Annotated in this window: 130 protein-coding genes, 2 tRNA genes and 1 pseudogene (1 of these 133 only partly in view); 65 read left to right on the top strand and 68 right to left on the bottom strand. The window is 71.8% G+C overall.

Translation table 11 applies throughout. The features are described from left to right. Window positions 1–166: 166 nt before the first annotated feature. From ABZX65_RS12595 to ABZX65_RS12575, 5 genes and pseudogenes are all read right to left on the bottom strand, one after another. Window positions 167–2,743, bottom strand: a complete 2,577-nt coding sequence (locus ABZX65_RS12595; RefSeq protein WP_355337189.1) for an FtsX-like permease family protein — start codon at window positions 2,741–2,743, stop codon at window positions 167–169. After that, a complete protein-coding gene (locus ABZX65_RS12590) occupies window positions 2,740–3,594 on the bottom strand; it encodes an ABC transporter ATP-binding protein (protein ID WP_355337187.1) in 855 nt (284 codons plus the stop codon). The genes ABZX65_RS12595 and ABZX65_RS12590 overlap by 4 nt, the downstream gene beginning before the upstream one ends. A 506-nt stretch (window positions 3,595–4,100) precedes the next feature. Further along, window positions 4,101–4,409: an immunity 53 family protein gene (locus ABZX65_RS12585; RefSeq protein WP_355337259.1), complete on the bottom strand. Its 309-nt coding sequence runs from the start codon at window positions 4,407–4,409 to the stop codon at window positions 4,101–4,103. 36 nt (window positions 4,410–4,445) lie between these two features. After that, a pseudogene (locus tag ABZX65_RS12580) lies at window positions 4,446–4,941 on the bottom strand (hypothetical protein); the annotation flags it as partial. A gap of 68 nt (window positions 4,942–5,009) precedes the next feature. Then, window positions 5,010–5,309: a hypothetical protein gene (locus tag ABZX65_RS12575; protein WP_355337185.1), complete on the bottom strand. Its 300-nt coding sequence runs from the start codon at window positions 5,307–5,309 to the stop codon at window positions 5,010–5,012. Between the two features lie 410 nt (window positions 5,310–5,719). Between ABZX65_RS12575 and pepN the strand changes: the two genes are divergently transcribed. Next, on the top strand, window positions 5,720–8,293 hold the full coding sequence (pepN, locus tag ABZX65_RS12570; RefSeq protein WP_355337183.1) for an aminopeptidase N: 2,574 nt from the start codon (window positions 5,720–5,722) through the stop codon (window positions 8,291–8,293). 303 nt (window positions 8,294–8,596) lie between these two features. On the opposite strand, the gene ABZX65_RS12565 is transcribed toward pepN, so the two are convergent. Next, on the bottom strand, window positions 8,597–9,931 hold the full coding sequence (locus ABZX65_RS12565) for an MFS transporter (RefSeq protein WP_355337181.1): 1,335 nt from the start codon (window positions 9,929–9,931) through the stop codon (window positions 8,597–8,599). A gap of 137 nt (window positions 9,932–10,068) precedes the next feature. On the opposite strand from ABZX65_RS12565, the gene ABZX65_RS12560 reads away from it, so the two are divergent. Beyond that, window positions 10,069–10,584: a MarR family transcriptional regulator gene (locus ABZX65_RS12560; RefSeq protein ID WP_355337179.1), complete on the top strand. Its 516-nt coding sequence runs from the start codon at window positions 10,069–10,071 to the stop codon at window positions 10,582–10,584. Window positions 10,585–10,756: 172 nt separating this feature from the next. Here the strand turns inward: ABZX65_RS12560 and ABZX65_RS12555 are convergent, their stop codons facing one another. Both ABZX65_RS12555 and malQ read right to left on the bottom strand, forming a co-directional pair. After that, window positions 10,757–11,008, bottom strand: coding sequence for a hypothetical protein (locus ABZX65_RS12555; RefSeq protein WP_188282296.1), 252 nt, complete (start codon window positions 11,006–11,008; stop codon window positions 10,757–10,759). A 48-nt stretch (window positions 11,009–11,056) separates the two neighbouring features. Next, window positions 11,057–13,270, bottom strand: coding sequence for a 4-alpha-glucanotransferase (malQ, locus tag ABZX65_RS12550; protein ID WP_355337177.1), 2,214 nt, complete (start codon window positions 13,268–13,270; stop codon window positions 11,057–11,059). Window positions 13,271–13,643: 373 nt separating this feature from the next. On the opposite strand from malQ, the gene ABZX65_RS12545 reads away from it, so the two are divergent. Further along, complete coding sequence (locus ABZX65_RS12545; RefSeq protein WP_355337175.1) at window positions 13,644–17,147, top strand: beta-N-acetylglucosaminidase domain-containing protein; 3,504 nt, start codon at window positions 13,644–13,646, stop codon at window positions 17,145–17,147. A gap of 135 nt (window positions 17,148–17,282) precedes the next feature. Here the strand turns inward: ABZX65_RS12545 and ABZX65_RS12540 are convergent, their stop codons facing one another. Beyond that, window positions 17,283–17,819 (bottom strand): HNH endonuclease, encoded by a 537-nt coding sequence (locus ABZX65_RS12540; protein WP_075016193.1) that lies wholly within the window; start codon window positions 17,817–17,819, stop codon window positions 17,283–17,285. Window positions 17,820–18,093: 274 nt separating this feature from the next. Here ABZX65_RS12540 and ABZX65_RS12535 point away from each other — a divergent pair, with 274 nt between their 5' ends. The 15 genes from ABZX65_RS12535 (at window position 18,094) to ABZX65_RS12465 (ending at window position 38,047) form a co-directional block, all read left to right on the top strand. Further along, complete coding sequence (locus ABZX65_RS12535; RefSeq protein ID WP_355337256.1) at window positions 18,094–19,119, top strand: mechanosensitive ion channel family protein; 1,026 nt, start codon at window positions 18,094–18,096, stop codon at window positions 19,117–19,119. Window positions 19,120–19,289: 170 nt separating this feature from the next. Then, window positions 19,290–20,525, top strand: a complete 1,236-nt coding sequence (locus ABZX65_RS12530; protein WP_355337173.1) for an ROK family transcriptional regulator — start codon at window positions 19,290–19,292, stop codon at window positions 20,523–20,525. A gap of 248 nt (window positions 20,526–20,773) precedes the next feature. Beyond that, the gene (locus ABZX65_RS12525) at window positions 20,774–22,105 is read left to right on the top strand and encodes an ABC transporter substrate-binding protein (RefSeq protein WP_355337171.1); all 1,332 of its coding nucleotides are present in this window, start codon (window positions 20,774–20,776) and stop codon (window positions 22,103–22,105) included. Further along, window positions 22,105–23,055, top strand: coding sequence for a sugar ABC transporter permease (locus tag ABZX65_RS12520; RefSeq protein ID WP_355337169.1), 951 nt, complete (start codon window positions 22,105–22,107; stop codon window positions 23,053–23,055). Before ABZX65_RS12525 ends, ABZX65_RS12520 begins: the two co-directional genes overlap by 1 nt. A 2-nt stretch (window positions 23,056–23,057) precedes the next feature. After that, window positions 23,058–23,972 (top strand): carbohydrate ABC transporter permease, encoded by a 915-nt coding sequence (locus ABZX65_RS12515; RefSeq protein ID WP_355337167.1) that lies wholly within the window; start codon window positions 23,058–23,060, stop codon window positions 23,970–23,972. Continuing rightward, window positions 23,969–25,231: a 6-phospho-beta-glucosidase gene (locus ABZX65_RS12510; protein WP_355337165.1), complete on the top strand. Its 1,263-nt coding sequence runs from the start codon at window positions 23,969–23,971 to the stop codon at window positions 25,229–25,231. The genes ABZX65_RS12515 and ABZX65_RS12510 overlap by 4 nt, the downstream gene beginning before the upstream one ends. Next, window positions 25,228–26,250, top strand: coding sequence for a BadF/BadG/BcrA/BcrD ATPase family protein (locus ABZX65_RS12505; RefSeq protein ID WP_355337163.1), 1,023 nt, complete (start codon window positions 25,228–25,230; stop codon window positions 26,248–26,250). Before ABZX65_RS12510 ends, ABZX65_RS12505 begins: the two co-directional genes overlap by 4 nt. Window positions 26,251–26,469: 219 nt before the next feature. Further along, window positions 26,470–27,858, top strand: coding sequence for a hypothetical protein (locus tag ABZX65_RS12500; RefSeq protein WP_355337253.1), 1,389 nt, complete (start codon window positions 26,470–26,472; stop codon window positions 27,856–27,858). A gap of 44 nt (window positions 27,859–27,902) precedes the next feature. Next, on the top strand, window positions 27,903–28,943 hold the full coding sequence (locus ABZX65_RS12495; RefSeq protein WP_355337250.1) for a glutamate ABC transporter substrate-binding protein: 1,041 nt from the start codon (window positions 27,903–27,905) through the stop codon (window positions 28,941–28,943). Window positions 28,944–29,000: 57 nt separating this feature from the next. Continuing rightward, window positions 29,001–30,296 carry a hypothetical protein gene (locus ABZX65_RS12490; RefSeq protein ID WP_355337161.1) on the top strand — a complete coding sequence of 432 codons (1,296 nt, stop codon included), beginning with the start codon at window positions 29,001–29,003 and terminating at the stop codon, window positions 30,294–30,296. A 139-nt stretch (window positions 30,297–30,435) separates the two neighbouring features. After that, the gene (locus tag ABZX65_RS12485) at window positions 30,436–33,051 is read left to right on the top strand and encodes a tetratricopeptide repeat protein (RefSeq protein ID WP_355337159.1); all 2,616 of its coding nucleotides are present in this window, start codon (window positions 30,436–30,438) and stop codon (window positions 33,049–33,051) included. Window positions 33,052–33,065: 14 nt separating this feature from the next. Next, window positions 33,066–34,715: a PP2C family serine/threonine-protein phosphatase gene (locus ABZX65_RS12480; RefSeq protein ID WP_355337157.1), complete on the top strand. Its 1,650-nt coding sequence runs from the start codon at window positions 33,066–33,068 to the stop codon at window positions 34,713–34,715. Between the two features lie 14 nt (window positions 34,716–34,729). Then, the gene (locus ABZX65_RS12475) at window positions 34,730–36,076 is read left to right on the top strand and encodes a VWA domain-containing protein (protein ID WP_355337155.1); all 1,347 of its coding nucleotides are present in this window, start codon (window positions 34,730–34,732) and stop codon (window positions 36,074–36,076) included. Between the two features lie 106 nt (window positions 36,077–36,182). Next, entirely contained in the window at window positions 36,183–37,334 is a 1,152-nt protein-coding gene (locus tag ABZX65_RS12470) for an FHA domain-containing protein (RefSeq protein WP_355337153.1), read from the top strand. Then, complete coding sequence (locus tag ABZX65_RS12465; RefSeq protein ID WP_355337151.1) at window positions 37,304–38,047, top strand: N-acyl homoserine lactonase family protein; 744 nt, start codon at window positions 37,304–37,306, stop codon at window positions 38,045–38,047. The genes ABZX65_RS12470 and ABZX65_RS12465 overlap by 31 nt, the downstream gene beginning before the upstream one ends. 91 nt (window positions 38,048–38,138) lie before the next feature. On the opposite strand, the gene ABZX65_RS12460 is transcribed toward ABZX65_RS12465, so the two are convergent. Then, window positions 38,139–39,209: a methyltransferase domain-containing protein gene (locus tag ABZX65_RS12460; protein ID WP_355337247.1), complete on the bottom strand. Its 1,071-nt coding sequence runs from the start codon at window positions 39,207–39,209 to the stop codon at window positions 38,139–38,141. Between the two features lie 235 nt (window positions 39,210–39,444). Between ABZX65_RS12460 and ABZX65_RS12455 the strand changes: the two genes are divergently transcribed. The 4 genes from ABZX65_RS12455 (at window position 39,445) to ABZX65_RS12440 (ending at window position 47,535) form a co-directional block, all read left to right on the top strand. Then, a complete protein-coding gene (locus ABZX65_RS12455) occupies window positions 39,445–39,849 on the top strand; it encodes a globin (RefSeq protein WP_355337149.1) in 405 nt (134 codons plus the stop codon). Window positions 39,850–39,981: 132 nt separating this feature from the next. Next, window positions 39,982–43,500: an ABC transporter permease gene (locus ABZX65_RS12450; RefSeq protein ID WP_355337147.1), complete on the top strand. Its 3,519-nt coding sequence runs from the start codon at window positions 39,982–39,984 to the stop codon at window positions 43,498–43,500. A 229-nt stretch (window positions 43,501–43,729) separates the two neighbouring features. After that, a complete protein-coding gene (locus tag ABZX65_RS12445; protein ID WP_355337145.1) occupies window positions 43,730–46,486 on the top strand; it encodes an ABC transporter permease in 2,757 nt (918 codons plus the stop codon). Next, entirely contained in the window at window positions 46,483–47,535 is a 1,053-nt protein-coding gene (locus tag ABZX65_RS12440; RefSeq protein WP_355337143.1) for an ABC transporter ATP-binding protein, read from the top strand. The genes ABZX65_RS12445 and ABZX65_RS12440 overlap by 4 nt, the downstream gene beginning before the upstream one ends. A 154-nt stretch (window positions 47,536–47,689) precedes the next feature. Here the strand turns inward: ABZX65_RS12440 and ABZX65_RS12435 are convergent, their stop codons facing one another. The 7 genes from ABZX65_RS12435 to ABZX65_RS12405 form a co-directional block, all read right to left on the bottom strand. After that, window positions 47,690–48,373 carry a hypothetical protein gene (locus ABZX65_RS12435; RefSeq protein WP_355337141.1) on the bottom strand — a complete coding sequence of 228 codons (684 nt, stop codon included), beginning with the start codon at window positions 48,371–48,373 and terminating at the stop codon, window positions 47,690–47,692. Further along, a complete protein-coding gene (locus tag ABZX65_RS12430; protein WP_355337139.1) occupies window positions 48,370–48,789 on the bottom strand; it encodes a thioesterase family protein in 420 nt (139 codons plus the stop codon). The genes ABZX65_RS12435 and ABZX65_RS12430 overlap by 4 nt, the downstream gene beginning before the upstream one ends. A 16-nt stretch (window positions 48,790–48,805) precedes the next feature. After that, window positions 48,806–50,470 (bottom strand): energy-dependent translational throttle protein EttA, encoded by a 1,665-nt coding sequence (ettA, locus tag ABZX65_RS12425; RefSeq protein ID WP_355337137.1) that lies wholly within the window; start codon window positions 50,468–50,470, stop codon window positions 48,806–48,808. Window positions 50,471–50,838: 368 nt separating this feature from the next. Continuing rightward, window positions 50,839–52,269: an LAETG motif-containing sortase-dependent surface protein gene (locus tag ABZX65_RS12420; protein WP_355337135.1), complete on the bottom strand. Its 1,431-nt coding sequence runs from the start codon at window positions 52,267–52,269 to the stop codon at window positions 50,839–50,841. A gap of 248 nt (window positions 52,270–52,517) precedes the next feature. Beyond that, window positions 52,518–53,030 (bottom strand): single-stranded DNA-binding protein, encoded by a 513-nt coding sequence (gene ssb / locus ABZX65_RS12415; RefSeq protein ID WP_355337133.1) that lies wholly within the window; start codon window positions 53,028–53,030, stop codon window positions 52,518–52,520. 125 nt (window positions 53,031–53,155) lie between these two features. After that, window positions 53,156–55,057 carry a dynamin family protein gene (locus ABZX65_RS12410; RefSeq protein ID WP_355337131.1) on the bottom strand — a complete coding sequence of 634 codons (1,902 nt, stop codon included), beginning with the start codon at window positions 55,055–55,057 and terminating at the stop codon, window positions 53,156–53,158. Window positions 55,058–55,062: 5 nt separating this feature from the next. Beyond that, window positions 55,063–56,760, bottom strand: a complete 1,698-nt coding sequence (locus ABZX65_RS12405) for a dynamin family protein (protein WP_355337244.1) — start codon at window positions 56,758–56,760, stop codon at window positions 55,063–55,065. A 339-nt stretch (window positions 56,761–57,099) separates the two neighbouring features. Here ABZX65_RS12405 and ABZX65_RS12400 point away from each other — a divergent pair. Beyond that, window positions 57,100–57,172 (top strand) — tRNA-Arg (locus ABZX65_RS12400). A gap of 255 nt (window positions 57,173–57,427) precedes the next feature. Here ABZX65_RS12400 and ABZX65_RS12395 read toward each other — a convergent pair. Then, window positions 57,428–58,165 (bottom strand): SDR family NAD(P)-dependent oxidoreductase, encoded by a 738-nt coding sequence (locus tag ABZX65_RS12395; protein WP_355337129.1) that lies wholly within the window; start codon window positions 58,163–58,165, stop codon window positions 57,428–57,430. Between the two features lie 183 nt (window positions 58,166–58,348). On the opposite strand from ABZX65_RS12395, the gene ABZX65_RS12390 reads away from it, so the two are divergent. Together ABZX65_RS12390 and ABZX65_RS12385 are read left to right on the top strand one after the other, a co-directional pair. Next, window positions 58,349–58,990, top strand: a complete 642-nt coding sequence (locus tag ABZX65_RS12390) for a helix-turn-helix domain-containing protein (protein WP_355337127.1) — start codon at window positions 58,349–58,351, stop codon at window positions 58,988–58,990. A 219-nt stretch (window positions 58,991–59,209) separates the two neighbouring features. Beyond that, window positions 59,210–60,115: an NADP-dependent oxidoreductase gene (locus ABZX65_RS12385; RefSeq protein WP_355337125.1), complete on the top strand. Its 906-nt coding sequence runs from the start codon at window positions 59,210–59,212 to the stop codon at window positions 60,113–60,115. Between the two features lie 128 nt (window positions 60,116–60,243). On the opposite strand, the gene ABZX65_RS12380 is transcribed toward ABZX65_RS12385, so the two are convergent. Next, window positions 60,244–62,433 (bottom strand): helix-turn-helix domain-containing protein, encoded by a 2,190-nt coding sequence (locus ABZX65_RS12380; RefSeq protein WP_355337123.1) that lies wholly within the window; start codon window positions 62,431–62,433, stop codon window positions 60,244–60,246. A 130-nt stretch (window positions 62,434–62,563) separates the two neighbouring features. On the opposite strand from ABZX65_RS12380, the gene ABZX65_RS12375 reads away from it, so the two are divergent. The 3 genes from ABZX65_RS12375 to ABZX65_RS12365 all read left to right on the top strand — a co-directional run bounded on the left by ABZX65_RS12375 (window position 62,564) and on the right by ABZX65_RS12365 (window position 66,459). Further along, a complete protein-coding gene (locus tag ABZX65_RS12375) occupies window positions 62,564–63,388 on the top strand; it encodes a nuclear transport factor 2 family protein (protein WP_355337121.1) in 825 nt (274 codons plus the stop codon). 222 nt (window positions 63,389–63,610) lie between these two features. Continuing rightward, window positions 63,611–64,960 (top strand): MFS transporter, encoded by a 1,350-nt coding sequence (locus tag ABZX65_RS12370; RefSeq protein ID WP_355337120.1) that lies wholly within the window; start codon window positions 63,611–63,613, stop codon window positions 64,958–64,960. 41 nt (window positions 64,961–65,001) lie between these two features. Continuing rightward, a complete protein-coding gene (locus tag ABZX65_RS12365) occupies window positions 65,002–66,459 on the top strand; it encodes an aldehyde dehydrogenase family protein (RefSeq protein WP_355337118.1) in 1,458 nt (485 codons plus the stop codon). A gap of 167 nt (window positions 66,460–66,626) precedes the next feature. Here ABZX65_RS12365 and ABZX65_RS12360 read toward each other — a convergent pair whose 3' ends face one another. From ABZX65_RS12360 to pstC, 7 genes are all read right to left on the bottom strand, one after another. Further along, window positions 66,627–67,391 (bottom strand): phosphate ABC transporter ATP-binding protein, encoded by a 765-nt coding sequence (locus ABZX65_RS12360; protein ID WP_355337242.1) that lies wholly within the window; start codon window positions 67,389–67,391, stop codon window positions 66,627–66,629. Between the two features lie 136 nt (window positions 67,392–67,527). Further along, entirely contained in the window at window positions 67,528–68,520 is a 993-nt protein-coding gene (locus ABZX65_RS12355) for a class E sortase (RefSeq protein ID WP_355337116.1), read from the bottom strand. Between the two features lie 277 nt (window positions 68,521–68,797). Then, window positions 68,798–71,050, bottom strand: a complete 2,253-nt coding sequence (locus ABZX65_RS12350; RefSeq protein ID WP_355337114.1) for an Ig-like domain repeat protein — start codon at window positions 71,048–71,050, stop codon at window positions 68,798–68,800. Between the two features lie 193 nt (window positions 71,051–71,243). After that, window positions 71,244–74,000: a hypothetical protein gene (locus ABZX65_RS12345; RefSeq protein WP_355337112.1), complete on the bottom strand. Its 2,757-nt coding sequence runs from the start codon at window positions 73,998–74,000 to the stop codon at window positions 71,244–71,246. Continuing rightward, window positions 73,997–75,793 (bottom strand): phosphate ABC transporter substrate-binding protein PstS, encoded by a 1,797-nt coding sequence (locus ABZX65_RS12340; protein WP_355337110.1) that lies wholly within the window; start codon window positions 75,791–75,793, stop codon window positions 73,997–73,999. The genes ABZX65_RS12345 and ABZX65_RS12340 overlap by 4 nt, the downstream gene beginning before the upstream one ends. Further along, window positions 75,793–77,100 carry a phosphate ABC transporter permease PstA gene (pstA, locus tag ABZX65_RS12335; RefSeq protein ID WP_355337108.1) on the bottom strand — a complete coding sequence of 436 codons (1,308 nt, stop codon included), beginning with the start codon at window positions 77,098–77,100 and terminating at the stop codon, window positions 75,793–75,795. Before pstA ends, ABZX65_RS12340 begins: the two co-directional genes overlap by 1 nt. A 4-nt stretch (window positions 77,101–77,104) precedes the next feature. Continuing rightward, entirely contained in the window at window positions 77,105–78,130 is a 1,026-nt protein-coding gene (pstC, locus tag ABZX65_RS12330) for a phosphate ABC transporter permease subunit PstC (protein ID WP_355337106.1), read from the bottom strand. A gap of 574 nt (window positions 78,131–78,704) precedes the next feature. Between pstC and ABZX65_RS12325 the strand changes: the two genes are divergently transcribed. After that, on the top strand, window positions 78,705–79,196 hold the full coding sequence (locus tag ABZX65_RS12325) for a MarR family transcriptional regulator (protein WP_355337104.1): 492 nt from the start codon (window positions 78,705–78,707) through the stop codon (window positions 79,194–79,196). A gap of 68 nt (window positions 79,197–79,264) precedes the next feature. Here ABZX65_RS12325 and ABZX65_RS12320 read toward each other — a convergent pair whose 3' ends face one another. Together ABZX65_RS12320 and ABZX65_RS12315 are read right to left on the bottom strand one after the other, a co-directional pair. Continuing rightward, a complete protein-coding gene (locus ABZX65_RS12320; protein ID WP_355337102.1) occupies window positions 79,265–79,624 on the bottom strand; it encodes a hypothetical protein in 360 nt (119 codons plus the stop codon). A 39-nt stretch (window positions 79,625–79,663) separates the two neighbouring features. Continuing rightward, window positions 79,664–80,083 carry a nitroreductase family deazaflavin-dependent oxidoreductase gene (locus ABZX65_RS12315; protein WP_355337100.1) on the bottom strand — a complete coding sequence of 140 codons (420 nt, stop codon included), beginning with the start codon at window positions 80,081–80,083 and terminating at the stop codon, window positions 79,664–79,666. Between the two features lie 171 nt (window positions 80,084–80,254). Between ABZX65_RS12315 and sigJ the strand changes: the two genes are divergently transcribed. Then, window positions 80,255–81,328, top strand: a complete 1,074-nt coding sequence (gene sigJ, locus ABZX65_RS12310; protein WP_355337098.1) for an RNA polymerase sigma factor SigJ — start codon at window positions 80,255–80,257, stop codon at window positions 81,326–81,328. 38 nt (window positions 81,329–81,366) lie between these two features. Here the strand turns inward: sigJ and ABZX65_RS12305 are convergent, their stop codons facing one another. The 20 genes from ABZX65_RS12305 to fabD form a co-directional block, all read right to left on the bottom strand. Beyond that, entirely contained in the window at window positions 81,367–82,854 is a 1,488-nt protein-coding gene (locus ABZX65_RS12305) for a cation:proton antiporter (protein WP_355337096.1), read from the bottom strand. Window positions 82,855–82,901: 47 nt separating this feature from the next. Then, window positions 82,902–83,276, bottom strand: a complete 375-nt coding sequence (locus ABZX65_RS12300; protein WP_355337094.1) for an antibiotic biosynthesis monooxygenase family protein — start codon at window positions 83,274–83,276, stop codon at window positions 82,902–82,904. A 70-nt stretch (window positions 83,277–83,346) separates the two neighbouring features. Beyond that, a complete protein-coding gene (locus ABZX65_RS12295; protein WP_355337092.1) occupies window positions 83,347–83,895 on the bottom strand; it encodes a flavin reductase family protein in 549 nt (182 codons plus the stop codon). Then, window positions 83,892–85,265 (bottom strand): cation:proton antiporter, encoded by a 1,374-nt coding sequence (locus ABZX65_RS12290; protein WP_355337090.1) that lies wholly within the window; start codon window positions 85,263–85,265, stop codon window positions 83,892–83,894. The genes ABZX65_RS12295 and ABZX65_RS12290 overlap by 4 nt, the downstream gene beginning before the upstream one ends. A gap of 151 nt (window positions 85,266–85,416) precedes the next feature. After that, a complete protein-coding gene (locus tag ABZX65_RS12285) occupies window positions 85,417–86,925 on the bottom strand; it encodes an FAD-binding protein (protein WP_355337088.1) in 1,509 nt (502 codons plus the stop codon). 43 nt (window positions 86,926–86,968) lie between these two features. Continuing rightward, complete coding sequence (locus tag ABZX65_RS12280; protein ID WP_355337086.1) at window positions 86,969–88,666, bottom strand: tryptophan 7-halogenase; 1,698 nt, start codon at window positions 88,664–88,666, stop codon at window positions 86,969–86,971. Window positions 88,667–89,087: 421 nt separating this feature from the next. After that, a complete protein-coding gene (locus tag ABZX65_RS12275) occupies window positions 89,088–90,749 on the bottom strand; it encodes an MFS transporter (RefSeq protein ID WP_355337084.1) in 1,662 nt (553 codons plus the stop codon). Window positions 90,750–90,923: 174 nt separating this feature from the next. After that, window positions 90,924–91,739 (bottom strand): dienelactone hydrolase family protein, encoded by an 816-nt coding sequence (locus tag ABZX65_RS12270; RefSeq protein ID WP_355337082.1) that lies wholly within the window; start codon window positions 91,737–91,739, stop codon window positions 90,924–90,926. 50 nt (window positions 91,740–91,789) lie between these two features. Beyond that, complete coding sequence (locus ABZX65_RS12265; protein WP_355337080.1) at window positions 91,790–92,032, bottom strand: hypothetical protein; 243 nt, start codon at window positions 92,030–92,032, stop codon at window positions 91,790–91,792. After that, window positions 92,029–92,709: a nitroreductase/quinone reductase family protein gene (locus tag ABZX65_RS12260; RefSeq protein WP_355337078.1), complete on the bottom strand. Its 681-nt coding sequence runs from the start codon at window positions 92,707–92,709 to the stop codon at window positions 92,029–92,031. The genes ABZX65_RS12265 and ABZX65_RS12260 overlap by 4 nt, the downstream gene beginning before the upstream one ends. A gap of 79 nt (window positions 92,710–92,788) precedes the next feature. After that, a complete protein-coding gene (locus ABZX65_RS12255) occupies window positions 92,789–96,127 on the bottom strand; it encodes an FAD-dependent monooxygenase (protein WP_355337076.1) in 3,339 nt (1,112 codons plus the stop codon). A gap of 1 nt (window position 96,128) precedes the next feature. Further along, complete coding sequence (locus ABZX65_RS12250) at window positions 96,129–97,076, bottom strand: aromatase/cyclase (RefSeq protein ID WP_355337074.1); 948 nt, start codon at window positions 97,074–97,076, stop codon at window positions 96,129–96,131. Window positions 97,077–97,130: 54 nt separating this feature from the next. Next, window positions 97,131–97,916, bottom strand: coding sequence for a 3-oxoacyl-ACP reductase FabG (gene fabG / locus ABZX65_RS12245; RefSeq protein WP_188280345.1), 786 nt, complete (start codon window positions 97,914–97,916; stop codon window positions 97,131–97,133). 206 nt (window positions 97,917–98,122) lie between these two features. Continuing rightward, window positions 98,123–98,392, bottom strand: a complete 270-nt coding sequence (locus tag ABZX65_RS12240) for an acyl carrier protein (protein ID WP_355337071.1) — start codon at window positions 98,390–98,392, stop codon at window positions 98,123–98,125. Between the two features lie 44 nt (window positions 98,393–98,436). Next, window positions 98,437–99,744, bottom strand: coding sequence for a ketosynthase chain-length factor (locus ABZX65_RS12235; protein WP_355337069.1), 1,308 nt, complete (start codon window positions 99,742–99,744; stop codon window positions 98,437–98,439). Next, window positions 99,741–100,997: a beta-ketoacyl-[acyl-carrier-protein] synthase family protein gene (locus tag ABZX65_RS12230; protein ID WP_188280342.1), complete on the bottom strand. Its 1,257-nt coding sequence runs from the start codon at window positions 100,995–100,997 to the stop codon at window positions 99,741–99,743. The genes ABZX65_RS12235 and ABZX65_RS12230 overlap by 4 nt, the downstream gene beginning before the upstream one ends. 61 nt (window positions 100,998–101,058) lie before the next feature. Next, window positions 101,059–101,388 (bottom strand): TcmI family type II polyketide cyclase, encoded by a 330-nt coding sequence (locus ABZX65_RS12225; RefSeq protein WP_355337067.1) that lies wholly within the window; start codon window positions 101,386–101,388, stop codon window positions 101,059–101,061. A 62-nt stretch (window positions 101,389–101,450) separates the two neighbouring features. Beyond that, complete coding sequence (locus tag ABZX65_RS12220; protein ID WP_355337065.1) at window positions 101,451–102,371, bottom strand: hypothetical protein; 921 nt, start codon at window positions 102,369–102,371, stop codon at window positions 101,451–101,453. Continuing rightward, window positions 102,368–103,165, bottom strand: a complete 798-nt coding sequence (locus ABZX65_RS12215) for a response regulator transcription factor (protein ID WP_355337063.1) — start codon at window positions 103,163–103,165, stop codon at window positions 102,368–102,370. The genes ABZX65_RS12220 and ABZX65_RS12215 overlap by 4 nt, the downstream gene beginning before the upstream one ends. Window positions 103,166–103,243: 78 nt before the next feature. Next, on the bottom strand, window positions 103,244–104,200 hold the full coding sequence (gene fabD / locus ABZX65_RS12210; protein ID WP_355337061.1) for an ACP S-malonyltransferase: 957 nt from the start codon (window positions 104,198–104,200) through the stop codon (window positions 103,244–103,246). 1,577 nt (window positions 104,201–105,777) lie between these two features. Here fabD and ABZX65_RS12205 point away from each other — a divergent pair. The 4 genes from ABZX65_RS12205 to ABZX65_RS12190 all read left to right on the top strand — a co-directional run bounded on the left by ABZX65_RS12205 (window position 105,778) and on the right by ABZX65_RS12190 (window position 108,846). Beyond that, on the top strand, window positions 105,778–106,353 hold the full coding sequence (locus ABZX65_RS12205) for a hypothetical protein (RefSeq protein WP_355337059.1): 576 nt from the start codon (window positions 105,778–105,780) through the stop codon (window positions 106,351–106,353). Next, entirely contained in the window at window positions 106,350–106,562 is a 213-nt protein-coding gene (locus tag ABZX65_RS12200; protein ID WP_188280336.1) for a MerR family transcriptional regulator, read from the top strand. Before ABZX65_RS12205 ends, ABZX65_RS12200 begins: the two co-directional genes overlap by 4 nt. A gap of 395 nt (window positions 106,563–106,957) precedes the next feature. Next, a complete protein-coding gene (locus ABZX65_RS12195) occupies window positions 106,958–107,899 on the top strand; it encodes an SIS domain-containing protein (RefSeq protein ID WP_355337057.1) in 942 nt (313 codons plus the stop codon). A gap of 101 nt (window positions 107,900–108,000) precedes the next feature. After that, on the top strand, window positions 108,001–108,846 hold the full coding sequence (locus ABZX65_RS12190; protein WP_355337055.1) for a class II fructose-bisphosphate aldolase: 846 nt from the start codon (window positions 108,001–108,003) through the stop codon (window positions 108,844–108,846). A 24-nt stretch (window positions 108,847–108,870) separates the two neighbouring features. On the opposite strand, the gene ABZX65_RS12185 is transcribed toward ABZX65_RS12190, so the two are convergent. Both ABZX65_RS12185 and ABZX65_RS12180 read right to left on the bottom strand, forming a co-directional pair. Then, on the bottom strand, window positions 108,871–109,536 hold the full coding sequence (locus ABZX65_RS12185) for a fasciclin domain-containing protein (RefSeq protein WP_355337053.1): 666 nt from the start codon (window positions 109,534–109,536) through the stop codon (window positions 108,871–108,873). Window positions 109,537–109,717: 181 nt separating this feature from the next. Then, window positions 109,718–111,400 (bottom strand): sulfite oxidase, encoded by a 1,683-nt coding sequence (locus ABZX65_RS12180; protein ID WP_355337239.1) that lies wholly within the window; start codon window positions 111,398–111,400, stop codon window positions 109,718–109,720. A gap of 164 nt (window positions 111,401–111,564) precedes the next feature. Here ABZX65_RS12180 and ABZX65_RS12175 point away from each other — a divergent pair, with 164 nt between their 5' ends. The 5 genes from ABZX65_RS12175 (at window position 111,565) to ABZX65_RS12155 (ending at window position 116,095) form a co-directional block, all read left to right on the top strand. After that, window positions 111,565–111,735, top strand: a complete 171-nt coding sequence (locus ABZX65_RS12175) for a hypothetical protein (RefSeq protein ID WP_355337051.1) — start codon at window positions 111,565–111,567, stop codon at window positions 111,733–111,735. A gap of 13 nt (window positions 111,736–111,748) precedes the next feature. Next, the gene (locus ABZX65_RS12170) at window positions 111,749–113,083 is read left to right on the top strand and encodes an FAD-dependent oxidoreductase (RefSeq protein ID WP_355337049.1); all 1,335 of its coding nucleotides are present in this window, start codon (window positions 111,749–111,751) and stop codon (window positions 113,081–113,083) included. Window positions 113,084–113,145: 62 nt separating this feature from the next. Next, window positions 113,146–113,871, top strand: coding sequence for a DUF1365 domain-containing protein (locus tag ABZX65_RS12165; protein WP_355337236.1), 726 nt, complete (start codon window positions 113,146–113,148; stop codon window positions 113,869–113,871). 53 nt (window positions 113,872–113,924) lie between these two features. Continuing rightward, the gene (locus ABZX65_RS12160; protein ID WP_355337234.1) at window positions 113,925–115,256 is read left to right on the top strand and encodes a cyclopropane-fatty-acyl-phospholipid synthase family protein; all 1,332 of its coding nucleotides are present in this window, start codon (window positions 113,925–113,927) and stop codon (window positions 115,254–115,256) included. Next, window positions 115,253–116,095 (top strand): DUF1295 domain-containing protein, encoded by an 843-nt coding sequence (locus ABZX65_RS12155; protein ID WP_355337047.1) that lies wholly within the window; start codon window positions 115,253–115,255, stop codon window positions 116,093–116,095. The genes ABZX65_RS12160 and ABZX65_RS12155 overlap by 4 nt, the downstream gene beginning before the upstream one ends. 117 nt (window positions 116,096–116,212) lie before the next feature. On the opposite strand, the gene ABZX65_RS12150 is transcribed toward ABZX65_RS12155, so the two are convergent. From ABZX65_RS12150 to ABZX65_RS12140, 3 genes are read right to left on the bottom strand one after another with little or no spacing between them, the layout of a single operon-like run. Next, window positions 116,213–117,613, bottom strand: a complete 1,401-nt coding sequence (locus ABZX65_RS12150; protein WP_355337045.1) for a deoxyribodipyrimidine photo-lyase — start codon at window positions 117,611–117,613, stop codon at window positions 116,213–116,215. Further along, window positions 117,606–118,376 (bottom strand): anti-sigma factor, encoded by a 771-nt coding sequence (locus ABZX65_RS12145; protein WP_355337043.1) that lies wholly within the window; start codon window positions 118,374–118,376, stop codon window positions 117,606–117,608. The genes ABZX65_RS12150 and ABZX65_RS12145 overlap by 8 nt, the downstream gene beginning before the upstream one ends. Next, window positions 118,373–118,957: a sigma-70 family RNA polymerase sigma factor gene (locus ABZX65_RS12140; RefSeq protein WP_188280325.1), complete on the bottom strand. Its 585-nt coding sequence runs from the start codon at window positions 118,955–118,957 to the stop codon at window positions 118,373–118,375. The genes ABZX65_RS12145 and ABZX65_RS12140 overlap by 4 nt, the downstream gene beginning before the upstream one ends. Window positions 118,958–119,251: 294 nt before the next feature. Here ABZX65_RS12140 and ABZX65_RS12135 point away from each other — a divergent pair, with 294 nt between their 5' ends. Further along, window positions 119,252–119,455 carry a MarR family transcriptional regulator gene (locus ABZX65_RS12135; protein ID WP_188280324.1) on the top strand — a complete coding sequence of 68 codons (204 nt, stop codon included), beginning with the start codon at window positions 119,252–119,254 and terminating at the stop codon, window positions 119,453–119,455. A 3-nt stretch (window positions 119,456–119,458) separates the two neighbouring features. Here ABZX65_RS12135 and ABZX65_RS12130 read toward each other — a convergent pair whose 3' ends face one another. Then, window positions 119,459–121,681: an MMPL family transporter gene (locus tag ABZX65_RS12130; RefSeq protein ID WP_355337041.1), complete on the bottom strand. Its 2,223-nt coding sequence runs from the start codon at window positions 121,679–121,681 to the stop codon at window positions 119,459–119,461. A gap of 115 nt (window positions 121,682–121,796) precedes the next feature. Between ABZX65_RS12130 and ABZX65_RS12125 the strand changes: the two genes are divergently transcribed. Then, window positions 121,797–122,531 carry a TetR/AcrR family transcriptional regulator gene (locus ABZX65_RS12125; protein WP_355337039.1) on the top strand — a complete coding sequence of 245 codons (735 nt, stop codon included), beginning with the start codon at window positions 121,797–121,799 and terminating at the stop codon, window positions 122,529–122,531. A 27-nt stretch (window positions 122,532–122,558) separates the two neighbouring features. Here ABZX65_RS12125 and ABZX65_RS12120 read toward each other — a convergent pair whose 3' ends face one another. From ABZX65_RS12120 to ABZX65_RS12105, 4 genes are all read right to left on the bottom strand, one after another. Further along, complete coding sequence (locus ABZX65_RS12120; RefSeq protein WP_355337037.1) at window positions 122,559–123,440, bottom strand: DedA family protein; 882 nt, start codon at window positions 123,438–123,440, stop codon at window positions 122,559–122,561. Between the two features lie 234 nt (window positions 123,441–123,674). After that, window positions 123,675–124,421: an SDR family oxidoreductase gene (locus ABZX65_RS12115; RefSeq protein ID WP_355337035.1), complete on the bottom strand. Its 747-nt coding sequence runs from the start codon at window positions 124,419–124,421 to the stop codon at window positions 123,675–123,677. Window positions 124,422–124,846: 425 nt separating this feature from the next. Next, a complete protein-coding gene (locus tag ABZX65_RS12110; protein ID WP_188280320.1) occupies window positions 124,847–126,136 on the bottom strand; it encodes a citrate synthase in 1,290 nt (429 codons plus the stop codon). Between the two features lie 124 nt (window positions 126,137–126,260). Continuing rightward, window positions 126,261–128,480 (bottom strand): ATP-dependent RecD-like DNA helicase, encoded by a 2,220-nt coding sequence (locus ABZX65_RS12105; protein ID WP_355337032.1) that lies wholly within the window; start codon window positions 128,478–128,480, stop codon window positions 126,261–126,263. Window positions 128,481–128,686: 206 nt separating this feature from the next. Here ABZX65_RS12105 and ABZX65_RS12100 point away from each other — a divergent pair, with 206 nt between their 5' ends. Further along, window positions 128,687–129,115, top strand: a complete 429-nt coding sequence (locus tag ABZX65_RS12100; protein ID WP_355337030.1) for a DUF937 domain-containing protein — start codon at window positions 128,687–128,689, stop codon at window positions 129,113–129,115. 229 nt (window positions 129,116–129,344) lie between these two features. Here ABZX65_RS12100 and ABZX65_RS12095 read toward each other — a convergent pair whose 3' ends face one another. The 3 genes from ABZX65_RS12095 to ABZX65_RS12085 form a co-directional block, all read right to left on the bottom strand. Beyond that, window positions 129,345–130,178 (bottom strand): sugar phosphate isomerase/epimerase family protein, encoded by an 834-nt coding sequence (locus tag ABZX65_RS12095; RefSeq protein ID WP_355337232.1) that lies wholly within the window; start codon window positions 130,176–130,178, stop codon window positions 129,345–129,347. 65 nt (window positions 130,179–130,243) lie between these two features. Further along, the gene (locus ABZX65_RS12090) at window positions 130,244–131,398 is read right to left on the bottom strand and encodes a dihydrodipicolinate synthase family protein (RefSeq protein ID WP_355337028.1); all 1,155 of its coding nucleotides are present in this window, start codon (window positions 131,396–131,398) and stop codon (window positions 130,244–130,246) included. Next, entirely contained in the window at window positions 131,395–132,546 is a 1,152-nt protein-coding gene (locus ABZX65_RS12085) for a Gfo/Idh/MocA family oxidoreductase (protein ID WP_355337026.1), read from the bottom strand. Before ABZX65_RS12085 ends, ABZX65_RS12090 begins: the two co-directional genes overlap by 4 nt. A gap of 269 nt (window positions 132,547–132,815) precedes the next feature. On the opposite strand from ABZX65_RS12085, the gene ABZX65_RS12080 reads away from it, so the two are divergent. From ABZX65_RS12080 to ABZX65_RS12055, 6 genes are all read left to right on the top strand, one after another. After that, on the top strand, window positions 132,816–133,901 hold the full coding sequence (locus ABZX65_RS12080; RefSeq protein ID WP_355337024.1) for a LacI family DNA-binding transcriptional regulator: 1,086 nt from the start codon (window positions 132,816–132,818) through the stop codon (window positions 133,899–133,901). An 86-nt stretch (window positions 133,902–133,987) separates the two neighbouring features. Next, window positions 133,988–134,953 carry a bifunctional helix-turn-helix transcriptional regulator/GNAT family N-acetyltransferase gene (locus tag ABZX65_RS12075; protein ID WP_355337022.1) on the top strand — a complete coding sequence of 322 codons (966 nt, stop codon included), beginning with the start codon at window positions 133,988–133,990 and terminating at the stop codon, window positions 134,951–134,953. A 54-nt stretch (window positions 134,954–135,007) separates the two neighbouring features. Further along, window positions 135,008–135,718 carry a VWA domain-containing protein gene (locus ABZX65_RS12070; RefSeq protein ID WP_355337020.1) on the top strand — a complete coding sequence of 237 codons (711 nt, stop codon included), beginning with the start codon at window positions 135,008–135,010 and terminating at the stop codon, window positions 135,716–135,718. 85 nt (window positions 135,719–135,803) lie between these two features. Next, window positions 135,804–136,601, top strand: coding sequence for a sugar phosphate isomerase/epimerase family protein (locus ABZX65_RS12065; RefSeq protein WP_355337018.1), 798 nt, complete (start codon window positions 135,804–135,806; stop codon window positions 136,599–136,601). Window positions 136,602–136,606: 5 nt separating this feature from the next. Then, a complete protein-coding gene (locus ABZX65_RS12060) occupies window positions 136,607–137,530 on the top strand; it encodes a LysR family transcriptional regulator (RefSeq protein WP_355337016.1) in 924 nt (307 codons plus the stop codon). A 7-nt stretch (window positions 137,531–137,537) separates the two neighbouring features. Further along, complete coding sequence (locus ABZX65_RS12055; protein ID WP_355337014.1) at window positions 137,538–138,260, top strand: hypothetical protein; 723 nt, start codon at window positions 137,538–137,540, stop codon at window positions 138,258–138,260. Between the two features lie 97 nt (window positions 138,261–138,357). Here ABZX65_RS12055 and ABZX65_RS12050 read toward each other — a convergent pair whose 3' ends face one another. Then, the gene (locus ABZX65_RS12050) at window positions 138,358–142,236 is read right to left on the bottom strand and encodes an ABC transporter ATP-binding protein (protein ID WP_355337230.1); all 3,879 of its coding nucleotides are present in this window, start codon (window positions 142,234–142,236) and stop codon (window positions 138,358–138,360) included. Between the two features lie 289 nt (window positions 142,237–142,525). Then, the gene (speB, locus tag ABZX65_RS12045) at window positions 142,526–143,485 is read right to left on the bottom strand and encodes an agmatinase (protein WP_355337012.1); all 960 of its coding nucleotides are present in this window, start codon (window positions 143,483–143,485) and stop codon (window positions 142,526–142,528) included. A 172-nt stretch (window positions 143,486–143,657) separates the two neighbouring features. Here speB and ABZX65_RS12040 point away from each other — a divergent pair, with 172 nt between their 5' ends. From ABZX65_RS12040 to ABZX65_RS12030, 3 genes are all read left to right on the top strand, one after another. After that, entirely contained in the window at window positions 143,658–144,476 is an 819-nt protein-coding gene (locus ABZX65_RS12040) for a phosphatase (protein ID WP_355337010.1), read from the top strand. 90 nt (window positions 144,477–144,566) lie between these two features. Then, on the top strand, window positions 144,567–145,256 hold the full coding sequence (locus ABZX65_RS12035) for a response regulator transcription factor (RefSeq protein WP_355337008.1): 690 nt from the start codon (window positions 144,567–144,569) through the stop codon (window positions 145,254–145,256). A gap of 2 nt (window positions 145,257–145,258) precedes the next feature. Continuing rightward, a complete protein-coding gene (locus tag ABZX65_RS12030; protein WP_355337006.1) occupies window positions 145,259–146,560 on the top strand; it encodes a sensor histidine kinase in 1,302 nt (433 codons plus the stop codon). A 111-nt stretch (window positions 146,561–146,671) separates the two neighbouring features. On the opposite strand, the gene ABZX65_RS12025 is transcribed toward ABZX65_RS12030, so the two are convergent. The 3 genes from ABZX65_RS12025 to ABZX65_RS12015 all read right to left on the bottom strand — a co-directional run bounded on the left by ABZX65_RS12025 (window position 146,672) and on the right by ABZX65_RS12015 (window position 149,454). Further along, window positions 146,672–147,556: an acyl-CoA thioesterase II gene (locus ABZX65_RS12025; protein ID WP_355337004.1), complete on the bottom strand. Its 885-nt coding sequence runs from the start codon at window positions 147,554–147,556 to the stop codon at window positions 146,672–146,674. 52 nt (window positions 147,557–147,608) lie between these two features. Beyond that, window positions 147,609–148,766: an acyl-CoA dehydrogenase family protein gene (locus ABZX65_RS12020; protein ID WP_355337002.1), complete on the bottom strand. Its 1,158-nt coding sequence runs from the start codon at window positions 148,764–148,766 to the stop codon at window positions 147,609–147,611. Window positions 148,767–148,833: 67 nt separating this feature from the next. Next, window positions 148,834–149,454, bottom strand: a complete 621-nt coding sequence (locus ABZX65_RS12015) for a TetR/AcrR family transcriptional regulator (protein ID WP_355337000.1) — start codon at window positions 149,452–149,454, stop codon at window positions 148,834–148,836. Window positions 149,455–149,538: 84 nt separating this feature from the next. Between ABZX65_RS12015 and ABZX65_RS12010 the strand changes: the two genes are divergently transcribed. The 10 genes from ABZX65_RS12010 (at window position 149,539) to glmS (ending at window position 163,425) form a co-directional block, all read left to right on the top strand. Continuing rightward, the gene (locus ABZX65_RS12010; RefSeq protein WP_355336998.1) at window positions 149,539–151,167 is read left to right on the top strand and encodes a carboxyl transferase domain-containing protein; all 1,629 of its coding nucleotides are present in this window, start codon (window positions 149,539–149,541) and stop codon (window positions 151,165–151,167) included. A 47-nt stretch (window positions 151,168–151,214) separates the two neighbouring features. After that, on the top strand, window positions 151,215–153,359 hold the full coding sequence (locus ABZX65_RS12005; RefSeq protein ID WP_355337228.1) for a biotin carboxylase N-terminal domain-containing protein: 2,145 nt from the start codon (window positions 151,215–151,217) through the stop codon (window positions 153,357–153,359). A gap of 101 nt (window positions 153,360–153,460) precedes the next feature. Continuing rightward, window positions 153,461–154,399, top strand: a complete 939-nt coding sequence (locus ABZX65_RS12000) for a hydroxymethylglutaryl-CoA lyase (protein WP_355337226.1) — start codon at window positions 153,461–153,463, stop codon at window positions 154,397–154,399. A 2-nt stretch (window positions 154,400–154,401) separates the two neighbouring features. Beyond that, window positions 154,402–155,568 (top strand): acyl-CoA dehydrogenase family protein, encoded by a 1,167-nt coding sequence (locus ABZX65_RS11995; RefSeq protein ID WP_355336996.1) that lies wholly within the window; start codon window positions 154,402–154,404, stop codon window positions 155,566–155,568. A 112-nt stretch (window positions 155,569–155,680) separates the two neighbouring features. Further along, a complete protein-coding gene (locus tag ABZX65_RS11990) occupies window positions 155,681–157,129 on the top strand; it encodes an aspartate aminotransferase family protein (RefSeq protein WP_355336994.1) in 1,449 nt (482 codons plus the stop codon). Further along, entirely contained in the window at window positions 157,113–158,459 is a 1,347-nt protein-coding gene (locus ABZX65_RS11985) for a lysine N(6)-hydroxylase/L-ornithine N(5)-oxygenase family protein (protein WP_355336992.1), read from the top strand. Before ABZX65_RS11990 ends, ABZX65_RS11985 begins: the two co-directional genes overlap by 17 nt. Continuing rightward, entirely contained in the window at window positions 158,456–159,058 is a 603-nt protein-coding gene (locus tag ABZX65_RS11980) for a GNAT family N-acetyltransferase (RefSeq protein WP_355336990.1), read from the top strand. Before ABZX65_RS11985 ends, ABZX65_RS11980 begins: the two co-directional genes overlap by 4 nt. Further along, the gene (locus ABZX65_RS11975; RefSeq protein ID WP_355336988.1) at window positions 159,055–161,007 is read left to right on the top strand and encodes an IucA/IucC family siderophore biosynthesis protein; all 1,953 of its coding nucleotides are present in this window, start codon (window positions 159,055–159,057) and stop codon (window positions 161,005–161,007) included. The genes ABZX65_RS11980 and ABZX65_RS11975 overlap by 4 nt, the downstream gene beginning before the upstream one ends. Window positions 161,008–161,166: 159 nt before the next feature. Then, window positions 161,167–161,442 carry a hypothetical protein gene (locus ABZX65_RS11970; protein WP_188280294.1) on the top strand — a complete coding sequence of 92 codons (276 nt, stop codon included), beginning with the start codon at window positions 161,167–161,169 and terminating at the stop codon, window positions 161,440–161,442. Between the two features lie 168 nt (window positions 161,443–161,610). Next, window positions 161,611–163,425: a glutamine--fructose-6-phosphate transaminase (isomerizing) gene (gene glmS / locus ABZX65_RS11965; protein WP_355336985.1), complete on the top strand. Its 1,815-nt coding sequence runs from the start codon at window positions 161,611–161,613 to the stop codon at window positions 163,423–163,425. Between the two features lie 171 nt (window positions 163,426–163,596). On the opposite strand, the gene ABZX65_RS11960 is transcribed toward glmS, so the two are convergent. Beyond that, window positions 163,597–164,118 carry a universal stress protein gene (locus tag ABZX65_RS11960; RefSeq protein ID WP_355336983.1) on the bottom strand — a complete coding sequence of 174 codons (522 nt, stop codon included), beginning with the start codon at window positions 164,116–164,118 and terminating at the stop codon, window positions 163,597–163,599. Between the two features lie 831 nt (window positions 164,119–164,949). On the opposite strand from ABZX65_RS11960, the gene ABZX65_RS11955 reads away from it, so the two are divergent. From ABZX65_RS11955 to ABZX65_RS11945, 3 genes are all read left to right on the top strand, one after another. Then, entirely contained in the window at window positions 164,950–166,248 is a 1,299-nt protein-coding gene (locus tag ABZX65_RS11955) for a helix-turn-helix domain-containing protein (protein ID WP_355336981.1), read from the top strand. Between the two features lie 5 nt (window positions 166,249–166,253). After that, window positions 166,254–166,856, top strand: a complete 603-nt coding sequence (gene orn, locus ABZX65_RS11950) for an oligoribonuclease (protein WP_355336979.1) — start codon at window positions 166,254–166,256, stop codon at window positions 166,854–166,856. 136 nt (window positions 166,857–166,992) lie between these two features. Next, window positions 166,993–167,068: transfer RNA gene (locus ABZX65_RS11945), tRNA-His, on the top strand. A gap of 78 nt (window positions 167,069–167,146) precedes the next feature. On the opposite strand, the gene ABZX65_RS11940 is transcribed toward ABZX65_RS11945, so the two are convergent. Continuing rightward, window positions 167,147–170,074 carry a glycoside hydrolase family 48 protein gene (locus ABZX65_RS11940; RefSeq protein WP_355336977.1) on the bottom strand — a complete coding sequence of 976 codons (2,928 nt, stop codon included), beginning with the start codon at window positions 170,072–170,074 and terminating at the stop codon, window positions 167,147–167,149. A 264-nt stretch (window positions 170,075–170,338) separates the two neighbouring features. Here ABZX65_RS11940 and ABZX65_RS11935 point away from each other — a divergent pair, with 264 nt between their 5' ends. Beyond that, window positions 170,339–171,562, top strand: partial view of a cellulose binding domain-containing protein gene (locus tag ABZX65_RS11935; RefSeq protein WP_355336975.1) — the 5' portion only. It continues 348 nt past the right edge of the window; only the first 1,224 of its 1,572 coding nucleotides appear in the window; its start codon is at window positions 170,339–170,341; its stop codon lies off the right edge, out of view.

Here is a 171,562-nt window from a genome sequence, read left to right as displayed (position 1 = left end):
GAGTAATTCACTCACGCACCACAAAGCTCATCGGGAGCGTCCCGGTATTCGGGCACGACAAATTCCGGACGCGGGCTGAGGTACGTACGTGAACAGGGCGGCCGTCTTCCTGACGGCCGCCCTGTCCGCGTGCACCGAACGCGGTCAACTCACCGTGTCCGGTGGGCTATTCGCGGGCCGCGCCCGCCGCCGCCGGGTTGGCGCGCAGCAGCGCGCGGGCCGGAAGGGCGGTGGAGAGCAGGCCGATGACCGTCGCGGCGCCCGCGAGGCCGAGAGCCGTGCCCGGCGGGATGTACGGGCTCGCGCCGGTCAGACCGCGGGCGATCGGGACGAGGGTGATCCACGCGATGGCACCGCCGATCAGCAGCCCGGCCGCGGCGACCAGCAGCGCCTCCAGGCGGACCATGCCGAGCACCTGGCGGCGCGTGGTGCCCGCCAGCCGCAGCAGCGCGACCTCGCGGCGCCGGTCCAGCACCGTCATCACCAGCGTGTTCGCGGCGGCGACCGCGGCGAATCCGCCGAGGACGGCGGCCATGACGCTGTTCGCCCAGGCGTTCAACTCCAGCTCCTTGTCGGCCTGCTGGCGGTACCCGGCGCGGTCGGTGACCGTGAGCCCGGCGACGCCCAGCCGCGACAGGTCCCGCGCGACGGCCGTACGGTCCGCGCCGGGCGCGTCGTGCACCAGCACCTGCGTGTCGTACGCCGTCCGCGCGTGGTCGGCGACCGCCGTGCGCGGCATCAGCAACTGGCCGATGCCCAGGCCGCGTTCGTACGTCGCCACGACCGTGGGCCGCACCCGGGTGCCGTCGCCGAGCCACAGCGGGATCCGGTCGCCGACCTTCACCTTCGCCGTACCGGCGAGCAGCGAATCCACGGCGACGGTCCGGCCGTCACCGGTCAGCGCGCTCAACGAGCCGGTCTTGACGCCCAGTTGGAGGACATCGGGCAGCTTGCCCGGGTCTCCGGAAACGCCCAGCAGGGACGCGGAGTTGAGCGAGCCGGAAGCCCGGTAGAGCGCGCCGGTGCGCAGGACGCCGACCGCGCCGTCCACGCCGGGCACCTTCGCGGCGCGCTGCGCGGTGTCGGCGGGCACCCCCGCGCCGGACGAGCCGAGCACCTGGTCGGCGACGACGCCGTCCTTGATCTGGTGGGCAGCCTCGTGCTTGAGCGAGCCCTGCATGCACAGGAGCGTGCCGCAGAAGGCGGTGACCAGCACGATCGGGGTGATCGCGGAGGCCAGCCTGCGGGCGTTGGCCCGGCTGTTGGCGGCGGCGAGCTGCGAGGCGGCGCCGCCCGCCCGCAGCGGCAGGCCGAGCAGCGCGGCGGCGGCCCAGGCCACGACGGGCCCGAGGAAGGCCACGCCGACCATGAAGCAGAAGACGATGCCGAGGGCGACGTTCGCGGCGTCCTCGCCCGTGGTGTGCGCGGCGACGGCGGCCAGGACGCAGCCCCCCGCGACGGCCGCGGCGCCGAGCACGGTCCTGATGACGCCGGGCCTGCGGCGCTCCACCGCGGCCTCGCCGAGCGCCTGGCTCGGCCGGGCCTTCGACGGGCGGCGGGCGGCCAGATATCCGGCGGCCAGCGCCGCGAGCAGGCCCGCGCCGACCGCGCTCACCATCGGGATCCAGCCGGTGCTGAGCGTCACCCCGGCCGGGACGGCGTCCCGGTGGACGAGCTGCCTCACCCACCAGCGGGCCAGCGCCACGCCGGGCAGGATGCCCGCGGCGCCCGCGATCGGCGCCACCAGCATCGCCTCGGTCGCCACGGTGCGGCGGATCTGCCGCGGGGTCGCGCCGACGGCGCGCAGCAGCGCGATCTCCCGGCCGCGCTGGCCGATCGCCAGCGCGACGGTGCCCATCACCACGAACACGGCCGTCGCCGTGGCGATCCCGCCGAACGAGGCGCCGATGGCCGTCAGCATCTCCTTGCCCTCGGCCAGCTCCGGGTGCTCGGCGAGACCGCGGCCGTCGCCGGTGCGCACCTTCGCCGGGTCGCCGGGGGCGCCCTTGACCGCGGCCTTCACCTGCCGGGCCAGCTCGTCCGTGCTCACGCCCTTGGCGGGCAGCACGGCGATGGCGTCGGTGCGGCCCGGGTGTCCCGACAGGCGGTCGGCGACGGGGTCGGCGAAGTAGGCCGAGGCGCTTGTTGTAGCGCTTGCCCTGGTGCCGTCTTTCGCGCCGGCGCCGGTGCTGGTCTCCGTGTCGGTCAGGCCCGAGACCTTGTACGTGGTCGCGCCCGTCGGGGCGGTCAGCGTGAGGGTGTCGCCGACGCCGACGTGCGCCGCCCGGGCGGTGGCCGCCGACAGGGCGACCTCGCCCGTACCGGGTGCCCGCCCCCGCACCACCATGCTCGCGTCGATCGCGTGGGCGGACCAGTCGCGGCCGGTCAGCGGCGGCAGCGTCTTCGACTGCACCGGGAAGGCCGTGTCGGGTACGGCCGCCGACACGCCCGGCGCGCGGACGATGCGGTCGGCGAGCGCCGTGTCCACGCGGGGCTGGTCCGGCAGCGACGCCGCGTCGCTGTCGGCGTCGTCGCCGTGCCCCGTGGTGATCCGCGCCGACGGGTCGGCCGCCACCACGACGGGCGTGGCCGCGTACCGCACCGGCTTCACATGCGCCGTGATCCCGGTCTGGAGCATGCTGCCGCACGCCGTGATGACGGCGGACGCGAACAGCAGCGCGACGAAGGTGCCCACGAAAGACGCGGGCCTGAAGCGCACGGAGGCGCGGGCCAGGCCGTTCATGCCGCCGCCCCCACCCGTCCCGCACCGCGCCCGGTCTCGCGCTGGGTCAGCGCCACCATCCGGTCCGCGACCGCCGTCGGCTCGGGGTGCCACAGCTCGTCAGCGAACGAGCCGTCCGCCAGGAACAGCACGCGGTCCGCGTACGACGCCGCCACCGGGTCGTGCGTCACCATCACCACGGTCGCGCCGAGCCCGTTCACCGCGTGCCGCAGCAGCCCCAGCACCTCGCGGGCCGTCCCCGTGTCCAGCGCCCCCGTCGGCTCGTCCGCGAAGATCACGTCAGGCTCCGTGACCAGCGCCCGCGCGATGGCCACGCGCTGCTGCTGCCCGCCGGAGAGCTGGCCGGGGCGGCGCCTTCCGTGGCCTTCCAGGCCCACCTGGGCCAGCAGCTCCGCCACCCGGCGCCGGTCGGGGCGCTCGCCCGCCAGGCGCTGCGGGAGCTGGACGTTCTGCTGCACGGTCAGCGACGGCAGCAGATTGAACGACTGGAACACGAACCCGATGCGGCTGCGCCGCAGCTCCGTCAGCCGCTTCTCGCTCAGCGCGGTGATCTCCACCCCGCCCAGCAGCACCTGCCCGGCGCTCGGCTTGTCCAGTCCGGCCGCGCACTGGAGGAACGTGCTCTTCCCCGAGCCGGAGGGGCCCATCACCGCCGTGAAGCTGCCGCGGGGCAGCCCCAGATCGATGCCGCGCAGCGCGTGTACCGCGGCCTCGCCGCGGCCGTATGTGCGCCGCACTCCTCTCAGCTCCACCGCGTACGGCGCGTACGCCGCGTCCGCCGTGGCCGGCGTGCCTGTCGTTTCGGCGTCCGCCGCCTTCTGTGCCCGCTTGCGTTCGCGCCGCGACGCCATCTCTTTCCCCTCAGCTCAGTTCGCTTCCCGACCCTCTCGACGCTACGGAGCCGCGCTCCCCCGAACCATGGCGTCCCCTGGCGTCCCCATGGTGGGGACAACCCCCGTCCCGGCGTGACGGCTGCCGCCGTTGTCTTGTCTTGCCCACCCGCCCACCCGTGCGGGTGTTTTCTTCGTCTGCGGGTGCCGCTTGTGCCTGGTCGGTGCCGGTCCGGGGCACCTCCTCGAAATGCGGCTACCTGGCCTTGCTCATCCGGCACCCCTCTTGTCACCGCATTTCTGCGGGGGCACCCCGGCCCGTCCCCTCCCGGTACGTCGGCGTCCGACGGTCCGGAGGGGGGTGGGCGGGCTCGGGTGCGTCGGCGCCCGCCTGCCGGTGGGGGTGCCGGGGCGGGGGTGGGTGGGCTGGGGTGCGTCGGCGTCCGGCCGCCGAGGGGGTTGCCGGGGAAAGGGGGTGGGGTGGTCGACCCATGCTGACAGGGTGACGGCCCCGCCGGTCACATCACTTACTGGACTCTCGCTGTTGCCCAGACCTGGAACAGTGAAAGGGCCTCGGTCAGGTTGCCGGGTCCACACGCGATGTGAAACGCCCCCTCGGCCGTCCGAGTCATCACCCAGTCGTGCTCACCTCGCATGACCCGCTGTGGGGAATACTCCCGGGTCGCCAAGTCCGTCTCCTCAAGATCAATCGTCACGGCCCAGCCCGGGTTGTCGAGCGTCTCGATCTTCACGCCCCATCCGTGTTCCCAGTCGCCATCGCACTGTGAGGCGTACCAGCTCTGCAACCAGTCAAGGACATGCTCGGATTTGGACATAGACGCAGATGCTAGAAGCTGTCCGACGGATCGGGCCCGCAGCCAGAGTCGGATCGCTGCGACGGTGACCATCCCGTGAAAGACATAGGCCCGCTTGTCGTAGCGCGTCGCGACGGCCCTGAAGTGTTTATTCGAGCTGGTTGACCGTGCGCTCGACCGTGTTGCGTCGCTTGTACATCTCCTTGTCGAAGCCGGCGGGTCGGCACCCTTTACCGCCGCGGCTTCGGCGCTTGGCCCGCTGGCCTTTGGGCTCGGGGTGGTGTGCTTGATTTGAGTCCTTCGCCGGACCGGTGCTGCCGGGGCGTTGACCTTTTTTCGGGACACGCGGACGTCCGCGAGGCGCCCCCGTGGCATGTTGATCAGCACGGCACGAGGTGGAATTGATGCTGACCATGCTCCAGTACGGACCCGGCAAAGGATCCCGTTGATCACCCGCCGGTGATCGCACCAACGCCCGCCCCAACCCCCCAGACTTCGGCAGAAGCGACTCAAACCGCATCCACTCGTCGTTGGTCGGATCACCCCGCCGCACGACCAGAACAACGACCACATCATCAGATGGTCACAAAGATCCGCCGGACAGGCCCTAGGCGAATCGGGCTACTGGATGGTGTCGGGAAGGTCTGGGGCAGCGGTGTCGGCTACAAGTTCGGCAAGCTCGAAGCGGTACTCGAATTGCTTCATGTAGCCCTCGACACGGAGGACGTATGTCCGCTCGGAGCACTTGAACGCCTGCCTGCGCCGGGGTTTGCGCACGTCGCGGTCGAAGGTGTTCACCAGGTTGAGGAAGACGCCCGGCGCCTCCTCATGGCTGGCCTCGAACTCGGTGAGGGTGTCAACCCGATAGGGCCCGTGAGGCGAACCGCCGACCGGACTTATCAGGACCATCCATCGGGCCACGCCAGCTCCTCGCCCATCGCATGAGAGTGATCAACACCCCCATTCCACCCGACCCGGCTGACGATCACCAACAGCCCACCCGCCAGCCGCCCAGAACCCGGCCCCCATCCACCCCCTCCTCCTCAGCCACAGCGGACCGTCGGACGCCGACGTACCGGGAGGGGACGGGCCGGGGTGCCCCCGCAGAAATGCGGTGACAGGGAGGGTGCCGGATACGCGGGGGCAGGCAGCCGCATTTCGAGGAGGTGCCCCGGACCGGCACCGACCAGGCACAAGCGGCACCCGCAGACGACAAAGCACCCGCACGGGTGGGCGGGGCGGGAAAAGACAAAGCCCTGGCGGCGAGCCGTGGAACGGAAACGTGCCGTGCGAGGATGGGCGTCTCATCTGACGAGAAGGAGTGGGCCACCGTGCCTGGTACGAACCTCACGCGTGAGGAGGCGCAGGAGCGTGCGCGCCTGCTCACCGTGGACGCTTATGACATCGAGCTGGACCTGCGCGGCGCCCAGGAGGGCGGCACCTTCCGGTCGGTGACCACCGTACGGTTCGAGGCCGCCGAGGCGGGAGCGGAAACGTTCATCGACCTGGTCGCCCCCCTCGTGCACGAGGTGGTGCTCAACGGCGAGCCCCTGGACGCGGCAGCCGCGTTCAAGGACTCGCGGATCGCGCTGCCCGGCCTGCGCTCCGGCGAGAACGAGCTGCGGGTCGTCGCGGACTGCGCGTACACCAACACCGGCGAGGGCCTGCACCGGTTCGTCGACCCGGTCGACAAGCAAGCATATTTGTACACGCAGTTCGAAGTACCGGACGCCCGCCGCGTCTTCGCCAGCTTCGAGCAGCCGGATCTGAAGGCGAGCTTCGCCTTCACGGTCCAGGCCCCGGCCGGCTGGACGGTGATCTCCAACTCCCCGACGCCCGAGCCCCCGGCGGACGGCGTGTGGGTGTTCGCGCCGACCCCGCGCATCTCGTCGTACATCACGGCCCTGATCGTCGGCCCGTACGCGTCGGTGCACAGCAGTTGGGAGGGGAACGGCCGCAGCGTGCCGCTGGGCATCTACTGCCGTCCCTCGCTGGCGGAGTACCTGGACGCCGAGGCGATCTTCGAGGTCACCCGGCAGGGCTTCGACTGGTTCGAGGAGAAGTTCGCGTACGCGTACCCCTTCCCGAAGTACGACCAGCTCTTCGTGCCGGAGTTCAACGCGGGCGCGATGGAGAACGCGGGCGCGGTGACGATCCGCGACCAGTACGTGTTCCGGTCGAAGGTCACGGACGCCGCGTACGAGACGCGGGCCGAGACGATCCTGCACGAGCTGGCGCACATGTGGTTCGGCGACCTGGTCACCATGGAGTGGTGGAACGACCTGTGGCTGAACGAGTCGTTCGCCACGTACACCTCGATCGCCTGCCAGGCGTACGCACCGGGCTCGAAGTGGCCGCACTCGTGGACGAGTTTCGCCAACTCGATGAAGACGTGGGCGTACCGGCAGGACCAACTGCCGTCCACGCACCCGATCATGGCGGAGATCAACGACCTGGACGACGTGCTGGTCAACTTCGACGGCATCACGTACGCCAAGGGCGCCTCGGTGCTGAAGCAGCTCGTCGCGTACGTGGGCGAGGACGAGTTCTTCGCGGGCGTGCAGGCGTACTTCAAGCGGCACGCGTGGGGCAACACGCGGCTGGCGGATCTGCTCGGCGCGCTGGAGGAGACCTCGGGGCGCGACCTGAAGACCTGGTCGAAGGCGTGGCTGGAGACGGCGGGCATCAATGTGCTGCGGCCGGAGGTGACGGTGGCCGAGGACGGTACGGTCGCCTCGCTCGCGGTACGGCAGGAGGCCCCGGCGCTGCCCGTCGGCGCGAAGGGCGAGGCCGTGCTGCGCCCGCACCGGATCGCGGTCGGCGCGTACGACCTCGTGGACGGCAAGCTGGTACGGACCCAGCGCGTCGAGCTGGACGTCGTTGGCGAGTCGACGCAGGTGCCGTTCCCCGCGGGGACGCCGCGCCCGGCCGTCATCCTGCTCAACGACGACGACCTGTCGTACGCGAAGGTGCGGCTGGACGAGCAGTCGCTGGCCGTGGTCCGCGACCACGTCGGGGACTTCACGGAGTCGCTGCCGCGCGCGCTGGTGTGGGCGTCGGCCTGGGACATGACGCGGGACGGCGAACTGGCCGCCCGTGACTACCTGGAGCTGGTGCTGCAGGGCATCGGCAAGGAGACCGACATCGGTGTGGTGCAGTCGCTGCACCGGCAGGCGAAGCTGGCGCTCGACCTGTACGCCGACCCGGCCTGGCGCGACACCGGCCTGGCGCGGTGGACCGAGGCGGCGCTGGAGCACCTGCGGACGGCGGCGCCGGGCAGCGACCACCAGCTCGCCTGGGCACGCGCGTTCACCCTCGCGGCCCGCACCGACGCCCAACTGGATGTACTGGCCGGGCTGTTGGACGGCACGGTGACGTACGAGGGACTGGCCGTCGACACGGATCTGCGGTGGGCGCTGCTGTCCCGGCTCGCGGCGACCGGCCGCGCGGACGAGAAGGCGATCGACGCGGAGCTGGCGCTCGACCCGACCTCGGCGGGCGAGCAGCACGCCGCGGCGGTACGGGCGGCGCGGCCGAGCGCCGAGGTCAAGGCGGCGGTCTGGGCCTCTGTCGTGGAGGACGACAAGCTGCCGAACGCCGTGCAGGAGGCGGTGATCGGCGGCTTCGTGCAGACCGACCAGCGCGAGCTGCTGGCCCCGTACACCGAGCGGTACTTCGCGACGGTGAAGGACGTGTGGGACTCGCGCAGCCACGAGATGGCCCAGCAGATCGTGGTCGGCCTCTACCCGGCTCTCCAGGTCTCGCAGGCCACCCTGGACGCCACCGACGCCTGGCTGGCGTCGGCCGATCCGGCCCCGGCGCTGCGTCGCCTGGTCGTGGAGTCCCGCTCCAGCGTGGAGCGTTCGCTGCGCGCCCAGGCCGCCGACGCCGCCGCCGCCGGCTGACCGTCCGGCCTTCTTGCCACCGGGGCCCCGGACCGCCTTCGCGGTCCGGGGCCCCGGTGCGGTTCTTCCGCCAGGGCGGCGGCCCCATCTTTCAGGGGGTACGGGGCTGCGTTCGATGTGCGGCTGCCGCCCTCCTGCGGGTCACCACCCGCCCCGGCGGGGCAGTTCGCTTGTCGCCGGACCACCCGCCGGTGGGGGCTTGTCGCGCAGTTCCCCGCGCCCCTGAAAACCAGGCCCCTCGCAAGGTGAACCCACCGGGGCCGCGTCCCGAAAGACCAGGTCCCGCGCGAGGTGAACCCATGGCTAGGCCGCGAGGGCCGGGGTCGGGGTGGGCGTCGGGCAGGGAGGCACTGGGCAAGGGGGCGCCGGGAGGGGGGCGAGGCGGACCGCGGCAGCGGGAAGGCGGGGCTCGAGGCGGAGGAGAAGGGCGGCGGCGCAGAGCGCCGTGAGGGTGAGCAGGGCCCAGGGAAGCCGGGAGTCGGCGGCGAAGAGGGCCGTGAAGAGGGAAGGGGCGAGGGTCGCGGCCAGGGACCAGGAGAGCTGGTAGGTGGCCATGTAGCGCCCGCGCAGAGCCTCGGGGGCGGCGGCGACGGCGAGCGCGCTGGAGGACGGATTGTGCACCAGTTCGGCGACCGTGTAGAGCGCCACCAGTGCGAACACCCCGCCGGCGACGGCCCATCCGGCCTGCGGCCGTACCGCGCCGAACACCCCGAGCCCCACGAAGGCGGCGGCGAAGATCACCGCGCCGAGCGCGGCGGACCGGGTGCGGCGGGCGCCGCGCCCGCGGACGCGCCCGGCGACGTGGACGCCGCCGACGGCGCACAGCACGGTGTTGACGGTGAAGGCCGCGCCGGTCAGCGACTGCGGGCCGTTCAGGGTGCCCGCGATGAAGAGCGGGAAGAGCACGGCGAGGGCCGAATAGCCCAGCGCGGTGAGGAAGTTGGCGGCGGTGAGGCCGAGGAAGGCCCGGTCGGCGAGGACGAGACGGTAACCGGCGGCGGCGGGCCGCTCGGCCGTCGCGGAACCGTCCGGCACCCGCGAGGCGCGGATACTCCGTATCAGCAGGGCGGCGACGCCGAAGCTCAGCGCGTTGAGCCAGGCGGCAGCGGTGAAGCCGCGGTCACCGGCGACGGTGATGACCAGCGAGGCGAGCAGCGCCCCGGCGCCGAGCCCGGCGTTGCGCAGGGCGCGGGCGGCGGCCTGGAGGCGGTCGCGGTCGACGCCGCTCGCGACCTCGCCGATGTACGCCTGCTGGACGGCGGGGAAGGCGCGGTCGCCGAAAGCGGTGCCGAGGGCCACGACAGCGAAGGCGGGCAGCGAGGTCGCGAAGGGATAGAGCGCGAATCCGGCGCCGCGCACCCCGTAGAGCAGGAGTTGGACGCGGCGGGCGCCGTAGCGGTCGACGGCGGTCCCGGCGAGCGGCAGGGCGCCCATGCCGATGAGCCCGACGACGGTCAGGACGGCGCCGACCACGGCGAAGGAGAGCCCGGTGATGTGGTGGAAGAAGACCAGGCTGAAGGGGATGTACATCCCGGAGCCGACCGAGTCGACGCCCATCGCCCCGAGCAGGGCCCGCTCCCCCGGAATCCGGGCGGCGGCGGGTCGTGCGGTGGTGGCTCGCGTACGCGGCAGCGACATGGTGAAGCTCCCCGATCCCGGTTCCGGTTCCGAACGAAGGCCGACCGGTCAGGTCGACAGAAGATAGCTTAGCACTAAGCTACTTACTTGTAAGCTACTTTCTTGCCGTCGAGCGACCCCGCCCCGATACTGAGGCCATGACTCAGGAACCCCTCGACGTCGTCGACGCCATCACCGGTCAGTGGAAGTCCGAGCGCCCGGACCTCGACACGCTCCCGATGGCCGTCTTCGGCCGGATCTACCGGATCGCGCGCCTGATGGGCGACCGGATGGAGAAGGAGTACCAGCGGTACGGCATCGGCCGCGGCGAGTTCGACGTGCTGGCGACGCTGCGCCGCTCCGGCGAGCCGTACACCCTCTCGCCCCGGCAGCTCTCGGCCGCCCTGATGCTCACCACCGGCGGGATGACCGGCCGGCTGGACAAGCTGGAGCGGGCCGGGCTGCTGGACCGCGCGCCCGATCCGAACGACCGCCGCGGTCTGCGCGTCTCCCTCACCGAGAAGGGGCTGCGGGTGATCGACCAGGCGGTCGGCGCCGGGCTCGCCCTCCAGAAGGCGACGCTCGACGCCGTCGAACCGGCGCAGGCGGAACAGCTCGCCGACCTGCTGCGGCTGCTGCTGGCCGCGTCGGCGGAACCGGGCGCCCGGCGCTGAGACCCGCCACCCGCGGACCCGCCACGCGCAGACCCGTCACGCGCAGACCCGCCACCCGCGGACCCGTCTCCCGCCCGCGCGCCCGACGCCGCGCGGGCAGCACAAAGCCCCCTGGCGCGCCGGGAAGTCCGGCGCCGAGGGGGCGAAGGGGCCCGAGGGCCGAGTGCCGCGGCTACTGCTTCGGGTGCTCCTGCTCCTTGCGGGTCTTGTCGGTCACCATGACCAGACCCGCGATGACCCCGAACAGGACGAGCGGGGCGAGCACGAACAGGCTGAGCGTCTCGATGACGCTCAGGCCGGAACCCGGGTCGTCGCCGTCGTCGCGGGCGAGCGCGAACGCCGGGGTCGACATGAGCAGCATGAGCGTCGTACCGGCGGTGATGACTCCGGCGCGCACGGCCTTCTTGGTGAGCTTCTTGTCCACGCCCTCAATGTAGTGAAGCCCCTCACGGGCCGCGCGCCCGGGGTGTCCTTACGGGTGTTCCGGGCCTTCCGGGTGTTCCGCCGCCCCCGCCCCGGCCACGACGGCCGGCCCGCTCCCGGCCGCGACGGCCGCCCCGGCCCCGGCCCCGGCGGTCGCCGCGCTCCCGGCCGCCGCCGCGACCGCCGTGTCCCCCGCCTCCGCCATCGCCTGCCGTACGTCGTCCACGAGCGCGTACAGCCGCGGCGAGACGGCGATCCGGTCCAGGGTGAGCGGGGTGCCGTCGGCGTCGGCGACGGGCAGCCGCCAGTTCGGGTACTGGTCCCAGGTGCCGGGCAGATTCTGCGGGCGGCGGTCGCCGACCGTGTCCGGCAGCCAGATGCCGACCATGCTCGCGAGCGTACGCGCCAGGAAGCGGTGAACGGCCTTCACCACCGCCTCCTCGTCGACCGCGCCCTCCGGCAGCAGCCCGAGCCGGCCGAGCAGCGCCAGCCACTCCGCGACCTCGGCGGCGTCGGCCGCCTCCTCCTCCGCGAGCGGGCGGGTCAGCAGCCCGAGCCGGTGCCGCAGCTCGACGTGTTCGCCGGTGAGCCGGGCCGCCGTGCTGGGCAGGTCGTGGGTGGTGACGGTCGCCAGGCACGACTCGCGCCACGCCTCGGGCAGCAGCGGACGGCCGTCGCCGCCCTCGGGCCCGGTCCCCTCGTAATCGCGTTCGAACCACATCACCGAGGTGCCGAGGATGCCGCGGCCCGCCAACTCCTCGCGTACGCCGGGCTCGACGGTGCCCAGGTCCTCGCCGATCACCACCGCGCCCGCGCGGTGCGCCTCCAGGGCCAGCAGGCCGAGCATCGCCTCCGCGTCGTAGCGGACGTAGGCGCCCTCGGTCGGCGGGCGGCCCTCCGGCACCCACCAGAGCCGGAACAGCCCCATGACGTGGTCGATCCGCAGGCCGCCCGCGTGCCGCAGCATCCGCGCGATGAGGTCGCGGTACGGCGCGTAGCCGGTCGCGGCCAGCGCGTCGGGGCGCCAGGGCGGCAGACCCCAGTCCTGGCCGCGGGAGTTGAAGGCGTCGGGCGGTGCGCCCACCGACATGCCCGTGGCCAGGACGTGCTGCATGGACCAGGCGTCGGAACCGGCGGGGTGCACGCCCACGGCCAGGTCGTGCACGACGCCGATGGTCATGCCCGCGTCCCGCGCGGACCGCTGCGCGGCGCCGAGTTGGGCGTCGGTCAGCCAGCTCAGCCAGCAGTGGAAGTCGACCCGGTCCATGTGCTCGCTGCGGGCCCGCGCGACCTGCGGCGAGCGCGGGTCGCGCAGCCCCGCGGGCCACTTGTGCCAGTCGGCGCCGTGCAGTTCGGCCAGGGTGGACCAGGTGGCGTGGTCGTCGAGGGCCTGGCCCTGCTCGGCGAGGAAGTCGACGTAGGCGGCGCGGCGGCCGGGGCTCAGCGGCACCTCGCGCAGCAGCTCCAGGGCCTCGGCCTTCAGCGCCCAGACCGCGTCCCGGTCGATCAGCGCGTCCTTGAGCAGCACGGTGTCGCGCAGCGCGGCGGCCCTGCGGGACAGCGCGTCGGCCTTCTCCCTGGCCTCGCCGGACAGGTACGCGTACTCCGGCACCTCCTCGATCCGCAGGTACACCGGGTCGGGGAAGCGGCGGGAGGACGGGCGGTACGGGGAGGGGTCGGTGGGCGGGCCGGGGACGGCCGCGTGCAGCGGGTTGATCTGGACGAATCCGGCGCCCAGCGTCCGTCCCGACCAGGCGGCGAGGTCGGCGAGGTCACCGAGGTCGCCCATGCCCCAGGAGCGCTGCGAGAGCGTGGAGTAGAGCTGCGCCATGAAGCCGAAGGCGCGTCCCGTCGGGCCCGCCAGCCGCTCGGGCGCCACGATCAGGTCGCCTCTGGAGGTACGTCCGTCGGCGGTGGCCGCGCGCAGCGCGTACCGCCCCGGCGGGGGCGTCACGGCGGGGTCCAGCGCCTCGCCCGTCTCGGTCTCGACGGTGAGCCGGGTGTCCTCGGGCAGTGCGCGCAGCGCCTGCGCGAGTGTGCCGCGGCCCGATCTGAGCACCGTGCACGGCGGGAGCAGCCGGTTGGCCCGGCGCGTCTCGTACGCCGTGAGGGCGGACTTGACCGCGCTGGGCGTCGAGGCGTCCACGCCGAGCGCCGCGAGGACGGCGACGACCGTCTCCTCCGGCACCGGGACCTCCCGCCCGGGTGCCGGCCGGTACGTCACGTCCACGCCATAGAGCCCGGCAAGCCGCACCCGGTCCATCGGGCCTCCGCATTCGTCAGTCAAGGGGTTGATCGGTCGGTCACGCGTCCTCGCTCGCACGGGTTTGTCCCGGGAGCCGCACTGACCCCTACCCCGACGCCGCGCGCTGTACCCGGAGGCGCGCCGCGCCGCTCGTTCGAGGGGAGTTCCGGAAGGCGGCCCGCGGCCCGTCCGCGACGCGCCGAAAGGGCCGCCCGTGGCCCTCCCGCCCCCTGCCTGCGGCGGAAGGCGGCGGAAGGCGGCGGCGAGGCGACCGGGAGGCGGACGGAATCCGGCGGCAAAGCGGAGGAAACTCCAGCCACATTGACACCGCACCGCGAGGAGTGATGGGCTCGGCGTCCGTCGTCGGTGCAGCACTCCGCAAGGAGGAACCGTGCAGGCCCTCCGGAGGAGTTCCGCCGCAGCCATCGCGGCCACGTTCATCGGCGGCTGGCTGGCCCAGTCGCCCGCCGCGACCGCCGCTCCCGCGCCGCCGAGCACACCGCCCGCCGGGACCAGGACGGACACCGCGGCCTCCCCGCGGCCCCCGGCGGTGTGGCCGCGCCCTCAGAGTCTGCGCGCGCAGGGGCGGTTCGCGCGCGTGACGAGGACGGTGACGCTGGTCGCGGGCACGGACGCCGACCCGTACGCGCTCGATGTGATCGAGGACGCGCTGCGCGGCGCGGGCGCCCAGGAGATCCGCAGGTCGGACACGCCGGGGTCCGGGCTGACCGTCTACGCGGGCGACGCGGCGCAGCCCCGGCTGACCGCGCTCAAGGCCCCCGAGCAGGACGACTTGGCGTCCGGCGGCTACCGGCTCGCGGTGGACGGCGGCACGGTGGCGCTGGCCGGAGCGGGCGAGGACGGCCTGTTCCACGCGGCGCAGACGCTGCGTCAGCTCGTGACCAGCGACAGCGGCGGCGAGCGCGGCTTCGCGGGCGTGGTCGTACGCGACTGGCCGACGGCGGCGGTGCGCGGGGTGACCGAGGGGTACTACGGCGTGCCGTGGACGCAGTACCAGCGGCTGTCGCAACTGGACTTCCTGGCCAGGACCAAGCAGAACCGCTATCTGTACGCGCCGGGCGACGACCCGTACCGGCAGGCGCAGTGGCGCGACCCCTATCCGGCGGGCCGGCGCGCGGACTTCAGGGCGCTGGCGGAGCGGGCGGCGCGGGACCATGTGACGCTGGCGTGGGCGGTGGCGCCCGGGCAGGCGATGTGCTTCTCGTCGAAGTCCGACCAGCGGGCGCTGGAGCGGAAGCTGGACGCGATGTGGGCGCTGGGCGTGCGGGCGTTCCAGTTGCAGTTCCAGGACGTGAGCTACAGCGAGTGGCACTGCGGCGCGGACGCGCGGGAGTTCGGCTCGGGGCCCGACGCGGCGGCGCGCGCCCAGGCGAAGGTCGCCAACGTGGTGGCCGCGTATCTGGCGCGGCGCTACGGCAGCGCCGATCTGTCGCTGCTGCCCACGGAGTACTACCAGGACGGCACGACCCCGTACCGCACGGCGCTGGCGAAGGCGCTGAGCCCGGACGTGACGGTCGCCTGGACCGGTGTCGGGGTGCTGCCCGCGCGGATCACCGGCACCCAAGTGGCGGACGCGGCAGCCGCGTTGAAGCACCCGCTGGTGACGGTGGACAACTACCCGGTGAACGACTTCGCGCCGGGCAGGCTCTTCCTCGGCCCGTACACCGGCCGTCAGCCCGCGGTGGCGACGGTCTCGGCGGGGGTGCTGGCGAGCGCGATGCAGCAGCCCGCCGCGTCCCGTATCCCGCTGTTCACGGCGGCGGACTTCGCCTGGAATCCGCGCGGTTACGACCCGGCGGCCTCCTGGCAGGCGGCGATCGACGACCTGGCGGGGCCGGATCAGGCGGCCCGCGCGGCGCTGCGCGCGCTGGCGGGGAACGAGGCGTCGTCGGCGCTCGGCGGCGACGAGTCGGCGTATCTGCGCCCGCTGGCCAAGGAGTTCTGGGCCGCGCTGGACTCCGGCGACCGCGCCCGGCTGACGACGGCGGCGGCCCGGCTGCGGTCGGCCTTCACCGTGATGAGCGGCGCGCCGCACGCCCTGCGCGGGCTCGCCGACGGCACCTTCGGCGCCGAGGTGCGGCCGTGGCTGGACCGGCTGTCGGCGTACGGGACGGCGGGCGGGCACGCGGTCGACATGCTGGTGGCGCAGGCGGCGGGCGACGGCGCGGCGGCCTGGAAGGCCCGGCAGTCGCTGGACCGCGGCCGGGCGGCGCTGACGCAGGGCACGGCGAAGGTCGGCGAGGACGTGCTCGACGGCTTCCTGTCGCGGGCGGTCGACGACGGCGACGCCTGGTCGGGGCTGCGCGCGGACGGCAGGACCGCGACGGCCACGCTCGCCTCGGGGCGCGGCACCGACCCGTCGGCGATGGTGGACGGCAAGAATTCCACGGCGTGGTCGAGCAACGCTCCCCCGCAGCCCGACGACTCCTTCGGGGTCGATCTCGGGACGGCCAAGCAGGTCGGCTCGGTGCGGATCGCGATGGGCGACGGCAGCGGCTCCGACGACTTCCTGCACGACGCGGTCCTCGAACTGTCCGCGGACGACGGCACCGGCTGGCACCGGGTCGGCGAGTACCACGACCAGGCGGTGATCTCGGCGACGCTCCCCGCGGGCACCCGCGCCCGCCAGGTGCGGCTGCGCGCGAGCGACGGGCAGTCGGGGGCGGTGACGGTGCGGGAGTTCACCGTGTCGGTGAGCGGCGAGGTGGCCCCGACGGCCAGCGGTCCCGACGACGCGTCGGCCGTGGTGGACGGCGACCTCTCCACCTCGACCGCCGCCGATTCCGACGCGGGTGCGCTGACGGTGGACTTCGGCGGCGCGCGGCTGCTGGACAGCGTGACGATCGCCGCGTCCGGTGCGCGTACGGGGTCGGGCGCCCCCGCCGCCGCGGCCGATCCGGCGCCGGGGCCGATGGCGGGTTCCCCCTTCGGCCCGCATCCGGTCGCCGTACGGGACACGGGCCCGCCCACCCGCACGGCCACCGGCCGGGTGACCAAGGCGCCCGCGGCCGTGGAGGTGCACACCCCGGGCGGCGGCTGGCAGCGGATCGGAAGCCTGACCGCGGACTGGACGGAGCTGCCCGCGGGGGTCGTCGCCGACGCGGTACGGCTGTCGGACGGCGCCGGGGTGCACGAGGTGGTGCCGTGGTTCGCCGGGGCGCCGCGCGTCACGTTCGACCACCCGGAGGTGGACGCCGAGATCGGCGGCTCCGCCGTCCCGGTGACGGCGTCGGTGGCCTCGGGGCTGCCGCGCGACGAGAAGGCGGCGGTCTCGGTGGCCGCACTGAAGGGCGGGGCGACGGCGACCGCGCCCGCGTCGGTCCCGCTGCGGCGGGGCGCGGCGGGAGCGGTGCCGCTGAGCGTGTCGGTGCCCGCGGGTACGGCGCCCGGCACGTACAGCCTGCCGGTGCGGATCACCGTGGCGGGCCGCACCGTGGAGCGGCGGATCACCGTACGGGCGCGGGTGCGGACCGCGGGGCCCGATCTGCTGCGCGGCGGCGCGGCGACGTCCTCGGGTGACGAGACCCCGGACTTCCCGGCGTCCGCGGTGGCCGACGGCGACCCGGAGACCCGCTGGTCCTCGCCGGTGGACGACCACGCCTGGGTGCAGGTCGAGCTGGCGGCCCCGGCCCGGGTCGGCAGGGTCGTCCTGCACTGGCAGGACGCGTACGCGGCCGGATATCAGGTGCGGACCTCCGCCGATGGAGTGACCTGGCACACGGCGGCCACCGTGACCGACGGCGGCGGCGGAACCGAGACGGTGTGGCTCGACGCGCAGGACGGCACCCGGTACGTGCGGGTGCAGGGCGAGCGCCGGGCGACCAAATTCGGCTACTCGCTGTTCGGCGTCGAGGCGTACGCGGTGGCGGACTGATCGCGGTGACAGGGTGCCACGGAGTGACCCGTTTCGGTCACTGCGTGGCACCCCCGGCCCGTCACGGACCGCCGCGCCGCGCCGGACGTGCTCCCGGTTGCCGTACAGCGCCCGAGACGCACGAAAGCCCGGATCTCAGGCTGATATGCCGTCGATCCGGGCCAGGGCGTCGTCCGCGCCGAACGGTTGCAGGTATGGCAACCAGCGCGGGTCCCTATGTCCGGTCCCGATGATCCGCCAGGCGAGCCCGGACGGCGGGGCGGGTTGATGGCGCAGCCGCCAGCCGAGTTCCGCCACATGGCGGTCGGCCTTCACGTGATTGCAGCGTCTGCACGCGGCCACCACGTTCTCCCAGGCGTGCTGGCCGCCCCGGCTGCGCGGAATGACGTGGTCGACGCTGGTGGCGGCGGCTCCGCAATACGCGCACTTGCCGCCGTCGCGGGCGAACAGCGCCCTACGGGTCAGCGGCACGGTGCCCCGAAAGGGGACTCGCACGAATTTGGTGAGCTTCACGACACTGGGCGCGGGCAGCGCCTGTGTCTCACTGTGCAGATAGGCGCCGGATTCCTCGAGGCAGACGGCCTTGTTGTTGAGCACGAGGACAAGCGCACGGCGGAGCGGTACGACGCCGAGCGGCTCGTACGACGCGTTCAGGACCAGGACATGCGGCACGGATGCCTCCTTTAACGCCGGCGGCGCGTGGCTCGCGCCGGGACGATCTGGCCTAAGTCTCTCCGGAAGGCGGCCCATGGCGCCACCATGCCCGGGTAACGGACCGAGGGTGTTTTGCAGCACACCTGTGTTCATCCCCACGATCGTGGCCTGCCCCTCCTCCCGCACGGCAACGAGACGGCATCGGTCGTCCCGTTAGTGTGGAGGCTTGTTTCTCACCGGAGGTTCCGCAGTGCCCACCGCGACGTCCACCGCCGCCGCCGTACCGTCCCGCCTGTTCCCGCTCGCCGCCGGAGACCGTGATTCGTCGGTCTACCGGGCCGGCGGCTGGATACAGGAGAACTGGGCGAGCTGGCTGAGCGCGGGGCTGCGCATTTTGTTGATCGTCGCCATCGCGATCGTGCTGCGCTCGGTGGTGCGGCGGACGATCAGCAGACTCATCGACCGGATGAACCGGGGCGCGGAGGCCGCGGCCTCCACCGCGCTGGGCGGCCTGCTGGTCAACGCGGAGCGGCGCAAGCAGCGCAGCGAGGCGATCGGCTCGGTGCTGCGCAGTGTGGCGTCCTTCCTGATCCTGGGCACGGCCGCGCTGACCGTGCTGTCGGTGCTCAAGATCAATCTGGCGCCGCTGCTGGCCAGCGCCGGGGTCGCCGGGGTCGCGATCGGCTTCGGCGCGCGCAATCTGGTGACGGACTTCCTGTCCGGCGTCTTCATGATCCTGGAGGACCAGTACGGCGTCGGCGACGTGATCGACGCGGGGGTGGCCAGCGGCACCGTCATAGAGGTGGGCCTGCGGGTCACCAAGCTGCGCGGTGACAACGGCGAGATCTGGTACGTGCGCAACGGCGAGGTCAAGCGGATCGGCAACCTCAGCCAGGGCTGGGCGACGGCCGTGGTGGACGTGCAGGTCGGCGCGGGCGAGGACCTGGAGCGGGCGCGCCAGGTGATCGCGGCCACCGGCGAGGACATGGGCAAGGAGGACCCCTGGGACGAGATGCTCTGGGAGCCCGTACGGGTCCTCGGCCTGGAGTCGGTCGGCACTGACTTCGTGGTGATCCAGACGCACGCCAAGACGATGCCGGGGCGGGCCACCGATGTCGCCCGTGAGCTGCGCTGGCGGATCAAGCGGGCGTTCGACGAGGCGGGCATCGTGATCTCCGGCGGTACGCCGACGGTGGAGGTCACCGAGGCGACGGTGCCCGAGGGCGCGTCGGAGGTGGCCGAGATGCGGCGGCAGACCGCCGTGGAGGACGCGCGCCCCGCGGCGCCCGTGCCTCCGCCCGCCTCCGGCGAGCGCTGACCCCCGGCACCTGTCGCTTTGCCGAAGCCCCTGGCACCCTGATGGCGCCGGGGGCTTCGTTCATAACGACTTGGCCGTCCTGCCGTCGACCCCCCTTGACGCTCCGCCAATGGCGGGCCTACCTTTCGTTTTGCCAATAGGAAACTTTCCTAACAGTGAACTGAGGGAGGATGGCGCGCATGGCTGGCACCCCTGGAACGCCGCGCGTACTGCGCGCCATGAACGACCGCGCCGCACTCGACCTCCTGCTGGAGCACGGCACGCTCTCCCGTACCCGGATCGGCAAGCTGACCGGACTGTCCAAGCCCACCGCGTCGCAGCTGCTGGCGCGCCTGGAGGCGGCGGGGCTGGTCCAGGCCACCGGCACCACGGCGGGCCGCCCCGGCCCCAACGCCCAGCTCTACTCGGTCAATCCGGCCGCCGCGTACGTGGCGGGACTCGATGTCAACTCCGAGCGGATCAGGGCCGCGGTCGCCGACATCACCGGCCGTACCGTCGGCACCTTCAAGCTGCTCACCCCGCGCCGCCGCACCGCGGGCAACGCGGTGGAGCAGGTCGTGCAGGCGGTGGACGGCGCGGCCAAGGCCGCCGGGCTGAACCGCTCCGACCTGCACCGGATCGTCATAGGCACGCCCGGCGCCTTCGACCCCAGCACCGGACGGCTGCGCTACGCCAGCCACCTGCCCGGCTGGCACGCGCCCGCGCTGCTGGACGAGCTGGCCGCCGCGCTGCCGATGCCGCTGGAGTACGACAACGACGTCAATCTCGCCGCCGTCGCCGAACAGCGGATCGGCGCCGCCCGCGAGCACGACGACTTCGTGCTGCTGTGGAACGAGGAGGGCATCGGCGCCGCCATCGTCATCGGCGGCCGGCTGCACCGCGGCTGGACCGGCGGCGCGGGCGAGGTCGGCTTCCTGCCGGTGCCCGGCACCCCGCTGGTCCGCAACGTCACCAAGGCCAACAACGGCGGCTTCCAGGAACTCGCGGGCTGCAACGCCGTGTTGCGGCTGGCCAGGGAACTCGGCATCGACGTCCCGGCCGGCACCCAGCAGGACGCCGCCGCCGAACTGCTCGCCGAGGCCGCGCTGCGGCACACCGCGAGCGAGGAGACCGGCGCCGACAGCGGCCCGTACGGCGAACTGCTCGCCCGGTTCGCCACCGGCACCGCCATCGGTCTGGCCTCGCTGGTCGCCGTGCTCGACCCGGCGATGATCGTGCTGTCGGGCGATGTGACCGTGGCGGGCGGCGAACCGCTGCGCGCCCTGGTCCAGGCCGAACTCGCCGAACTGGCCGTACCCCGGCCGCATCTGGTGCTCGGCACGGTCCAGGACCACCCCGTACTGAGCGGGGCGCTGGAGAGCGCGCTCGCCACCACCCGCGACGAGGTGTTCGACACCTCGCGCTGACCCCGCCCCGACAACAGACCCCGCCACCCCGAACCGCCCGAGCCAGAGCCAGAACCGCCACAGCCAGAACCACCAGAGCCCAGAACCCGCGTACCCCGCAGATCCAGCGGACCGGCGCACCCCGCCGCTCCGGTGGTCCCGCACACCCTCAACACACCCTCAACAGGCCCTCAGCACACCCTCGACCAGTCCTTGAAAGCAGTACTTGAAAGGCCCGCAAGGCCCGAAGATCCCCCGGAGGAAGCGCAGTGTCCCGTCTGACGAAGGCAGCCGCCGCCGTAGCGGCCACCGCCGCGATATCGCTGCTCGCGAGCGCATGTACCGGCCAGAGTTCCGGCTCGGCCGACGACGACGCCAGCAAGGACGTCTCCATCACGTTCTGGCACGGCTGGACCGCGCCCAACGAGCTGAAGGCCATCAACGACAACGTCGCCCGGTTCGAGAAGGCCCACCCCAACATCCACGTCAAGGTGCAGGGCAACATCACCGACGACAAGATCAACCAGGCGCTGCGCGCGGGCGGTTCGAAGGCCCCCGACGTCGTCTCCTCCTTCACCACCGACAACGTCGGCCAGTTCTGCTCCTCCGGCTCGATGGCCGACCTCGGCCCGTTCCTGACGAAGTCGAAGATCGACCCGGCCGCCACCTTCCCCAAGCCGATGCTGGAGTACACCCAGTTCAACGGGACCCGCTGCACGCTGCCGCTGCTCGGTGACGCGTACGGGCTGTACTACAACAAGAAGGCGTTCGCCGCCGCCGGGATCAGCGCGCCGCCCAAGACCATGAGCGAGTTCAAGGCCGACGCGATCAAGCTGACGAAGTCCAAGGGCGACTCGTACAGCCAGCTCGGCTTCATGCCGAACTTCCACGGCTACGAGTCCACCACCACGCACCTGGCCGCGCAGTGGGGTGTGAAGTACTTCGACGCGAGCGGCAAGTCCCAGGTGGCCAAGGACCCCGGGTTCGCGAAGATGTTCGGCTGGCAGCAGGACATGGTCAAGTCGCTGGGCGGCTTCGGCAAGCTGGAGAAGTACCGCAACACCTTCGGTGACGAATTCGGCGCGAAGAACCCGCTGCTGACCGGCCAGGTCGCGATGGGCATGGACGGCGAGTGGCGGCTGGGCATGGCCAAGGACGCCGGGATGAACGACCTCGGCGTGGCGCCCTTCCCGGTCCCCGACGACCAGGCGAGCACGTACGGCAAGGGCTACCTGTCCGGCACGATCATCGGCATTGCCAACACCAGCACGAAGAAGAACGCGGCCTGGGAGCTGGTGAAGTTCATGACCACCGACACCGACGCGGTCGTCTCCTTCGCCAACGCGATCCACAACGTGCCCTCCACGCTGGCCGCGCTGAAGTCGCCGAAGCTCGACGCCGACCCCGGCTTCAGGACCTTCATCGACATCGCGCAGAACCCGAACAGCACCACCACCCCGCCGAGCATCAACGGCGGCGCGTACCAGCTCACGCTCCAGGACTTCGGTTACGCCTACGAGTCCGGCAAGTCCAAGGACCTTGAGCAGGGTCTCCAGGGTGTCGACGCGCAGGTCGACAAGGACATCGCGCAGGCCAAGTGATGACCGCCGCCCTCCATCCCCTGCTGAAGGCCAAGCGCCGCAAGTCGGCGCTGCGCACCCTGGCCTTCCTGTCCCCCTGGATCATCGGGTTCAGCGTCTTCTTCGTGTACCCGCTGGTCTCCACCGTCTACTTCTCGTTCATGAAGTACAACGGCATCAACGCGCCGACCTGGGTGGGCGGCAAGAACTGGTCGTACGTCTTCTCGGACTACCCGTTCTTCTGGCCCGCGCTGCGCAACACGCTGTGGCTGGTCGTCGTGATGGTGACGCTGCGGGTGCTGTTCGGACTCGGCATCGGCCTGCTCATCACGAAGATCAAGACGGGCGCGGGCTTCTTCCGTACGGCGTTCTACCTGCCGTACCTGGCCCCGCCGGTCGCCGCGACGATGGCGTTCGTCTTCCTGCTCAACCCCGGTACGGGACCGGTCAACCACCTGCTGGGCGACTTCGGTCTGCCCACCCCGGGCTGGTTCACCGATCCGCACTGGTCCAAGCCCGCGCTGACCATGCTGGCCGTGTGGGGCATCGGCGACCTGATGGTGATCTTCATGGCCGCGCTGCTCGACGTGCCCAAGGAGCAGTACGAGGCGGCGGAGCTGGACGGCGCGGGCCCCTGGCACCGCTTCCGGTTCGTGACGCTGCCGAACATCTCGCCGATCGTGATGTTCGCGGTGGTCACCGGTGTCATCCAGACCATGCAGTACTACACACAGCCGCTGGTCGCGGGGAAGGTCGCGAGCGGGGTGATCGGCAACTCCGGCCAGCAGGTGGAGCCCGGCTACCCCGACAAGTCGACCCTCACCCTGCCGCAACTGGTCTACGAACGCGGCTTCCAGCGCTTCGACTACGGCTCGGCGTGCGTCATCGCCCTCGTGCTGTTCGTGCTCTCGATGGCGTTCACGGCGCTGCTGCTGCGCCGCCGCAACGGCTTCCTGTCGGCGGAGGACTGATCATGACCCAAGCGACCATCGCGCCCGGCGGCGCCGTCCGCGACTCCGCCGCGGGCCGCGGCCCCGACCTCCGCGCCCGGCGCAAGGCGCGCCGCAAGGAGACCCTGCACTGGATCGCCGTGCACTCGCTCGGCATCGCGGCGGCGGCCTTCTTCGTGCTGCCCTTCGTCTTCGTCTTCCTCACCGCGGTGATGAGCGACAACCAGGCGCTCACCCGCGACCTGTGGCCCGACCACTGGCAGTGGTCCAACTTCCGCACGGTGTGGGACACCCCGGGCTTCCTGACCTGGTGGCGCAACACGCTGGTGTACGCGGTCGGCGGCACCGTGCTGACCGTGGTGTCGTCCCTGCCGGTGGCGTACGCGCTCGCCAAGTTCCGCTTCCGCGGCCGTAATCTGGTCATGGTCCTGGTGATCTCGACGATGATGCTGCCGCCGCAGGTGGTCATCATCCCGATGTACCTGTTCTGGACCAAGCAGTTGGGGATGGACGGCAGCCTGTGGCCGCTGATCATCCCGATGGCCTTCGGTGACGCGTTCACCATCTTCCTGCTGCGGCAGTTCCTGCTGACGATCCCCAAGGAGTACACCGAGGCCGCCAAGGTCGACGGCTGCGGTGAGCTGCGCACGCTGCTCACCGTCATCGTCCCGATGATCAGGCCGGCCCTGGCCGCGGTGGCGCTCTTCCAGTTCTTCTACTGCTGGAACGACTACTTCGGGCCGCAGATCTACGCCAGCTCCAACCCCGGGGCCTGGACGCTCAGCTACGGACTGGAGTCCTTCAAGGGCGCACATCACACCAACTGGAATCTGACCATGGCGGCCACCGTTCTCGTGATGGCCCCGGTGATCGTGGTCTTCTTCTTCGCGCAAAAGGCCTTCATCGAAGGCGTGACCCTGACGGGAGTCAAGGGATGAAACTGGCAGTCGTGGGCGGCGGGTCCACGTACACCCCCGAACTCATCGACGGATTCGCGCGGTTGCGCGACACTCTGCCGATCGAGGAACTGGTGCTGGTCGACCCGGCCGCGGACCGCCTGGAGTTGGTCGGCGGGCTCGCCCGGCGGATCTTCGCCAAGCAGGGCCATCCGGGCACCATCACCACCACCGCCGACCTGGAGTCGGGGGTGGCCGGCGCGGACGCCGTGCTGCTCCAGCTCAGGATCGGCGGGCAGGCCGCGCGCAACCAGGACGAGACGTGGCCGCTCGAATGCGGCTGCGTCGGCCAGGAGACCACCGGCGCGGGCGGTCTCGCCAAGGCGCTGCGCACGGTCCCGGTGGTCCTCGACATCGCCGAGCGGGTGCGCAGGGTCGCGCCGCAGGCGTGGATCATCGACTTCACCAACCCGGTCGGCATCGTGACCCGGGCGCTGCTCCAGGCCGGGCACAAGGCCGTCGGGCTGTGCAATGTGGCGATCGGCTTCCAGCGCAAATTCGCCAGGCTGCTGGACGTCTCGCCGGAGCAGGTGCACCTGGACCACGTCGGGCTCAACCACCTGACGTGGGAGCGCGGGGTGCGCCTGGGCGGGCCGCAGGGCGAGGACATGCTGCCCAAGCTGCTCGCGGAGCACGGCGACACGATCGCCGCCGACCTGCACCTGCCGCGCGAGATCGTGGACCGGCTCGGCGTCGTCCCCTCGTACTACCTGCGTTACTACTACGCGCACGACGAGGTGGTGCGCGAGCTGCGGACCACGCCGTCGCGGGCTTCCCAAGTGGCCGCGATGGAGAAGCAGTTGCTGGAGATGTACGGCGACCCGGCGCTGGACGAGAAGCCGGAGCTGCTGGCCAAGCGCGGCGGCGCCTTCTACTCGGAGGCCGCGGTGGCGCTGGCGTCCTCGCTGCTGCGCAACACCGGCGACGTCCAGGTGGTGAACACGTACAACAACGGCACGCTGCCGTTCCTCGCCGACGACGCCGTCATCGAGGTGCCCGCGGTGGTCGACGGGAACGGCACGAAGCCGCTGCCGGTCGCGCCGCTCGACCCGCTGTACGCGGGCCTGATCGCCAATGTCACGGCGTACGAGGACCTGGCGCTCGAGGCCGCGCTGCGCGGCGGCCGGGACCGGGTGTTCAAGGCGCTGCTGTCGCACCCGCTGATCGGCCAGTACGAGTACGCCGAGGCGCTCACCGACAGTCTCGTCGCGCACAACCGGGAGCACTTGGCGTGGGCGTGAGCCGGGAACCGCTCGTCCCCGGTGGCGTCCTCGCCATCGACGCGGGCAACAGCAAGACCGACGTGGCGCTGGTCGCCGCCGACGGAACGGTGCTCGGCGCCGCCCGCGGCGGCGGCTTCCAGCCGCCGGTCGTCGGCGTCGGGGCAGCCGTCGACGCCCTCGCGCGCATCGTGGAGCGCGCGGCGGCCGACGCGGGCCTGCGGCGTGCCGCGGACGGTTCCGACAGCGCCGATACGGGGACGCCTCTGGTGGAGCACACCTCGGCCTGTCTGGCCAACGCGGACCTGCCGGTCGAGGAGCAGCAGCTCGAAGCGGCGGTGCACGGGCGCGGCTGGGCGAGGTCGACGCGCGTCGCCAACGACACCTTCGCGATCCTGCGGGCGGGCGTGGACGCGCCCCGCGGGGTGGCGGTGGTGTGCGGCGCGGGCATCAACTGCGTGGGCATGCTGCCGGACGGCAGGACGGCCCGTTTCCCGGCGATCGGCAAGATCTCCGGGGACTGGGGCGGCGGTTCGGGTCTCGCCGAGGAGGCCCTGTTCCACGCCGCCCGCGCCGAGGACGGCCGGGGCGGACCGACGGCGCTGGCGGCCACACTGCCCGCGCACTTCGGACTGCCCACGATGTACGCGCTGATCGAGGCGCTGCACCTGGAAACGATTCCGGCGGCCCGCAAGTACGAGCTGACGCCCGTGCTGTTCGCGACCTCCGACGCGGGGGACGCGGTCGCCCGCTCGATACTCGACCAGCAGGCCGACGAGATCGTGGCCCTGGCCACGGTGGCGCTGGCCAGACTCGACCTGCTGGACGAGGAGGCCGACGTGGTGCTGGGCGGCGGGGTCATGGCGGCCAGGAATCCGTATCTCATGGACGCCCTGACCGAACGGCTCACCGCCCGCGCCCCCAAGGCCCGGCCGCACGTCGTGACGGCGCCGCCCGTCCTCGGCGCGGCCCTGCTGGGTCTGGACCACCTGGCGGCCCCGCCGCGGTCCCACGCGGCACTGCGGGCCCACTACGCGTAACGCCTCACACCGCCCTGTTCGGTTCCCGGTCGCCCGGGAACCGAACAGGGCGTTGACGCGTGTGGGGGGTTAGGGGAGCAGGCAAGGCGGTCGTGCGGCAAGATCCACCGGTTGGCTAGGTGGATGCAGGTGGCTGCGGCCATACTGCTGGCTGAGAGCGTGACTTCCGCGGACGCGGTGGTCGGTCCCGGGGGAGGGTGAGTGACGCAGACGCCGACGATGGGCGGGGGTTCGAACGGGCTGAACCGGGCGGGGGTACCGGCGCAGCGCCGCCGGGCCTGGGTGGAACGTACGGATCAGCTCAAGGCCGCCGCCACCACGGAGCCGGGCCGGCTGCGGATCATCGGCGCCGTACTGGCCCTGCTGGTCGTGGCGTTCGGCGCCGTCACGGCCTGGCAGGTCAGCGACCGTACGACGGCCGCGGGCAGCGTGCTCCACCACAGCGGGCCGCTGAGCGCGGACGCGGCGGAGATCTACCGCAGCCTCGCCGACGCCGACGCGACGGTGGCGGGCGGCTTCCTCGTCGGCGGCCAGGAGCCGCGCTCGGTCACCGACCGCTACGACAAGGACATCGACACCGCGGCCGAGCTGATCACGCACGCCGCCGCGAACACGCAAGGGTCCGCGGAGGCGAGCGCGCAGATCTCCTCGCTCAACCAGCAGCTCCCGCGGTACACCAAGCTGGTGGCCACCGCCCAGGCCAACAACCGGCAGGGCCTGCCGCTGGGCGGCGCCTACCTGCGGTTCGCCAACGAGCAGATGCGCAAGCCCGGCGGGCTGCTCGACGCCTCCAAGAAGCTGTACGAGGCGGAGTCGGCGCGGCTGGACGACGACTACTCCGGCGCCAAGGCGCTGCCCTACGCCTCCTGGGCGCTGGGCATCGTGGCGCTCGGCGGCCTGGTGTGGGCGCAGCGCCGCCACTACCGGCGCACCAACCGGGTGTTCAACCACGGCATGCTCGCCGCGTCCGCCGCCTGCGCGGTGGTCCTGCTGTGGCTGGTGGTGGGACACACGGTGGCGCGTACGCAGCTCGACAACTCCGACGCGCACGGCGCGGAGTCGATGAAGGTGCTCAACAGCGCGCGGATCGCGGTGCTCCAGGCCCGCGGCGACGAGAATCTGACGCTGGTGGCCCGCGGTTCCGGCAGCGCGTACGACGCGACGTTCCAGAGCGGCATGGAGACGCTGGCGGGCAAGGACCCCAAGGGTGTGGGCGGTGAGCTGGCGAAGGCGCTGAAGCTGGCCGACAACACGGCGGGCCGCACCCCGGTCGATTCCGCGATCAAGGGTGTGCAGGCGTGGCGCGGCAGGCACGATGTGGCCAGGGCGAGTGACAACAACGGTGACTACGCCACAGCGGTCGCCGAGGTGATCGGCGGCAAGGACAGCAGGGGCAAGACGGTCACGGAGACCACCGGGCAGTGCTTCGACGTGGTCGACGCCAGTCTGGAGAAGGCCGTCGCGCAGGAGCAGCACGAGTTCCAGCAGGCCGCGAGGAACGGCCACGGCGCGCTGTCGCTGCTGCCGTACGGCGCGGCGGTGCTCGCGGTGCTGGCGGCGGCGGGCGCGGTGTTCGGCATCGGGCGCCGCCTGTCGGAGTACCGGTGATGAGCGTGCGGAACGAACCCGGGGTGAGGCGGACTGTGGAAGCGATACGGCCAGGACGCGGCAGGCGGGCCAGGGCCAGGCTGCGCGGCTGGGGCGGCGTCGCGGGGATGGCCTCGGCGTGCGCGCTGGCGCTGAGCGCCGCGCTGCTGCTGCCGTCGGACACCGCTCCCGCCGCCGACGCGGGCAGGACCGCCCCGCGGGCGCCGGTGACGCACGCGCAGTACGCGGCCGACGACGCGTGCGAGAACTCCGCGACGGCCCTGGACCCGGCGACCGGCGCGGTCACGAGCCTCGACCCCGACGGCGGGACGCGGGACGGCGCGGCGGTGGAGCGGATCAGGCGGAACAAGCGGCTGATCGTCGGTGTCGACCAGAACAGCTATCTGTGGGGTTACCGCGACCCGGTCTCCGGTGAGATCACCGGCTTCGACATCGCCATCGTCAAGGCCATCGCGAAGAGCATCCTCGGCGAGAACGCGCAGGTGCAGTACCTGACGATACCGACCGACCAGCGCGTCCCGATGATCCTGACCCACAAGGTCGACATGGTGGTGCGCACGATGAGCATCACGTGTTCCCGGCTGACCGAGAAGGACAAGCAGATCGCCTTCTCCAGCGCCTACTTCATGGCGGGCCAGCAGCTTCTGGCGCCCGAGGGCTCCCCCGTCACCGGCTTCGACGACTCGCTGAGCGGCAAGAAGGTCTGCACCGCGTCCGGTTCGACCGGTGCGACCAAGCTCCAGGCGGACCCGCACGGCGCGAAGATCATGCTGGTGCCGAACCAGCTCGACTGTCTGGTGCGGGTGCAACTCGGCCTCGCGGACGCGGTGTTCACCGACAACGCGCTCGCGGCCGGCCAGGCCGCGCAGGACCCGTCGATGCGGCTGGTCGGCAAACCGGTCACCACCGAGCCGTACGGTGTGGCGATGAACCTGGCGGACACCGACCTGATCCGGCAGGTCAACCAGGTGCTGGCGACGTACAGCGGCGGCGGCGCCGACAGCGAGTGGATGCGGCAGTACCACCGCTGGCTCGGCCAGCACCTGTCCGGGATCACCGGCCCGCCGGAGGCCCACTACAAGTAACGGCGCGACGCAGTCGGGGGCACCAACAGCGCACACGGACAGCGGAAAGAGGGTGTGATGGCGGTCGCTGGACCCACCGGACCGGTCATGGGACGGGAAGAGGTCGACCGTGCCCTGGAGCGGCTCGGCACCGAGCACGAGGCGATCGAGTCCTCGCTGCTCGCCCTCCAGGACCACTCGGGCCGCCGTCTGCTGGAGGGCGCCGAGCTGACCGGTGTCACCAAGGAGCGCTGGGCGGAGACCGACGCGGCGATCACCCTGTTGTGGGCGCATTTCGAGGCGTACACCGAGGCGTTGGACAGCGCGCGTGAGCTGCGGGCCAAGCGGCGCTGGCCGACGCAGACCGAACTGGTCCGGCTGACCGAGCTGCTGCGCGGCGAGGGCGTGACCGTCACCGGGGCCGCCACCCCGGACGCCGCCAGGTCGCTGACCGGCCCGGCGAAACTGACCGAGAAGTTCAGCCTGGAGCAGTTGCTCGCGCGGATGAACGGCTGGTACGACCAGGCCATGGAGACGGTGGCCGCCGCCGACTCCGTGTGGTCGGCGCTGCCCGCCAGGATCGACCTGCTGGCCGCCGAGACCCGGCGGGTCCAGTCGCTGGCGGACTCGGTGGGCGTACGGCCGGGCACGCACCCGGCGGGCGACGAACTGGCCGGTCTGATCGACGACTTGGGCGTGCTGCGCGCCCGTACCGTCTCCGACCCGCTCGCCTTCTGGCGGGCCGCGCCCTCGCCCGGCCGCCCCGACACCGAGCGGTACGAGCAGGCGGGCCGCCAACTGGAGCAGATCCGCCGCGAGGTGGAGGCGGTGCTGCACGTACGGGACGACGCCGAGCACCGGCTGCTGCGGCTGCGTGACGTGCTGTCGCGGGCCGACCGCACGCTGACCGAGGCCCGCAGCGCCCGGGTCGAGGTGCTGTCGAAGATCCTGGCGTCCGACGTGCCCGCGGTCAGCGGCCCGGCGGCGGCGCTGCACGAACAGCTCGCGTCCGCCGAGGCGTTCTGGCGCGGCTCGCAGTGGCACCGGCTGTCCCCGCTGCTGGACGGCCTGGAGGAGCGCGCGGACGAGGAGCTGCTGCGGGCCCGTGACTCGCTGACGGCGGTGACCGCGCCGCTGGCGGTCAGGGCGGAGCTGCGCGGCAGACTGGACGCGTACCGCGCGAAGGTGGCGCGGCTGGGGATGGCCGAGGACCCGCTGCTGATCGAGCGGTACGACCAGGCGCGCCGTCTGCTGTGGAGCGCGCCGTGCGACCTGGCCGCGGCCGAGCGCACCGTGCAGCGGTATCAGCAGGCGGTCGCGGAGGTCACCGTGCCGCGGACGTCGGGGCCGCAGGACAGCAGGGGGCCGGTATGACCGGGACCGCCGGAATGTCGTCGTCGGGCGGGACCGTTGCGTACAGGGCGCGCGTGGCGTACGCGCGACAGGGGAAAGGCTGAGGGGGAACACCGTGAGCAAGTGCCAACGGCCCGGTTGCGGCGGGACCTTGGAGGACATGGGAGGCGGCGAGCTGTACTGCGACACCTGCGGCCTCGCGCCGCTGCCGGTGGCCGCGCAGGGCGGCGCGGGTCCGGTGGGCGCGGCGGGCTCGGTGCCCGGCGCGCGCGGCGCGGACTCGGGCCGCTCCGGCCGTTCGGTGTCCTCGCAGACCTCGTCGCACTCCTCCTCGCGGTCCTCCAAGTCCTCCTCCCGCGCCTCGCGCCGTTCGGTCTCCGGGCGGCTGTCGCGGTCGCTGAGCGGCACCGCCACCGGCCGTTCGGTGTCGGTGCGCAGCAGCCGCAGTTCCAGCAGCGGCTCCACCCGCGGCAAGCTCGGCGCGGGCCTGGTGTCGGTGCCGACGGTGCCGCGGCCGGACCCGGCCGCCGCGGTGCTGGAGAACCCCGAGGTGCCCGAGCGCAAGCGCTTTTGCAGCAAGGGCGACTGCGGCGCGCCCGTCGGCCGCAGCCGCGGCGACCGCCCCGGCCGTACCGAGGGCTACTGCAGCAAGTGCGGCCACCCGTACTCGTTCTCGCCCAAGCTGCGGCCCGGCGACATCGTGCACGGCCAGTACGACGTGGTGGGCTGCCTGGCGCACGGCGGTCTCGGCTGGATCTACCTGGCGGTGGACCGGGCGGTGTCCGACCGCTGGGTGGTGCTCAAGGGCCTGCTCGACACCGGGGACGAGGACGCGCTGGCCGCGGCCGTCTCCGAGCGGCGCTTCCTCGCCGAGATCGAGCACCCCAACATCGTCCGGATCTACAACTTCGTCGAGCACCTCGACCAGCGCACCGGCACCCTCGACGGGTACATCGTGATGGCGTACGTCGGCGGCAAGTCGATGAAGGAGATCGCCAACGAGCGGCGTACGCCGGACGGCAGGCGCGAGCCGCTGCCGGTCGCGCAGGCCATCGCGTACGCCATCGAGGCGCTGGACGCGCTGGGGCACCTGCACAGCCGCAATCTGCTCTACTGCGACTTCAAGGTCGACAACGCCATCCAGACCGAGGACCGGCTCGAACTGATCGACATGGGCGCCGTGCGGCGGATGGACGACACCGAGTCGGCGATATACGGCACGGTCGGCTACCAGGCGCCCGAGGTCGCCGAGGTCGGCCCCTCGGTCGCTTCCGACCTGTACACGGTGGCGCGGACGCTCGCGGTGCTGACCTTCGACTTCCAGGGCTACACGAACGTCTTCGTGGACAGCCTGCCCGACCCGGGCAACATCGAGGTCTTCTCCCGCTACGAGTCCTTCTACCGGCTGCTGGTCCGCGCGACCGACCCGGACCCGGACAAGCGGTTCTCCTCCGCCGAGGAGATGTCCGACCAGCTCCTGGGCGTGCTGCGCGAGGTCGTCGCCCTGGAGACCGGCCGCCCGCGGCCCGCGCTGTCCACCCTTTTCGGCCCCGAACTGCGCGTGGTGGACACCGAGTTGGTACGGCCGGTGACCGGTGACACCTCGACGCTCGGCGCCGACCGCGCGCTGGAGAAGGCGTCGCGGCGCCGCGACCGGGTCGGCGGCAACGGGTCGGCGCCCGCGCTGCCCGCCGGAAGCATCCCGGCCCAGCCCGCGGGGCTGCCCGCGGTGCCCGGCCCCGGCGCGTACAGCCCGACCGTGATCGGCGCCCCGCTGCCCAACTGGGGCCCGCCGCCCGCCACCAGCCCCACCGTGTCGCGGCTGAACGCGGGCGCGGCCGTACTGGCGCTGCCCGTACCGCATGTCGACCCCGCCGACCCCAACGCGGGCTTCCTGGCCGGGCTTTCGGCCGCGGCCCCGGCCGAGCTGGTGGCGGCGCTGCACTCCGCGCCGCAGGACTCGGTGGAGAAGCGGCTGCGGGAGCTGCGGGCGCGGCTGGAGATGGCCGACCTCGACGGCGCCCAGCAGGTGATGGCGACGCTCGCCGACGCCGAGGACGACGCCATCGACTGGCGGGTGGTGTGGCACCGCGGCCTGGCGGCGCTGTGCACGGGCGACCACGAGACGGCGGCGCTGAGCTTCGACGCGGTCTACGACGCGTTCCCCGGTGAGCCCGCGCCGAAGCTGGCGCTGGGCATCTGCGCCGAGGTGCTGGGGCAGTTGGACAACGCGGCCGAGTACTACCGGCTGGTGTGGACGACCGACCAGAGCTATGTGAGCGCGGCCTTCGGTCTCGGCCGGGTGCTGCTGGCCTCCGGTGACCGGCAGGGGGCGGTACGCGTCCTGGAGTCGGTGCCCGAGTCGTCGATCCACTTCACCGCCGCGCGGGTGGCGGCGATCAGGGCCCGGCTGCGGGACAGATCGCCGCAGGAGCCGCTGCTGGCCGACCTCCAGGCGGCCGGGCTCCAGGTCGAGGAGCTGCAACGGCAGGGCCTGGACTCCGACCGGCGCGAGCAGCTCGCCACCGAGGTGCTGGGCAGCGCGCTGGACTGGGTGCTGGCGGGCCGTGTCGGGGACCTCCCGGCGGGCGCTCCGGGCGTACCGTCAACAGCCGGACCGCACAAGGCCGTTCTGGGCTCCGCCCTGAACGAGCGGGACCTGCGGTTCGGCCTGGAGCGCTCGTACCGGGTGCTGGCCAGGCTCGCCCAGCAGGGCAGTACGAGGATCGAACTGGTGGAACGCGCCAACCGCTTCCGCCCCCGGACGTGGGTGTAAACGAGATGCCGCCAATGCCCGAGTCGCCGCCTTCCACGACGACGCTGTGCCCCTCCTGTGCGGAGCCGCTGGACGCGGAGGACCGCTTCTGCGAACACTGCGGCGCGGACCTCAGCCTCAGCGCCTCCGGCGCGGACCCGTCAACGGCGGGGTCCGCCGCCTCGCCTTCCGGCGCGGAAGCGCCCGGCGCCGCGGGCGGTACGGCGGGCGCCGCGCCCTCGGCCGCCGGCCTCGCGGGCACGGACGGCGACCGCCTCGGTTCCACGGCCGCCGCTGCCGGGACCCCCGGTGAAGGGCCCGGCGCCGCAGGCGGTACGGCGGGCGCGAGCGCCGGACACCCGGCTGCCGGAACGGCGAGTGACCGATCGGCAGGCGCCGCGCCTTCCGCTGCCGGAACGGCGAGTGACCGATCGGCAGGCGCCGCGCCTTCGGCTGCCGGAGCGGCGGGCGCGGGCGGCGACCCGCACGGCGGCGCGCGCCCGCAGGCCGCAGGCGCCGGCCAGGACGGCCGGCTCGGCGACGGGCACGGCGGCACCGGGCAACCCGGCGGTGGAGCCGAAGGCGAAGGCCCCGCGACCGACGCGTTCCTGCTCGCTCCCCCGCAGGCCGCGGCGCAGCCGGGCGGCGGCGGCGACACGCTCGCGCTCGGGGTGCCGCTGGCCGGTGCGAAGGTGTCGGATCCGCGTGAGGAGGAACCGGCGGAGGAGAACGGCACGGTGTGCGTGGCGTGCGGCCTCGGCGGGGTCGACGCGGACGGGTACTGCGAGCACTGCGGGCACGCCCAGCCGCGCAAACGGGACCACCAGGAGCAGGAGTTGGAGGGCGTGGCCGCGGTGAGCGACCGCGGGCTGCGGCACCACCGCAACGAGGACGCCTTCGCCCTGTCCACGACCTCGCTGCCGGACGGCACCCCGGCGGTCGCCGCGGTGGTCTGCGACGGCGTGTCCACCGCGTACCGCCCGGACGACGCGTCGGCCGCCGCGTCGGTGGCGGGCAACGAGTCGCTGCTGGCCTCGCTGGAGCGCGGCGCCCCCGCCGAGGAGGCCATGCGCGGCGCGCTGATGGCGGCCTTCGACGCGGTGAGCGCGCTCGCCGGGGAGGAGACCCAGGACGGCGTCCCGCACCACAACGCACCGGCCTGCACCTGCGTCAGCGCCGTCGTCACCGGCCCGGTCTTCACCGTCGGCTGGATCGGCGACAGCCGCGCGTACTGGATCCCCGACGACCGCGACCGCCCGTCGGCCCGGCTCACCGAGGACGACTCGTGGGCGGCCAGGATGGTGTCCGCCGGTCTGATGACCGAGGCGGAGGCGTACGCGGACGACCGGGCGCACGCGATCACCGGCTGGCTCGGCGCGGACGCCGTCGAGGTCGACCCGCATGTGGCGGCCTTCCAGCCGGAGAGCCCCGGCGTCATCGTGGTGTGCACCGACGGGCTGTGGAACTACGCGGAGTCGGCCGCCGAGATGGCCGAGGTCGTACCGCCGGACGCCAGGACCCGCCCGCTGCACAGCGCGCGGACGCTGGTCGGGGTGGCGCTGGACGGCGGCGGCCACGACAACGTAACGGTCGCGGTGCTGCCGTTCCCGGCCGCCGTGTCGCGGGCAGGATTCCCACCCGCCCAGGTCACGGAGGGCCTGGGCGGGGCTGTGAACGGGCTTTAAGGAGCGCAGTACCGATGGCCAAATTCTCGAAGTCGAACGTGCCGCAGTTCTCGGTCGACATCTATCAGAACGAGTTCCTTCCCGAGGGCGGCCGCGAGGTCAACGCCATCGTCACCGTGACGTCGACCGGCGGCGGCACCTCGGGCGGTCAGCCGCTGCCGGGTCCGGCGTCCGCCGCCGGGGGCGCGGCGCCCAGCGCGGGCGTGGTGATCATGGTCGACTGCTCGGGCTCGATGGAGTATCCGCCGACGAAGATGCGCAACGCCCGTGACGCCACGGCCGTCGCGATCGACACCATCCGCGACGGCGTCGCCTTCGCGGTGGTCGGCGGCACCCACCAGGCGCGCGAGGTCTACCCGGCCAACGGCACGCTGGCGGTGGCCGATCCGACCACCCGCGCGCAGGCCAAGCAGGCGCTGCGCAAGCTGACGGCGGGCGGCGGCACCGCGATCGGCACCTGGCTGCGGCTGGCCGACCGGCTGCTGGCCAGCACCGACGTGGCCATACGGCACGGCATCCTGCTCACCGACGGCCGCAACGAGCACGAGAAGCCGGAGGACCTTCAGGCCACCCTCGACGCGTGCACGGGCCGTTTCACCTGTGACGCGCGCGGTGTCGGCACCGACTGGGAGGTCAAGGAGCTGACCGGGATCGCCTCGGCGATGCTCGGCTCGGTCGACATCGTCGCCGATCCGGCCGGACTCGCCGCGGACTTCCAGGCGATGATGGAGAACGCGATGGGCAAGGAGGTCGCGGACGTCAGCCTGCGGCTGTGGACCCCGCAGGGCTCCGAGATCGCGTTCGTGAAGCAGGTCGCGCCGACCGTGGAGGACCTGAGCGCGCGGCGCACCGAGGCCGGTCCGCGCGCGGGCGACTACCCGACCGGGTCGTGGGGCGACGAGTCCCGTGACTACCACGTGTGCGTGCGGGTGCCGGTGGCCGGAGTCGGCCAGGAGATGCTGGCGGCGCGGCTGTCGCTGGTGCTGCCGCAGCCGGACGGCACCGTCGAGGTGCTGTCGCAGGGCCTGGTCCGCGCGGTGTGGACGGACGACATGGCCGCCTCCACCCGGATCAACCCGCAGGTCGCCCACTACACCGGGCAGGCGGAGCTGGCGCAGGTCATCCAGCAGGGTCTGGAGGCCCGCAAGTCCGGTGACATGGACGGCGCGACGGCAAAGCTGGGCCGCGCGGTGCAGCTCGCGAGCGCGTCGGGCAACGAGGACACCGCGAAGCTGCTGTCGAAGGTCGTGGACGTGGTCGACGCGGCGAGCGGTACGGTGCGGCTGAAGGCCAGGGTCGCCGACGCGGACGAGATGACCCTGGAGACCCGGTCGACGAAGACCGTGCGTGTGAAGAAGTGACCCGTGCGGTCGCGACATGTGACGACGTAACGTGTGAGGACGTAACCGTCAGCAGCTCGCACGGATTGTGACCCCGCCCCCGGCGGGCGGAGGGGGAGCCAGCACCATGCCGACTTGTCCGAACGGCCATCAGTCCGGGACCGACGACTGGTGCGAGGTCTGCGGGATGCGGATCGCCGTGCCGTCGTCCTCGTACGGGACCCGGCCGCCGTCCTCGTCGGCGTCCGCGTCCGCGTCGGCGTCCAGTTCGCCGGTGTCGACCTCGCCGGGGGCGTCGTCGCGCGGCTACGAGCCGGACGGGCCGGCGGCGCCGGAGGTGTGCCCGCAGTGCGGGACGCCGCGGGAGGGGATGGCGCTGTTCTGCGAGGAGTGCCGTTTCAACTTCCAGACGCACACCTCCACCACCTTCGTCGCGCCGCCCGCCCCGCCCGTTCCGCCGCCGACGGCGTCCGGTTTCCCGCCGTATCCGGACTACGGCTCGCAGCGGTCCCGCCCCTCGCAGGTGAACCGGCCGGCGGAGCCGCTGCCGTCGCAGTCGGTGACGTCGGGTTCCGGGGACTTCCTGCTGGACCCGCCGTCCTCGCAGGTGAAGGCGGTGGGGACGGGTCCGGCTCCGGTGGCGGAGCCGGAGGTCTCCGCCGAGCAGCCGCCCGCCGCGCGGCCGACGCCCACCGAGGCGTCGGCGGCTCCGCCCGCGTCCGCCACGCGCCGCCCGATCGAGGGCGGCGGCCCCGAGCACGCGCCGTCCTCGCCGGCGGCGCCCCCGTTCCAGAACCCGTATCTGTCCGGTGAGCAGTCCGGGCCCTCGGTCTCCCCCGGGTCCGGCCACGAGCCGCCCGCGGCGTCCGCCGGTACGGCGTGGGTCGCGGTGATCGGCGCGGACCGGGAGTACTTCACCGCGATGATGGCCCGCAGCGGCCCGGACGCGGAGGGCCTGTACTTCCCCGCGTTCTCGCCGGAGATCCAACTGCCCCTGATCGGCAACCAGATCACCATCGGACGGCGCCGCCAGAGCACCGGTGAGGCCCCCGACATCGACCTGTCCCGCTCCCCCGAGGACCCGGGCGTCTCCCACCAGCACGCGGTGCTGGTCCAGCAGCCGGACGGCTCCTGGGCGGTGGTCGACCAGGACTCCACCAACGGCACCACGGTCAACCTGGGCGAGGACGCGATCCGCCCGTACACCCCGATCCCGCTCTTCGAGGGCGACCGGGTCCACGTGGGGGCATGGACGACGATCACACTCCGCCGGGCGTGACGCGGGTGTCCGGTACGGGAGCGGCCCTGCGCCGCCTCGACCTGGGCCGGTTCGTCCGGCCGGGCTCCGAGACCGCCGACGGGAAGCCGCGGGTGGAGCCCGCGCTCGGCTATCTGGTCGAGCACGACGGCGAACTCCTGCTCTTCGACACCGGGATCGGCACCGCGGACCCCGAGACGGACGCGCACTACCGCCCGTACCGCCGTCCGCTGCCCGACGCGCTCGCCGCGGCGGGGGTGACGACCGCGGACATCGCGCTGGTGGTCAACTGCCATCTGCACTTCGACCACATCGGCGGCAATCCGCTCTTCCCCGGCACTCCGGTGCTGGTGCAGGACGCCGAGCTGGCGGTGGCGCGCGGCGGCGGCCACACGCCCGAGCATCTGGTCGGCTTCCCCGGCGCCCGCTACGAGGAGCTGACCGGTGAAGTGGAGATCCGTCCGGGGCTGTGGATTCTGCCGACGCCTGGTCACACGGTCGGTCACCAGTCGCTGGTGATCCGCAGGCCGGACGGGACGGTGATCCTGGCCGGTCAGACGCACACCTCGGCGTCCGACTTCGCCGCCGCGCAGGGCGCGGTCCTGGCCGCCGCCGACGGTGCGGGTGCGCCGCTGCCCGAGCCCGACCCGTGGGTGGAGCGGCTGCTGGCGTACGACCCGCGGCGGATTCTGTTCGCGCACGACGCGGCGGTCTGGGAGCCGCTGTCCGGCTGAGGGCTTCTCGGCCGCCGCGGCTCAGAGCGGCGGGGGGCTTTTCCGGCCGCCGCGGCTCACAGCGGCCGGGGGCTTTTCCGGCCGCCGCGGCTCACAGCGGCCAGCGGTACGGGCCCGCCGGGTCGTCCAGCCAGGTCCACTGGCGGGGGCCGTCGACGGTGAGGCCGAAGCGGGGCCTGGCCGGGTGGCCGAGGTCGCGGAAGACGGTGTGCGCGGACTCGGCGAGCGCCCACAGGTCGCGGGGGCCGCTGACGCGGGTCGTGCCGTCGGCGGTGACGCGGGCGGTGGAGCCGTCGGCGGCCAGCAGCCGGGCGGTGCCGGTCCCGGGCGACCAGGTGAGGTCCAGCGGGCCCGCGACGAGGGTGAGCAGGAAGCGGAAGAGGTCGTTGCCGATGATCCGCGGCGGTGTGCGGGTGGCCCGTACCTCCTGCGCCGCGTCGTCGGCGGCGGGCGCAGGGGCCGTCGTGGAGGGGCCGCGCAGCGGGACGAAGAAAGCCGGGGTGGCCAGGAAATGCCCTTCGGCCTCGGTGGCGCTCCGCACGGTGAGCGCGATCAGCCCGGTCCCGAGGGGCGCGAGGATCCGGGCGCCCGGCCGGCATTGGGCGAGCCAGGCCGCCGGGATCGCGGGCAGTTCGCAGGTCGCGATCACCCGGTCGTACGGGGCGCCGGGCGGGTGGCCGAGCGCGCCGTCGCCGGTGACGACGGTGACGGAGCGGGCGGCGGGTGTGCCGTACGCGGCCAGGTGCGCGCGGGCGGCGGCGGTGATCCGCTCGTCCAGGTCGATGGTGGTGACGGCGTCGGGGCCGAGCCGGTGGGCCAGCAGCGCCGCGTTGTAGCCGGTTCCGGCGCCGATCTCCAGGACGCGGTGGCCGTCCGCCACGTCGAGCGCTTCGCACATCAGGGCCATCAGCGAGGGCTGGCTGCTGGAGGAGAGCAGTTCGCCGTCCACCACGTCGGTGGCGATCGGCCGGTCGGCGTAGCTGCCCGCGAGCCAGCGCAGCCGGTGGCGCGGGTCGGGGTCGGCGGCGGTGAGCCGGTCCTGCCCGCCGCCGTGCGCCGAGCGCTGGTAGTCGGGTACGAACAGGTGGCGCGGCACCTCGGCGAAGGCGGCCCGCCAGGCCGGGTCGGTGAGGCCGCCGCCCGCGACGATGCGGCGGACCATGCGGGTGCGCAGCGCGGAGGCCGCGGCCCGGTACCGCCCGGCCGCGCCCGTACCCGTACCCGTATCCGCGCCCGTAGCTGTATCCGTATCCGTATCCGAGGTCGTACCGTCCGCGCCCGTGTCCGTACCCTCCGTGCCCGCTTCCGCGTCTGTGTCGGCCATGCCTCCATCGTGCGCCCGCGGGCCCGGTCCTACGACTCCGGTACTCGGCCGGTCCTTCTGCGACCATGGGGGTGTGAATGAGATCCCGCGCGGCACGGTGCAGCAGCAGACGTTCTACGAGCTGGTCGGCGGCGAGGAAACCTTCCGCCGTCTGGTGCACGTCTTCTATCAGGGGGTGGCGGGCGATCCCGAACTGCGGGCGATGTACCCCGAGGAGGATCTCGGCCCGGCGGAGGACCGGCTGCGGCTCTTCCTCATGCAGTACTGGGGCGGTCCCCGCACGTACAGCGACGAGCGCGGCCACCCGCGGCTGCGGATGCGGCACGCGCCCTTCGAGGTGAACAAGGCGGCGCACGACGCGTGGCTGCGCCATATGCGGGCGGCGGTCGACGAGTTGGGCCTTGAACCCGCGCACGAACAGCAGTTGTGGGACTACCTGACGTACGCCGCCGCGTCGATGGTCAACACCCCCGGCTGAAAACGGCCCTGAGCGGAGGCGAATCGTCCGCTCAACGGTCGGTCACGATCGTATTCCGACAACCTCCGGCACCGTTCACCACGCCCTCCCCCTTTGAGACCATCCGGTCAGCGACAGGACGGGGGCTCGCCGGTGACCGGTTTCGTGCTGCTGCGCGTCCGGGCGCACCGGTTGCTGCTCGCCGCCGCGCTGCTCACGGTGGTCCTCACCACCTCCGTGCTGGCCACCTTCACCGCCTTCACCGGCGCGATCGGCGACGCGGCGCTGCGCCGCACCCTCCAGCACCAGGCCGCGGACCGGTCGACGGTCGAGGTGCAGGCATCGGTCACCGGGCCGACGCGGGACGGGCTGGATTCGGCCGTACGGCGCATCGTGCCCGACGCCTTCGACGGGCTGCCGGCCACGGTCAGGTCGAGCACCAGGTCGGGCCCGTACGGCCTGCCGTTCGCGCTGCGCCCCGCCGGGTCGCCGAAGGGCGGGGACCCGGATCTGACGCTGCTGGCCACCTTCGACCGCTCGCGCGTCACGATCACCGAGGGCGCCTGGCCGACGCCCGCGGCCAAGGGCTCCCCCGAGGTGCGGGTCGCCATGCCGGTGGTCGCGGCCCAGGCGCTCACCGTGCGCACCGGCAGCGTCCTCACGCTCACCGACCGGCTCGGCGGGCCGCCGCTGCGCATCCGCGTGACCGGCCTCTACCGCCCCGCCGACCCCGCCGCGCCGTACTGGCACCTGGACCCGCTGCGCGGACGCGGCATCCACACGCTGTCGTTCACCACCTACGGGCCGATGCTCGTGGACGGCGGCACCTTCGGCTCGGGGCGGGTGGCGCCCGCCGAGATGTCCTGGCAGGGCACGGCGGACTTCGGCGGCGTGGGCGTGGGCCGGATGGACGCGCTGGAGCGCAGCGCGAAAGCGGCCGTCGCCGACCTCCATGACGCGAAGCCGACCGGCTCCGCGCAGGTGTCGAGCGAGCTGCCGACGCTGCTCGACGGGCTGCGCCGCAGCCTGCTGGTGACCCGTTCGACGCTGCTGATCGGCGCGCTCCAGCTCGTCATCCTGGCGGCCTTCGCGCTGCTGCTGGTCGCGCAACTGCTGGCCGAGGAGCGGGCCGGGGAGACCGCGCTGCTGCGGGCCCGCGGCGGCTCCCGCTCGCGGGTGGCCCGGCTGGCGGCCGGGGAGGCGCTGCTGCTGGCGGTGCCCGCCGCGCTGATCGCGCCGCTGCTCGCCGGTCCCGTCACGCGACTCCTGGCGGGGACCGGCGCGCTGGCCCGTACCGGGGTCACGCTCGGCGGCGGCAGTGGCGGCGCGGCCTGGCTCGTGGCCGTGTGCGCGGCGCTGGCCTGCGCCTTCGCGGTGATCGTGCCCGCGGTGCGCGGCGGCGGCTCCTTCACGGCCGGGCGCGCGGCGCGGTCCCGGCGGGGCGCGCTGCCGGGCGCCCTCCAGGCCGGGGCGGACGTCGGGCTGCTGGTGGTCGCCGGGGTCGCGTACTGGCAGTTGCAGCGCCGGGCGTCCGGCAGCGGCGTGCTGAGCGCCGACGGCGCGGGCGGTCTCGGCGTGGACCCGGTCCTGGTGGCCGCGCCCGCGCTGTGCCTGCTGGCGGGCACGGTGCTGGTGCTGCGGCTGCTGCCGCTGGCGGCCGGGTTCGGTGAGCGGCGCGCGGCGCGCGGTCGCGGACTCGCGCCGGCCCTGGCGGGCTGGCAGTTCGCCCGCCGTCCGCGGCGCGGCGCGAGCGCGGTGCTGCTGCTGGTACTGGCCGTGGCGATGGGGATGTTCGCGATCGGGCAGGGCGCGAGCTGGGACCGTTCGCAGCGCGACCAGGCGGACTTCACCGTCGGCTCCGACATCAGGGTCACCGGGATGACGACCCCGCCGTTCGGGCAGGCCGGGATCTACGCGAAGGTGCCGGGCATCACCGCGGTGGCCCCCGCGGCCCGCGACGAGGTGCTGCTGACCCAGCAGCGGCACGCGACGGTCCTGGCCATCGACACCGAGCAGGCGGGCAGGGCGATGCGGTTCCGCTCCGACCTCACGGCGGGGCGGCCGGTCGCGGAGCTGCTCGCGCCGCTGAGGGCGGGAGGGAAGGGCGGGGCCGCGGGGAGTGGCGGGGATTCGGGCGGGAAGGCCGGGGATTCGGGCCGGGCCGCCGGGAGCGCCGAGGATTCGGGCCGGGCTGCTGGGGATTCGGGCGGGGCCGCCGGGAGCGCCGGGGATTCGGGCGGGTTCGCCGTCCCCGGTGACGCGCACCGGGTGGAGTTCACCGCCTCGCTGCGGGCGGTGGACCGGCACGGCCGCCCGATCGCGTCCGCCAACGGCCCCGACCATCTGACCGCCGCGCTGACGGACGCCACGGGTGTGGTGTACGAGTTCGAGCTGGGCGATCTGCCGCCGGACGGCGCCCCGCACCGGCTCACCCTGGACCTGGCCTCTGCGGCGGGCACGGCGGGCGGCGGCCCTGCGGGACCGCTGCGGCTGACCCGGATCGACACCGTCTTCTCGCTGCCGGGCGTGAAAGAGACGCACCGACTGACGATCTCCTCCGCGCGGGTCGTCGGGCCGGACGGCGGCGGCGAGGCGCTGAGCGCGGCGGGTACCGGTACGGCGCGGGGCGCCGCTTCGTGGGACGCGCGGGCGGACTTCGACGACCCGAGCCTGGCGGGCGATCCCGGTGCGGTGCCGCCGTCCGCCGAACCGCCCGTGCTGGGCGGCCCCGCGCTGTTCGGCCTGGAGTACGCCACCGGTTCCACGGAGGTGGTCCCGGACAGCTGGCAGGCGCCGCCGACCGCCACCGTACGCGCGCGCGTCGAATCGCTCGTGCCGCCCGAACTCCCGGCCGTCGCCACCGACTCGTACCTCAAGGCAGTCGGCGCGAAGGTCGGCGGCACCGTGCGGCTCCAGCTCAACGGTGTGGACATCGTCGCCCGCGTCACGGCCGCCGTCCGCGCGATCCCCGGCACGGCGGACCGGAGCGCCGCCGCCGCGGACGGTGCGCAGGACGCGCAGAGCCGGGAGGACCTGGACGCGGGCGCCCTGCTGCTCGATCTCCGGTCCGTCAACCGGCTGTTGGAGTCGCAGGACGCGCGTTCCATGGAGCCCACCGAGTGGTGGCTGGCCACCGGGCCCGGCACGACCGCGCGGGTCGCCGCCGCGTTGCGCGCCCGAACCGACGTCGACGTGGTGCTCGTACGGGACGAGACCGCGGCGGATCTGCGGGCCGATCCGCTGGGCGCGGGACCGCAGTCGGCGCTGCCCGCCGCGGTGATCGCCGCGGCCGTACTGGCCGCGGTCGGCTTCGCGGTCAGCGCGGTCGGCGCGATCAGGGAGCGCAACGGCGAATTCGCGGTGCTGCGCGCCCTGGGCACCCCGCGCCGCCAGTTGGCCCGGATGATCGCCGCGGAACAGGGGACGCTCGTGCTGATCTCGCTCGTCGTGGGCGTGGTGCTGGGCGCGCTGCTGACCCGGCTGATCACCCCGCTGGTCGTGCTCACTTCGCAGGCCGCCCGGCCCGTCCCCGATCTGCTGGTCGAGATGCCCGCGGGGCCGCTGGCCGAACTGCTGGGCGTCGTCCTGATCGCGCCGCTGGTCGTCGTCCTCGCCACCGCGGTGCGCCGCGGCGATCCGGCGGCGGCGCTGCGGCGGCAGGGGGAGGACTGAGATGCCGGACGACAACTCGCGTGAGGGCGGGGGCACTTCGGAGGGCGCGTCGGGGGGTTCTTCGGAGCGGGCCTCGGGGCGGCGGGCTCCGGACCGGGCTCGGGAACGGTCTTCGGACCGGGCTTCGGGGCGGGCTTCGGGGCGGCGGGTTCCGGACCGGGCTTCAGGGCCGGCTTCGGGGCGGGCTTCTGCCGGCACGCCGGTGCCCGGTCCTGACGGTGGCGCGCGCGTGGACACCTCCTGGGTACGGGTCAGGCTGCGGTCCGCGCCCGCCGCCGCGCTCGCGACGGCCGTCCTGGTCCTGGTCACCGCCTTCCTCGCCGCGGCGCTCCCCCGCGCGGTCGACCGCTACGAGGACACCGCGCTGCGGCAGGCCGTTCGGGACGCGGCGCCGCTCGACCGCGGTGTCAGCCTGACCGGCCCCTACAGGCCCGAGTTCACGACGACCGAGCTGCTGGACCCCACCGCCGTCGACCATGTGGAGACGGTCTTCCAGCGGATGGCGAAGCCGCCGCTGCGGCTGCGGAAGGACCGGTCCGTCATCGGGGTGCGCGCCTCGGAGGCGCCGGTGCCCGACCAGGGGCTGCCCCGTACCTCCGAACTCTTCCCGGCCGCCAGCCTGGTGGCGCAGGCGGGACTGGCCGGGCACGGCCGCCTGGTCGCCGGGCGGCTGCCGGCTCCCGCGCCGGACGGGGGCGTTCCGGCGCCGCTGTCGGTCGAGGCCGCCGTCACCGTACGGACCGCCGAGGTCATGCGTCTCACGGTCGGTCAGACCGTGCACCTGCACGGCCGCACCGCGACCGCGCTGACCGTCCGGATCTCGGGCATCGTCGCGCCCCGTGACCCCGCCGACGACTTCTGGACCGAGAACAGCGACCTGCTGACCCCGCAGCTGTCCGCGCCGCCGACCCCGCCGGGCAGCGAGCCCAAGACGTACTGGCACTTCTCGCTGCTCGTCGACCGTACGGCCGCGCGCTCGATGCCGCTGCTGGGCACGCTGGTGACCCGGTACTGGCACCACCCGCTGGCCACCGACGGCCTGGCCGCGCACGATGTGCCCGCGCTGCAAAGGCAGTTGGCGTCCTTCAACGCGGGGCCCGACTCGGTGGCCCTGCAGCAGGCCACCGACCCCGACATCCGGCTCACCGGCGGCCTCGGCACCGTGCTGGACGGCTACTCCGACGACCGGCGGGCGGTGTCGCCGCTGGTACTGATCGCGGCGGTCGGCGTCGGCACGACCGCGTTCGCGGTGCTGCTGATGGCGGGCGGCCTCGCCGCCGAGCGTCGGCGCGGTGAGATCGCGTTGCTGCGCTCGCGCGGCGCCGCCCTGCGCGGCGTCTTCCGTCGGCTGCTCGGCGAGACGACGGCCGCCGCCGTGCCGGGCGGCGCCTTGGGCGTCGCCCTGGCGCTGCTGGCGCTGCCGGCCTCGCGCTACGGCACGTCGCTGCTGCTGGGCGCGGCGGTCACCGCGGTCGCCGCGCTGGCGCTGCCGGTCCGGGCCGTGGCGGCGGCCCGGCGGCCACGCGCGGCAGGCCGCGAGGACGTCACCGCTGCCCGGCCGTCGCGCCGCAGACTGGTCGCGGAACTGACCGTCACCGTCCTGGTCGTGGGCGCCGTACTGACCCTGCGGCGGCGCGGCGCCGACAGCGGCGGCGACCCGTATCTGGCGGCGGCCCCCGTGCTGGTCGCCGTCGCGGCGGCGCTGGTGCTGCTGCGCGTGTATCCGCTGCCGCTACGGCTGTTGGCGCGCCCCGCGGCCCGGCTGCCCGGCGCGGTCACCCATCTGGGCCTGGCCCGCGCGGGCCGCTCCCCCGCCACCAGCCAACTGCCGCTGCTGGCGCTGCTGGTGGCCCTGACCGTGGCGTCCTTCGGCGGCTCGGTGCTGGCCGGTATCGACCACGGCAGGGACCGGGCGGCGAGCGTCCTGGTCGGCGCGGACGCGCGGGTCGACTCCCGCTTCGGGCTCCCCCGCCAACTGCCCGACGAGGTACGGAAGAAGGTGCCCGGCGTCGGCCGGGTCGTCACCGCCCGCGTTGAGCCGAACAGCCCGACCGCGCCCTTCGGCCTGTCCTACTCGCTGGTGATCGTCGACCCGGCCGCGTACGCGCGGCTGACCCACGACATCGGGCTGCCCGCCTTCCCCGCGCAGGCGTTCGGCCACGATCCGGGGCGGGGGACGCTGCCCGCCGTGCTCAGCCCCGGTCTCGCCTCGCTGCTCGGCGACGGAACGGCCCGGGTGGACGCCGCCGTCGGCGCCGTCACCGTCAGGACCGCGGCCGTCCTGACCAGCACCCCGGCCGCGCCCGGCGCCGAGTTCGTGATCGTCTCCGCGGCGCAACTGGCCGCCAGACACCCGGACCTGGCCGCGTACAGCCAGTACAGCGGTCCTACGGTGCTGCTGGCGATGAACGCGCCGGGCAGTCACATCGACGGCGGGGCGCTGCGCGCGGTCGCCAAGGAGCCCGCGTCCTTCGTGACGGTGCTGACGCGCGGCGAACAGCGTTCCCGGCTGGGCGACTTCCCCTTGCAGCGCGGCGCGCGCTCGGTCTATCTGGCGGCGGTCGCGGCGGGCGCCGCCTTCAGCGCGCTGGCCCTGCTGCTGTCGCTGCTCCAGGCCGCGCCGCAACGGGCCACGCTGCTGGCCAGGTTGCGCACCATGGGCATGACGCGGCGGCAGTCGCGGCGGCTGGTGCTGCTGGAGATGCTGCCGCAGGCGCTGCTCGCCGCCGTCGGCGGTGTCCTGGTGGGCCTGGCGGTGGTCCCGCTGCTCGGACCGGGCGTCGATCTGCGGGCGCTCACCTTCGGCGGCGGCGAACAGGGCGTGGAACCGGCCGACTTCGGGCTCGGTCTGCGGGCCGATCCGTGGTCCCTTGCCCTGCCGTCGGCGGGGCTGCTGATACTGGCCTGTGCGGTGCTGCTGATCCAGGTGTGGGTGAGCGGACGGCGGCGGGAGAGCGCGGAGTTGAGAGTGGGGGACCGGGTATGACGGGCGAAGCGGGCGGCGAGGTGCGCGGAGCGGTGCCGGGTCCGGTGACGGGACCTGACCGCGCTCCCGTCAGCAGTCTCGCGGATCTGGAGCGGGCGGTCGCCGAGCGGCGGGAGCGGCCCGCGTACGGCAAGGACGCGCTGATCAGTTGCGACCGGCTGGTGCGGATCTTCACCGCGGACGGGGTGGAGGTGCAGGCTCTCCAGGGGCTCGATCTGCTCGTCGGGAAGGGCGAGTTGATGGCCCTGGTCGGCGCGTCGGGCAGCGGGAAGTCCACGCTGCTCAACATCCTGGCCGGGCTCGACGTGCCGACGGCGGGCGCCGCGTCCGTCGGCGGCTACGACCTGCTGGCGATGGACGCCGCGTCGCGGCTGCGGTACCGCAGGGAGGTGGTGGGGTTCGTCTGGCAGCAGACCGGCCGCAATCTGCTGCCGTACCTCACGGCCGCGCAGAACGTCGTCCTGCCGATGCAGCTCGCCGGCCGCACCGGCGGGCTGCGCACGAAGCGGCAGCGCACCGCGCGGGCCACCGAACTGCTCGGCATGCTCGGCGTCGGCTACTGCCACGACCGGCACCCCGGCCAGATGTCCGGCGGCGAGCAGCAGCGCGCCGCCATCGCCGTCGCCCTGGCCAACAGCCCGTCCGTCGTCCTCGCCGACGAGCCCACCGGCGAACTCGACTCCGCCACCGCCGAGCAGGTCTTCGCCTCTTTCCGCACCGCCAACGAGGAGTTGGGCACCACGGTCGTCGTCGTCACCCACGACCACGCCGTCGCCAACGCCGTCCGCCGCACCGTCGCCATCCGCGACGGCCGCACCGCCTCCGAGGTCGTCCGCCACACCGAGGTCGACGAACACGGCCAGGAGTCCGTCGTGGCCCGCGAATACGCCACCGTCGACCGCGCCGGCCGCCTCCAACTCCCCCGCGACTACACCGACTCCCTCTCCATCCGCTCCCGCGTCCTCCTCGAACTCGAACCCGACCACATCTCCCTCTGGCCCGACCCCTCCCAACCCCCTCAGCGGACGGAGGAGCCCCAGGACGGCTGACGGCCACCCACGCCCGCACCCGCGACGACGAGCACCCTGGGGCCGAACGCGGCACGGCACCCGCCGACGGCGGGAAGGAGGGTCCACGGGGGGGGCACCCGCAGGGGTGGAAGCATCTGCACGGGTGGGCGGTGGGAAAAAAGACGGACAGGCCCTAGGCCGGAGTGACGGTCAGACCGGAGGCCGGCGCGGCAGCGCGTACGGCCACGGAACCGAGCGCGGTGCGCAGCCGCAGCCAGGGCCCGGCCGACAGAAGCACGGCGTCCTCGGCTCCCCGCAGAAACCCGAGGGCATGGGCGGCGTGCACCGCCCGCAAGGGCAAGCCGGTACCGGGAAGCGGCCGAGCCCACAACTCCTCGGCGAGCGCGTCGAGTCCGGCCCGCGTACGCCCGGCCTCGCCCAACTCCTCCGTACGCGTACGGAATTCCCCGATCACACGGGCGGCAGCCGCCCGCACGGCGTCACCGTCAACCTCGGTGACCCGCAGCCAGCCACCGCGCGGCGGCAGCAGCCCGGCCCAGGAGGGGCCGGTGACGGACCCGGGCAGCACCAACTCGCCCCCCTCCGGAGGAGGCACGGCGTCGAGGAGCTGCCCGGCCGACACGGTCGCGTCGATCGCCGCCCCGACCCCGTCCTCGGCCAGCGCCGCGGTGCGGACCGCGAGGACGCCCCCGAAGGGCGGGTGGCCGAAGACCCCGAGGGCGGCCTCCCCTTCGGCGGACCTGAGCCGTACGACCGCCGCCTTGTCCCAGCGGATCAGCCGGCCGAGGAAGGCGGCCAGATCGGCCGCCTCCCCCGCTCGCGCCAGCGTCAGCGTCGACCGCGCGGGAGCGGTCATACGGTGACGGCCCCGTCCAGATACCGCTGGAGGAACAGCTTCTCCTCCGCGGTGATCCGCCGCGGCCGTCCGGCGGCGAGGTTGTACGGGACGACGACCGTGGAGGCCCGCACGTACACCGTCTCGCCGTCCTTGACCTCGTAGTGGACGGTCAGCGACGCCGCGCTGATGTCCGAGACCCACGTCTCGACGGTGACCGGCTCGTGCCGGTGCACCAGCGGACGCAGGTAGTCGATCTCGTGGCGGGCCACGACGGACCCGCCGGTGAACGACACGCTTCCCTCGCCCGGCGCCAGCCGGAACATGAAGTCGATCCGCGCCTCTTCCAGATACCGCAGGAAGACCACGTTGTTGACGTGCCCGAAGGCGTCCATGTCCGCCCAGCGCAGCGGGCAGAGGAAGATGTGCCGTGCCATCACAGATACCGTGCCCTCAGCCGCGGGTCAGCTTCTTGTACGTGGCGCGGTGCGGCCGGGCCGCGTCGGCGCCGAGCCGCTCCACCTTGTTCTTCTCGTACGACTCGAAGTTGCCCTCGAACCAGTACCAGCGGCTCTCGCCCTCGTACGCGAGGATGTGCGTCGCCACCCGGTCGAGGAACCACCGGTCGTGGGAGATCACGACGGCCGCGCCGGGGAACTCCAGCAGGGCGTTCTCCAGCGACGACAGGGTCTCGACGTCGAGGTCGTTGGTGGGCTCGTCGAGGAGCAGCAGATTGCCGCCCTCCTTGAGGGTGAGCGCCAGGTTGAGGCGGTTGCGCTCACCGCCGGAGAGCACGCCCGCGGGCTTCTGCTGGTCCGGGCCCTTGAAGCCGAAGGCCGAGACGTAGGCGCGGGACGGCATTTCGACCTGGCCGACGTTGATGTAGTCCAGCTCGTCGGAGACGACGGCCCACAGCGTCTTCTTGGGGTCGATGTTGGCGCGGCTCTGGTCGACGTAGGAGATCTTGACCGTCTCGCCGACCTTGATGGAGCCGGAGTCCGGGGTCTCCAGGCCCTGGATCATCTTGAACAGCGTGGTCTTGCCCGCGCCGTTCGGGCCGATGACGCCGACGATGCCGTTGCGCGGGAGCGTGAACGACAGGTCGTCGATCAGCACCTTGTCGCCGAACGCCTTGGAGAGGTTGTTGACCTCGACCACGATGGAGCCCAGGCGCGGGCCCGGCGGGATCTGGATCTCCTCGAAGTCCAGCTTCCGCACCTTGTCGGCCTCGGCGGCCATTTCCTCGTAACGGGCCAGGCGGGCCTTGGACTTCACCTGACGGCCCTTGGCGTTGGAGCGGACCCACTCCAGCTCTTCCTTGAGGCGCTTGGCGCGCTTGGCGTCCTTCTGCCCCTCGACCTTCAGGCGGGCCGCCTTCTTCTCCAGGTACGTGGAGTAGTTGCCCTCGTAGGGGTGCGCCCGGCCGCGGTCCAGCTCCAGGATCCACTGGGCCACGTTGTCCAGGAAGTACCGGTCGTGGGTGACGGCGACGACGGTGCCGGCGTACTGCGCCAGGTGCTGCTCCAGCCAGTTCACCGACTCGGCGTCCAGGTGGTTGGTGGGCTCGTCGAGGAGCAGCAGGTCGGGCGCTTCGAGCAGCAGCTTGCAGAGCGCGACGCGGCGCTTCTCGCCGCCGGAGAGCGTGGTGACCTGCCAGTCGCCGGGCGGGCAGCCCAGGGCGTCCATGGCCTGTTCGAGCTGCGCGTCCAGGTCCCAGCCGTTTGCGTGGTCGAGCTGCTCCTGGAGCTTGCCCATCTCGTCCAGCAGCGCGTCGGAGTAGTCGGTCGCCATCAGCTCGGCGATCTCGTTGAACCGCGTGAGCTTCGCCATGGTGTCGGCGGCGCCGTCCTGCACGTTCTCCAGCACGGTCTTGGACTCGTCGAGCTGCGGCTCCTGGAGCAGCATCCCCACCGAGAAGCCGGGCGACAGGAACGCGTCACCGTTCGACGGCTGCTCCAGGCCCGCCATGATCTTCAGGACGGTCGACTTACCGGCGCCGTTCGGCCCGACGACGCCGATCTTCGCTCCCGGCAGGAAGCTCAGCGTCACGTCGTCGAGGATCACCTTGTCGCCGTGGGCCTTGCGGGCCTTGCGCATGGTGTAAATGAACTCAGCCAAGAGAAACCGTCCGGCAATCGAGTAGGGCCACAGTGCGGCACCGCCGCGTGAGGGCAGATACACCCCATCTTGCCGTACGTCCACCCATCCGTGCGAACGGGTCCCTCCCCCACCCCCGCCCGGCGCCCGCCCGGCGCTTGGCCTCCCGGTGGGTCAGCACGAGGCCGCCCAGCATCAGCACGCTGACGAAGAAGGTTCTGACCACGTGTACGTCGTGTACGTCTCGCGTGCCTGCTGAGCGCCGGCGGAAGCCGATATTCGCGCGAGCGTCGCGGTAGGCGGCGCGGACCGGACGGGGGCGGGTGTGCGAACGGGTCCTGCCGCACCCTCCGGTGCGGCAGGACCCGTTCGCGGTGGGGCGCCCCGGGTCAGGCGGTGGGGGTGTTCTTCTTGCGGCGGAAGAAGAAGGCGGCGGCGCCGCCGAGGACGACGAGGGCGATGGCGATGCCCGCGATCATCGGGGTGGCGCTGCTGCTACCGGTCTCGGCGAGATCGGTGCCGCCCGTGGTGCTGCCGGAGGTGGCGGGGCTGGGGGCGTTGGTGGGGGTGGCCGTCGGGGTGGGGCCGGGGGTGGTGGCGGTCTTGCAGTCCAGGACGCCCTCGAAGGTCTTCACCTGGTCGTTGGGCAGGGTGATGTCGATCTTGTACTTCTGGTCCTCCTGGACGGGAACCGTGACGGTCTGGGACTTGCCGGGCGCGACCGTGTAGCTCTTGCCTTCGAGCTCGAAGGTGAAGTCCTCGTCGCCCTGGTTGGCGGCGGTGACGTCGACCCCGTTCTTGGCGCAGACGACCTGCGCGGACAGCGCCGGGATCGGGCCCTTCTTGGCCCAGGACAGGGTCGCCGCCGCGGTGACGGTGGTGCTCTGCGAACCGGCGAGGATCTGCGACTGGCTGGAGGTGTCCGTGGCGGAGAAGGCACGGCCGACGGATATCTCGGTGGTGGCCGCGACGGTCACCGGGGCGGTGCCGTCCGCGGTGCCCGCGGGGACGTCGAAGTAGAGCGCGGTGCCGTTCTTGACCGGACCGCTGATCGCCTTGCCGTCCTTGTCGACGATCTTGACGCCCGCCGGGGCGTCGGCGCCGAGCTTGACGTCGACCGCGTCGGCGGTGGTGTGCACGGTCACCGGACCGAGCCGGTCGCCTGACTTGCCGGAGACGGCGGGCGGGTCGAGCGTCACCGAGGGCTTGGGCTCCTCAAGGGTCTGCGCGTGGCTGTCCAGGTACTCCGCGAGCGCCGTGGCGTCGCTGTCCTTGGCCTGCACGTTCACCCCCGGGTCGGACAGGTGCCAGATCGCCACCTGCGTACCGGCCGCGGCCAGGCCCGGCGTGAGCGGGTGGTCGAGGGTGACCCCGGCGGCCTTGAGGGTGTCCGTGACGCCCGCCACGTCGACCTTGGGGTAGGAGTTGTTGAGGATCCAGGCGATCTTGCCCGCGTCCTTGTTGTCCTTCAGCGTCGAGTTGTCCCAGGTGACCTCGTTGTAGGTCGCCTTGTCGACGGTGTGGTGATTGAAGTCGATGCAGTACGTCTCGATGGTGCCGCCACCGGTCACGGCCATCGAGAAGAGTCCGGCGGTGACGTCGTACTCGTCCTTGGCACCGGGGTTGACGACGGCCTGGTCGGCCTTGTCCTTCTCGATGCCGCCGAGCACGGCGGTGGCGCCCGTGGCCGACGGCGTCGTGCCGTCGTTCGGGGCGGCGACGGCCGCGCCCGCGCCCGCCATCACGCCCGCCGCGAGCAGGCCCGTGGCAATGCCGGCCGCCGCGAGGCGGGCGGCGCCCCGCCTGTAGGTCTTGAACATGGATTTCCCCTCCGGGCAAGGCGCGTTGGTCGTTCAGAGGATCGCCTTGCCTGCGCAGTTCCGGCCCCCGTGCGTGCTGAACGAGGAGATCCTAGGAACCAGGCGTCACACGCTCACCAAGAGAGTCCCCGCAGCGCCTTTTCGAATCCCAATCGTTATCGGCACAATTGCATGATTCCGTGTTTGTCGATAAGTCATCGACAGAATTCATCCCGGGAAATGCCGCCGAAAGCGGATACTCCGGATACTCAGGGCGCCGCCGCGGGAACGGGCGGCGCCGGATCCGGCCGGGCGACCACCGGCGGCGTCTCGACCGCGTTCCCGGCCGTGTTCCCGGCCGCATTCCCCACCACGGCCCCCGCCGCTCCGGACGCGGACGCGGCCCCCGCCCCGGTCATGCTCGCCGCGACCCGGCTGAACCGCGAGACGCCCCGCGCCAGGTCGTGCCCGACCGCCACCGCCTCGATCTCCGCGGTCAGATAGCGCCGACCCTCACGCTCCTCCTCACGGATCCTCAACCGCCCCTGGACGAGCAAGGGTTCACCGACTCCGACCGATTCCTTCACATGCCAGGCCAGCGTCCGCCACGCGCACACCGTGTAGAAGCTCGTGGCCCCGTCCGTCCACGCGCCGCGCTCGGCGTCCCACCGGCGCGAGGTGGTCGCCAGCCGGAAGCGGGTGACGGCCACACCGGTCGCGGTCTGCCGGGTCTCCGGCTCGGTGGCCACATTTCCCACCACGGTCACAAGCGTCTCGTTCATTTCTCTGCCCTCCCTGCCGATCGCGCCCCCCGCGGGACGCCGTAAGGACATCGTGCAGGAATTCGACCAGGCATGGAGAAACCGGCCGGAATCTGTGGATTACCGGCCGGTTGTGGATAACTTCGTCACTCGGACGAGTGGTCTCCCAGAGAAGTGCGGACGGAATGCGCCGCGTGCGCGGAATGCGCCCCGGCGACCACCGCGTACTGCTCGCGCACCTCGCGGTACCGCATCAATTCGGCCGCCACCGGTTCGAGCACCCGGGCCCTGCCGCAGTCCGCCGCCGCGTCCCGCAGCCGCCGCTCGGCGGCCTGGCCGTACCGCCGGGCGGGCCCGCGCGCCGCGAACCGGCAGGCACCGGCGAGGGCCGGGCCGCCGAGTCCGCCGACCGCGATCATCACGACCGGCAGCCACCACGTCAGATCGAGCGAGCCCACCGCGACCGAGATCAGGCAGACCGCGCCGGCCACGGCCAGCGCCATCAGCAGCCACTGCGCGCCACCGGCCGCCGACCACCAGCCGGGCCGCTCCGGCGCCCCCGGCCGCGCCCGCGCCGCCGCGCCGTCCAGCGCCTCCGGCAGCCCGTCACCGCCGCGCCGGGCCGCGTCACGTACCGCCTGCGCCCAGGGCGCGGGCAGCCCGCGGGACGCGTCGGCCGCCACGCCGCGCACCGCCTCGTCGACCACCGGCCGGGACGCGGACAGCCCGCCGCCGCCCGTACGGGTCGCTCGTACGGGTGAACCCTGCGCCGGGCGCTCACCGCGGGAACCGGCGCCGACCGCGGCCCGTTCACCGATCAGCCGGCCCCACGGCGTACCGCAGGCCCCCTCCGCCGCTCCGGCCCAGTCCCGTTCCGCCGACTGTCCTGCCCCGGCCGCGCCCACCGCGTCCGCGAGCCGGTCCACGAATTCCTCGCGCGCCGAGTCCGTGAGCCCGGCGCCGCCCTCGCCGACGTAGAGCGGGTGCAGCCTGCTCGCCGTGCGGTCCATGTCGGCCGCCAGCCGCCTTCCGGCCGCCGCGCGGTCGGTGACGAGCTGGGCCAGTACGGCGCGCAGGTCCGCGACGCCCTCGCCGGTCAGCGCGGACGCGGAGAGCACCACGGCGCCGTCCTCGCCGTGCTCGCCGACCGCGAGGCCGTCCTCGTCCAGCAGCCGCCGCAGGTCGTCGAGGACCAGGTCGACCGAGTCGCCGGGCAGCCGGTCGATCTGGTTGAGCACCAGCACGGTCACGTCGGCGTGCCCGGACAGCGGGCGCAGATAGCGCTCGTGCAGGGCCGCGTCGGCGTACTTCTCCGGGTCGAGCACCCAGACGACGACGTCCACCAGGCCCAGCAGCCGGTCCACCTGATCGCGGTGGCCGGTCGCGGCCGAGTCGTGGTCGGGCAGGTCGATCAGGACGAGCCCGTCCAGGCTCTCCGCGCCCCCGGTGGCGCCGTCGGCGGCGAAGGCGCCCTCGGTCCCCGACAGCTCCTCCGACAGGTCCCCCGGCCACTCCCCCGCCGCGTCCAGCGCGCCGCGCCTGGCGTAACGGTCCTGCGGTGCGATCCCCAGCCGGTCGAGCAGCCCGGCCGCCCGCTCCGGCTGCCAGGCGCAGGCGACCGGCTTCGCGGTGGTCGGCCGCCGTACGCCGGTCTCGGAGAGCGCGAGCCCCGCCAGGGCGTTGAAGAGCGTGGACTTCCCGCTGCCGGTCGCCCCGGCCAGCGCCACCACCGTGTGGTCGAGCGACAACCGCCGCCGCTCGCCCAGGCGTTCCAGCAGCTCGCCGGTCTCGGCCAGCGCGTCCGGGCTGATCCGCGTCCTGGACAGCCCCAGCAACTCGCCGAGCGCGTCCACCCGCACGGTCAGCGCGTCCGTAGCGCTCCCCCGCCCCTGAGCGACCGACGAAGAGACGGCGGACGAAGAAGCGGCGGACGGAGAAGCGGACAGCGCGGAGGACGACGGGCCCGGGACACGTCCCGGCCCGTCCCCCGCCGCGTCCGTGGACCCGCTCGCCGCCGATCGTGCCGAACTGCCGGTCGTCGTGGCCACCGTGGTCACCTTTCCCTCTGGAGTACGGACAGCGCCGCGATCAGCGACGCCTGCTGCCGCGCGGTCACGTCGTAGCCGTCGACCGGGGCCAGCCGCCGGTCCCGCTCGGCGCGCAGCAGCCCTGCGACGGCGTCGTCCAGCCGGTCGCGCGCGGTGTCGCGCAGCCGCAGCGCGGCCTGTACGCCGACGGTCTCGGCCAGGCGCTCACCCGCGGCGCTCCCGCGCTTGCCGCCGAGCAGCGCGGTCGCCAGCAGCGCGGCCACGTCCTCGGGGTCGACGGGCGGCCGGTCGGCGTCGCGGGCGGCCCGCGCCTGCGCGTAGGACAGTTCGGTCAGACCGCGGCGCCAGCGGCGTACGCCCTTGTCGATCCGGGCGGCGACGGCGACGCGGTCGCGGTCGGGCCGCGCGGAGGGCTCGCCGAGCAGCGCCGATCCGGCGCGGTCGCGCTGCCAGTTGGCGACGACGCGTTCGTCGGCGGCGTCGGTCTCGGTCCGCAGCAGGGCCGCGAACTCCTCGGCGAGCGCGTGCTGGAGGGCGTCGGGGCCGCACGCGGGGTAGCCCTGCCAGTGCGCGAGGGCCTCACCGGCCAGCGGGACGCCCGCGCCGATCGCGGTGTCGATCCGCTCCCCGGCCTGTTCGTACGCGTCCTCCGCGCCGCGCGCCAGGCGTACGGCGGCGGCGTGCTGGGCGGCGGAGGCGGAGGCGAGGGCGGGCAACCGGCCGCGCAGGGAGTCCAGTACGCCGACGGCGGTGCGCTGGGCGGCGTGCTGGCGGGCGGCCGGGTCCTGGGCGCAGTGCGCGAGCCATTCCCGCAGCGCGGCCACCGCGGTCTGCGGCAACAGGCCGCCGCCGCCCGCGGATTCGGGCAGTTCGGGAACGGTGAAGCGGGGTACGTCGCCCAGGCCCGCCTTGCCGAGCAGCGCCGCGTAGTGCCTGCCGACGTCGTCCGCGATCTGGTGCGGGACGCGGTCGAGGACGGTGGCGAGCGTGACGTCGTACTCCTTGGCGGTGCGCAGCAGATGCCAGGGCAGGGCGTCGGCGTAGCGGGAGGCGGTGGTGACCAGGACCCAGATGTCGGCGGCGCAGATCAGCTCGGCGGCCAGTTCCCTGTTGCGGGTGACGAGGGAGTCGATGTCGGGGGCGTCCAGGAGCGCGAGGCCGCGGGGCAGACTGTCGTCGGTCTCCAGGCGCAGTTCGGCGCGTCCGGATTCGCCGCGGTCGGTGCGGTCGCCCCGGCCGCGCCGGTCGTCGTTCCGGTCGCCGTTCCGGTCCCCGCTGTCGCCCCGGCCCGGCCTGCCGCCCCCGGCCGCGCCGCCCGGACCCACCCGTTGGCGTACCGCCCAGGCCCTGTTGAGGCCCGGCAGGACGCGCGGGTCCGCGAACCAGGCGCGGTCCTCGGGGTGGCAGACCAGCACCGGGGTGCGGGTGGTCGGCCGGAGAACCCCGGATTCGCTGACGCGGCGGCCGACAAGGGAGTTGACGAGGGTCGACTTGCCCGCGCCCGTCGAACCGCCCACGACGGCCAGCAGAGGGGCCTCGGGCGCCTTCAGCCGGGGCACCAGGTAGTCGTCGAGCTGGGCGAGCAACTCCTGTCGGGTACGCCGGGCGCGGGCGGCTCCGCGCAGTGGGAAGGGGAAGCGTGCGGCGTCGACGCGGTCGCGCAGCGCGGACAGCGCGTCGAGCAGCTCGGGCCGTACGTCCAAGATCGCCACACCCGCAGAATGCCCCATATTGGAGCATTTTTGAAGCGTATTTCGGGTAAATCACCCCATTCGGCCCGCACTACATGAAATGGGGCGGCCCATGGTGTCGATGGGGCAGAATGAGCCATCGGCATAACGAGTGCACAACAGCAGCGATCCGAGGCGTCAAAAGCGATGCACGTTCTGCACATGCCTGCGATTATCGGACCACTTCACCGAACCTCCACAACGTGTCACGCGGGTGAAGCAACCGGCGGCAGGCATGTAGCGCCCTATCCTTGACCTCGGTACAAGGTCACGGAACCACCCAGGGGCGGAGACAGCCGCGGCCACTGTCCGGCCCCCGTAGCTCAGTGGATAGAGCAGGCGCCTTCTAAGCGCTTGGCCGCAGGTTCGAGTCCTGCCGGGGGCACTCCTATCCGAACGGACCCTTCGGCTCGTCCCAGGATATTTCCGCAGGTCGGCCCTTTCAGCGCTTCCGTCGAACCGGTGACGCGGCAGGCGGTGTGCCACCGCCCTCATGTCCGGGAAGTCCGGTTGATGCTGGCTGGATCCGGCCATCTACGGCCGGCCGTCCCGCATGCTTGCCCGCCTCGCCCTCGAACTCGCCCACCACGCCACGCGGCCGCCGACCGGCGAGGACACCGGGCTCAACTCCTCGTCCGAATCAGCGGGTCTGATCGGTCGGTCGGATCAGGATCTCGTTGACCGCGACGTGGTCGGGCTGGGTGAGCGCGTACAGGACGGCGTCGGCGATGTCCTCGGCGTTGAGCGTCCGCATCGATTCGGCATAGGTCTTGGCGTAGTCCCGCAGGGCGGGGTCGGTGATGTGGGTGAGCAGTTCGGTCGCGACCATTCCGGGTTCGACGACGATCACCCGTACGCCCTGGGCGGTGACTTCCTGCCGCAACGACTCGGCGAAGGCGGTGACGCCGAACTTGGTGGCGGCGTACACACCGCCGCCCGCCGACGCGGTGCGCCCGGAGGTCGAGGAGATCTGGACCACGGCGCCCCTGCTTTCCAGCAGGTGGGGCAGGGCGGCATGGGCGGTGTACATCGATCCGAGCAGGTTGGTGTCGACCATGCGGCGCCACTCGGCGGTGTCCGCGTTCAGGATCGGTCCGTTGAGCATGACGCCCGCGTTGTTCACGAGGGCGTCGAGGGCGCCGAAGCGGTCGACGGTGGCCGCGACCGCGTCCTGTACGGACTGACGGTCGGTGACGTCGAGCTCCAGGACCAGGAGTTCACCCGGCGCCTCCCGCGCGAGCGACGTCAGACGGTCCGCCCGGCGCGCTCCGACAGCCACCCGGGCGCCCGCCTTCGACAGGGCGAGCGCGGTGGCCCGGCCGATGCCCGAGGAGGCGCCGGTGACCAGTGCGGTCCTGCCGTCAAGGGTGCTGTTCATGTCTTCCTCCGGTGGTGCGCCGCGAAGACGGCGCGTGATGAAGCGGCGGTGATCCGCGAGGCGTCATGGCGACGGCGCGGCCAGCCCGACAGAAGGTGACCGCCGGGTCATATTGACCGTACACCTAAGCTGACCCGGCGGTCACCTTGCTGGTAGGCTGGACCTCCTGACCAGGGAGTACGCATGAGCGAGACGACAGAGACCGCAGGTCGGCGGGCGGACATGGTCCGCAACCGGCGTCTGCTGCTCCAGGCCGCGACGGAGGCGTTCGCCGAGCGGGGCACGGATGTGTCGATGGGCGAGATCGCCCAGCGTGCCGGCCTCGCCAAAGGCACCGTGTTCCGGCACTTCGCCTCGAAGGAGGACCTGCTCGCGGCCATCATGCTGCGACTTCTCGACCGGCTGACCGGCACGGCGGAGCGCCTCGCCGACGCGGACGACGCGGCGCGGGCACTGGCGGAGTTCATGGCCGACGGCGTCGGGGCGCTGGCCGCCGACCGCGCCTTCTGTGAAGTGATCGGACGGCCCTCGCTGGATCACGCCGGGGTGCGGGACGGGATCGGCCGCCTTCGCGACGCGGCCGACGTGCTCACGGCCAGGGCGCAGGAGCAGGGCACCGTCCGCGGGGACGTCACGGGAACGGACATCGTGCTGCTCCTCGCGGGCATCCATCAGACGGCGGCGCCCCTGCTGGCCGCACAGCCCCAGGCGTGGCGCCGCTACCTCGAACTCGCCCTCGACGGGCTCCGTACCACCGGCGCCCGTACGCTGCCGCATCGCCCGGACCACCTGGACCTCGGCGAGAACGCCGCCGCGCGGTCCTAGCTCGCGGACCCTGGCTTTCTGTCGCCCGGCCGGACGCCTACCCGGAGATCACCGAAGACGAGGTCGTCAAGGGTCTGGTCACCGTCCGTGGCTCCACACCGCGGGCCTACGCGCGCTCTGCCCCTTGACTGCCCGACTTGCCTCTGACACTGATGTCAGGTTTTAGCCTGGTCGATGTCAAGGCACACCAAGCCGTCGGGACGAACAAGGCAGGACATCATGCGCGCAGCCCGGTACCACGAGTACGGCGGTACGGAGACCCTCACGGTCGAGAAGGTCCAGGACCCGCTGCCGGGTCCCGGAGAGATCCGCGTCGCCGTCGTGGCGGCCAGCGTCAACCCCGTCGACTGGAAAGTGCGCAGCGGGGAGGTGCGCGACGTACTCCCAGTGGACCTGCCCGCGATACCTGGCCGCGACGCCGTGGGCCTGGTGGACATGATCGGGGAGGGCGTCACCGGAGTGAGCGTGGGCGACCGCGTCTTCGGGCTGGGCGGAGTCACGGGGGCGACGGCGGAGCTGGCCGTGCTCTCGGCGTGGGCGCCCGCGCCCGCCGCCTGGACCGACGAGCAGGCGGCCGGGGCGGGTCTGGTGTCCGTGACGGCGCTGAGCGGGCTCAAGGCGCTCGGCCCGCTCGCGGGGCGCACCCTGCTCGTCGAGGGCGCCGCCGGAGGCGTCGGCGGCGCGGCGGTCGAGATCGCGGTCGCCCTCGGAGCCACCGTGATTGGAACCGCCAGTGAGCGCAACCACGCCTTCCTCACCTCACTCGGAGCCCTTCCCACCACCTACGGTGCCGGCCTGTCGGAACGTCTCGCCGACCTGGCCCCGAACGGGGTCGACCTCGTGCTCGACGCCGCCGCCTCCGGCTCCCTCCCCGACCTCATCGAGATCGCCGGCGACCCCGCCCGCGTGCTGACGGTCGCCGACTACGCGAACGCGGAACGTCTGGGGGTCCGTATGGCCAACGCGGTGAACGATTCCACGCTTCTCGCCGAAGCGGCCGCGCTCGGCGAGCAGGGCCGGTACGCACCGCGCGTCGAACGGACCTTCCCGCTGGAGGAGATCGCGCGGGCCCATGCCCTCTCCGAGCGCGGACATGTGCGGGGAAAGATCGTGATCCTCATCTGACGTCGGCCGTACGCGGTCCGAGGGGGCGCGGCTCCCCGGCGCCGTCGACGGTCTCGAATCCCGCCGCCCCCTCGCGGGAAACCTCCGGACACCGACCGGACACCGCCGGTACGGGCGGACGGCTCAGCTCAGTCCCGGCCCGAGACGGTGTCGGCGCGCCGGACGAGCTCCCGGAATCGCTCGCCCAGCTCATCGGTGTCCCGCAGAGGTGCGTCCGGCCCCGCCGCGTCCTCCCACCACCGCGCTGACGCCAGGTCATCGAGGTCCGTGGCCACGGCCGCGGCCACGCCCGCCAGGCGCGCCCGGTACCCGTCCTGTTGGGGGCCCAGCTCGCTGGCGACGGCGAGCATCGAGGCCGCGTCGGTCAGGCGCCCTTCGCCGCGGGCCGCCTGCGCGCACTCCGCGAGGACCGCGGCCACCGAGAACTCGCTGCCCAGCTCCCGCGCCGTGGCCGCGGCGGCGCGCCAGTGCCGCGCCGCCGCGGACCGGTCACCGCGCAGCAGCGCGCCGTCCCCGCGGCCGATGAGCACGTGCACAGCCGCCCACACGTCGCGTTCGACGTCGAGGCGCGCTTTGACGTGGGCCTCCGCCCTGGCCAGCAAAGACACCGAAGCGTCGAAGTCCTCCAGACGCAGCGCCGCCGCCGCCGCGAAGATCGCCGCTTCCGCGGCCAGCGAGGTGTCGTCGATCCGCTCGGCCAGCCGCATCGCCCGCTCCGCGGTGGCGAACAGGTCCGCGGCGACGCGGTGGAACCCGGCACGCGCCACCAGCCAGCGGGCCCGGCCCCGCTCGCTCAGGTCGTGCTCACGCAAGCGGTCGGCCCAGTCGAGCCCCTCGTGGGTGTGCCCGGTCATCCACAGCGGCAGCCACACCGACCACAGCAGTTCGGCGGCGTCGTCGTGCCTGCGGGAATCGACGAGGTGATCGAAGCCGAGCCGCAGCACATGGCGATCCGCCTCAACCTCCACGACGGCCGTCAAATCGCCGCGGCCACGGATTCGCGCACCCTGTTCGCGCGCTGCCCGCAAGGCCCATTGGGCCACGCTCCGACGGATGTGGTAGCGGTCGTTCGGCCCGAGTGCCTCGAACACGTACCGGCGGACCGGTTCCAGCAGCCGGAACCGCGCGACCGGTCCCGCGTCGGCGCCGCGGGTGACCAGGGAGTGCTCGACCAACTCGGCGAGCGCCCCCACCGCGTCCGACGCATCCGGCGCGGCGACCGCCTCGACGATGTCGAGGGAGAAGCTGCCCGGGACCATGGCGAGCCGGGGAAGCAGTCGCCGGGCCGCGGGTCCGAGCATCCGGCAGCTCCACTCGACGGTGGCCGCCATGGTGCGTTGCCGCGCCGGCAGGTCCCGCGGGCCGGCCGCGGGCAGATCCGCCAGCTGATCGACCCGCTTGAGCAGTTCCCGTGGTCCGAGTCGGGCGGCGGCGGCAGCCAGGAGCTCGATGGCCAGCGGCAGCCCGTCGGCCCGTCGGCACAGCAGCGCGACGGCGCCGTCGTCCCCGCTCCCGGTCGGCGGCGCGCCGGCGGCGGTGAGCCGCTCGCCGAAGAGCCGGACGGCTGCGGCCGGGCCGAGGGGAGCGATGCGCACCTCACGTTCCCGCCGCACCCGCAGCGGGACGCGGCTGGTGGCCAGGATCACCGCGTCGTGGGATGCCGTCAGCAGCTCGGCCAGCTGCGGGCCGCAGGCCGTGACGCGCTCCAGGTTGTCGAGGACGAGCAGCGCCGACGTGCCGGTGAGGTGCGCGGCGAGGCCGGTCACCGTGTCGCTGTGGGAGCCCGCGGAGCGGGACACGGCGGCGATGGCGTCGTCCGGGTCGGTGACGTCGGTCAGGTCCGCGAAGTACACGGCCCCCGGATGGTCCGCGGCCACCGCGTCCGCGGCCGCCAGCGCGACGGTGGTCTTGCCCACCCCGCCGGGGCCGGTGAGCGTCACCAGCCGGCCCGGCGCGGTGCGCAGGGCGGCGACGATCTCGGCGACCTCGCCGTCCCGCCCGATCACCGGGACGGCCGGGGGTGACGGCGGGCGGGGTGCCAACGTGCGGGCCGGCATTTCGGACGTCCCGTCCCCGGCCCGGCCCAGGATGGCCAGCAGCGCCATGCGGTCCGCTTCGCGGAGCTGGAGCGCCGAGGCCAGCGACCGCACCGTGTGCGGCTGGGGCCGGGTCCGCCGCCCCCGTTCCAACGCGCTGACCGCCTCGACGGAGAGTCCCGCGGCGGAGGCCAGTTCCTGCTGGGTCAGCGACCGGGCTTCCCGCAGGCCGCGCAGCATGGCCGCGAAGCTGGTCGTCTTCGGCCCCGGCCAGTCGTTCATGACTTCGATTATGCCTGTCAGGGCCGGGACGCCGTCCGGGCAGTGTCCGGGCGGTGTCAGGTCGCCCGGCGGCACCCCGGACCTCCATGCTCGACGGTGACAGAGCGAACCAGAACTAGGAGATCGCCGCATGCTCCCCCAGGCCCTCCACGCACTACGCGAAGCGATCAACTCCCACGTGCCGGAGCGGATCGCCGACTGCTTCACCGACGACTACGTGGCCGAACGACCGCTGCGACCGGCCGAGGGGTTCGTCGGCTCCGACCAGGTCGCCGCGAACTGGACGAAGATCCTGGCCGGCTTGCCCGACATACGGGCCGAGGTCCTGCGCCATGCGCAGAACGGCGACGAATCGTGGTCGGAATGGGAGATGCGGGGCACCGCCCCGACCGGGGCGACGGTCGTACTGCGCGGCCCGGTAATCCTCACCGTCCGCGACGGACGGATCGCATGGGCCCGGTTCTACCCGGACCCGGTCACCACGGACGGCGGTCCGACCCACACCACCGTCTCCCGAGTGCTGCACGCCCCGGCCGAACAGATCTTCGCGGTGCTGCGCGACCCCCGGCGCCACGTCGAATTCGACGCCACCGGCCGCCTCAGGCACGCCGAAACCTCCCGCCCGGTGGACGCCGTCGGTGACACTTTCGTCATGGCCATGCACAGCGAGCTCGGTGACTACCGGACCGAGAACCACGTCGTGGCCTTCACCGAGGACCGTGTCATCGCCTGGGCGCCCGGCCACCCGGGGCAGCGCCCGCAAGGTCACCGCTTCACCTGGAAGCTCGCCCCGACCGGCGAGGGCCACACCGAGGTGACCCAGACCTACGACTGGGCGGCGGTCACCGACCCGGCAGTGGTGCCCCGCCTGCCGATGGTCTCCGCCGACGAGCTCGAGGGGTCGTTGACCCGCCTGGGCGCGGTCGTCTCACCCGCGCGCGACGTCGCGTCGTAGCCGTATTCCGAGACCCGCGACTCAGTCTCGACGGCGACGTCGTCACAGCGGACATCGGACCCGCGGATCACCCCGCCGACCTGCCGTTCCTCGGTGGTTCGTGATCCGTGGGGTCCGATGGCCAGGTGGCGGGATCTCACGTGCCCGAGAAGGCGCGATCGCCAGTCTCAGGACGGAAAGCGAAGGCCAAACATGACATCTCATCGGTTGGCCCTGCCGGTCTTGCTGACCGGAACCTTCATGGGATTCCTGGACTCTTTCATCGTGATCGTCGGTGTTCCGTCGATCGCCGAGGACCTGAAAGCCTCGATTGCCGACACGCAGCTCGTTCTCTCGATCTACGTCGTGACCTACGGAGCCGCGCTGGTGATCGGCGGGCGGCTGGGAGACCGGTTCGGCCGGCGCCTGATGTTCGGCATCGGGATGGCGGCCTTCACGCTCTTCTCCCTGGGCTGCGCACTCGCTCCCAGCCTCCTGGTGCTCGTCGCCATGCGCGCGTTTCAAGGCTTCGCGGCCGCGGTGATGCTGGCCCAGGTGCTCGCCACGATCCAGGCGGTGTACGAGGGCGAGCCGCGTCGCCGTGCGGTGCTGGCCTATACGACGGTGCTCGGCGCTGCCGCGACGCTCGGTCAGCTGATCGGGGGCGGGCTGCTGGCCGTGGACATCGCCGGCGTCGGCTGGCGTGCGCTCTTCGCGATCAATGTGCCGATCGGCCTTGCCGCGCTGCTTCTCGTCACCAGGGCGATCCCGGAGACGCGCGCGCCCGAGCCGGTGCCGGTCGACGTGCTCGGGGGCGGCGTACTGGCCGGCGCATTGATCCCGTTGCTGCTGGGCCTCGGCCTCGGGCCCGACCACGGCTGGCCCTGGATCGCGTGGGTGCTGCTCGGCGCGGGTGCCGTGATCGCGACGGCGATGCCCGGAGTTGAGCGCCGGGCCGCCGCTCCGCTGCTGTCGAGGCAGCTCCTGCGCCAGAGGTCGATCCGGCTCGGGCTCGTCGCCACCGTGGCGTTCTACGTGGGCAACAGCGCGACTTTGCTGGGAATGACCTTGTACCTGCAGGAGGGGCTCGGGATCGGCGCGCTCGGAGCGGGGCTGGCGTACCTTCCGCTCGGCGTGGCGTACATGGCGACGACTCTCGCGGCCCGTCGGCCCGGTGCCCCCACCGGTCCCCCGGCGATGCTGTGGGGCTCACTGGTCATGTTCGCCAGCCTCGTCGCCGCGATCTGCGCCGCGCTTGCCGGAGCGGGAGCGGTCGTCATCGCGCTGATGACGGCGGGCTTCGGCGCGGGGATGGGCTTCGCCTACCCGGCGATCATCGCCTCCGTACTCGCCCGTGTACGGGAAGGGGACGAGGGCGCCGCGTCGGGTGTCCTGCTCACCACCACGCAGGTGGCCAACGCGGTGGGTTTCGCGCTCGTCAGCGCCGCCTGGAAGGCCACCGGCTCCCTGGCCGCGTCCCTGTCCATCGCGGCCGTTCTCCTGACCGGTGTCGCCGCGGTCGGGCTCCGCCTGCGCTCCGGGGACACCGGCAAGCAGCCTTCGTCCCGCCTTGAGCCGAGCGAGACGTCGTGACCCCGCGAGGAACCGCAACATCCATCAGAGAAGGAGCAACGATGCTTTTCCCTTCGAACGAGACGAACCTCCTTCACCACACGTTCGCCCACCTGATCGACGGCGAGCTGGTGCCCGGAGCCGCCGCCTCGCAGATCATCGACCCCGGGAACGGGGAGGTGATCGCCACCGCCGCGGCCGCCGACGAGGGCCAGCTCGAGCTCGCGGTCAAGGCCGCGAAGACCGCCTTCCCGGCCTGGCGCGCGACGCCGTTCGCCGAACGCGCCGAGGTCGTACGGAGGATCGCCGACGCGGTCGAGGAGCACTACGACGAATTCTTGCGCATCCTGGCGCTCGAACTGGGCAAGCCCCTGCCGATGCTGCGTGAGCTGGATCTGGACTGGACGCTCAGGTGGGTCCGTCACTTCGCCGAACTCGACCTCTCGCCCGACGTGGTGCACTCGGACGCGCAATGGAGGGTGGAGCGCCACTACCAGCCGATCGGTGTCGTCGCCGCGATCGTCCCGTGGAACATGCCGCTCTTCCAGAGCCTGTACAAGGTCGTGCCGGCCATCCTCGCGGGCAACACGGCCGTCCTCAAGACCGCGCCGACCTCGCCTCTGCACGCCCTGTACCTGGGCGAGTTGCTGCGGGAGATCGTGCCGGCGGGTGTCGTGAACATCCTCGGCGACAACAGCCCCGACAAGAGCGTCGGCCCCGCGCTGGCCAACCACCCGGACGTCGGCATGGTGTCGTTCACGGGCTCGACAGCGGCCGGGCGCAAGGTCCTGGAAGCCTCGGCCACGACGATCAAACGAGTGGTGCTGGAGCTCGGCGGAAACGACTCGGCGATCATCATGCCCGACTCCGACGTGGAGAAGGTGGCACCCGAGATCTTCACCTGGACGTTCTCCTACGCCGGGCAACTGTGCGTGGGCATCAAGCGGATCTTCGTCCCCGACGCGATGTACGAGCGGTTCGCCGAGATCTTCGCGGAGCTCGCGACGTCCAAGGAGCTGCGTCACAGCCTCGACCCCGAGGCCGATCCCGCGTTCGGTCCCGTGCAGAACGCCGCCCAGTTCGAGCGGGTCAAGGAGTACCTCGAACTGGCCCACAAGGACGGCACGGTCATCGCCGGCGGGGCGGTGGACCCGCGTCCCGGCTACTTCGTCCCGCCGACCGTGGTCCGCGACATCAGCGATGACAGTCCCCTGGTGCGGGACGAGACCTTCGGTCCGGTGCGCGCGCTTCTGCGCTACGCCGATCTCGACGAGGCGGTGGCCCGGGCCAACGACACCGGCTACGGGCTCGGCAACTCCGTCTGGGGACCGGACATCGAGGCCGCGGCCGAGGTCGCCGCGAGGCTCGACAGCGGCACCGTGTGGATCAACACCCACGTCGGGGGCTTTCCCGACGTGCCCTTCGGCGGGATCAAGGAATCCGGTATCGGTGCGGAGTTCGGGATCGAGGGGCTGAAGGAGTTCGTCGAGAACAAGGTCGTCTACGTCCCCGTGTCGTGACGCGTGGGTCCGCCCACCTGCCCCCGCGGCTGGGCGGACCGGCGTCGGCACGCCCGGCGACTGCGGCTGTTCGGTCGCGCAGGTCACCCGCGACCGCGTCAGGCCCGTCGGGACGGCGGCGAACATCCGGTCCGGGACGCGTGTGACGACGAGGGCGGCGCGGTCGGTCAGCCGAAGCGGCCGTTGACGTAGTCGGCGGTGCGGGTGTCCTGGGGGTTGGCGAACATCGCCTCGGTGGGGCCGTGTTCGACGATGCCGCCGGGAGTGCCCTGTTCGGCGAGGAAGAAGGCGGTGTTCTGGGAGACGCGGGCGGCCTGCTGCATGTTGTGGGTGACGATGACGACGGTGACCTCGTCGGCCAGTTCCCTGATGGTCTCCTCGACGCGGCGCGTGGACGTCGGGTCGAGGGCGGAGCAGGGCTCGTCCATCAGGAGCACGCGGGGGCGGATCGCCAGCGAGCGGGCGATGCACAGCCGTTGCTGCTGGCCGCCGGACAGGGCGCCGCCGGGCTGCCGCAGCCGGTCCCTGACCTCCTTCCACAGGCCCGCGCGCGACAGGCACTCCTCGACCAGCAGGTCCTTGGTCTGCCGCGAGGCGCGGGTGCCGGTCAGCCGCAGTCCGGCCAGCACGTTGTCGTAGATGCTCATGGCGGGGAACGGGTTCGGCTTCTGGAACACCATGCCGATGTGCCGCCGGGCCTCGGTGAGCGGGCGGCCCGCCGCGTAGATGTCGTCGCCGTCGAGCAGGACCTCGCCGCCCATGGCGGCGCCGGGGATCATCTCGTGCATCCGGTTCAGGGTCCGCAGGAAGGTGGACTTTCCGCAGCCGGACGGGCCGATCAGGGCGGTCACGCGGCCGGCGGGCATGGTCAGCGAGACCCGGTCGAGGACCTTGTGCGTGCCGAACCAGGCGGAGATGCCCCGCGCGTCCAGGGTGGCGGCGCCCGGTCCGCGCGGCACGGCGGTCTCGGGCGGGATGGTCGCGGGCAGGGCGACGGTGGTCTCTTCGGGGGTGGCGATGTCGGTCACGGCGGGCACCTCGGGCAGTACGGGGCGGACGGTGGGCGGGTCAGAGGAGGTTGGGGAGCAGGCCGGTGACCTGGTCGGCGACCTGGAAGCCGACGACGGCGGTCAGCGGCAGGAAGACGATCCACGTCTGGTGGCGGCCCCAGCGGTGCCAGGCCCACACGGCCGCGACGGACGCCGCGAGCAGCGCCTGGAGCCACATCACGAGCTTCCACAGCTCGCTGGTGGACGTGCCCATCGGCTGCTCGTCGGCCGGGAGGGAGCCGGGCCGGATGACGGCGTCGGGGGTGTCGGCGGTCTTCGACACCAGGTCGGCGTCCACGCGCAGCACACCGCTGGGCAGATACGCGGGGCCGTCGGCGGTGACCAGCACCAGCCGGCTGCCTCCCGCGGCGGGCTGCGCCGGGGCCGGGTCGCCCGCGCGGCGGGCGTCGAGCACCCGGAACCGGTGGCGGCCCTGTCCTGTGGTGACGGTGAAGGTGTCGCCCGGCCGCAGCCGGTCGAGCGCGCCGAACGGTCCGCCGTACGCCGCCGCCCTGCCCATCAGCACGCTGCTGCCGGACTGGCCGGGCAGCGGGGTGTCGCGGCGGTGGCCGACGCCGCCGGTGAGCACGTCGGCCGAGGTGCCCTCCGCCACCACCTCGCGCAGGTGCAGCCGGGGGATCTCCAGCAGCGCGAGCGGTGTGCCGGGCGCGAGCAGCCGACCGCGCTCGTCGGTCTGGCCGACCGGCACGGTGCCTTCGGCGAGGCTGGCGCGCAGCGCGTCGAACCGGTCCTGCTGCGCGGACCTGTGCTGCACCCCGCTGAGTACGACGAGGTTGGCGGCCAGGCCGAGCAGCAGCACGGCGAGCGCGAGCAGCGCGCCTGCGGCGAGCTGACGGGCGGCGGGCCGCCGGGGCCGGGGGGCCGGGGCGGCGGCGGGCTCCTCGGTCGGCTCTCCGCCGGGCGTCTCGGCCCGCGTCACCTCCTCGGGCGTCTCGGCCGGTGCCTCGGCGGAACGCGCCGCCCGCGGCGGAGTCTGGTCGGTGACCGTCACGGCGGCCTGCCTCCTCGGGATGTCCAGGACTGGATGGGGGTGTACGGGGCTGGATGGGGGTGTACGGGGCTGGATGGTGGCGTGCGCAGCGGATGGGAACGTGCGGGGCTGGACGGTGGTGTGCGGCGCGAAAGGTCCACGGGGTCACGGCGGTTCACGCGACAGGGGCGCACCGGGCGATACCAGAAGCGGGCGGCGGCCACCCGTGCGCGCGGCACCCGTGCGCGGGTCTCCCGCCCCGGCGGACGGGTGCCGTCCGCCGGGGCGGGAGCCGGGGTCACTTCGCGGTGACGGCGAACGACTTGCTGCCGGTGTTCACGGTGGCCGAACCCGAGTACCGCAGCGTCAGGACGTGCTTGCCCTTCTTGGTGAGCTTGGCCAGCGTGACGACGGCCTTGCCGTTCTTCAGGGTGGCGGTGCCGACGACCTTCTTGCCGTCGTAGATCCGGACGAAGCCGGTGGGGGTGACGCCGTTGGCGGTGACGGCGACGGTCACCTTGCCGCGGGCCGAGGTCTTGACGCCGGCCGGGGCCTTCGTCGCGATGCGCGGCGCGGCCTTGACGACCGTGACCTTGTAGGTGGCGGCGGCGGTGTTGAGGCGGCTGTCACCGCCGTAGGACAGGGACAGGGTGTGCGTGCCGACCTTCAGCGTCCTGGGCAACGTCAGCCACGCGCGGCCGGTCTTGTCCAGGCCGACCGTGCCGAGCGTGGTCTTGCCCTCCTTGACGACGACCTTGCCGGTGGCGGTGGCCGGGCCGGTCACGGCGACGGAGAGCCGGCCGGAGGTGCCGTAGGCCGGCTTCGCCGGGGAGACGCCGACGGCGACGCGGGCGGCGGCCTTGGTCACGGTGACCTTGGCGGTGGCGGCGGAGGCGTTGAGCCTGCTGTCACCGGCGTAGGACAGGGACAGGGTGTGGGCGCCGACCGCGAGGGTCTTGGGGAGCGTCAGCGACGCCTTCCCCGCCGCGTCCAGGGTCAGCGTGCCGAGGGTGGCCGCGCCGTCCTTGACGGTGACCTTGCCGGTGGCGGCGGACGGGCCGCTGACGGCGACGGCGAGCTTGGCGGCGGTGCCGTACGGGACGCTCGCCGGGGAGACGGCGGGGGTGATCTTCGAAGCGCCCTTCGGGACCTCGCTGACCGTGCCGGCCACCGTCACGCTCGGGCCGTCGCCGACCAGGTTGGAGGCGTAGACCTCGGCGGTGTACGCGCCGGGGGCCAGGGTCGCGGTCACCGAGGTGGCCGGGGCCTTGAGGTCGGTGCTGAAGGCGACGTCGCCCGCGCTGTCGGTGATCCGCACGCGGTAGTCGGTGACCGGCAGCGCCGGGTCGGCGGGCGCGGTCCAGCTCAGCGTGAGCTGGCGCGGGGCCGGGGCGGTGGCGGCCAGCGCGCCGACCGCGGCGGGCTTGATCAGCGAGGAGCTGTTGGTCTCCAGGCCGCCCGCCTTGGCGTGGCCGCGGACGGAGGTGTCGATGCTGCCGTTGTAGGGCTCGTTCTGGAAGCCGAACGCGGCGATGGTCTTCTCGGCCACGTCGGACGCGATGGCCGCCTTGTGCGCGCCGGCGCTCACGAAGGTGTCGTACAGGCCCTTGTCGAAGAAGGCGCTGGAGGTGTCGATGGCGCGGGTGGGCACCACGTTGTAGACGTCGCGGCCGAAGGTCGGATCGTCGTAGTAGCCGCCGAACGGGGACAGCTTGTCGTCCGCGCCCTTGACGACGGGGCTGACCGGGGTGCCCGCGCCGAGGTCGAGGGCGCCGATGAAGGCGCCGTTCTGCGCGGCGGCGGTGCTGCGGTCGGGGGCGGTGTGATTGTTCTGCGCGATCCAGCTCGCGGCGGAGAAGGGGACGAGGTCGCCGTCCTTGAGGATGACGCCGTTGGCCTGGTTCTCCTCGACCGTCTTGCCGTTGTCGTCGGTGCCCTTGACGTTGCTGCCGAGGTTGACGACGCCGATGGCGCTCAGGAAGAACTTCCGCGTGCCGGAGCTCGACTGCGGGATGAACGGCCGCACAGGGTGGCCCGCGACCGTGGTGACCGTGCCGGAGTAGATCTCGTTGAGCTGGGTGCGCGTCAGGTTCTTCAGGAAGTCGCCCTTGGCGACGTAACCGACCGCGTCCCGGCCGAACGGGATGTACGTGAGGGTGGTGCCCGCGGTGGAGGGGGCGCCCGAGGAGCGCGCGAAGTCCACCTGGCCCGCGATGTTCACGGTGCCGCCCGGGTCGGTGTCCCCGATCAGCGAGGCGCTGAGCGCCTTCTGTCCCGCGCCCGAGCCGTTCGGACGGGTGAAGGTCACGCCGTTCGCACGGGTCTTGATGGTGGCGGAGCCCGTGGCGTCGTACGACGCCACGTCCGGCAGCGCCGTGCCGGCCAGCGCGTTCAGCACGTCCTGCGTCGTGTCGGAGCCGACGCCCACGTACGTGCCGAAGGTGCCGGGCGCGGGGTCGGCGAAGGCCGGTGCGGCGACCGTGAGGGTACCGGCCGCGATGGCCGCGGTCATGACCGCCGCGATCGTGGCGATGGGGCGCTTGGTGCGCATATCTCTGTCTCCTGATCGGGGACTCGTACTGCGTGACGGGTGGGGACCCGCCGGAGCCGGATGGCCGGTCTGGCAGGGTGGAGCCCGTCGTTCGCCCCGACTGAGACTCGGGGCGAACGACGTGTCTGGTGGGTGGCCCGGCGCGCGGGCCGGTTCAGCCGCCGGGTCGCCGACGTGGCGGGCGCGGGCCGGATCAGCCGCCCGGTCGCCGACGTGGCGGGTGCAAGCCGCGCAGCCGGGCGGGGACGGTCGGCCGCGGGATGGTGAGGGAGCGTCCGCCGGGCAGGCTCAGGCGCAGCGGCAGCCGGGTACCGGCGGCGAAGGGCGCTCCCAGCGCGGCGAGCAGCCCGAGGCCGGCCCCGATCGGCACCGCGAAGCGCAGCGCGGAACCGGGGTCGGAGGGCGTGATGCCGCCCGCGACCGGCACGGTCGCGGGGGAACCGGTCGCGGCGGTGGGGCTGGGCGAGGCGCCGGGCTTGCCGCCGGGGGCGGTGTGGCCGCCGGTGCCGCCGTCCGCGCTCCCGCTCCCGCCGTCGGAGCCGCCGGCCGTACCGCTGCCGCCGCCGTCACCGCCCGTGCCGCCGCCGGAGCCGGTGCCGCCGTCCGCGGCGCCCGGTTCGGTCTGCGGGGCGCCGGAGCCGCCGGGGCCGGGGGCCGGCTTCCAGGTCTCCAGGGCGGTCGCGGCCGTGGCCGCCTCGGCCCGCAGCGCGGACGGCAGGGGCGCGTAGCCGACCGGCAGCGTGCCGGGGGCGGTGCCGGGCACCTGGCCGCCGCCCGAGGCGTACCGCAGCAGGTCCGCGTACTGCTTGCGGGCGGTGGGCGCCAGTTCGGCCGGGCGGGCTGCGCCGTAGACCAGCATGCTCAGCGGGTAGACGCCCTTGGCGTTCGCGGTCGGGTCGATCCGCCGTACGCCGTCGGCGGCCTTCGCCTTGTCGGCGGCGGCCACCAGGGCGGCCCTGGTCGGTGCGGTGAACTCCCCCGCGGGGTTGCGCAGCCGGGCGGTCTGGAGGCCGAAGCGGGCGGCGGAGGCCGCGTCGGTGATGGTCAGCATGAAGCGCTGCCCGGCGACCTGCGGGCCCGGCGTCTTCCAGACCGGCGGGGTGGCCAGCGGGTCCCAGTTGGACTTCCAGAGCTGGTCGCCGCGGCGGGTGCGCAGCGCGCCGGTGTAGAGGTCGTCCACGTACGGGTGGAAGTCCGTCATCTTCTGCTTCTGGCTGTCCGGGGCGCCGCTGCCGGGCGGGACGGTCTCCCAGTTGTCGTTCTTGGGGAAGTCGTCGCGGTCGGCGGAGAAGGCGTAACCGGTGGGGTTGAGGTCGCCGTTGGAGCTGAAGAAGGGGTTGACGCGCATCCCCCAGTCGTCCGGCACTCCCGCGAGGAACTGCCGGGCCTGCGGGTCGGCCAGCACCCACGTCCACACCTGCCTGGCCAGGTCGCTGTGGCCGAAGGCGGTGATCAGGTCGGTGTCGGTACTCGGGTTGGAGGCGACCGACAGGTCCGCGAACTCCTTGTTGTACGCGAGGAATTCGGGGTCGGTGAGCAGTCCGCCCGGATTGTGCAGCGCCCAGTCGTAGCCCTTGGCCGCGGTCAGCCGGGGTCCGCCGTCGTCGTATGTCGTACGGACCGCGCCCCAGGGCGAGTTGCGGTACGACTCGGTGAGCAGTTTGGCGACCAGCCGCGGGGTGAGGTCGAGTGAGCCGACCCGGGTGCCCGCGCGTTTCCTGACGTCGGCGGGCGCGTCGGAGCGGGGCTGGCGCTCGATGCTGAAGCCGATCACGGCGGCGGACAGCGCGACCGGCGCGTAGGTGATGGTGTCGGCGGGCCGGGTCTCGCCGGTGACCGGCAGGGTGGTGAAGACCAGGCTGTCGCCGGAGTCGGTGAGCTGGCCGCGCGCCTCGGAGTCGCCGACGGTGGTGTAGCCGAAGACCGTGCCGGTGCCGCAGAGCTTGGCCTGCCAGCTCCCCATCGCGTCGGAGACCAACTCGCTGCCGGTGGTGTCGACTTCCCGCGCGCCCATCGCGCAGGTCGCGCCGACCGGCTGGAAGTCGAGCCGGACCGCGATGCGGTTGCGCCAGTTCGTGGAGGACACCGGGGAGCCCGCGTTGACCTGGGTGCGGTCCTGGTAGGGCTTGCCGTCCAGGTCCAGGTGGCCCTGCGGGACGATCACCAGCCAGCAGGAGCGGCCGGTGACGCTGCCGTCGGGGTGCTTGACCGGGGCGCCGCAGCCCAGGTGCGGGGCCTCCTCCTTGGTCTGCGCCTCGACGTACTCCTGCCCGGTGCCGTCGGCCCCGGTGCGGCCGAAGTCGATCTCATTGGTGGTGTTGTAGCTGTAGAAGCGGTTGTTCTGGGTGTCGCTGGTGACGACGGTGCCGTCGATGGACTTGAACGGCACCTCGCCGCGGCCGAACGGGCGGCCCGCGCCGTACTTGTCGTCCTCGCCGTAGCTGCCGGGGTCCGCGCTGTACGAGACCTGCCGGGTGTCGTCCGCCTGGTTGCCGGGCCAGGTGTTACGGCCGGTGGTGGGCGACGCGCCGAACTGGCACTGGGTGCGCGGCGGTCCGGGGTTGCCGGGGACGGCGCCGTCGTCCTCGCCCCAGCACTGCATGATCTGGACGAAGTCGGTGTTGAACTGGGTGCCGGCGAAGGTGGTGGGCACCCCGCCGGTCCAGGACACGCTGATCGCCTGGTTGGCGAGGTCGCGGGTCTGGCTGACACGGAAGCGCATGTCGGCGAATTCGCCGCGGCCGGAGACGGTCACGGCGGACGACTGGGCGGAAGGGCTCGACTGGGCCGCCCGCACCGACGCGGCCGACTGCGCGGCGGCCGGCCGCAGGTCGGTCAGCAGGGCGGGGGCCGCCTGGGCCGCCGCCGCGCCGAGGACTGCGCCGAGCAGGGCGCCGGTGAGCAGGCGCCGGACGAGCCGGCGGCCGAGGGACTGTCGCGGGGTCGTCACGGCGTGTCCTCCTTGCGGTCGGTCGAGGCGGTGCGGTCGGCCGAGGCCTTGCGGCCGTTCAGGGCGCGGGAGGTGGCTGCCGGTGCCAGGACCAGCCCGACGACGAGCAGCGCCGCGAGGAGCATCAGGGTCTGGGTGCCGCCCCAGCCGTTGTGGCCGCCGACGGCGACCGGCTGCGCGAGCACGACCTGATTGCCGTTGCCGCCGCCGTTCGCACCGCCGTCGCCTGAGCCGCCGCCGGACGAACCGCCGTCCGGGGAGCCGCCGTTGGACGCGTCGACGGGCAGGCCGGTGTCCGGGTCGACGGCGCCCGAGCTGTTGCCGCCGCCCCCGCTGCCCGAGCCGCCGGTGCCGCCGTTCCCCGTACCGCCGGAGCCGTCGCCCGAACCGCCGCCGCCTGTACCGCCGTTGCCCGAACCGCCCGTGCCGTTGCCCGAACCGCCGCTCGTACCGCCGCCGTTGGAGCCGCCGGACGATCCGCCGGAGCCGCCGGTGGACGCGCCGCCGCTGCCGGTGGTGCAGGGCGCGGCGCCCCGCTTGTCGCAGTCCTGCGGGAAGGGCGCCGACTTGGCCAGGGTGTTGGTGCCGTCGGTGCTGAAGGTCGGGTTGTGGCAGCCCTTGACGTTGATCGTCTGGGTCTGCGCGCCCGGGATGCGGCGGATCTGGTCGAAGCCCGCCTGCACCAGGTTGATCGGCAGCGGCGAGTAGCCGAGCTTGGGCGCGTACTGCTGGCCCTGGCACATGAAGTAGTACGAGAAGGCCGCCAGCGTGGTGCCCTTGGCCTGGGTGAACTGCCCCTGCACCTTGAGCGGCAGGATCATGTACGAGTAGCTGGACAGCGGATAGTTGCGCTTGTCGGTGTCGGTGTAGACGCCGCTGAGGTCCTGGGTGAGGTAGTCGGGCGAGTTCTTCTCGGTGTTGATCCGCGCCTTGACCAGCGAGACCGCGACGTTGGCGGGCGTCGGCTCGGTGTAGTAGCCCGCGTGGTTGAGCACCTTCGCGACGGGGAAGTGCGCGTTCTTGGCGTAGGAGTAGTTGACGTAGCCGATCGCGCCGTCGCCGTAGTCCTGGGCGACGTAGCCCGCCACGCCGAGGTCGCCCGCCTGGGAGATCATGCCGGGCACCGGCGGGTAGTAGGACGTCGAGCCGCAGGCGCCCGCGCGGCCCACCTTGGCGCAGTAGGTGTTCCACAGCGCGGTGTGCTGCTTGGCCATCCACAGCGTGAACTGGGCGCTGGAGCCCGAGCCGTCGGAGCGGACCACCGGCACGATCTTCTTGGCGGGCAGTCGCAGGCCGGGGTTGTCGGCGGCGATGGCCGGGTCGGACCAGTTGGTGATGGCGCCGGTGAAGATCTTGGTGACGTTCTCGCCGGACAGCCGCAGATTGGTCAGCCGCTTCCCGTTGACCTTGAGGTTGTACATGAACACGGTGCCGCCGGCCACGATCGGCATGTACGCGTAACTGCCGTTGGTCGGGTGCTCGGGCGCGGAGCCGTCGGTGGGGTTGGTCTGGAAGGGGATGTCGGAGACCGCGAAGTCCACCGTCCCGTTGAGGAACTGGTGCCGGCCGTCGGAGGAGCCGGTCTGCGCGTACTGGATCTCCATGCCGTACTGCTTGACGTTGCGCCGCCACTGGTCGACGGCGTTGAACGCCCAGGTCGATCCGGCGCCGGACAGCGGGACGTAGCTGTCGGCCGCGGCGGCGCGCTGGACGCCGGGGCCGAACACCGAGGTGACCAGCAGGGCGAGCAGGGCCATGAGCAGGGCGGCCGGGGCTGAGGTGCGGCGGGGCATCAGGAGTTCTCTCCGGGAAGCGGGGATCCGGCCGGGTCTGCGGCGGGAGCGAACAGCGAGGGGCGGGGGGCGCGCAGGTCGTCGAAGCGCTCGACGTCGCGGCGGGAGGCGCGGGCGGCGCGGCGGCCCTGGCGCTTGGAGAGCTGGCCGGGGCCGCGCCCGCCGATCAGCCGGGCGATGGTGAAGAGCACCAGGACCAGCAGCATCAGCACGGCCGCCGCGCCGAATCCGCGGGCCACCATGGCCGGTTCCGGGGATTTGACGAAGGTGAACACGGCCAGCGGCAGCGACAGCATCGGGCCGTTGGTGGGGTCGGCGTTGACCGCGGTGGCGTATCCGGCGGTGAGCAGGACGGGCGAGGTCTCGCCGATGCCGCGCGCGGTGCCGAGGATGACGGCGGTGGCGAGCCCGGAGCGCGCGGTGGGCAGCACCACGTGCCAGACGGTGCGCCAGCGGGGGGCGCCGAGCGCTTCCGCGGCCTCGGTGAGATTGCCGGGGACCAGGCGCAGGACGACGTCCGAGGCCCGGATGATGATCGGCAGCATCATCACGCTGATCGCGAGTCCGGCCGCGAGACCGGACTTGGGGAAGTGCAGGATCAGGATCCAGGTGGCGTAGATGAACAGTCCGGCCACGATGGAGGGCAGGGCGGTCATCGCCTCGACGATGGTCCGCACGAAGCGCGCGAACCGGCCGCGGGTCTGGTTGAGGTAGACCGCGCAGGCGATGCCCAGCGGGATGGTGACGGCCAGGGCGATGGCGATCATGATCAGGCTGCCGAGCATCGCGTGGGTGATGCCGCCGACCGTGATCGGGTCGAGCGGGCCCGCGAGCTGCATGTCCTGCGTGAAGAAGTTGCCGTGCGGCAGCGCCTCGCGCCCCCGCCACAGCGTGAAGCCGACGACGAGGACCAGGGCCGAGAACAGCAGTCCCGCGGCGGACCAGAGCACGACGGTCATGAGCCGGTCGCGGACCGCGGGTCCGTCGTGCTCCAGCGAGCACAGCAGGGCGTACGCGGCGAGGAAGACCAGGTAGGTGACGGCCGCGAAGCCCAGCGGGCCGGAGAGCGGGGCCAGTCGGCCGAAGAGGAGGAGGGCGGTGCACAGGCCGGTGGCGGCGGCGCCGAGGACGTTGAGCACCGCGCCGCGGGCGACGCCGCCCAGGGCGCGCCGTCGCTGCGCGGCGTCCGGGGCGTCGGCCGGCTGCCGTACGACGACGGTGGTGGCGGGCGCGGCGGCGGCCGTTGTGGCGGCGGCTGCGGCGGCGTTCGTGGCGGCGGTGGCGGGCTCGGCCAGAAGGTCCGTCATGTCGTCACCCCTCGCTCAGCGAGCCGGAGCGGGACCGCGCGACGATCGTGGACGCGGTGAAGTTGACGACCAGGGTGAGCAGGAAGAGGGCCAGGCCCGCGGCCATCAGCGCCGACATGCCGAAGTCCGAGGAGTCGCCGTAGTGCAGGGCGATCAGCGAGGAGACGGAGTTCGAGCCGGTCTGGAGGATGTGGGGCTGGATCTGGAAGACCGGGGAGATGATCAGGTAGACCGCGATGGTCTCGCCCAGCGCCCGGCCGAGCCCCAGCATCGTGCCGCCGATCACGCCGCCCAGGCCGTACGGCAGCACCACCGAGCGGATCATGCCCCAGCGGGTGGAGCCGAGCGCGTAGGCGCCCTCCCGCTCACCGGCCGGGGCCTGCGCGAAGACCTCGCGCATGACCGAGCACATGATGGGGGCCACCATCATCGCGACGACGATTCCGGCGATGAAGGTGGAGGCGGTGTACACGCTGGCGGAGGAGAGGGGTTCGCCCGGCTCGACGCCGTCCACGCGCAGGAAGGGCACCCAGTGGAACCAGGTGGACAGCCAGCGGGACAGGCCGATCACATGGCCCTGGAAGAAGAACAGGCCCCACAGGCCGTAGACGACGGACGGCACGGCGGCCATCAGGTCGACCATCGCGACCAGGGTGCGGCGCACCCGGCGCGGCGCGATCTCCGAGATGAACAGCGCGGTGCCGACCGCGAGCGGCAGCGCGAAGCAGACGGCCACGGCGGCGATCAGCACGGTCCCGGTGAGGACGGCGGCGATGCCGAAGTTGTGGACGTCGGGCTGCCACTGCGCGGTGGTCAGGAACGCGAAGCCGCGTACCCGCAGCGCCTGGCTCGCCCGTAGCAGCAGGAACAGGCCGACCGCCGCCATGATCGCCAGTACGGCGACACCGGCGGCCGTGAGCTGCCCGCGGAATATCCGGTCCCCGATCCCCTTGGCCGCCCGCAGCCGCCGGGGGGCGTCGTCGCCCCCGACCGACTCGGGCGTGCGGGACACCACTTGTGTGGATGTCACGTGTCGTTCTCCCCCCAGCGCTCCCGCGCGCCGAATGGCGTCGCGTTGCGAGGAGTGAACGGGGCCTCAATGGCCGAATGACACTGTTCACCTGAGGAGAAAATGAACAACAGATAGTGAGAAGTTGTGAGTGGCCTGTGGAGGTTGTCCAATGTCCGACAAAACTACCCATCTCCCGCTCGGTTGCCTTATGCACCTAGCAACTTGCCTGCCCAGAAGGGGTGTTGAGAGGGCGCTCGGCGCGCGATACGGGCGGGACCGGTGGTGTTGGCGGGCGATGTGAGCACGGAGGGTGACGAGCGACAGGGGGCTCGATCCGGCCACATTGGGGCACGAGCCCACGGTTGCCGGGAGGCGCACGCCTGCTACCGGCAACGGGCACCGCGCGAGGCGCGGAGGATTCGGGGAGAGCCCTACGAGTTTGTAAAGGACCTGTGAGAGGGTGTCCGCCTGAACCCCGCCGATATTCGCCGCCCGACCGGGGCCGAAGGCTCCAGCGGTCGACCAGCGGACCGAATCGGGGGTTGGGGTAGTTTCATATCTCCGCGTGCTATCGATGCGAGGAACGTTGCGTATGGATTCCACACTGCCCGGAGCCGCGTCGACAATACGGCGGCGGAGGCGACTGAACACGAGGATCAAGGACGCGCTGCGCGATCTCTCCGTCCAAATGGCGTTGCTGAACCATCGGGTCGGCACTCATCTCGGCCTGCGCGACGCCGACTTGGAGTGCCTGGACCTGGTCAGCCGCTTCGGGCCGATCGGACCGACCGCGCTGTCGAAGCACGCGGGCCTGCACCCGGCCACGCTGACCGGCGTGCTCGACCGGCTGGAGCGCGGCGGCTGGGTGGTCCGTACGCCCAACCCCAGCGACCGGCGGGCGGTCCTCGTCCAGGTCATCAAGGAGCGCGAGACCGAGACGGCCGAGATGTTCGCCGGGCTCAACAAGTCGATGGACGTGATCTGCGCGGACTACGACGACGCCGAACTGGTGCTGATCGCCGACTTCCTGTCCCGCGCGGCGCGGGCGGGACGTGAGGCGACCGACGAACTCGCCGACCGCTGACGGGCCGACGGCCGGCCGCCGGTCGTCCTCACCTCACCCGACCTCACAGGCCGCCGGCCGTCCTCACCTCACCTGCCGCCGGCCGCGCGGCGCTCCGGGTGCCAGCGCGGCGCCGCGTCCAGGCAGCCGTCGTACGGGTCGCCGGGACCCGGCAGGTCCTGGCTGCCGCGCAGCGCCCGCAGCTTGCGCAGCACGCCGGGATCGTCGAGGCCGCCGGGCTTGCGACGGGCCGCCGCGGCGACCGCGCGCGGGCCTGAGCCCTCGGTGGGCGCCGCGCCCTCCCACCAGTGCTCGCCGCGCCCGCGCCACCACTCGGACGACGAGACGCCGACGGTCGTCGAGCCCAGCGAGATCAGGGCGCGCAGCAGTCGGTCCCCGCAGAACCGGGCGGCGGCCCGGCCGAAGGCGCGCCAATTCGGTGCGGGCATGCGCGATCACTCCTCCTCACGCGTCTTCACCGATCGTGCTCAGACGCGCTCGGCCGTGACCCCGGTCCCGGTCTGCGCCGTGGTCTCGACGATCTTCAGCGAGATGAACTCGTCGATGCGCAGCCGCTGGAGCGCCCAGCGCAGCACGGCGGGGATGTCGGGGTTGTCGTCGATGTACACCTGCGGCGCGACCACCGGGACGCGCTTGCCGCGGGTCTTGATCTCACAACCGCCCGCGGCCACCACGTTCTTGACCCAGTCGGACTCCGCGCCGTACGGGAGGGACAGGATGAAGTGGCCGTTCTTCTTGAAGACCTTGACCGGCGTGCGGTACTCCCGGCCGGACTTGCGGCCCTTGTGGTAGACCGCGCCGAACCCCGGCATGGCGGGGAGGATCCGGCCGACGATCCGATTGCCGAAATACTTGTTCACGCGCGCCAGCCGCCGCTTAACGGACATGACTGTGCTCCTTCTTTGAGGGACTCGCACGGGGAAAAAGAACGGAGAAAAGAGAGAAGAAAAACGACAGCAGTCGGTAATAGCGCAACATCTTTACCGGCCGATGTCACACTCGGACGGGGGCCCTTCATCTCAGGTGACAGGAGCGCGCGTCACACTGGGAGGCCCACCATGTCCGACAACCCGGCGGAGCTGCCCGACGACACCGCCACACGGGTGTTCGTGGGTCATCGGGAGTTACTGTTCTCGGTGGTCTACAACCTGCTCGGCAGCGTCTCGGACACCGAGGACGTCCTTCAGGAGACCTGGCTGGCCTGGGCGCGGAGAGTCCGCCAGCCGCACGCCGAGGAGATCGACAACCCGCGCGCGTACCTGGTGCGGATCGCGGTCAACCAGGCGCTCGCCCGGCAGGCCACGATCAGCCGCCGCCGCGAGACGTACATCGGCCCCTGGCTGCCCGAGCCGTTGATCACGCAGATTCCGGAAGCGCGCAACACCCCGCAGGCGGCGCAGGCGACGGACGCCGCGGAATCCGCGCTGCGCAACGAATCCGTGTCCATGGCACTGTTGGTCATTCTGGAGACGCTGACCCCGCTGGAACGCGCGGTGTTCGTGTTGCACGAGGTGTTCGGTTACGCGCATACCGAGATCTCCGAAATTCTCGGCCGCAGCCCGTCCGCGATTCGCCAACTCGCGCACCGGGCCCGCGAACACGTCCAGGCCAGGCGGCCCCGCTACCAGGCCGACCCGCACCTCCAACAGCAGGTCACCGAGCGCTTCGTGGCCGCCGCGCTCGGCGGCGACATCGCCGACCTGATGAGCCTGCTCGCGCCGGACGTGACGATGTGGACCGACGGCGGCGGCAAGGTCCGCTCCGCGCTGCGCCCGGTCACCGGCCGCGACAAGGTCGCCCGGCTGCTGAACGGTTACGCCACCAGCCGGCTGCCGGAAGCCCTCGACATCCGCTACCGGCACGTCAACGGCGACCCGTCCGCCGTGGTCTTCTCCGGCGACTCCCCCTACGCGGTCATGGTCATGGACCTCAACCCGAGCAACGACCAGGTCACCGACATCTATCTGGTCACCAACCCGGACAAGCTCTCCCGCGTACGGCTGGACGGTCTGGACGACGGGGACGAGGACACGGCCGCCGGACAGATCGAGGCCGCCGAGCCGAGGAAGGCGATCGAGCCCGGCGACGACGGCCGCGACGGCCGCGACGAGTCCGGTCCGCGCGCGGGCTGAGCCGAGCGGCTGTCCCGGCCCTCCCCACGTGGGGCATGTCACGTGGGGTGGACCGGGACGCCGCGTTCCTGGGTGACGGGGGTATCGGCGGCCGGATCGGATGTTCCGGCGTCCGCGAACCCGTCGGTGAGTCCGTCGGTCAGACCGTCCGCGCGTCCGTCGGCGAGTTCGTCAGGCCGCCCGTCCGTACCCCCCTCGGGCACCCCTTGCAGGGCCAGTACCCGCTGCTCTCGCAGTTCCTCGTCCGCCGTGCTCTCGATCCGCTTCATCGCGACCCGCAGGATCGGCGGCGCCATCAGCGGAGTGAGGATCGCGATCAGCACGATGATGCTGTACATCGCGGTGGTCAGCAGGCCGAGCCGCACGCCGACCACGGCGATGACCACCTGGATCACCCCGCGCGCGTTGATCCCGGCGCCGAGCGCCAGGGCCTCCCAGCGGGTGAGGCGGCTGAAGGCGCTGCCGATGAAGGCGCCGAGGAATTTCCCGGCGACGGCGATCGCCAGCGCGGCCAGTCCCCACAGCGCGATCTTCGGACGCGTCAGCGACGTCAGGTCGATCCGCAGCCCGGCGAGCGCGAAGAACAGCGGGGACAGGAAGGACAGCACGGTGGCGTTCAGCGGCTCCAACTGCCGTGCCTGCGCGTCCGTGCCGCGCGAGCCGATCAGGATGCCGCACAGGAAGGCGCCGAACACCGCCTCGAAACCGAGCGCCTGGGCGCCCGCGCCCGACAGGACGAGCAGGATGACGGTGGCGGAAATGGTCACGCCGCGCGAACCGGAGCGCTCGGCCCAGCGCAGCACCCAGCCGACCAGCCACCGGCCGCCGGTCAGCAGGACGACGATGACGACGGCGAGGTGCCACAGCGGGGTAGCGATCTCGCCCGCGCCGACCCCGGTGGTGGCCATCGCGGTGACGACGGAGACCAGCAGCCAGCCCACGGCGTCGTCGATGGTGCCGACGACCAGGATCATCTGGCCGACATTGCGGTGGATCAGCTTCATGTCGACCAGCACCCGGCCGATCACCGGGATCGAGCTGACGCACATGGCGACGCCGACGAACCAGGCGAAGACCGCCGGATCGGCGTCGCCCGGCCGCAGTTCACCCGGCAGCGCGTAACCGAGCCACACGCCGAGCGCCAGGGGCAGCAGCAGGGCGGCGGCGCTGACGCCCGCCGCCTTGCCGCCCTGTCTGCGGACCACCTTCAGGTCCAGGTGCATGCCGGTGAAGCCGACGAGCAGCAGCACGCCGAGCTGCCCGACGGCGTCCAGCAGGTGCATCTGGGTGGGGTCGCGGGGGAAGAGCCAGCCGGACAGGCCCGGCGCCACGTGCAGCAGGAGCGAGGGCCCGAGTAAGACGCCCGAGGCCAGTTCTCCGACGACGGTCGGCATGCCGAGCCTGCTCGCCAGCCGTCCCAGCACGAGTGCCAGGACGAGCAGGGCGCCGATCTGGAGCAGGAACACCAGCAGTGTGTGCTGCGGAAGGGGATCGACGGTTTCCGCGGCGATGCTGATCGCACTCATCGAAGAGCTCCTCACTGATGCGCGGTGGCCGGGTCGGCGGACAGGCCCTAGGCCACGCAGATCCCCTGGACGGCGACCTTCTCCGCGATGAACGGCCGCGCGAGCAGACCGTCGGGGTAGGCGCCGGCCTTCTCCTGGAACTCGGCCGACATGAAGGCCGCGAGCAGCGAGGAGGTCGACTCCCAGATCGCGATGTTGACCAGGGTGTTGCTGCCCGCGGTGCCGCGGTGGAGCTGGGTGGAGATGCAGCCGTCACAGGACTTCATGTAGGCGGCGTCGAGCGCCCAGCTCTCCAGGGTCTTGTCCATCTGCCCCTCGGGCACGACAAGGGTGTTGATGAGTACGACGGTGCCCGAGTCCTCCTGCTGGAGCTGGGTCTCGAAGGAGACCTTCGGGTCGACGGCCTCGAATGCGAACGCCATGGTGTGTCCTCTCGTCGTCATGGGCGGTGCGTGACGTGACGTGACGTGGATGGCTGACGTGCGGGTCCGCTCAGCCGTCGAAGATCGGGTGCGCTCCCCGCGGCTCCTCCTCCAGCGCGCCCAGGGAGCCGCGGAAGAAGATGAGCGGTTCCTGGTACTCGCGGGGCACGCCGAGTTCGACGACGCGGCCGACGAAGATGGTGTGGTCGCCGCCGTCGAACTCCTTGTCCAGGCGGCAGGCCAGGAAGGCCAGTGCCTCGCTGAGCACCGGCATGCCCTCGGCCGAGTGGTGGTGGGGCACGTCCTGGACCGCCGAGGTGTCCTTGCCCGCGAAGGCGCGGGCCAGCGGCTCCTGCGGCCCCGACAGGAAATTCACCACGAAGGAGCCGGCCTCGTCGATGACCGCGCGCAGCCGCGACTCCTTGTGCAGGCAGAACAGCACGAGCGGCGGGTCGAGCGAGACGGAGGTGAACGAGTTGACCGTCGTTCCCTCCGAACGCCCTTCCGCGCCGCTGGTGATGACGGTGACGCCGGTGACGAACAGGCCGCACACATTGCGCAGCAGCCTGCCCTCCACCGGCTCCGGCTGGTGCAGCACCTGATCGGAGGGCGCGCTCACGAGCGCCCCTTCTCGCCCGCGGCTGCGGCCCCGGCGCCGGCCCCCGCCTCGGCCTCGGCCTTGCCTGCCGCCTCCGCCTCGCCGACCTCGACGCCCACCGTCGAAGTGGCCATCAGCTCGCTGCTCTTGGGCAGCAGCGGACCTGCGAGCGCGGTCGTGACCAGCGCCATGATCACCATCATGGTGAACATCTGGCTGTCCAGGACGCCGAGTTGGACGGCGGTGTTGAGGATGATCAGCTCGGTCAGCCCTCGGGTGTTCATCAGCAGGCCGAGCGCCCTGGACTCCCGCCAGGACAGGCCGAACAGCCTGGCGGGCACCATCGCGCCGAGCAGCTTGCCCGCGCAGGCGACGACCAGGATCGCGGCCAGCTCCAGGTACTGCCGGGCGTGCAGGCCGTTGATGTCGACGCCGAGGCCGGTGACGATGAAGAACACCGGCAGCAGGATCAGGCTGACGTGGTCGAGCGGCTTGCGCAGGTGCTCGGCGAGCTGGAGCGCGGGCTCGCGCGGCATGATGAAGCCGAAGAGGAAGGCGCCGAAGATGCCGTGGATGCCGATCCAGGTCGTCAGGTAGGACGACAGGAAGGTACCGGCCGCCATGACCACCAACAGGGCCCGCCACTGCTGGCGTTCGCTGAAGAACCTGACCACCGCGGCCAGGGCGGGCCGCACGAGGACGAACATGCCGAGCACGTAGGCCGCGCTCAGGCCGAGCACCTGGAAGAGGTCACCGGCGCCGCTGGAGGTGACCAGCGCGGAGACGTACGCCAGCATGCACCAGGCGAGGATGTCGTCCACGGCGGCGCTGGCCAGGGCGAGGGTGCCGACCCGCGAGTGGGTGAGCCGGTTGTCGGTGAGGATCCGGGCGAGTACGGGGAAGGCCGTCACCGACATGGCCGCGCCCATGAACGTGGAGAAGGTGACGAAGGAGATGTGGTGCCCGGCCACCGTGTTGTGGTGCGGGTAGAGCAGCGCGGCCACCGCGACGCCGAGTCCGAAGGCGCAGGCGACAGAGGAGAGCGAGACCGACGCGGCCAGACCGCGGTGCGGACGCAGCATCCGCTTCTCGAACTCCCAGCCCACCATGAACATGAAGAGCATCAGGCCGACGTTGGAGACCGCGGACAGCAGCGGCCGTACGTCGGCGGGGAACAGCTTGTGCGACAGGTCGCCGGGCAGCAGCCCGAGCAGGCTGGGGCCGAGCGCGATGCCGGCGAGGATCTCGCCGATCACCGCGGGCTGGCGGACCCGCTTGGCGAGAGTGCCGAGCAGCACGCCGACCAGCAGGACGAAGGCGATGCCCGCCAGCATGGTGGCGACCTGGAGGTCGTTGTGGGGCGCGAGGCTGTGCAGCGCGATGCTTGTCATCGCAGTCCTCCGGGGACGGGAGCGGCTGGGAGATGCGGACTCGAGCGGTACGCGTCCGGGCGGTGTCCGGACGCACGACAGCGGGGTGGCACGGAAGTCCGTGGCCACCCCGCTGTCGTGAGAGGGATGTCGCTGTGTCGCCGTCAGGCCCCTAGCGAATGCTCTGGGCGAACCTGAAGGCGCCGTGCGGGTCGTAGCGGTGCTTCACGGCGGACAGCCGCGGGTAGTTCTCGGCGTAGTACGCCTGCCGCCAGTCGGGCAGTTCCGGGTCGATGAAGTTCTGGTAGGTCTCACCGGAGGACTGCCGGTCGATGACGCGGAAGCCGCTGTCGACGAACGCCTGACCCGCCGCCCTGCCCGCGGAGTCGGCGGCGTCGGGGGACCCGATGTCGACGAGGAAGTTCACCGTGAACAGCGCGTCGCGGTGGACGAACGCGGTGTCGGTACGGCGTAAATCCCTCACCGCCCCGCCCAGCGGGAGCACTTCCATGAGGTGCGCCTGGCCGGGTACCCGCAGGGTCTCGAAGAGCGCCGCCGCGTTGTCCCACACGCTGCGCGACGGCAGCCGGTTGAAGAACCGGCTGCGCTGGAGGCCGAACGCCGACCGGGGAAGCGTGCCGCCGGGCGTGGTGTCGGCCCGGTGGCAGGCGGTCACATCGGCCGCGCACCGGAAGAAGCCCATCATCAGCGGCTGGTACGGCACGACGCTCGCGGGCGTCTGGCTGGCCGGTGCCCCGGTCAGCGCCACCAACCGGGCGACCTCACTGGTGAGTTCGGCCGTGGTGCCGGTGGAGGCGACGAAGACCATGACGTTGACCGGCGCGCCCGGCGAGGCGTCGAAGAGCTGGAGGAAGGCGCCGCCGCTGAGCGTGCGGGGCGCGTTCACGGACCAGCGCGCGTACCCGTCCAGGACGTCGGCGGCCTTGTCGAAGGTCCAGTTCAGATTGACCACGGCGAGCTGCGAGACGTTGACGGTGGTGATGTCGTACGAGGTGACGACGCCGAAGTTGCCGCCGCCACCGCCGCGTATGCCCCAGTAGAGGTCCCGGTTCTGGGTGGGTGAGGCGGTGACGACGTCGCCGTTGGCGAGCACCACCTTCGCCGAGGCGATCCGGTCGGAGCCGACGCCGTAGGAGCGGGTGAGCACGCCCAGGCCGCCGCCCTGGTAGAAGCCGCCGACGGCGACCGTCGGGCAGTAGCCGCCGATGATGGCCTTGCCGTGCGGAGCGAGCGCGTCGATGGCGTCGACGCCCTGGACGCCGGTGCCGACGGTCACCGTGTTCTGGCCGACGGATATGGAGTTGAGCCCGGAGACGTCGATCACCAGGCCGGTGCTCGTGGAGTACCCGCCGCCGCTGTGCCCTCCGCTGCGCACGGCGAAGGGTATGCAGTTGTCCTGCGCGAACTTCAGGGTCAGCGCCACATCGGCGGCGCTGACGCAGTAGGCGACGGCCTGCGGGTTGATCACGTCGAACTGTTGCAGGTCGAGTTGCTTCGCCGTCGTGTAACCGGAGTCGGTCGGCAGGACGAGCCGGCCCTGGAGGTGCGCGCGCAACTGACTCCAGGGTGCCCCGCTGCCGGCGAAACCGGCGGTGGCCCCAAGTCCTGACAGAGCCACCGCGGTCGCGCCCGCACCGAGGACTTTTCTGCGACTGATCATGGTGCTGTTCAACTTTCGGTCAGATGGAAATTGCCGGGCGGGGTCAGACGAACTTCTGCCCACGCAGACCGGACCGCACAATTCCGCTTACCATGTCGCGACCCAGTTCGCGCATCTCGCCCGGAGCCTTGAAGTTGGCCCAGTACATGAACTTAGCCATCATCGCGGTGGTCGGGTACACGAATTTGATTTCTGGGTCCTCCCATCCGAAAACGGGGTTGAGTTCATCCGAAGCACGGAGACTGTCCATGATCAGCTTGGCCGCCGCGTCGCCGTCGATGTCACCGGCCTCGTACTTCTCGCAGGCCTCCGCCATGATTTCGACGGTTTGCTTGAAATCCGGGCTGTTCGGCCACCAAAGACCCGGATTGGGGGTCTTCTCCAAATCGTCCAGCCATTTCACGTCGCCGCTCTCCTCATACCGCGCCCGCGCCCGGATCAACCGCAGCGCGCCGGGCGTGAGATAGGAGCCCCAGACACGGAACACCGCGTTCCACAGCGGGAAGTGGCTGAAGGAGATGTAGGAGCTGTTCACCAGTTCGTCGTTGAAGTGCAGCAGGCCGCGCTCGACGTCCTCGACGTACTGGAAACGCTCGTTGGCGAAGTCGTCGTCGTCCAGGGCGGGCAGCAGCCGGGAGCACAGGGCGTAGACGACCTCGAAGGTGTTGGACAGACCGCGCGAGAACAGCGGGTCGAGGAAGCCCGCCGCGTGCGACATCAGGCACCAGCGGTAGCCGATCGACTTGCTGGAGCTGTACTGGAGCCGGTCGGTGGAGACCCACTCGCGGACCCGCGTCGCGCCCTCGAACTGCCGCTTCACCGCCGGGTACTGGTCGAGGAAGCCCTGGAACTCCTCCTCGGGGGTGCGGTCCTTCGGCTTGGGATACGTCCGCTCGTCCATGGTGAGCCCGATGCTGGTGATCGGGTTCTTGGAGTCCTTGTGGTTGTTGAACGGGATGATCCAGAACCAGCCGCGCTCGATCATGTGGTGCAGCGTGCCGCCGTGCCAGGGCGCGCTGGCCGGCGGGCGCAGGCTCTCCGGGTGGTGGCTGACCTCGTCGAACGGCTTGATGCCGATGTAGTGGGTGAACATCGACCGGGAGTGGTGCTTGAAGCGCGCGGGCTTCTCGCGCAGATCGAACTTCTCGGCCAGCAGGGAGCGGAAGCCGCTCGCGTCGATCAGGTAACGGGCCCTGAAGATTTCGCCGTTCTGCCCCGTGACCGTCACTCCGAAGTCGTCGAAGTCCAGGTCGGCGACCCGCCAGTTCTGCCGCGTCGTGGTGCCGTACTTGGCCGCCACGTTGAAGAAGTACATATCGGTGTCCTGCCGGAACAGGTGACCGGCCTCGGTGAGCGCTTTGGGAATGACGAACATCGTGGCGTCGCGCGGGTCGGGCTCCTGGCCCTTCTCGTGCTTGATGAAACCGAAGCTCTGCTTCTTGCCGTGGGTCGGGCCGATGTTCTTGGTGACGGCCTTGACGTCCAGCAGGTGCTTGATCTCCGGTACGTCGAAGCGCACCGCCAGGATGTGCAGCCACTCGATGAGTTGCGGGGTCATCGACTCGCCGATCGCCATCCGGGGATGGGTCGCGGCATCCACCATGACCACGTTCTTGCCCTGCCGGGCGAGGATCGCCGCGCTCACCGAACCCGCGAGGCCCGACCCGATGATCAGGACGTCGCAGTTCTGCGTCTTGGAGGCGCTGTTCACCGGAACGGATTCCTTGGCTTTGCTGGGCACGGAGCGCCCCTCTCTCTCCGGCGCGGACGGCGCGGAGAATCAACGACGGGTGTGTGGCCGAATTCCCAGGGCACACGCGGGCATCTGAAAAAGGGCGTGCAAAACAATCGCCGGGCCGACCCCGATGGGTCGGCCCGGCGATCGAGAAGAGGTGACCAAGATGTGAGACGTGGCGGCGTCGCAGCGGTGGTCCGCCGGCGTCAAACCGCAATTGGGCATACTTCTACTGCCCAATAAAGCGTGACACGCGGCGACACTCGGTGTCAACCCCGGTAATGGTGTACCGGAAGTGACGCGAGTGCCGCCGGTGTTATTGTCCGGACTCTCCCGACCCCTCCCTAAAGGGCAACTCACCCCTCCCTAAAGGGCTACTCGGAGAACCGCGGGAGCTTGCCGATGGACGGCTTTACCGAGGGGCGGTCTACCGGTGGGCGGCTCCGGAATCGGCCGCCGAATCCGCCGCGGGAGACCCCGCGCCGTCCGTCTGACCGGGAACGGCCGCACCCGACTCCGGCGTGGCCGACTTCTTCGGCCCGACGATGATCAGGCAGGCGATCACACCGACGAACAGCACGGCCATCGGCACGTACATGGTCGGCTTCATGGCGTCGACGAAGCCGTGCCCGAAGACCGCCGCGGCGGTGTCCTGGATGCGGTGGGCGATGTCGGCGGGCACGTTCGACGGGAACTTCATGGCGCTGCTCGACTGGCCGCCGACCTCGAGGTGCTTGCCCGCGTTGTCGAAGTTCTTCAGGAAACCGGCGCGGTAGTCGGACGGAACGGCGCCCGCGCGCTGCGCCGCCTGGTCCTTGAGGGAGGAGGCGAGCTGGTTCTGGAGCACCGCGCCGATGACGGCGCCCGCCATGACCGAACCGACCTGCCGCAGCGCGTTGTTGACGCCGGACGCGGCCCCGGTGAGCTTGGGCGGCACATTGCGCATGACCTCGGTGGCCATCGGCGTGAAGGTGCAGCCCATACCGGCGCCGACGATCACGACCGGCGCGATCAGCCCGGTCCAGCTCTGGCCGACCTCGACGGTCCGCACGATCCAGAAGACACCGCCGATGTACGCGAGCAGACCGCCCATCAGGATGTACTTGCCGCCGAACTTCTCGGCCAGCACACCGGAGGGCCCGGCGGTGAGCATCGAGCCGACCGCCATCGGCACCAGCACGCCACCGGCCTTCAGCGCGCTGAAGCCGAGCACCGACTGGAGGTAGATGGTCAGCGGCAGAAGCAGGCCGACGACGCCGAACGAGACGGCGATACCGACGAAGTTGACCACCGAGAAGTTACGGTCCTTGAACAGCACGAACGGCACCAGCGGCTCGTTGTCCTGCTGACCGCGCTGGTAGACCAGGAAGATCGCCAGCACCACGACACCGGCCGCGATCGTGCCCCAGATCGCGCCGTTCCAACTGTACTTCTGGCCCTCGATCAGACCGAAGGCGAGCAGGAACAGGGCGATGGTGGTCAGGACGACGCCGGGGATGTCGAAGCGGTGCCGCACCGTACGCGCCGCGGACGGTATGAACATGAACGAGGCGATGATCGCCAGCACACCGATCGGCACGTTGACGTAGAAGATCCAGCGCCAGTTGAGCTTGGTGACCAGCAGGCCGCCCAGGCTCGGTCCCGCGACCGACGCCAGGCCCGCGACCGTGCCCCAGATGCCGAGCGCGACACCGCGCTTCTCGTCGGGGAACACGTCCGCGATCATGGACAGGGTCTGCGGCAGCAGCAGTGCCGCGCCGATGCCCTGGATCGCCCGGAAGATGATGAGCTGGGTCGGGGACTGGGAGAGTCCGCAGGCGAGACTCGCCAGGGTGAACAGCGCCACACCCGCGATGAACAGGTTCTTCTTGCCGACGAGGTCACCGAGCCGGCCGGCGGTGATCAGCAGGACGGCGAGCCCGAGGGTGTACGCGTTGACGACCCACAGGATCTGGTCGAGGGACGCGTCGAGGCTGTCCACCATGTCGGGGATCGCGATGTTCACGATCGTCAGGTCGAGCAGGGTCATGAAGAATCCGAAGGACAGGATCGCCAGAATGACCCACGGATTACCACGCCATTTGTTCACGGTTCCTCCTTGCCGCGCGCGTCGGGCCGCACGGCGTTGCACGACCCACAGCCCCTTGCCCCCCAAGAGGTGAGCGGGGGCCGTGGGTGTGACATCGGTGGGACGGTCGAGACGCAACCGTCACCGAGGAGGTCCGCGAGTCCCGGCCGCGGGGGCCGGTCCGCCGGACGGGCCCTAGAGGGCCGCGGGCGCCAGACGCTCCCGCAGGAAGCTCACGACCCGCTCCCGCGCGGCGTACGCCGGGTGTCCGGGGATCTCGCGCATCTCCTCGGTCAGTACGGGGTGGGCTCCCTTGGGGAAGCCGCCCTCGTTGCCCTTCGAGGAGTCCAGTTCGATCACCTCGAAGGCGTCGCCCAGACTGCGCCGCAGGGTGTCGAACCTGGCCCGCGGGGACGCGCTGTCCCCGCTGAAGCGCATGCCCAGCACGCACAGTCCGCTGTTCTTGGTACGGCTCACCACCGTGTCCAGCTCGCCCCGCGAGAGGCCGGGGTCCGCGGACCGCTTGGCGCTGACCGGGAACGGCACCGCGGGCTGGGCGACGACCGGCGCGAGCACCACGTCCTCCACCGCGGCGGCCAGCGCGAACCCGCCGGTGAAGCACATGCCGACGATGCCGACACCGGGCCCGGGGGTTCGCGCGGCCAGATCCCGTACCAGCGCCCTGAGGTAGTCCGCGACCGGCCGCCGCGCGTCGACGGCGAAGGCCCGGAATTCGGCGGACACGCACAGCTTGGCGACGGTGGACAGCGTGTAGGGCGTGGAGTTCTTACGTCCGGGCCGTCCGAACAGCGACGGCATCGCCACGGTGAAGCCCTGGTCGACCAGGTGGTCGGCCAGGCCCAGCACCTCGGGCGTCATGCCCGGAATCTCCGGGACGAGCACCACTCCCGGCCCCGCGCCCTTCTCGTACACGTCGTGGGTGAGCCCGGCTCCCGTGAACGGGGCCGCGCGCCAGCCGGTGAGATCAGAGGTCGGTGCGGTACCGGTCACGAGGGGTTCTCCTTCAGACGGTTCTTCGGCCCGGGCGGGCGGACGGGCGGTCAGCCGCCCCCGGACTCCCGTCCCTGCCGCGCCCGGACGGCGAGGACGACGAAGGTGGTGATGCTCGCGATCAGATCGATGTGGTCGATGGCGTGCGGCGACCCGTTCGCCCTGCGGATCTTCTTGGTGACGGCGAGGAAGTTGGCGGCCAGCGTACCGACCGTGACCGCCGTCCGCAGCGGGCTCGCTCCCCGCGCGGCGGGCGGCCCGGACCGACCCGCCCGCGGCCCGGCGGCGCTCACCGTACGGCGTCCGTCTCGCCGTCCGACGGCGCCACCGCCGCCAGCATGTCCTTCGGGGTGAACTTCACCACCGGGAGCAGGCGGCTGGCCCGGTTCTGGAACTCGTTGATGAACGGCAGGACTTCGGAGTACTTCGCCCAGATCCGGTCCCGCTCGGGGCCCGACAGGGTCTCGGCGAGGGCGACGATCTGCTCGCGGCCGATGTTGATGGTCACCTCGGGCGTGGCCTTCAAGTTGAGGTACCAGGCCGGGTGCAGGCCCTTGGGGCCGCCGGGGATGTCGAAGTGGCCGGGCACGGCGACCGCGTAGAAGAAGCCGCGCTCGTAGATGTAACCGACCGGCACGACACGCTCCTTGCCGGTCTTGCGGCCCAGCGTGTGCAGCAGCAGCGCGTCGAGGTTGCCCATCTTGCCGCCGATGCGGCCGTTGGACCGCTCGTACAGCCAGATGTGCACATTGAGCGCGCCCTTGCTGAGCGACTTCTGCACCTTCTTCGGCGGCTTGGAGTAGATGTAGACGTTGACGCGCATGAAGGCCCGCGTGATCGGGCCCGCGTCCAGACCCTGGTCAGGACGCGTCGTCCTGAAGGACGACAGCGCCTCGGTGTCCTGGATCACCGAGGTGTCACCCATCGGCTCGGCCATCGAGTCCTCCATGGGCTTCGGGGTGGTCTGCATGTGTGGTGCCCTTTCGCGAGATCCGGTGTTCTCAGGACTTCTGTGTCGGAACGCGTCGCTTCGTCGCAAGGCCGTCTGTTCAGAGGACCTTCTTGCCCTTGACACCCGCGCGGACCGTGCCGGACAGCAGGGCGGAGCCGAGGTCCCGCATCTGCGGCGGGGCCTTGCGCACGGCCCAGTACATGAACTTCGCCATCGTCGCCGTGGTCGGGGTGATCAGCCGGGTGTCCTCGGGGTCGCGCCAGCCGAAGGCCGGGTTCAGCAGCTCGCAGCGCCGGAGCCGGTCGAAGATGATGTCCGCGGCGCGGTCGCCGTCGATCTGCCCGGCCTCGTACTTCTCGCAGGTCTCCGCGGTGAGGTCGACGATCTCCCGGACGGCGGGCTCCGGCCACCACAGGCCCGGATACGGCGCGTCCTCCAGGGCGTCCAGGTGCGCGGGGTCGCCGGTGAGCGTGAAGTTGATCCGCGCGCGGGCCAGCCGCATCACACCGGGAGTGGCGAAGCCGCCCCAGACCCGGAACACCGCGTTCCACAGCCGGAAGTGGCCGAAGGAGATGTACGCGCTGTTCACCAGCTCGTCGTTGTAGTGCAGCAGGCCGCGCTCCAACCGGTCGACGTAACCGAAGCGTTCGACCGCGAAGTCGTCGTCGTCCAGGGCGGGCAGCAGCCGGGTCATGAGCGAGTGGACGACCTCGAAGGTGTTGGACAGGCCGCGCGAGAACAGCGGATCGAGGAAGCCGGCCGCGTGCGACATCAGGCACCAGCGGTAGCCGATCGACTCCTTCGAGCTGTACTGGAGCCGGTCGGTGGAGACCCACTCGCGGACCCGCGTCGCGCCCTCGAACTGCCGCTTCACCGCCGGGTACTGGTCGAGGAAGCGGGTGAACTCCTGCTCGGGGCTGATGTCACGGGGCCGCGGGTAGACCCGCTCGTCCATGGTGAGGCCGACGCTGGTGACCGGATTGGCCGCGCCCTTGTGGTTGTTGAACGGGATGATCCAGAACCAGCCGCGTTCGATCAGGTGGTGGAGCGTACCGCCGCTCCAGGGCGCGTTCTTGGGCGGTCGCAGGCTCTCCGGGTGGTGGCTGACGTCGTCGAACGGCTTGACGCCGATGTAGTGCGTGAACAGCGACCGCGAGTGGTGCTTGAAGCGCGCGGGCTGCTCCCGCAGGCCGAACTTCTCGGCGAGCAGCGACCGGTGGCCGCTGGCGTCGATGAGGTAGCGAGCCCTGAAGACCTCGCCGTTCTGCCCGGTGACGGTGACGCCGTCGTCGTCGAAGTCCAGGTCGGACAGCCGCCAGTGCTGCCGCGTCGTGGCGCCGTACTTGGCCGCGACGTGGAAGTAGTACGCGTCGGTGTCCTGCCGGAACAGGTGGCTGGCCTGGGTGAGCGCCTTGGGGATGACGAACATCGTCGTCTCCCGAGGGTCCGGTTCCTGGCCCTTGTCGTGCTTGACGAAGCCGAAGCTCTGCTTCTTGCCGTGGGTCGGGCCGATGTGCTCGGTGACCGACCGGTGGTCCAGCAGATGCAGCAGTTCGGGCAGGTCGAACCGTACGGCGAGGATGTGCAGCCACTCGATGAGCTGCGGGGTCATCGACTCGCCGATGGCCATCCGCGGATGCGTCTGGGAGTCGACCAGCACGACGCTCTTGCCCTGCCGGGCGAGGATCGCCGCGCTCACCGAACCGGCCAGACCCGCGCCGACGATCAGGACGTCACAGGTGCGGACGGGCGGCTTCGGAGCGGCCGGTCTCGGTGCGGCTGCCTTTACGGCGCTCGCCTGGGGGGCGGTTGCCTGAGGAGCGGTTGCCTGGGGGCCACTTGCCTGAGGGGCACTTGCCTGGGGCGCCGCCGTCTCCGCGACGCCCTTCCGTGGAGCCGCGATCGGCGTGACGGGGACCCGGGGGACGTCCTCGGCGCCGAACCAGCGCCGCAGCGCCGGAGCCGGGTCGGCCGCGCGCGGCGCCGACCAGGCGATGTGTCCGTCGGGCCGCAGCAGTACGGTCTTCTGCCCGTCGAGGAGCGTGCCGGGCACCGGGCGCGCCGACACCACGTCGACCCGGCCCGCCCAGCCCTCGGCGGCCCTGCCCAGCGTGGCCCGGCGCCTGGTGTCGCCCGACAGGTCGAGCAGCACGCCGCGGCCGGGCCGCAGCAGCTCGGTGGTGCCGGTCGGCCCGTCCGCGGTCGTCAGCGCGATGTGGGGCACGCGGCGGCCGGTCAACTCACCGGCCGTGTCGGGGTGAGTGTCGGCGTCGGGATCGCCGTAGCGGATGTCGAGGCCGCTGATCATGCCGGCGAGGTGGCCGCGGACGACCGAGGTGCGGGTGAGGAGTTCGGCGGCGGTGCCGCGGACCGCCCCGGTCTCGGGACCGCCGAAGAGGATGACGGTCTGCGCCTCGATGTTGGCCAGCACCCGCCGCCCGACCGCGTGCCGCTCGGTGTGGTACGTGTCCAGCAGCCCGTCGGGCGCGCGCCCGGTGACCCGCGCGGCCAGCTTCCAGCCGAGGTTGGCCGCGTCCTGGAGCCCGAGGTTGAGCGCCTGGCCGCCGACCGGCATCTGCCGGTGGGCGGCGTCCCCGGCGAGCAGCACCCGGCCCCGGCGGTACGAGGCCGCCTGGCGGCTGGTGTTGCCGAAGGCGTTCAGCCAGGTCGGGGTGCCGTGGGTGATGTCCTCGCCGGTGACCCTGGCCCACACGGCCGCGATCTCGGCGTACTCGGGTTCCGCGGTCCTCGGCCGCACCTCGCGGCCGAACTCGTGCACCATGACGCGGGTGACGCCGTCGCGGGTGGCCGCGATGGCCACCCCGTTCGGGAGCCGCTGGAAGCGGCGGTTGGGGATGTCGAGCCCCAGCACGTCGCAGCGCAGCAGCTCCTTGGTGGCGTCGGAGCCGGGGAAGTCGAAGCCCGCCAGCCGCCGTACGGTGCTCTCCTCGCCGTCACAGCCGACCAGATAGCCGGCGGTGAGACGGGTGACACCGTCCGGGGTGGCGACCTCGACCTCCACGCCTTCCGCGCCCACGTCACCTTCGTCGCCGCCGTCGCCCGGGGTCAGGCCGAGCAGTTCGTGCTCGCGCCTGACCTCCGCGCCCAGCCCCGTGGCCCACTCCGCGAGCAGCTCCTCGACCCGGGCCTGCGGGACCTTCCACTGGCCGGGGTAGCGGGTGGTCGGCTCGCTCAGGTCGAGCGGCAGACCGCCGAAGTGGCCCATCGGCTCGTTGGGCGGCGTGCCCAGCGTCTCCAACAGGCCGCGCTGGTCGAGGAGTTCCATCGTGCGGGCGTGCAGGGTCGACGCCCGGGACTCGGTGGTGGGGGCGGCGAGCCGCTCCAGAACCGTCACCCGGGCTCCGCCGAGCCGGAGTTCACCGGCCAGCATCAGGCCGACAGGCCCCGCGCCGACGATGATGACGTCGGTGTCCATCTCAGCGCCGGCCCTCGGCGTAGTCCTTGGCGTGGCCCAGGGTGGCCCGGCTGTTGGTGCTCAGCGCGTTCTGCACGAAGGCGCGCGCCTCGGCGACCCCGGCGTCCGGGCCGAGGATCTTGGTGATGTTCGCGGTGTTGATCACCACGGTGTGCTGGGAGGTGGCGGCGACGCCGTCGCCCTCCTCCTCGAACAGCCAGTAGCCGGTGTGCAGCGTCATCAGCGCGGGCAGGGTGATCTGCTTGTAGACGATCCTGCTGTGCGGGAAGGTCACGCGCACCGACTTGGTGGTGTGCGAGGAGCCGTCCTTGGTGAGGGTGTCCATCTCCAGGATCTGCAGTCCCGGCGTCTCCTCCTCCAGCGAGACCCGCGCCACGTGCGGCAGCCGCTCCTTCCAGAGCTGCGCCTCGTTGATGAAGTCGTAGACGTCCTTGGCCGATCCGTCGATGTGGACGGTGTCGGCGAAGGACAGCAGGAGTTCGTCCGCGGAGCCGACGACCAGTTCGACGTTGGTCTTGAGCGCGGCCAGCTCGGAGCGGCTGTTGCGGTCCACGGCCTCGTCGATCCAGGCGAGATCGTCCGGCTTGTCGTCGATGGCGCGGTAGTCGTGCAGCAGCCGCACCCGCGACTCGGTGTCGGACACGGGCTCGATCACCCAGGTGCCGCCCATCGCCGCGACCGGCGGCGCCGAGACCTCCTGGCGGAATTCGATCCGCAGCGCCCGCGGGTCCAGGACGCGGCGCGACGTCCAGTTCTTGGCCGCGCCGTTGGCGGTGGCCCAGATGCGGATGCGCTCCTCGTTCTCCGAGCGCTCCACATGGTCGACGAAAACGGTCGGCGGGAAGATCCGCGGCCAGTTCTCCACCTCGGCGATCAGCCGGTACACCGCGGCGGCCGGGGCGTTCACCGTGATCTCGTGCTCCACCTCGCGGTGGCCAGTCTGCGTCATTCTCGTTCCCCTCACGCGAGTCGGACGTCGTAGGACGGGGTCGGTGGCGGCGGATCAGAAGTTGCCGAGGCCGCCGCACACGTTGATGGCCTGCGCGGTGATCGACGCCGCGGTGTCGGTGGCCAGGTAGCCGACCAGGCCCGCGACCTCCTCGGGCGTGGAGTAGCGGCCGAGCGGGATCTTCGACTGGAACTTCTGGAGGATCTCGCCCTCGGTGGTCGAGTAGGCCGCCGCGTATCCCTGCCGGACCCGCGCGGCCATCGGCGTCTCGACGTAGCCGGGGCAGACCGCGTTGACCGTGATCCCGGTCGGCGCCAGCTCGTTGCCCAGGGCCTTGGTGAAGCCGACGACGCCGTGCTTGGAGGCGGAGTACGGGGCGCCGAGCACCACGCCCTGCTTGCCCGCGGTGGAGGCGATGTTGATGATCCGGCCGCGGTCGCGGTACCGCATGCCGCCGGTGTTGAGCACCTCGCGCGTCATCAGGAAGACGCTGTTGAGGTTGGTGTTGACGACGTCGAACCACAGCTCGTCGTCGATGTCGGCGGTGACGCCGCCGCCGCTGCGGCCCGCGTTGTTGACCAGGACGTCGACCGGCCCGTACCGCTCCACGGCGGCGAGCACGAACGCCTTGATGTCGTCGCCCGACTTGACGTCGCAGGCGGTGCCGTCGACGTCCAGGCCCTCGTCCCGTAGTTCCTTGACGGTCACTTCCACGCTCTCGGGCGTCCGCGCGCAGATGAACACCTGGTGTCCCTGTGCGGCCAGCGCCCTGGTGACGGCGAGCCCGATTCCGCTGGTGGCCCCGGTGACGAGAGCGACCCGCTGTCCCTCTGCCGACATGACTGCTCCTCCGACTCGGTACCGCTCGGCTGCGTACATGTGCTGCGTTCACGTGCGCTCTTCAAGTGCTGCGTTCATGTGCGCTGTACGTGTGGTCTGGGCGTGTGGGCTGGACGGGTGCGCTGTACGTGGGGGCTGGGGGTGTGGGCTGGGGGTGCCGCCGCCGCGCCTTTGGAGCACGGCGGCGGCACCGGGTGGGGGGAGCGTCAGGCCGCGTGTTCCGCGGCGAGTTGCTCGTTGACGACGGCGAGCAGCGCCCGCGGCGTCTCGACGACGGTGATGGAGGTGTCCTCCAGCTCGATCCCGTGCTCGCGCTCGATCCGGCTGCCGGTCTCCAGCAGCGCCAGCGAGTCGTAGCCGAGGTCCTCGAAGGTCTGGTCGAGGATGTCGCCGTCCAGGTCGATGCCCTCGCTCTCGCCCGCGGCTTCCCGGAGGATGCGCTTGAGGTCTTCGATCGTGAGTTCCGGTCCGGCCATCTCGGTCCCTTCCTGAGGTGTGGCGACGGCGGTGCGCGGGCCCGTCACCGGGCTGCTCCGCGCACGACCATCGCCGAGTTGAAGCCGCCGTAGCCCCTGGCCAGCACCAGCGCGGCGTTCACCGGCGCGGTCCTGGGCCGGTCGACCACCAGGTCGAGGTCGTACTCGGGGGCGGGGGCGACATGGGTGGTGGGCGGGATGACCCCGTCCCTGATCGACAGCAGCGCGGCGGCCGTGTCGAGTGACGCGGCTCCTGAGTAGAGCCGTCCGGTCATCGTCTTGGGCGCGGTGACCGGCACACCGCGCGGTCCGAAGACCGCGGTGATCGCGTCGGCCTCCGCGCGGTCCAGTTCGGGGACGGCCGCCGCGTCGGCGAAGACGACGTCGATGTCGCCCGCCGTCAGGCCCGCGTCGGCCAGCGCCGCCTCGACGGCCCGCCGCAGACCGGGCTCCCGGCCGCTGCCGGGCCTGGGGTCGAAGGTCGAGGCGTATCCGGCGATCTCCCCGTAGACCTTGGCGCCGCGCTCCCGCGCGGACCCGGCGTCCTCCAGGATCAGCAACGCGCCGCCCTCGCCGGGCACATAGCCGTCGGCGTCCGCGGCGAAGGGCCGGTACGCCTTGTCCGGGTCGTCGCTGTCGGTGAGCCGTCCCGCGGCGACCTGCGCGATCCAGCCCCAGGGGCAGATCGAGCCGTCGACGCCGCCGGAGACGATCAGCCGGGTGCCCTTGCGGATCTGCCGCCTGGCCTGCGCGAGCGCGTCGAGGCCGCCCGCCTGGTCGGAGACGACGACCCCGCTGGGGCCCTGCATGCCGTTGCGGATGGAGATCTGGCCGGTGTTGACCGCGTAGAACCAGGCGAAGGACTGGTACGCGCTGACGTGCTGGCCGCCCTTGGACCACAGCTTCTGGAGTTCGTTCTGGCCGAATTCGAAACCGCCGGAGGAGCTGGCGGTGATGACGCCCATGTCGAACTGTTTCCACTCGTCGAGCTTCACGCCCGCGTCGGCCAGCGCCCAGTCGGCCGCGACCAGGGCGAGCCTGGTCATGTGGTCGGTCTGCGGGATCAGCCGGCTCGGCAGGTAGTCCGTGGCGACGAAGCCCGGTACCTCACCGGCGAGTTTGGCGGGGTAGCCGGTGGCGTCGAACCGCTGGACGGGTCCGATGCCGTTCTTCCCCGCGAGCGTCGCGGCCCAGAACTCCTCGGTGCCCAGGCCGTTGGGCGCGGTGACGCCGATACCGGTGACGACGACGGAACTGGCGGCGCCAGAGGAGGCGGCCGTGCCTTCGGAAGCGGTCGTGTCCGTGGAAGCGGTCGTGTCCGCGGAAGCGGCCGTGCCTTCGGAAGTGGTCATGCCGCCCTCCGCAGCACCATCGCGCTCTGGAAGCCGCCGAAGCCGCTGCCGACGCTGAGCACGGCGTCGGTGGTCCACTCCCTGGCCTTGAGCGGTACGTAGTCCAGGTCGCACTGCGGGTCCGGCTCGTGCAGATTGGCCGTCGGCGGGACCAGGTTGTTCTCGATGGCCAGCGCGGACGCGGCGATCTCGATCGAGCCGATCGCGCCGAGCGAGTGCCCGACCATCGACTTGATGGAGCTCATCGGTGTCCGGTACGCGTGGTCGCCCAGCGTGCGCTTGACGGCGGCGGTCTCGTGGCGGTCGTTCTGCTTGGTGCCCGAGCCGTGCGCGTTGACGTAGTCGATCTCGTCGGGGTTCATCCGCGCCTCGTCCAGGGCCGTCCTGATGGCCTCGGCCATCTCCAGGCCCTCGGGCCGCAGACCCGTCATGTGGAAGGCGTTGGAGCGGGTGGCGTACCCGGCGATCTCGCAGTAGATGTGCGCGCCGCGCGCCTTGGCCGCCTCGTACTCCTCCAGCACGAACATCGCGGAACCCTCGCCGAGGACGAAGCCGTTGCGGGAGTTGTCGAACGGCCGCGAGGCGTGCTCGGGGTCGTCGTTGCGCGAGGTGGTGGCCTTGATGGCGTCGAAGCAGGCCACGGTGATCGGGGAGATCGGGGCGTCGGTGGCGCCCGCGATCATCACGTCGACGCTGCCCTCACGGATCAGCTCGGTCGCGTAGCCCACCGAGTCCAGGCCGGAGGTGCAGCCGGTGGAGACCACCGTCGCCGGGCCCTCGGCCCCGGTGGACCAGGCCACTTCGCTCGCGAAGGAGCTGGGCACGAAGAAGTCGTACAGATGCGGTACCGCGTACCGGTGGTCGTTGAGGTCGAGACGCCCGCCGTCACTGGTGACGCGGTACTCCTGGTCCAGGCCCATCGTCGCGCCGACGGCGCTGCCGACGGTCACCCCGGTCCGGTACGGGTCCAGGTCGGACATCTCCAGTCCGCTGCCCGCGAGCGCCTCCGCGGCCGTGACCACCGCGAACTGCGCGGCGCGGTCCATGCGGCGGATCTCCTGCGGGCTCAGTCCCAGTGCCTCCGGGTCGAAATCGACCTCGGCCGCGACGCGGGAACGGAACGGGGCGGGATCGAAAAACGTGATGCCTCTGGTCGCGGTTCGGCCGTCGCTCAGCAGACTCCAGAAGTCCTTCACGCCGACACCCCCCGGCGCCACGACCCCAATGCCGGTTATCACCACTCGCCGTCCCATGTGGACGCCGCTCCCTTCGGAATTTCGTGAATTCTTGAGGACAGGCTTGAGATCAGGTCCGTCACTCGGACTTGGCCCAGTGATAGAAACGCGTGGCCATCGCGTCCTTCGGCGACCGCCAGGTCGCCGGGTTGTAGGCCTCGATGTGCGGCTTCAGGTCGGCGCTGACCTGCACAAAGAGCGGGTGGTCCTTGGTCTGTTCGATGGTCGTGTTACCGGCCTCCGTGTCGAAGTCCTGGAGGTGGAAGTAGAGGCCGTTGTAGGAGAAGAGCTCCCGTCGACGGGTGCCCATCAGGTCGGGCATCCCGGTCTGGTCGAATTCCCCGAAGATCCGGGCCACGTCCTCCGCGGACTGCGGCAGCATGCGCGCGACTATCAACGTGCTGTGCATCGTTCGCTCCTGGTGATGGGAGTGATGGAGGGGTCGTCCGCTGGTCGTCGAAACAGGCCGTCCTAGCGGGATCGTTCGGCAGATCGCTCGGCGCGGCGGCTGAAGCACGCGTGTGCGTCGGCCTCCGAGTAGTAGGTGCGGCCCGAGCCGTGCCTGCGGCGCCAGCTCTGCTCGCTGGCCAGCCGGTAGACCGTGCCGACCGGGGTGCTCCACAGCCGCGAGATGTCGGCGGCGGTGAGCCAGCGCTCGGCGACGGCGGCGGGACCGGCGGAAGTGCCGGCGGAAGTGCCGGCGGAGGTGTCGGCCGCTGTGCCCGGGGCCGTGTCCTCGGCGGGCATCAGGCGGCGCAGATGGGTGAGTTGGTGCCCGGCCCAGGTGTGCCCGGCCTGGGCGTCGCACTGCACGGCCGGGTGCGCGGCCGTCGCCCCGACGCGTACGACGGCGGACAGCCGCCCCTCGCAGCCGGGTTCGACGCAGTCGCCCAGCGCGATCCGGCGGATCTGCTCGGGGTGGGCGACGCGGCGGGCCCTGCTGACCAGCCGGGCCACCTCGCGGGTGGCCTCGGCGACGGCCGGGTGCCCGGCCAGCCAGTCGGCGTGCCGCAGCAGGAACACCGACAGGGTGCCGACGGACCGCTCGGGCGGTACGAGCCCGCGCTGCTGGGCGATCAGGCCGCTCCAGGAGCCGAGCACCCCGAGGATCGCGGCGCGTGTCTCGGCCGCCGCCGGGTTGAACGGCATGCCGGGCAGCGGGCCGCCGCTGGTGCGTTCGCGCAGCCCCTTGGCCGCGGCGCCGCCCAGCACCCGCTCGCAGTCCCGGTACAGCTCGGGGAGCATGCCGATGCCGGTGGTCAGCCGACGGTGGCAGGCGGCGCACAGCCGGTTCCCGCCGACCGGACGGCCGGGGTGCCGGCCCCCGTCGCGGGGCTCGGCCTGCCGCGTACCGCATTCGTGTCCTTCGCACCGCACGGCCGCGCGGCTCATGCGGAGGACCCGGACCGTTCGAGCCCCAGACCGAGCCGGAATCCGACACCGCGGACGGTGACGATCCACTCCTTGGCGCCCAGCTTCGTCCGGAGGCTGCTGACATGGGTGTCGACGGTCCGCCGGGACCACGAGTCACCCCACACCTGCTGCATGAGCCGCTTCCGGGTGATGACGATGTCCGGGTGCGAGGCCAGCAGGTAGAGCACGTCGAATTCCTTACGGGTCACATCTATATGCCGTCCGCCGAGCCGCACTTCGCGCGATCCGGCGTCGATCCGCAGCGGTCCGCAGGAGATGACCCGCGCGGAGGCGGGTTCCGGGCGGGCGCGGCGCATGACCGCGTCCATCCGGGCCATCAACTCGCGGAAGCCGTACGGCTTGACGAGGTAGTCGTCGGCGCCTGCCTGGAGGCCGAGCACCCGGTCGAGTTCGGTGCCGCGCGCGGTGACGGCGATGACCGCCACGTCGCAGACCGACCGGATGCTCCGGCAGACCTCGAGTCCGTCCAGGTCGGGCAGGTCGAGGTCGAGCAGGACCAGGTCCGCGTCCTCGTACGTCTGGAGTGCCGCGCCGCCCGTGCCGACCGACGCGACCTCGTGTCCGTGCCGCCGTAACCCCCTGACCAGGGATTCGGCGTCGTCTGCATGAGGTTCCACCACAAGTACCCGCCAGCTCACGGACGGCCCCGGCACTCCCCGTACCGGCGATGCGGTACGTATCTCGGTGCGATTGACGTTTGCGGACGCACGTGGGGCTGGTATATGAGGCTTCAGAAGGTCTATCCGGCTCATGGGTCCGCCCTTTGTGACGCTCAGGTCCGACTGCGACCTGGGCCTGATCGGTTCCTTGGACTGCTTGCGAGTCTCCGGTCAACCTCCGGCCGCGAATGCGAGCGCATCGAGAGTCGAGGCACACTGCCGTGAATCGAATGTCGCGAACACCCGTGCTGCCGGGGCGATCCGGCGGCACAGGCCGCCGAGTACCTTTCCGGGTCCGATCTCGATGAAGCGGTCCACGCCCGCCTCCGACATTCCGGCCACGGTTTCGGTCCAGCGGACCCGGCCGGTGAGCTGGCGTTTGAGCGCGGTACGCGCCTCGGCGGCGGTGGTGACCGGCGCCGCGGTGACGGACGAGATCGTCTCGACCACCGGATCGCGGAATTCCACCGCGTCCAGGGCCGCCGCGAATTCGTCCTCGATCTCGCTCATGAGACTGCAATGGAAAGGCGCGCCGACTTCGAGGGGGACCGCCCGGCGCGCGCCGGCGTCCTTGGCGGCGGCCATCACCCATTGGACGGCTTCGGCCTGGCCCGAGACGACCGCCTGCGCCGGTTCGTTGTCGTTGGCGATCTCGACGATCTGGCCGGTGCCGGTGGCGGCCTGTGCGCAGATGGCCTCGACGTCCTCGAGCGGCAGGCCGAGTACGGCCGCCATGGCGCCGGGCACGCGTGCGTTGACCGCGGCCATCAACTGGCCGCGCAGCCGTACGAGTCGGAGGGCGTCGGTCCATTCGAGGACGCCCGCGGCGACCAGCGCGGTGTATTCGCCGAGGCTGTGGCCCGCGACGATGTCGGGGGCGAGACCGCGCGGACGCAGGCTCTGCCAGGTGCACAGGCTGGTCAGGAAGATCGCGGGCTGGGTGATCGAGGTGTCCCGGAGGACCTCGGCGGGTCCCTCCCAGCACAGCCGGGACAGTGGAAGGCCGAGAATCTCGTCCGCGGTGCGGTAGTAGGGGCCGACCAGATCCGGATGCTCTCCGGCGAGGTCGAGCCCCATTCCCACCTTCTGCGAACCCTGGCCGGGGAAGACAAAACCGATCCTGTCCATGCGCCGCAGGCTCCTTTCGGCCTTTCGCGGTGCCGGTGGCGGGCGGTCGGTGACGGCGTGGCCGCCCATGACGAAGCCCCGCGGCTGCACAGCGCACGCGGGGCTCGGTGATCTGAGTGTGATTGCGGCGTCCGGGGTCTCACTGCTGCCCGGATCCGGGCATACCTCGGCCGCCGGAAGTATCGTGACAGTCTCTTGCCGCCGATGTCAACTTCACTTGGTCAGCGGGCTGTTTGCGCAGTTCATCGACGGGTCGGGACTATGCAGTCGGGAAAGATGGTTGCAGTGCCCCTCGAATTTGCGTGACACCGATGAAGTCCGATGATCCTCATAGCATCGCCTCAACATCGAGCATTTCGGAACACTCCGGACCCGAATGACCATGGAGCCTGACGCGCTGTCAGATGGTGATTGTTCGCGGGTTCACGACGGCGTCACGCTAGCGTGTAGTCACATTTTACGAGGCGGCATTCTCGTCAATGAGCCGCCGGTCAGGGCCGCGTGGAGCGTGATCGTCGCAGGTAGATCAGGTGTGGACGGCTCCTGCGTTTGCCTGTATCGTCGCCTGCCAAACGCGAACATCCGTATGCTGTAAGCCGTACATGACTCGGGAGCGGGGGTTCCGGATCGTTATGAACACGGATTTAACGCGACAGGCCCAACTGGACTCATCACGGCCACCACGGCGTTTCCGATCGCCGGTAACCTCGGTCTCGTGCCGGGGTGCTTCAGGCACGGTGGATGAGCCGGTCACCTCATGGCGCCACGGGAGCGTTTCTCCAGGTCACCCTCGGGCGACCGGCGGGGATCCAGCTTTACGAACGGTCCCGGGCACGGCCCAGGGCACCGTCATCCGTCTCCGCCCGAGCCACTGCTCGGACGCGGAGGCCGGCCAGGTCCGCGCACGCTCCGGCGACTCGACGGTCGATTCGGCCGTTGATTCGGCGGCGCGGCGGGCCCCGTCCCGCGTGGCACGGACGATGACGTCCCGCTTAGGCGACGCCACGGCACACGCGCGCCCCACATCATCCCGTACCGGTGCGATCCACTCACGACGCACACCTCCATGATCCGGCGTGCCCCATGGGCCCCACTGGTCTGTGGAGCCCGCGAGCACCGCTGCTCGCGGTATATCCGGTCGGCCCGGCCCTCGCCGACCGTTCTGCACTGCGTTCAGCACTGCGTTGAGATGGTCCAGGCGTTCCACTGAGTAGTTCCCTCGCGCCTGGAGTACGTCGACAGGTTCCGGATCCAGCGGTCGCCGCTGACGGTGCGCCATTCCGTCGGAGGCAGCCGATGCACGGCCATGTTCCGACGGGACGTCGCTCACCTGCACCGACGACGACTTTCGGCATGTCCTGAACAGGGCGCACTCCCCTCGGTCATCGAGTCGATCGACGAGTTCGCACTGCGACAGCCACCTTCCGACATCATGACCAACGGGTGACCAAATGAATTCATCTCCATGTGTGGGCCAAAAATGCGGCAACGTGCCGCACGGGTCGCGACCGCGCCGCACAGCGGCCCCGGGGCTGCGTCTGTGCACCTCGTGCTACCACGATCTCAAGGCGAATCTGATGGAGCTGCCGGAGATCTACGACGACTGCGAGTCGGTGCTCCATCCGCGCCGCAACCCGACTCTCCAACGGGTCAGCGGCAGCAGGCAGTCGACCGGAATACGGCTGGACGAGGCGGCGATCACCGCCCGGTCCGGCATCGTCGGGTTCCTGGCCTCGTGGGCGGCGATGGTCGCCGAGGAGCGCGCCGTCCGCAAGCCGGTCCGCAGGCAGCCGGAGGAGATGGCCGACTTCCTCGTCGTCCACCTCAACTGGCTGCTCGCGCACCCGACCGCCGCGGACTTCGCGGAGGAGATCTCCGAGATAACGCACCGCGCGCGCCGGTCCGCCTACACGCAGCCCGCGTTGCGCATGGATCTCGGCCAATGCATCCATTCCGGTTGCAGCGCGGCGATGACCACGGCGCCGTCGTCGCCCGACGGCCGGCGCACCCGAGAAGTGAGCTGTACCGCAGGACACAGTTGGCAGCCCCACCAATGGCTTCTGCTATCCCGGCAGATTCAGCAGACGCGGCAGTTCGCGCGCGGCACTGCGGGAGCGGCAGCACAATCCCAGCGCCCGGAGGACGCCGCATGAATCCGCCACCGCGCAATAGAAGTCGGCTTGTTCCGACTCAACTCGCCGCACTCGCCGCCGGAGTCTCCGAGGCGACGATCAGGAAATGGGCCAGCCGCGGCAAGATCACCCGCTACGGCAGTCCCGGACGCGCGCAATACGATCTCGACGAGCTACTCGAACGTGTGGCCGCGAAAACGGAAGCGGCGGCTCTGAAGGAATCCACGTGAGCACTTCGGGCCTCGCGTAAAGCAATTGACAGAGGACGAAGAGCCCTGCCTGTCGTGCGGAGCTTTCTCTCGGGCAGGGTTTCCTCCTCGTTCTTCTCGTTCTCACCGTTCGGCCTTCGTCGGGTCCGGCCGCCGTTCACGCCCTCGTACCAGAGAGCCGGACCGCGCGACGGGATGTGACATCCGGTGCGGGAAGTGTGACGCGCGCCTCATTCGGCCGCCGGACAGGGGGCGCGCCGCCCGCGTGCGCCCTTAGCGCAGTCCGGGACCTTCCGCCAGCCCTCTCCTCTGTGTACATTTATGCTCGATAGCTGCTCGTTTCGAGCAGGATCGCGCATCCGCACCGCGCGTCGCATCTCGCACGCCGTATCTCGCACACCGCACGAGGAGCCCCGATGTCCGCGTCCCTCACCACCACCGAGACCGCCTCCCAGCCCGAGTGCTGGCAGCGGGCGGCCGATCTCGCTCCCGCCGAGGCCGGAAAGCTGCCGCGCGACGGCGAGCGGGTGGCGGTGATCGGCTGCGGCACCTCCTGGTTCATGGCCCAGTCCTACGCCGCGCTGCGCGAACAGGGCGGCCACGGCGAGACCGACGCCTTCGCGGCCTCGGAGTTCCCGTTCGGCCGCGGCTACGACCGTGTGCTGACGATCACCCGCTCCGGCACCACCACCGAGGTGCTGCGGGCGAGCGAGCGACTGCGTACGGCGGGCGTCGCGGTCACGGCGATCACCGCCGACCCGCACACGCCGGTGATGGAGGCCGCCGACGAGGTCGTGGTGCTGGACTTCGCCGACGAACAGTCGGTGGTGCAGACCCGGTTCGCCACCACCGCGCTCGCGCTGCTGCGCGCCCACCTCGGCCACGACCTGACCGCGGCCGTCGCCGACGCGCGGCTGGCGCTCGCCCAGGAACTGCCCACCACCGTCACGGCCGCCGAGCAGTTCACCTTCCTCGGCACCGGCTGGACCTACGGCCTGGCGCAGGAGGCCGCGCTGAAGATGCGCGAGGCCGCGGGCGCCTGGACCGAGAGCTACCCGGCGATGGAGTACCGGCACGGCCCGATCAGCATCACCGGCCCCGGCCGCGTGGTGTGGGCCTTCGGCGCCCTGCCCGAGGGCCTGGCGGACAACGTCGCGGGCGTGGGCGGCCTCCTCGAGGCCGGTTCCGCCGCGCCCGCCGACGGCGGTACGAGCGCGGTCGGCGGTACGGGCGCGCCCGTGCTCGACCCGCTGGCCGACCTGGTGCGGGTCCAGCGGCTCGCGGTGGCCATCGCGGAGAACAAGGGGTACGACCCGGACCGGCCGCGCAACCTGACGCGTTCCGTCGTCCTGGCCTGACGCCAACCCCCGCACGGCGCTCCGCTGTTCGGCGGACCGCCGCCCGTACCCCCGCCCGCACCCGTGAAACCGGCACCGCCGTACGTACCCCGAGGAATCCCATGCCTGCCGTCGCCACCGCAGAACTCGTCACCGCAGCCCGGGCCGCGGGCCACGGGGTCGCCGCGTTCAATGTGATCACGCTGGAGCACGCGGAGGCGATCACCTCCGCCGCGCAGGCCGCCGGGCTGCCGGTGATCCTCCAGATCAGCGAGAACGCGGTGGCCTTCCACGGCGGCCGGGTCGAGCCGGTGCTGGCGGGGGCGGCGGCGGTCGCGCGGGGCGCGGCGGTGCCGGTCGCCCTGCACCTGGACCACGTGGAGAGCGAGGAGTTGCTGCGGGCGGGCGTGGCGGCCGGGGCGTCCTCGGTGATGTTCGACGCGTCGAAGCTGCCGTACGAGGAGAATCTGCGGGCCACCGCGCGGATGGTGGAGTGGGCGCACGGCCAGGGCGCCTGGGTCGAGGCCGAGCTGGGCGAGGTCGGGGGCAAGGACGGCGCGCACGCGCCCGGCGTGCGGACCGACCCCGCCGAGGCCGCCGCCTTCACCGCCGCGACCGGGGTGGACGCGCTCGCCGTCGCGGTCGGCAGCTCGCACGCGATGACCGACCGCTCCGCGCGCCTCGACCACGAACTCATAGCCGCGCTGCGCACGGCCGTACCCGTACCGCTGGTGCTGCACGGCTCGTCCGGTGTGCCGGACGACGAGCTGCGGCGGGCCGTCGCCGCCGGGATGGTGAAGGTCAACATCGGCACGGCGCTGAACATCGCCTTCACCGGGGCGGTACGGGAGCACCTGGCGGCGGACCCGGCCGTCGTCGACCCGCGGCGCTATCTGCGGCCGGCCCGCGACGCGATGTCCGCCGTGGCGGAACACCTGCTGCGCGTCGTCGCGGGCCGTCCGGAGTGATCCGTAACGCCTGGTCCCCAACGGCTACTTGGGCATCAGCACCGTGTCGATGATCTGCACGGTGGCGTTGGCGGTGGTGACGTTGCCGCAGACCACGTTCGCGGTGTCGTTGACCTTGTACGCCTCGCCGGAGCCCGAGGTCGTCAGGGTGCCCTTCTCCAGCGTGGTGTAGGTGCCCTTGGACAGGCCCTCGGGCGCCTTCACCGGCTCGCCGACCACGTGGTAGGTGAGGATCTTGGTGAGCATCGCCTTGTCGGCGAGGACCTTGTCGAGGTCGGCCTTCGGGATCTTCGCGAAGGCGTCGTTGGTCGGCGCGAAGACGGTGATGTTCTGGGCGTTGTTCAGGGTGTCGACGAGACCGGCCTTCTGGACGGCGGCGACCAGCGTCGACAGCGCCGGGTTGTGCGAGGCGGCGGTCGCCACCGGGTCCTTGGACATGCCGTCGAAGCTGCCCGCGCCGTTCTTGGGCACGGTGGCGCAGCCGGGGCCGAAGGGCCCGTCCTTCGTCGAGGCGTCACTCGGCGCGTCGCTGGTGGGCGCCATCGCCGGATCGCTCGCCGAGGTGGACGGGCTCGCCGCCGCCGAGTCGTCCTTCTTGTTGTCGTCGCTCGAACAGGCGCTGAGGGCCAGCGGCAGGACGGCGGCGGCCGTCACGACGACGGCGATGCGGCGGGCGCGGAGGTTGAACATGGTTTTTCTCCTCTATATGTGCGGTTCATGCGACATGTGCGTGCGGAAAAGTCGTCTGTGGCGGGGAGTTGGGGCGGCGGATGGTCAGGGGGGCGGATGGCCCGGGGGGGGCGGATAGCCCGGGGGGGCGGCGGGCCGCTCGAAGGCGAACAGGTCGTCGGATGGTCGGCGCGCCGACGGGTCAGTCGACGCTGACCACCACCGAGTGCCAGCCGGTCGCGCCGTTCGGGACGGTGCCGACGCGGTGGTCGGTCTGCGTGTAGCCGTCACGGTCCGTCGCGCGGACCTCCAGCGTGTGACTGCCGGGCGTGGCGTCCCACTCCCACAGCCACTGCCGCCAGGTGTCGGTGCTGTCCTCGTCCGCGAGCCGGGCGGTCTGCCACCGGCCGCCGTCGACCCGTACCTGCACCCGGTCGATGCCCCGGTGCTGCGCCCACGCCACCCCGGCCACCGGCACCCGGCCCGCCTTGGGACTGGCGAACGGTTTCGGGGTGTCGATCCGCGACTCGGTCTTGATCGGCGCCTCGCGCGACCAGCTGCGTTTGACCCAGTAGGCGTCGTAGGAGTCGAAGGTGGTCAGTTCGAGTTCGCGCAGCCACTTGCAGGCCGACACATAGCCGTACAGGCCGGGCACCAGCATGCGGACGGGGAAGCCGTGGGCGAAGGGCAGCGGCTCGCCGTTCATGCCGAGCGCGAGCATCGCGTCGCGGCCGTCGAGCACGGTCTCCACCGGTGAGCCGATGGCCATGCCGTCCACCGAGTGCGCCACCAGCTGGTCCGCCGTGCCACCGCGCGACGGGGGCCGTACCCCCGCCTCGCGCAGCAGATCGGCCAGCCGGACGCCGATCCAGCGGGCGTTGCCGACGTACGGTCCGCCGACCTGGTTGGACACGCAGGTCAGCGTGATGTCCCGCTCGATCAGGTCACGGCGCAGCAGGTCGTCGTAGGAGAGCGTCAACTCCTTGCCCACGCCCATGCCGTGGATGCGCAGCCGCCAGGTGGTGGCGTCGATCTTCGGCACGACCAGCGCGGTGTCGACGCGGTAGAACTTCGCGTTCGGCGTGGTGAACGCGCTCAGGCCGGGGATTCCCAGGTCCGCCCCGCGCGGGACGGCCGCGGCGCGGGAGGCGGGGGCGGGCAGCGCGATGGCCTTCCGTGAGGCCACCGCGACGGCGCCGCGGCGGTTGTTGAGGGTACGGCCCAGGGCTCCCGCACCCGCGGACGCGGCAGCCGTGGCGGCAGCGGCCAGCACGAAGCCGCGGCGGTCGAACGCGGGGCGGGAGGTGGGCCCGGCCTCCGGGGCGGGCGTTTCCGTCCGCGGCAGAGGGGTTTCGGCGGTGTCCTCGTCGTCCTCCACGGTGCGCTCCACGGCGGACGGAGCGGTCGGTGTCTCCGGCGCGGCGGCCTGTTCCGGCACGCGCGCGGCCGGTGCGGCGCGGAGCGTGAGCCGTTGCGTCAGCAGCCACAGCGCCGCCGCTCCGAGCAGCGCGCCGACGATCGACGGCAGCGCGTCCAGCCGGTGGTGGTCGGGACGGCTCCAGGCGGCGACCGCCCCGATGACGCCGAAGGCCAGCACGCCCGCGCAGCCCGTGCGCCGGAAGCGCAGCGCGAACACGCCGAGCACGAAGGCGAAGAGGGCCAGGATCGCGACGATGCCCAGTTGCAGCACCAGTTTGTCGTTGGTGCCGAAGTTCCGTACCGCGTAGTCCTTCAGGGACACCGGTGTGCGGTCGATGACCGCGCCGCCGACCGCCGTCACCGGACTGGCCTCGGGACGGGCGGCCACGGCGACGAGTTCGGCGAAACCGAGCGACGCGGCAGCGGCCAACAGGCCGCTCAGCGCGCCGAGTACGACCCTCAGCAGCCGGCCGGCGGCGCTCGGGCCATGTGGCTGATGAGGCTCCAGCGCACTGCCGGGGCTGATGGTCTCCTGGTCGGTCACATCCCGCATTCGTGGCCACTCGCCCGGCGGATTGGTGCGGGATTCCGCGTCCCCCGGACCGACGGGTTCCGCCGCAGGTGGGGACCGTGAAGATCACCGCCGGAACGTTCCGCTCCCGCACCAATCCGCGGCGGCGGCGGCCACGAATGATCAGTGAGGGCGCACCGGTGCCGGTCGCCGTTCCGGCCGCGCCGGACACCGACCGGGCACGGGGCGCCACCGGGCACCACGGGGTGTCACCGGACATCGAGCACTGACCGAGGGGATCGCATGACGGCCGAACGACGTCGGATCGCGGTGATAGGCAGCGGAGTGGCGGGCCTTACCGCCGCCCATGTGCTGCACCGCGCGAGTGACGTGTCCCTGTACGAGGCGGACGACCGGCTCGGCGGGCACGCGGACACCCACGACGTGGCCGACCCCGACGGCCGGTCCCTGAGCGTCGACACCGGCTTCATCGTGCACAACGCCCGCACCTATCCGCATCTGCTGCGGCTGCTGCGCGAGCTGGACGTCGCCACGCAGGAGTCCGAGATGAGCATGTCGGTGCGGTGCGAGGGCTGCGGCCTGGAGTACGCCGGGGCCCGCGGGCCGCGCGGGCTCTTCGCGCAGCCGCGCAACGCGCTGCGGGGCCGCTATCTGCGGATGCTGACCGAGGTCACGGCCTTCCACCGCGGGGCGCGGCGGCTGCTCGCGGAGAGCGGCGCAGCGGGTTCGGGTTCTTCCGCGGATACGGGCTCGGATACGGATACGGGTGCGCGCGCTGCCGCCACCGACCGCACGCTGCGGGAATTCCTCGCCGACGGCCGCTACTCCCCCTACTTCGTCCAGCACTTCATGACCCCGCTGGTCTCCGCCGTCTGGTCCTGCTCCCCCGCGACCGCGCTGGACTTCCCGGCCCGCTACCTCTTCCGCTTCCTCGACCACCACGGCCTGCTCAGCGTCGGCGACTCCCCCGCCTGGCGCACGATCACCGGCGGCTCCCGTACGTACGTCGAGCGGGTGGGCAAGGAGGTGTCCGCCGTGCACACCTCCAGCCGGGTGACCGCGCTGCGCCGCGTCCCCGGCGGCGCCGAGGTCACCGTCGAGGACGGCACCACCGAGCGCTACGACGCGGTGGTCGTCGCCGTCCACCCGCACCAGGCGCTGAGCCTGCTCGCCGAGCCCACCGCGGCCGAGCGCGAGGTGCTGGGCGCGATCCCGTACACCGTCAATCCCGCGCTGCTGCACACCGACACCGGCGTGCTGCCGCGCGCGTCCGGCGCCCGCGCGTCGTGGAACTACCTGATGCCGTCCTGCGCCTCGGACGCCGACGCCGTCCTGGTCAGCTACGACATGAACCGGCTCCAGCGGCTGGACGGCGCCGACACGTATGTGGTGACGCTCAACGGCGCCGACCGGGTCGACCCCTCCGCCGTACGGGACCGGATGGCGTACGAACACCCGCAGTACACGCCGGAGTCGGTGGCCGCGCAGCGACGGTTGCCCGAACTGAACGGGCCGGTGGTCGCCTACGCGGGCGCCTACCACGGCTGGGGTTTCCACGAGGACGGCTGCGCCTCCGGGGTGGCGGCGGCGCGCGCGCTGGGGGTGGAGTGGTCATGACGGCTCCGGTGCATGACGGGACGGCGCACGACCCGGCGAAAGTGGAAGCGAAGCCGCAGGCGGTGGCGCCTTCGCTGTACGACTGTCGGATCGCCCATGCCCGTAACCGCCCCGTGCGGCACTCCTTCCGTATGCGCACCTATATGTGGCTGGTCGACGTGGACCACATGCCCCGACTGCCGCTGCCGCTGCGCCCGCTGGCCGGTTTCCGGGCGCGGGACCACTTCGGCGGTACGGCGCCCACGGTCAGGGCGGGGCTCGACCGGTTCCTCGCCGCGCAGGGGGCGGCCCCCGCGGACGGCCGCGTGCTGATGCTCACGCACGCCCGTGTCCTCGGCCATGTCTTCAACCCGCTGACCCTGTACTGGTGCCACGCGCGTGACGGCACGCCCCGCCATGTGGTCGCGGAGGTCCACAACACCTATGGCGAGCGGCACTGCTATCTGCTGGCGCCGGACGCCGAGGGCCGTGCCTCGACCGCCAAGGAGCTGTACGTCTCCCCGTTCTTCCCGGTGGAGGGCGACTACCGCATGCGAGTGCCGGAGCCGGGAAACCGCCTTTCCGTGACGGTCCATCTGGAACTGGACGGAAAACGCCCCTTCACCGCGACCGTGAGCGGCGACCGCCGCCCGGCCACCACGGCCGGACTGCTCCGGGCCGCTGTACGCCATCCGTGGTCGACGCTCCTCGTCTCCGCGGGGATCAGATTCCACGGTGTTCTGCTGTATCTGCGCGGCCTGCCCGTACGGCCGCGGCCAAGCCATCACGTTCAGGAGGGAATGCGGTGACCGTGTCATCCACTCCGGCCGCCCCGGTGACTGCCGGGGCCGCCGTCTCGCCCGTGTCGACGTCCAGGGTGCGCGCGGCGGTCGACGCCGAGCGCTGGCCGGACGTCGCGGCGGCGCCCCGCTGTTCGGCCGCGCGCGCGGCCGTCGCGGCCTTCCTCGTCCGCAGGGCGCTGGAGCGGCTGCCGCTGCGGGTGCGGCTGGCGGGCCCGGACGGCGACGACGCGGGCGAGGGCGCCCGCACGCTGGGGCTCGGCGGCCCGCTGATGCGGGTGCACGACCCGCGGTCCTTCTTCCGCCGGATCGGCGCCGAGGGCCTGATCGGCTTCGGCGAGTCGTACATGGCCGGGGAGTGGGACGCGGACGACCTGACCGGTGTGCTCACGGTCTTCGCCGACAACGTCGCCACCCTCGTACCGCCGTCCCTGCAACGGCTGCGCGGTGCGTGGGCCAGGCGGCGGCCGGAGGCGCAGCGCAACACCCGCGAGGGCGCGCGCGACAACATCCACCGGCACTACGACCTGTCCAACGACCTCTTCTCGCTCTTCCTCGACGAGACGATGACGTACTCCTCCGCGGTCTTCCGCGGCTTCCCTGCCGACGAGCACCTGCTGCCCGCCGCCCAGCACCGCAAGATCGACCTGCTGCTGGACGCGGCCGGGGTCGGTCCCGGCACCCGGCTGCTGGAGATCGGCACCGGCTGGGGCGAGCTGGCGGTGCGCGCGGCATCGCGCGGCGCCCGTGTGGTGAGCGTGACGCTCTCGCGCGAGCAGCGTGAACTGGCGCTGGAACGGGTCCGCGCCGCCGGGCTCCAGGACCGTGTCGAGGTGCTGCTGCGCGACTACCGCGAGGTCGAGGGCGAGTACGACGCGGTGGTCAGCGTCGAGATGATCGAGGCGGTCGGCCACGAGTTCTGGCCGGAGTATTTCCGCACCCTGGAGCGGCGGCTCGCGCCCGGCGGCCGGATCGCGCTCCAGGCGATCACCATGCCGCACGACCGGATGCTGGTGAGCCTTCCCACCTTCACCTGGATCCACAAGTACGTCTTCCCCGGCGGCATGATCCCCTCCGCCGAGGCCATCTCCGAGGTGAGCGGCGAGGCCACCGGGCTGCGGATCGTCAGCGCCGAGGCGTTCGGACCGCACTACGCGGAGACGCTGCGGCTGTGGCGCGAGCGGTTCGCGCGGTGCGCGGACGAGGTGGCGGCGCTCGGCTTCGACGCGGTCTTCCGGCGGCTGTGGACGTTCTACCTGGCCTACTCGGAGGCCGGTTTCCGGTCCGGGTACCTGGATGTGCGGCAGTTCGTGCTGGAGGGGGCGGCGGGGGCCACCGGGGAATCGGGGCCGACTGGTGCCGTGCACGCGGAAGACTCGGCGGCAGGCCGGTGAACGGCTTTCCGTGGGGCGCATTCTGCGTGAATCTCGCGGCGGCGGCAGGCGCGGCGCTCGCCGTGATGCTGGTGACCTTCGCGGTCGCGGTGGCCAAGGGCATGCACCGGGTGGTCGACGTGGCGTGGGGCGCCGCCTTCGCGGCGGTCGCCGTCGTGTCGTACGGGTTGTCCTCGGGGCACGGTGACGACGGGCGGCGGCTGCTGGTCCTGGTCCTGACCGTGGTGTGGGGGCTGCGGCTGGCCGGGCACATCGCCTGGCGCGGCCGTGGCCACGGCGAGGATCCGCGGTACGAGAAGATGCTGTCCAAGGTCCCGGCCGACCGCCGCAACGGGTACGCCTTCCGGATCGTCTACCTGCTCCAGGGTCTGCTGGTGTGCGTGGTGTCGCTGCCGGTGCAGGTCGCCTGCTATCTGCCGGGGTCCGTCGGCCCGGCGGCGGCGGTCGGCGCGGCGCTGTGCCTGGTCGGGCTGGTCTTCGAGGCGGTCGGCGACCACCAGCTCGCCCGCTTCAAGGCCGATCCCGCGCACCGCGGTCAGGTGATGGACCGCGGCCTGTGGGGCTGGACCCGGCACCCCAACTACTTCGGCGACTTCTGCGTCTGGTGGGGGCTGTACGTGCTGGCGTGCGACGGCGCCCGCTGGTCGTCGGCGGCGGGCGCCGTCGTACTGGCCGTGCTCGGCCCGCTGACCATCAGCTTCCTGCTGCTGCGGGGCAGCGGGAAGCCGCTGCTGGAACGGCACATGGCGCAGCGGCCCGGCTACGCCGAATACGTCGGCCGGACGAGTGGTTTCTTCCCGTGGCCGCCGCGAAAGGGCGGTGTTGACGGGCGGGCGTAGTCGGCGGCAGCCGGGCCGCTGGGGGCACCGGTCGTGGTGAGTGGGTCGGCTCCGCTCGGTTCGGTGGTTTCGGTGGGCTCGGTGGCTCGGTCGGTTCGCGGGTTCGCGGGTTCGCGGTCAGTCGTCCAGGCCGCGGGCCCGCGAGAAGCGGGCGTGCCCCTCGCTCAGGGCCACGATCGGGTCCGGGTAGTCGAACCGCTTCCGTTCCGGACCCGACAGCTTCCACGGCTGGTGCACCGCCGCCCCCTCCAGCTCGGCCAGTTCCGGAACCCAGCGCCGCACATAGTCGCCGTCCGGATCGAAACGGGCCGCCTGGAGCAGCGGGTTGAGCACCCGGTTGGGCCGGGTGTCGGTGCCGGTGCCCGCCGACCACTGCCAGTTGAGCTGGTTGTTGGGGATGTCGCCGTCGACCAGCAGGTCCAGGAAGTGCCGGGCGCCGATCCGCCAGTCCACGTACAGCGTCTTGGTCAGGAAGCTCGCCACGAGCAGCCTGCCCCTGTTGTGCATCCAGCCCTCGTGCAGCAGTTGGCGCATCGCGGCGTCCACGATGGGGTAGCCGGTGCGGCCCTCGCGCCAGGCGGTGACCTCCTCGGGGGCGGTGCGCCAACGGTCGTGCCGGGAACGGTAGTCGCGGTGCGCCGCGTCCGGCCGCGCGGCGAGCACCTGATGGTGGAAGTCGCGCCAGGCGAGCTGCCGGATGAACGCCTCCGCGCCCCGGCCGCTCACCGACCGCGCCCGGTGGACGAGTTCGGTCGCGGACACGCACCCGAAGTGCAGATACGGCGAGAGCCGGGAGGTCGCGTCGCCCGCCAGGTCGTCGTGCTGGTCCGCGTAACCCTCCAGGCCCGAACGCCACCAACTGCCCGCCAGCTTGCGACCCGCCGTCTCCCCGCCGGGCGGCAGGCCCGGCGACGGCTGCCCGCCGCCCGGCCCGGTCAGCTCGGCGGCGGAGGGCAGCGCGGCGGACTTCACGTCCTCGGGCACGGTGACCTTGCGCGGCGCGTCCAGCACGCGGCGCTGGGGCTCGGCGCCCCAGCGCCGGAAGTACGGTGTGAACACGGCGAAGTGGTCGCGGCCCACGGGGGTGACGGCGCCGGGCGGGGCCGCGGTGACCACGGCCTCGTGCACCACCACCTCGCAGCCCGCCTCCGCCAGGGCCTTGCGCAGCCGGTCCTCACGGCGCAGGGCGTAACCGCTCACCCCGGCCGCGATGTGCACCTGCCGCGCCCCGCTGTCGCCGGCGGCCCGGACGACCTCCTCGACGACGTCGCCGCGCCGCACGACCAGCCGCCCGCCGCGGGCCCGCAGGCCCGCGTCCAGGTCGGCCAGGCAGTCGGCGAGGAACGCCGCCCTGTTCGGCACCGCGAATCCGGCTCGCGCGATGCCCTCGTCCACCACGAACAGCGGGACCACGCTCCCGGCCGCCGCCACCGCCGCGGCCAGCACAGGATTGTCGTGCAACCGCAAGTCCGCGGTGAACAGCGCGATGGACGACCCGGTCCGCGACGTCTCAGGCACGGGCCGCCGCCGGGAACGTCACCAGCGCCAGCGGGGCACTCGTCGGCTGCTGCGAGCCGCCGGCCGGTTCGACCGTCACGCCCACCCCGGAGGCGTTGTCGATCCGCCCCTCCAGCACCACGGCCTGGTCGGTGGCTGACGGGTCCATCAGACCCGCCGGCCGCATCTTCCCGCCGTCGTCGAACCACAGCTCGTACGTCTTCCCGGCCGCCGGCGTCGGCATACCGGCGGCCAGGAAAGCGGCCTTGCCCAGGCTCCGGGAGACCACCACGGTCGCGGTCGTGCCGGTGCTGAGCTTCCGTGTGGTGCTCGCCGCGTCGGGCGCCGAGAGCACCTGGGAGAGCTCGCCCGCCCGCTGCTCGGCCTGATTCGCCCGCTGCCTCGCGTCGTCGGCGGCCTGGTGCTGCCAGACGGCCACCCCGCCGAGCCCTACCACTCCCGCCATGCACGCGGCCAGCGCGTAACGCGGCAGCCGCCGCGCCCCGGCCACCCATCCGGCGAGACCGCGCCGCTCCTGCCGCGTGACGACCGGCGGCTCCTGCCGCACGGCGGCGACCCGGCGCAGCACCTGCTCACGCATGTGCGGCGGCGGCACGACCGAGGCGGCCAGCGCCAGCCGGGTGGCCGTCGCGGATAGCTCGCGGACCTCCTGCGCACAGGCCGAGCAGTCGGCGATGTGCCGTTCGAATTCCTCCCGCTCACCGTCGGGCAGCGCGTGCACCGCGTACGCACCGGTGAGGGTATGCAGATCGGCGGTCGTCATGCGCTCACTCCCAAGCAGTCGCGCAGGCGGATGAGTCCGTCCCGCAGTCGGGTCTTGACGGTCCCCAGCGGAGCCGCGAGCAACTCGGCGACCTCCCGGTAGGTGAATCCCTGGTAGTAGGCGAGCGTCACCGACTGGCGCTGCAATTCGGTGAGCGTCCGCATACAGCGTCGCACCTGCTCGCGCTCCAGCCGTGACTCGACCTGTTCCGCGACCTCGTCGAAGGCGGGGGTGTGCTCAAGCAGCGCGGCCTTGTGCTCCCGGTCGGAGGACGCCTGCGCGGAACGCACCCGGTCCACCGCACGACGGTGGGCCAGCGTCATCACCCAGGTCATGGCGCTGCCACGGGATGCCTGGAAGCGGGTCGCGGTCTGCCAGACCTCGACCAGCACCTCCTGGGCGACCTCCTCCGACTGCGCGGGGTCGCGCAGCACCGAGCGCACCAGCCCCAGCACGGGCCCGGCCACCGCGTCGTAGACCCTGGCGAACGCCGCCTCGTCGCCGCGGGCGACCGCGACCAGCAGCTCCTGGAGGTCGGGGCCGGCGCCTGCGACGCCGTCCAGCCGTACGGCTTCCCTCATCTGCGATCCATCCCGTCCCGACTCACCCGCGCAAGTCTCCGACCGGTATTCGGAGCCGAGGGGTGGGCGGATTGCCCGCTCGCGGATTTCCTCCGGTCTCAGCCCGCCATCGTGCCCCCTTTCACCGCCACGGTCCGGACGACCTGCGCGGTCGTTACCCGTTCGCCACATTTGTCACCGTTACGCGGGTTCCGTGTCACAGAAGATCAACAAGCCCATGCGGTGACGCTCACCTGTCGTTGGCCGGACGAAGGTGCTGATCAACAGCAGCCCCGCCGTACGGAGGTACCTGGGATGACCGACCGGACCCTGTGGTCGTACGCCGAGATCGCCGCGCACATCCGCGTACAGGTCGACACCGTCCGCTCCTACCGGAAGCACGGGCATCTCCCGCCGCCCGATGTCGTCGAGGGCGGCAAGCCCTTCTGGTACGCCGATACCGTCAGGGCCTGGAGTGCCCGGCGGCCGGGAAACCGCGGCCGCCGGGATCCGGACTGAGCCTCAGTTCCGCGTGGCCGGCTCGGGGTCCCGCCGCTCCCGCGAGGAGTGCGGGGCCTTCGTGCCCTCCGCCGCCTCCTGGCCGCCGCCCTCCGATATGCCGAACCGGTCGTGGAAGCGGCGCAGCACCGGCGGCGCCCACCAGGTGGCCCGCCCGGTCAGCCGCATCACCGCGGGCACCAGCAGGGTGCGGACCACCATCGCGTCCATGAGCACCGCGAGCGCGATGCCGAGCCCCAGCATCTTGGTGTTGGCCACCCGCGACGTGCCGATCGCGACCATCACCACGGCCAGGATCACCGCCGCCGCCGTGATCAGTCCGCCGGTCCGCTTGAGCCCGAACTCGATGGACGCCTGGTGGTCGCCGCTGCGGTCGTACTCCTCCTTGATCCGTGAGAGCAGGAACACCCCGTAGTCCATGGAGAGTCCGAAGGCCACGCAGAACATCAGCACCGGCAGGGTCGTCTCGATGCTGCCGGTGGCTGTGAAGCCCAGCAGTCCGGACAGATGACCGTCCTGGAAGACCCACACCACCGCGCCGAACATCGCGGTGAGGCTCAGCGCGTTGAGCAGCACCGCCTGGAGCGGGATGATCACGCTGCCGGTGAGCAGGAAGACCAGCAGCAAGGTGACCAGGGCGATGATCCCGGCCGCCCATGGCAGCCGTTGGCCGATGGTGTCCTTGGTGTCCACCAGGACGGCGGCCTGGCCGGTCACCGAGGCTTTGAAGTCCGTGGGCACGGCGCGGATCGCGCCGACCAGGTGCTGGGTGCCGGCGTCCACCGCCTCGCTCGTGGACAGCACCGTCATGTAGGCGGCGCCTGAGTCCCGGGCAACGACCGGCCCCTCGACCCGGACAACGCCGGGCAGGGCGGCCACCCGCTTCTCGTATCCGGCCAGTTGGGACCGGTCGGCGCCTTCGGCCAGCACCGTGATGGCGCCGTCGGGACTGCCGGGGAACTCCTGGCGGATGTGCTGCTGCACCACATGGGACTCGGCCGCTGAGGGCAACTGCCGGTCGTCCGCGGCGCCGAAGCGCACCTGGAGGAAGGGCAGTCCGAGCAGCAGCAGGCCCGCGACCGCGCCGATCGCGAAGAGCGGCGCCCTGCGCATCACCAGCCGGGCGAAGGCGGCGTATCCCGCGCCGGGGTCGCTCGCGGGCCTGCGGCGCAGTGCCTTGCGCAGATCCAGCGCGTTGACCCGGTCTCCGAGCAGGACCAGGCAGGCGGGCAGCGCGATCAGCGCCGCGGCGGCGGCCAGCAGCACCACGGCGATCCCCGCGTAGGCGAAGGAGCGCAGGAAGTACTGCGGGAAGACGAGCATCGCGGCGAGCGAGGCGGCGACGGTCAGGGCCGAGAAGAGGACGGTGCGGCCCGCGGTGCGCAGGGTCACTCCGACCGCCGCGCGCGGGGTGAGTCCGGTCGCCAGCTCTTCGCGGAATCTGCGGACGATGAACAGGGCGTAGTCAATCGCGAGGCCGAGGCCGAGCGCGGTGGTGAGATTCTGCGCGAAGACCGAGACGTCGGTGAACGAGGTGATGGCGCGCAGCACCGCGTTGGTGCCGAGGATCGCGATGATGCCGACGCCCAGGGGCAGTAGTGCGGCGATGGCGCTGCCGAAGACCATGACGAGCAGTATCAGGGTGACGGGCAGGGCGATCATCTCGGCCTTGACCAGGTCGTCCTGGATGGTGCTCTGCAATTCGTGCCGGACGGCGGCAGAGCCGCCGACGCTCACGTGGACCGGTCCGTGCTCCCCGCGGTAGGCGGGGGCGATCCGTTTGACGGCGGTGGCCACCGCGTCGTCGTCGCCCTTGAGCCGGGCGGTGATCATCGCCGAGCCGTCGTCCTTGGCGCGCAGCACCGGCGCGTGGGTGCCCCAGTAGGAGGTGACGCCGGTGACGGCCGGATCGGCGGCGAGCTTGCGGGCCAGCTCCTGCCCCTGCGCGGCAACGGAGGGGCTGTCGACTCCCGCGCCCTTGGCGTCGACCAGCAGGACCAGATTGGGCTGGGAGGCGGGGAAGTGGTCGGCGAGCGCCGCGGTCGCGTACGAGGACTCGGAGTCGGGCGCTTCCCAGCCGCCGCTGGCCAGCCGGTCGGCCACGCCTCGCCCGGCGACGACCGCGAGCGCGGTGAAGAGGAGGGCGAGCAGCAGCGTCAGCCTGGGCCGGGCCGTGACGGCCCGCGTCCAGCCCCCGACCTCGGAGTCGTGGTTGACATCAGCCATGACAAAAGGTGTCCTCTCCCCGTAGTGCGACGTAGAATCGCAAATGCGAACTGTCGCTCGCGTTTCAAGAATGCGAGTGACCGCTCGTGTTTGTCAATACCCCTGGGGAGTCACCGTGTCCGAGGCGGAAGAGCGGCAGCCGCGCCGTCGGCAGGCCCGCGGCGAGCGGCGTGTCACACAGCTCCTCCAGGCCGCCGCCAGCGTGTTCTGCGCGCTGGGCTACACGGCGTCCAGCACCAACGCGATCGCCCGCGAGGCAGGGGTGTCGCCGGGCACGCTCTACCAGTTCTTCCCGAACAAGGAGGCCATCGCCGTCGAGCTGGGCAGCCAGCTCGCCAAGGAGATGGAAGCCACCCACGGCCGGGTCTTCACCGTCGAGAACGCCCTGCTGCCGCTGGACGAGATGATCGACGCCGTCGCCGGCCCCTTCATCGAGTTCAACTGCGCCAACCCGGCCTTCCTCGCCCTGATCAAGGGCCCGGACACTCCCGGCAAGGTCGCCGAGGGCCACGACGAGCTGCACGCGTCACTGCTCGCGCGCCTCACCGAACTGCTCGGCGTCCGTCAGCCGTCGCTGTCCACAGCGGAACGCACGCTTGTAGCGCAGATGTCCTTCGCGATGTTCAAGGCAGGACTCGACCTCGTCGTCCAGCACGAGGGCGAGGAACGGGACGCGTACGCGCGGGAGATGAAGGGGATGCTCTACCGCTATCTGGCGCCCTACCTGGGCACCGGGGCGGTCACCGCCCCGGACACGGCCGCCGCCCCCGCCGCAGCCGCCGCCCCGGACAAGGGCGCCGCCCCGGACAGGAGCCCAGAAGACAGCACGGACACCGCCGCCGCGCGCTGACTCCGGGTCCGGGGACGCGGCCGACGGCTACTTGCCGCGGCCGGCCGAGAAACAGGGAAATCCGCCCCGGTCCTTGCCCGGTGGCGGACTTGTGCGCGCGACAGTGGCGCCTGTGACGGATGTCGACGTGGTGGTGGCCGCTGCCCCTGGTCCCGCGGGCAGGCCACCGGCCGGTCCCGTACCACCACCGCCGGAGGGTCCCGGTACGGCCACCGCGTCACCCGCGAAGGACGCCCGTACCACCATCGAGGGAGGCCGGGGCGCCTCGCGCTCCCCCACCAGGCGTGGATCGCGGCGCTCACGCGCTCGCGAGACCCACTGCACCAATGTGCCGATACCGGCGACGAGCATCGATATACCGAGCCCCAGGCAGAGGGCGAAGAACGAGTTGGAAGCGGCTTTGCCGCTGAAATAACCGGCTCCGACGGAATAGCTGGCCCAGACGGCCTCCGCGACACCCGCGCCCACCGCGTAACGCCGGGCGGGATAGCGCACGACACCCGCCGCGAGACCGCCTATCACTCGGCCGCTGGGCAGAAAGCGCACGCCGATCACAAAGGGCACACCGTGTCGCTGTATCCGCAGGGCGGCCCATCTGAGCAGCGCCGCCCGGCGTTCGTTGCGCTCCATGCGGGCCAGGACACGGCCGCTGAGCGCCCGGCCGGTGCGGTGGATCAGCATGTCGCCGAGGACCGCACTGCCCGCCACCACCAGCAGCACGAGGGCGATGTCCAGCCGTCCCTCGGCCGCCATCACTCCGCCGGTCACGAGCAGCACGGAGTTGGGCACGAGTGGCGGGGCCGTGGTGAGGGCCAGTACCGCGTATGCCCAGAAGACGTGTCCACCTCGCAGGTACTCAGCGAGACCCGAGGTGAAGTCCAGTGACGACACGTTCAGTGCAACGTCCATTCCACCGCCCCTCTTCCCGCCCCCGGGCTTCAAAACTGACAGCGGCCGGTGGGACGGGGCAAGGGGGTTTCCCGTGGATCAGGGGATTCCTCGGGGGCTCCCAGGAGAATTCATCCTGAGGGTCCAGTCGGGCTACTCCTCAGGGAGTACGGGCGCGCCTGTCACGGAACGCGGAATGCTCCCGGCGCACTGGACCTCCGGGTCACCGGGTCACCGGGTCACCGAGTCAGCGAGTCAGCGGCCGAGCAGTTCGCCGCCGTTGCACTGAAGGATCTCGCCGGTGATGAAGCCGGCCTCGGGGGACGCGAGGAAGAGCACGGCCGCCGCCACGTCGGCGGGGTGGCCGACGCGGCCCACGAGCGTGCGCCCGGCCCGCCGGGTCAGCTCGGCGTCATTGAGCCGCGAACCGAAGAATTCGGTGCCCGCCACGGTGCCGGGCGCCACGATGTTGCATGTGACGCCCTGCGGGCCGAGCTGGGCGGCCAGCGAGTGGTTCCAGGCGTGCAGGGCGGCCTTGGAGGCCCCGTAGGAGCCGCCGCCGCGCAGCGCGGCCACCGAGGTGACCGTGACCACCCGGCCGCTGTCGGTGAAGCGGTCCCGCAGCGATTCGGTCAGCAGCACCGCGGTCAGCACATTGCGCTCGAAGTCGCCTCGCCAGCGGGCGAGCACCCCGTGCGGGCCCGCGCCGATCGCCAGTTCCCGGCTGCCCGCGTTGTTCACCAGGACGTCGACCTGCTCGGGCAGGTGCCGGAGCGCCGCCTCGACGTCGTCGGGGTCGGCCAGGTCGCAGGCGACCGGGGTGACGTCCAGCCCGCGTTCCCGGCGCAGCTCCTCCGCGGTGGCGTGCAGGACCTCACGGCGACGGCCGACGATCGTGACGTGGTGGCCCTCCTCGGCGAAGCGGATCGAGATCGCCCGACCGATGCCCGTACCCCCGCCGGTCACGACGACGCTGCGGCCCGCTGTCCCGTTCTGTGCCATGTACTCCGCCCCTCATGAGGAGACAGCACGCTACGGGATCGCCCCATACCGCCCGCGAGCGGGGTAGCCTGCGAAAACGCCCCCATTCGAAGAGACGTAGATCACAGGGCTTGGAACGTAACCATTACGGTGGTTCGTGGGTCTTATGTCTTGAGCACCGCGCTCCCGGCGGAGCCGGTGGGGGGCTGCGGAACGGGCTGTCTTGGGGGACGGCCCGGGAATGCGTCGCCGGGGCGATGTCCGGGGAGCTTTGAGCGGCCCTCCCGGGCCGCAGTCGTCCCGGCACGGCGCAGCCGCCGAAAGACGCCCGGTCGGACCCGTGGGGGGATCCGTTCCGGGAACGGGAGCGCCCCGTGCCGGACCCGTGGGGGGATCCAGCGCGGGGCGCTTCTTCATGCGTGGTGGGGCCAGGCTCAGCCCGTGGTTCAGCGGCCCTCGACGGGCACGTAGTCGCGGATCTCGACGCCCGTGTAGATCTGCCGCGGACGGCCGATGCGGGAGCCGGGCTCCTTGATCATCTCGTGCCACTGGGCGATCCAGCCGGGCAGCCGCCCGATGGCGAACAGCACGGTGAACATGCTGGTCGGGAAGCCCATGGCCCGGTAGATCAGGCCGGTGTAGAAGTCCACGTTCGGGTACAGCTTGCGCGAGACGAAGTAGTCGTCGCCGAGCGCGTGCTCTTCGAGCTTGAGCGCGATGTCCAGAAGCTCGTCGGACTTGCCGAGCGCCGACAGGACGTCGTGCGCGGCCGACTTGATGATCTTCGCCCGGGGGTCGAAGTTCTTGTAGACGCGGTGTCCGAAGCCCATGAGCTTCACACCGTCTTCCTTGTTCTTCACCTTGCGGATGAAGGCGTCCACGTCGCCGCCGTCGGCCTGGATGCCTTCCAGCATCTCCAGCACCGACTGGTTGGCGCCACCGTGCAGGGGGCCCCACAGCGCGCTGATACCGGCCGAGATCGAGGCGAACTGGTTCGCCTGCGAGGAGCCGACCAGCCGGACCGTCGACGTCGAACAGTTCTGCTCGTGGTCGGCGTGCAGGATGAAGAGCTTGTCGAGGGCGCTGACCACGACCGGGTCGAGCTCGTACTCCTCGGCCGGCACGGAGAACGTCATGCGCAGGAAGTTCTCGACATAGCCGAGGTCGTTGCGCGGGTAGACCACCGGCTGACCGACGGACTTCTTGTACGCGTACGCCGCGATGGTCGGCAGCTTGGCGAGCAGCCGGATCGTGGAGAGGTGGCGCTGCTCGGGATCGAACGGGTTGTGGCTGTCCTGGTAGAAGGTCGACAGCGCGCTCACCACGGACGACAGCATCGCCATCGGGTGGGCGTCACGGGGGAAGCCGTCGTAGAACCGTTTGACGTCCTCGTGCAAAAGGGTGTGCTGGGTGATCTCGCCCTTGAACTCGGCCAGCTCGTCGACCGTCGGCAGTTCGCCGTTGATCAGCAGGTAGGCGGTCTCCAGGAAGCTTCCGCGCTCGGCGAGCTGCTCGATCGGGTAACCGCGGTAGCGCAGGATGCCTTCCTCACCATCGAGGAAGGTGATCGCGGACTTGTAGGCCGCAGTGTTGCCGTAACCGCTGTCCAGGGTGACCAGCCCGGTGTCGGCGCGCAGCTTGCCGATGTCGAAGCCGTTGTCACCGACGGTGCTGTCAACCACCGGGTAGCTGTACTCGCCGTCCCCATACCGCAGTACTACAGACTTGTCGCTCACGTCATTCCCTCACCGACGGTGTTGCCTCTTCTTCGAGGTGCCCTGACGAGGTCCACTGTCCCCCATTTGGCACTGGCGTGTGCACTCGGGGTCGGCCATCGGGCCGAAAGGTGGCACTCAGTGCCTATTTTGCGCCCCTGGACAGCCGGTGGTCGAGAGCCGTGAAGCGCTTTCCCGCCGACACCGTCCGCACCGCCTGACCGATGGCGCGACGCGATCCGACCAGCACGACGAGCCGCTTCGCCCTGGTCACAGCGGTGTAGAGCAGATTGCGCTGCAGCATCATCCAGGCACTGGTGGTGACAGGGATCACCACGGCCGGATACTCACTGCCCTGCGAGCGGTGGATCGTCACCGCATACGCGTGGGCCAGCTCGTCCAGCTCGTCGAAGTCGTACGGGATCTCCTCGTCCTCGTCGGTGTGCACGGTGAGGCGCTGCTCGACGGTGTCCAGCCCGGTGACCACGCCGACCGTGCCGTTGAAGACGCCGTTCGCGCCCTTGTCGTAGTTGTTCCTGATCTGCGTGACCTTGTCGCCGACCCGGAAGGTCCGGCCGCCGAACCGGCGCTCGGGCAGGTCGGGCCGCGCCGGGGTGACGGCCTGCTGGAGCAGTCCGTTGAGCACGCCCGCGCCCGCGGGACCCCGGTGCATCGGCGCGAGCACCTGGACGTCCCGGCGCGGGTCGAGCCCGAAGCGGGCCGGGATGCGGCGGGCCACCACGTCCACGGTCAGCCTGGCCACCTCCTCCGAGTCCTCCTCGGCGAAGAGGAAGAAGTCGGGCAGGCCCTGAGTGAGCGGCGGGACACCGGAGTTGATCCGGTGCGCGTTGGTCACCACCCCGGACTGCTGGGCCTGCCGGAAGATACGTGTGAGCCGCACGGCGGGCACGGGGCCGTCCGCCGCGAGCAGGTCACGCAGCACCTCACCCGCGCCGACGCTCGGCAACTGGTCCACATCGCCGACGAACAGCAGGTGCGCGCCCGGCGGCACCGCCTTCACCAGCTTGTTCGCCAGCAGCAGGTCGAGCATCGACGCCTCGTCGACCACCACCAGATCCGCGTCCAGCGGCCGGTCCTTGTCGTACGCCGCGTCGCCGCCCGGCTTCAGCTCCAGCAGCCGGTGCACGGTCGAGGCCTCGGCGCCGGTCAGCTCGGCCAGCCGCTTGGCGGCGCGGCCGGTCGGGGCGGCCAGCACCACCTTGGCCTTCTTCGCGCGCGCCAGCTCCACCACCGAGCGCACGGTGAACGACTTGCCGCAGCCGGGACCGCCGGTGAGCACCGCGACCTTCTCGGTCAGCGCCAGCCGTACCGCCTCCTGCTGTTCCGGTGCGAGATCGGCCCCCGTCCTGGTCGCCAGCCAGGCCAGCGCCTTGTCCCACTCCACGTCCCGGAAGGCGGGCAGCCGGTCCTCCGGTCCGCGCAGCAGCCGCAGCAACTGGGCGGCGAGCGATATCTCGGCCCGGTGGAAGGGGACCAGGTAGACGGCCTTCACCTGTTCCTCGTTCCCGTCCGGCGAGGGCACGCTCTCCCGGACGACGCCCTCCTCCTCGGCCAGCTCGCCCAGGCAGTCGATCACCAGCCCCGTGTCGACCTGGAGCAGCTTCACCGATTCCGCGATCAGCCGTTCCTCGGGCAGATAGCAGTTGCCGCCGTCAGTGGCCTGCGACAGGGCGTACTGCAATCCCGCCTTGACCCGCTCCGGGCTGTCGTGGGGTATCCCGACCGCCTGCGCGATCCGGTCCGCGGTCAGGAAGCCGATCCCCCAGACCTCGGCGGCCAGCCGGTACGGCTGGTTCTTCACCACGGAGATCGACGCGTCCCCGTAGCCCTTGTAGATCCGCACGGCGATGGAAGTGGACACCCCCACTCCCTGGAGGAAGACCATCACCTCCTTGATCGCCTTCTGCTCCTCCCACGCGGCGGCGATCAGCTTGGTGCGCTTGGGGCCAAGCCCCGGCACCTCGATCAGCCGCTTCGGCTCGCCCTCGATGATCTCCAGCGTGCCGGTGCCGAAGTGGTCGACGATCCGCTCCGCGATCCTCGGCCCGATGCCCTTGATCAGCCCCGATCCCAGGTAGCGGCGTATCCCCTGGATCGTGGCCGGCAGCACCGTCGTGTAGTTCTCGACACTGAACTGCTTGCCGTACTGCGGATGCGAGCCCCAGCGGCCGTGCATCCGCAGCGACTCCCCCGGCTGCGCCCCCAGCAGCGCGCCGACGACCGTGAGCAGATCCCCCGAGCCACGGCCGGTGTCCACCCGCGCGACCGTGTACCCGGTGTCCTCGTTGGCGTACGTGATCCGTTCCAGGACGCCGTCCAGCACGGCCAGCCCCGACTCGCCCATGCCCGGCCTCCCTTCCCGGCCCTCCGGTTGGTGATCTGTTCCGAAGGTACCGGTTGGCTCGGACACCCCGTTGCCGCCCTGTGGATAACTCTCCGGCGGCAACTCCCCCTGTGGACAACGCCGCTCGGGCCACCCGGCTGCGGCCCTTCACGCGTTCGGCCGAACTCCAGGGGCCGCCGCTCGCGCGCCCGCGTAGCGTGCGGCACATGAGCGACCGACCGCTGCAGGACGAAGTCCTGACCGAGCTGGGTGACGAGCGGCTTCAGGAGATGGCCGATCGGCTCGGCACGGACACGGACGCGGCTCGGCAGGTCGTGGGCGCCTCGGTCGGTTCGCTGACCGGTGTGGTCACGGACGAGGCGGTGACACCGGGCGGGACCGCGGAGTTGAGCCAGGCGCTGGAGCAGGCCGCCTCGGAACCGGAGCCGCTCACCGGGGTCGCCGGTTTCGCGGGGCTCGGCACGGGCGTGGGCGGCGGTCTGCTCACCACGGTGCTGCGCAAGGCGACCGCGCCGACGGCCCGCGCGGTGTCGAAGCGGACGGGTCTTCCGGTGGCGGCGGTCACGGGGGCGCTGGAGACGCTCATTCCCGTGGTGGCGACGGTGCTGGCCAAGCGGGCCCGCCGGGCGAAGTGAGGCGGACGCGGCGAGCCGCCCCGGCGGTCACAGCGTCCGCACAGAGATACGAAAGAGGTCCGGCACAAGGCCGGACCTCTTTCGTTTCCCCCCTGCTACCCCCGAAGCCCCCCTCGGGCGCATTTCCCTCTCGGCTCCGTGAAACCCCTCCCAGGAGCCTTGATGCCCAGTAAGACCACCGACCCCCCGGAAGGGTTGTACGACGGATGCGTAATCTCTCAAGTTTTTTTCAGAGAACGTGCCGGAGGTACCGATCGGCGATCTCGGCGACCAGTTCAGCGCCGTCCCTGGCCCACAGCGCGGGGTTGAAGATCTCCACCTCGACCGGCCCGCGAAAGCCCGTCGCGTCCACCTGCTCACGCAGTCCCCGCAGGTCGACGCAGCCGTCGCCGAGCTGTCCCCGCCCCAGCAGCACCCCCTCCGGCAGCGGTGTCACCCAGTCGGCGACCTGGAAGGAGGCGATCCTGCCGCCCGCTCCGGCCCGGACGATCTGCGTAGGCACCATGTCGTCCCACCACAGGTGATAGGTGTCGACCACGACACCCACGTGGTCCGCGGGGAAACGTTCGGCGATGTCCAGCGCCTGGCCGAGCGTGGAGACCACACACCGGTCGGAGGCGTACATCGGGTGCAGGGGCTCGATCGCGAGCCGTACCCCGTGCTCCGCCGCGTAGGGCGCCAGCTCGCCGATCGCGTCGGCGACCCGCTCCCTGGCGGCGGCGATGTCGCGGTCGCCCGCGGGCAGGCCGCCGGAAACCAGCACCAAGGTGGCCGTTCCCAGCGTCGCCGCCTCGTCGATCGCCGCGCGGTTGTCGTCCAGCGCAGTCGCCCGCTCCGCCGGGTCGGTCGCGGTGAAGAATCCGCCGCGGCACAGCGATGTCACGGTGAGCCCGCTGTCCCGCATCAGGTCCGCTGCACGCTCGACGCCGTACTCCCGCACCGGCGCCCGCCACAGCCCCACCGAGCCGATCCCGGCCGCCACGCACCCCTTGGCCAGCTCGGGCAGCGACCACTGCTTGACGGTCTCCTGGTTGATGCTCAGCCGCGAGAGGTCGCAGGTCACGTCGCTGTGCACGTCGTCGTGAGAGGCGGATGCGGAGGACTCGGGGTCGGGCGACGTCGGTACGGTCATGCGTCCACTCCGTATACGGCGAGCAGGCCGCGCATCCGAGCCTCGGCGAGTCCGGGGTCGGGGAACAGGCCGATCCGGTCGGCCAGTTCGTAGGCGCGGGCGAGATGCGGCAGGGAACGGGCCGACTGGAGACCGCCGACCATGCTGAAGTGCGACTGGTGCCCGGCCAGCCAGGCGAGCAGGACGACACCGGTCTTGTAGAAGCGTGTCGGTGTCTGGAACAGGTGCCGGGACAACTCGACGGTGGGGTCGAGAACGCGGCGGAAACCGGCGGCGTCCCCGGTGTCGAGGGCGCTGACGGCAGCCGACGCCAGGGGCGCGAGCGGGTCGAAGATGCCGAGCAGCGCGTGGCTGAAGCCCTGTTCGTCGCCCTCGATCAGCTCGGGGTAGTTGAAGTCGTCGCCGGTGTAGCAGCGCACGCCCTGCGGCAGGCGGCGGCGCAGTTCGACCTCGCGCCGCGCGTCGAGCAGCGAGATCTTCACGCCGTCGATCTTGTCCGGGTGGGCCTTGATGACGTCGAGGAAGGTGTCGGTCGCCGCGTCCAGGTCGTCGCTGCCCCAGTACCCGGCGAGCGCCGGGTCGAACATCGGGCCGAGCCAGTGCAGGATCACCGGGTCACCGGCCTGACGCAGCAGCCGCCCGTACACCTGCAGATAGTCCTCAGGGCCCTTCGCGACCGCGGCGAGGGCGCGGGACGCCATGAGGACGGCCTGCGAACCGGTCGCCTCGACGAGCGCCAACTGCTCCTCGTAGGCGGCGGCGACCTCGTCCAGTGTGGCGGCGGGACCGGTGAGCTGGTCGGTGCCGACACCGCAGGCGATCCGGCCGCCGACGGCGCGCGCCTCGGCCGCCGACCTGCGGATCAGCTCCGCCGCGCCCGCCCAGTCGAGCCCCATGCCGCGCTGCGCGGTGTCCATGGCCTCGGCCACGCCCAGCCCGTGCGACCACAGATGGCGGCGGAAGGCGAGAGTGGCGTCCCAGTCGACGGCCGCGGGCTCGTCCGCCGCCGTCCGCAGCGGGTCGGCCACGACATGGGCGGCGGAGTACACGACACGGCTGCGCAGCGGAAGATCCGCGCTATAGGTGACGGATTCCGAACGCGGCACATAGGTGCGCGTTTCACCGGACGCGTCCGGCAGCAGGATGCTCACAGGGCCAGCTCCGGAACCTCGAAGCGGCGGCCCTGCGCGGAGGAGGCCAGGCCGAGTTCGGCGAGCTGGACGCCCCGGGCACCGGCCAGCAGGTCCCACTGCCAGGGCTCGTCGAGCGCGACGTGCCGCAGGAACAGCTCCCACTGGACCTTGAATCCGTTGTCGAAGTCGCCGTTGTCCGGGACCTCCTGCCACTGGTCCCTGAAGGACTCGGTGGCGGGCAGGTCCGGATTCCACACCGGCTTCGGCGTGGCGGAACGGTGCTGGACGCGGCAGTTGCGCAGCCCGGCGACCGCGGAGCCGTGCGTGCCGTCGACCTGGAACTCCACCAATTCGTCGCGGTTGACGCGCACCGCCCAGGAGGAGTTGATCTGTGCGACGGCGCCGCCCTCGAGTTCGAAGACACCGTAGGCGGCGTCGTCCGCGGTGGCGTCGTACGGCTTGTCCTTCTCGTCCCAGCGCTGCGGGATGTGGGTGGTGGCCAGCGCCTGGACGGTACGGACCCGGCCGAACAGCTCGTGCAGCAGGTACTCCCAGTGCGGGAACATGTCGGCCACGATGCCGCCGCCGTCCTCCGAGCGGTAGTTCCAGGAGGGGCGTTGGGCGCTCTGCCAGTCGCCTTCGAAGACCCAGTAGCCGAATTCGCCGCGGATGGACAGGATCCGGCCGAAGAAGCCGCCGTCGATGAGCCGCTTGAGCTTCAGCAGGCCCGGCAGGAAGAGCTTGTCCTGCACGACGCCGTGCTTGACGCCCGCGGATGTGGCGAGCCGGGCGAGTTCCAGCGCTCCGTCGAGTGAGGTGGCGGTGGGCTTCTCGCAGTAGATGTGCTTGCCCGCGGCGATGGCCGCCTTCAGCGCGGTCTCGCGGGCCGCGGTCACCTGCGAGTCGAAGTAGATGTCGACGGAGGGGTCGGCGAGGACGGCGTCGAGGTCGGTCGACCAGTGCTCGATGCCGTGCCGCTCGGCCATGGCCCGCAGCGCGTGCTCGCGCCGGCCCAGCAGGATCGGCTCGGGCCACAGTGTGGTGCCGTCGCCGAGGTCGAGTCCGCCCTGCTCACGCAGGCTCAGGATGGAGCGGACCAGGTGCTGCCGGTATCCCATCCGCCCGGTGACGCCGTTCATGGCGATCCGCACTGTCCTGCGTGTCACGTGACAAGTCCTCTCGTCGCTGCCGGGTGCAGGGAACGCGCCCACGGTCACCAGCACGGCGATAGCAAGCGCTTTCTTCTCGTTCACGCTAGCTGCCACGGCCTGCGTTCGACAAGAGTCTCCTGGTGGTGAATGGAAGCGCTTTCTCTCACATGCGCCACCGCTCCCCCTCGCGTCCACGAAGTGAGACCATGTGCCCCTGCGAGCGGGAACGCGCACCTCACGGCGCCCCTCACGCCCACCACCCCCTACAGAAGGACCGGACCGAGATGGCAGTGACTCTGGCCGATGTGGCGGCGCGCGCCGGAGTGTCGTCGGCGACCGTGTCCCGTGTTCTGAACGGCAACTACCCGGTCGCGGGAAGCACTCGGGAGCGGGTCAGGCGCGCCGTCGCCGAACTGGACTATGTCGTCAACGGCCAGGCGCGGGCCCTCGCCGCCGCCACCTCCGACCTGGTCGGCGTCCTCGTCAACGATGTCGCCGACCCCTTCTTCGGGCTCATCGCGAGCGCCGTCCAGGCCGAGATCAGCGCGGGCGCGGCGCCGGGCGGCGGCAAGCTCGCCGTCGTGTGCAACACCGGTGGATCCCCCGAGGCCGAACTCACCTATCTCACGCTGCTCGAACGCCAGCGCGCGGCGGGCGTGGTCCTCACCGGGGGCGCCGTGGAGAGCGCGGAGCACACGGCGGCGGTCACCGCGCGGCTCACCCGGCTCGCCGCGTCCGGCGCCAATGTCGTGCTGTGCGGCCGTCCCCCGCTGACCCTGCCGGACAGCGGGCTCGTCGCGGCCACCGTCGCCTTCGACAACCGCGGCGGCGCGCGGCGGCTGACCGAGCACCTGCTGTCCCTGGGCCACCGCAGAATCGGTTACGTGACGGGGCCGGTCGAGCGCAGCACCTCCCGGCACCGGCTGGAGGGCCACCGTGCGGCCCAGGCCGCGAGCGGCACCCGGATCACCTCGGATCCGGAGGCGTACGCGGAGCGGCTGACGGTGCACGGGACGTACGACCGGGCGTCGGGTTACGACGCCGCGCTCGAACTGCTGCGGCGGGACGCGGGTCTGACCGCGATCGTGGCCGCGAACGACACGGTCGCGCTCGGCGTGTGCGCGGCGCTGCGGGACCAGGGGCTGAGCATTCCCGGTGACGTGTCGGTCGCCGGATTCGACGATCTGCCGTTCAGCGCCGATGTCTCCCCGGCCCTGACGACGGTCCGCATTCCCTTGCAGGAGGCGGGCGCGCGAGCCGGGCGGTTGGTGATGGGGCGGCTGTCCCCGCCGCCGGGCGGGGTCGCCACGATCCGTACGGAACTCATGGTCCGCGGGTCGACCGCGCCGCCGTCGGGCCGGTCCGACTGAAGTTATCCACAGGTTTCGGAGGGGTCTTCCGCCCGGCCCCGCGTCCGCCTACCTTTGACTCAGGCAAAGGAAATGGGGGATTGATCATGGCCGTCCGGGAGATCCGCGAATTCAACCGCTTCTACACCAACCTGATCGGCGCGCTCGACTACAGCCGCCACCTGCACACACCGTTCACCCTCACCGAGGCGCGCGTGCTGTACGAGCTGGCGCACGCCCCGCGGACCGACGCGGCCGACCTGCGGGTGGAGTTGTCGCTGGACGCGGGCCATCTCAGCCGGATGCTGGCCAAATTCGAGGAACGGCAACTGGTCACCCGCGGCCCGTCAGAACAGGACGCCAGGCGGCAGCGGATAGAGCTGACCACGCACGGGAGGCAGGCCGCGTCGCTGTTGGAGGAGCGGTCGGAGGAAGCCGTCGGCTCGCTGGTGGACCGCATACGTCCGCAGGACCGGCCGCGGCTGTCCGAGGCGATGCGGACGGTTCGGGAAATACTGCGCGACAACACCGTCAGCGGCGACAGCGGTGGCGACGGCCGTGCCCCGGCCACCGGCGGCGAGCCGTCCGCGTCGCGGGTCGTGCTGCGCGGCGCGCGCCCCGGCGATCTGGGGTGGTCCATCGAGCGCAACGCGGAGGTCTACGCGACGGAGTTCGGGTGGAACGAGGAGTACGAGGCGCTGGTCGCCCAGATCGTCGCGGACTTCGCCGCCCATCGCGATCCGGAGCGCGACGCGGTGTGGATCGCCGAACTCGACGGACAGCGGGCGGGCTGCGTCTTCTGTGTACGCGACAAGGAGCCGGACACCGCGCGGCTACGGCTGCTGCTGGTCGATCCGGCCGCCCGGGGACACGGCATAGGCAAGTTGTTGGTGGACGAATGCATCGCCTTCGCCCGCTCCGCCGGCTACACCGATCTGGTCCTGTGGACCAATGACATACTGGCCGGCGCCCGAACGATCTATCAGCGCGCGGGATTCGAACTCGTCGCGGAGCAGCGGCATCACAGCTTCGGCCGCGAACTCATGGGGCAGGACTGGCACTTGGCGCTGTAGGGGACAGCGCCGCGGGGCCGACACGACATCGCAGACACGGTACAGGGGGATTCCATGGCGATTTCGATGCAGAAGGTGGAGCAGACCGCGCCCGGTCTGGTCAGCCTCTACAAGCAGGCGGCCGTCAGCCTGGACAAGCACCGACTGTCGGGCGAAAGCGCCGCGGTCTATCTGGTGCTCGACCGCTCGGGCAGCATGCGGGAGTTCTACAACGACGGCACCGTCCAGCATCTCGCCGAGCAGACACTCGGCCTGGCCGCGCATTTCGACGACGACGGCATCGTCCCCGTCGTGTTCTTCTCCACCGAGGTCGACGGTGTGGACGAGGTGTCGCTGACGCGGTACGGCGGCCGGATCAACAAGCTCAATGAGGCGTACGGCCATATGGGTCGCACCAATTACGCGGCTGCCATGGAAGCGGTCATCGAGCACTATCAGCGGTCGGGGTCGACGGCGCCCGCGTTCGTGGTGTTCCAGACCGACGGCGGGCCGATCAACAAGGGCGCGACCATCGAGGTGCTGTGCAAGGCGGCGAAGCTGCCGATCTTCTGGCAGTTCGTGGGATTCGGGGACGACGAATTCCGCTTCCTGCGGCGGCTGGACGAACTGCCGGTACCCGCCAAACGGGTGGTGGACAACGCGGGGTTCTTCCCCGCGGGCAAGGACCCGCGATCGATATCGGACGCGGTGCTGTACGACCAGCTCATGGCAGAGTTCCCCGACTGGCTGGCGGCGGCCCGCGCGCAGGGCATCGTCGGCGGCTGAACAGGTGCCGAGCAGGGGCTGAACACGGGTCGGGCGGGGCCGAACGCGGTTGACCCGGCAGGAAGCGGTGCCTAGTGTCCGGCGAATGAAACTCGCCTTCTCCACTCTCGGCGTCCCGGCCCTGCCCATCGAGCAGGTGGTGCGGCTCGCGACGGAAAACGGCTTCCACGGCGTCGAATTGCGCGCCAGCGACGAGGAACCGGTCCACCCCGGTCTCTCGGCAGGTGAACGCGCCGACGTGGTCGAGCAGTTCGGCAAGGCCGGGGTCGAGATCCTCACCGTGGCCGCCTACGCCAAGGTGGCCGCGCCCGGGGACGACCAGCCGGTGCTCGACCAGATCGGCGCGGCGATGACCCTCGCGGCCGATCTGGGGGCCTCCTACGTGCGGGTGTTCCCCGGCGGAGGCGACACCGAGTCGCAGGAGGCGGACGCGGTCGCCGCGCGCAGGCTCGCCGCGGTGGCGCCGGTCGCCGCCGACCTCGGGGTGCGGGTGCTGCTGGAGACCCATGACTCGCACCGCGGCGGCGCCGATGTCGCGCGGATCCTGGGCCTGGTCGGACACCAGGGGGTCGGCACGATCTGGGACGTAATGCACACCTGGCTGGCGGGAGAGCAGCCGTCCACGACCTATCCGGCACTGGCCCCGTACCTGGGCTATGTCCAGGTCAAGGACATCGCTTCGGCGGCGGACACCACGCCGCTGGCGCTGGGGGCCGGGGTGCTGCCGCTGGCGGAGACCGTCGAGGTGCTGAGCCGGGCGGACTGGGACGGCTGGCTGTGCTGGGAGTACGAGAAGCGCTGGTATCCGCAGGTGCCGGAGTTGGCGGGGCTGCTCGGCCCGGCGCGCGAGCACCTGTCCCGGTTGCTGGCCGACTCGGCCTGAACGGCATGCTCGATCTGGCGCGGCTGAGGGCGCTGCACGCGGTGCACGTCCACGGGTCGGTGGGCGCGGCGGCCGAAGCGCTCGGCTACACGCCGTCGGCGGTCTCGCAGCAGATCTCCAAGCTGGAGCGGGAGACCAGGTCCGTGCTGCTGGAGCGGCACGGGCGCGGGGTGGCGCTCACGGACGCGGCGCATCTGCTGGTGGAGACCGCGCAACGGCTGATGTCGATCGTGGAGGCGGCCGAGGTCACGCTGGAGGAGCAGCGCGGACGACCCACGGGACGACTGACGCTGGCGGCGTTCCCGACGGCGGCCTGCGGGCTGCTGCCCGGAGTGCTGGCGGAACTGACCGCGGCGCACCCCGCGTTGGAGCTCCGGCTGCTGGAGGTGGACGCGCATCTGTCGGTGGACCTGGTGGCGCGCGGGGCGGTCGACCTGGCCGTGGCGCACGACTGGGACATCGCGCCCCTGCCCGCCCCGCCGGGCTTGGAGCGGGCGGTCATCGGGGACGACCGGTGCGACGTGCTGGTCCCTGCCGGGCACCGGTTGGCCGAGCGGGCGTCGCTGACGCGGGCGGATGTGGCGCACGAGCGGTGGATCTGCCAGCCGCCGGGGTCGGTGTGCCACGACTGGCTGGTGCGGACGTTGCGGGAGGCCGGGACGGAGCCGGACATGGCCTTCCAGGTTGGCGAGTACGGGACGCAGTTGGCGCTGGTGGGGGCGGGGCTCGGTATCGCGTTGGTGCCGAGGCTGGGGCGGGGACCGGTGCCCGAGGGCGTCGCGGTCGTACCGCTGGAGCCCGCTCCGGTGCGGCGGCTGTACGCGCTGTGGCGGACGGGGGCCGCGCGCAGGCCCTCGATCGTCGCGGCAGTCGACACGTTGAGGTCGCATTGGGCGGCTGGGCCCGGATCGGCCGCCGAGGACGGATGATCGGGGCATGCGCCCACGATTTCCGCACCGTCCGCCGCGCCCGCAGCCGGGCGGTGACCATGCCCCTGAGGCCATCGCGGAACCGGGCGGGGTCGGGGACCGTCACACCGGCATGCTGACCGTGAAGGTGAATCAGCGCGGAGCGGCCTGGGCCGTGGCACTGGCCGTTTCGCTGACCTTGGGTGCCGTCGCCTGCGGGAGCGGCACCTCGGACGCGGCGGACGGCGCGCCGTCCAGCACGACCGGGCCCGTGACGCCGAGCGGCGACACGGCCACCGCGCCGCCGACGACCACCGAGCCGACGACCGCGACGCCGACGACCGGTGGCCCCACCACGGGTGGGGTGACGCCGGGGACGGGGTCGATCGCCAGTCGCGTCGTGTACTTCTCGTCGTCGGTGCGGGCCGTCGCGGGGACGCACGAGGTGCTGCGCGACCGGGGCGAGTTGGACCGTTTCGCCACCACCGTGGCGCACAACGACGGGAAGACGGCGGCGGAGATCTCGGCGGGCGGGGCGGCGACGGACTTCGGGCGGTACGTGCTGGTCGGCTGGACCGAGTCGACCGGGTGCAGCGCGGCCACGTCGGCGACGCTCGGCGTGGCGGGCAACTCGCTGAAGCTGCGCGTCGAGCAGCCGACGCCGACGGCGGAGTGCCTGACGGACTTCCGCGTGACGGTGGTGTTCGAGGTGCCGAAGGACCGGATCCCGGCGCGACCCGCCTTCGGCTGACCGAAGGCGGGATGCCAGGAGCCCAGAAGGGCAGAAGGGCGGCAGGCCAGGAAGGCGGGACCCGCCGGTTCCGTCGCACGGGCGACGGGTCCTCCCGTCACGCCACCGCGCGCACCTCGCCCGTGAAGGTGCGCCACAGCTCGGCGTAGCGGCCGTCGCGGGCCAGCAGCGCCGCGTGGGTGCCGTCCTCGATGACCCGCCCGTGGTCGAGGACGACGACCCGGTCCGCACGGGCCGCCGTGCTCAGCCGGTGCGCGACGACCAGCGTCGTACGCCGGGTGGCGAGCCGGTCGGCGGCCTGGTTGACGAGGGCTTCGGTGGCCAGGTCGAGGGCCGCGGTCGCCTCGTCGAGAAGCAGGACGGCGGGGTCGACCAGTTCGGCGCGGGCCAGGGCGATCAACTGCCGCTGTCCCGCCGACAGATTGCGGCCCCGCTCGGCGACCTGGTGGAGATAGCCGCCCTCCAGCGTCGCGATCATCGCGTGCGCGCCGACGGCTCGCGCCGCCGCCTCGACCTCCGCGTCGGTCGCGCCCATCCGCCCGTACGCGATGGCGTCGCGCACCGTGCCCGCGAAGAGGTACGGCTCCTGGGGGACGACGCCGAGGCGCTGCCGGTAGGCGGTGAGGTCGAGTTCGCGGATGTCGGTGCCGTCGACCAGCACCGCGCCGTCGGTCGGGTCGTAGAACCGCGCGACCATCTTGACCAGGGTGGACTTGCCCGCGCCGGTCTCGCCGACGAAGGCGACGGTCTGTCCGGCGGGGATGCGCAGATTCACGCCGCTGAGCGCCTCCGCGCCCTCGGCCCCCTCGCCGCCGTACCTGAAGTGCAGGTCGCGGAAGGCGATCTCGCCGCGCAGCCTTCCGACCTCACGCGGCCGGGCGGCGGCCGGGGTGGCGGTCGGCTCGTGCAGCAGCTCACGGATCCGGCCGAGCGACACCGACGCCTGCTGGTAGCCGTCGAAGACCTGCGAGAGCTGCTGCACGGGCGAGAAGAACAGGTCGATGTAGAGCAGATACGCCACCAGCGCGCCCGCCGTGAGCGTCCCCGCGCTGATCCGGTGCGCGCCCACGATCAGGACGAGCGCCGCCGCCACGCTGGACAGCAGCTGAACGAAGGGGAAGTAGACGGAGATCAGGAACTGGCCGCGCACCCGCGCCGTCCGGTAGTCGTCACCGCGTTCGGCGAATCGTTCCGCCCCGCGCCGCTCCCCCCGGAACGCCTGCACGATCCGCAGACCCGCGACGTGCTCTTGGAGGTCGGCGTTGACGACGGCGATCCGCTCGCGCGCCAGCTCGTACGCCTTCACCGACTTACGGCGGAAGACCCAGGTGGCGACGATCAGGATCGGCAGCGTGGCGAAGACCATCAGGGCGAGCTGGACGTCGATGGCGAGCAGCGCCACCAGGATGCCGAGGAAGGTGAGGACGCTGACCAGCGCCGTGACCAGCCCGGTCTGGAGGAACGTCGACAGCGCGTCCACGTCCGTGGTCATCCGCGTCATGATGCGGCCGGTCAGCTCGCGCTCGTAGTAGTCGAGGCCGAGCCGGTGCAGGTGCGCGAAGATCTTCACGCGCAGGGTGTAGAGGACGCGTTCGCCAGTGCGGCCGGTCAGCCGGGTCGAGCCCCACTCCGCCGCCCACTGCGCGATCACCAGGACCAGGCCGAGCAGCGACGCCACCCAGACCGCGCCGAGCGCCGCCTGCCGGACGCCCGCGTCGATGCCGTGCCGGATCAGCACCGGCAGCAGCAGTCCCGCGATGGCGTCCACGGCCACCAGCGCCAGGCTGAGCAGCAGCGGGGTGCGGAAGCCGCGCAGCAGGCTGCCGAGGCCGAACTTCTCCTCGGCGGTCCGCGCCCGGTCCTCGTCGACCTCCGGGGTGTCCAGGGCGGGCGGCAGCGCGGCGACTTTGGCGAGCAGGTCGGGAGTGGCGGGCATGCCCGCCAGCGCGCCCGCCATGCCGCCCTGGGCGGGGGCGACCCGCGGCGGCCCGGAGGCGCCCGCGCCGGCGCTCCGCCGGTCGTCGTCCTCGGCCGCGGCGCGCCGGTCGGCAGGCCACAGCTCCGGAGTCACCGCCCCCGGAGTCGCAGCATCGAGAGAAGCGCCGTCGCCCCGCGCCAGGTCGTCCTCGTCGAGCGGGCACTCGAAACCGTCGAGGCCGTCCGTACAGCCCTCGGTCCGCGCACCCGCGAGTTCGGCCTGCGCCGCGGCCATGTCCGTCTGCGCCGCCTCCCACTCGATCCGCCCCGCCGGGTCGAGGTCGACCACGTCGGCGCCGAGCGCGTCCGGGTCGGTGAGCAGCGCGCGGTAGAGCGGGCAGCGCTCCTGCAACTCCTCGTGCGTGCCGACGTCCGCCAGGCGTCCCGCGTCCAGTACGGCGATCCGGTCGGCGAGCGCCAGCGTGGAGCGGCGGTGGGCGATCAGCAGCGTCGTACGGCCGCGCATCACCTCGCGCAGCGCGTCGAAGATCTCCGCCTCCACCCGGGCGTCGACCGCCGAGGTGGCGTCGTCGAGCAGCAGCAGCCGGGGGTCGGTGAGGATCGCGCGGGCCAGGGCGACGCGCTGGCGCTGGCCGCCGGACAGGGTCAGGCCCTGCTCGCCGACGACCGTGTCGTAGCCGTCGGGCAGGTCTGAGATGAAGCCGTCCGCCTGCGCGGCGCGGGTGGCGGCGAGCATCTCCTCCTCGGTGGCGTCCGGGTGGCCGTAGAGGATGTTCGCCCGCACGCTGTCGGAGAACAGGAAGCTGTCCTCGGGGACCATGCCGATCGCGGACCGCAGCGATTCGAAGGTCAGCTCCCGTACGTCCACGCCGCCGACGCGTACGGCGCCGCCGGTCACGTCGTACAGCCGCGGCAGCAGCAGCGAGACCGTGGACTTGCCGGAGCCCGAGGAGCCGACGACGGCGACGGTCTCGCCGGGCTCGACGCGCAGGTCGAAGCCGTCGAGGACCGGCCGGTCCTCGGTGTAGCCGAAGGTGACGTGGTCGAAGTCGACGGTGGCGGGGGCGTCCGCGGGCAGCGTCCTGGTGCCGTCGGTCAGCGTGGGCTCGGTGTCGATCAGTTCGTAGACCCGCTCGACCCCGGCCCGCGCCTGCTGGCCGACGGTGAGCATCATCGTCAGCATCCGGACCGGGCCGGTGAGCTGCGCCAGGTAGGTGGAGAAGGCCACGAAGGTGCCGAGGGTGATCTGGCCGCGGGTCGCCATCCAGCCGCCGAGCGCCAGCATGCCGATCTGGCCGAGGGAGGGCACCGCCTGGAGCGCGGGGCTGTAGCGGGCGGTGAGGCGGATGGTACGGAGGCGGCCGGCGAACAGCTTGCGGCTGACCGTCTCCAGCTTGTCCATCTCCTGCTGCTCCTGGCCGAAGCCCTTCACCACGCGCACACCGGTGACCGAGCCGTCGACGATGCCCGCGACGGCCGCCGCCTGACCTTGCGCGTACCAGGTCGCGGGAAACAGCCGCTTACGCGACCGGTCGGCGATAAACCACAGGGCAGGGGCGACCGCGAGCGCGACCAGGGTGAGCAGCGGCGACAGCGTGAGCATCACCACGAGCGAGAGCACGAACAGCAGCAGATTGCCGATCATCATCGGCAGCATGAAGAGCAGACCCTGGATGAGCTGGAGGTCGCTGGTGGCGCGGCCGACGACCTGGCCGGTGCTCAACTCGTCCTGGCGGCGGCCGTCCAGGCGCATGATCGAGCGGAACATCTCATTGCGCAGGTCGTACTGGACGTCCAGGGCGAGCCGTCCGCCGTAGTAGCGCCGCACATAGGTGAGCACATAGACGACGACGGCCGCCGCGATCAAGGTGAACGCCCAGGGCGCGAGCGGCTTGTCGTGTTTGACGATCACGTCGTCGATGATCAGCTTCGGCACCAGCGGGACCAGCGCGGTCACCGCCATGCCGCCGAGTGACGCGCCCATCGCGAGCAGCACATTGCGGCGGTAGCGCCAGCAGTACGTGGTCAGCCGCCACAGCCAGCCCCGCTCCTTCGGCGTCCGCGCCGCCGCCCCCTCACCGGGGACAGGACCTTCCTTCGTCGTCCTCGCCCTGGTCAACGACCTTGCCACCCGCGTCCTCCAGCCCGTCCGTCCACCCGTTGCCGCCGGAGGCTGCAACGCTCCGGCGTGCGCGTTTCATCCTCCCGCAACAATTGGGAGACCAAGGTCGTGGGGCGGTGCGACCTTGGTCGTAGTCCCCGGGGCGACGCCGGCCAGGCCGCCGAGGGGCCGCGGACAGGCCCGCGGGGCGGCCCTGGAGGGGCCGTCAGCGGGCCGCGGCGACCTGCCGGGACATGATCGTCGTCAGCTCGTAGGCGGTGTGCGAGGCCGCGACCGAGGTGATCTCGGCGTGGTCGTAGGCCGGGGCGACCTCGACGACATCGGCCGACACCAGGTGGCAGTCGGCCAGGCCCCGCAGGATCTCCAGCAGCTCGCGGGAGGTGAGCCCGCCGGCCTCCGGGGTGCCGGTGCCGGGCGCGTGTGCCGGGTCGAGCACGTCGATGTCGACCGAGATGTACAGCGGACGGTTCCCGACACGCTCCCTGAGCTGCTGCGCGACCTCGTCGACACCGCGCCGCATGACGTCGGCGGACGTCACGATCCCGAAGCCCATCTTCTCGTCGTCGTCCAGGTCCTTCCTGCCGTACAGCGGGCCGCGCGTGCCGACGTGCGACAGCGCCGACGTGTCGAGAATGCCCTCCTCGACCGCGCGCCGGAAGGGCGTGCCGTGGGTGTACTCGGCGCCGAAGTAGGTGTCCCAGGTGTCCAGGTGCGCGTCGAAGTGCAGCAGCGCCACCGGGCCGTGCTTGCGCGCGACGGCGCGCAGCAGGGGCAGCGCGATGGTGTGGTCGCCGCCGAGCGTCATCAGCCGGGCACCGGTGTCCAGCAGGTCGTCCGCCGCGGCCTGGACGGTCTCCACGGCCTCGTTGATGTCGAACGGGTTGGCGGCGATGTCGCCCGCGTCCGCGACCTGGGCGAGCGCGAAGGGCGACGCGTCCTGCGCCGGGTTGTACGGGCGCAGCAGCCGTGACGCCTCGCGGATCGCGTTGCCGCCGAACCTCGCGCCGGGCCGGTAGGAGACGCCGGAGTCGAAGGGCACGCCGACGACCGCGACGTCGGCGGCACCGACCTCGTCCAGGCGCGGCAGGCGCGCGAAGGTGGCCGGTCCCGCGTAGCGCGGGATACGCGAGGAGTCGACGGGGCCGCGCGGCTCTGCGCTGCTCATGGGTGGTTGCCTCTTTCGTTGGGGATCGCCCGCCTGAGGGGCGAGGCCGACCCTACGTGGCCGCCGGAAGCCACCGGAATGTACGTTTCCTCCAATCGGGGGTTCCGATTACGCCTCGGCGTCGATCCCCGGCCGGACGCACGTCCGAGCGGCGGAGCGGGACAATGTGCGCATGCCCATGGATCCAGCTGCCGCAGCACCCACCCGCCAGGCCCTCGTCGCCCATCTGACCAGCACCCGGATAGCCGGCGACGTGGCGACCAGCCGCGAGAACAACCTCGACCACTTCCGGGCGCTGGCCGAGGGAAATCGCTACTACTGGTTCGGCCTGGAGCTGGGTGACCGCTGGGACGACCAGGCGGCGGTGCTGGAGCTGATGGCCGAACGGTGCGGTGTCGTCGCCGATCCCGGGCACCGGCACGGGCAGGACACCATCGATCCCGAGCTGACGATCGACGCGCTCGACCGGATGGCCGATGTGCTGCACAAGGCGGCGGAAAACGGCTCCAGGGTGCTGGTGGCGACCGGTCACCCGGCGGGTCTGTTCGCCGTCCACTGGGAGTTGGCCGCCGCGCTGCGCGAGGCGGGCTGCACGCTGATCACCCCGTCGGAGCGCCTGTACGCGGACGGCGGTGAGATCCGGCACCTGGCGTCCGTTTCCATGGTCCACCGGGCGGGCGGTCTGGTGCACACCCACTCGCCCGACCCGATGCGGGAGATCCTGGACGCGCTGGAGCGCGACGGCGAGCCGCTGCCCGATCTGGTGATCGCCGACCACGGCTGGGCGGGGTACGCGGGCGAGCGCGGCATCGACACGGTCGGCTTCGCGGACTGCAACGACCCGGCCCTTTTCGTCGGCGAGGCGGAGGGCAGCCTGCTGGTGACCGTCCCGCTGGACGACAATGTGCCGCCGCAGCACTACGCGCCGCTGACCGCGTATCTGCTGGCGACCGCCGATCTGACCGCCGCAGGTCAGGCCGCGCGGAACTGACGCGGTCCCGGTCCGTCGCTACGCTCGCTACCATCAATGAAGGAACAAAAGGAACATCAGGGTCAAGAGGGGGCGAGGAAGGCAGGCGCAGTGGTCCAGGTCGTGATCGTCGATGACGAAGCACTGGTCAGGGCCGCCCTGCGAAGCATCCTCGAATCCTCCGGCGACATCCGGGTGGTCGCGGACTGCGACGGGCACGACGCCGTCGGGACGGTGACCGCGACGCGTCCCGGCCTCGTCCTGCTGGACGCGGTGATGCCGCCGCCCGACGACGGACTGACCGTCCTGCGCGCCCTGCGGGCACTGCCCTCGCCGCCCGCCGTCGCCATGCTGACCGCCTTCGACACCAGCGCCCATCTGCGCGCGGCGATGGCGGCGGGCGCCACCGGTTTCCTGCTCAAGGACACCGCGGTCGGCACCCTGATCGACGCGGTACGCGTCATGGCGCGCGGCGGCACCGTCTTCACCCCCACCGTGGGCCGCGCGGTCGTCGACGGCTTCCTGGGCGGTCCGCCCGGCTCCGACGGCGCGAAGGGGCCCGGTACGCCCGAGGCGTCCGCCCACGCCGCGGCCCTGGCGCCGCTGACCGACCGCGAGACCGAGGTGCTGCGGCTGCTGGCGGCCGGGCTGCCGAACGCCCGGATAGCGGCCGAGCTGGGGATCTCGGTCGGCACCGTCAAGGACCATGTGCGCGCGGTGCTGCGGAAGCTCGCCGCGCCCAACCGGGTGGCCGCCGCCGTCGTCGCGCACCAGGCGGGGCTGGTACGGGTGCCGAAGTGATCGTGAAGCCACGTGTCGCCCTGCCGGACGCCGCGCTGTTCGCCCTCTCCGCGACCGAGGTGTGGGCGACGCGCTCCTTCGGCGGCCCGGTCTCGTTCGCCTTCGCGGCCCTGGGCACGCTGGCGCTGCTGTTCCGGCACCGCTTCCCGCTGATCGCCTTCGCCGCGACCCTGCCCGCCCTCTCGCTCGGCTACATCTGGTTCTCGCCGATGGGCGCGCTCTACGAGATCGCCGCGGGCGGCCCCGACCGTCACCGCGCACAAGGGTGGCCGTTTTCTCCGGCCCGGCCCTCGAAGAGCGCGCCTTCCGGTGCGCCGCCCGCCACGTCCTTCGCCTCGGCGGCTCTCCTACCACCCGGGACGACGGCCGCTACCTCATCGGCCACGCTCACCCGTTCGGGTGAGCGCGTGATATCTCGCCGCGCCCTGCTGATCGGTGGCTGCGCGCTGCTCGCGGCGACGGTCTCCTGCGTGCCCTGGCCGTTCCGCGCCCCGGCGCCCTGGGGGCTGTCGGACACGATCCTCGCGGTGATGCTGTCCTCGCTGCTGGCCCTGGCGCCGACCGCGCTGGGCCTGTTCGCCGCCTCGCGGCGCGAGCTGGCCGGGCGGCTGGAGGAGCTGGCGGCCAGCAGGGAACGGGAGAGAGAGCTGGCCGCGGAACAGGCGGTGGTACGGGAGCGGGCCCGGCTCGCCCGCGAGATGCACGACACCGTGGCGCACCACATCAGCCTGATCGCCGTGCAGTCCGGCGCCCTGGAGGCGACCGCGCGGGGACCGCAGGGGCGGGCGGCGGCCGGGGCGGTGCGCGAGCTGAGCCGGGACGCGCTGGACGAGCTGCGCCGGATGGTGGGGCTGCTGCGGCTGCCGGTGACGTCGGGGCAGCCGCTGGATGCGGGCCCCGGCCTCGCGGGCATCCCCGCGCTGGTCGCCGCCGCGGGACCCGGCACGCACGGCGAACTGCCCGGCGCCATGGCCCCGGCCGACGCCGCCCGCCTGCCGTCGGACGTCCAGCACGCCGCGTACCGCATCGTGCAGGAAGCGCTCACCAACATCCGCAAGCACGCGCCCGGCGCGGAAACCCGCGTCCTGGTGCGGCACAGCGGCGACGTGCTGGTGGTGGAGGTGCGCAACGGACCCGCGTCGGCGGCGCCGGGACCGGCCCTGCCCTCGGGCGGCCACGGTCTCGCCGGGCTGCGCGAGCGGGCGGTGCAGCTCGGCGGCGAATTCATCGCGTCGCCCGCGGCGACCGGGGGCTTTCTCGTACGGGCGACGCTGCCGGTCGGACCGGCGGTCGAGGCGGCGTAGGCGGAGCCGCGCGATCAGAGCCCGCGCGCGGCTCCGAAACCGCCGAGCCGCAACGCCGCGCGTGTCTCGTATCCGGGAGCGGAAATCCGCGCTCACCCGAAAGGGTGAGCGTCAGTCGCGCGGCACCCGCACCAGACCCTCCTGGATCACCGAGACGGCGAGCTGCCCGTCGCGAGTGTAGATCCGGGCGGTGCCGAGGCCGCGACCGCCGAAGGCGGACGGGCTCTGCTGGTCGTAGAGCAGCCATTCGTCGGCCCGGAAGGGCCGGTGGAACCACATGGCGTGGTCCAGGCTCGCGCCGACCACGTCGCCGACGGTCCAGCCGCCGCGGCCGTGGGCGAGCAGGACCGAGTCGAGCAGGGTCATGTCCGACACATAGGTGGCGAGACAGACGTGGAGCAGCGGGTCGTCGGCCAGTTTGCCGCGGGCGCGGAACCAGACCTGGGAGCTCGGTTCGCGGATGACACCCGCGGTGAGGAACGGCGGGTACTCGACGTAACGCAGGTCGACGGCCGCGCGGGTCTCGAGTATCCGGTCGACCACGGTGGGGTCGGGGAACCGCGCGGCGTGTACGGGCAGCATCTCCTCGGCCGTCGGCAGCGTCTCCGGGTCGGGCGCGTACGGCATCGGCTCCTGGTGTTCCAGGCCCTCCTCGTGGACCTGGAAGGACGCCGAGAGGTGGAAGATCGGCTGGCCGTGCTGGATCGCGACGACCCGCCGGGTGGTGAAGGAGCGGCCGTCGCGGATCCGGTCGACCTGGTAGACGATCGGCGCGCCGGGGTCGCCGGGCCGCAGGAAATAGGCGTGCAGCGAGTGCGCGCCGCGGTCCTCGGGCGCCGTGCGGCCCGCGGCGACCAGGGCCTGTGCGGCGACCTGGCCGCCGAAGACCCGGGGCACCACGGCCGACCGGCTGACACCGCGGAAGATGTCCCGCTCGATCCGCTCCAGGTCGAGCAGATCGAGCAGGGACTGGAGCGGATCCCGGGAGTCGTTCACGGGTCTTTCGGCATTCACGCGTCCGCCGGCTTTCTCACGGATGGGTCTACGGTCACAGGCCCATCGACTTAGCGATGATGGACTTCATGACCTCGCTCGTGCCGCCGTAGATCCGGTTGACGCGGTTGTCGGCGTACAGGCGGGCGATCGGATACTCGTTCATGTAGCCGTAGCCGCCGTGGAGCTGGAGGCAGCGGTCGATGACGCGGGCGGCGACCTCGGTGCAGAAGAGCTTGGCGGAGGCGGCGTCCGCTGCCGACAGCTCCTTCTTGTCGTGCGCTTCGAGGGCGCGGTCGACGACGGCCTGGGCGGCGTCCACCTCGGCCTTGCAGGCGGCGAGTTCGAACTTGGTGTTCTGGAAGGACGCGACGGTCTGGCCGAAGACGGTCCGGTCCTGGACGTACGCCTGGGCGAAGCGGATCGCGGCGGCGGCCTGGGCGTACGCGCCGACGGCGATGCCCAGCCGCTCCTGCGGGAGATTCTGTCCGAGGTAGGAGAAGCCCTTGCCCTCCTCGCCGAGCAGGTCCTCGAGCGGGACCTTGACGTCGGAGAAGGAGAGTTCTGCGGTGTCGGAGGTGCGCAGGCCGAGCTTGTCGAGCTTGCGGCCGACCGCGTATCCGTCGGCCTTGGTGTCCACGACGAACAGGGAGATGCCCGCGCGGCGGTCCTCGGGCGTGGCGGGGGCGGTGCGGGCGCAGACGATGACGCGGTCGGCGTGGACGCCGCCGGTGATGAAGGTCTTGGCGCCGTTGAGCACGTAATGCGTGCCGTCGGCGGAGAGCTTGGCCGTCGTCTTCATGCCCGCGAGGTCGGAGCCGGTGCCGGGTTCTGTCATGGCGATGGCGAACATCGTCTCGCCGCTGACGAAGCCGGGCAGCCAGCGCTTCTTCTGCTCGTCGGTGGCGTAGGCCATCACGTAGGGCAGGCAGAGGCCGACGTGGACCCCGCTGCCGCCGAAGCTGACGCCCGCGCGGGCGCACTCCTCGCTGATGACGGCCTGGAATTTGAAGCTGTGCTCGCCCGCGCCGCCGAACTCCTCGGGCACCTCGATGCCGAAGACGCCCAGCTCGCCGAGCTTGTAGTAGAAGTCGCGCGGGACCAGGCCAGCCGCCAGCCACTCGTCGTGGACGGGGACGACCTCGGCCTCGATGAAGGCACGTATCGTCTCGCGGAACGCTTCGTGGTCCTCGTTGAACACCGTACGACGCACAGCGCGCCTCCCATCCGCGACCGGGTCCGCTGCCGGGGCGGTCGACAATCGAGCATTAAGCAAGCGCTCAGTAAGTTACCCGCCAGTCGGCCGTGCTGTCCAGACCGTCCAGCGCGTCCAGCGCACCGAGGGCGAGCCGGTGCAGCAGGGCCGCCATCGCGGTCCTGCCGGGCAGTCCGCCGCGCTCGCCGAGGTGCGGAGTGGAGTTGAGCAGACCGAAGACGGCGTGCACGGCCGCGCGCACCTCCAGCTCGGTGGCGCCCGGATGCACCAGCCGCACGACCGCGACCCACTCCTCGACGTACTGCCGCTGGAGCTGGCGGACCAGCTTGCGGTCGGAGTCGCGCAGCCGGTCCAGCTCGCGGTCGTGCAGCGTGATCAGCGGCCGGTCGTCGATCGCGAAGTCGATATGGCCGCGGACCAGCGCGTCCAGCGCCTCGACGGGCCCGGTCGCCTCGGCGACCCGCATCTTGCCCGCGGTCAGCAGCCGGCCGCTGATGCCCACCAGCAGCTCGGCGAGCATGGCGTCCTTGCCCGCGAAATGCCGGTAGAGACCCGGGCCGCTGATGCCGACCGCGGCGCCTATCTCGTCGACACCGACCCCGTGGAAGCCGCGCTCGGCGAAGAGCCGGGCGGCCTCTCGGAGAATCTGCTCGCGACGGTTCTCCGCCGTCTTCGTCGGGTTCATGAGATCGAGTCTAGACAACCGAGTTAGCGAGCGTTAACGTGGAGTCATCACGTTAACGCTCGCTAACATCCGGGGGGCCGAACCATGGCAGCACCCGCCCTGTCCAGCGCCGCAGATCCGGCGTCAGAGGCGTATCAGGCCAATGCGCAGGCTCATGCCGCATTGACCGCGGACCTGCGCGACAAGCTGGCCGCCGCGCGGCTCGGCGGCGGCGAGAGAGCCCGCGCCCGCCACACCGCGCGCGGAAAGCTGCTGCCCAGAGACCGGGTGGACGGGCTGCTCGACCCCGGCTCGCCCTTCCTGGAGCTGGCGCCGCTGGCCGCGGACGGGATGTACGACGGGCAGGCACCGGCCGCCGGGGTGATCGCCGGGATCGGCCGCGTCGCGGGACGTGAGGTCGTGGTCGTCGCCAATGACGCCACGGTCAAGGGCGGCACCTATTACCCGATGACGGTCAAGAAGCATCTGCGCGCCCAGGAGATCGCCCTGGACAACCGGCTGCCGTGCGTCTACCTGGTCGACTCCGGCGGCGCCTTCCTCCCCCGGCAGGACGAGGTCTTCCCCGACCGCGACCACTTCGGCCGGATCTTCTACAACCAGGCCACCATGTCCGCGCGCGGCATCCCGCAGATCGCCGCCGTCATGGGCTCGTGCACCGCGGGCGGCGCCTACGTCCCGGCGATGAGCGACGAGGCGGTGATCGTACGGAATCAGGGCACGATCTTCCTCGGCGGTCCGCCGCTGGTGAAGGCGGCCACCGGCGAGGTCGTCACCGCGGAGGAACTGGGCGGCGGCGAGGTGCACTCCCGGGTCTCCGGCGTCACCGACCACCTCGCCGAGGACGACGCCCACGCGCTGGACATCGTCCGCGACATCGTCGCCACCCTGCCCGCGCGCGGCGCGCCGCCGTGGACGGTACGGCCCGCGGAGCCGCCCGCCGTGGACCCGGCCGGGCTGACCGGCGCGGTACCGGTCGACTCCCGCACCCCGTACGACGTCCGCGAGGTCATCGCGCGGCTGGTGGACGGCAGCCGCTTCGCCGAGTTCAAGGCGGAGTACGGCACCACGCTGGTCACCGGCTTCGCCCACATCCAGGGCCACCCGGTCGGCATCGTGGCCAACAACGGCATCCTGTTCGCCGAATCCGCCCTCAAGGGCGCGCACTTCATCGAGCTGTGCGACCAGCGCGGCATCCCGCTGCTGTTCCTCCAGAACATCTCCGGCTTCATGGTCGGCCGCCAGTACGAGGCGGGCGGCATCGCCAAGCACGGCGCGAAGATGGTCACGGCGGTCGCCTGCGCGCGCGTGCCCAAGCTGACCGTGGTGATCGGCGGCTCCTACGGTGCGGGCAACTACTCGATGTGCGGCCGGGCCTACAGCCCGCGCTTCCTGTGGATGTGGCCCAACGCCAAGATCTCGGTGATGGGCGGCGAGCAGGCCGCGTCCGTGCTGGCCACCGTCAAGCGCGACCAGCTCGCCGCCGCGGGCGAGAAGTGGAGCGAGGAGGCGGAGGAGGCGTTCAAGGCCCCGGTCCGCGAGCAGTACGAGACGCAGGGCAACGCCTACTACGCCACCGCCAGGCTCTGGGACGACGGTGTGATCGACCCGCTGGAGACCCGTACCGTCCTCGGCCTGGCCCTCACCGCCTGCGCCAACGCCCCCCTTCCGACCGCCGATCCGGGTGCGCCCGGCTACGGCGTCTTCCGGATGTGAGGGGCGTGCCGACCATGAACACCGCAACCGCCGGGAGCGCGAGCCCCATGTTCGACACCGTCCTGGTCGCCAACCGCGGCGAGATCGCCGTCCGCGTGCTGCGGACCCTGCGGGAGCTGGGCGTCCGCTCGGCCGCCGTCTTCACCGACGCCGACGCCGACGCCCGGCACGTACGCGAGGCGGACACCGCGGTACGGATCGAGAACTATCTGTCGGCCGCCGAGCAGGTACGGGCGGCCGTGGAGGCGGGTGCCCAGGCGGTCCACCCCGGCTACGGCTTCCTGGCGGAGAACGCGGCCTTCGCCCGCGCCTGCGCCGAGGCGGGCCTGGTCTTCATCGGACCGCCCGCCGAGGCCATCGAGCTGATGGGCGACAAGATCCGCGCCAAGGAGACGGTCCGGGCCGCGGGCGTCCCGGTCGTGCCCGGCAGCACGGGCAGCGGGCTCACCGACGACCAACTGGCCGACGCGGCACGGGAGATCGGCCTGCCGGTGCTGCTCAAGCCCTCGGCGGGCGGCGGCGGCAAGGGCATGCGGCTGGTGCGCGACGAGGCCCTGCTGGCCGAGGAGATCGCGGCGGCCCGGCGCGAGGCGCGCGGCTCCTTCGGCGACGACACGCTGCTGGTGGAGCGGTGGATCGACCGCCCGCGGCACATCGAGATCCAGGTCCTGGCCGACGGCCACGGCTCGGTGGTGCACCTCGGCGAGCGCGAGTGCTCGCTGCAACGACGGCACCAGAAGGTGATCGAGGAGGCCCCCTCGGTCCTGCTCGACGAGGCGACCCGGCAGGCGATGGGCGAGGCCGCGGTGCAGGCCGCCCGCTCCTGCGGCTACACGGGCGCGGGCACGGTGGAGTTCATCGTCCCCGGCGCCGACCCCGGCGCGTACTTCTTCATGGAGATGAACACTCGCCTCCAGGTGGAGCACCCGGTGACGGAGCTGGTTACCGGGCTCGACCTGGTCGAGTGGCAGCTCCGGGTGGCGTGCGGCGAGCGGCTGGGCTTCGGACAGCGGGCCATCGCCATGACCGGCCACGCCATGGAGGCGCGGATCTGCGCGGAGACCGCCAGAGCGGGCGACGGCCGGGTGGACTTCCTGCCGTCCGCGGGCACCGTCGTGGCGCTGGCCGAACCGACCGGCCCCGGAGTGCGCGTCGATTCGGGTCTCGCGGTCGGCACGGAGGTGGGCACGGCCTACGACCCGATGCTGGCCAAGGTGATCGCCTACGGCCCCGACCGGGCCACGGCGCTGCGACGGCTGCGGGCCGCGCTGGCGGACACCGTCGTGCTGGGCCTGGACACCAACACCGGTTTCCTGCGCAGGCTGCTGGCCCACCCGGCGGTGGTCGCGGGCGAGCTGGACACCGGGCTGATCGACCGGGACGCCGCCGAGCTGCTGCCGCCCGGCGTGCCGGACGAGGTGTACGCGGCGGCGGCGCTGCTGCGGCAGGCCGCGCTGGCCCCGGCCCCGGACGCGGGCGGCTGGACCGACCCCTTCTCGGTGCCGAGCGGCTGGCGGCTGGGCGGCGAGGCGGCCTGGACGGTGCACCACCTGCGGGTTCCCGGCCGGGAGCCGGTGACGGTACGGGTCCGTGACGGCCTGGTGCGGATCGGCGAAGGACCGGCCACGGCGGCCCGGTTGACGCTGGACGGACCGCGCGCGCTGCTCCACCGCGAGGGCACGGTGACCGCTTTCCGGCACGCGGGCGAGTGGCTGGGCCGGGACGGCGACGGCTGGTGGGTACGGGCGTACGACCCGGTGGCCGCGGCCCTGCGCGGCGCCGCGGGCGGGGGCGGGGGCGGCGCGCTGACCGCGCCGATGCCCGGCACGGTCACGGTGGTGAAGGTCGGCAAGGGGGACGAGGTCGTGGCGGGCCAGAGCCTGCTGGTGGTGGAGGCCATGAAGATGGAGCACGTGATCACCGCCCCGCACGACGGGACGGTGTCCGAGATCGACGTCACCGCGGGCAGCACCGTGGCGATGGACCAGGTGCTGGCGGTGGTCGCCCCGTCGGCCGCGCAGGACCCGGCCGAGGCGGCAACACCCGCGGCAGCCGCCGGAACAGCGCCCGAGCCGCCCGCCGGACCGACCGCCGCGCGGACCACCGCATCCGACGCCGCGCGGACCACCGCACCCGCTGCCGGTCAGACCACCGCGCCGGCTGCCGCACCGACTGCCGGGGAGGCGTCATGAGCACCGCCGACCGGAGCCCGGCCGCGTCCGGGACACCCACCAGCGCCGCCGCGGGTACGACGACGGACGCGACCGGCGGCGCGCTGCCCGCCGGACTGCCGATGGCCGTACCCGCGGCCGGGCTGCCGACGGCCGTGCGGATCCACGAGGTCGGCGCGCGGGACGGATTGCAGAACGAGAAGGCGACCGTGCCGACCGCCGTGAAGGCGGAGTTCGTGCACCGGCTCGCCGCGGCCGGGCTCGGCACGATCGAGGCGACCAGCTTCGTCCACCCCAAGTGGGTGCCCCAACTGGCCGACGCGGCCGAGCTGATGCCGCTGCTCGCGGACCTGGACCCGGCAGTGCGGCTGCCGGTGCTGGTGCCGAACGAGCGGGGTCTGGAGCGGGCGCTGGAGCTGGGCGTGCGGGAGATCGCGGTCTTCGGCAGCGCCACCGAGTCCTTCGCCCGCGCCAACCTCAACCGGACGGTGGAGGAGTCGCTGGCGATGTTCGCCCCGGTGGTGACCAGGGCCAGGGACGCGGGCGCCACCGTCCGCGGCTATCTGTCGATGTGCTTCGGCGACCCCTGGGAGGGCCCGGTCCCGATCGGGCAGGTCGCCGCCGCGGCCCGGCGGCTGTACGAGCTGGGCTGCACCGAGCTGAGCCTCGGCGACACGATCGGGGTGGCGACGCCCGGCCATGTCACGGCGCTGCTGGACGAACTGACCGGCGGCTCCGGCGGCAACGGCGTCCCGGTCGACAAGCTCGCCGTGCACTTCCACGACACCTACGGCCAGGCGCTGTCCAACACGCTGGCCGCGCTCCAGCGGGGCGTCACCGTCGTGGACGCCTCCGCGGGCGGCCTCGGCGGCTGCCCGTACGCCAAGAGCGCCACCGGAAACCTCGCCACCGAAGACCTCGTCTGGATGCTGCACGGCCTCGGCATCCGTACCGGGGTCGATCTGGACCGCCTCAGCGCCACAAGCGTGTGGATGGCGGAGCACCTGGGACGGCCGAGCCCGTCCCGTACCGTCCGCGCCCTGACCCACCAGGAGCAGTAGCCATGTCGATCGACCACCGTCTGTCCGCCGAGTACGAGGAACTGCGCGCCACGGTCGCGGAGTTCGCCAAGGACGTGATCGCGCCGAAGATCGGCGAGTTCTACGAGCAGCAGGAGTTCCCGTACGAGATCGTGCGGGAGATGGGGCGGATGGGCCTGTTCGGGCTGCCGTTCCCCGAGGAGTACGGCGGGATGGGCGGCGACTACTTCGCGCTGTGCATCGCGCTGGAGGAGCTGGCCCGCGTGGACTCCTCGGTGGCGATCACCCTGGAGGCCGGGGTGTCGTTGGGCGCGATGCCGGTGTTCAGGTTCGGCACCGAGGAGCAGAAGCGCACTTGGCTGCCGAAGCTCTGCTCGGGCGAGATGCTGGGCGCGTTCGGGCTGACGGAGCCGGAGTGCGGTTCCGACGCGGGCGGCACCCGTACCACCGCGCGGCTGGACGAGGCGACCGACGAGTGGGTGATCAACGGCACCAAGTGCTTCATCACCAACTCGGGCACCGACATCACCGGGCTGGTCACGGTGACGGCGGTGACCGGCCGCAAGGACGACGGCAGGCCGCGGATCTCCTCGATCATCGTCCCGTCGGGGACGCCCGGCTTCACGGTGTCGAAGAAGTACAGCAAGGTCGGGTGGAACGCGTCGGACACCCGCGAGCTGTCCTTCGCCGACTGCCGGGTGCCCGCGGCGAATCTGCTGGGCGAGGAGGGCCGGGGCTACGCGCAGTTCCTGCGCATCCTGGACGAGGGGCGGATCGCGATCTCGGCCCTGTCCACCGGTCTGGCGCAGGGCTGTGTGGACGAGTCGCTGTCGTACGCCAAGACCCGGCACGCCTTCGGGCGTCCGATCGGTGACAACCAGGCGATCCAGTTCAAGATCGCGGACATGGAGATGCGGGCCCACACGGCGCGGCTGGCGTGGCGGGACGCGGCGTCGCGGCTGGTGCACGGCGACGAGTTCAAGAAGGAGGCGGCGCTGGCCAAGCTCTACTCCTCCGAGATCGCGGTCACCAACGCCCGTGAGGCCACGCAGATCCACGGCGGCTACGGCTTCATGAACGAATACCCGGTGGCCCGTATGTGGCGGGACTCCAAAATCCTGGAGATCGGCGAAGGCACCAGCGAGGTGCAGCGCATGCTGATCGCACGGGAGTTGGGGCTGGTGGGCTAGAACACCCGCCTGCGGGGAAGAGTGATCCCTGAGACAAATGGGACACAGGACCGTTGAAGCGGTGAGTTAGGTTAGGCTAACCTAACTCAGCCGCTCAACGAGAGGTCTGCCCATGCGCTCACACCTGCTCAACGACGCCACGACGGAGCACTATCTGCGCTCCGTCTCCCAGGGAGTCGAGCGGGTGGCGGCCACCCTCGCCGCGACCGACCGGCCTTTCACCGGCATCACCCCGGAAGCCCTCGCGCCCCGGATCGACGCGATCGACCTCGCCCAGCCGCTCGGCGACACCGCCGCCGCGCTGGACGAACTCGAAGCGGTCTATCTGCGCGACGCCGTCTACTTCCACCACCCCCGCTACCTCGCGCACCTCAACTGCCCGGTCGTCATACCGGCCGTCGCCGCCGAGGCCGTGCTCAGCGCCGTCAACTCCTCTCTCGACACCTGGGACCAGAGCGCCGGCGCCACCCTCATCGAGCGCCGCATGATCGACTGGACGGCCGAGCGCGCGGGCCTCGGCCCGGCGGCCGACGGCGTCTTCACCAGCGGCGGCACCCAGTCCAACCTCCAGGCTCTGCTGCTCGCCCGCGAGGAAGCCGTCACCCGCGGCGCCGCCTCCTCGCGGCTGCGCATCCTCGCCTCCGAGTGCGGCCACTTCAGCGTCCAGAAGTCCGCGAAGCTGCTCGGCCTCGGCGCCGACGCCGTCATCGCCGTCCCTTGCGACCAGAACAAGCGGATGCAGAGCCTCGCGCTCGCCCGCGAGTTGGACCGCTGCGCCCGCGAGGGCCTGACCCCGATGGCCGTCGTCGCCACCGCGGGCACCACCGACTTCGGCTCCATCGACCCGCTGCCCGCCATCGCCGACCTGTGCGAACGCCACGGCGTGTGGCTGCACGTGGACGCCGCGTACGGCTGCGGCCTGCTGGTCTCCCCCACCCGCCGCCACCTGCTCGACGGCATCGAGCGCGCCGACTCGGTGACCGTCGACTACCACAAGTCCTTCTTCCAGCCCGTCAGTTCGAGCGCCCTCCTGGTCCGCGACCGCACCACGCTGCGGCACGCCACGTACTACGCCGACTACCTCAACCCGCGCCGCACCACCACCGAGCGCATCCCCAACCAGGTGGACAAGTCGCTCCAGACCACACGGCGGTTCGACGCCCTCAAGCTGTGGATGACGCTGCGCGTGATGGGCGCCGACGGTGTCGGCCAGCTCTTCGACGAGGTCGTGGACCTGGCCGCCGAGGGCTGGAAGCTGCTCGACGCCGACCCGCGCTTCGAAGTGGTCGCCCCGCCGACCCTGTCCACGCTGGTCTTCCGCTGGATCCCGGCCGCCGTCACCAGCCCGGCGCTGATCGACCGCGCCAACCTGCACGCCCGCAAGGCGCTGTTCGCCTCGGGCGAGGCCGTCGTGGCGGGCACGAAGGTACGCGGCAGCCACTACCTGAAGTTCACCCTGCTCAACCCGCGCACCACCCCCGCCGACATCGCCACCGTCCTCGACCTGCTCGCCGAGCACGCGGACCAGTACCTGGGAGACGCACTTGTCCACGCCTCGTGACCCGGACTCGGCATCCGAACCCGCCGCGCCGGAACCGGAGTTCGACTTCATCGCGATCGGCCTCGGCCCGTTCAATCTCGGCCTGGCCTGCCTGACCGAGCCGATCGACGATCTCAACGGCCTCTTCCTGGAGGCCAAACCGGACTTCGACTGGCACTCCGGCATGTTCCTGGAGGGCAGCACCCTCCAGACGCCGTTCATGTCGGACCTGGTGACCCTCGCCGACCCCACCTCGCCCTTCAGCTTCCTCAACTACCTCAAGGAATCGGGGCGGTTGTACTCCTTCTACATACGCGAGAGCTTCTATCCGCTGCGCGAGGAGTACAACGACTACTGCCGCTGGGCCGCGGCCCGCATCCCTTCGATCCGCTTCGGACAGACGGTCACCGAGGTGACCTACGAGGACGGCGCAACGCACGACGGCACGCACGAGGACACGCACGGCGGGACCTACGTCGTACGGACCGCGAGCGGCGCGGCGCACCGTACGCGCCGACTGGTCCTCGGCACCGGCACACCGCCGTACGTCCCCGCCGCCTGCGAAGGGCTCGGCGGCGACCTCATCCACAACTCCCGCTATCTGGCGGCCAAGAGCGACCTCCAGCGCAAGCGCAGCATCACGATCGTCGGCAGCGGGCAGAGCGCCGCCGAGATCTACCACGACCTGCTCCAGGACATCGACGCGCACGGTTACGCGCTGAACTGGGTGACCCGCTCGCCGCGCTTCTTCCCGCTCGAATACACCAAGCTCACGCTGGAAATGACGTCGCCCGAATACGTCGACTACTTCCATTCCCTGCCGTCCCCGGTCCGCGACTCGCTCAACGTCTCGCAGAAGAACCTCTACAAGGGGATCAATTCGGAGCTGATCAACGACATCTTCGACCTGCTCTATCTGAAGAACCGGCGCGGCAAGGTCCCGACCCGGCTGCTCACCAACACCTCGCTCGACAGCGCGCGGTACGACGCCGACAGCGGCACGTACACCCTCGGACTGTGCCAACGCGAGCAGGGCGGGGAGTTCACGATCGACACCGAGGGCCTGGTCCTCGCCACCGGCTACCGCTACCAGGTGCCGGAATTCCTCGCCCCCGTCCGGGACCGCATCCGCTGGGACGAGCAGGGCCGTTACGACGTCACCCGCGACTACGCCATCGACGTCACCGAGCGCGCGATCTACGTGCAGAACGCCGAACTGCACACGCACGGCTTCGTCTCCCCCGACCTCGGCATGGCGGCCTACCGCAACTCCCGCATCATCCGGGAGCTGCTCGGCCGCGAGCACTACCGCGTGGAAAAGGCCATCGCCTTCCAGGAGTTCACCGCATGAGCAGCACGAACAGCGTGAGCGGCGCAAGCACCGCGAGGACCGCAACCACCGCGAACAGCGCGGGCAGCACCCGCACAGACCTCGACTTCACCTTCCGCCCGGTCGACCCCCTCGCCGACGCCGACCTGCTGCACACCTGGGTAACGCACCCGAAAGCCGGTTTCTGGCTGATGGGCGACGCGAGCCGTTACGATGTCGAGCGCGCGTACACCGAGATCGCGCAGGCCCCGTACGAGGAGGCGTTCCTCGGCCTCCAGGACGGACGGCCCGTCTTCCTGATGGAACGGTACGACCCCGCGCGGGTCGAACTCGTCGGGCTCTACCCGGCGCGGCCCGGTGACGTCGGCATGCACTTCCTGGTCGCGCCCTGCGACACCCCCGTGCACGGCTTCACCCGCGCGGTGATCAGGGCGGTGATGGCCGAACTCTTCGCCGATCCCGCGACCCGCAGGGTGATCGTGGAGCCCGACGTCCGCAACACGGCGGTGCACGTACTCAACGAGACGGTCGGCTTCGAGATCATCGAGCGGATCAAGAAGCCGGAGAAGGACGCCTTCTTGAGCATCTGCACCCGCGAGCGCTTCGAGGCCGCCCGATGACCGACGTCGACCACCTCACCCCGGAGCTGTGGGAGCGGGCCACCCGCCACCTGGTGGCCAAGGCCCTCGCCGAATTCACCCACGAACGGCTGCTCACCCCGGAGCCCGCGAGCCAGGACGCCCAGCACGGCCAGCACGGCCAGGACCGTCAGCACGCCCAGGACGCCCAGCACGCCCAGGACGCCCGGCACGGTCAGAAGGACCACGACAGCTACCTCGTCCGCAGCGACGACGGCGCCACGACGTACCGTTTCGCCGCCCGCCGCCTGGCCCTCGACCACTGGCGGATCGACCCGGCGAGCGTCACCCGCCACCGGCAGGAGGCCGAACTCCCCCTCGACGCGCTCGACTTCATCACCGAGCTGCGCACCACCCTCGCCATCAGCGACAGCGTCCTGCCGGTCTACCTGGAGGAGATCAGCGCGACCCTCTCCGCCGCCGCCTTCAGGCTCGCCGCCCGCGACCGCGCGCCGGTGAGCGCGGCGGAGCTGACCCGCGCCGGATTCCAGGCCATCGAGACCGGGATGACCGAGGGCCACCCCTGCTTCGTCGCCAACAGCGGCCGGCTCGGCTTCGGCGCGGACGACCACCCGCGGTACGCGCCCGAGGCCGCCTCCCCCGTCCGGCTGATCTGGCTGGCCGCGCGCCGCGACCGCACCACCTTCAGCGCGGGCGCGGGCATCGACTACGAGGACTTCCTCACCGCCGAACTGGGCCGCGAGCAGCTCCGGCGCTTCGCCGCCGCGCTGACCGGCCGGGGCCTCGACCCGGCCGCGTATCTGCTGATCCCGGTCCACCCCTGGCAGTGGTGGAACAAGCTCTCGGTCACCTTCGCGGGCGAGGTCGCCCGGCAGCACCTGGTCTGCCTCGGCCCCGGCGACGACGCGTATCTGGCGCAGCAGTCGGTCCGTACGTTCTTCAACACCACCGTCCCGACCAGGCACTATGTGAAGACCGCGCTGTCCGTCCTCAACATGGGCTTCATGCGCGGCCTGTCCGCCGCGTACATGGCGGCCACCCCGGCGATCAACGACTGGCTCGCCGAACTGATCGCCGCCGACCCCACCTTCACCGCCGCCCGCTTCTCGATCATCCGCGAGCGGGCGGCGATCGGTTACCACCACCGGCAGTACGAGGCGGCCACGGCGTACGGCTCCCCGTACCGGAAGATGCTGGCCGCGCTGTGGCGGGAGAGCCCGGTCGCGGACCTGGAGCCGGGCCACCACCTGGCCACGATGGCGTCGCTGCTGCACACCGACGCCGACACGAGCGCGGGTACGGACACAGGTACGGGTACGGATCCGGATACGGACACAGGCACCGGCACCCGCACGGACGCGGGCACCTCCTTCGCGGGCGCCCTCATCGCCCGCTCCGGCCTCCCCGCCGAGACCTGGCTGCGGCGCTACCTGGACGCGTATCTCGTCCCGGTGCTGCACAGCCTCTACGCCTACGGGCTGGCCTTCATGCCGCACGGCGAGAACGTGATCCTGGTGCTGGACGAGACCGGGACGGTGCGGCGGGCGGTGTTCAAGGACATCGCGGAGGAGATCGTGATCATGGACCCGGAGACGCCGCTGCCGCCCGAGGTGGAGCGGATCAGGGCCGAGGTCCCGGAGGACGAGCGGGTGCTCGCCGTCTTCACCGATGTCTTCGACTGCTTCTTCCGCTTCCTCAGCGCGATCCTCCACACCGGGAAGATCCTGGACGAAACGGTGTTCTGGCGGACGGTCGCCGAGTGCGTCGCCGACTACCAGGCCGCCCACCCCGACCTCGCCGACCGGTTCAAGCGGTACGACCTCTTCGCGCCGGAATTCACCCTGTCCTGCCTCAACCGGCTCCAGCTCCGTGACAACCAGCAGATGATCGACCTCGCCGACCCGTCGGCCGCCCTCCAGTTCGCGGGCACCCTCCCCAACCCCCTGGCGGCCCACCGGCCGCACCCGTAACCGGGCCAACCGGGCCAACCGGGCCGACCGGGCCGTCCGCGCCCGCAGAAGTGCCGTCTTCGTCCGTAACGGCCGAATTTTCACCCCCCTGGCCGCTTTCCCTGCCCGAAATCGGGCAGGATTCTTGCAAAGCGCAGATGATCACATCAGTATCGACGGGTGCTCGAACGCCGGACGTCCTACGAGGACCTGATCGACCACCTGGTGCGCTCCACGCCGCTGCACCGCGGCGAGGCGAGCCGGGTGGTGCTGGACGTGCTGGCGTACTTCGACGAGACGACGGAGGAGTTCGTCCGCAGGAGACACCGCGAGCTCCAGGCCAAGGGCCTGGTCAACGCGGACATCTTCGAGCGGATCGCCGAGGAGCTGCCGCACCGCGCGGTGGCCCCCTCGGCCCTCTCGCAGCGTCAGCTCCGCCGCATCGTCTACGGCTGAGCGACCGAGCCAACGATGCGGCCGAGCGACCGAGCGACCGAGCCGACAATGCGGTCGAGCGGCTGAGCGGCTGACCGGCCGAGCACCGTCGGCCACCGGGACAGGGCACCCGGGGGCCGAAAAGAACAGAACAGAACACGGACAGACACAGGGACGAGGGACGACCATATGTGCGGAATCGTCGGATACATCGGCAGGCGTGACGTGGCACCGCTGCTTCTCGAAGGGTTGCAGCGGCTGGAGTACCGGGGTTACGACTCCGCGGGCGTCGTGATCACCGGAAAGTCCGGCGAGCTGAGGACCGTGAAGGCCAAGGGCCGGGTGCGCGAGCTGGAAGCCCGCATCCCCAAGCGCTTCGCGGGCACCACCGGCATCGCGCACACCCGCTGGGCCACCCACGGCGCCCCGAGCGACCACAACGCGCACCCGCACCTCGACGGGGACAGCAAGGTCGCGATCGTCCACAACGGGATCATCGACAACGCGTCCGAGCTGCGCGCCAAGCTCTCCGCCGACGGCGTCACCTTCGCCTCGGAGACCGACACCGAGGTGCTGGCCCACCTGATCGGCCGGGCCCAGGCGGAGACCCTGGAGGAGAAGGTCCGCGAGGCGCTGCGCTCGGTCGAGGGCACCTACGGCCTCGCCGTCCTGCACCGCGACTTCGCCGACCGCATCGTCGTGGCCCGCAACGGCTCCCCCGTCGTCCTCGGCATCGGCGAGAAGGAGATGTTCGTCGCCTCCGACGTCGCCGCGCTCGTCGCCCACACCCGCCAGGTCGTCACCTTGCAGGACGGCGAGATGGCCACCCTCAAGGCCGACGACTTCCGCACGTACACCACCGAGGGCTCGCTGACCACGGCGACGCCGACCACCGTGGAGTGGGAGGCCGAGTCGTACGACATGGGCGGCCACGACACGTACATGCACAAGGAGATCTCCGAGCAGGCGGAGGCGGTCGACCGCGTGCTGCGCGGCCGGATCGACGACCGGTTCTCCACCGTGCACCTGGGCGGCCTGAACCTGGAGCCGGGCGAGGCCCGCCGGGTGCGCCGGATCAAGATCCTCGGCTGCGGCACCAGCTACCACGCGGGGCAGATCGGCGCCGGGCTGATCGAGGAGCTGGCCCGTATCCCCGCGGACGCCGAGCCCGCCTCGGAATTCCGCTACCGCAACCCGGTGGTCGACCCCGACACCCTCTATGTCGCGGTCTCCCAGTCCGGCGAGACGTACGACGTGCTGGCCGCCGTCCAGGAGCTCAAGCGCAAGGGCGCGCGGGTGCTGGGCGTGGTCAACGTGGTCGGCTCGGCCATCGCCCGCGAGGCGGACGGCGGCACCTATGTGCACGCCGGGCCCGAGGTCTGCGTGGTGTCCACCAAGTGCTTCACCAACACCGTGGTCGCCTTCGCGCTGCTCGCCCTGCACCTGGGCCGGATCCGCGACCTGTCGGTCGCCGACGGCAAGCGGATCATCGAGGGCCTGCGCCGGCTGCCCGGCCAGATCGACGAGATCCTGAAGACCGAGCCGGAGATCAAGGCGCTGGCCAGGCGGTACGCGGACGCCAAGTCGATGCTGTTCATCGGGCGGGTACGCGGCTACCCGGTGGCCCGCGAGGCGTCGCTGAAGCTCAAGGAGGTCTCGTACATCCACGCGGAGGCGTACCCGGCCTCGGAGCTGAAGCACGGGCCGCTGGCCCTGATCGACCCGTCCATGCCGACGGTCGCGATCGTGCCGGACGACGACCTGCTGGAGAAGAACCGGGCGGCCCTGGAGGAGATCAAGGCCCGCAGCGGGCGCATCCTCGCGGTGGCGCACCAGCCGCAGGAGAAGGCCGACGACACCATCGTCGTACCGAAGAACGAGAACGAGCTGGACCCGATCCTGATGGGCATCCCGCTCCAGCTCTTCGCGTACCACACGGCCCTCGCGCTGGGCCGGGACATCGACAAGCCGCGTAACCTGGCGAAGTCCGTGACCGTCGAGTAGCCGAGCGATCGGCTCGTCGCCGGTCGCGCATACGGCGAAGGCCCCCGCCAGCCTGGCGGGGGCCTTCGTAAACGTCCGTTCGGGACGATCCCGCACGGAACGTGCGACCGCCCTCCGCGAGCCTCCGCGAGCCGCCACGACCCTCCGTGAGCCGCCGCGACCCTCCGCGCCCTACGGAATGACCACCACGGGCCGCTGCGCCCGCCGCGCGAGCCGCCCGGCGACCGAGCCGAAGATCCGGCCGACCAGGCCGTGCGTACCGCCCACCACGATGGCGTCGGCCTCGTACTCCCGGCCGACCTCCTCCAACTCGTGGCAGATGTCGCCGCCGCGCTCCACCAACACCCAGGAGATCTCGGCGAGGTGGTCCGCGCAGGCCAGTTCGAGGCCGAGGACTTCGGTGCGGTGGTCGGGCACGTCCACGAAGACCGGCGGTTCGCAGCCCGCCCACACGGTGGCCGGAAGCCGGTTGGCGACATGCACGATGATCAGCGCGGAGTGCGTCCTGCGGGCCATGCCGATGGCGTAGGACAGGGCGCGCTCGCTGGAGAGGGAACCGTCGAAGCCCACCACGACCCCGTGCCGGAAGGCAGGATCGCAGGCGTGCCGCAGCGCTGGAGCCTGCTCGGGCAGCGCCGCCGACTCGGCGAGCGGCCTGCCGTCGGCGGGCTCGGGAAACTCATGACCGGCCATGATGCGGATTCTCGGCGAGGGCGGCGCTGACGCGCCGAGCGGCGGACAAGGACGGTGCGCGCGGGGCGGGCCGCCGGAACCAGCCGGTTTCGGCCAGTTCGCCACTTCCCGTCCCACTGACTCCAGAGTACGGCCGCGGAGACCGCCTGCACAGGCTTGCCGGGGCTCCACAGCCCTGTCGTACCCGGCAGGTACCCGGAGTTTCCGGAAGAATGCCGGAGCCGGGCCCAGAGTGCAACGCCATCACGCCAACCGGCGGCACGGTTCAGCGCACCGGCGCACCGTGGGGGCGCATCGGGATCACCCGTCCGTGGCTCTTCCGGAACGCCTCGGAACCCCGCCGCAGGGACCTCGGACCGGTGCGCAGGACACCTCCGGCGCACGTGAACGACGTGTTCGGGCTCCGGCAGGCGCGCGGGCCGGCCGCGCGCCGCGCACCGCTCCCCGCACGCGGTGGGCGCACCACCCGGCGCCCTTTACGCACACCGGCCCGCCGAACGACGTTTTTCGGCCAACTTCTCTTCCCTGCGCGCCGATTGGGCTTCCGGATCATTAACACCCCCACCACCTGCGGTTCTACGATGCCCAAAGACGCGGAGGGGGCGTTTGGTGGCCCGTGTGGCGGGAGGCGTACTTCCCAGCGGGCTCAGCGAGTGAAACGCTTCGTGATCGAATGCTTTACGCCACGTTGTCTTGTCGACTTAGCGTCAGATGGTGAACTAGTCACTAACGCCCCACCTGACACAGTAGATTTGATCATGGGTGGCCTCATGGGGGAAAACATGCAGGACCGAGGGGACGACGCGTCGATTCGAGGGGGGCTTGAGCTCCATGAGCCAGGAGTCCAGTTCCGTTACGGCGGCGGACAGTCCGTCGCAAGCACCATCGGCATCGCCTCGCGCCATTCGTAAACTTTCCGCGCGACGCCGACCGGAAGTCGTCGCCGTGCTGCTCTTCAGCGGCGGACCGATCTTCGAGAGCTCCATACCGCTCTCGGTCTTCGGCATAGACCGGCAGGACGCGGGCGTGCCCCGCTACCGACTGCTGGTCTGCGCCGGGGAGGACGGCCCGCTGCGGACCACCGGCGGACTCGAACTGACCGCGCCCTACGGCCTGGAGGCACTCTCCAGGGCCGGCACGGTCGTCGTGCCCACCTGGCGCTCGATCTCCCAGGCACCGCCGCCCGAGGCGCTGGACGCGATCCGCCGCGCCCACGAGGAGGGTGCCCGGATCATCGGACTGTGCACCGGCGCCTTCGTGCTGGCCGCCGCCGGGCTGCTGGACGGCCGCCCGGCCACCACGCACTGGATGTACGCGCCCACGCTCGCCAAACGGTATCCCTCGGTGCACGTGGACCCCAGGGAACTGTTCGTGGACGACGGCGACGTCCTCACCTCCGCGGGGACCGCCGCCGGGATCGACCTGTGCCTGCACGTGGTGCGCACCGACCACGGCGGCGAGGCCGCGGCGGCGCTGGCCAGACGCCTGGTCGTACCGCCCCGCCGGGCGGACTGGCAGACCGGTCAGCGACACCTCGACCGGTCTTTACCCGAGGAAATCGGCGCCGACCCGCTGGCCGAGGTCGTCGCCTGGGCGCTGGAGCATCTTCACGAGCAGTTCGACGTCGAGGCGCTGGCCGCGCGCGCGTACATGAGCCGTCGGACGTTCGACCGGCGGTTCCGCTCGCTCACCGGCAGCGCGCCGTTGCAGTGGCTGATCACCCAACGGGTGCTCCAGGCGCAGCGGCTGCTGGAGACGTCGGACTACTCGGTCGACGAGGTGGCGGGCCGCTGCGGCTTCCGCTCGCCCGTCGCGCTGCGCGGGCACTTCCGGCGGCAGCTCGGCTCCTCCCCCGCGTCCTACCGGGCGGCCTACCGCGCCCGCAGGCCGCAGGACGAGCCGGACCGCACGCCGCCCGCACCCGACCTGCCGCCGCCCCGGCGCGGCCCGGTCTCCCAGATCCTGGCCGCCCCCGGCAAGACGGACAGTGACGCCTATGTCGCCGCCCGTGTGCCCGAGCAGCCCGGCAGCAGGGCCGAGGCGGCCGAGAGCGCGTCCCGGGGGCGGCTGCGCGCCCCACGCAGCCTGGGCGCCGCACTGCCCGGCTCACGGGATCGCCCCGTAGGGTGAGGCGTATGAACGACCGGATGGTGTGGATCGACTGTGAGATGACCGGGCTGTCACTGGCCCACGACGCGCTGATCGAGGTGGCCGCGCTCGTCACGGACTCCGAGCTGAATGTGCTCGGGGACGGGGTGGACGTGGTCATCCGGCCGCCCGACGAGGCGCTCGTGACCATGCCGGACATCGTGCGGGAGATGCACACCTCCTCCGGTCTGCTGGAGGAGCTGCCCGGCGGGATCACGCTCGAAGAGGCCGAGAAGATCGTGCTGGGGTACGTGCGCGAGCACGTGGCCGAGCCGCGCAAGGCGCCGCTGTGCGGGAATTCGGTCTCCACCGACCGCGGCTTCCTCGCGCGCGACATGGGGACCCTGGAGCAGCACCTGCACTACCGGATCGTGGACGTCTCCTCGATCAAGGAGCTGGCCCGCCGCTGGTACCCGCGCGCGTACTTCAACAGCCCGGAGAAGAACGGCAACCACCGGGCGCTGGCCGACATCCGCGAGTCGATCGCGGAGCTGCGCTACTACCGCGAGGCGGTCTTCGTCCCCCAGCCGGGGCCGGACACCGACACCGTGCGGGCCATCGCGGCCAAGCACGTCCTGCCGGCGGAGTAGCGCGGCCGGAAGGCCCTGCTGAGCGGCCAGGAAAGGCCGCGGAGAGCGGCCGCGAAAGCTCGCCAAAAGGGATGCGCGAGCACGCCCCCGCACCCTGTACACTTCTTCAGGTCGGCGCCTGAAAGCGCCGGACATGGTGGGTGTAGCTCAGTTGGTAGAGCACCTGGTTGTGGTCCAGGTGGCCGCGGGTTCAAGTCCCGTCACTCACCCCATACGAGAGGCCCGGCCCGCGGAAGCGGACCGGGCCTCTCGCGTGACTCACGTCACATCAGGGGTGGTCGTACGCCGCCTCACTCGTTGAAGAGCAGCGCGTACGAGCCCATCGCCAGCGCGATGTCCGCCTGGGCCCAGAAGCGGTGGTAGGTGAAGGTCGGGGCGGCTCCTCCGCCGAGGTAGGTGGCGATCTTGGACCAGTTGGGGTCGTTCTTGTAGAAGGAACGCAGCTCCAGGAAGGTCGAGCTGGAGTTGATCTTGTCGCCGTTCGGCATGGCGCCGGAGAAGGTGGACGGGACGTAGACCGGGTCGTTGAAGCGGGAGAAGTCCGTACGGGTCTCCGGCACCGCGATGCCCAGGGCGTCCTGGTTGTTGCTCCACATGCCGTCCAGCAGCGCCTTGGCCGTGGTCTTGGCGGCGGCGTTCCCGGACTTGGCGCCGTAGTACGACAGGGTCTTGGCCAGGGCGGCGGCGACACCGAGGTCGTTGCCGTAGGACGTGACCGTGACGTGCAGGTTGGCGTTGGCACCCGGCGAGGCGGCGTTCCAGGTGTCGGGAGCGCCGGTCCAGGCCAGGTCGGACGGGATCTTGAAGGTGCCGTCGGGGTTGATGGTGGTCTGGGAGATCGCCCAGGTCACCCACTTGTCGAGCACCGCCTTGGCCTTGGCGTCACCGGTCTGCTGGTAGTACTCGGCGACGCGCTCCATCGACCACGCCTGCATGCCGAACCACTGGTTCGACGGCGGGTCGTGGTAGACGGGCTCCCAGTCGTACGCCATCCCGTAGAAGGTCGGCGTGCCGACCGGGGGCTGGGCGTAGGCGCCGTCCCAGCTATTGGTGGCACCGCCCGCGATGCCGCCCTCCTTGGACTGGAGCCAGGTGTAGAACTCCAACTGCCGGGTGAGGCTGGTCGACCAGTCCTGCTTGCCGGTGGCCGACTTGGGGGCCATCGCCGGGTCGGTGGTCAACGCGTAGGCCGCCAGCGGGTTCTGGTAGCCGAAGTGCGAGGCGCCGTCACCGATCCGCCAGGACCAGCCGCCGCCCGTACCGCTGGAACCGCCCCAGGCGTAGTACCAGGACAGCAGGTAGTGCTCGCTGTCCTTGCCGGTGCCCGCTGGGCAGGACGGACTCGTGCAGTTGCCGATCTTCTTGAAGTACTTGTCGAAGAACGAGTACCGCAGGTAGTCGCCCATCTTTCCGGCCTTGGCGACCGTGGTCGCCACATCGGCGCCCTTGCCCTGCGCCTTGGCCCAGGTGTCCGCCCAGTAGGCGGCCTGGATCGCGCGCGCGTCGGCATCCGGGGCGTCGGTGTACTTCCACTGCTTGGCGTACGACGAGTCGCCGGTGAACAGGTCCAGATAGCCGTTGGTGCCGCCGTACTTGAAGGCGTCGCAGGTCGGCTGCGGCACCGTCTCCCACACCGACTCCTGCGCGCCGCGCTGGAAGGTGTTGATGTACGAGGGACCGGCCGCCGTCGGGCCCAGCTCGCAGCCGCCGCCGGGCGTGTCACCGAACCCGTAGGTGTTGTCCACGTCCTGGAGCCAGTGCATGCCGTAGATGTCGGACGTGCCGTACGCCGACTTCAGCTCGTTCGCGATCGGGTCCTGACCGACCGGGACGCTCGTGTCGAGCTTGGACGGGTAGTCCGAGGGCAGCGGGTGCTCCGGCGCGTACGTGGCGGGCTTGCTCGGGTCGTAGAAGCTGTTCGTGGGCTGGTCGGCGGAGGTGGGGATCATGTACTTCTCCATCAGCGCCCAGGCCCCGTTGAACTTGCTCCAGTCCTGGGTGATCCGGCCGTACATCGCCTGGAGCCAGATCAGGTACGAGTACGCCTCCGACGTCGTCTCGTGCCCGTAGTCCGGCGCCTCCACGATCAGGGTCTCCACCGAGTGGTAGGGGATGCCCTGCGGGGAGAAGTAGCCGTTGGCCGGGTCGGTGATCTTGCCGTAGAGGTTCAGGAAGCGGGAGTCGTACGTGCCGCTGGTGCCCGTCACCTCCGTCACCGTGACGTCGGCCTTGGCGAAGCCGGTGGCGGTCGCGGAGAAGGTCGCCGCTCCGCTGCCGGTGGCCGCGGCGGCGACGGTGACCGTCTGCGCCGTGCTCCAGTTGGCGGGGGTGAAGGTCAGGCTGGCGCCGGACTTCACGGTCAGCGAGGTGTTCCCCGAGGTGCGCGCGACGGCGACCGTGACATTGGCCGACGGCGCGCCGGACAGCTTGACACCGAAGGTGCCGGTGCCGCCCTGCGTGACCGAGACCTGCGTGGGCGAGGCGACGATCGAGGGCCCGGCGGCCACGTGCACGCCCACCGGGGTCGATTCGCCGGACGCGCCCAGGCTGTCGTACGCCTTGGCGTAGACCGAGTAGTCACCGGCCGCGACCGCGGGCCAGGTGAAGGTGTAGGGGGAGGTGGTGTCGGTGCCCAGCAGCGTGGTGTCGCTCCAGAACTCCACCTTGCTGACGGTCGCCGAGTCCGCCGCGACCGCGGTGGCCGCCAGCGGGATGCTGGCGCCGGCGGTGTACGTGGCCCCGGCCGACGGGCTGGTGAGCACGGTGAGCGGTGGCTGGTGAGCGCCCCCGCATACGGTGCCGTTGACGGCGAAAGCGGTCGGCGCCGCGTTCGTGCCGCTGTAGTTGAAGTTGGCGCTCGTGGTCACACCGGCGTTCGGCGCGATCGTCTTGTTCCAGTCGAGCGATTTGACGGTGACGTTCTTCCCGGTCTGCGACCAGGTGCCGTTCCAGCCGCTCTGGAGCGTCTGGTTGCCGGCGTAGGCGTACGTCAGTGTCCAGCCGTCGATCGCGGCCGTACCGCGGTTGGTGATGGTGGCGTTGGCGGTGAAGCCCGAACCCCAGTCGTTGGCCGAGTAGTCGACGCTGCACTGGAGAGTGGCCGCGTGGGCGACGGTTCCGCCGCCTGCCACGGTCAGGGCGAGCGGCAGGGACAGCGCGACGGCGAAAGCCGTCACCAGCCTGCGGATCCGCTTGCTGATCGGTCTTCCTCTGGGCATGCGAGAAGCCCTCCTCGCGGTTCTGTGGGGGGATGGAAACATCTGAACCAGTGGGAGCGCTCCCACAATCAAGGCGCTGTGAGCGCACTGTCAAGAGGTGAAACAGAACGGCATGTTCATGCCGCTATCACCGGAGAGTCGCTACAGAAGTCGACACGGTCGTCACCGAACCCCTACCGCCCTCGCCGACTTGCCGCTATGGTCTGCGGCGGACCAGTGGGAGCGCGTCCACTTCTCGATCCCCCCACTTACGAGGAGTCGCACATGCGACGACCCACGCGCACCGCGGCATTCGGGATCGCGGCCGTCACGACGGCCGCGACCGCCGCCGCGCTACTACCCGCCGCGCTCGGCGCGACCGCGTCGGGTGCCGCCCCCGCCTGTTCGGTGGCCTACTCGGTGACCAGCCAGTGGGACGCCGGATTCCAGGGCGATGTGGTGATCACCAACAACGCCGCCGCGACGACCAGTTGGAATCTGAGCTTCGACTTCCCCGGCAGCCAGAAGGTCACCCAGGGCTGGAACGGCACCTGGACCCAGTCCGGCAAGACCGTCAGCGTCGCCTCGATGTCGTACAACGGGACGATCGCCACGGGCGGTTCGGTGAGCGCCGGATTCCTGGCCAACTGGTCGGGCTCCAACCCGGCGCCGACGGTCTTCAAACTCAACGGGACCACGTGCAATGTGAACGGCACGACGCCGCCCACCACGCCCACGACGACCCCGCCCACGACACCGCCGACCACTCCCCCGACCACACCGCCCACGACACCTCCGACAACGCCGCCGACGACTCCGCCGACGACTCCGCCCGGTGGTGACACCGCGCCGCCCAAGCTGCACGTCTCCGGCAACCAGCTCGTCGACTCCACCGGCAAGAACGTCGTGCTGCACGGCGTCAACCGCTCCGGCACCGAGTTCATGTGCGCGCAGGGCTACGGCGTCTTCGACGGCCCGGTGGACGACGCGGCGATCGACGCGATCAAGAGCTGGCACGTCACGGCGGTCCGCGTCCCGCTCAACGAGGACTGCTGGCAGGGCCTTTCGTACGTGCCCGCCGCGTACGGCGGCGCCAACTACGTCTCGGCGATCACCGGCTGGGTCAACCGGCTGGTCGCGCACGGCATCACGCCGATCGTGGAACTGCACTGGAGCCACGGCACGTACACCGGCAACTCGGCGGGCTGCTCGGACGTCAACGCGACCTGCCAGAAGCCGATGCCGGACGCGCAGTACGCGATCCCGTTCTGGACCGGCGTGGCCAACGCGTTCAAGAACAACACCTCGGTGGTCTTCGACCTGTTCAACGAGCCCTACCCGGACCGCGCCACCTCCACCACCGAGCAGGCGTGGACCTGCTGGCGGGACGGCGGCACCTGCCCGGGGATCGGCTACCAGGTGGCCGGCATGCAGTCGATGATCAACGCCGTACGCGGCACCGGCGCGCAGAACGTGATCCTGGCGGGCGGTCTGGCGTACTCCAACGAC

The organism is Streptomyces sp. NPDC003300, assembly GCF_040610915.1.
GTDB lineage: Bacteria > Actinomycetota > Actinomycetes > Streptomycetales > Streptomycetaceae > Actinacidiphila.
Note: the sequence above shows the minus strand (reverse complement) of the source record. Positions and strands in the feature narration are given on the sequence as shown.

Bases quoted from the DNA above. Each gene is read 5' to 3' on its own strand.
- ABZX65_RS12170 (WP_355337049.1), top strand. From the start codon at position 111,749: ATGACGGCCGAACGACGTCGGATCGCGGTGATAGGCAGCGGAGTGGCG.
- ABZX65_RS12190 (WP_355337055.1), top strand. From the start codon at position 108,001: ATGCCTGCCGTCGCCACCGCAGAACTCGTCACCGCAGCCCGGGCCGCG.
- ABZX65_RS12195 (WP_355337057.1), top strand. From the start codon at position 106,958: ATGTCCGCGTCCCTCACCACCACCGAGACCGCCTCCCAGCCCGAGTGC.
- ABZX65_RS12485 (WP_355337159.1), top strand. From the start codon at position 30,436: ATGGGAGGCGGCGAGCTGTACTGCGACACCTGCGGCCTCGCGCCGCTG.
- ABZX65_RS12475 (WP_355337155.1), top strand. From the start codon at position 34,730: ATGGCCAAATTCTCGAAGTCGAACGTGCCGCAGTTCTCGGTCGACATC.
- ABZX65_RS11995 (WP_355336996.1), top strand. From the start codon at position 154,402: ATGTCGATCGACCACCGTCTGTCCGCCGAGTACGAGGAACTGCGCGCC.
- ABZX65_RS11980 (WP_355336990.1), top strand. From the start codon at position 158,456: ATGAGCAGCACGAACAGCGTGAGCGGCGCAAGCACCGCGAGGACCGCA.
- ABZX65_RS11955 (WP_355336981.1), top strand. From the start codon at position 164,950: ATGAGCCAGGAGTCCAGTTCCGTTACGGCGGCGGACAGTCCGTCGCAA.
- ABZX65_RS12305 (WP_355337096.1), bottom strand. From the start codon at position 82,854: ATGAGTGCGATCAGCATCGCCGCGGAAACCGTCGATCCCCTTCCGCAG.
- ABZX65_RS12005 (WP_355337228.1), top strand. From the start codon at position 151,215: ATGTTCGACACCGTCCTGGTCGCCAACCGCGGCGAGATCGCCGTCCGC.
- ABZX65_RS12530 (WP_355337173.1), top strand. From the start codon at position 19,290: ATGGCGCGCATGGCTGGCACCCCTGGAACGCCGCGCGTACTGCGCGCC.
- ABZX65_RS12300 (WP_355337094.1), bottom strand. From the start codon at position 83,276: ATGGCGTTCGCATTCGAGGCCGTCGACCCGAAGGTCTCCTTCGAGACC.
- fabD (WP_355337061.1), bottom strand. From the start codon at position 104,200: ATGGACAGGATCGGTTTTGTCTTCCCCGGCCAGGGTTCGCAGAAGGTG.
- speB (WP_355337012.1), bottom strand. From the start codon at position 143,485: ATGAGCAGCGCAGAGCCGCGCGGCCCCGTCGACTCCTCGCGTATCCCG.
- ABZX65_RS12000 (WP_355337226.1), top strand. From the start codon at position 153,461: ATGGCCGTACCCGCGGCCGGGCTGCCGACGGCCGTGCGGATCCACGAG.
- ABZX65_RS12220 (WP_355337065.1), bottom strand. From the start codon at position 102,371: ATGAGCCGCGCGGCCGTGCGGTGCGAAGGACACGAATGCGGTACGCGG.
- ABZX65_RS12010 (WP_355336998.1), top strand. From the start codon at position 149,539: ATGGCAGCACCCGCCCTGTCCAGCGCCGCAGATCCGGCGTCAGAGGCG.
- ABZX65_RS11990 (WP_355336994.1), top strand. From the start codon at position 155,681: ATGCGCTCACACCTGCTCAACGACGCCACGACGGAGCACTATCTGCGC.
- ABZX65_RS12365 (WP_355337118.1), top strand. From the start codon at position 65,002: ATGCTTTTCCCTTCGAACGAGACGAACCTCCTTCACCACACGTTCGCC.
- ABZX65_RS12325 (WP_355337104.1), top strand. From the start codon at position 78,705: ATGGATTCCACACTGCCCGGAGCCGCGTCGACAATACGGCGGCGGAGG.
- ABZX65_RS12185 (WP_355337053.1), bottom strand. From the start codon at position 109,536: ATGTTCAACCTCCGCGCCCGCCGCATCGCCGTCGTCGTGACGGCCGCC.
- ABZX65_RS11960 (WP_355336983.1), bottom strand. From the start codon at position 164,118: ATGGCCGGTCATGAGTTTCCCGAGCCCGCCGACGGCAGGCCGCTCGCC.
- ABZX65_RS12140 (WP_188280325.1), bottom strand. From the start codon at position 118,957: ATGAGGGAAGCCGTACGGCTGGACGGCGTCGCAGGCGCCGGCCCCGAC.
- ABZX65_RS12290 (WP_355337090.1), bottom strand. From the start codon at position 85,265: ATGACAAGCATCGCGCTGCACAGCCTCGCGCCCCACAACGACCTCCAG.
- ABZX65_RS12510 (WP_355337165.1), top strand. From the start codon at position 23,969: ATGAAACTGGCAGTCGTGGGCGGCGGGTCCACGTACACCCCCGAACTC.
- ABZX65_RS12350 (WP_355337114.1), bottom strand. From the start codon at position 71,050: ATGCGCACCAAGCGCCCCATCGCCACGATCGCGGCGGTCATGACCGCG.
- ABZX65_RS12490 (WP_355337161.1), top strand. From the start codon at position 29,001: ATGGCGGTCGCTGGACCCACCGGACCGGTCATGGGACGGGAAGAGGTC.
- ABZX65_RS12520 (WP_355337169.1), top strand. From the start codon at position 22,105: ATGACCGCCGCCCTCCATCCCCTGCTGAAGGCCAAGCGCCGCAAGTCG.
- orn (WP_355336979.1), top strand. From the start codon at position 166,254: ATGAACGACCGGATGGTGTGGATCGACTGTGAGATGACCGGGCTGTCA.
- ABZX65_RS12315 (WP_355337100.1), bottom strand. From the start codon at position 80,083: ATGTCCGTTAAGCGGCGGCTGGCGCGCGTGAACAAGTATTTCGGCAAT.
- ABZX65_RS12320 (WP_355337102.1), bottom strand. From the start codon at position 79,624: ATGCCCGCACCGAATTGGCGCGCCTTCGGCCGGGCCGCCGCCCGGTTC.
- ABZX65_RS12595 (WP_355337189.1), bottom strand. From the start codon at position 2,743: ATGAACGGCCTGGCCCGCGCCTCCGTGCGCTTCAGGCCCGCGTCTTTC.
- ABZX65_RS12585 (WP_355337259.1), bottom strand. From the start codon at position 4,409: ATGTCCAAATCCGAGCATGTCCTTGACTGGTTGCAGAGCTGGTACGCC.
- fabG (WP_188280345.1), bottom strand. From the start codon at position 97,916: ATGTCGGCAGAGGGACAGCGGGTCGCTCTCGTCACCGGGGCCACCAGC.
- ABZX65_RS12375 (WP_355337121.1), top strand. From the start codon at position 62,564: ATGCTCCCCCAGGCCCTCCACGCACTACGCGAAGCGATCAACTCCCAC.
- ABZX65_RS12015 (WP_355337000.1), bottom strand. From the start codon at position 149,454: ATGAACCCGACGAAGACGGCGGAGAACCGTCGCGAGCAGATTCTCCGA.
- ABZX65_RS12560 (WP_355337179.1), top strand. From the start codon at position 10,069: ATGACTCAGGAACCCCTCGACGTCGTCGACGCCATCACCGGTCAGTGG.
- ABZX65_RS12100 (WP_355337030.1), top strand. From the start codon at position 128,687: ATGAGCGACCGACCGCTGCAGGACGAAGTCCTGACCGAGCTGGGTGAC.
- ABZX65_RS12145 (WP_355337043.1), bottom strand. From the start codon at position 118,376: ATGACGACCGCCGATCTGCATACCCTCACCGGTGCGTACGCGGTGCAC.
- ABZX65_RS12130 (WP_355337041.1), bottom strand. From the start codon at position 121,681: ATGGCTGATGTCAACCACGACTCCGAGGTCGGGGGCTGGACGCGGGCC.
- ABZX65_RS12565 (WP_355337181.1), bottom strand. From the start codon at position 9,931: ATGTCGCTGCCGCGTACGCGAGCCACCACCGCACGACCCGCCGCCGCC.
- ABZX65_RS12075 (WP_355337022.1), top strand. From the start codon at position 133,988: ATGGCCGTCCGGGAGATCCGCGAATTCAACCGCTTCTACACCAACCTG.
- ABZX65_RS12340 (WP_355337110.1), bottom strand. From the start codon at position 75,793: ATGCCCCGCCGCACCTCAGCCCCGGCCGCCCTGCTCATGGCCCTGCTC.
- ABZX65_RS12460 (WP_355337247.1), bottom strand. From the start codon at position 39,209: ATGGTCCGCCGCATCGTCGCGGGCGGCGGCCTCACCGACCCGGCCTGG.
- ABZX65_RS12225 (WP_355337067.1), bottom strand. From the start codon at position 101,388: ATGCACAGCACGTTGATAGTCGCGCGCATGCTGCCGCAGTCCGCGGAG.
- ABZX65_RS12435 (WP_355337141.1), bottom strand. From the start codon at position 48,373: ATGACCGCTCCCGCGCGGTCGACGCTGACGCTGGCGCGAGCGGGGGAG.
- ABZX65_RS12120 (WP_355337037.1), bottom strand. From the start codon at position 123,440: ATGGACGTTGCACTGAACGTGTCGTCACTGGACTTCACCTCGGGTCTC.
- ABZX65_RS12240 (WP_355337071.1), bottom strand. From the start codon at position 98,392: ATGGCCGGACCGGAACTCACGATCGAAGACCTCAAGCGCATCCTCCGG.
- ABZX65_RS12065 (WP_355337018.1), top strand. From the start codon at position 135,804: ATGAAACTCGCCTTCTCCACTCTCGGCGTCCCGGCCCTGCCCATCGAG.
- pstA (WP_355337108.1), bottom strand. From the start codon at position 77,100: ATGACGGACCTTCTGGCCGAGCCCGCCACCGCCGCCACGAACGCCGCC.
- ABZX65_RS12105 (WP_355337032.1), bottom strand. From the start codon at position 128,480: ATGGGCGAGTCGGGGCTGGCCGTGCTGGACGGCGTCCTGGAACGGATC.
- ABZX65_RS12470 (WP_355337153.1), top strand. From the start codon at position 36,183: ATGCCGACTTGTCCGAACGGCCATCAGTCCGGGACCGACGACTGGTGC.
- ABZX65_RS12390 (WP_355337127.1), top strand. From the start codon at position 58,349: ATGAGCGAGACGACAGAGACCGCAGGTCGGCGGGCGGACATGGTCCGC.
- sigJ (WP_355337098.1), top strand. From the start codon at position 80,255: ATGTCCGACAACCCGGCGGAGCTGCCCGACGACACCGCCACACGGGTG.
- ABZX65_RS12480 (WP_355337157.1), top strand. From the start codon at position 33,066: ATGCCCGAGTCGCCGCCTTCCACGACGACGCTGTGCCCCTCCTGTGCG.
- ABZX65_RS11940 (WP_355336977.1), bottom strand. From the start codon at position 170,074: ATGCCCAGAGGAAGACCGATCAGCAAGCGGATCCGCAGGCTGGTGACG.
- ABZX65_RS12430 (WP_355337139.1), bottom strand. From the start codon at position 48,789: ATGGCACGGCACATCTTCCTCTGCCCGCTGCGCTGGGCGGACATGGAC.
- ABZX65_RS12230 (WP_188280342.1), bottom strand. From the start codon at position 100,997: ATGGGACGGCGAGTGGTGATAACCGGCATTGGGGTCGTGGCGCCGGGG.
- ABZX65_RS12380 (WP_355337123.1), bottom strand. From the start codon at position 62,433: ATGAACGACTGGCCGGGGCCGAAGACGACCAGCTTCGCGGCCATGCTG.
- ABZX65_RS12420 (WP_355337135.1), bottom strand. From the start codon at position 52,269: ATGTTCAAGACCTACAGGCGGGGCGCCGCCCGCCTCGCGGCGGCCGGC.
- ABZX65_RS11975 (WP_355336988.1), top strand. From the start codon at position 159,055: ATGACCGACGTCGACCACCTCACCCCGGAGCTGTGGGAGCGGGCCACC.
- ABZX65_RS12040 (WP_355337010.1), top strand. From the start codon at position 143,658: ATGCCCATGGATCCAGCTGCCGCAGCACCCACCCGCCAGGCCCTCGTC.
- ABZX65_RS12260 (WP_355337078.1), bottom strand. From the start codon at position 92,709: ATGCAGACCACCCCGAAGCCCATGGAGGACTCGATGGCCGAGCCGATG.
- ABZX65_RS12465 (WP_355337151.1), top strand. From the start codon at position 37,304: ATGGACGACGATCACACTCCGCCGGGCGTGACGCGGGTGTCCGGTACG.
- ABZX65_RS12590 (WP_355337187.1), bottom strand. From the start codon at position 3,594: ATGGCGTCGCGGCGCGAACGCAAGCGGGCACAGAAGGCGGCGGACGCC.
- ABZX65_RS12285 (WP_355337088.1), bottom strand. From the start codon at position 86,925: ATGATCAGTCGCAGAAAAGTCCTCGGTGCGGGCGCGACCGCGGTGGCT.
- ABZX65_RS12395 (WP_355337129.1), bottom strand. From the start codon at position 58,165: ATGAACAGCACCCTTGACGGCAGGACCGCACTGGTCACCGGCGCCTCC.
- ABZX65_RS12250 (WP_355337074.1), bottom strand. From the start codon at position 97,076: ATGACGCAGACTGGCCACCGCGAGGTGGAGCACGAGATCACGGTGAAC.
- ABZX65_RS12055 (WP_355337014.1), top strand. From the start codon at position 137,538: ATGCGCCCACGATTTCCGCACCGTCCGCCGCGCCCGCAGCCGGGCGGT.
- glmS (WP_355336985.1), top strand. From the start codon at position 161,611: ATGTGCGGAATCGTCGGATACATCGGCAGGCGTGACGTGGCACCGCTG.
- ABZX65_RS12080 (WP_355337024.1), top strand. From the start codon at position 132,816: ATGGCAGTGACTCTGGCCGATGTGGCGGCGCGCGCCGGAGTGTCGTCG.
- ABZX65_RS12115 (WP_355337035.1), bottom strand. From the start codon at position 124,421: ATGGCACAGAACGGGACAGCGGGCCGCAGCGTCGTCGTGACCGGCGGG.
- ABZX65_RS12060 (WP_355337016.1), top strand. From the start codon at position 136,607: ATGCTCGATCTGGCGCGGCTGAGGGCGCTGCACGCGGTGCACGTCCAC.
- ABZX65_RS12215 (WP_355337063.1), bottom strand. From the start codon at position 103,165: ATGAGCCGGATAGACCTTCTGAAGCCTCATATACCAGCCCCACGTGCG.
- ABZX65_RS12385 (WP_355337125.1), top strand. From the start codon at position 59,210: ATGCGCGCAGCCCGGTACCACGAGTACGGCGGTACGGAGACCCTCACG.
- ABZX65_RS12500 (WP_355337253.1), top strand. From the start codon at position 26,470: ATGGGCGGGGGTTCGAACGGGCTGAACCGGGCGGGGGTACCGGCGCAG.
- ABZX65_RS12205 (WP_355337059.1), top strand. From the start codon at position 105,778: ATGGAGCTGCCGGAGATCTACGACGACTGCGAGTCGGTGCTCCATCCG.
- ABZX65_RS12070 (WP_355337020.1), top strand. From the start codon at position 135,008: ATGGCGATTTCGATGCAGAAGGTGGAGCAGACCGCGCCCGGTCTGGTC.
- ABZX65_RS12235 (WP_355337069.1), bottom strand. From the start codon at position 99,744: ATGACCACTTCCGAAGGCACGGCCGCTTCCGCGGACACGACCGCTTCC.
- ABZX65_RS12135 (WP_188280324.1), top strand. From the start codon at position 119,252: ATGACCGACCGGACCCTGTGGTCGTACGCCGAGATCGCCGCGCACATC.
- ABZX65_RS12440 (WP_355337143.1), top strand. From the start codon at position 46,483: ATGACGGGCGAAGCGGGCGGCGAGGTGCGCGGAGCGGTGCCGGGTCCG.
- ABZX65_RS12515 (WP_355337167.1), top strand. From the start codon at position 23,058: ATGACCCAAGCGACCATCGCGCCCGGCGGCGCCGTCCGCGACTCCGCC.
- malQ (WP_355337177.1), bottom strand. From the start codon at position 13,270: ATGGACCGGGTGCGGCTTGCCGGGCTCTATGGCGTGGACGTGACGTAC.
- ABZX65_RS12200 (WP_188280336.1), top strand. From the start codon at position 106,350: ATGAATCCGCCACCGCGCAATAGAAGTCGGCTTGTTCCGACTCAACTC.
- ABZX65_RS12255 (WP_355337076.1), bottom strand. From the start codon at position 96,127: ATGGACACCGACGTCATCATCGTCGGCGCGGGGCCTGTCGGCCTGATG.
- ssb (WP_355337133.1), bottom strand. From the start codon at position 53,030: ATGAACGAGACGCTTGTGACCGTGGTGGGAAATGTGGCCACCGAGCCG.